Origin of the sequence: Streptomyces sp. H51 (assembly GCF_035656535.1) — a bacterium.
Taxonomy (GTDB): domain Bacteria; phylum Actinomycetota; class Actinomycetes; order Streptomycetales; family Streptomycetaceae; genus Streptomyces.
Window position 1 is genome coordinate 57,672 of record NZ_JAYMHD010000011.1, and the last position, 229,099, is coordinate 286,770.

Sequence of the window (229,099 nt, forward strand, 5' to 3'; positions counted from 1 at the left end):
GGTGTGTCGGCCGGGATGGCGGCCTGGTTGGCGGGGCCGGTGACGGACAGGGTGCCGCTGTCGGCGCCGCCCAGTTCGATGGTGGCGCTCGGGTTCATCGCGCCCTTGCCCAGTTCGACCGGGCTGGAGGAGACGCCCTTCCGCCACGACATGGTGATCCGGTAGCCGCTGCCGCTCTTGACGCCCTTCATGTCGATGGGCGAGACGGCGCTCTTGTCGCCGATCGGCGTCTTGCACCGGTAGTCGACGTCGACGACCTCGGCATGGGCTGCGGGGGCGGCCATCAGCACCGCCGAGCCGGCCAGGGCCGCGGCGGACGCGAGCGCGGCGGTTCGTTTCCGGTACGACACGGTTCCGCTCCCTTTCCTGTCTCCTGACGCTTCCTGACGGCACATCAGATCGGGCCGTCAAGGTACGCCCGGGGCCGGAAGAGGGGAAGACACGGTACGGACCGGAGTTGTGCGGATCCGGGGTGTGTACGGGGGAGTCGACGTTCGCCCGACGCTCCGACGCCCCGCCGCCGGGGCGTCGGGGCCGGGCCCCGGTGACTCACGCGTCCGGGACGACGGGCACGGGCGCCCGACCGGGACCGCGATCGGCGCACACGCCGAGGCGGGGGCGGCCCGACCCGCACGCGGTACGGCCGGGCAGCGGCCGGCTCAGGGCGTGCTCAGGCCGGTGCGCCGAGCTCCGCCCAGACGGTCTTGCCCGCCGCTCCCGGCGTGCGCACGACTCCCCAGTCCAGGCACAGCCGCTGCACGATGAACATGCCGTGGCCGCCGGGACGGCCCGCGCGGTGCGGGTTGCGCGGGGCCGGCTGACCCCCGCCGCGGTCGGAGACCTCCACGCGGATCACCTTGTTGTCGCAGGTGATGCCCAGTTCGTCCGGCCCCTCGGCGTGCAGGCAGGCGTTGGTGACCAGTTCGGAGACGACGAGCAGGACGTCCTCGGCGGCGGCCCGCCGGTCGGCGGTGGCGGCGGGCAGCCACCCCCATGCGTACAGCGCCTGCCGGGTGAAGTCGCGGGCGAGCGGCACGACCCCGCTCTCGCCGTCGAAACTCAGTCTGCGGACCTGGCGCCCCCCGGGCGATGCGGATGCCGCTGACGATGCGGATGCCGCTGACGACGCGGCCACGTCCCCGCCGGACGCCCCGGTCACGGGCACGCACCCCTCGGACGCCCCGGAAGCGCCGCTGGGCTCCGGGCCGCGGTCGCCCGGCGAGCAAGGCCGGGTGGTGCTCATCAGCGCTTCACCTCACCGATTCACCAGTTCATCATTCAGGAGTCAGTACGCGGCCGGGCGACGGATGCGCCGCTCTGCCTGCCGACAATGTTTCAGGATGTCTCCTGCCCGACCGGACCGGTGGAACACCCCTCGGTTCGGCACGGAAGGCGTGACGCCCGGAAAAGTGCCGGTCGTGCAGGGGCGCCCGGGGCCCGGCACCGGACCGGCCGGACGCCCGGCCGGGTCAGCCCGCCTCTTCGGCCTCGTCGGCGAGGGCCGCCTCCAGCGTGTCATGGATGGCGAACACCGCGTCCGCCCCCGTGATCTCGAAGACCCGTGCGACCACGGGCAGCATCCCCGCGAGGTGCACCCCGCCGCCCGCGGCCTCGGCTTTCAGCCGCGCGCCGAGCAGCACGTTGAGCCCGGTGGAGTCGCAGAACTCCAGCCGTGAGCAGTCCACGACAAGCCGCTTGCGTCCCTTGTCGAGGCAGTCCTCGAGCGGCTCACGCAACAGATCGGCCGTGTGGTGGTCCAACTCGCCCGCCGGGGTCACGACGGCGCTGGAGCCCTCTTCCCGAACCTCCACCAGTAGCCGGCCAGACTGTGCGCTGCCGACCGTCCCGCGGTCCATGCCGTCTCTCTCTCCCGACGTCGAGGCTGCTGACTGACGCCCTCGAACACTACGCCTTCTCCACACTCTCCGACACCCGAACAACCCCAAGCTAACGGACATATCAGCACGTAGCTCACTTGCGAGGGGCTCGGGGAAGCGGGTAGGGCTAGATAAACACGCAACCGACACGGCCGGCTTTGGAGGCGCCGCACACCGCAGTGCAGGTACTGGCTTCGGCAGCCATATGCCGAGAACGATGGAGGACACCATGTCACCCCGGCTCGACGCATCGCGTTCCCGTCAGGAGACGCCGGCCCCCCTTCCGGAACCTCTGGATCTCGCAGAGGACGCCGACGCGGACGCTGCCGCCGGGCTTGCCGGGCTCCCGGAGATCCCCCCGTACGACGAGGTGGGACCGGTCGACGCCCGCGCCCTCTCCAAGACCCTCTTCGAGCGGCTGGAGTCCCTCGAGGAGGGCACCCATGAGTACGCCTACGTCCGCAACACCCTCGTGGAGCTGAATCTCGCCCTGGTCAAGTTCGCCGCCTCCCGGTTCCGCTCCCGCAGCGAGCCGATGGAGGACATCGTCCAGGTCGGCACCATCGGCCTGATCAAGGCGATCGACCGCTTCGAGCTCTCGCGCGGGGTGGAGTTCCCCACGTTCGCCATGCCGACCATCGTCGGCGAGATCAAACGATTCTTCCGCGACACGTCGTGGTCCGTGCGCGTCCCGCGCCGGCTCCAGGAACTGCGGCTGGACCTGGCCAAGGCCGGGGACGAGCTGGCCCAGCAGCTGGACCGCGCGCCGACGGTGGCGGAGCTGGCCGAACGTCTCGGCATCTCCAACGACGAGGTCGTCGAGGGCATGGCGGCGTCGAACGCGTACACCGCCTCCTCGCTGGACGCCCAGCCGGAGGAGGACGACGCGGAGGGCGCGCTCGCGGACCGCATCGGCTACGAGGACCACGGCATCGAGGGCATCGAGTACGTCGAGTCGCTGAAGCCGCTGATCGCCGGGCTGCCGCCGCGTGACCGGAAGATCCTCTCCCTGCGCTTCGTGGCGGGCATGACCCAGTCGGAGATCGGCGAGGAGCTGGGCATCTCGCAGATGCACGTCTCCAGGCTGCTGTCGCGGACGCTGGTGCGGCTGCGCAAGGGGCTGACCGTCGAGGAGTGACGCCCGCCGACGGGCGGCGGACCGGACCGCTCCCGGTGGCCCTCACGGACGTCTTCATGGACGTCTTCATGGTCTTCTTCATGGACGCGCGCCCACCGGCCGCTCCCGGCGGCCGCTCCCGGCGGTCCGTCGGGGAGCGGCCCGCCGGGGAGCGGCCCACCGGTCAGTGGAGCCGCCTGCCCCGCCGCCAGACGCCGGTGACCAGCGGGACGCCCGGGCGGTAGGCCAGGTGGACGTGGCTCGGCGCGTCGAGGACGATCAGGTCCGCGTACGCGCCCGGCCGGAGGTGGCCGATGTCGTCCCGGCGCAGGGCCGCCGCCCCGCCCGCCGTGGCGGACCACACCGCCTCGTCCGGCGTCATCCGCATGTCCCGTACGGCGAGCGCGACGCAGAACGGCATCGACGAGGTGAACGACGAGCCCGGGTTGCAGTCCGTCGACAGCGCGACGGTGGCCCCGGCGTCCAGCAGGCGCCGGGCGTCCGGCCACTCGGCGCGGGTGGAGAACTCCGCGCCGGGCAGCAGGGTCGCCACGGTGTCGCCGTGCGCGAGGGCGTCGACGTCGGCGTCGGTGAGGTGGGTGCAGTGGTCGGCGCTGGCCGCGCCCAGCTCGACGGCCAGCTGCACGCCGGGGCCGTGGGAGAGCTGGTTGGCGTGGACGCGGAGACGGAGGCCCCGGGCCCGGCCGGCGGTGAGGACCGCGCGGGCCTGGTCGCCGTCGAAGGCGCCCTTCTCGCAGAAGACGTCGATCCAGCCGGCGTGCGGCGCGCAGGCGTCGAGCATCTCGCCGGTGACGAGGCCGACGTAGCCGGCCGGGTCGTCGGCGTGCTCCTCGGGGACGACGTGGGCGCCGAGGTAGGTGACCTCCTCGGTGTGGCGGGCGGCGATGCGCAGGGCGCGGGCCTCGTCGGCGACGGTCAGGCCGTAGCCGGACTTGGTCTCCATGGTGGTCGTGCCCTGGCGCAGGGCCTCGGCGAGGTAGCGGGTGAGGTTTGCCTCCAGTTCCTCGTCGCTCGCGGCGCGGGTGGCGGCGACGGTGGTGCGGATGCCGCCCGCGCGGTAGGCCCGGCCGGACATGCGGGCGTTGAACTCCCGGGTCCGGTCCCCCGCGAAGACCAGGTGGGAGTGCGAGTCGACGAAGCCGGGGAGGACCGCCCGGCCCTCGGCGTCGACCCGGTTGTCAGTGGCGGGTGCTTTGCTTGACTCACCGGTCCACACGACACGGTCGCCCTCGATGACGAGCGCCGCGTCCTGGACCAGTCCGAGGGGAGATCCGTCACCGAGGGAGGGGTCGTTGGTGATCAGCGTGGCGATGTTGACGATGGCCGTGCTGCTGGCTGTGCTGCTGCTCATGGCGTCCTCGGTGATGGTGGGGTTCCCTCGCGCAGAGCCGCGACGGCCCGGGCGAGGGCCTGCGGCACGTCCGGCACCAGGGTGTGCGCCCCGTCGCGCACGATGTGCCGGCCCGCGACGACCGTGTGCCGTACGTCGGCCGCCGTCGCGGCGAATACGGCGGTCTCGGCGCCGAGCCGGGGCAGCGCGCCGGCCGTCCTGACGGAGTCCAGCGCGATCGTCGTGAAGTCGGCGAGCGCGCCCGGTTCGATCCGGCCGGCCCCGTCCCAGCCGAGCGCGGCGTGGCCGTCGGCGGAGGCGGCGCGCAGCAGGGCGGCGGCCGTCCAGTGGCCGCGGGTGCGGGTGCGCAGCCGTTCGTCCAGCTCCATGGCGCGCGCCTCTTCCAGCAGGTCGATGACGGCGTGGCTGTCGGAGCCGAGGCTGAGCGGGGAGCCCGCGGCCTGCAGGGCGGCGGCGGGTCCGATGCCGTCGGCGAGGTCCCGCTCGGTGGTCGGGCACATGCAGGTGCCGGTGGAGCTGCCGCCGATCAGGGCGATGTCCTCGTCGGTGAGGTGCGTGTTGTGGACGCCGGTGGTGCGCCGGCCGAGGACGCCGTGGTCGGCGAGCAGCCGGGTGGGCGTGCAGCCGTGGGCGGCCCGGCAGGCGTCGTTCTCGGCGGGCTGCTCGGACAGGTGGACGTGCAGCGGCGCGTTCCGCTGCTGGGCCCACCGCGCCACGGTCGCCAGCTGGCCCGCGGGCACGGCCCGCACGGAGTGGATCGCCGCTCCGATCCGCGCGTGATCCCGTTCCTTGAGAACTGAACAGCGTTCGGCCCAGGCGTCGGCGTGTCCGTCGGAGAAGCGGAGCTGGTGGGCGCCTGGTGGCTCGCCGAAGCCGGAGGAGAAGTAGGCGGCGTCCAGGAGGGTGATGCGGATGCCGGCCTCGGCGGCGGCCGCGATCAGCGCCTCGCCCATCGCGTTGGGGTCGGCGTACGGGGTGCCGCCGGGGGCGTGGTGGACGTAGTGGAACTCGCCGACCGCGGTGACACCGGCCAGCGCCATCTCCGCGTACACCGCGCGGGCGAGGTCGTGGTAGGTGTCCGGGGTGAGCCGGTCGGCGGTCGCGTACATGATCTCGCGCCAGGTCCAGAAGGTGCCGGAGCCGACCTGGACGGTGGAGCGCAGGGCGCGGTGGAAGGCGTGGCTGTGCGCGTTGGCGAGGCCGGGCAGGGTCAGGCCGCGCAGGATCGCGGCGCCGGGCGGCGGGGCGGGCGTGTCCCGCCGGACGGCGGTGACGCGGCCGTCCGCGACCTCGACGGCGACACCGGGCTCGACGTGGGTGCCGAGCCAGGCGTGCTCCAGCCAGTACGTGTGGGTCGCCGTCACCTGCAGGCCAGTCCTTCCAGTACGTCGGCGAGCGCGAGCACCCCGGCCGCGCAGTCGTCCTCGGCCGCGGACTCGGCCGGGGAGTGCGAGACGCCGGTGGGGTTGCGCACGAACAGCATGGCGGTCGGGATGCTCCCGGCGAGGATCCCGGCGTCGTGTCCCGCTCCGGTACCCAGTACGGGCACGTTCAGCCGGTCGCCGGTTCCCAGGATGCGGCCGATCTCGTCGCGCAGGGCGTGGTCGAACTCGACGACCGGCGTGAAGGACTCACGGACGACGTCGAGGTCGACGCCGTGTTCCCGGGCGTGGTCGCGGGCCGCGGCCTCCACCGCCGCGACCACGGTGTCCAGGCTCTCCTGGTCGGCGGCGCGGGAGTCGAGCCAGCCGCGCACCAGGGACGGGACGGCGTTGACGCCGTTCGGCTCGACCGCGACCTTGCCGAAGGTGGCGACGGCGCCGGCCGGCCGGGCCTCGCGGCGGGCGGCGAGCACGGCCTCGGCGTACGGCAGCATGGGGTCGCGGCGGTCCGCCAGCCGGGTGGTGCCCGCGTGGTTGGCCTCGCCCCGGAAGTCGAACCGCCAGCGTCCGTGCGGCCAGATGGAACTCGCGATGCCGACGGGGTCGCCGGACAGGTCCAGCGCCCGGCCCTGCTCGACGTGCAGTTCGACGAACGCGCCGATGCGGGCGAGCCGTTCCGGGTCCGGCCCGATGGCCTCGGGGTCGTATCCGGCGGCCTCCATGGCCCGGGGGAGGGTGACGCCGTCGGCGTCGGTCAGCAGGTGCGCCTGCCGGGTGGTGAGCTTCCCGGCGGTCAGCCGTGAGCCGACGCAGGCGAGCCCGAACCGGGCGCCCTCCTCGTCGCCGAAGTTGACGACGGCCACGGGCTTGGCGAACCGCGCTCCCCGGCCGCGCAGTTCGTCCAGGGCGGCGAAGGCCGACACGACGCCCAGGGGGCCGTCGAAGGCCCCTCCGTCGGGCACGGAGTCCAGGTGCGACCCGGTGACGACGGCGTCCCCCCGGGCCGGATCGCCCAGCCAGGCCCACTGGTTGCCGTTGCGGTCGACCTCGTGGGTCAGTCCGCGCGCGTCCGCCTGCTCCCGGAACCAGGCCCGGCACTCGGCGTCGGCGCCGGTCCAGGCGAACCGGCGGTAGCCGCCGGACTCGGAGTGCCGGCCGACGGGACGCAGCCGGTCCCACATCTCGTGGAAGGAGTCGCCGGCCGCGACGGGCCGCACGGCGGTCCCCGGCACGTCGGCCGGTGCGGCGGCCTGTGCGGTGGCCGGGGCGGCGCCCGGGGCGGGCGGCGCCGGGGCCCCGGCTTCCGCCGATGGCGCGCCGGTTCCGCCCGCGTACCTGTCCGCGTCCTCGAACCGGCTCACACCCTCGTGCCGCTTCACGCCTCGTCACCCTCGCGCATCGGGATGCGCACGCCGCGCTCCTGGGCGACCGACTCCGCGCTGTCGTAGCCCGCGTCCACGTGCCGGACGACGCCCATGCCGGGGTCGTTGGTGAGCACACGGCGGATCTTCTCCCCGGCCAGCGGCGTGCCGTCGGCCACCGTCACCTGCCCGGCGTGGATCGACCGGCCCATACCGACGCCGCCGCCGTGGTGGACGGACACCCAGGAGGCACCCGAGGCCACGTTGACCATGGCGTTGAGCAGCGGCCAGTCGGCGATCGCGTCGGACCCGTCGAGCATCGCCTCGGTCTCCCGGTAGGGGGAGGCCACCGAGCCGCAGTCGAGGTGGTCGCGCCCGATGACGACCGGCGCGGCCAGTTCTCCGCTCGCCACCATGTCGTTGAAGCGCTCGCCGGCCTTGTCCCGCTCGCCGTAGCCGAGCCAGCAGATGCGGGCGGGCAGGCCCTGGAAGTGGACCCGCTCCCCCGCCATCCGGATCCACCGGGCGAGGGACTCGTTCTCGGGGAAGAGCTCCAGGATCGCCCGGTCGGTCTTGGCGATGTCGGCCGGGTCGCCCGACAGCGCGGCCCAGCGGAACGGGCCCTTGCCCTCGCAGAACAGCGGGCGGATGTAGGCGGGGACGAAGCCGGGGAAGGCGAACGCCCGGTCGTACCCGGCGAGTTTCGCCTCACCACGGATGGAGTTGCCGTAGTCGAACACCTCGGCGCCGGCGTCCATGAAGCCGACCATGGCCTCCACGTGCCGGGCCATCGACTCGCGGGCGCGGGTGGTGAACCCGGCCGGGTCCTTGGCGGCGGCCTCGGCCATGTCCTCGAAGGCGACGCCGAGCGGCAGGTAGGCCAGCGGGTCGTGGGCCGAGGTCTGGTCGGTCACGATGTCGACGGGGGCGCCCATGGCGAGGAGCTGCGGGACGAGCTCGGCGGCGTTGCCCAGGACGCCGATGGACAGCGGGCGGCGGGCGTCACGGGCCTCGACGGCCAGTTGGAGGGCGTGGTCGAGGGAGTCGGCCCGCACGTCGAGGTAGCGGTGCTCGATGCGGCGCTCGATGGCGCGCGGGTCGCAGTCGACGCAGATCGCCACGCCGTCGTTCATGGTGACGGCGAGCGGCTGGGCGCCGCCCATGCCGCCGAGTCCGGCGGTGAGGGTGATCGTCCCGGCGAGGGTGCCGCCGAACCTCTTCGCGGCGACGGCGGCGAACGTCTCGTAGGTGCCCTGGAGGATGCCCTGGGTGCCGATGTAGATCCAGGATCCCGCGGTCATCTGGCCGTACATGGTCAGGCCGAGGGCCTCCAGCCGGCGGAACTCCTCCCAGGTGGCCCAGTCGCCGACCAGGTTGGAGTTGGCGATGAGGACCCGCGGGGCCCACTCGTGGGTCTGCATGACGCCGACCGGGCGGCCGGACTGGACCAGCATGGTCTCGTCCTGCTTGAGGGTCTTCAGCGTGCGGACCATCGCGTCGAACGAGCGCCAGTCGCGGGCCGCCTTGCCGGTGCCGCCGTAGACGACGAGCTTGTCGGGGTGCTCGGCGACCTCGGGGTCGAGGTTGTTCTGCAGCATCCGCAGAGCGGCTTCCTGCTGCCAGCCCAGGGCGCTGAGTTCCGTACCGCGGGGGGATCGTACGGGGCGGGGTCCTGACATGGGGCTGCCTCCTGGCGGATCGCGACCGGATTCATACTGCAGTTATTCACATCCTGACTTTCTGAATAGAGCTAGTCAATACGTCCAGGGGCCAGCGCGCCGGGGCCGCGGGTGTTTCGCTGGACCCATGGCCATGGGTGACGACGGGACGGGGACCGCGGTGAGCCGGAGCGACAGGGACGACGACCGCCACGAGGACCGGGCCGCCCGGCACGACGACGGCGCCCACGACGACCGGGCCGCCCGCCGCGACGAGGCCGTGCGGGCCGCCGTGGAGCAGGGGCTGCTCGGGCCCGCCACCCCCATCGTCGGTCTCCTGGACGTCACGGGCATCCGGGAGTCGGCGGCGCGGCTGCGGGCCGCGTTCGAGGCGGTCGTGGCCCCCGGCACACCGGTGCTGCACGCCTTCGCCGTGAAGGCGACCCCGCTGGTGCCGGTGCTGCGGCTGCTGCACGAGGAGGGCATCGGCGCGGAGGTGGCGAGCCCGGGCGAGCTGGCGCTCGCGCAGGCGGCCGGGGTGCCGCCCGGCCGGACGGTCCTCGACTCGCCCGCCAAGACGCCGGCCGAGCTGCGCGAGGCGCTGGAGCTGGGGATCGCGGTGAACGCCGACAATCCGCAGGAGCTGGCGCGCATCGACGGCCTGATCGGGTCCGCCGCCGGCCGCTCACCGCTCGGGCTCCGGGTGAACCCGCAGGTCGGCGGGGGCGCCATCGAGGCGCTGTCGACGGCCACCGAGACCTCGAAGTTCGGTGTGGCGCTGCGCGACGAGGGGGCGCGCGCCTGGGTGGTGCGGGCGTACGCCGAGCGGCCGTGGCTGACCCGGCTGCACGCGCACACCGGGTCGCAGGGCGTCCCGCTGCCGCTGATGGCGCGGGGCGTGGCCGAGACGTACGCGCTCGCCGAGGAGATCAACCGGCACGTCGGGCGGCGGCAGGTCGACACGATCGACATCGGCGGCGGCCTGCCGGTGAACTTCGCCTCGGACGCGACGACACCGACGTACGCGCAGTACGCGCGGCTGCTGCGGGAGACGGTGCCGGGGCTGTTCGACGGACGGTACGGGCTGGTCACCGAGTTCGGGCGGTCGCTGCTGGCCAAGCACGGCACGGTGGTGGCGCGGGTGGAGTACGCCAAGAGCGCCGGCGGGCGGCCGGTCGCGGTGACCCACGCGGGCGTGCAGGTGGCGACGCGGACGGTGTACGTGCCGGGGGCCTGGCCGCTGCGCGTCGCCGCGTACGACGCCGAGGGGCGGCCGAAGCAGGGGCCGCCGGTCGTGCAGGACGTCGCCGGCCCGGCGTGCTTCGCGGGCGACCTGCTCGCCGAGGCCCGTCCCCTCCCGCTGCTCGAACAGGGCGACCACGTGGCGGCGCTGGACACCGGCGCGTACTACTTCGCGCACCACTACGCCTACAACTCCCTGGTCCGGCCCGCGATCCACGGCTTCGCCCCGGACGGCCGCGGCGGCGTCGCCTTCGCGACCGTGCGGGAGGAGCAGAGCCTGGCCGAGGTGGTCGCCGAGTCGGGAGGGGCGCACGCCGGTTCGCTCACCACCCTGGGCGCTTCCAGTCGCCGTTGACGCATGGCCGCGACTCTGCACTCCCCTTGATTTCGGGGGTTTTCGCGACCTGGAAAATCGTCCCACCCTAGTGGTCCGGAGCATGTTCCGCCGGAAAATGCCGGAAGCCTCACCCGTCGCGCACACGTTGCGTAGTTTCGGCGTCACTCAGCCGAACCCCAGGCGGGAGGGGAGCCACGGTGCCCGGAATCGACGAGTGCCTGCTGGAAGCCATGCGACTGCCCGGTGCCCGGGGCGCCGCACTGGTCGACTGGATCAGCGGGCTTGCCCTGGGCAGCGTGGGCGAGTCGCCGGGGGGCGATCACGAGGCGGCCGCCACCGAGGCCGCCGAGATCGCCCGCCTCGCCGCGGAGCAGCACGTCTTCGCGCCCGCCGACGGTCCCGACGGCGCCGCGGGCGCGGACGTCGATCCGCCGGTCGAGGACCTCATTCTCAGCAACCGGGACAGCTACCACGTGCTGCGGTTCGTGGGGACGTCCTTCGACGGCAGCGTGGTGCTGCACCTGTGGCTGGCCCGCGCGGAGGGCAACCTGGCGCTGGCCCGCATCCGCCTGGGCGAGATGGCCGAACGGCTGGTGCTGGCATGACCGTCGTCGGGACGACCGAACCCCCGAGACTGCCCGTGCGGCAGTGGGCGGAGGCACGCGAGCGCGGCCGGGTCGGGGTCTCCCCCATGCTGACCCGGCTCGCCGCCGAGCGGGCCACCGGCGTCCTGGTCCGCGAGCGCGGCACGCTCCACCTCGCGGAGGGCCTGGTGGTGGACGCCGAGAGCCCGGCGGCGCCCGGACTGGACGTCCTGCTCACCGCCCACGGCACGCTCGCCGCAGGCACCTGGCGGCAGGCGCTCGCCGCGGCCGGCGGCGACCGCCTGCACACCGCCCGCGCGCTGGCCGACAGCGGCCGGCTCCCCTTCGGCACGCTGGAGATGTGCCACCTGGCCGCCCTGTACGACGCGGCGTTCTTCGCCCTGGCACCCAGCAGCACCCCCGGCCGGTTCCGCTACGGCGACGCCGTCCGGCCCGGGGCCGTGCGCCCCGTCCCCGTGGAGGCCGTGGAGCGCGAGACCCTGCGCCGCCGCGACCTGCTGCACCGCATCTGGCCGGATCCGCGCACGGACGACGTCCCGCTGCTGCGCACCGGCCTCGCCGCGGCCCCCGCCCTCACCCGCCGCCAGCGGGCGGTACTGGACCGGGTGAACGGCGTCCGCACGGCCACGGACATCGCCCGGGAGCTCGGCCGGCCGGCCTTCCACACGCTGGTGGACGTACGGCGGCTGACCGCGGCCGGAGTCGTACGCGGCCCCACCACCGGCCGCGGGACCGCCCCCGCGCCCGCCCCCGCGCCCGCCCCCGCGCCCGCCCCCGCGACCGGCTCCGCTCCGGCCACCTCCCCCGCTCCCGCGCCCGGCCGCGGTCCCGCCCCCGGCGGCGAACCGCCCCCCGACCTCGCCGGCCCGCTGCCGGCGCACTTGTCGACCGACCCCCATATCACCTTGCTGAAGAGGCTCAGGGATGCGCTGGAGGCCCTTTGAGAGGAGACCCCGGATGGCTGCCGACCCAGACGTCCTCGACGAGCTGCGCCGTCTGCGGGCCCGAGTGCCCCAGCTCACCGGCGCCCTCGCGACCGGCGCCGACGGCGTCGTCCTCGCCCAGGACACCCCCGGCGTGGCACCGGAGGACGTGGCCGTGCTGATCACGAGCGCGCACGGCCTCGCGGTGAAGCTGGCGGACGCGACGGGGCAGGGCGACTTCCGCGAACTGCTGGTGCGCGGCCGGTACGGCTACGTCGCCACGTACGCGGCCGGCGCCACCGCCGTACTGACCCTGCTCGCCCAGGACCGCGTCAACGTCGGCCGCCTCCTGCTGGAGGGCCGCCGAGCCGGCGCCCGCATCGGCGAACTCCTGGAGGAACGCCGGGCGGGCACGGCGTCCGCGCGGCAGGCCAGGGCCGCGAAGACCGCCGCCAAGGGCGCCGGCGCCCGGACCGGAACCGCGCGCGCACCCCGCCCGACGACCACCGACCCCGTTACCGACACGCACAACCCGGTTACCGACACGCACAGTTGAACCGAGAGGAACCACAGTCATGGCCAACACCGAGACCGCGCTGAAGGAAGCGCTCGCCTCCATCGAGGGCGCGACCGGCGTCGCGCTCGTCGACTACACCAGCGGCATGGCACTCGGCACGATGGGCGGCGGCAAGAGCTTCGACCTCAACGTCGCCGCCGCCGGCAACACCGATGTCGTCCGCGCCAAGATGCGCACGATGGAGCACCTGGGGCTCAAGGGCCAGATCGAGGACATCCTGATCACGCTGTCCGACCAGTACCACCTGATCCGCCTGCTCAGCGGCCGCGGCGGCAACGGTCTCTTCCTCTACCTGGTGCTCGACGGCAAGCGGGCCAACCTGGCGATGGCCCGCCACCAGCTGAAGAGGATCGAGGAGGAGCTGGAGGTCTGACCGCCCGCCCCTCAGACGAGCGCCGCGGTGCGGCGCCGCGCCCCGCCCGGGGCCGCGTCGCCCGCCGCGATGCCCGTGCTGCGGTACTCCTCGACCGCCTGGCCGGCCGGACGGCCGCCGTTCGCGGCGAGCCGGTCGACCCGCACCCACAGCAGGGCGTCCCCGGCCCTCTCCAGCCGCCCGAGCCAGGCCGCCTTCAGCCGCAGCCCGACGCCGCACCCGGCGAGCAGCATGCCGCCCGCGGCGGGCACGGCGAAGGACCCGCCGAGCGCGACGGCGAAGCCGAGCAGCAGCCACCAGCGGTGTCCGCGGCGCCAGTTGCGCACGCTCACCGCACGGTCCTGCAGCACGTCGTGCTTGCCGGCGCGGACGGCGGAGCGGGCGAGCCCGGCGTAGCGCTCGCGCCGGGCGCACGCCACCACGGCCGCCGCGACGATGAACAGCGCCGCCCCGGCCAGGACGCCGATCCGGCGTCCGGTCAGCCCCGGCGCCAGCAGCCCGGCGCCCGCCGAGAACACTCCGAGCCACCACAGGGGCGCCGCCCCCGCACGTACCACGACGGCCACCCGAGCCAGGCCGTACGCCCGACGATCTCCGCGTGCCACGTTCACCCTCCTCGTCGTCCAGCACAGTGCTTGTCCGGCGGGCAGATTAGCGAGCGAAGGTGAGACGAGTCTGAGGAACGCCGCGTCCGGCCGCGCCCGTCTACTCGACGAACAGTCCCCGGGTCGCCGCGCGCGCGTCGAACTCCTCCAGGCGGGCCTGCGCCTCGGGCAGGTCGTCGCACATCGCCTCCAGCAGCACCCGGCCCAGCAGCATCGGCGCGCAGGCGGTGTCGAAGGCGAGGCCCGTGCCGACCGGGGCCGGCAGCAGCAGGTCGGACACCTTGGCGACCGGCGCGAAGGCCGAGTCGGCGACGGTGACGACGGTCAGCCCGGACTCCCTGGCGAACGTCAGCGTGTCCACGACCTCGCGCGGATGCCGGGGCAGGGCGAAGCACAGCAGCGCGCCGGCCCCGGCGCGCACGGCCGCCTCGATGCGGTCCTGGATCATCGTGCCGCCCTCGTTGAGCAGCCGGACGTCCGGATGAACCTTGGCGGCGAAGTAGGCGAAGCCGTGGGCCTGGGAGGCGGCGGCCCGCAGGCCCAGCACGGGCAGCGGCCGCGATGCGGCGAGGATCCGCCCGGCCCGCTGCACGGGCCGCGGGTCGGCCAGCACCTCGGCGAGGTGCCGGAGGTTCTCGATCTCGGCCTCCACGGCCTGCTGGTAGGCGTTGTAGGGGCCCGCCTCGGCGGCCGGCTCGGCGGGCGCGACCTCGCGCAGGTACCGGCGCAGTGCCGGGTAGCCGTCGAAGCCGAGGGCGACGGCGAAACGGGTCACGGACGGCTGGCTGACCCCGGCCAGTTCGGCCAGCTCCACGCTGGACAGGAACGGGACGTCGGCGGCTCGCCGGACCATGCTGTGCGCGATGCGCCGCTGCGTCGGCGTCAGCCGGTGCCCCTCGAACAGCGCCTGCAGCCGTGCGGCCGGGCTGTCGGCCGCTCCGGCGGTCCGGGCGGCCGGACTGTCGGCCACCCCCGTGGTCCGTGCGCTCATGCCCCGCTCCCTCCAGAGATCGACCGGCCCCACCCTATTCAGATAGTAGGAACCCTGCATGACGCTATGCAGGGCGACCGGTGGACCCCCCGCAGACCGGGGGGCTGTCCCCAGTGCGGCGGGACCGGCGCCTGCCTACCGTGGATCCCGTCGACGGGAAGGCCGGCGGGAAGAGGAGACGGGGATGGACACGCGCGACACCGAACTCAAGAAGGAACTCGACGCCACCCTGCGGGCCCGCAGGGAACTGGGCGAGGAGTACGAGTCCGCGCTGGTCGACTCGTTCCTGGAGAAGGTCGACCAGCGTATCGACGGCGCCGTCGAGCGCCGGGTGCGCCGGCAGCTGGCCGAGCAGCAGATGGTGGTGGCGCGGGGCGCCCGGACGCCGAAGCCCACCGACTCCTGGGGGGAGCGGTTCGGCTTCGGCATCGTCACGCTGGTGCTGGCGATCCCGCTGTCCGCCATCGGCGGCGGTGTCGCCCGTCTGCCCGGCCTGCTCGTCGCCTGGGCGGGCATCGTCGGCGTCAACGCCTTCCAGGCGGCGCGCGCCAACCCCCACCTCTTCGGCCGCCGGCGCAAGGGCGCCGAGGACGGCGGCGGCTGGGAGGAGTGAGCGCCCGCGGCCACCGGGCGGTGGACGCGCGTAGAAGAGGTGTGCGCGGGGACCGCCGCACCCCCGTTGCCGGGGGGCGGGACGACGGCGGTCCCCGCGAGGGACGCGGGCCGGGTCAGGCCGGGCTGCGCGTCCGTGGCGTCCATGGAGGTCCGGGAGCCGCTCCGGAGGTCCTTGGACGTTCGGCGCCGGCCGGGGCGGGGAGCCTCCCCCAGTGCTCAACGCCTGGGAGGTATCTCCATCGCCCTGCCGACACCCACCAATGTGCCGGACGCGTGTTAAGCGGGTGCTGCGCGGACGTGACGCGCTCGTACCACTTTCACGAAGTCCACGAAGGTGGTCGACCGCCGCCGGGCCGGCGCCCGCACCGGCCGTTCACCGGACGTCTGCCGCTACTTCCCGTTCTTCGCGAGGAAGGCCAGCAGGTCCTGCCGGCTGACCACACCGGTCGGCTTGCCCTCGACGAGGACGATCGCCGCGTCCGCCTCGCCGAGCACGGCCATCAGGTCGGCGACCGGCTCGCCGGAGCCGACCTGCGGCAGCGGCGCGGACATGTGCTTCTCCAGCGGGTCGTCGAGGGAGGCCCGCTTGGTGAACAGGGCGTCGAGCAGTTCCCGTTCGACGACGGAGCCGACGACCTCGGCGGCCATGACGTCCGGGTGACCGGCGCCCGGCTTCACGATCGGCATCTGCGAGACGCCGTACTCGCGCAGGACCTCGATGGCCTGGCCGACGGTCTCGTCCGGGTGCATGTGGACGAGGGACGGGATGGCGCCGTGCTCCTTGTCATCGAGCACGGCGCCGACGCGGGCGCTCGGGCCCTCGTCCTCCAGGAAGCCGTAGTCGGCCATCCACTCGTCGTTGAAGATCTTGCTGAGGTAGCCACGGCCGCTGTCCGGCAGCAGCACCACGACGACGTCGTCCGGTCCGAGCCGCTCGGCGACCCGCAGCGCCGCCACGACCGCCATGCCGCAGGAGCCGCCGACGAGCAGGCCCTCCTCCCTGGCCAGGCGCCGGGTCATCTGGAAGGAGTCCTTGTCCGACACGGCGACGATCTCGTCGGCGACGGTCCGGTCGTAGGCGGACGGCCAGAAGTCCTCACCGACGCCCTCGACGAGGTACGGCCGTCCCGAGCCGCCGGAGTACACCGAGCCCTCGGGGTCGGCGCCGATGACCTTCACCCGGCCGTCGCTGACGTCCTTGAGGTAGCGCCCGGTGCCGGAGATGGTGCCGCCGGTGCCGACGCCCGCCACGAAGTGGGTGATCTTCCCCTCCGTCTGCTCCCACAGCTCGGGACCGGTGGAGTGGTAGTGGGAGAGGGCGTTGTTGGGGTTGGAGTACTGGTCGGGCTTCCAGGCTCCGGGGGTCTCCCGCACCAGCCGGTCGGAGACGTTGTAGTAGGAGTCGGGGTGCTCGGGAGCCACGGCGGTGGGGCACACGACGACCTCGGCGCCGTAGGCCCGCAGGACGTTGATCTTGTCGGTGCTCACCTTGTCGGGGCACACGAAGATGCACTTGTACCCCTTCTGCTGCGCCACGATCGCCAGCCCGACACCGGTGTTCCCACTGGTCGGCTCGACGATCGTGCCGCCCGGCTTGAGCTCGCCGCTCTGCTCGGCCGCCTCGATCATGCGCAGGGCGATGCGGTCCTTCACGGAGCCGCCCGGGTTGAAGTACTCGACCTTGGCCAGGACGGTCGCCTTGATGCCCGTGGTCACGCTGTTGAGCCTCAGCAGCGGGGTGTTGCCGACGAGGCTGATCATCGAGTCGTGGAAATGCACCGTTGTCTCCGGATGCTGCAAAAGATGTGGTCGTGGTGGTTCCGCCAGCCTATGGCCTGGCGGGGGACCACGGCGGTCGTTCACTCCCGGTCGGGATTGGCCCACGGTCCGTACGGGGCAAGGAGTGGGTGTACGGCTTCTCGAGGAGGTGGCGGCAAGGCATGACGAGCATGTCGAGGGCGAGGGTGGCCCGGCGGATCGCGGCCGGCGCCGCGTACGGCGGTGGCGGCATCGGACTGGCCGGCGCGGCGGCCGTAGGGCTGCTGCTGGCCGAGATGCAGTTGGCCAGGCGGCACGTGGGCAACGGTACGAGCGGCCGCGTCCCGGTGGCGGACGGTCTGTACGGCACCGCGTACACCGTCCCCGACGAACCTCCCCTGCGGCTGACCATGCTCGGCGACTCCACGGCCGCGGGGCAGGGCGTCCACCGCGCCGGGCAGACCCCGGGCGCGCTGCTGGCCTCGGGCCTGTCGGCGGTGGCGGAACGCCCGGTGCGGCTGCACAACGTGGCCCTGCCCGGCGCCTGCTCCGACGACCTCGACCGTCAGGTGTCGCTGGTGCTCACCGACCCCGCCCTGGTGCCGGACGTCTGCGTGATCATGATCGGCGCGAACGACGTGACCCACCGCATGCCGCCGACCCGCTCGGTCCGCCATCTCGCCTGCGCGGTACGGCGGCTGCGCACGGCCGGCGCGGAGGTGGTGGTCGGCACCTGCCCCGACCTCGGCACCATCGAGCCGGTGCAGCAGCCGCTGCGCTGGCTGGCCCGCCGGACCTCCCGCCAGCTGGCCGCCGCCCAGACGATCGGGGTCGTCGAACAGGGCGGCCGCACCGTGTCGCTGGGCGACCTGCTGGGCCCCGAGTTCGAGGCCAACCCGCGCGAGCTGTTCGGCCCCGACAACTACCACCCCTCGGCGGAGGGCTACGCGACCGCCGCGATGGCCGTCCTGCCGACGGTGTGCGCGGCGCTGGGCCTGTGGCCGGCCGAGGAGGAACGCCCGGACGCCTTCCGCCACGAGGGCTTCCTGCCGGTGGCACGGGCCGCCGCGGAGGCCGCCTCGGACGCCGGTACGGAGGTCACGGCGGCCCTCCCCAGCGGCCCCCGCGGCCGCCCCTGGGCACTCCTCAAGCGCCGCAAGCGCCGCCGCCTCACCGAACCGGAACCCACCACCCCGACCGGAGTCTGACCCCACCGCCCGCAACCGCCCGCCCGGGCGACCGGCGACCACCGGCGACCACCGGCGACCGACCGCGCCCGCCGCGAACACCGACAGCCGGGCACCCGCACCCGCACCCGAGCGCGTGCGCCACGGCCCGGCGCACCCGAGGCGTGCCCGCGGCCCGCGCACACCACGGGCACCGGCCCCACCCGGTCCCGCCGCACGACCACAACCCACCCGCCCGAGCGGCCCGACCGGGCCCCACCGGGGCCGGCCACGCCTGCCGGCCCACCGGCGCCCGAAGACAGCGCCGGCCCACCCGGACGTGCCCGGGGCGTGCGCCGCGCGCCCGCCACCGGTAGCGGCCCGCACCGGAGCCGTCCGCACCGGAGCCGTCCGGGCAGCCGCCGGCCCGGACGGCCATGCGCCGGGCCCCGGCTGCCGGGCACACCCGCCGGTCCGCCCGGCGTGCGAAGGGGCGCGTGCCCGCACGACGGACGCCGGGGAACACGCGTGCGGGCCGGAGCGTGCGCTCGCACCCGGCGCCCGTTCGCCCGTCCGCCTGCCTCCCCGCAGCCGGCCCCGCACCGCGCCCCGGCCCGGTCCCGCACCCACGCCCCGGCCCGGTCCCGCACCCACGCCCCGGCCCGGTCCCGCACCCACGCCCCGGCCCGGTCCCGCGCCGACGCGCCGGGGGGCGGCGCCCTGCCGACGCGGGCCGGGGCCGGTGTGTTCGGGGGGTGAGCGGGCGCACACAAAGCAAGCGCTTAGAAAATTGCGGCCAGGGTCACACCGCCGACGGCGTGACCGGGACCATACGTACGGGTAACTTCCCAGACAGCCCTGCCGCACCTTCTTCTGGAGCCGTGATGCCCGAAGCCGTGATCGTCTCGACCGCCCGCTCCCCCATCGGCCGCGCCTTCAAGGGCTCCCTGAAGGACCTGCGCCCCGACGACCTGACCGCCACCATCATCCAGGCCGCCCTCGCCAAGGTCCCCGAGCTGGACCCCAGGGACATCGACGACCTGATGCTCGGCTGCGGTCTGCCCGGCGGCGAGCAGGGCAACAACCTCGGCCGGATCGTCGCCGTGCAGATGGGCATGGACCACCTGCCGGGCTGCACGATCACCCGTTACTGCTCCTCGTCGCTGCAGACCAGCCGCATGGCCCTGCACGCCATCAAGGCCGGCGAGGGCGACGTCTTCATCTCGGCCGGCGTCGAGACGGTGTCCCGTTTCGTCAAGGGCAACTCCGACAGCCTCCCGGACACCCACAACCCGTTCTTCGCCGAGGCCGAGGCCCGCACCGCCGCCGTGGCCGAGCAGGAGGGCACCACCTGGCACGACCCGCGCGAGGACGGCCTGGTCCCGGACGCCTACATCGCGATGGGCCAGACGGCGGAGAACCTCGCCCGTCTCAAGGGCGTCACCCGCCAGGAGATGGACGAGTTCGGCGTCCGCTCGCAGAACCTCGCCGAGGAGGCCATCAAGAACGGCTTCTGGGACCGCGAGATCACCCCGGTGACCCTCCCCGACGGCACGGTCGTCTCCAAGGACGACGGCCCGCGCGCCGGCGTCACCATGGAGGGCGTCGCCGGACTGAAGCCGGTCTTCCGCCCCGACGGCATGGTCACCGCCGCCAACTGCTGCCCGCTGAACGACGGCGCCGCCGCGGTGATCGTCATGAGCGACACCAAGGCACGCGAGCTCGGCCTGACCCCGCTCGCCCGCATCGTCTCGACCGGCGTCTCCGCCCTCTCCCCGGAGATCATGGGCCTCGGTCCGGTGGAGGCCTCGCAGCAGGCCCTGCGGCGGGCCGGCCTGACCATCGACGACATCGACCTGGTCGAGATCAACGAGGCGTTCGCCGCCCAGGTGATCCCCTCCTACCGCGACCTGGGCATCCCGCTGGAGAAGCTGAACGTCAACGGCGGCGCCATCGCCGTCGGCCACCCCTTCGGCATGACCGGCGCCCGCATCACCGGCACGCTCATCAACTCCCTCCAGTTCCACGACAAGCAGTTCGGCCTGGAGACGATGTGCGTCGGCGGCGGCCAGGGCATGGCGATGGTCATCGAGCGCCTCAGCTGACCCCCCGACGGGTCCCGCTGCGTGACCGCCGCGGGACCCACCGTGAGCCTCCGGCCCGGAGTTCGGGAAGCAACTGAACTCCGGGCCGTTTTGTGATCCAATCTCCCCCAGGATGTGACCTATCTCCCTTACGAAGACAACAACGCAGGTCAGCGCCACCCCACCAGCGAACCCCAGGCCCACTTCCACGCCCGTTTCGTGACGTTACGCACTGACAGGCGGTTCGTCCGCCCTTCAAGCTGTTGTAGGAAGTCGGGGGTCGACTTTGAACCGGGAGTACGTCAGTGAGCGCCATGCCGATCGCTTTGCTGCTCACCACGGCCGCCACAGGCGCCGTGGGCGTCGCCGTCCTGCGCACCCTCGTGGTGCTGCGCCGTGAGGTCGCGGCGCTGCACACCGACCTCGTGGAGCACCGCGCCGCACGCGGTCTGGTGCCCGCCGCGCGTCCGTCCGCCGAGACCGACGAGATACGCGCCGCCGTGGCCGAGGCGCTCGCCGAGGAACGCGAGCGGGAACTGGCCGAGGCGCGTGCCTTCTGGGCCGCCCAGGAGGCCCGTGACGCCTCCGAGGCCCCCTCGCTGCTGGGCCTGCCCGACAGCGAGCTGTTCCTGCCCCGCCAGGCGGACTTCGTGGGCCTCGAGCCGGTGAGCGAGCAGGCCGCCGACACCGACGAGTCGCCGGAACTGGCCGCGGCCCGCCGCCGGCACCCCTCCCACCCCGACTTCGTCCCGGTGCAGTCACCGACCGGGAACGACCATGAGCGCACCGTGGCCACCCTCGAGGAACTGGCCGCCTCCCGGGTCGAACTGGCGGACGTCCGCCCGGGCCCGCTCGGCACCCTCGACGTCTACGTCTTCGCCGACGGCACCACCCTGTGCATGACCCCGGGCCACCGCGAGACGGCGGAGCGCCTGGCCGCGGCCCTGCGCGCCGGCCAGACGCCGGTGCTGCTGGGCGGTTCGGGTGTCTCGGGCGCGTACACGCTGACGTTCGCCTGCGGCGAGGAGAACGTCTACATCCTGGCCGACCGGGTCATCGCGTCCCTCTAGGTGTGCTGTCCCGGCAGGATGCCGCCGGGCCGTCAGACCCCCGCCCGCTCCTGCGCCCGCGCCACGCACCGCACCGCTTCCGCCACCTGGTCCTCGTCCGTGAGCACGAGGGCCAGGTCGTGTCCGGCGACGGTGATCTGGTCGGCGGCGGCGAACATCCCGGCGTCCGGCATCTCGCGCGGCTCCGCCCCGGGAGTCTCCAGCAGCTGCGCCCGCCGGGCCAGGTCCCTGGCCAGCCGCAGCGCCTCGGCGGCGGCGCCCCGCTGCAACCGGCTCTGCGGCGCGGCCCTCAACCGGTCGGCGAAGTGATCAACGGCTCGGGTCAAGGGCGTCGTATCAACCACGGGCCGAGCGTACGCGGACCCGCACGAGTGTTGCCAACAGGCCGACGCTCAGGCACGGTGACGTGAAGGACCGGCTTACATCCCTTTTGCGTACGGAGGCGCCGATGTCCCAAGTCTTCTCCGAGGAGACCCATCGCAATCTGCTCGCCCGCATCCCGCACTGCACCGGTCGTGCCATCTCCGACTGGCTGCGCACCGTCGAAGAAGGACCCGCTCTCTTCCGCTTCGAGGAGAAGGTGAGCTGGCTCCGCCACGAGCACAATCTCGCGTACGGCCACGCCAAGGCGATCGTCCACGAGTACGACCTGAGGAGGGCCGCGCGCAAACTCCTCTAGGCGCGCACTGTCCGCACAGCACTGTCCGCGCGGCACCGTCCGCCCGGCGCACCGTCCGCCCGGCGCTGTCCGCACGGCAGTGCCCGCACCACGACGAAGGGCCCCGGCGGTGCGCCGGAGCCCTTCTCGTCGGCCGCCCGGCCGGTCGTCGCCGACCGGTCGTCGCGGTCGGTCGCCGCTAGTCGTTGCTGTTGAGGATCGCGATCAGACGCAGGAACTCCAGGTAGATCCACACCAGCGTCAGCGTCAGCCCGAAGGCCGCGAGCCACGCCTCCTGGCGCGGGGCGCCGTAGGCGATGCCGTCCTCGACCTGCTTGAAGTCCAGGGCGAGGAAGCAGGCGCCGAGGATGACGCCGACGATGCCGAAGAACACGCCGAGCGCGCCGCTGCGGAAGCCGAGGCCGTCACCGCCGCCGAAGACCGCGAACAGCAGGTTCACCGTCATCAGCAGCACGAAGCCGAGCCCGGCCGCCATCACGAAGCCATAGAAGCGGCGGTTGACACGGATCCAGCCCGCCTTGTAGGCGACCAGTACGGCGGCGAACACCGCCATCGTGCCGATCACCGCCTGCATCGCCGCACCGCTCGCGATGCGGCTGTCGACGTAGTTGGACACGACGCCGAGGAACACGCCCTCGAACGCGGCGTACGACAGGATCAGTGCGGGCGAGGCCGTGCGCTTGAAGGACTGCACGAACGCCAGAACCATGCCGATGAGCGCGGCGCCGATCCCGAGCCCGTAGGAACGGGAGACGTTGGCGTCGTCCACCGGCAGCAGCGCCCAGGACAGCGCGGCCGTCAGGATCAGCACACCGAGCGTGGACGCCGTGCGCATGACGACGTCGTCCATCGTCATCCGGCCGGCGGTGGTGGCCGGGGCCTGCGGCGGGGCGCCGTACTGCAGGTCCTGCTGGGCGTAGGGGTTCTGCGCGTACGGGTTCTGCGCGTAGGGGTTGCCGGACGGCTGAGCGTACGGGTTGCCCTGCGTGCCGACAGCGGGTCCCCCGGCCTGCGGCGCCGCGTTGAATCCCGCGTAGCCGTTGTCGCGGCTGAACCCCCGTCGCGAGAAGACCGGGTTTCTGCTCCTCATTTCACTCCTCCATGGCCACGGTGCGTGCGCCTTGGCTCAAGAGTAATAGGTAGGCAAAGGATTGACCCTAATGCTTGGGGAGGATCTTTCCCTCGTCATGCTGCGCAACACGCTACGCGGATCCCTGATTCCCTCGACCGGAGGGTGTCATTCATGACCGATCTGCGACACGGCCGGAACCGCGCGGAGATCCGGCCCGCACGTCACCCGAACGCGAACCCCGTGTACGCCTCCGCCAGATCGGCCTCGGCCGCCCGGGAGGAGGTGAGCCGTTCCAGGCGGGCGAGCTGGAGCCGGTCCTCGAAGGGGGTGGCGTCGGGGGCACGGTGCAGCAGGACGGTCATGTCGTAGGAGAACCGCTCGGCCTGCCAGACGCGGCGCAGGCAGGTCTCGGAGTACGCGTCGAGAAGTTCCGCGGACCCCGTCTCGCGCTGGTGCGTCAGCGCCCGCGCGAAGGTGACCACGTCGCCGACGGCCAGGTTGAGCCCCTTGGCTCCGGTGGGCGGGACGATGTGCGCGGCGTCGCCGGCCAGGAACAGGCGGCCGTGACGCATGGGCTCGTGCACGAAGGAGCGCATGGCGGTCACCGACTTCCGGGTGATCGGGCCGCGCCGGAGGGTCCAGTCGTCGTCCGTCTCGAAGCGTCGCTCGAGCTCGTCCCAGATCTGCTCGTCGCTCCACGCCTCGGCGTCCGTGCCCTCGGGCACCTGGAGGTAGAGGCGGGAGACGAAGGATTCGACGGGGAGCGAGGCGACTTCCTCGGAGGGGTGGCGGCGGCCGACGGACGGCGGGCGCATGGACAGCAGGGCGAAGCCGCGGTCGTGGCGGGCGTAGACGAGCTCGTCGTGGGAGGGCGGCACGTCGGCCAGGACGCCGAGCCAGCCGAAGGGGTACGTCCGCTCGAAGACCCGGGCCGCACCGGCCGGGACCGCCTTCCTCGCCACGCCCCAGAAGCCGTCGCAGCCGACGACGTAGTCGCACTCCAGGACGTCCTCGCGCCCCTCGTGCCGGAACCGGACGCGGGGGCGGTCGCTCTCCGCGCCCTCCACGGCGAGGGCCTCGGCCTCGAACAGCAGCGGGCCGCCCTGCTCGAGCTGCAGGGCGATGAGGTCCTTGCAGACCTCGGTCTGGGCGTAGACCAGCACGGACTTCCCGCCGGTGAGGGCCGGGAAGTCGACGCGGTGGCGCCGACGCGCGTACCGCAGCTCGATGCCGTCGTGCCGCAGCCCCACGCGGTCCATGCGTTCCCCGGCGCCCGCCGCGCGCAGCACGTCCACCGTGCCCTGCTCCAGGATCCCGGCGCGCTGGCGCCGCTCGACGTAGGCGCGGTCGCGGCTCTCCAGGACGACCGCGTCGATGCCGGCGACGTGCAGCAGGCGGGCGAGGAGGAGGCCGGCCGGACCGGCACCGATGATGCCGACGGTGGTGCGCATCGGGCGTTCCCTTCGGGGAGCTCGGGCGCTCGTAAAGTGAAACTTCCTTCGCTGCCTCGGACGTGAGTCTGCGTCCGCGCCCAGCGGGTGTCAACGGCCGCGCGGTGAAGCCCACGGCGGGCGATGCCGCCGCGGCCCGTCCGGCGCGCCACGGCGCGAGTTGCCCGGCCGGGCGAAAAAGAACGAGTCCCATCCCGTTCGGCACGGGATGGGACTCGTTCGACGGAGCGCCGGGCAGGCCTTGCACCTGCATCTCCCCACAGGAAGTGGGGCGTCTTTCCTTGGACCACCAACGCAGAACCGCATCACCGCTGTTGCGGCGACCAGCTCAAGATCAATGTTACACGGTTCCCCGCACCTCGCCATCCCGGGCCGCGCCGGGCTCCGTCACGCCCCGCCGGGCTCCGTCACGCCGCCCCGGGTTCGGTGCGATCCGCGGCGGTCGTGCATGTATCGGCCACCGTTCCTGCCTATTCAGCCATCGTCACGCACGTGCCCCCGACAACTGATCGAGTCATGTCACGATCTTGAACGGCTCCGAACCGACGGCCGTCACCGGCACCCGCAAGGGCCGTCACGGCCGGGTCCGGAGCCGGAAACGGCCGGGAACCGCAGCGCCCACCCCTCGGCCGCGCTCCCGGGCGACGGCCCGCGCCACGGGCCTGTCAGCTTCGACGCCGCAACAAGACCGACAGGAGTTCACCCGTGCGTATGCCCAGACGACTCGCGTCCGTCGCAGTGGTCCTCGGCTTCACCACCGCCGGCACGGCCCTCACGGTCGGCACCGCCGAGGCGGCTTCCTACAACAGCGCCTGTGGTTCCGGCTACGGCGTGATCGACTCGATGGACGTCGGCGAGGGCAACACCTTCCTGACCTACAACAGCTCCACCGGCTACAACTGTGTCGTGACCGTGAGCGACACGCCGGGGACCGCCGCGTACCTGGATGCCCGCCTGCGACTCCACAGCACCTCCACCTCTTGGCCGGCCGGCACCGTGGATCACGGGAGCTACAAGTACTACGCGGGCCCCGTCTACGTGTACGCCAAGAACGCGTGCATCGACTGGGGCGGCGCCGCGGCGTCCAACTACACCCGCGTCAACTACAACGACCACTGCGGCTGACCGGCCCGGGCAACGGCCTCGTCGACCCGGTCGGCGAGGAGGCGGTCTGCCGACCGTCTCCTCGCCGCTGTGCGATCTCAGGCCGGGGACCGCGAGCACGGAAGTGCCGGAAGTCCGGCGGACACGGGCGGGACTCAGCCCGTCCGACGCGCTGTGCCGGCGCCAACCAGCCGTATGAGCTGGTCGGTCGCCGTAACGGTGAGTGCCCGGAGCCGGACTCGAACCGGCACGCCCGCGAAGGGGCAGCGAGGTTTAAGCTCGCCGTGTCTGCATTCCACCATCCGGGCAGGCCATGGGCTCCGCGTCGAGGTTCGACCCTATCGGGATGCATCCCTCGAACATCGGTCGGACAGACCGATGTTGTCTTATTTTATTGGCGTCTGAGGGAGCATCAGACCCGGGTACACGCCATCCGCACTTGCCAATAGCCTTGCGGGCGACAGCCGCCCACGCATGCGGAATGACGGAATTTCACCGCCCGAACGAGGGTGCTCCACCCGTTCTCGACGACAGCGCTCGTCAGGGGCGACGTCATCCCCAGGTATGACACGGCGGCGGGGGGTCCGACCGGAGTCTGCCCCGACAACCGGAACAGCGGCTGACTTCACGGCCGTGTACGGCGGCGACGATGGACTTTCCGTCCCTTTCATCCGCCGTCCGCGAGGAGCGCCATCCCGTGACCACCACACCCGTCGCCGGCCGCACCGCCGCCGCCGTGGCCGCACGCGCCACGGACCTGTCGAAGACCTACGGACAGGGCGAGACCCAGGTGGTCGCCCTCGACCGGGTCTCGGTCGACTTCCGGCAGGCCGAGTTCACCGCGATCATGGGCCCCTCCGGGTCCGGGAAGTCCACGCTGATGCACTGCGTGGCCGGGCTGGACACCTTCTCCTCCGGCTCCGTGCGCATCGGCGACACCGAGCTGGGCTCGCTCAAGGACAAGCAGCTCACCAAGTTGCGCCGGGACAAGATCGGCTTCATCTTCCAGGCGTTCAACCTGCTGCCCACGCTGACGGCGCTGGAGAACATCACCCTCCCGATGGACATCGCGGGCCGCAAGCCGGACCGGCAGTGGCTGGACCGGGTGATCGACATGGTCGGTCTGCGCGACCGGCTCGGCCACCGCCCCGCGCAGCTGTCCGGCGGCCAGCAGCAGCGCGTCGCCGTGGCCCGCGCCCTGGCCGCGCGGCCCGAGATCATCTTCGGCGACGAGCCGACCGGCAACCTCGACTCGCGCTCCGGCGCCGAGGTGCTGGGCTTCCTGCGCAACTCCGTCCGGGAGATGGGGCAGACGGTCGTGATGGTGACCCACGACCCGGTGGCCGCGTCGTACGCGGACCGGGTGGTGTTCCTCGCGGACGGGCGGATCGTCGACGAGATGCACCGTCCGACGGCGGACGCCGTCCTGGACTTCATGAAGCGCTTCGACGCGAAGGGCCGCACCAGCTGATGTTCCGCACCGCCCTGCGCAACGTGTTCGCGCACAAGGCCCGGCTGCTGATGACCGTGCTCGCCGTGATGCTCGGCGTGGCGTTCGTGTCCGGGACCCTGGTCTTCACCGACAGCATCTCCGACGCCTACCAGAAGAGTTCGGCCAAGGGCTTCGACCGGGTCGACGTGGCCGTGCGGGCCAGGCCCCGCGCGGACCAGGGCGACCGGATCGGCCGGACGCCCGAACTGACCCAAGCCGTGCTCGGCACCAGCGCCCGGGTGCCGGGAGCCGCGGACGCGATCGGCGTCGTCAACGGCTTCACCGCCATCGCCGGCAAGGACGGCAAGCTCATCGGCGGCGGCTTCCGCTCCGAGGGCGGCAACTACTGGGGCGACAAGGACCCGCGCTACCCGCTGACGTCCGGTTCCGCCCCGCACGGCGAGAACCGGATCGCCATCGACGCCGAGACCGCGCGACGGGCCGGCTACCGGGTCGGCGACACCGTGCGGATCTCGGTCGACGGACCGGTGCTGAAGCCGGTGATCAGCGGCATCTTCACCACCGACGACGGCAACGTCGCGGCCGGCGGCAGCCTGGCCCTGTTCGACACGGCGACCGCCCAGAAGCTGTTCGGCAAGGCGGGCACGTACGACGAGATCGACGTGACGGCCGCCTCCGGCACCTCCCAGACCGCCCTGAAGGCCGCGCTCGACAAGGCCCTGCCCGAGGGACTCACCGAGACCACCACCGGCCGGCAACTGGCCGACGAGCAGGCGGAGATGATCGCCTCCTCGATGAGCGGCCTGAAGCAGGGCCTGCTGGTCTTCGCGGGCATCGCGCTGTTCGTCGGCACGTTCATCATCGCCAACACCTTCACCATGCTGGTCGCCCAGCGCACCAAGGAGCTGGCGCTGCTGCGCGCGGTCGGCGCCTCACGCCGGCAGGTCACCCGGTCGGTGCTCGTCGAGGCGTTCGTGGTCGGCGCGGTCGCCGGGGTGACCGGTCTGGCCGCCGGTGTCGGCATCGGCGCCGGGCTGCGCTCCCTGATGGGCACGCTGGGCGCCACCGTCCCCGACGGGCCGCTGGTGGTCTCCCCCGCCACGGTGGCCGCCGCCCTCACGGTCGGGGTCGTCGTCACCGTGCTGGCGGCCTGGCTGCCCGGCCGCCGGGCCGCGAAGATCCCGCCGGTCGCCGCGATGAACAGCGTGCACGCCAAGGCGACGGCCAAGTCGCTGGTGCTGCGCAACACGCTGGGCGCGCTGTTCGCCGCGGCGGGCGTCGCCGTGGTGCTGGCGGCCACGACGATGGACGGCACGGACGGGCAGGCCCCCATGGGCCTGGGCGCGGTACTGCTGATCATCGGCGTGTTCGTGCTGACCCCGCTGCTGTCCCGCCCGCTGATCGCGGCGGCGGCACCGGTGCTGCGGCTGTTCGGCGTCTCCGGGAAGCTGGCCCGCCAGAACTCGCTGCGCAACCCGCGCCGCACGGCGGCCACCGCCTCCGCGCTGATGATCGGGCTGACCCTGATCACCGGCATGACGGTGATGGCGGGCAGCCTGCAGAGGTCGATCGACAGGATGGCGGCGTCCGCCGTCCGGGCCGACTACGTGGTCTCCATGGCCAACGGCAACGAGCTGTCGCCGGACGTCGCCCGGAAGCTGGCCGCCACCGAGGGCGTCACCGCCATCAGCCCCCTGCGCAACGCCCCCTCGCGCATCGACGGCCGGACCGAGTACCTGACCGGCGTGAACGGGAGGGCGATCGGCGGGCTGACCGATCTGAAGGTCGACGACGGTTCCTTCACGGTGGACGGCGCTCGGGTCGTCGTCGACGCCGACACCGCGAAGTCGCACGGCTGGACGGCGGGTTCGTCCTTCACCGCGCACTTCGAGGACGGCAAGGGCGAGCGGCTGACGGTCGCCGGGGTCTACGAGGGCAACCAGCTGATGCGGGGCATCATGCTGGACGGCTCCCGGCTCTCCCCGCACCTGAGCGACCCGGCGGACATGCAGGTCCTGGTCAAGACGGCGGGCGGCGTGTCCGGCGCCGCCAAGGACCGGCTGGAGAAGGCCCTCGGCACCAACCCGGCCATCAAGGTCCAGGACAAGAAGGACCTCTCCGACACCGTCGCGCAGATGTTCACGCTGATGCTGAACATGCTCTACGGCCTGCTGGCGATGGCGGTGATCGTGGCCGTGCTCGGGGTCGTCAACACCCTGGCCATGTCCGTCTTCGAGCGCTCGCAGGAGATCGGGATGCTGCGCGCGATCGGCCTGGACCGCCGGGGCGTCAAGCGGATGGTCCGTCTGGAATCGCTGGTCATCTCCCTGTTCGGCGGTGTGCTCGGCATCGGGCTCGGGGTGTTCTTCGGCTGGGCGGCCGGTGAGCTGCTGGGCACGAAGATGCCGACGTACGAACTGGTCCTGCCCTGGGCCAGGATGGGCGTCTTCCTGCTGCTGGCCGCGGCGGTCGGCGTGCTGGCGGCGCTGTGGCCGGCCCGCCGCGCGGCCCGGCTGAACACACTGGCGGCCATCAAGGCCGAATAGCCGGATCGCCGGGGCGCCGGACAGGCGGTTCGCCGGAACGCCGGACAGGCGGTTCGCCGGAACGCCGGACAGCCGGGGCGCCGGACAGCCGGGGGGGGCGCCGGACAGCCGGGGCGCCGAACAGGCGGATCATCGGATCGCCGCATCGCCGCATCGCCGAGCAGTGCCGCCTCAGGAGGGGCCCCGCGTCCGGACGTGGGGCCCCTCCTGCCGTGCTCAGTTCCAGGTGCGGGAGCGCAGCGGCATCCCGGAGGCGCCGGAGTCGGGCGTCTTCACGGCCAGCACCTGGTTGACGCCGATGCGGTGACGTTCGAAGGCGACGGCGGAGGCTGCCATGTACAGCCGCCACACGCGGGCGCGTCCCGGTCCGACGAGGCCGGCCGCCCGCTCCCAGCCGTCCTCCAGGTTGGCCACCCAGCGGCGCAGGGTGAGGGCGTAGTGCTCGCGGAGCGACTCGACGTCCCGCACCTCGAACCCGGCCCGCTCGAGCTGCGTGACGGTGCTGCCGACGGGGGCGAGTTCGCCGTCGGGGAAGACGTAGGCGTCGATGAACTCGTCCACGGCGTAGCCCGATTCGTCGCGCCGCGGGGGCCGGCCGATCTGGTGGTTGAGCAGCCGTCCGCCGGGCCTGATGAGGCGGTGGAGCGTCTCGGCGTACTCCAGGTACCGCTCGGCGCCGACGTGTTCGGCCATGCCGATGGAGGAGACGGCGTCGTACGGGCCGTCGGCGACGTCGCGGTAGTCCTGTACGCGGATCTCGACCAGGTCGGCCAGCCCCGCGTCGGCGACGCGCTTGCGGGCGTAGGTGGCCTGCTCCTGCGAGAGCGTGACGCCGACGACGCTCACGCCGTGCTCGCGGGCGGCGTGCAGCGCCATGGAGCCCCAGCCGCAGCCGACGTCGAGGAGGCGCTGACCGGGCCTCAGGGCCAGTTTGCGGCAGACCAGTTCGAGCTTGTCGCGCTGGGCGTCCTCGAGGGTGCCGCCGTCCTCCCAGTACGCGCACGAGTAGACCATGGACGGGCCGAGGACGAGTTCGTAGAAGTCGTTGCCGACGTCGTAGTGGTGGCTGACGGCGCGCCGGTCGCTGTGCCTGGTGTGCAGGTGGCGCGGCCTGCGGACCTCCTCCGGAGGCGGGGCGGGCGGCAGCGGGAGCCCGCCGAGCCGGACGAGTCCGCGGGCGGCGGCCCGCGCCTGGGGGTCGCGCAGCGTCTCGGCGAGGCCCCGGGCGTCCTCGCCGCGGTCCCACACCAGGCCGGAGATGGCGTCGAGCGCGACGTACAGGTCCCCCTCGACATCCACGTCGCCGGCGACCCAGGCGCGGGCGAGTCCCAGCTCGCCCGGCTTCCACAACAGGCGGCGCACGGCCCGGCGGTTGCGCACGACCAGGGCGGGCGCCTGCGGCGGCCCCGCCAGTGAACCGTCCCAGGCGCGGACGCGCAGCGGGAACGGCACCCCCAGCAACTGTTCGACGTAGCTCCTCAACCGCGGCGCGGCGTCGGCCATGGCACACACCTCCGTGACGGGCGATCCCGGAATGTCCAGCACCACGTAAACACCGACGGCGCGGCCGCGCACTCCCCCGTTGGCGTTACGGCTGGGCAAAACGCCGGTGTCCGGCACGTGTCCCGCGCGGGGGCGGCGGTCGCGGAAACGCCGGAGGACCTCCCGCACCACGGATGGCGGGAGGTCCTCCGGCGTCAGACCGGCCGGGCGGGGGTCAGGAGGCCTTGGCCTTCTCCCCGGTCTTCTCCGTCCTCGGCGCGGCGGCGACCGGCGCCGGCTTGGCGGCCTCGTAGAACTCCTCGCGCGGGGACTCCAGCGCGCCGAGGGCGACGACCTCGCGCTTGAGGAACATGCCGAGGGTCCAGTCCGCGAAGACGCGGATCTTGCGGTTCCAGGTCGGCATGGCCAGGCCGTGGTATCCGCGGTGCATGTACCAGGCGAGGCGTCCCTTGAGCTTGATCTTCATCTTGCCCATGACGATCATGGCGACGCCCTTGTGGAGGCCGAGACCGGCCACCGCGCCCTTGTTGGCGTGGCTGTACTCCTTCTGCGGGAAGCCCCGCATGCCGGAGATCACGTTGTCGCCGAGGGCACGGGCCTGGCGCAGGGCGTGCTGGGCGTTCGGCGGGCACCAGGCGTTCTCGTTGCCCGCCTTGCGGCCGACGAGGTCCGGCACCTGGGCGTTGTCACCGGCGGCCCAGATGTAGTCGGTGCCCTTGACCTGGAGCGTGGGCTCGCAGTCGACGTGGCCGCGGGGGCCGAGCGGCAGACCGAAGCGGGACAGCGCCGGGTTGGGCTTGACGCCCGCCGTCCACACGATCGTGTCGGAGTCGACCTCGAGACCGTTCTTCAGCACCACGTGACCGTCGACGCAGGAGTCCATGGAGGTGGAGAGGTAGATCTCCACGCCCCGGCTCTCCAGGTGCTCCTTGCCGTACTGGCCGAGCTTCGGGCCGACCTCGGGAAGGATCTTGTCGGCGGCGTCGACGAGGATGAACCGCATGTCCTCGCGGGAGACGTTCTTGTAGTACTTGGCCGCGTCGCGGGCCAGGTCCTCCACCTCACCGATGGTCTCCGCGCCGGCGAAGCCGCCGCCGATGAAGACGAAGGTGAGCGCCTTGCGGCGGATCTCCTCGTCGGTGGTGGAGTCGGCCTTGTCCAGCTGCTCCAGGACGTGGTTGCGCAGGCCGATGGCCTCCTCGATGCCCTTCATGCCGATGCCCTGCTCGGCGAGGCCGGGGATCGGGAAGGTGCGGGAGACCGCGCCGAGGGCGATCACCAGGTAGTCGAAGGGCAGCTCGTACGACTCGCCGACCAGCGGGGAGATCGTGGCGACCTTGCGGTCCTGGTCGATGGTGGTGACCCGGCCGGTGAGCACCTCCGCCTTCGGCAGCACGCGCCGCAGCGGGACGACGACGTGGCGCGGGGAGATGTTGCCGGCGGCGGTTTCGGGGAGGAAGGGCTGGTAGGTCATGTACGACCGGGGGTCGACGACCGTGACGGTCGCCTCGCCGTAGCGCATCTTCTTCAGGATGCGCCGAGCTGCGTACAGGCCTACGTACCCACCGCCTACTACGAGGATCCTGGGACGCTCCGTGGTGCTCATGGCATCGAGTATCCACCCGCCCCAGGGGGGTGGCTCGTGCGCCCCTTCACAAGCTTGGGCAGGGGCTGTGTTATCCTCCCCCGCCCGCTTGGCGCACACCGTCGCCGGGCGGGGGAACCCTCACGTCGGCCGGACCGTTGTCAATGCCGCGTGAGCTGCTTCTCCGGCCCGGAGGGGACTCCGTGAGGCCCCTTGAACACCCTCGCGGATCCGGCGCTCACCATCCCTTTACATCACCCTTCTGAACATGTTCAAGGGCCTTTCGACCCCTCTGGAGGGCCGGCGAGGGCCTTTTCCCGCACCGCCGGAGCCGAATTCCTTGTGAAGAACTTCACGAACTTTCCCGGCGACCCTCCCCCGAGGGGCCCGTCAGGGGCCCTCCAGGACCCGCTCATACGCTATCCGACCTGCTCAGCCGAGAGCTACCGATCGGTAGGAAAGAGACCCGGACCACTGCCCGAGGCACCCCGGGCACCCCGGTCACCCCGGTCACCCCGGACGGCCGACCGAGGCCGGCGACCGGCGGGACGTGTACCGCAACCCGTAGGCGGTGAGGCCGGAGACCATCCGATGCCGTCGAGTGTCGCTCACGAACGCGACTCCCGAACGGGCCACGTGTACACGCTCACGCGTACACTGTTCTCATGACTGAGAACACCGTGACCGTACGGGAAGCCCGCGCGCACCTCGCCGATCACATCAACCGGGCCGAGGAAGGCGTTCCGACCGTCATCACGCGCAACGGCGCTCCGGTGGCGGCCGTGGTCCCGATCGCGGACTTCGAGGCGCTGGAGGAAGCGGCCGACGTGATGTTGGCCCGCGAGGCGGAAGCAGTCCTGACCGAGGGCGGTCCCACCGTGACGATGGCGGAACTGCTGGCGGATCTGTTCACCGAGCACGACGGCGAAGCGGCGTGAAGTACGCCTTCCGGTTCACCGCGGCGGCACAGCGGCAGCTCCGGGCCATCACCCGGCCCGACGCCATGCGCATCCTGACCGCGCTGACCGCACTCGGTGACGACCCGTATCGCCAGGACGCCGACGTCAAGAAGCTCACCGGCCCGTCCGGGCTCTACCGGCTCCGGGTCGGAAGCTACCGGGTCGCCTACCAGATCAACGATGGTGAACTCGTCGTTCTCGTCGTCAAGGTGGGCGACCGGCGGGACGTGTACCGCAACCCGTAGGCGGTCAGGCCAGAGACCAGCCGATGCCGTCGAGGATGTCGTGCTCGCTCACGACGACCTCCTCCGCGCCGGTCCGTTCCATGATCGACAGCAGTACGAGGGCGCCCGCGGCGATGACGTCCACGCGCCCGGGGTGCAGGGAGGGTACGGCCGCGCGCTCGGCGTGGGTGGAGTGCAGCAGCCGGTCGGTGATCTCGCGGACCCGGTCGCGGGAGACCCGGGAGTGGTGGATGCGCGCGGAGTCGTACTCGGGCAGGTCCTGCGCGATCGCCGACACGGTGGTCACCGAGCCGGCGAGTCCGACCAGGGTGCGCGCCTCGCGCAGCGGCACCGTCTCCTCGGCGAGGTCCAGGGCCCGTTCGATGTCGGCCCGCATCGCCGCGATCTGCTCCGCGGAGGGCGGGTCGGTCACGGCCCCGTCGCGCACCAGGTGCCGCTCGGTCATCCGCACGCAGCCCACGTCGACCGACCGGGCCGCCCGCACGTGGTCGTCGCCGACGACGAACTCGGTCGAGCCGCCGCCGATGTCCACGACCAGGTACGGCCTGTCCAGGCGGTCGCTGCCCGCCAGCTCCTTGGTGGCCCCGGTGAAGGAGAACTCCGCCTCCTGGTCCCCGGTGATGACCTCCGGCTCCACTCCCAGGATGTCCAGCACCCCGCGCACGAACTCGTCCCGGTTCTCGGCGTCCCGGGAGGCGGAGGTGGCCACGAAACGCAGGCGCTCGGCGCCGTGCTCCTTGACGATCTCCGCGTACTCGCGGCACGCGGCGAAGGTCCGCTCCAGCGCCTCGGGGGCGAGCCGGCCGGTACGGTCGACGCCCTGCCCGAGCCGCACGATCGTCATGCGCCGGTCCAGCTCGACCAGTTCGCCGGTCTCCGGGTCCGCGTCGGCGACCAGGAGCCGGATGGAGTTCGTACCGCAGTCGACGGCGGCGACCCGGGTCATCGCTCCTCCCCCTCCGCGACCGTCACGCACGCCCCCTTGCGCCACCACTCCGGCAGCATCGCGAGGGCCTCGTCGCCGAGCGGGTTGACCCCGGGACCGGCGGCCAGCGAGTGGGCGACCAGGACGTGCAGGCACTTCACCCGGTCCGGCATGCCGCCCGCGCTCGGGAAGCCGGTCAGCTCCTCGATCCGGTCGCGGCGCCGGATGTAGTCCTCGTGCGCGGCGCGGTAGGCGGCGGCCAGCTCCGGGTCGGTGCGCAGCCGCTCGGTCATCTCCTTCATCACGCCCTCGGCCTCCAGCGTGCCGATGGCGGAGTTCGCCTTCGGGCACGTCAGGTAGTACAGCGTCGGGAAGGGCGTGCCGTCGGGCAGCCGCGGCGCGGTCTCCACGACGTCCGGCTGCCCGCACGGGCACCGGTGCGCGATCGCGCGCAGTCCGCGCGGCGGCCGCCCGAGCTGCTGCTTGAAGGCCTCGACGTCCGCGTCGGTGGGCTCGGTGCGCGGGGTGGTCGGCGGGGGCGTTTCCATGCCTGTGCGAAAGTCTCTCTCGAGTGTCGGTCGGGTCAGTGGGCGGCGGCGTCGGACCTGTCGACGCCGTACCAGACGTTGGAGTACCAGGAGCGGTCGGCCGCCGTCCGGCCGGTGCGGGACTGCCGGGCCGCGTCCGGGTCGATCACGACGTAGCCCGTCTCGCCCGGCATCACGTAGTGCAGCCGCTGCCGGATCTGCTGCTCGGCGTACGCGTCGTCCTGCCAGCGTGCCTTGAGGTCGCGCAGTTGCCCGACCCGTTCCCGGGCCTGCTGCTTCTGCCGCTCCAGGTCGGCGATCTCGGCGCGCTGGGAGACGTACTGCCGTATCGGGTAGGCGAGCGCGACGACCAGGGTGCACACGACGAGGGCGAGCAGCGCCGCCCGGCTGGTCAGCCGGGAGCGGCGGGCCTGGCGTCTGGTCTGCGAGCGGTAGACCCGGGCCGCCGTCTGCTCGCCGAGCAGCTTGATCCTGGTCGTGGTGGAGAACCGGTCGCGGTCCCTGCCGGCCATGTCCCCGCCTCCCCTTCACACGCGCGTACGTCCCCGCACACGGTACGGGACCGCGTACGGGGACGTACGTACGACCGGCTCGTGAGCGGCCGTGCCGGGGTCAGCCCTTGGAGACCTGGGTGCCCTTGAAGCGCGGGAAGGCGCTGCGGCCGGCGTAGACCGCGGCGTCGTCGAGGATCTCCTCGATGCGCAGCAGCTGGTTGTACTTGGCGACGCGCTCGGAGCGGGCCGGGGCGCCGGTCTTGATCTGACCGCAGTTGGTGGCGACGGCCAGGTCGGCGATGGTGACGTCCTCGGTCTCGCCGGAGCGGTGGGACATCATGCACTTGAAGCCGTTGCGCTGGGCGAGCTCCACCGCGTCCAGGGTCTCGGTCAGCGAGCCGATCTGGTTGACCTTGACCAGCAGGGCGTTGGCGGTGCCCTCCTCGATGCCGCGGGCCAGCCGCTCGGGGTTGGTGACGAACAGGTCGTCGCCGACCAGCTGCACCTTGTCGCCGAGCTTGTCGGTGATGACCTTCCAGCCGGCCCAGTCGTCCTCGAACAGCGGGTCCTCGATGGAGACGAGCGGGTAGGCCGCGACGAGCTCCTCGTAGTACTCCGTCATCTCGGCGGCGGAGCGCTCCTTGCCCTCGAAGAGGTACTTGCCGTCCTTGTAGAACTCGGAGGCGGCGACGTCGAGGGCGAGGGCGATCTGCTCGCCGGGGGTGTAGCCGGCCTCCTTGATCGCCTCCAGGATGAGGTCGAGGGCCTCGCGGTTGGAGCCGAGGTTCGGGGCGAAGCCGCCCTCGTCGCCCAGGCCGGTGGCCAGGCCCTTGGACTTCAGGACCTTCTTGAGGGTGTGGTACACCTCGGTGCCCCAGCGCAGGGCCTCGGAGAAGGACTCCGCGCCGATCGGGGCGATCATGAACTCCTGGATGTCCACGTTGGAGTCGGCGTGCGAGCCGCCGTTCAGGATGTTCATCATCGGCACCGGGAGCAGGTGCGCGTTGGGGCCGCCCAGGTAGCGGAAGAGCGGGAGGTCGCTGGCCTCGGAGGCGGCGTGGGCCACGGCGAGCGAGACGCCGAGGATGGCGTTGGCGCCGAGCGAGCCCTTGTTGTCGGTGGCGTCCAGGTCGAACATCGCCTGGTCGATCAGGCGCTGCTCGGTGGCGTCGTAGCCGACCAGCTCCGGGCCGATCTGCTCGATGACGGCGAGGACGGCCTTCTCGACACCCTTGCCCTGGTAACGGTTCGGGTCGCCGTCACGGAGCTCGATGGCCTCGAAGGCGCCGGTGGAGGCGCCGGAGGGGACGGCGGCACGACCCGTGCTGCCGTCGTCGAGGCCGACCTCGACCTCGACCGTGGGATTGCCTCGGGAGTCCAGGATTTCCCGGGCTACGACGACGTCGATGGACGGCACGAGCATCTCCTTCGTGGATGTGACGCTGGTAGTGCGGGGCACTTGGGCCTGACGGCCCGTCTTGCAGCCTTGCGACTAGAGCCTAACCGTCCCGGGACCGTCGGCAGCCGACCGACCGTCCCGTGGACAAGGTCAGACGGTACCTATTGTTCACCCCCGGAACAAAGCGCGGTGAACAGCGCGTGCACACCGGGCGTCGAGGGCAGAGAAAAACCCCGCCCCGGTGCGTACGGGGGAACACGCACCGGGGCGGGGAGCCCATGGGACCGGGGGGACGGCCCCACGGCGGTCCACTGTGCAGGACGCGGCCGAGGGGGCCCGTGATCCGGCTACCGGACGGCTGTCACTTCAGGTGCAGCTGCTGGCCCGGGTAGATGAGGTCGGCGTCCTCGACGATGTCCTTGTTCAGCCGGAACACCTTCTTCCAGCCGCCCTTGACGTCGTGCTCCGCGGCGATCGAGGAGAGCGTGTCGCCCTTGACGACCTTGTACTCGCCGTCGCCCTTCTCGACCTTCTTGCCGGTCGGGGTGGTGACGGTCTTCTGCGACGTCACCGCCGGGCGCTCGGTGGAGCGGGAGGCGCCCTGCTGCTCGGTGGAGCGGGAGGCGGTGCCGCCGCTCGACGAGGAGGACGAGGAGGACGAGGACGACGAGGACGGCGACGAGGAGGGCGCCCCGGCCGCGCCGTCGTAGGAGGCGCCGGACAGGCCCGTGCCGCAGACCGGCCAGGCGCCCTTGCCCTGGCCGGCGAGGACCTTCTCGGCGACGGCGATCTGCTGCGCCTTGCCGGCCTGGTCGGCCGTGGAGGCGTACTGCGTGCCGCCGTACGCGGCCCAGGTGGAGGCGGAGAACTGCAGACCGCCGTAGTAGCCGTTGCCGGTGTTGATGGACCAGTTGCCGCCGGACTCGCACTGGGCGACGGCGTCCCACTCGGAGGCGGTGGCGGCGGAGGCGTTGCCGGCCGCCAGCAGCGGGGCGGCGACGGCGGCGCCGGTGACACCGGCGACGGCGACGGCGCGGGTGGAGCGCTGGAGAACGGTCGGACGACGGTGCTTGCCCTTGCCGGAGAACAGCATGGTTGATCCCCTCACCGACGCCTGCGAGGTGAGCTGTCGGGTTCGGGCCGGTTGAGTTGCCCGGCCGCGCACCTCGCGGTGCGCGGCTCCACCCCTAGCCGTTCCCACCCCTCAAGGGCCGGGCCCGGCGCCTACCTTGGTTCCCCCGCTCCTGCCTACGGCGCTTGACGCGACGACTGTTCCCGGACGGCCGCTGGCAGGATTCGGCGTTGCGGCAGCCGGGGCCCGCGTTGGCGAGCGGTCATGACCGTAGACACGGAATCCACCGGATTTCAAAGACGATCAGGGCCTCTGAGACTCATCCCACACTTTCGCCAAACCGGACATTCCACAGCGAAAGCGGACGTCAACTCCCGCTAGTTTTCGCCCGTTTCCGCCCCGACTCGCAGGGTCTGACCGGGGACGATGTGGCCCGGGTCGGCGCCGATCGCCTTCTTGTTCAGGGTGTAGAGCTCGCGCCACCCGCCGTCGACGTCGAGCGTGTCCGCGACGGAGGCGAGGGTGTCGCCGGTGTGGACCGTGTAGACGTCGCCGTCGTCGGCGTCGCCGCCGTCGGCGTCGTCGGCGCGAGCGGCATGACGGCCCGAGGACGCTTCCGTGGAGCGGCCGTTCGCCGCTTCTTCGGCACTGCCGCCGCGGTGGCGGCCGGTGCCGGTGTCGCCGTCGGCGGCGAGGGAGCCGGTGTCGACGAGGTTCCAGGAGCCCACCATCCGCTCCGAGTTGTCCGTGTCGTCGCTTTCGACCGTTTCGTCGGGTGAGCCGTCGGACGTCCGCGACACGGACGGAGATGCGGACGGCGAAGCGGACTTGTCGGACTTGGCGGGCTTGTCCGTGGCCCTGGAGGAGCCCTTCGGCGCCCGGGGGGACACGGAGGCGCGGGACAGGGCGTCCGACGGCGAGGACACGCCGGAACCACCGCCGGACGCGTCACCCGACGCGCCGGACGAGCCGTTGGACAGGCCGGTGGAGTCGGTGGTGCCGGTGGAGTCGGACGAGTTGTCACCGATCCCGGTGTCGATGTCGGCCGCGCCCTTGTCCTTGTCGAGCCCGGAGGTCAGCCCGCAGGTGGCGAAGGCGCCGACGCCCTGGTCGGCGAGCATCTTCTCGGCGACGGCTATCTGCTGGTTGCGGCTGGCCAGGTCGGCGCTCGGCGCGTAGTCGAGGCCTCCGTACTTCTCCCAGTCCTCCTGGGACAGCCGCAGGCCGCCGGAGAAGCCATTGCCGCTGTTCTCGCTCCACGAGCCGCCGGTCTCGCACTCCGCCACCTTGTCCCACGTCGAACCGTCGGCGGCGTTCGCCGCGGAGGCGCCCAGGAGCGGGATGGCGATGGCGGAGCCGGTCACTCCGGCCGCGACGAGGAGAGCCGGAGCCTGGCGGGGGCGACGGTGACGACCGTTCCCGGAGAGCATGCGGAGACCTTTCGCGAGACAGCGGTGACCCACGCGGCAATCGGTGCGCGAAGCAGCCGCGTTGATGGGTGAAGGTATAGGCAGAGGATCACTTGTCACAAGTTAATGCCGCACAGATCACGTGAAGATCACAGAGTTGAGCGTGTGTCATGTTCTCGGGCCGCGGACCCGTTCGCCCAGGACACGGGAACGCTCGTCCGAGACGTGGCGAACGTCCGTCCAAGGCGCGGCGAACGTCCGTCCAAGGCGCGGCGAAGGCTCACCCGAGCGGGGTGAAGTCGACCGGCAGGGTGCGCAGTCCGCGCATGATGAGACCGCCGCGCCACCTCAACTCGGCCGGTTCCGCCGCGAGCCGGAGGTCCGGCAGCCGGGTCAGCAGCGTGGACAGCGCGGTCTGGCCCTCCAGGCGGGCGAGGGGGGCGCCGAGGCAGTAGTGGATGCCGTGGCCGTACCCCAGGTGCTGGTTGTCGCGGCGCGCGAGGTCGAGGGTGTCCGGCTCGGCGAACCGCTCCGGGTCCCGGTCCGCCGCGGCGAGGACGACCAGCACGGGGTCGCCGGCGGCGATGTCCTGCCCGCCGATGCTCAGCGGCCGGGTCGCGAACCGCCAGGTGGCGATCTCCACCGGGCCGTCGTAGCGCAGGAGTTCCTCGACGCCGGTCTCCAGCAGGCCGCGCTCGCCCGAGGCGAGGGAGTGCTGGAGGCGGGATCGCTGGGCGGGGTGGGTCAGCAGTGCGTAGGTCCCGTTGCCGATGAGGTTGACGGTCGTCTCGAAACCGGCGAACAGCAGGATGAAGGCCATGGCGGCCGCTTCGTTCTCCGTCAGGTGCTCGCCGTGGTCGGAGGCGCGGATCAGGGCGGAGATGAGGTCCTCGCCGGGGGCGGGCTCGGCGGGCAGCGCGGCCCGCTTGCGGTGGATGAGGTCGGCGAGGTAGCCGCGCATCTTCTTCACCGACCGGGCGACCCCGCCGCGCGGGCCTCCCCCGTGACGGATCATCATCCCCGCCCAGTCCCGGAAGTCGTCCTGGTCCTCGCGGGGGACGCCGAGCAGGTCGCAGATCGCGTAGATGGGGAGCGGGAAGGCGAACTCGTGGATGAGGTCGGCGTGGCCGCGGCCGGCGAACCGCCCGATGAGGGTGTCGGTGAGCTCCTGCACCCGGGGGGCGAACTCGGCCACGCGGCGCGGGGTGAAGGCCTTGCTGACCAGCCGGCGCAGCCGGGTGTGGTCCGGCGGGTCGATGTTGAGCAGGTGCGTCATCAGCTCGGCCTTGCGCTCCCCGGGGATGCCGGTCTTGCCCCGGGCGTGCGCGGGCTCGTCGTGATGCGCCGGGTTCTTGCTCAGCCGCTGGTCGGCGAGGGCCTGCCGGGCGTCCTCGTACCGGGTGACCAGCCATGCCTCCACCCCGCTGGGCAGCCTCGTGCGGCGCACGGGCGCGTGCTCGCGCAGCCAGGCGTAGGCCGGGTAGGGGTCGGTGGCGAACTCCCAGCTGAAGAGTTCGGGGGCGGCGGAGTCGGCGGTGGGCTGGTCGGTCACTCCTCGACGGTATCCGCCGCCCACCCGACCCCGTGCCCTCGCCCCGTCGGGCGACACCGGCAGGCGCCGGGGGTGAGGGGGGCGGGGCGGGGTCGGCACGAGCGCGGGGGCGGGGCGGGCGCGCGGGAGTGCAGCCGCGGGTCGGCACGGACGCGGGCCGGAGCGGACACGCGGGAGTGCAGCCGCGGGTCGGCACGGACGCGGGCCGGAGCGGACACGCGGGAGTGCAGCCGCGGGTCGGCACGGACGCGGGCCGGAGCGGACACGCGGGAGTGCAGCCGCGGGTCGGCACGGACGCGGGGCGGAGCGGACACGCGGGAGTGCAGCCGCGGGTCGGCACGGACGCGGGGCGGAGCGGACACGCGGGAGTGCAGCCGCGGGTCGGCACGGACGCGGGGCGGAGCGGTGCGGGCGCGGGACGGGGCGAGCCCGGGGCCGGGCGGTGCGGGCGCGGGGCGGGTGCGCGTCCCCATCGGCCCGTCACCCACGGCCGCCGGACGAATCCCGTCGCCGCAGGCGCGACACCCCACGACAGCCGAACGAATGTCGTCCCCGCAGGCCCGAGGCCCGTGCCGCCCCGGGCCCCCTTGTGCTGTAGGCGCCACGCTGCCGACCCGTGGCACCGGCGACCGGCCCGCCGGTCTCACCGGCGGGCCGCGGCGTCGTGGCCGGCCCCACCCCCGGCGGGCACGCTCTGCGACGCATGGGCCCCGCGGATCGCGGGCCGCCACCGGGCCGCGTGCCTGCGCCCGCCTCGCCGTCGCGACCGCGCCCGCACCTGCGGCGCGCACGGTCGGCGCGCGCCGCAGGCCGGGCCCGGACGGCGTGCGCCCTCCTTCCGGGAGCGCGCCGACGGCATCGGGCACACCGCACCCGAGTGACACGGCCGCCGGGACGGGGGCGGTAGGGCGCCCGGCCCTCCGCGGTACCGCCCGGTGACGTCAGCCCCGCAGGCCGGCCTCGCAGGCCGGCCCCGCAGGCGTCAGCCTTCCGCCGGTGTGCCCTCGGCCGCGCGGATCGCGTCCCGGTAGGCGCGGGCCGCCGCTCTGAGCGCCGCCTCGGGGTCGACGCCCTCCGCCTCCGCGCGCACCGCCATCGCGAGGAGGTCGTAGCCGATGCCCTCGCCGTCCGGTGGCGGCACCCGCAGTCCCGCCGTGCGCACCCGGGAGGCCAGTTTCGACGCGAGGGCGAGGCCCGGCTGGCCGAGCGGGACGCCGTCGGTCAGGGAGGTGCGCCGCTTCTCGACCGCCTTGGTGCGCAGCCAGTGCTCCTTGACCTCCTCCGGGGTCGTGGCCGTCTCGTCCCCGAAGACATGGGGGTGACGGTGGATGAGCTTGGTGACGATCCCGGCGGCCACGTCGTCGATCGAGAAGGGGGCGTCCGGGTCCTCCTCCGCTATGCGGGCGTGGAAGACGACCTGGAGGAGCACGTCGCCCAGTTCCTCACGGAGTTCGTCCCGGTCGCCGTCCTCGATCGCCTCGACGAGTTCGTACGCCTCCTCGATGCCGTACTTCGCCAGGCCCTTGTGCGTCTGCCGGGACGACCACGGGCACTCGGCGCGGATGCGGTCCATCACCTGCACCAGGTCGAGGAGGCGGGCGCCCGGCAGGTCGTAGGAGGCGGGCAGCAGTTCCAGCTCGGGCATGGCGACGCGCCCGGAGCCGGCGAGGCGCGCGAGGCCGTCGGTCAGGGCGGGTTCGCCCTCGCCGGTGGCGACCACGACGACCGTCCGACCGCCCGCGCAGGCGCCGATCAGTTCCTCGGCGGCCGGGGACGCCTCGTCCACCCGTATCCCGGCCTCCCGCAGGTACGGCAGCTGCGGGTGCGCGCCGTCCGCACACAGCACGCGGTCGGCGGCGTGCAGGGCCTGCCAGGCGGGCCAGGACAGCAGGCCGGGCGCGACGCGGTGGCTGGTGGTGAGCAGGACGATGCGGCCGGGCGCGGGGTCGAAGCTGGTTGCGTTCACCCTCCGAACGTAACCCACGCCGCCGACACCCCCGGAAGTCATCCACAGGGCGGGCGGCTGCCCCGCGCCGCGGTCACGCAGTCGAGGAGGTGACCTCGCGCAGCCACGGCGTCCTGGCGTCGACGCGGCTGCTCTTCTGCACGTCCCAGCTGCCGTAGCGCGGGTTGAGGTCGACGTCGAGTTCCTTCGACGCCTGCGAGAGGGCCTTCCAGAACGCGGGCTGGCCGGTGTTCGTGCCGAGCGACCGGGCGAGCTTCTGGGCCTCCAGTTGCAGGCGGAGGTTGTCGTCGAGGCGGTTCGGGGCGACGCCGTACTGCTGCAGCCAGGCCGTCTGCAGCGCCTTCTCCCCGCCGACCTGCTGTTCCAGGCCGGTGCGCATCTGCTGGATCTCCTTGCGGGTCACGGTCACGCCCGCGTCCTCGGCGGCGCGGTGCAGGACCCGGTCGAGGACCATGCTGTGCAGGGTGTCGCGGGTGAGGCTGCCGGTCTGCGCGAGGACCTGCTGGTACTGCGCGTCGCCGCGCACCGCCGCACGCTGCGCGGCGCGCACCTCGTTCACGCGGCTCTGCAGCTGGGAGACGGTGATCCGCTGACCGCCGACCACGGCCGCCGCGCCCGGATGCGCGTCACTTCCGCAGGCGGTCAGGACGGGGGCCGCGGCGACGATCGCGGCGGAGAGGAGGAGCGCGGTGCGACGGCGGCGGTGCAAGGAAGCCTCCCGAGGAGATTGTGCGACGGTGCACAAAGTCTTGCGATGATCGATGGTAGGCAGTGGGTCGGCTGTGGCCAACCCATTCGACCAACGATTCACCAGGACTTCGGGCACCGCCGCACAGCCGGGCGGCGGCGGGACGGCTTGGCGGCGGCGGGACGGCTCAGCCGACGATGGCGACGGGCGCGTCCCACGCGTCGCGGTCGACGGTGATCGTGTACCCGCCCCGCGTCTCCTTGCTGTTCACCATGTACTGGTGGCCGCGGCTGTGGCCGGTGTACTGCGTGGACCCCCACGGCCAGTCTGCGGTGGTGGTGTTCTGCTTGTCCCACAGCGCGTACCAGAGGTTGCCCGGCAGGTCCGTCCTGTCCTTCGCCGTGGCGACGGCCTTGGCGCTGGAGCTGGTGAAGCCGTAGAAACCGGCGCGGTACGTCTTGGCCCGCAGCGTCTTGTCGAAGGAGCGGACGTACGTCAGCACCGCGTCGTTGCACGACGTGTTCGTCACGTCGTACGGCTCCATGTCGAGGTAGATCGGGCTGCCGGCCTTCATGCCGAGCGCCGACGCCTTGGCCACCGCGTCGGCCGCGTCCGTCGCGCCGAGTGAGGCGGCGGTGGAGGCGGTGAGCTTCTCCGGGTTGGAGCCGCTCTGGCAGGGCGGCTGGGCGCCGACGTAGAGGGGGATCAGTTTCCAGCCGACGGAGTTGACCGACTTCACCCAGGACGCGGTGAGGTTGGGCTGGCTGCAGCCCCGGTTCTTGCCGCCGATGTAGACGGCGGCGGCGCCGTAGAAGCCGGTGTGCCATGCCTTCATCGCGCTCAGCGAGGGCGCGGCGCAGGTGTCGAAGGCGCGGCCGGTGTAGGTCTTCTGGGCGGGCCAGGTGGTGGCCGCCATCGAGGTCTGCGCCGCGATCCCGGCCCCCGCGACAACGGCCGCGCCGGCCACCGCCCACGTGAGGTACCTGCGCTTCCTGGACTGCCGGTGCTCGGCCATCCCCACCCCTTCATGCGTACGGCTGCGTGCGTACGCGCCTGAGCGTCGTACGGCGTCGCGTCCACGACGGCGTACGTCCGCCGAAACCGGATTCTCCCGAGCCCCCGAGACGGCGCGGCGTACGACACTGACCTGTCGCGGCCCTGTCGCGCGGCGCCCGATGCGGATCGCACCGTAACCGACGGTGTCCCTCCGATCGGGAAACGCGGCGTATCGGCAGCCACAAGTTTCCCTCATGCCGCGGCAAAGGCAGCCCGTGGCGCGTTCTCACCCCCTGTGCCCTACTCTTGCTGCTTGCGCCGCTTCCGCGTACCGCGGCGCGAGTGCTTCGGGGGATGGGGGTCGCCATGGTGACGGTCAAGCGTCTGGAAGCCGGCTGGCTGCAGCGGATCGCCTGGTCGGTGTTGGTGTGGGGGTCGTTGGGCCTGCTGGCGTGGGTGCCGTTCCTGTACGTGGCGATCCGCCGCGGCCGCGGGTCGGACTGGGGCGCCTTCTGCTCGTTCGTCCTCTACGAAGTGATCACCATCCCCTGGCTCGGCCTCTCCAACGACGACGGCGACGCGATCCTGGGCTCCGTCATCGTCCTGACCCTGCTGATCGGGACGATCATGCTGCTGTTCGCCGAGTTCGACAGCCCGCTGCCGCGTCAGCAGGCGTACGGCGCGATGCCGATGCAGGGCCCGCAGCCCGGCCAGCCGTACGGCCAGGGATACCCGTACGCGCGGTAGGCGGCACTGGACAGTCCTAAACGGCTGCCAGTTCGCACCACACGTACTTGCCGCGGTTGCCCTGCCTGGACAGCGGCTGCCAGCCCCACAGGTCGGCGCAGGCCCGCACCAGCGCCAGCCCGCGCCCTTCCTCGGCGAGCCGGTCCGCGTCCCGCGACGCCTCGGGGGCCTCGGGCGGCTCGGGATCGGCGTCCCAGGCCCCGATCCGCAGCACGCCCGCCGCCCATCGCACCCGCAGGGCGGCGGGCCCTTTTGTGTGCCGTACGGCGTTGGAGACCAACTCCGTCGCGAGCAGTTCGGCGGTGTCCACCAGCCGGATCAGACCGTGCACGGTCAGGATCAGTCGGAGGGTGCGGCGGCTCACGGTGACCGCGCGGACGTCGTTCGGGATGTACAGCGTGTACTCCCACGGCTCAGTTTCGGCCATGCGTGACTCCTGTCGGAGGAAGGCGGTTCGTGATTCGGGGGCGGTGTCATTGCCGCGTCCGCCACGGCAGCACGGAGCGGTGCGCTTCCGACACCCCGCGATTTCGCAGCGTGCGTGACGCGTCACTGACGGTAAATCTAAATGTAGAGATACAGCAAGTCGGTCGCGTAAACTGGCGCCCAACGAGTCGCGCCTGCAAGCGCGTTGTCCCAAGGAGCGGTCGAAGGCTTTGAGGCCCGAACCAACGGCGCGTCAGCTGCGCCTGGCGAGAGAACTGCGCAGACTGCGTGAAGCGGCCGGCCTCAGCGCCCGCCAGGCGGCATCGCTGCTCGGAGTGAGTCCGGCCCAGATCACCCACATCGAGTCGGGCCTCGCGGGCGTGAGCGAGAAACGACTGCGCCGCCTCGCGTCCCACTACGCCTGCACAGACGGGCAGTTCGTCGACGCCCTGGTAGCCATGGCCGCCGATCGCACACGTGGGTGGTGGGAGGAATACCGGGGCCTGCTGCCCACGCCGTTCCTGGACCTGTCCGAATTGGATCACCACGCCACGTTCCGCCGCGACGTGGCCGTCCTGTACGTTCCAGGGCTGCTTCAGACGGAGACGTACGCCCGGGCGGTCTTCTCGAACAGAATCCCGGAACTGACCCCGGAGGAGCGTGACCTGCGCGTCCGTCACCGGCTCGCGCGCCGCGTGACCATCGAGGGGTCGGCTCCCATCCCGTACAAGGCGGTGATCCACGAGGCGGCGCTACGGATCAGAGTCGGTGACCGCACCGCATCGAAGGCTCAGTTGGCTCACCTGCTGGAAGTTTCCGAAGCGGACCACATCACCCTGCGCGTCATCCCCTTCGACCTTGACGGGTTCGCCAGAGCTTCGAGTTCCATGACCTATGTCGGCGGGCCCCTGCCCAAGCTCGACACAGTCGTACGGGACGCACCTCACGGTTCGGTCTTCATCGACTCCGAAGCCCAACTCAACGCCTATCGAACGCGCTTCCGTAAGGTGGAGGCTGTATCACTCGAGCCGGACCGATCGCGTGACTTCATCCACGAGTTGGCGAAGGAGCTGTGAGGCGCCTCATGACCACACCCGAGAACTGGCGCAAGTCGTCCTACTCAGGGGAGGGCGACGGCAACGACTGCGTCGAGATAGCCGACTCCCCCACCCACGTCGCGATACGCGACTCCAAGTCCCCCACCGACCGCACCCTCACCTTCCCGGCCGCGGCCTTCACCGCCTTCCTCACCGCACTGAAGCCCGGCGGCTCTACGACACCGCCCGCACACCGGTAGGGGCGAACCGCGAGACTTCATCCGGATACTGGCCAAGGATCGGTGAAGCCCACCGTGACCACCCCCGACAACTGGCGGAAGTCGTCCTACTCGGGCCCCGACGACGGCAACAACTGCGTCGAGACAGCCGACTCCCCCACCCACGTCGCGATACGCGACTCCAAGTCCCCCGCCGACCGCACCCTCACCTTCCCCACCGCGGCCTTCACCGCGTTCCTCGCCGCCCTCAAGCCGGACGGCACGACGACACCGCCCGCACACCGGTAGGCGGTGCCGGAATCTCGCCCGCACCCCAGGTGCCTTCGATCCCCGAGTCAGGAGCGCCGCCATGAGATTCGACGGGCACCGCGTGGTCATCACCGCCGCCGGCCGCGATTTCGGACGCACGTTGGCCATCCGTCTCGCGGACCTCGGCGCCGAGGTCTTCCTCTCCGCGCGCACTCTCGCCGCCGCTGAACGAGTCCGCGACGAGATCCTCGGCCGGGGCCACCGGCGGGTCCACGCCTTCGCCTGCGACCTGACCGACCCGGCATCGATCCGCGACTTCGCCGCCGGCATTGCCCGTCACACCGACCACGTCGACGTGCTCGTCAACAACGGCTCCCGCTGGCTCGAAGGACCGGACCTCCTGTCCGCATCCGACGCCGACGTCGTCGACACCATCGCATCCGGCGCCACCGGCACCGTCCTGACCGTGAAGAACTTCCTTCCTCTCCTGCTCAACTCGGACAAGCCGGACGTGGTGAACATGGTCTCCGCCTGCGCAACGGCCGGTCATCACCGCTCGGACGCGCACGACGCCTTCTACGCGGCCAAGAGCGCCCAGGCAGGGTTCGCCGAGATCCTCTCCAAGCGCCTGCGGCCACGGGGAGTCCGGGTGATCTCCCTCTACCCGCCCGACTTCGGCAACCCCGACCCGCTCTCCGAGGAATGGGAGACCACACCGCGCGGGGCAGAGGACGCCCTCACCGCGCAGTCACTCGTGGAGTGCGTCCTCTTCGCCGTCGCCCAGCCCCGCGACTGCTTCATCAAGGCGTTCCACTTCGAGCAGGTCTGACCTCTTCCAGGAGCGTCCGCGTGCGGCGCGGGTGTCAGTTCGCGTGGAAGCGGGCCGGGGCCTCGGTCGGGTTGCCGCCGGAGGGCAGTTTCTGGCCGGGGCAGGTCCTGAGGACCTTCTCCATCGCCGCCTTCTCGGCCGCGGTGACCCACAACTCGTACTTCTTCTTCACGGCGACCTGCGCGGCGACGTACGTGCAGCAATAGCCCTTGTCGGGCGGCAGCCAGGTCGCGGTGTCGCCGTCGCTCTTGGCGCGGTTGGTGCTCGCGTCGACCGCCATGAGGTTGAGGGGGTCGTTTATGTCGGCACCCGTAACCGTCTCACCGATCACCCCGTTATGTGCGCGTACAGCTTGTGTCACACGGGGAGGGTGGCTTGCACGCGATGGCGTCAGAAGAAACGGATGCCGGTTCCGAGACGCCGGTGCTGCTGCACCGGACGGCGCTCGGGGCGCCGGCCATCGACTCACTTCCCTTCGACGGGCACTCGGTCCTTCGGCGGGCCGGTGCCCACGAGGGCAGACCCTTCATCCTCGGGCCGGACGGCGGCTACGACCACCACCTGAACCGCTTCTTGCGTGACCTGGAGAACTGGGGCGTGCGATCGGAGAACAGCCGTATCGCCTACAGCACCGACGTCATGCTCTACTGCCGCTTCCTCCACGAGTCCCGGGGCGGCAAGTCCATCTGGGACACGGACGGTGCCGACCTCCGCGCCTACAAGGCCGTACGCCTGCACGGCGACGGACAGGGCAGCATCTCGGTGGCGACCTGGAACCGCTCCGTCGCCGCACTCGACAAGTGGGTGCAGTGGTCGCTGTACGAAGAGTTGTTGTCGGCCGAACCGTTCCGGTACGTCGACAAGACCGTGGTGTCGCCACAGGGACCGAAGCGCGTACGGGTCAACGCCAACGCCGAGCCCGAGGTGCCCCGGCAACCGATCCGGTTCCTGTCGCACGAGGACTTCATGCTCTGGCGGGACGTCGGGCTGCGCGGGCTGTTACCGGACGGCTCCCCAGATGTCAGGTGGCGCGGGCGCAACGGCGAACGCAACGCTCTCTTCGCCGATCTCCTGGTCTGCACCGGCATGCGGCTGGGCGAGGCCGCGAGCCTGCTGACGACGGAGCTGCCACCGATGACCGGCAGACGCCTGATCGGTGACATCACCGTCTCGGCCGCCGTGGCCAAGCGCGGCAAGGCGCGCACGGTGTACGTCCGCCCCCGGGTGGCCCGCGACCTGCACCACTACGTCGGTATGGAGCGTGACGAGCTGGTGCAGCGGCGACGCGTCCGAGGCGTGTACGAAGCGGCTGCGGAGCGGCTGCCAGTACGCCGGGCGAGCCGGCACGCGCTGGTGGTCGAGAACGGGACGAGCTGGTCGTACTCGCGCATCGGTGCAGCGGACCGGGCACGGCTCGTCCAGCTCGACGGCCGAGGAAGCGTGGTCGGCCCCCTGTGTCTGTGGCTCGGTGAGAACGGGCTGCCGCTGCGGCGCAGTACCTGGCAGTCGGTCTTCCAGCGAGCAAACGAGCGGTGTGCCGCCTTCGGGCTCGACTTCGACGTACACCCGCACACCCTGCGGCACACGTTCGCGGTGCACATGCTCGGCCTCCTGCTACGACAGACCGTCCGGCCACTCGGCATGCGCGAGGACCGCCGGTTCACCCACGCGGAAGTGAAACGACTGCTCATCGGCAACCCTCTGCGCAAGCTCCAGCTTCTGCTCGGCCATCGCCACGAGACGACCGTCTACACATACCTCGACGTCCTGGACGAGGCCCAGGAGATCGTGCTCGCGGCGCTCGGCGACTGGGACGAACAGGCCGCCACCTTCGAGCGGATCCGCTTGGACGCAGAGGAGGTTCGGTGAGCTCGCGCCGCGTCCGCTTCCCTGCCGCTGTCGAGACCCCCACAGCGGCCGACCCCGTGCCGACGATCGGCCCCGTGATCTTCACCGTGGATCTCAACGGGAGTCCCGAAAGTATCGACCTGTCAGAGCTCCCGTGTCCCCGTCTCACCCGGGCCCTCGCTGCCGCACTCGCCGAAATCGTCAGCGCTCCCGGCACCCTACGTGACCGCAGTGGCGTCCGCTACGTCGTCAAACGCATCCGGGAGTTCGTCGAGTTCACGGCCGCTGCCCTCCCGGACTCCACCGCCGACCTGAGTCTGAGCGACCTGGGGCCCGATCTCCTGGACGCGTTCGAGACGCGTCTGATCGCTCAGTACGGAGAGAGGAGCACGGAGCCGTACCTCACCATGACGTACCTCGTGCGGCTGCTGAAGCTGGTGCACGAGGCGCACCCTGACGCCTTCGGGGCCGCCTTTCACGCCCGCCTGGGCTTCACGTCGGCGTCGGCCCATCGGGCGTCGAAGCCGCTCGATGCCTATCCGTTCCCCGTGCTTGACGCATTGGAGACCGCCGCCCGGGACGACGTCGCCCGCATCCGCGACCGCATCCTGGAGGGCGAGAAGCTGGCGGCTACGGGCCGCGACCCGCACCAACACGGGTGGGACCGGCTGGAGAACGTCCTCTGGTACATCGCACACCACGGCCCGCTGACCGCCGACGACGCCTCGTACAAAATCCTGCGCCCCTGGGGCGGAAGGGAGGAACTCAACGGTCGTCTCCACCTCACCGCAAGGGACCTGGTGCCTTTCCTGCTCCTGCTCGCCTGCCAGACGGGCATGGAACCCGAGTGCATCCGGCAGCTGCGCTCCGACTGCCTGGCGAGTCCGGCACGCGGCTACGTCAGCATCGCCTACGTCAAGAAGCGCGCCCCGGGTGCCACGCACAAGACGGTCAGGGTCGCCGACGGGGGTTCGCTGCGCTTCCCCGGTGGCGTGATCCGGCTGGCCCTGCGTTTGACGAAGCGCACCCGCGAACTGATCGGCAGCGATGCGCTGTGGTGCGACGTCGGTGGACAAGGACGAGCTCGTGCGCCCTTCGACGACGGTCCTCACAGCTGGTCGGCCGTGACCCGGCAGTGGATGTCCGAGCGCGGGCTCGACGGCCTCACCGACCGCAACGGCGGGCCTGTCGCCCTGGACCTGCGGCGGGTACGCAAGACCGTCAAGTCCCGTCAGTACCTGCGGGGCGGCGGCGTTCTTGAGGACTTCGCCGCCGGCCACACCCGGCCGGTCGCCGCGAAGCACTACGCGGACATCGACGCCCACGAGGAGACCCACGAGCAGGCGGTGGAGACGGGCCTTGCGCAGGCACTGGGCGCGGCACTGGCCCCACCTGTGGTGCTGTCGGACGAGGGCACCCGGCTCGACGACGGCCCAGCCGCACTGACCGCGCGGGAGATCGAGTCGGCGCTCTCCGGCGAGCAGGACGTCTGGCTCGCCTCCTGCCGCAACTTCTTCGCCTCGCCGTTCGCGCGCAAGCCCGGCGCGGCCTGCCCCGTCCCGGCCTGGGGGTGCCTGGAATGCCCGAACGCGGTTTTCACCAGCCGCCACTTGCCGAGCCTGCTGTCCTTCCTGGACTTCGTGGAGCGACAGCGCGAGGAGTACCCCGCCGCCGAGTGGACCGCGCGGTTCGGTCTCGCGTGGGACCGCGTCGTGCACGGTGTCCGCGCCCGCTTCAGCACACGCCAGATCACCACCGCACAGGCCATCGCCGAGGCCGACGGCGATCGCCTGCTGCTGCCCCCCTCGTTCCTGGAGGTCATCGCATGACTGCCGTCCCCAGGCCGCGGACCAGTGATCACGACCTGTCCTCGGCCTCGGAATACGTGCTCCCGGAGCGGCTCACGCGGGACCTGCCGAGCCGGGGCCCGCTCCTGGCCGAAGACATCTGGGATCTGCGGTGCGTGCTGCCCCGCACCTGGCGTACGTGGCGGCTCGACTTCACGCAGATCCGCGATCCGGTGACACGGCGCACCGCGAAGGAGTACATCGCCTCCCGCCTCCACCGGGGCTCGCTGGGCCTCGGCCCTATGAAAGCCACGGCAGCGGCAGGAGAGCTGCGCGTCTTCATCGCAGTATTGAAGGACCTGCGGGAGGCGGGTGCCCCGCGGCTGTCCACCGTTGGCCGCGGGCACCTCGACGCTGTGCTGTCGCGGTGGAAGCCCATGCCGAGCAATGCTGTCCGTAACATCACGCTTCTCAAGCACTTGGCGGCACACGGGCCTTTCCTGTCCCAGGACCGGTTGGACATCCTCCCCTGGCACGGCCGCAGCGCCTACAGCGTCGCCGGGGTGCAGCGGACCAAGGGCGAGAACACCACCCCGCGCATCCCCGAGGAGATCCTCGCGCCGCTGCTGCGGGCTGCGGTCTTCTACGTGGAGACGGCCAGCGGCAACATCCTCGCCGCCCAGCGGGAGGTCGCCGCGCTCGAAGCAGCACGCAAGGGCCAGAATCTCGGTGCTGGTCAGGCGCGCGAACGAGTCATGGCCTTCATCGCCGGACGCCGCGCGGCCGGTCGGGGCATCCCCGCGCTCCCCCGCGAGACCGCGCACACCGTGCCCGACGCCATCACCGTCGAAGGCGTACCGCAGAGCCCTAATCACCGCCTCGTCTCCCTCCTGACCGGCTGCGGCAACGCCGCACATCTACGATCGCTGATGGCCGAAGCCGGCGAGGACATCGGCTATGAGGAGGGTGGGCTGGACACCCCGATGTCCGAGTGGCCGGCCTCCGGCGGGCCGTGGCGCTCGCGGCTCAGCCCTTTCACGTTGGCCAACGAGTTGTCGTTCCTGCGTACGGCGTGCTGGATCGTCATCGCCTATCTGTCGGGGATGCGGGACGTGGAAGTGCGTGAGCTGGGCCGCGACTGCGCCGCCACCGAGAATGGGGCCGACGGGCGTCCCCGGTACAAACTCCGTGGCCGGGTCTACAAGGGGAAGGACCGCAAGCTCAGCGGGGACGAGGCCGAATGGGTGGTCCTCCACGTAGTGCACCAGGCCGTCGCCGTCCTCAGGGAGATCAACGACGATCCAGGCCACCTCTTCGGCTACGACGGCGGCGGTCGCAACGGGTACGTACTCCTCACCAACGTGCCCCGGCGTATCCGAGCCTTCCGCAACCACCTCAACGCGCTCTTCAGCACGGCCGATGAGCTCTACATCCCGCTGACGACGACGTCCCCGAACGGGCACTCCCCGGACGAGGAAGACGTAGTCGGGGAAGACGCGCCAGCGCCCACGGCGCTTCCCTGGGCCTTCGACACCAGGCAGTTCCGGCGTACCCTCGCCTGGCACATCGCTCACCAGCCCTTCGGGGTGGTCGCGGGCGCCCGCCAGTACAAGCACGCCGCGATCACCATGTTCGAGGGATACGCGGGCACTTCCGCCTCCGGCTTCGCCGACGAGGTCGCCGCCGAGGAGGCCGTGGCCAAGCTCGACTACGTCGAGGACCTCTACCACGACTGGAACGACGGCGGACGCTCCGCAGGCGGCGCCGCCCAGCGCATCGAGGCCGAGTTCGACCGCATCCGCAGCGAACTCGGCGACCTGCCGGGTGCCGTGGCCAGCCCCTCCCGGCTCCGGACACTGCTGCTCCACCTGACGAAAACCCTGCACCCAGGCGTACTCAACGACTGCTTCTACCAAGCGGAGACGGCCGTGTGCCGCAAGCGCGCCAAGCCCCTGGGACGCCCCGTCCCCATGCTCGACATGTGCATGCGCTGCCCCAACTCGCGCCGCTCCGCCGTCCACGTGCCCCGCCTGGAGCGCGCGCATGACATGGCCGAGTCCGAACTGGGCGAGGCCACCGGCCTCCCACGGCTCCAGCAGCTCGCCATCACCGAGCACCTGGCCACGCTCACCCGCCTGATCGGCGAAATCGACCACGAGGACGCCCGACGATGACCGACGCCATGGACGAGACCCTCCAGGCTGTCCGTACTGCCTTCGCCCGCCTGGCCAGGGAGAATCCCGGCCTGACCGACATCGATCACAAGATCATGCACGCCTTCGAGCAACTCATGCTCGGCCGCCCCGAGATCACCGACGGCCGGACCTCGGCGGTGAACATCTGCGCCGAGGCCGGCGTCTCCCGAGCCTCGTACTACCGCTCTCCCGTCGCGGCAGTGATCAAGGGGCTCCTCGACTCCCCCGAGGCCAGGCGCCCGGAGTCCGACGAGCTCAGGCAGGAAGTCGCTCGCCTGAAACAGTCCAAGCGGGAACTCCGTCGGGAGAAGGCGGACGAGATTCGGGAGTTGCGTGCCACCGTCGCGGCGTACGCGAACCAGATCCAGGTCCTGGCACTCAGGAACGCGGAGCTGGAGGCAGACACCCGGCGACTTCAAGCCCAGCTCGACGGGGGCCGAGAAGGCGTGATCAAACAACTGAGGCGATCACAGGAGCCGGCTTCCAGCTGACGGCCCAAGTCGCATGCAGCATTCAGGACCGCGCTCAGTCGGTGTCCGTCGCGGCCAACATCGCCAGCCGTCGGCGTTCGGGAGAGACCGCGACGAGGCCGATGTCCCAGGCCACACGCTCGAACCACTTGGTGTCGGCGCCAAAGGCATACCAAGCGCATGCCCGTGCACGCGCCTCAACCTCTTCCGCAAGGCTGCCCTGGGTACCGGAGAGGCCGGCCATGGACTGCCACGCGGCCAGACGGCCGTAGGCACCACGGGCACCGGAGTTGTAAGCGCCGCCCGTGGACGCGGCGGCGAAGAGAACCCGCCATGCGTGCTCCGGCGGGCAGGCCGCGACCGAGAGGGCGGTCTTCTTCGTCCCCGCGCCTTCCAGGCACTTCAGCCCGAGTGCCAACAGCATGCTCGGTACCGACTCGGCCGCCAGAGGAGCTGCCAGATCGAAGACGCGTGCTTCGATCCGGCCGTTCGACTCCTCGGCCCAGTTCGTCACAGCAGCACTGGTGCCCTTGGCAAAGGCTTCGGTCGTCGCCTCCTCGACTGGTGGCACGTGCGCCCGGGCATCACTCCGCACCTCACGGTTCGCCGGCGGGCCGTACGGCATCGAGTGGCTGCCACCGCGCGCGCTGTAGCTCGGCAGATCCGGCTCGCCCTCCACCTCCGACAGCGCCAACGGCAGCCGTCCCAGCGGATGATGTCTCCAGTGCGGCGACGTCGCCCACCCGGCGATTCCCGGCGACTCCGTGACGTCGACACCTCTGAGCACCAGTTCATGTACCAGACACGCACGCAGTTCCTCGGTGGCGTGTCCGCTGAAGACCACTGCGAGTTCCTCGGCCGGTTGGCTGGAGGCCAGCAGGGAGGCGGTATAGCAGTCCAGCTTCCTGTCAGCGGCCTCCGTCGAAGAAACCAGCCGCAGTGCTTGGGCGACGTTGTTGGGACCAGGCGTAGTGGCAAGTAGCCGGAGCAGGTAGTCGAAGACGCTCCTGTACTGCCATGTCCGCCCGGCGTCGGTTGCATAAGCTCCGGCGAGCGCGATAGCGAGATCTGCGACGAAGGCAGCGTCCCCCCGTTCGAGACTGCGGTCAGCCGTCTTCCATACGTCGGTGACGCTCTTCAGGTCCGGCAGCTTCGTCACGATCTTCTGTATGCGGTCAGCCACGGTAACGGAGCATATGCGTCCCGCAGTGCGACAGCGACGGCATTTCCACAGGTCATCGCAGCCTGCTCAGCCCCCGCACTGCTTGAGCATCATTTCCTTGTCCGGGGTCGTCACCGGGAGCTCATACTTTTGCGCGACCTGCGCGAACCGCACCCCGTACGAGCAGCGGATCGCCCTATTCGGCGGCAGCCAGGACGCGGGCCCGGAGTCGCTCTTGGAGGCGTTGAGAGAGCCCGAGACCGGCAGAAGGTTCAGCACGTCGTTGGCCAACTGCTCCCGCTTGTCCTTGCTCCAGCGGGAAGCCCCCATCTGCCAGGCGTACGACAACGGCACCACGTGATCTATCTGGACCTCGGTGGCCTTCGCCTTCTTCCAGGCGATGTCCTTGCCGGTGTACGGGTCGTACAGGGTCATCGAGACGACCACACAGTCCGACCCGGACCGGAAGGTGACCTTCTGGCCATCGCGTTTCAGCACGTCGTTCCGGGTGTCACAGCCGTTGTGCCCCAGTGGCACGCCGTCCGCCGTGTCCATCCACGCGTAGCCGAACTTCTCACGCTCATAGCCCGTCTTCGGGCCGCGCCCCTTGGTGGCCAGCTTGGAGATCAGTTCGCGCGCGGCGCCCTTGTCCTTCTGGGAGGAGATCGCGGCCAGCCCAGGCCTCGTTCCGTCAGGGTCTGCGAGAGGGCTGGTCCCGTGATTGTCCGCCGACGCTGACGTCGCTGAGCCGCCGTTCGGCGAGCTCCTCGCCTCCGGCAGATCGCTCGCCTTGCATCCCTCCAGCCCCGCACCGAGCACCAGCGCCACACAGCCGGCCGCCACCGCACGAGCAGCCCGGTTCGCGCGCCCTGTCATCTCCCCGCCCTTCCACCGGCCCGTCCGTCCACCGAGCCGGAACCCATCACCCGTGAGACACGGCTTGGCGGGACGCATACCCCGCTCCTGAGACACATCACCGTGAGACATCTACGCCGCCAACATAAGGTCGTTGGCGAGGGCTATGCGCTTGCCGGCGTTCCAGTACTTGGCGCCCTTCTGCCAGGCGTCGGAGAGCGCGACGACGTGGTCGATGTCGACCTGGCTGCGGCCGCGCCGGTACACGACGTGCTTGCCGGAGTAGGGATCCGAGTCGAGGACGCCGTAGGACACCTTGCAGTCGCCGTCGGTGAACCGCACGTCCTCCAGGTCCCGTTTGAGGATGTCGTCGCGGGTGTCGCAGTCGTTGGAGTCGGTGTCCGCCCAGGCGGTGCCGAAGCGGTCCCGGTCGTAACCCGTCTTCGGCGCCCGGCCCTTCACCGGCAGCGACTCGGCGGCGGTGAGGGCCGCGCCCGAATGCCCGCCGGTCTCCTGGGGGCCCGTGGACCCCGTGGTCTGCTCCGTGCATCCGGCCACCGCGAACACCAGCGCTACGGCGGCCGCGCTCCCGCCCCTCGTACGCCTCACGGCGCGTCCTCCCCTTGCCGACACGATCCGCCCCCCGCAGGTGCCGTCTTCCCGGGGACGGCCGTGCGCACACCGTACTTCGGACCGCTACGACCCCAGGATCGAGGTCAGGAACTCGCCCACCCAGCCGAGCAGATCGCGGCCGACCAGGGGCTTGCCGCCCACCTTCGCGGTCTTCGGGCGCGGCACCAGGATCTGGTGCGCGGCCGGCTTGATGACCGTGCCGGGGTAGAGGCGCTTGAGCCGCAGCTCCTGCGACTCCCGCAACTCCACCGGCGCGAAGCGGATGTTGTTGCCCTGCAGCACGATCTCGCCGACGCCGCAGGCGCGGGCGAGCATGCGCAGGCCCGCCACCAGCAGCAGGTTCTCCACCGGTTCCGGCAACTTGCCGTAGCGGTCGACGAGTTCCTCGCGGACGGACTTGATGTCCGCCTCGCTGTTGACGGAGGCGATGGCGCGGTAGGCCTGCAGGCGCAGGCGCTCGCCGGGGGCGTAGTCGTGCGGGACGTGCGCGTCGACCGGCAGCTCGATCTTGACCTCCAGCGGCGGCTCCTCCTCCACACCGCCCTCCAGGGAGGCCCGGTAGTCCGCGACCGCCTCGCCGACCATCCGCACGTACAGGTCGAAGCCGACGCCCGCGATGTGCCCGGACTGCTCGCCGCCGAGCAGGTTCCCGGCGCCGCGGATCTCCAGGTCCTTCATCGCCACGTACATGCCCGCGCCCATCTCGGTGTGCTGGGCGATGGTCGCCAGCCGCTCGTGGGCGGTCTCCGTCAGCGGCTTCTCCGGCGGGTACAGGAAGTAGGCGTAACCGCGTTCGCGGCCGCGGCCGACCCGGCCGCGCAGCTGGTGCAGCTGGGAGAGGCCGAAGTTGTCGCCGCGCTCGACGATGAGGGTGTTGGCGTTGGAGATGTCGATACCGGACTCGACGATCGTCGTGGAGACCAGGACGTCGTACTTCTTCTCCCAGAAGTCGACCACCACCTGCTCCAGCGTCTGCTCCGACATCTGGCCGTGCGCCGTGGCGATGCGCGCCTCGGGCACGATGTCGCGCAGCCGGGCCGCGGCCCGGTCGATGGACTCGACCCGGTTGTGGATGTAGAAGACCTGGCCCTCGCGCAGCAGCTCACGGCGGATCGCCGCGCCGATCTGCCTCTCCTCGTAGGGGCCGACGAAGGTGAGCACCGGGTGGCGCTCCTCCGGCGGCGTGGTGATCGTCGACATCTCGCGGATGCCGGTCACCGCCATCTCCAGGGTGCGCGGAATGGGCGTGGCGGACATGGTCAGCACGTCGACGTTCGCGCGGAGCTTCTTCAGCTGCTCCTTGTGCTCGACGCCGAAGCGCTGCTCCTCGTCGACGATGACCAGGCCGAGGTCCTTGAACTTCGTCTCGGAGGAGAACAGGCGGTGGGTGCCGATGACGACGTCCACCGAGCCTTCGCGCAGGCCCTCCAGGACCGCCTTGGCCTCGGAGTCGGTCTGGAACCGGGACAGCGCCCTGACGTTCACCGGGAACTGGGCGTAGCGCTCGCTGAACGTGCCGAAGTGCTGCTGCACCAGCAGCGTCGTCGGGACCAGGACGGCGACCTGCTTGCCGTCCTGGACCGCCTTGAAGGCGGCCCGCACCGCGATCTCCGTCTTGCCGTAGCCGACGTCGCCGCAGATCAGGCGGTCCATCGGGACCGACTTCTCCATGTCCTCCTTGACCTCGGCGATCGTGGTGAGCTGGTCGGGCGTCTCCGCGTAGGGGAAGGCGTCCTCCAGCTCGCGCTGCCAGGGCGTGTCCGAGCCGAAGGCGTGACCGGGCGCCGCCATCCGCGCGCTGTACAGCTTGATCAGGTCGGCGGCGATCTCCTTGACGGCCTTCTTCGCGCGCGCCTTGGTCTTGGTCCAGTCGGCGCCGCCCAGCCGGTGCAGGGTGGGGGCCTCGCCGCCGACGTACTTGGTGATCTGCTCCAGCTGGTCGGTCGGGATGTACAGCCGGTCGCCGGGCTGGCCGCGCTTGGCGGGGGCGTACTCGACGACCAGGTACTCGCGGGTCGCGCCCTGTACGGTGCGCTGCACCATCTCGATGTAGCGGCCCACGCCGTGCTGCTCGTGGACGATGTAGTCGCCCGCTTCCAGGGTGAGCGGGTCGATGGTCTTGCGGCGGCGGGCCGGCATGCGGGCGCCGTCGCGGCTGGACGCCTTCTGCCCGGACAGGTCGGTCTCGGTGAGCACGGCCAGTCTCAGCGCCGGGTCCACGAAGCCGTGGTCGATGCCGCCGCAGGCCACGTGCACCACCGACGGGGACAGCGTCCCGAGGTCGGTGTCGAGCCGGGCCGCGATGCCCTCGCCGCCCAGCACCTCGACCGTGCGGGACGCCGGGCCGTGGCCCTCGGTGACGTACACCGCGCGCCAGCCGTCGGCGAGCCAGCCCTTGGTGTCGGCGAGCGCCTTCGCGGTGTCGCCGCGGTAGGTCTCCGGGGCGTGCATGCCGAGCTTGAGGGTGTCGGCCTCCTGCAGGGCGTCGTCGGCGGCGAACGGCGACACCGACCACCACATCATCTCCAGCTCGCGCGCCCGGTCCCGCACGTCGGCGATGGACCACAGGGAAGCCGCGCCGACGTCGATGGGCGCCTCGCCTCCGCCGGCGGTAGCGGCCCAGGACGCCTGCAGGAACTCCTGGCTGGTCGCGACGAGGTCGGCGGCACGCGTGCGTACCCGCTCCGGATCGCACACGACGGCCATGGCGCCCTCGGGCAGCACGTCGATCAGCAGCTCCATGTCGTCGACCAGGACCGGCGCGAGGGACTCCATGCCCTCCACGGCGATCCCCTCGGCGATCTTGCCGAGCAGTTCGCCGAGCTCGGGATGTTCCTCGGCGAGGGCGCGGGCCCGCGCGCGCACGTCGTCCGTCAGCAGCAGCTCGCGGCACGGCGGCGCCCACAGGCCGTGCTCGGCGACCTCCAGGGAGCGCTGGTCGGCGACCTTGAAGTAGCGGATCTCCTCGACGTCGTCGCCCCAGAACTCGACGCGCAGGGGGTGTTCCTCGGTGGGCGGGAACACGTCGAGGATGCCGCCGCGGACGGCGAACTCGCCGCGCTTCTCGACGAGCTCCACGCGCGCGTACGCGGCGGCGGCGAGGGCTTCCACGATCTCGTCCAGGTCGGCGGTCTGCCCGGAGCGCAGGGCCACCGGCTCCAGGTCCCCCAGCCCCTTGACCTGCGGCTGGAGCACGGACCGGACGGGCGCGACGACGACCGAGACGGGGCCGGTCTCGGGGTCGTCGGCGCTGGGGTGGACCAGTCGGCGCAGCACGGCGAGGCGGCGGCCGACGGTGTCGCTGCGGGGGCTGAGGCGCTCGTGCGGCAGCGTCTCCCAGGAGGGGTACTCCACGACGCCGTCCGGCGGCAGCAGCGAGCGCAGGGCCGCGGCCAGGTCCTCCGCCTCGCGCCCGGTCGCCGTGACCGCCAGGACGGTCCGGCCGGACTCCCGGGCCAGGGCGGCCACCGAGAACGGGCGGGCCGCCGGGGGGCCGACCAGGTCGACGTGCATGCGGTTGCCGTCGCGGGCCGCCTGAATCGCTTCCGCGAGGGCGGTGTCCTTGACGACGGCGTCGAGCAGACCGTGCAGGCTCATTCGGAGGCGGCTTTCGTCCGGGGGGTGGGCAACGCGAAGGGCCCGACACGGAGACCGGCCGGGGGTCTCCAGCCTACGACGGTGCGCTCGGCGGTGCCGTTGCCTGTGGACAACCCCGGCCCGCGCCCGGCACCCGGCCTGTGGAAAACCCGGCGCGCACGGCCGGGGCCCGGCATGCGGACCGCGACGCGGAAACGGCCCGGCGCCGAGAAGTCCCCCGTGACTTCTCGGCGCCGGGCCGGTCCCGCTGAACCCCCGTGAGCCCCCGGTTGCCCGTGTGGCCCGTGTGGCCCGTGTGGCCCATGTGGCCCATGTGGCGCGACACGGCTCCTGTGGCCCCCTCGCGCGGTGCGCTACTCCGTCGCGATCGCGTTCAGGACGTTCATGCGTCCCGCCCGGAACGCCGGGACCAGCGCCGCGAACAGGCCCACGAAGGCCGAGCCGACGAAGACCGCGATGATCGTCGGCCAGGGGATGTCGAGCACCTTCAGGCCCTCCAGGGCGAGCAGCTTCTGCGCGGTCGCGCCCCAGCCCATCCCCAGGCCCAGGCCCAGCAGGGCGCCGAACAGGGCGATCACCACCGACTCCAGGCGGATCATCCGGCGCAGCTGCCGCCGCGACAGTCCGATCGCCCGCATCAGGCCGATCTCCCGCGTCCGCTCGACCACCGACAGCGCCAGGGTGTTCACCACACCGAGGACCGCGACGATGATCGCCAGTGCCAGCAGGCCGTAGATCATGTTCAGCAGCTGGCCGATCTGGTCCTTCAGCGCCTGCTTGTAGTCGGTCTGGTCGCGCACGGTGTACTGCGGGTAGTCGTGCAGCGCCGTCTTCAGCGACTTGTACGCGGCGTCCTGCCGTCCGTCCTCGGCGGAGGCGAAGACCATCTGGTCCAGTGGCATCCTGTCGGCCGGCACGTACTTGGCGAGCGTGGCGGTGGAGATGTACTTGGCCCCGGCGTCGATGACGACGTCGCTGCTGGTGATCGCGCGGACGGTCAGGCGGGCGGTGCCGCCGTCCTTGAACTTCACGCCGATCTTCGACCCGAGGTGGATGCCGTGCGCCTCGGCGAACTTCTCGTGCACCGACATCGAGTCCGGCAGGTAGGCGTCCTTCAGGTTCCCGGCGACGGTCTTGGTGCGCAGGTCGGTCGCGTACGACGGGTCGGCCGCCGTGATGTCGGTGTCCTTGAGCGTCTTGCCGTCCGGCGTGGTGTAGTCCGCCTCGGTCATCTTGTATTCGGTGACCCGCTCCAGGCCCGGCGCCGACTTGACCGCCTTCACCGCCTCGGGGGTGATCAGCTGCCCGCTGTCGGACTGCACGATGAAGTCCGTGCCGACGGTCTTGTCGAGCTGGTCCGTCGCCGACGCCACCATGGACGAGCCGACCACCGACAGGCAGGCCACCAGCGCCAGGCCGATCATCAGCGCCGCGCCGGTCGCGCCGGTGCGCCGCGGGTTGCGCAGGGCGTTGCGCTCGGCCATGCGGCCGATCGGCCCGAAGACCCGCAGGACGACCGCGCCCAGCACCCGCACCAGGCCGCCCGCCAGCAGCGGGCCGACGACGACGAAGCCGATCAGCGACAGCAGCACGCCCAGGCCGAGCCAGAGCGAACCGCCCTTGGCCTTGTCGGCGGCCGCCGCGAGGTACAGGGAGCAGCCGCCGGCGCCGGTGAGCACCGCGCCGGTCACGGCCCGGACGCGGCCCGCACGGGCGTCCGCGGGGGCGCCGGCGTCGCGCAGCGCGGCCATCGGCGAGATCTTCCCGGCGCGGCGGGCGGGCAGGTAGGCGGCCAGCACGGTGACGACGACGCCCAGCACCACGCCGGCCACCGGGGTCGTCCAGGCGATCGTGAGGTCGCCGGTGGACAGGTGCATGCCCATCTGGCCCATCAGCTTCATCAGCCCGACCGCGATGCCGACGCCCGCGCCGACGCCGAGGACGGAACCGAAGACGCCGAGCAGCAGCGCCTCGGCCAGCACCGACCGGTTGACCTGCCTGCGGGAGGAACCGATGGCCCGCATCAGGCCGATCTCCCTGGTCCGCTGGGCGACCAGCATCGAGAAGGTGTTGATGATCAGGAAGATGCCGACGACGAAGGCGATCCCGGCGAAGCCGAGCATCGCGTACTTCATCACGCTCAGGAAGCCCTCGACGTCCTTCTGGTTGGCGTCGGCGGTCTCCTTGGCGGTCTGCACCCGGTAGCCGGCGCCGAGCGCGGAGACGACGTTCTTCTTCAGCTGGGCGTCGCTGACGCCGGCCGCGGCCGTGACGTTGACGTTCGTGTAGACGTCCGGCTCGCCGACGAGCGTCCGCTGCGCGGTGCGGGTGTCGAGGTAGAAGATCGCCGCGCCGGGGTTGGTGACCTCGAAGGTCGCGATGCCGGAGATCTTCGCGGTGTGCGTGCCGACCGCGCTGATCACGCCGAGTTCGTCGCCGAGCCGCAGGTGGTGCTTGTCGGCGGTGTCGGCGTCGACCATGACCTGGTCGGGGCCCTTCGGCGCGGCACCCGAGGTGATCTTCATGGTGCGGGCGTCGTTGCCGTTCCAGCTGCCGACGATGGTCGGCCCGCCGTTCTTGGGCGACAGGCTGTCCTTGTCCGCGTCCACGACGGTCACGGAGGTGGAGAACACCGTCCCCTCGGCCGACTTCACGCCCCGCGCCTGACGCACCTTGCCCACCACGGACGCAGGCAGGACCGGCGGCTTGCCGTTGTCGGAGGTGGTCTCACCGGTGTCGGAGGCGCCCTTGGCGCTGACCGTCACGTCGGAGGAAGTCGCCGCGAACAGCTTGTCGAACGTCGTGTTCATCGTGTCGGTGAACACGAGCGTGCCGCACACGAACGCCACCGACAGCAGGACCGCCACGGCCGACAGGGCCATGCGCCCCTTGTGCGCGAAGAAGTTGCGCATCGAGGTTCTCAGGACGGTCATGACGTGCGCCCCCGGGCGTCGAAGTCCTTCATGCGGTCCAGCACGGCCTCGGCGGTCGGCCGCTGCATCTCGTCGACGATCCGGCCGTCGGCGAGGTAGAGCACGCGGTCCGCGTAGCTGGCGGCCACCGGGTCGTGGGTCACCATGACGATGGTCTGGCCCAGCTCGTCCACCGAGCGCCGCAGGAAGCCGAGCACCTCCGCACCGGCGCGCGAGTCGAGGTTGCCGGTCGGCTCGTCACCGAAGATGATCTCGGGCCGCGCGGCCAGCGCGCGGGCCACCGCGACACGCTGCTGCTGCCCGCCGGAGAGCTGGGTGGGCCGGTGCTTGAGCCGGTCGGACAGTCCCACGGTGTCCACGACCCGCGCCAGCCACTCCTTGTCCGGCTTCCGCCCGGCGATGTCCATGGGCAGGGTGATGTTCTCCAGCGCGTTCAGCGTCGGCAGCAGGTTGAACGCCTGGAAGATGAAACCGATCCGGTCCCGGCGCAACCGCGTGAGCTTCTTGTCCTTCAGACCGGTGATCTCGGTCTCGTCCAGGTAGATCTGACCGCTCGTCACCGTGTCCAGGCCGGCGAGGCAGTGCATCAGCGTGGACTTGCCGGACCCCGAGGGACCCATGATCGCGGTGAACCGGCCGCGGGCGATGTCCACGTCGACGTGGTCGAGGGCGACGACACGGGTCTCCCCGGCCCCGTACGCCTTGACGACCTGTCGCGCCCGCGCGGCAACGGCCGTACGCCCTCCAGTGCCCCCGTGCCTGGGAATGGTCACGGCCGAAGTCATGATGAGTCTCCTCTGTGGGTGTTTCGGTGAACCGCACGAACTCGGTACGCCGATGAGTCTGGTCCGTCGAGGGGGTCCCGCGCGCTGGTGCCCGGCACCGTCTTGCGCGGGGGGAAAACCCCACCCCGCCGGTCGGGCCGGCCGCCCCCCGACGGCCTCCCGACCACCCCTCGGCGGCGTAAAGCCAGGTTAAGGACGCACCCGGCCCTCTCTCGTCCTCCAGGGGTACGACCGCTCCCCGACCCTCAGTACGGATCTCCCCCTAGGGGTCGTCCTCCCCGGGGCGGACGACCGTCGGGCGGCGGGCGGCGGACCCTCGGCGGCCCTGCCGCCTCCCGGCCCGCTCAGAGTGCCCCCTGCCGCGACGTGAGGATCAAGTGGGAGAGTGTCCGGGGCACGACGGACGCAGCGGGAGGGAACCGGCGTGGGCGGGACGAGACCGGCGGCACGCGCGGCGACACCGCGCACCACGACCGACCGGCGCGGAGCCGTCGTCGCCGCCCTGATGCTCGCGATGGCGCTGCCGGCGCTGGACTCCACCATCGTCTCCACGGCCGTCCCGCAGATCGTCGGCGACCTCGGCGGCTTCGCCGTCTTCTCCTGGCTGTTCTCGGGCTACCTGCTGGCCGTCACGGTGACCCTGCCGGTCTACGGCAAGCTGTCGGACACCTTCGGCCGGAAACCGGTGCTGGTCGCGGGCGCGGCGGTGTTCCTGCTGGGTTCGCTGCTGTGCGCCGCGGCCTGGAACATGGGCACGCTGATCGCCTTCCGGATCGTCCAGGGGCTCGGCGGCGGCGCCCTGCAGGGCACGGTGCAGACGCTCGCCGCCGACCTGTACCCGCTCCAGGAACGCCCCAGGATCCAGGCCAGGCTCTCCACCGTCTGGGCGGTGTCCGCGGTCGCCGGCCCCGCCCTGGGCGGTGTGCTGGCCGCCTACGCCGACTGGCGCTGGATCTTCCTCGTCAACCTCCCGATCGGCGCGGTCGCGCTGTGGCTGATCGCCCGGCACCTGCACGAGCCGCAACGGGAGCCGACCGCCGCGCGGGCCCGCGTCGACTGGGCGGGCGCGCTGGCGGTGTTCGCCTGCGGGGGCGTGCTGCTGACGGCGCTGGTGCAGGGCGGGGTGGCCTGGCCGTGGCTGTCGGGCCCGTCGTACGCCCTGTTCGCCGCGGGGCTCGCCCTGGCCGGGCTCGTGGTGTGGGTGGAGCGCCGGGCGGCCGAGCCGATCATCCCCGGCTGGGTGTGGCGCCGCCGCACGATCGCCGCGGTCAACCTCGCGCTGGGCGCGCTGGGGCTGCTGATGGTGGCGCCGACGGTGTTCCTGCCGACGTACGCCCAGGCGGTCCTGGGGCTCGCCCCGGTGACCGCCGGCTTCGTACTGTCGGTGTGGACACTGAGCTGGCCGGTGTCGGCGGCCCTGAGCCAGCACGTCTACCGGCGCATCGGCTTCCGCAACACCGCGATGCTCGGCATCGGGGCGGCGGCCGCCATCCTGTCCGCGTTCCCGTTCCTGCCCTGTCCGGGCGCCGCCTGGCAGCCGACGCTGCTGATGCTGCTGCTCGGCGCCGCGCTGGGCCTGTTCCAGCTCCCGCTGCTCGTGGGCGTGCAGTCGACGGTCGTCTGGTCCGAGCGCGGCACCACGACGGCTTCGGTGCTGTTCTGCCGCCAGACCGGCCAGACCGTCGGCGCGTCCGTCTTCGGCGCGGTGGCCAACGGGGTGCTGGCCTCCCGCCTGGGCGGCGCGGGCGACCTGGACACGGTGACGCGGGGCCTCGACACCGGGGCCGCGCCGGAGGCCACCCGCCGGGCGGTCGCCGACGCGGTGCACGCGGTGTACCTCGGCGCGTCCTGCGCCGCCGCCCTGGCGTTCCTGGTCCTGCTCCTGCTGGCCCCGCGCCGCTTCCCGGTCCTGAAGGACTGACAGGCGGGGGCGGGGCGGGCGGCCTTCGGGAGGCGCGCGATGCCTGGAAAGCGCCCCCGGTCCGCCGGTCACTCCCCCGGCGCACGCAGCAGTCACTCCCCCGGCGCACGCACCGATCACTCCCCCGGCGTTCACGGATCACTCCCCGGGCGCCGACCCCGTGAGCGCCGTGAGACTGGCCCGCACGTGATCCATCTGCGCCCGCACGTCGTCCCACCGCTCCCCGTGCTCACGCAGCACCTGCTCCGTCTCCCGGGCGATCCGCTCCTCGTGCACCCGCGCCTCGGCGATGATCTCGGCGGCCCGCGCGTGCGCCTCCTCCTCGCAGCGGCCCGCGGTCTCCTCCGCGTCCGCGAGCGCCTGCTCCGCCTCGGACAGCACCGCCTGCGCCGCCGCCACCCGCTCCGCCTCACGCGCCTCCAGGGCTGCCACCCGCGCTGCCTCCTCCCGCTCGGCGCGGACCAGGCGTTCGGCGTTCTCCTCGGCCTGCTCGGCGAGCATCGCCGAGGCACGCCGGCCCGTCTCACGCAGCGCGGCCAGCGCCTCGCCACGGCTCTCCTTCACCTCCTGCCGGGCGGCGACCCGGATCTCGTCGGCCTCGGCGCGCGCCGCCCGAAGGCACAGCCGGGCGCGTTCCTCGGCGTCGGCGCGCACCGCGTCGGCGTGCGCCTGTGCGGCGTCCCGCACTCCGTCCGCGCGCGCCTGCGCCTCCTCCACCAGGCGCTGCGCCTCCCGTCGCGCGTCCTCCCGCACCGCGGTGGCCTCCTCCTGCCCGAGCTCGAACAGGCGCCGCGCACGCTCCCCGAGCGCCTCGTACGTCTGCGGCGCGAGCTGTGCCACCGTCTCCCGCAGCCGCGCCGCCTCCGCCTCCATCTCCTTGGCGAGCACGGTCAGACGGGCGGCCCGCTCCCAGGCGGCGTCCCGGTCACGGGAAAGAGTGGCGGCGTACTCGTCGACCTGGTCGGGACGGTAGCCGCGCCCCCGTACGGCCACGAACCCGTGGAACGAGACCGGTGCGCTGCTCATCCTGCAACCCCTCTCCGCCGAACGGATGCGGCATGATGATTCGCGCACATCTTGATGTACCGGGCGTAAGGGCTCATAACGCGACACTCCGCGCACAGGTCCCGGTCACGCGCCCGGGTCGCGGGCCCACTCGCGCGTACGGGTTGCGGGCACCCACGCGAGTACGGGCACGGACGCGCGGGGCATCGGCACACGCGTACCCGGGCAGGCTCCGGACCGGTCCCGCCGGGCGGCCACGGACCCGCCGCGCACGAGCGCGATCACGCCCCCTCCGGTCACGGCAGGGCACGCGAGGCGCGGACACCGGCGCGGTACCGCCGGGCGCGGTCGAGCGCGGTCGGCCGGGGTCGAGCGTGGTCGGGCGCGGTCGGCCGGGGGCATGTGAAAGGGCCGGAACCGGTCCCCACGACCGGTCCCGGCCCCACAGGCAGGCGGAGGTTCAGCGCGTCACAGCAGACCGTCCCACATCTGCTCCAGCAGCACCGACCACCAGCTCTCCGGCGACCCGAGCGCCGCCGGGTCGAGAGAGGCCAGCTGGGCCTGGAAGTCGACGGTCCAACGGCCCGCCTGCTCCTGGTTCAGCCCGAACCGCAGCCGCCACATCCGTCCGAGCAGCGCCAGGCACCGCTGGAACTCGAGCAGCCCCGTGTTCACGAACTGCGGCGGCACCGGCGCCCCGCCGGGCCCCGCCTCCACCGGCACGGCCACGATGTTCGCCGTCCCGTACTGCACACAGATCGCCCGGCCGAAGTCGCTGCCCATCACCAGGTACGAGCCCGCGTCCGCAGCCGGCTGCACGCCGCGCTCCTGCGCCAGCTCGGCCAGCGTCGGCACCGGCCGCCCCGGCTGGGCCTGCGCCCAGAAGAACGGGTTCATGTCCATCGGCAGCCCCGCCACCACCAGCGAGTGCGCCACGACCGGCGGCACCCCCTGCCGGGACACGGCCGCCTGCTCGAACCGGAAGATCCCCGGCCCGAAAGCCCCGGCGAGCTCCTGCGCGACGCCCTCCGGAGGAATCGGCGGCACCGCCTGCACCGGCGGCAACGGCGCGCGCACCGGCGCCGGCCGCGCGGGCCCGTCCGCCACCTGGTGCAGCTCACCCTGGTGCGCCAGCAACTGCCGCATGCCCTGCTGCCGGCTCGCGTGGTCCGTGCCGTACGGCGCGATGCTCGTGATCCGCGCCTGCGGCCACTGCTCCCGGATCATCCGCGCGCAGTACGCGCCCGGCAGCTCGCACGACTCCAGCTCCGTGTGCAGCTCCAGCACCTGGTCCGGCGGCACGTTCATGGCACGCAGCTCGTGGAAGATCTGCCACTCCGGGTGCGGCGTCCCCGGCGCCGACCGCCTGATCAGCTGCTGCTCGGAACCGTCCTGCGCGCGGTAGCGCAGCACGGCCTGATAACCGGGACCGACCGTCGGCTGAGCCTGCTGCTGCGGATAGCCGTAGGCGGGCGGCGACTGCTGCCCGGGCGGCGCCATGGGCGCCTGCGGCGACATGGACGGCTGTGGCGCCATGGGCGGCTGCGGTGCCATGGACGGCTGCGGTGCCATGGGCGGCTGGGGAGCGCCCGACGCCGTACCGGGCGCACCCGGAACACCCGGAGCGCCCGGAACACCGGGTACGCCGGGTACGCCGGGGGCGGACGGCGGCGGGGGCACACCGGGCCCACCCACCGGGGGCGCGGCGAACATGGTCTGCGCCTGGTGAACGGCGCCCGGAGCGCCCGCGGGGGCGCCCGGAGGCTGCGGCGCACCGGGAGCACCGGGCACACCCGGGGCGCTCGGGGCACCTGGTGCGCCGGGCGGGTTCTGCATGCCCGGGGCGCCCGGAGCAGCGGGTGCGCCGGGAGCACCGGGCACACCCGGGGCGCCCGGTGGCTGCGGCGCGCCCAGGGCGCCGAGCTGACTGGGGTCGGCGAGCATCGTCGCGGCGTGGTGCACCCCGCCCGGAGGCGTACCGCCGGGCGCACCGGGCGGGCGGGGGGCGCCCGGCGGCTGCGGTGCGCCGGGGCCTTCGAGCGCCTCGGGGCCGAGCGCAGACACCAGCTGCGTCGGCACGTACCCGCCCGCGGGACCGCCCGGCGCGCCGGGCGCCTGCGGCGGCGCGGGCGTGCCACCCGGCCGCGCACCCGGCGTGCCGGGAGCGCCGGGCACGCCCGGCGGAGGCGGCGGATTCACGCCCCCGCGCGCACGACGCGGCGGCGGGGCCGCCTTGCTCGTGGCGGCATCGGCGATGTCCCCGGCGTCCGAAGCGAGCGGCCGGGCCGGGCCGGCCGACGGCTGCGCACCCGGCACACCGCCGGGCGGCGTGCCCTGCGCACCGGCCGGAGGAGACAGCGGAGGCGGAGGAGGCGGAGTACCCGGAGCCACCGGAGCACCCGGCGGCCCCTGCGGATAGCCGTACGACGGCGCGGGCGGCGGTGTCGCGCCCGGCGCTCCAGCGCCCGGAGGCGGCGTGCCCGGCACGGGCGGAGGCGGCGGCGTGCTGCCCGGCGCCGCCGGGAACGCGGGCGCCCCCGGCGCACCACCGTGCGTGCCGGGCACGCCCGGCACGCCGTGCCCCGCCGACGGGTTCGTATCGCCGAGCGCCGGCGTCACCGCCGTCGGCGGCAACTGGCTGCCGCCCGACATCAGTGCCGTCCGGGCCTCCGGCGGCGTCGCGTCGGACAGCTCGCTCAGCTGCGGCGCGAACACCGTCGCGGGCAGCGGCACCGAACGGTCCTCGCCCGCATCGGCGTTGGTGTCGGTCCCGGCCCAGGGAGTCGCCCCCTCGGGCACCTCCGGCGCGCCGGGAGCCCCGGGCGCCCCCGCGCGAGCCCCAGCGCCGGTCCGAGCCGCGCTGTCGGCGCCCGCCCCGGCCTCCGGCCACTGCGCACGCCCCCCGCCCGGAATCCCGGCCTGCGTCTCGGCGAGCCCCGCGCCCGCCCCGGCATCAGCACCGGCACCCGTTTCGGCATCGGCCTCGGCACCCGCACCGGTCCGCCGATCCGGAATCCCCAGCTTGTCCGCCGCCTCCTGCAACCACTCCGGCGGACTCAGCAAGAACGACGTCTGATTCAGATCCACCCGCGCCGGAGCGGCCGGCACCGGCGCATCGGCGACATCGGGACGGCCGTACTCCTCCTCGTACCGGCGGATCACCTCACCCACCGGCAGCGCGGGCCACAGCGTCGCCTCACCACTGTCCCGCGCGATGACCAGCCGCTGCCCGCCCCCGTCCGAACGCGGCCCCTCCGCACGGTCCTCGCCCCACACCACGAACCCCAGCTCGAACTCCCGCACCCGCACCTCACGATGCTGATACGAGGGCACGTCACCGTTGATCCACTCCTCGCCGCGCTCCTGCGCCTGCGCGAACGTCACCATGGCCCGAACCTCACTCCCCCACCGACGACACCGGCACCGCACGCGCGAAACCGCCGTCCACCATCAGGTTCGCCACGGTCTCCAACTCCGGCGGAGAACCCGCCAGCCGCGACAGGAACACGTCGAAGTCATCACCGCACGGCAGCAGCAACCGCTCCACCCGCTCCGCCGGCGACCACGACGGATCCACATCACGCACGTCGTCGTACGCGCAGAACCACACCGAACCGACCAGCTCGCCCTTCACCTTCACCGCGAGCAGGCCACCCTGCACGAAACCGACGCTCAGATAGTCCTTCGTCAGATGATCACGCAGGCACTTGTTGACATACACCAGATCGTTCACCGCGGCCTCGTCCCGCACCGTGAAGAACGGCTGGTCGACCAACAGCCCCAACTCCGCGTCCAGCGCCGTACCCACCGGCGCGCACCCGCCCGCCGCCTTCAAGAACGACCGGTACGCACCCGGCAGCCGGTACCCGAGATCCTCCTCGACCCCCTGCACCTGCGACTCCGTCACCGCCACACCCGACTTCGGCAGCCCGAAGTGCGCCGGACGGGTCTCCTGCAACGGCCGCGTACCCCGCTTGTCCTGATCGACGTTCGCCGTCGCGATCCCGCCGTGATGCCGCAGCAGCGCCTTCACCTCGACCGGCACCAGCTCCAGCCGCCGGCCACCCGGCACGTGATGCCACGTCCACCCGTGCGGCGTCGCCACCGACGGCACCGTGTCCCACAGATCGTGCCCCGACGCCGCCAACGCGGCATTCGCCGACACGTAATCCGTCAACCGCAACTCATCGACACCGAACCCCTCCGGAGGCTCGGCGATCTCCGCCGCCGCCCGCGCGTAGGGCGAGAAGTCGGGATAGCCACGCTCGTCCACCCGCACCCCTCTCGGATGACGGGCCGCCCGGACCGGATCCGGAAAGTGCACGACCTGCCCGGCATAGGCCGCGTTCGGCGGCACGGCTTGCCCCCCGGCCTGGCGGCCGGGAGGTGCCCCCAGCCCGAGCCGACCTGTCGTCATCGCGGTTGCCCCCTGCGGCACTCTGTACGACCCGTAGTGACCCACCTCGGCCCACTACGCACCGTATCGACTGTCTCGTCCGTCCCGACTTCCGTCGCGACTCCCCCCACGCACGTCACTGTCCGTCGACCGCGTGGAGAGCGGTGCCGACAGCCTATGCGGTACGCCCCCACCGGTCACCGGGCACCGGCCGGTCACCCTCCGCTTCCGTGACCAGCCGTCACAGCACCGTGACAGCCTGCCCAAACACTGGCGTGTCGCACCGCCTCAGCTTCCGCACCCGCCACGCGATTTGGCACTCTGTGTCGTCCGGGGGGACGCTCGGGAGGGAATGACGATCATGAACGCCACACGGACGGGACCTCACTCGGCACCGCGCACGGGCACCTCGTCCGGCGACCCCCGCATCGGCTGGAGCGCCGCCGAGGCCCCACACGTCCCCACCCTCCGCCACCGCCGCGACGGCATACTCCCCACCGTCGCCGCCGCCCTCTCCGTCCGCGGCGCCACCCTCACCGGCACCGCCGCCCGCGGCGACCGGCCGCCACCCCTGCACCCCCTCGTGCAGGACTTCCTCGACACCCTCACCAGCGCCCAGCGCGACCGCTTCACCGGCCGCTGCGCCGAAACCATCCTCATCTCCCGCCACATCACCGCCGCCGACGCCGCCCGCACCAAACGCGCCGCCCGCAAACCCATGACCAACGGCGAAGCCCGCAAAGCCCTCAAACAGGCCAAACTCACCACCCGCCGCATCCGCGAGGACGGCGACCCCCTGCACGGCAGCTTCGCCACACCCTGCCGCGCCTGCACCGCCCTCAGCGCCCACTTCGGCGTCCGCATCGTCGACCCCACGACAACAGACCGCTGACCCCCGCACCCACCCCACCCAGCACTCCGGCAAAACGGCCCCCGGCCGGTCCCTGACCTCGACGAACGAAGGGCAGATGCACCCCGACCGCACCCCCTCCCCCCATCCCGGCCTCGCCCGACCCGGGGGACCCCCACCACGCTTCCCCGCACCCGTCGACACCACCCTGCGCGCCGCAGGCTGGCAACCCGGACGCTGGGACATAAAACAAGCCGAGATCTGGGCCGACACCCTGCGCGACCACACCTCACCCGCCGGACACCGCCACGCGGTCTTCCCCGCCGCGGTCGAGGCATGGGCCGAATTCGGCGGCCTGCACCTCACCCCCACCGGCCCCGGCCGCCAACTCGCCCCCGCCACCGTCCACATCGACCCCCTGCACGGCCTCCACATGGCCCGCACCCTCGGTGACCTCGGCCGCGCCCTCGGCACCGACGTCAGCCCGCTCGGCGCCGAGACCGACACCACCGCCGTCCTCGCCATCGACGCCGCAGGCCGCGTCTACGCCCTCGACCACACCGGCGACTGGTACCTCGGCCCCGACATCGACCAAGCCCTCACCGGCCTCCTCGCAGGAACGGAACCCGTACGCCTCACCGCAGGCTGACCCCGGCACCGACAACAGGACCGGACGCGAACGACCGCGCCGCACCCCCGCACGACACCCGCAGCACTACGACGCCGGAATCACCGCCGACACCCGGAACCCCCCGGCATCCGTCGGCCCCGACACGAACACACCGCCCAGCGCCACGACCCGCTCCTTCATCCCCACCAGCCCATTGCCCCCGGACGGCAGCCGCGCCGCCGACGCCGACGCCGGCTCCGGGGGCGGCTCGTTCTCCACCTGCATCGCGATCTCCGCCGCCCGATGCGCCAGCCGCACATGCGTCTTCGCCCCCGCCGCATGCTTGTGCACGTTCGTCAACGCCTCCTGCACCACGCGATACGCCGTCTGCTCGATCTCAGCCGCGTACGACCGCCTCTCCCCCTCCACCGACAGGTCCACGACCATCCCCGCCGCCGCCGACTGCCCCAGCAGCTCGTCCAACTCCGACAGACACGGACCCTCCCCCTCCTCCACGTCCGGCACAGCCGCCGCGGCCACCGCACCCGACACGGCCCCCACCGCCGCCAACGGCACCGGCCGCTCACGCCCGCGCACCCCGTCCCCGCTGCGCAGCACGCCGAGCATCTCCCGCAACTCCGTCAACGCCTGCCGCCCCATGTCCCCCACCAGCGCGGCATTCCGGACCGCCTTCTCCGGATCCTTACGGGCCACCGCCTGCAACGCCGCCGCGTGCACCACCATCAGACTCACCCGATGCGCCACCACGTCGTGCATCTCACGCGCGATCCGGGTCCGCTCCTCGCTCCGCGCCCACTCCGCCCGCTCCTCCGCCCGCTCCGCCAGCAACTGCAGCTCCCGCTCCAGGCTGTCGGCCCGCTCCCGCAAGCTCTCCATCAACCGCCGCCGGGCCCCCACATACAGCCCCAGAAGAAGCGGCGGCGCGGTCATCCCCACGGCCGTGGTGATCGAGGCGAACGGCACGAACCAGTCACCCAGGTCCAGATCACCGTGCGCCATGTCCTGCCGCACCCGCACGAACATCACGATCAGCATCCCGACCAGCGACATACCGGCCAACGAGCCGATGATCCGCCGCGGCAGCTCCGAAGCGGCGAGCGTGTACAGGCCGACGATGCCCATCAGATAGCCCATCTGGGCCGGAGTGATCGCGATCGACACCAGCACCACGGCGATCGGCCACTTACGCCGCACCAGCAGCGCCGAACCGGCCAGCACCCCGAACACGACACCGGCCACCGCCGGAATCCCCGCGTCCCGCGCGAACTCGATCCCCTCCGCCGCGCACTCCAGCGCGGACACCGACGCCAGACCGGCGTCCAGCACCGCACTGCGCCACCTGGCCCACCACCACGGCCCTCCCGCGGCCGTCGCGTGGTCTTCCCCCGTCGTGGTCATGGCTCCAGCCTAGATGCGCCCGGGTGAGGTTTTCCGTCCACTTTCCACGACTGGCCTACACCACACCGCGTAACCGAACGAGCGCGAAACCACCCGATATCGCTCGAACTGCTGAACCGCGCACCGTTCGACCACGGAACGTCCCGTTCCGCCCGGACGGTATGTCCATGGCACCCCCACAGAGCAAGTACGCGGAATTCGAGAACCTGCGCGAGCAGGCGGTGGCGCTGCGGCGCCACGGCTACAGCCTCCGGCAGATCCGCGACGAGCTGAAGGTCTACAACAACGACATCCTCAACCAGCTCGTGAAGGGAGAACCACCACCGGAGTGGACGAAACGCCCCCGGGCAAAGGACGACCTGCGGGCCAGGGCGCGCGAGCTGCGACTCCGGGGCTGGACGTACGACCAGATCGAGGTGGAGCTGGGCTGCTCGAAGAGTTCCATCTCCCTGTGGGTACGGGACCTGCCGAAGCCGGAGCGCAAGCGCAGCCGCGAGGAAGCGGCGGCGATCGCCCGGCGGGGCTGCGATGCCAAGCTGCGCCTCCGCGACGAGGAGCGGCGACGCACCAAGGAGGCCGCCAAGCAGGCGGTCGGCGGCATCTCGGAGCGCGAGTTGTTCCTGGTGGGAGTCGGCCTCTACTGGGCCGAGGGCACCAAGGACAAGCCCTACGAGCGCCGGGAGAGCGTCACCTTCGTCAACAGCGACCCGGACATGATCCGGCTCTATCTCGCCTGGCTCGACCTGCTCGGCATCCCCCGGGAGCGCCTGCGGTTCAGCGTGATGATCCACGAGAACGCCGACGTGACCGGCGCCGAGCGCTACTGGGCAGATCTCGTCGGCACCGAGCGCTCCGCGTTCAACAAGACGACACTCAAGAAGCACAACCCCAAGACGGTCCGCAAGAACACCGGGGACGGCTATCGCGGCTGCCTGACCATCAAAGTCCTGCAAGGCGCCGATCTGTACCGTCGCATCGAGGGCTCCTGGTACGGCATAGTGGAGTCCGCACTCAAAGCCGATCAGCAAAATCGGACATAGAGAGCAAACGATCCCGGATCGTCTAAAGGTAGGACAAACGGTTTTGGTCCGTTGAATGAGGGTTCGAGTCCTTCTCCGGGAGCCCACCGCTATCAGCCCTTTATTCGGGCCCTGACCGCTGCCAGACAGCACCGTCAGGGCCCACTCTCATGTCCTCCGTGAAACGCCCCGGTATCCTGCGGATGTCCCCACCCGTCCACAGCCGAAGGGCAACTCCGTGAGCGCCATCCGCCCGGCAGCCGTCGTCGTTCTCGCAGCGGGTGAGGGCACCCGTATGAAATCGGCCACACCGAAGGTCCTGCACGAGATCTGCGGCCGATCCCTGGTGGGCCATGTGCTCGCCGCCGCGCGGGAGTTGGAGCCCGAGAACCTGGTCGTCGTGGTGGGGCACGCGCGCGACCAGGTCACCGCGCACCTCTCCGAGGTGGACCCGGGCGTGCGGACGGCCGTGCAGGCGGAGCAGAACGGCACCGGGCACGCCGTGCGCATCGCGCTGGAGGAGCTCGGCGGGTCGGTCGACGGGACGGTCGTGGTGGTCTGCGGCGACACCCCGCTGCTGACCGGCGGGACGCTGGGGCGGCTCGCGGCCACGCACTCCGCCGACGGCAACGCGGTCACCGTGCTGACCGCGGAGGTGCCCGACGCGACCGGTTACGGCCGGATCGTGCGGGACGACGCCGGGGCCGTCACCGAGATCGTCGAGCACAAGGACGCCTCGGAGGCGCAGCGGGAGATCCGGGAGATCAATTCCGGTGTGTTCGCCTTCGACGGGCAGTTGCTGGCGGACGCGCTGAAGAGGCTCCGTACGGACAACAGTCAGGGTGAGGAGTACCTGACGGACGTGCTGGGGATCCTGCGTGGGGCGGGTCACCGGGTGGGTGCCTCGGTCGCCGGCGACCATCGGGAGATCGCCGGGATCAACAACCGTGTGCAGTTGGCGCAGGCCCGGCGGATCCTGAACGACCGGCTGCTGACGGAGGCGATGCTGGCCGGCGTGAGTGTGATCGATCCGGCGACGACGTGGGTGGACGTGACGGTGACGTTCGAGCAGGACGCCGTCGTCCATCCGGGTACGCAGTTGCAGGGTTCGACGCACCTGGGTGAGGGGGCCGAGGTGGGGCCGAACTGTCGTCTGCGGGACACGCGGGTGGGTGCCGGGGCCCGGGTGGACAACACGGTGGCGAACGGTGCGGAGGTCGGCCCGGGGGCGAGTGTGGGGCCGTACGCGTATCTGCGGCCGGGTACGCGGTTGGGCGCCAAGGGGAAGATCGGCACGTACGTGGAGACGAAGAACGCCTCCATCGGGGAGGGCACGAAGATTCCCCATCTGTCCTATGTCGGTGACGCGACGATCGGTGAGTACAGCAACATCGGGGCGGCCAGCGTCTTCGTGAACTATGACGGACAGGACAAACACCACACGACCGTGGGGTCGCATTGCCGTACGGGTTCGGACAACATGTTTGTGGCGCCTGTCACGGTCGGGGACGGCGCGTACACCGCGGCGGGCTCGGTGATCACGAAGGATGTGCCGCCCGGTTCGTTGGCCGTAGCCCGCGGCCAGCAAAGGAATATCGAGGGTTGGGTGGCTCGTAAGCGTCCGGGGAGCGCGGCGGCGAAGGCGGCCGAGGCGGCTTCGCGGCTCCACGGTGACGAGGACTGACCGGAAACAGGTGCGTGAAACACGGCGTACCGTGATAAGTGCAACCCGCACCCCCACCAGCTGAGACGGCCCGTCGTGCCCAGCGGCGCGGCGTCGTCAGCCGGCTGACACCTCTGAGGAGACTGTGCTGTGACCGGGATCAAGACGACCGGCGAGAAGAAGTTGATGTTCTTCTCCGGCCGCGCCCACCCCGAGCTTGCCGAGGAGGTCGCCCAGCAGTTGGGGGTCGGGGTCGTCCCGACGAAGGCCTTCGATTTCGCGAACGGCGAGATCTATGTCCGCTACCAGGAGTCGGCGCGTGGTGCGGACTGCTTCCTGATCCAGAGCCACACGGCTCCGATCAACAAGTGGATCATGGAGCAGTTGATCATGATCGACGCGCTGAAGCGTGCGTCGGCGCGTTCGATCACGGTGATCGTGCCGTTCTACGGTTATGCGCGGCAGGACAAGAAGCACCGGGGCCGTGAGCCGATCTCGGCGCGGCTGATCGCGGATCTGATGAAGACGGCTGGTGCTGATCGCATCCTGACGGTGGATCTGCACACGGACCAGATCCAGGGGTTCTTCGACGGTCCGGTCGATCACCTCTTCGCGCTTCCGCTGCTCGCGGACTACGTGGGGGCGAAGGTCGACAAGAACAAGCTGACGGTGGTGTCGCCGGACGCCGGCCGGGTGCGGGTGGCGGACCGCTGGTGCGACCGGCTGGGTGCGCCGCTGGCGATCGTGCACAAGCGGCGTGACAAGGATGTGGCGAACCAGGTGACCGTCCACGAGGTCGTGGGTGAGGTCAGGGGCCGTGTCTGTGTGCTGGTCGACGACATGATCGACACGGGTGGCACGATCTGTGCGGCGGCGGACGCGTTGTTCGCGCATGGTGCGGAGGACGTGATCGTGACGGCGACGCATGGTGTGTTGTCGGGTCCGGCGGCGGATCGGCTGAAGAACTCGCGGGTGAGCGAGTTCGTGTTCACGAACACGCTGCCGACGCCGACCGAGCTGAACCGGGAGCTGGACAAGATCACGGTGTTGTCGATCGCGCCGACGATCGCGTCCGCGGTGCGTGAGGTGTTCGAGGACGGTTCGGTGACGAGCCTGTTCGACGAGCAGTGATCGGGCGGCGGGTGCTGCCGTAGCGCCTGCATGATCGATTTTTCGGCGGCCTCCCCGGCCGAGTAGACTGCTGCAGTTGCTCGGCGAGGGAGGCCGCACTTTTTGGTGTGGTGGTCCGTTATCGACGCGCTCTTCGTAGCAGGCCGTTCGTGGCCGGGTGACCACGTCCGTTCCGTTCTGCGAGGAGTGATGACATGTCCGAGGTTAAGCTCGCCGTCGAGACGCGCACCGAGTTCGGCAAGGGTGCCGCGCGCCGTATCCGCCGTGACAACAAGGTTCCGGGTGTGCTGTACGGGCACGGTTCGGAGCCGGTGCACCTGACGCTTCCGGGTCACGACCTGCTGCTGGCGCTGCGTACGCCGAACGTGCTGATCTCTCTCGACATCGACGGCAAGTCGACCGAGCTGGCGATCCCGAAGTCGGTGCAGCGTGACCCGCTGAAGGGCTTCCTGGAGCACGTCGACCTGCTGCTGGTCAAGCGTGGCGAGAAGGTCACGGTGGAGATCCCGGTGCACGCCGAGGGTGAGCTGGCTCCGGGCGGCAACCTGCTGGAGCACGTGCTCAACGCCCTGCCGGTGGAGGCCGAGGCGACGCACATCCCCGAGTCGGTGACGGTGTCGGTGGAGGGTCTGGAGGCCGGTGCCTCGGTCCTGGCCAAGGACATCCCGCTGCCGTCCGGCACGAAGCTGGCGGTGGAGGAGGACGCTGTCGTCCTCCAGGTGCTGGCCGCGCAGGCCGAGGAGGCCGGTGAGGGCGGGGAGGCCGGCGAAGAGGCTTCCGCCGAGGCCTGATCGTCACCCCTCGTCGTTTCGTCAGCCGCTGTTCCCGATGGGGGCAGCGGCTGGCGCGTATCCAAGGAGAGATGGACGTGAGCACCCCCGCCAATGCCCCCTGGCTCGTCGTGGGGCTGGGCAATCCGGGACCGGAGTACGCGATGAACCGGCACAATGTCGGGTTCATGGTGGCCGATCTGCTGGCCGAGCGGATCGGGGGGAAGTTCAAGCGGGCCGGCAAGGCGCAGGCGCAGGTGGTGGAGGGGCGGATCGGGCCGCCGGGGCCGGCCGGTCGGCGGGTGATTCTGGCGAAGCCGATGTCGTTCATGAATCTGTCGGGCGGTCCAGTGAACGCGCTGCGGGATTTCTACAAGGTGCCGGTGGCCAATGTCGTTGCGGTGCATGACGAGTTGGACATCGACTACGGCACGCTCCGGCTGAAGCTCGGTGGCGGTGACAACGGGCACAACGGGCTGAAGTCGGTGACGAAGGCGATGGGTGCGGACTATCACCGGGTGCGGTTCGGGATCGGCCGGCCGCCGGGGCGGATGCAGGTGGCGGACTTCGTGCTGAAGGACTTCTCGTCGGCGGAGCGCAAGGAGCTGGACTACTTCGTGGACCGGGCGGCGGATGCGGTGGAGTGTCTGGTGATCGACGGTCTGGAGCGGGCGCAGAGCACCTACAACTCCTGAGGTGTGGCCTTCTGTCGCTTTCGCGCCCGGCCCGAGTTGACCGGGCGTCGGGGTATGGCCAATGATCCCGGCCATGCCGGCCACAGCCACCACTTCTCGTCAGGCCTCGTTCGCCGTCGTCCGGTTCGGGCGGTTCGCGGTGATGGGGACGATCGCCGTACTGATCCTGGTCGCGGGCGTGTGGGCGTCGTGGGGGAGCGCGCAGTACGTGATGCTCACCAAGGGGCGGGAGCGTGGGACGGTCGCGGTGACCGGGTGCGGGGCCGACACGTGCACGGGTCCGTACACGCCGTTGTCCGCGGGGTCGCAGGCGCGCGGCCGGGTGGTCATCGACCGGACGGTGGCGGTGCGCAAGGGCGGGCGGTACACGGTGGTGATCAAGCCCGGCGGGGACGAGGTGGTGCGGTCGGGGACGGCGGGGGTGCTGTACGCGTGGGTGCCGTTCGCCGGGGCGCTGCTGCTGGCGTCGGTGGTGGTGGCCGGGGGGTTGCGCCGGACGCGGCCGGCGTGGGTGCTGGCGGGGTCGGGGCTGGCGCTGCTGACGGCGGCGTTCGTGACGATGTGATCTTTCTGGGGGCTTGTGCGGTTCTGCACAGGATTCCGAGTGTTGCCGGTTCGTGATTGACCCCGGGCCGGTCGGGGCTGGATGCTGAGCCGCCCCCTCCACGTCTTCCCGCTCAGCCACTCGAAGATGGACCTGCCTCATGCGTACCCTCTCCCGTGCCGGCGCTCTGTCCGCCGTCGCCGCGGCCGCGCTGCTGTGCTCGCCGGCCGCCGCCCACGCCGCCGTTCCGGGCGACAACGGAACCGTGAAGATCCACGACGCGAAGACCGGCGAGGAACTTCCCCGCAACGAACCGCACGTCTGCTCCTTCTACCTGGACGCCTTCGGCTTCGACGGTGTGCAGGAGGTCGACTGGCACATCGACGCCTGGGCGCCGTCGGCCGGTGCCAAGGGCGAGACCGTGAAGTCCGGCGCCATCACGCTGGACGGCGAGGGTCATGGCCGTACGGACGACATGTCGTTGCCGGACGGGCACTACAAGCTGTTCTGGAACTTCGAGGGGGAGAAGGGCGCCGCGAAGCAGAAGGTGTTCTGGGCGGACTGCGAGGACTCCGGGGGCGGCGGCTCGACGCCGTCGGCTTCCGCGTCGGCTTCGGCGTCTTCGTCCGCCTCGGCGTCTTCGTCGGCGTCCGCGTCCGCGTCGGCGTCCGCTTCCGCGTCGGCCGGGTCCTCCGCGTCTCCGGGTCCGTCGGCCTCCGCGAGTGAGCCGGCGGCCCCGTCCGCCTCGTCGTCGCCGTCGGCGGCCGGGGGCGGTTCCGGGGATCTCGCCGAGACCGGCAACGGCGCCCCGGTCGGTCTGATGGCCGGCCTGGCGGCCGCGCTGCTGGTCGCGGGCGGCTTTCTGGTGGTCCGCCGGCGCCGGATCTGAGTCGGTACGCGGGGTGCCCCCGTGCTCCGTACGATCCGTACGGAGCACGGGGGCACCTTGGTGTGTGCGGGCGGGGTCAGCCGGTGTTGCGCAGGCCCGCGGCGACGCCGTTGACCGTCAGCAGCAGCGCGCGGGACAGCAGCGGGTCGGGCTGTTCGCCCGCGGCCGCGGCGTCGCGCTGGCGCTTGAGGAGGGTCACCTGGAGGTAGGAGATGGGGTCCAGGTAGGCGTCGCGGATGGCGAAGGTCTGCTTGAGGACCGGGGTGGCGTCCAGCAGTTCCCGTTCACCGGTCACCTTCAGCACTTCGGCGACGGTCAGTTCGTGCTCGGCGCGGATGGTGTCGAAGACGTGCCTGAGTTCCTCGGGGACGAGGGTCTCGACGTAGTGCGCGGCGATGCGCAGGTCGGTCTTGGCGAGGGTCATCTCGACGTTGGAGATGAAGTTGCGGAAGAAGTGCCAGCGTTCGTGCATCTCGTCGAGGACGGTGTCCAGTCCCGCCTCGCGCAGCGCCTTCAGGCCGGAGCCGACGCCGAACCAGCCGGGGACGATCTGCCGGGACTGGGTCCAGCCGAAGACCCACGGGATGGCGCGCAGGCCGTCGAGCGAGACACCGGAGCCGGGGCGGCGGGCGGGCCGGGAGCCCAGGTGCAGGTCGGCGAGCTGGTCCACCGGCGTCGACGCGAGGAAGTACGTCGGCAGGTCCGGGTCCTCGACGAGGGTGCGGTAGGCGGCGTGGGCGGCGTCGGAGACGACGTCCATGGCGGCGTCCCAGCGGGCGAGGGCCTCGTCGGACTGGCGGGGGGCGGTGTGCAGGGCGGAGGCCTGGAGGGTGGCGGCGACCGTGAGTTCCAGGTTCTCCCGGGCCAGTGAGGGGATGAGGTACTTGTCGGAGATGACCTCGCCCTGCTCGGTCACCTTGATCTCGCCCTCGAGGGTGCCCCAGGGCTGGGCGAGGATGGCGTCGTGGGAGGGGCCGCCGCCGCGGCCGACGGTGCCGCCGCGGCCGTGGAAGAGGCGCAGGCGGACGCCGTAGCGGTGGGCGACGTCGCGCAGGCGGCGCTGGGCGCGGTGGATCTCCCACTGGCTGGTGGTGATGCCGCCGAACTTGGAGGAGTCGGAGTAGCCGAGCATGACCTCCTGGACGTCTCCGCGCAGCGCGACCAGGCGCCGGTAGGAGGGGTCGGAGAGCATGTCCTCCAGGATGGTGTCGGCGGCCTTGAGTTCGTCGGTGGTCTCCAGCAGCGGGACGATGCCGATCTTCGCCCAGCCGGCGTGCAGGTCGATGAGGCCGGCCTCGCGGGCTAGCACGGCCGCCGCGAAGACGTCGTCGGCGCCCTGGCACATGGAGATGATGTACGACTCGATGACCTCGGGTCCGAAGACCTCCAGGGCTCGCTTGACGGTCTGGAAGACGCCGAGGGTCTTCTCGCCGGCCGCGTCGACGGGTGCCGGGGTGGGGGCGAGGGGGCGGCGGGAGCGCAGTTCCTTGGCGAGGAGCTTGGCCCGGTATTCGCGGGGCATGTCGGCGTAGCGCCAGGACTCCTCGCCGAGCCGGTCGAAGAGCTGGCCGAGGGCGTGGTGGTGGGCGTCGGCGTGCTCGCGTACGTCCATGGTGGCGAGTTGCAGGCCGAAGGCGGCGAGGGTGCGGATGGTGCGGTTGAGGCGGCCGGCGGCGAAGAGGTCGCCGCGGTGGGCGCGCAGGGAGTTCTGCACGACGGTGAGGTCCTGCAGCAGTTCGCCGGTGCCGAGGTAGTCGCGGCCCGGGTCGTGCGGGGTGCCCTTGGCCAGGCGCTGCTTGGTGTTCTCCAGCTTCTGCCGGATGCAGGTGGCCTTGAGCCGGTAGGGCTCCTCGGCGTTCAGGCGCTTGTAGCGGGGGCTGATCTCGGGCAGCCGGTCGAGGTCGTCCTGGAGGGAGGAGAGCAGTTCGTCGGTGGCGCCGGTGTAGCGGATGGAGTTGGACAGGAAGCTGCGCAGTTCGTCGATCATCTCCAGGGCGTCGTTGATGCCGTGTTCGTGCTGGAGGATGAGGACGTCCCAGGTGACCTGGGGGGTCACGTTGGGGTTGCCGTCGCGGTCGCCGCCGATCCAGGTGCCGAAGGTGAGGGGGCGGGTGTCGTCGGGGAGCTTGACGCCGACGCGTTCCAGTTCGGCGGTCAGGTCCTCCAGGACGTCGCCGACGGCGCCGGCGTGCAGTTCGTCGAGGTAGTAGATGGCGTTGCGGGCCTCGTCGGCGGGCTCGGGGCGTACCACGCGCAGTTCGTCGGTCTGCCAGACGAGGTCGATGTTCTCGGCCAGCCGGGTGTCGTGGCGGCGGCGGTCGGCCTCGATGACGGGGGTCTCCAGGAGCGCGGCGATGCGCCGGAGCTTGTTCAGGACCGACCGGCGGGCGGCTTCGGTGGGGTGGGCGGTGAACACCGGTCGGACGTTGAGGTTTCTGACCGTCTGGCGCAGGTGCTCGGGGTCGGCGTCCTTGAGGCGGTCGGCGGTGCGGGCGAGCAGCCCGCCCTCGGCGGCCCGCCTGGCGCGCAGTTCGCGGCCGCGGTGGACCTGCTCGGTGACGTTGGCGAGGTGGAAGTAGGTGGAGAAGGCGCGGACCAGCTTGGCCGCGGTCTCCAGTTCGATGCCACGCAGCAGTTCGGCGGCGGCCTCGCCGTCCTCACGGGTGAGGCGGCGGACGTTCTCGACGAGTTCCAGCAGTTCGGGGCCCTCTTGCCTGACGAGGGTCTCGCCGAGGAGGTCGCCGAGCCGCCGGATGTCGGCGCGCAGTTCGCTGCTGGTCGTCGGGGTCTGGTCGTCGGCACTGCTCACAGGTGCGGCTCCTTGCAGTGTTGAAGCTCGTCTGGAGGGGAACCCGGCCGCCGGGCCGTCGCGGCGCCCGCCGCTTACGGCCCGGACATCGGGGAAGAAAACAGAGCGGACCGCGCTGTCCGACCGACTCCAAGGATAGGTGTCCGCGCGGGCGCGCAGACTGTCGGGCTCTTGCCGCCCGGCGAGCACTGCCATACTTACGATGCCGTAGGTTACGGAACCGTAGGAAGCACGGCGCGGTTGCCGCGATCCGGCATCTGCCTTATTCCGAGACCCCACAGGGGACGCGCATGACCTCAAGCTCCGACGTGATCGAAGACTCGCAGAAGGCGACCGGTACCGCTCCACCGTCGTCCGCCGACCTGGGCACCCTGGGTGGTGAGCAGAAGCGTTCGATCGAGCAGATCACGCTGCTGCTCTTCATCATCGTCCCGTTCCTCGCGCTGGTGGCGTCGGTGCCGCTGGCCTGGGGCTGGGGGGTGAGCTGGCTGGACCTCGGCCTGCTGGTCCTCTTCTACTTCCTGGGCTGCCACGGCATCACGATCGGGTTCCACCGTTACTTCACGCACGGTTCGTTCAAGGCCAGGCGGCCGCTGCGGATCGCGCTGGCGATCATGGGATCGCTGGCGGTCGAGGGGCCGCTGGTGCGCTGGGTGGCCGACCACCGCAGACACCACAGGTTCTCGGACGCCGAGGGTGATCCGCACTCCCCGTGGCGTTTCGGGGAGACCGTCCCGGCGCTGATCAAGGGCCTGTGGTGGGCCCACATCGGCTGGATGTTCGACGAGGAGCAGACGCCGCAGGACAAGTACGCGCCGGATCTGATCAAGGACCGGACGATCCGGGCGATCTCCCGTCAGTTCGTCCTGTGGACGGCCGTGTCGCTGCTTCTGCCGCCGCTGATCGGCGGTCTGGTGACGATGTCATGGTGGGGCGCGTTCACCGCGTTCTTCTGGGGGTCACTCGTCAGGGTGGCTCTGCTGCACCACGTGACCTGGTCGATCAACTCGATCTGCCACGCGGTGGGCAAGCGTCCGTTCAAGTCGCGGGACCGTTCGGGCAACGTGTGGTGGCTGGCGGTGCTGTCGTGCGGCGAGTCGTGGCACAACCTGCACCACGCCGACCCGACCTCGGCCCGCCACGGGGTGATGCGCGGCCAGGTGGACTCCTCGGCGCGTTTCATCCGTATCTTCGAGGCGCTCGGCTGGGCCTACGACGTGCGCTGGCCGTCACGCTCGCGTATCGATTCCCGCCGTAACGGCGGGGAAGGCGGCTCCCGGCAGGGGGAGAAAGCCGCCGAGGCGGCATGATTGACGCCGTGGCGACCGACTCCAGCAGTACCCCGAGCCAGGACAAGCAGCGCCGAGTGCGCCGCACCCGCATGACCGGTGCGGAGCGCCGCCAGCAGCTGCTGGAGATCGGTCGCACCCTCTTCGCCGCGAAGGGCTTCGAGGGCACGTCGGTGGAGGAGATCGCGGCGAAGGCCGGGGTGTCCAAGCCGGTGGTGTACGAGCACTTCGGCGGCAAGGAAGGGCTGTACGCGGTGGTGGTGGACCGCGAGATGCGGCGCCTGCTGGACATGGTGACCAGCTCGCTGACCGCCGGCCACCCCCGTGAGCTGTGCGAGCAGGCGGCGTTCGCGCTGCTGGACTACATCGAGGAGTACACGGACGGTTTCCGCATCCTGGTGCGGGACTCGCCGATCCCGCAGTCGACGGGGTCGTTCGCGTCGCTGATCTCCGACATCGCCACCCAGGTGGAGGACATCCTGGGCCGCGAGTTCAAGAGCCGCGGCTTCGACCCCAAGCTGGCCCCGCTGTACGCGCAGGCGCTGGTGGGCATGGTCGCGCTGACCGGCCAGTGGTGGCTGGACGTGCGCCGCCCGAAGAAGGCGGAGGTCGCCGCCCATCTGGTGAACCTGGCCTGGCACGGGCTGGACGGGCTGGAGCCGAAGCCGCGGCTGATCGGGCACCGCAAGAGCTGATCACCGGCGTCCCCGGCATCCCGGGCGGCATCCCCGGTGCGTGGGGGCGCCGGGCGGCATCCCCGGTGGGGGCGCCGGGCGGCATCCCCGGTGCGTGGGGGCGGGCGCCGGGCGCGGGCGCCCCCACGCACTGCGCGGGTGCCGCGCAGTGCGTGCGGGCGGTTCGTGGGTCCGGTGCGCGGCTCCGGTCGCGGGGACGGGCCCGGTCGCGGGGTTCCGCCGCGCCGGTTCCGTGCGGGCGTGCCGCTCAGTGCTTCGCTCAGTGCTTGAAGACGTCCTTCGCCTTCTCCTTCGCCTGGCGGGCGTCGCCCTTCGACTGGCCGCCCTTGCCCTCGGCGGTCAGGGCGTCGTCGCCGGTGGCGCGGCCCACGGCTTCCTTGGCCTTGCCCTTGGCCTGTTCGGCCTTCGCCTTCGCCTTCTGCTCCTTGGCCACGTTCCATCACTCCCCGTCGCATCCGACAGTGCTGTCAGCACGGCGGGTAACCGGCGCGGCGGCGGGCAAACCCCGGTCGGTGTCCCGGCGTCCCGGCTCCAGGAATTCCAGCCGGTTGCCGACGGGGTCCTCGGAGTAGAAGCGCCGGTGTCCGGGCAGGTCCTCGTCCCACTGGACCGGGGCTCCCCCGGCCTCCAGCCGGGCGGCGCAGTTCTCGATGTCCGTCACCCGCAGCCCCGGGTGGGCCTTCCGCGCGGGCCGGAAGTCCTCCTCGACGCCGAAATGGAGCCGCACCCGCCCCGCCCGGAACCAGCAGCCTCCGCGGGCCGCCAGGACGGGCGGCTTGAGGATCTCGGTCATGCCGAGGACGCCGACGTAGTACGCGCGCAGCCGGTCCTCCGAGCCGGGCGGGGCGGCGAGCTGGACGTGGTCGACGGCGGTGAGCATCAGGCCTCCTTGTGGGCGACGGCGAAGACGCGGCGGAAGGGGAAGGGCGTGCCGTGGGCGGTGGCCGGGTAGGCGGCGCGCAGGGCGGCCCGGTACTCGTCGAGGAACGCTTCCCGGGCCGGCGGGTCGTCGGCCAGCGCGGTCAGGACCGGCCGCAGGCCCGTCCCCTTCACCCAGTCCAGGACGGGATCGTCGCCGGTGAGCAGATGGAGGTACGTCGTCTCCCATACGTCCACGGTGCAGCCGAGGCCGGTGAGGCGTTCCAGGTAGGCCCGGGGGGTGAGGACGGCGTCGGCGTGGCGCAGGGTGCCGGCGAGGCGGTCGGCGAAACGGGGTTCGCGGGCGAGTTCGCGCATCAGGCGGTGGCTGGGGGCGTCGAAGTTGCCGGGGACCTGGAAGGCGAGGGTGCCGCCGGGCCGCAGTCCGGAGATCCAGTCCGCGAACCGGTCGGCGTGGCCCGCCACCCACTGCAGGGTGGCGTTGCTGATGATCAGGTCGTGCGGTTCGGCCGGTGTCCACGTCGCCACGTCGGCGTGGACGAAGTCGAGGCGGCCGCCGCCCGCGGTGGGGCCGGCGTGCTCGGCGCGGGCCCGGGCGAGCATCTCGGGCGAGTTGTCGTAGCCGGTGACGCGGGCAGTGGGCCGGCGGGCGGCGAGCAGGGCGGTGAGGTTGCCGGGCCCGCAGCCGAGGTCGGCAATGCGGGGCGGCTCCGCGGGCGGCTGCGCGGGCGGTGGCGCGGCCAGGCCGGGGACGCGGGCGAGGAGGTCGGCGAAGGGGCGGGCGCGGTGGCCGGCGTGACGCAGATACCGGTCGGGGTCCCAGACGGGGGCGGCGGGCATGGTCGGCCTCCTCGGCGTGCTGGACGGGTCTCCAGCCTCGCCCCCGATTTGCCTTGATGTCAAGAAGCTCGATATCAAGAGACTTCACGTCGACACAACCACTACACTGATCGTCATGGAGGACGAGGTCGATCGGCTGGTCGCAGCATGGCGCCGGGAGCGCCCGGACCTCGACGTGGAACCGCTCGAGGTGCTCAGCCGGGTGAGCAGGCTGGCCCGGCACCTGGACCGGGCGCGCCGGCTGGCGTTCGCCGAGCACAGTCTGGAGCCCTGGGAGTTCGACGTGCTCACGGCGCTCAGGCGCGCGGGGGCGCCGTACCAGCTCTCCCCCGGCCAGTTGCTGACGCAGACCCTGGTCACCTCGGGCACGATGACCAACCGCATCGACCGGCTGACCAAGAAGGGCCTGGTGGAGCGGCTGCCGGACCCGAGCGACCGCCGAGGGGTGCTGGTCCGGCTGACCGCCGAGGGCCGGGACCGCGCGGACCAGGCGCTGGCGGGCCTGCTGGAGCAGGAGCGCTCGATCCTGGCCGAGCTGTCCCGCGCCCAGCGCGGTGAACTGGCGGCCCTGCTACGCCAGTTGACCGCCCCGTTCGACAACATCCCCGGTTAGGTCGGCCGGTCCGACGCCGGCGCGGCGTGCCAGCGCGACCGCGGCGAGGGTGGAGTGCACGCCCAGTTTGCCGAGCACGTTCTGCATGTGGGTGCGCACCGTGTGCGGGGAGAGGAACAGCCGCTCGGCGACGGCCTTGCGGCCGAGCCCCGCGACCATGCAGCGCAGCACCTCCCGCTCCCGCGGGGTGAGGGACTCCACCAGCCGTTCGCTCTCGGTGCGGTGTTTGCGCGCTGCCGTCAGCTCCCGCAGGACGCCGGTGAGCAGGGCGGGCGGGAGATGGGTCTCGTCGCGCAGCACGCCCCGGATGACGGTCAGCAGCCGGGAAAGGGAGCAGTCCTTGGCCACCCAGCCGGAGGCGCCGGCCTGCAGGGCGAGGGCGGCCCGCCGGGGATCGTCCTTCTCGGCGAGGACGACGATCCGCATGCCCGGCTGCCCGGTGCGCACCCCCGCGACCAGCGAGAGCCCGTCGACGTGTCCGTCCTCGCCCACCTCCTGCACGGGCACGGCGGGCCGGACGCCCGGCACGCCGCCCCCCAGGTCGGCGTCGACGAGCAGCACGTCGAAGCGGCGGCCGTCGGCGGCCGCCCGCTCCAGGCAGCGCAGCGCGGCGGGGCCGTTGCCGGCGGCGGAGACGTCGACGTCGGGCTCGGCGGCCAGTGCGGCGGCGAGCGACTCGGCGAAGATGCGGTGGTCGTCGACGACCAGGACTCGGATGCGAACCACGTAACCCCCTTCCCCAGGCTCCCGTGGAGCAGGGGATTCCCCATCGTCGGGAGGCGGCACGGGCGCGGGTACGCCGCCCGAAGCGCGATGGCTCCGCACGGCCGCCGCCATGCGGAGACTGCTACCCCCACTTCGGGTGTCGTACCCGGCTTTCTCGCCCCCCTGAGCGGCGCCGGCCCCCACCGGCGCTGTCCATTCAGGGTACGGACGGGGGCCGGAAGCGGAAGGTTATTTGCAGAACTGGCGGTCCGGCGCGTTTATGGTGAGCCGCATGTTCCGTCTCGAGACAGAAGTCGACAAGGACCGGCGCGATCTTCTACAGGTGCGGTTGCGGGACACCAACACCGCGGCCTCTCCGGTGCTGCGCGCCCTGCGCGGAACCCCGGACGAACGTGAACGTCCGCTGCACGTGTGGGCGTCGGACGAGGCGGGGGACCTGGCCGGGGGGCTGGTGGGGCACACCTGGGCGACCTGGCTGCACGTGACGTACCTGTGGGTGGACGAGCGGCACCGGGGCGCCGGGCTCGGCGGGCGGCTGCTGGCCGAGGCGGAGCGCGTCGCCTCGCGGGAGCGCGGATGCCGGTCCGTGCGCCTGGAGACCTGGGACTTCCAGGCGCCCGGCTTCTACCGCAAGCAGGGCTACGAGGTGGTGTGCGTGATCCCCGGCTATCCGCCGGGGATCACCGAGTACACCCTGACCAAGCGGCTCGGCTGAGCCTGCACGGCTCGGCCGGGCTCGACTGACTGAGCCTGCGTCCCCGGCCGTGCTCGACTCGGTCGGCGCGCCCGGCGATGCTCGACCGGCCGGCGCGCCCGGCCATGCTCGACCGGCCGGCGCCCGGCGATGCTCAGCCGAGCCGGCGCCCCCGGATGTTCAGCCGAGCCGGCGCGCCCCGGCGGCGGGCACCGCCTCGAAGACCCGGGGCGCGGTGAAGGAGGCGGCGGCGAAGGCCTCCTCGACGGCCTTGGTGATCGTCTCCACCTCGGCGGCCTCCGCCAGCACGATCGCCGAGCCGCCGAAGCCGCCGCCGGTCATCCGGGCGCCCAGCGCGCCGGCGGCCAGGGCGGAGTCCACGGCCAGGTCCAGCTCCGGGCAGGAGATGCGGAAGTCGTCGCGCAGGGAGGCGTGGCCCTCGACGAGCACCGGACCGATCGCGCGGGTGTCACCCGACTTCAGCAGGGACACCACCCGCTCGACGCGCTCGTCCTCGGTGACGACGTGGCGGACCAGGCGGCGGACCTCTTCGTCGTCGATGCGGGCCAGCGCCGCGTCGAGCTCGGCGTACGGCACGTCCCGCAGGGCGTCGACGCCCAGCAGCGCGGCGCCCTGCTCGCAGCCCGCGCGGCGCTTGCCGTACTCGCCCTCGCTGTGGGAGTGCTTGACCCGGGTGTCTACCACCAGCAGGCGCATCCCCTCGGCCGCCAGGTCGAAGGGGATCTGCCGCTGGGAGAGGTCGCGGGTGTCGAGGAACAGCGCGTGGCCCTCCTCGCAGCACGCCGACGCCGTCTGGTCCATGATCCCGGTGGGGGCGCCGACGTAGACGTTCTCGGCGCGCTGGCACAGGCGGGCCAGTTGCCAGCGCTGCAGGCCGAGCCCGTACAGGTCGTTCAGGGCGAGCGCGACGACGACCTCCAGGGCCGCCGACGACGACAGGCCGGCGCCGACCGGGACGGTCGAGGCGAGGTGGATGTCGGCGCCGGTCACCGGGTGCCCGGCCTCCCGCAGGGCCCAGACGACGCCCGCCGGGTACGCGGTCCAGGCGCGGTCGGTGCCCGGCACGAGGTCTTCCGGCCGCAGCTCGGCGACGCCGCCCTCGACGTCCGCGGAGTGCAGGCGCACGATGCCGTCGGTGCGGCGGGAGGCCGCCGCGACGGCGGTGTGCGGCAGCGCGAAGGGCATCACGAAGCCGTCGTTGTAGTCGGTGTGCTCACCGATCAGGTTGACCCGGCCCGGCGCCGACCAGATGCCCTCGGGCGCCGTCCCGTACAGCGCCGCGAACGCGTCGGCGACCTGCTGCTGTGCCCCCACTACTGCTCCCTTGCGATGTGCTGCGCGAACTCCCACGCGTCCGCGATGATCCCCGCGAGGTCCGCGCGGGACGGGTTCCAGCCCAGTTTCTCGCGGGCGGTCCGTGCCGAGGCCACCAGGACCGCCGGGTCGCCGCCGCGGCGCGGGGCCACGACCTCCGGGATCGGGTGGCCGGTGACCTGGCGGACGGCCGCCACGACCTCACGGACGGAGAAGCCCTCGCCGTTGCCGAGGTTGCAGATGAGGTGCTCGCCGGGGGTGGCGGCCTGCAGCGCCAGCAGGTGGGCGTCCGCCAGGTCGGCGACGTGGATGTAGTCGCGGACGCAGGTGCCGTCCGGGGTGGGGTAGTCGTCGCCGAAGACGGAGATCGCCTCGCGCCTGCCCTGCGCGACCTGCAGCACCAGCGGGATGAGGTGCGACTCGGGGTCGTGCCGCTCGCCGTACTTCCCGTACGCGCCCGCGACGTTGAAGTAGCGCAGTGACACCGCGCCCAGGCCGTGGGCCGCCGCCTCACCGGTGATCATGTGGTCGACGGCGAGTTTCGTGGCGCCGTAGGGGTTGGTCGGCGAGGTGGGCGCCGACTCGACGATCGGGACCTGAGCCGGCTCGCCGTAGGTGGCGGCCGTGGAGGAGAAGACGAGCGTGCGCACGTCCGCCTCGCGCATGGCGGCCAGCAGCGCCATGGTGCCGCCGACGTTGTTGGCCCAGTACTTCTCGGGCTTCGCCACCGACTCGCCGACCTGGGAGAACGCGGCGAAGTGCAGGACCCCGTCGAAGGAGGCGTCCAGCCATTTGGCGGCGTCGCGGATGTCGCCCTCGACGAAGCCTGCGCCGGCCGGCACGCCCTCGCGGAAGCCGGTCGACAGGTTGTCGAGGACGACGACCTCGTGGCCGGCCTCCAGCAGATGCTGGGCGACCACGCTGCCCACGTACCCCGCACCGCCCGTGACCAGGTACTTGCCGCTCATGAACTCGCTACCTCCCGCAGTCGCTCGGCCGCGCGCTCCGGCGGCACGTCGTTGATGAACACGCTCATGCCGGACTCGGAACCCGCGAGGAACTTCAGCTTGCCGGACGTACGGCGGATGGTGAAAAGCTCGAGGTGCAGCGCGAAGTCGTCCCTGCTGACGCCGTCGAACTCGTCCAGCGCGCCGAACGGCGCCTGGTGCCAGGCGGCGATGTACGGCGTCGGCGGCTCGCCCTTGCCGAAGATCCGGTCGAAGCGCCTCAAGAGTTCCAGGTAGACCTCGGGGAACTCGGTGCGCGCCGCCTCGTCGAGGGCGAGCAGGTCGGGAACCCGGTGCCGCGGGTAGAGGTGGACCTCGTACGGCCAGTGCGCCGCGTACGGCACGAAGGCCACCCAGTGTTCACCCTCGAGGACGACCCGCTCACCGGCGAGTTCACGCTCCAGGACGACGTCGAACAGGTTCTCCCCGACGGTCGCCTCCTTGTGCGCGGCCACCTGGCCCAGCATCAGCGATGTGCGCGGGGTGACGAACGGGTAGGCGTAGATCTGCCCGTGCGGATGACCCAGGGTCACACCGATCTCGGCACCCCGGTTCTCGAAGCAGAAGACCTGTCGGACGGAGGGCAGATGGGACAGCTCCGACGTCCGGTCGGTCCAGGCGTCGAGGACCAGCGCCGCCTGCTGCTCGGTCAGGTCGGCGAAGGACGCGTCGTGGTCGGAGGTGAAGCAGACGACCTCGCAGCGGCCGGAGTCGCCGGCCAGCGACGGGAAACGGTTCTCGAAGACCACGACGTCGTACGACGAGTCCGGGATCTCGCTGAGGCGCTCGCCCCGCGACGGGCACAGCGGGCACTCGTCGGCGGGCGGGTGGTAGGTGCGGCCCTGGCGGTGGGAGGCGACGGCGACCGAGTCGCCGAGCAGCGGGTCGCGGCGGATCTCGGAGGTCGTGACGGTCCGCTCCAGCGGGCGCCGGTCGACCGCGTCCCGCACGGTGTCGTCGCGCAGGTCGTAGTAGACGAGCTCCCGACCGTCGGCCAGCCGGGTCGAGGTCTTCTTCACTGCGACTCCACTCAATCTTCAAACAGAACCGAACACATCGAAACACAATGCACCAGCGGCGTCAACATCACAATCAAACAAAGGGCATCACCGAAAATGTTCGGACTGTGAACACAGGGCCGTAGATTCCGCACCGGATCAGTTCGCGCAACGAAGCGAGTTCATATGCAAACCCCCACAGATGCGGCCACCGAGCTGGCCGCGGCGCTACGACTCCCGACGAACGCACTCGACTACACGATCCTCGGCATGTACTTCGCCGTCGTCCTGGGCATCGGCTTCGCCGCACGCCAGTCGGTGCGGACGAGCCTCGACTTCTTCCTCTCCGGCCGCTCGCTGCCCGCCTGGATCACCGGCCTGGCCTTCATCTCCGCCAACCTCGGCGCCACCGAGATCCTCGGCATGGCCGCCAACAGCGCGCAGTACGGCGCCTACACCGTGCACTGGTACTGGATCGGCGCCGTCCCGGCCATGGTCTTCCTCGGCCTGGTGATGATGCCCTTCTACTACGGCTCCAAGGTGCGCTCGGTCCCCGAGTTCCTGCTGCTGCGCTTCGACAAGTGGGCGCACCTGCTGAGTGCGGCCCTGTTCGCCTTCGCCGCCGTGCTGATCGCCGGCGTGAACCTGTACTCACTGGCGATCATCGTGGAGGCCCTGCTCGGCTGGCCGCAGTGGGTGGCGATCGTGGTCGCCGGCTTCTTCGTGCTGGCGTACATCACCCTCGGCGGTCTGTCGTCCGCGATCTACAACGAGGTGCTGCAGTTCTTCGTCATCCTCGCCGCGCTCATCCCGATCGTCGTGCTGGGCCTGAAGAAGGTCGGCGGCTGGGGCGGCCTGACGGACAAACTCACGGCGAGCCACGGCGGCGACTTCGTCACCGCCTGGGGCGGCACCGGCATCGGCGACTCCAACCCGCTGGGTGCCAACTGGCTGACCATCGTGCTCGGCCTCGGCTTCGTGCTCTCCTTCGGCTACTGGACGACCAACTTCGCCGAGGTGCAGCGCGCCCTGTCCGCGAAGAACCTCTCGGCGGCCCAGCGCACCCCGCTGATCGCCGCGTTCCCCAAGATCTTCATCGTGTTCCTGGTCATGATCCCCGGCCTGGTGGCCGCCGTGCTGCTGCCCGGCATCGGCACCTCCGGCTCGGGCTACCAGTACAACCACGCGATCCCGTACCTGATGAAGGAGCTGCTGCCCAACGGTGTGCTCGGCATCGCGGTGACCGGCCTCGTCGCCGCCTTCATGGCGGGCATGGCGGCCAACGTGTCGTCCTTCAACACGGTGTTCACCAACGACATCTGGGGGCGGTACGTCATCCGGGGCCGCGCGGACGGCTACTACGTGAAGTTCGGCCGGCTCATCACCGCGATCGGCGTGCTGGCCTCGATCGGGACGGCGTTCCTGGCGTCGTCGTTCTCGAACATCATGAGCTACCTGCAGACGCTGTTCTCCTTCTTCAACGTGCCGATGTTCGTCGTCTTCGTGGTCGGCATGTTCTGGAAGCGCGCCTCCGTGAAGTCGGGCTTCTGGGGCCTGCTGGCCGGCACGACGGCCGCGATGGTCAACTACTTCGTCCTGTACAAGCAGGGCGTCATCGGCATCCCCACCGACCAGGGCGCCAACTTCGTCTCGGCGATCGCCGGCTTCGTCGCCGGCGCGGTGGTCATGGTCGCCGTGTCCCTGTTCACCGAGCCGAAGCCGGAGGAGGAACTGCAGGGCCTGGTCTACGGCACCCGGTCCCCCGGCATGGCCGAGCCGCCCGCCGCCGGCGACGACGCCTGGTACCGCAGGCCGGCCCTGCTGGGCTGGGGCGCCGTGATCCTCGCCGCCGCCTGCTACATCCCGTTCTCGATCTGACACCGGCCCGCCGACGAGGGAGTCTGAGACCATGAGCGAACGTTCCGGACCATCCGGCCATTCCGACGATTCCGGTCATTCCGGCGAATCCGGTTACTCCGGCGAATCCGGTTACTCCGGTTACTCCGGTTACTCCGAGAAGGACGTCCAGCGGGAGGTCTCCGACCTGGAGGCCAAGTCCGCCACCGCGGCCCGCATCTTCGACCTCCGCCGCATCATCGGCGGCCTCTTCGTGCTCTACGGCGTCATCGTCATGATCACCGGCCTGACGGACTCCGCCGCCGAGATCGACAAGGCGCAGGGCGTCAACATCAACCTGTGGACCGGGCTGGGGATGCTGCTGCTGGGCGTCTTCTTCCTGGCCTGGCTGAAGCTTCGCCCGACTCCCCCGCCGACTCCGGAGACGGAGACCGAGACCGAGACCGCGCCGGGGCCCCGGAACGAGCCGGACGACAGACCGGCGAGCTGACGGCGGCGGGGCGGGCCCGAGCGGGACGGGGGTCCGCCCAGGGGGCTCCCGGCCCGCCGCGCTCAACCGAGCGGCCCGATCAGTAGTAAGGGTTGCCGTCCCACGGAGAGGTGTCGCAGGAGATCGGGGTGTCACCTTCGAACGTGCATACCTGGATACGCATCGCCCAGATGCCGTTCGAGTCGGTCAGCGAGGTGGACCAATTGGCCGTGACTCCGTAGCCGCCGTAGTTGTAACGCCACGCGTAGCTGGTCACGTTTCGGAGCGGATCCTCGGACTGCGCCCGTACCCGGACGTGATGCCCATCGGCTGCGGTGTCCTGCACCGCCAGGATGATGCTGTACGCGTTGGTCCTGCTCTTGTAGTAGAACTCGCCCCAGCCTCGGGAACCAGAGGCCTCGCCGTACACGTCGCCAGCGAGTGCGGGTGAAGCGGCGAAGGCCAGAGTCGCCGCAGCGGCCGCCCCCACGGTGAGGCCACGGCGTAATGTCAACTTCAAAGCTCCCCCAACGTTCGGCAACAGAAGGTGTGTCGGCGGGGATCATAGGGCTTTGACCACACGCTCAGCACGGCCAGAATAATTATGTGATCCACATCACACAGAGTCGTTCGGCGGAGTCACGAGACCCGCAGCATCACCGAGATTTTTCTTCGCCGTCAGGAACCTGCGGGGCGGCGTTCAGGTACAGGCAATGCTGCACGATCCAACAGTCCCGTTCGGGCCGCCAGGGCCGCCGCCTCCAGGCGGGAGCCCACGCCCAGTTTCATCAGGACGCGCTGGACGTGGGTGCGGGCGGTGGACGGGGCGATGCCCATACCGGCCGCGATCAGCCGGGTGTCCTCCCCGTCGGCGACCCTGACCAGGACCTCGACCTCCCTCGGGGTGAGCAGCTGCAGCAGGCGCTGACCCTCGTCGTCGGGCTGGGCGGCCGGGTTCAGCAGCTCGCTGAAGGCGCCCTGGAGCAACTGCGGGGCCACCGCCGCCTCACCCGCCCTGGCTTTCATGATCGCCCGCTCGACGCCCTCGATGCGCTCGTCGTGCCGTACGTAGCCGGAGGCGCCCGCGGCGAAGGCCGCCGCGATGCCGCGCGGGCTGGGCACGGGGCCCAGCACCAGGACGGCGACCTGCGGCCGCTCCCGCTTGATCTTCACCACCGGGTCGAAGACACCCGGCTCGGCCGGAGTCGCCGTGCCCAGCAGGCACACCTCCGGCGCACGGCTGATCACCAGCTCCGCCGCGCCCGCGGCGGGCGCCGCCGCGGCGAGCACCCGGTGTCCCCGCAGCTTCAGCGCCGAGGCCAGCGCCTCGGCGAGCAGTCGGTGGTCGTCGACCACCATCAGCCGCACACCCATCGAGCAAACCCCCAGTCCCCCCAGTGGATCCCACCGACGCTCCACTATGGATGCCCACCGGCCCACTGGTCCGCACGGACAGAAGCCCCCTCCCGGCTCCCCCCGCTTCTCATGCCCCCGGAAGCTACACGCTTGTTCGACGTTGCGCTTCCCCTACCGGCGAGAAGTGCCCCGGATCGGCGGAGTTTCTCGTTGTTCCGGGCCCGCGGGCCGTGGGCGGTAAGAACGACGGCCCCACCCCCTCGAACAGGGTTCCCTGAACGGGGCGGGGCCGCCGGGGCGTGCGACGGGCTGGGCCGACGGGTCAGCCGCCGGTGCCGAAGGCGAGCGCCAGGTACTCCTTGCCGTACGTACTCGCTGTCTCGTCCGCATAGAGCGCTGACAAGTACAGACGGCCCCTGGCGTAGATGATCTCCGAGGACTCCGGGGACATGCTGGTCTCCGCGTCCCGCACCGACTCGGTCGCCGGGTTCTCCAGAAGCGTGGTCTGCTTGAGGGAGTCCCCGTCGATGCTGACGATCTGGCCGCCCTTGTCGTACGGCGGCCGCTTGTACGCGATCAGGTTGCTGCCGTCCATGCGCAGCGGGGTGATGGTGTAGCCGTCGCCGGAGTCGGCCCGCCCGCCGGTCATCTTGCCGGTGGCCAGGTCGAAGGCGACGATCTCGTTGGCCCGGCCGTACGTCCCGGAGGTGTCGTCCTCCTCGGTGGGCACGTAGAGCCGGTCGGCGCCGACGGCGAGTCCGGTGCAGTACTCGATCTTCGTTATGCCGTCGCAGCGGGCCGCGTACTGGTCGCCCGGCGCCGAGATCCGGGTGCGGAGCCGACCGGTCTTGTTGTCGATGGAGAAGAAGTCCGAGATGCCGCTGCCGTCGCCCGCGCTGTCGCCGACGTCGGCGGCCACGACCAGCGGGTCGGTCGACACGACGGCGGCGTACTCGATGCCGTCGCTCATCCTGTACTCCGAGATGACCTTCCCGGACTTCGGGTCGATGGTCTGGACGTGCAGCTGCCGCTGGTCGTAGGAGCCGCACTTGCGCACCGCGACCAGCTTGGGTCCGCCCCCGTACCCGGCGTCGTAGCAGCTGTCGGTAGCCTTCGGGGCCCACAGCGTCTTGCCGTCGGAGATGTTGAACGCCGCACCGCCGCTGGTGCTGCCCACCGCCACCGTCTCCGCGCTGACCGTGACGTTGTCCAAGCTGATCAGGCGGTCACCGGACTTCACCGTCTTCGTCCACAGCTTCTTGCCCGCGTTCAGGTCGAGCGCCGCGACCTGGCTGCAGCCGTGCGACGGCTCCGCCTTGGTGGGCATCGCGGGCTCGTAGACGATCGCCGTCAGGCCGTTGTCGGTGGCGTGCGGGCTGGCGTGGCACACCGGGCCGGGCAGTTCGATCGTCCACAGCTTGGTGCCCTTGGCCGGGTCGTAGCCGTCGATCTCGGCGACGCCGCTCTTGACGTACGCCTTGCCGGTGAGCCAGGAGCCGGAGACGACGATGCTGCTGTCGCCCTTGACCTGGGGCGCCGGGATCTGGAAGAGGACCTGGGCGCTCGGGTCGGAGGGCACCTTCTCCTCGCCGCCGGAGGTCGTGCCCCCGGGGCCGCCCTTGTCGTCCTTCCCGTCCTTGCCGCCGGTGCCGCCGCTGGAGCCGGCGGTGTCGTCCTTCTTGCCGCCGTCCTTGCCGGAGGAGTACCAGATGCCGCCGCCGATGATCAGCGCCATCGCCACGACGGCCGAGACGATGATCAGTAGCTGGGTGTTGGGCTTCCGCCCGCCGGCCGCCCCTCCCACCTGCGGGTACATCGGCACGGTCGCCTGCGGATGGCCGTAGCCGGGCTGCTGGCCGTACTGGTTCTGCGGCTGGCCGTACGGGTTCGGCTGCTGGCCGGAGGCCGTCGGCTGCTGGCCGTAGGGATTCGGCTGCTGGTCGTACGGGTTCGGCTGCTGACCCGGGTAGCCGTAACCGGGCGGTGCCTGCGGAGTCGGGGCGGTGGGCGGCTGCGGGGGCTGTTGGGGCTGGGGCTGCTGGGGCTGCTGGGGCTGCTGGGGCTGCTGGGGCTGCTGCGGGTAGCCGTAGCCCGGCTGCGGTTGCGGTTGCGGGGGCTGCGGCTGGTCCTGGGGCGGGCCGAAGCCGCCCTGCTGCGGCGGCTCGTTGGGCGGCGGGGGCGGCGGCTGGGTCATGACGCGGGTACCTCGGAAACGGGGGTGGCGGACGGCGGGCGGAGACGCGGCAGAAGGGTCACTTGCCGAAGGCGAGCATCAACTTCTCCTTCGCCTCGTCGTTGCCGGTCAGCCGGGTCGAGGAGAGGTAGAAGCGCCCGTCCACCCAGTCGAAGGCCTTCGAGTAGAAGCCGTTCTCGATCTGAGCGGTGCTCTGCGGGTTCTGCAGCAGCTTGACCGGCTCGTGGCCGGAGCCGCTCGTCGGGATCGCCACGACCTGGCCGCCCGCGTCGTAGGACGGCTCCACGTACGCGATGAGCTTGCCGCCCTCGACCTTCATCGGCAGCATCGACTCGTCCGCCGGGGACTTGACGCGCCACTTCTCCTTGCCGTTCGCGAGGTCTATCGCCACCACCTCGTTCGCCCCGGTGGTCGCCTCCGTGGGCAGGTACAGGGTGTCGCCGTCGACGGCCACGCCCTGGCAGCCCTGCAGGTCACGCTGGAGGATGGCCCATCCGCACACGGGGGCGAAGTCCTCGTCGAAGCCCACCTGCGAGCGGAACTTGCCGCTGGAGGTGAAGGCGGCGATGTTCCACGCCTTCTTGTCCTTGTTCGTGCTGTAGACGACCAGCGGGTCGAGGGAGTACGTGCGGGCGATCGTCCAGCCCTTGTCGAACTTCTGCGTCCACTTCGCCTTGCCCGTCACCGGGTCGAGCTCCTGGATCTCGTCGTGCTCGTTCGACCCGGTGGCGTCGCAGGACGCGACGGAGATCAGCTTGCTGCCGCCGGCGAAGGCGGTCGGGAAGCAGGACTCGCCGTACTTCGTCTTCTCGTACAGCTTCTTGCCGGTCGCGAGGTCGTAGGCCACCCCGGACTGCGAGCGGCCCACCATCAGCGTGTTCCCGGTGACGGACATGCTGATGGTGATCGCGCTGTCGAACAGCGCGCCGTCGCCGATCTTGGTGCTCCAGCCCTTCTCTCCGGTGTTCAGGTCGAGTTGCTGGAGCTGGTTGCACTTGGCGCGGTCGCTGGTGCCGCTCTCGTACGCCACGACGACCTTGTCGTCGGCCGACTTCTGCGGGGTGACGGCGCAGACCTTCTGCGGAAGGGTGATCGGGTCCCAGGCGGGGTTGCCGTCGCCGACGTTGTACGCGGAGACCTGCTTGTACGCGGCCTTCACCGCCACCTTGTCGGTGATCCACATGCCGGGGGCGTCGGCGCCGGAACCGGGCGCGTCCGGGGCCTCCTTGTACCAGAGCACCTTGGCCTCACCGGCCTGGCGGCCGGCGTTGAAGTTCTCCGGGTCCGCGCCGCCGTCGCCGCTGCCGTCACCGGGGTTGACCGGGGCGGAGGCGGACGCGGACGCCTTGGGGTCGTCGCTCTTCTGGGCGACCGGCTTGCCGTCGTCGTCGTCGCCCCCGCTGGTGGCGGCGAAGACGGTGCCGCCGATCACGGCCAGCGCGGCCACCGCCGCGGCGACGACGAGGGCGGGCCTGCCCTTGAAGGGGTTGCCGGAGCCGGACCCGGGCGGCGGGGTGCCGGGCGCGCCGGGGTACTGCGGCTGCGGGTAGCCGTAACCGGGCTGGGCGCCGTACGGCCCCGGCTGCTGCGGCTGACCGTACGGGCCGGGCCCGCCGTACGGGCCCTGCGGGTACGAGCCCTGCGCGTACGGGCCGGGCTGCGGCTGGCCGTAGGGGCCGGCGGGCTGCTGGCCGTACGGGCCGGACTGCTGCGGGGGTTGGGGAGCCTGGGGGGCCTGCGGGGCCTGCGGGGCCTGGGGGTAGCCGTAGCCGGGCTGGGGCGCGCCGGACGACGGGGTCTGCGGGGGCGGTGGGGTCTGCGGGGCCCCGAAGCCGCCCTGCGGCTGCTGCGGTGGCTGGTCCTGCGGTGCTCCGAAACCGCCGGGCTGCGGCGGCTGGTTGGGCGGCTGAGTCATCAGCGCCTCTCCCCCTCGTTCACTGATTTTTAGCCAGGCCCTGCGGCATGTGACGGACCCAGAGTCGTACTCAGACAGTTCTCGGACGGCCCTTTGTATCACCCGGCACCGACAGCGAAGGGGGCCGTGTCCTCCCCCGTTCCCAAGGGAGGACCGGCCCGTGATGCCGTCGTTACGCGCCTTCACGGCCCCTTCACGCGGCGCGCGCGGCGCGTTCGCCTGGGGTCCGGTGCGGCGTGGACTTCTAGGCGTCTTCGGCCAGTTCGAGCCAGCGCAGCTCCAGCTCCTCACGCTGGCCGGCCAGGTCCCGCAGTTCGGCGTCGAGTTCGGCGACCTTCCCGAAGTCGGTCGCGTGCTCGGCGATCTGGGCGTGCAGCTTGCTCTCACGCTCGGAGACCTTGTCCAACTGCCGCTCGATCTTCTGCAGTTCCTTCTTCGCCGCCCGTTGGTCGGCGGCGCTCCGCTGGGGGGCGCCGGCGTCGTCGGCGGGCTTCTCGGCGACCGGCGCCGCGGCGGCCGCCGCCTCCTCCATGCGGTGGCGGCGCTCCAGGTACTCGTCGATGCCGCGCGGCAGCATCCGCAGCGTGGCGTCGCCGAGCAGCGCGAACACCCGGTCCGTGGTGCGCTCGATGAAGAACCGGTCGTGCGAGATGACGATCATCGAGCCGGGCCAGCCGTCGAGGACGTCCTCCAGCTGGTTGAGCGTCTCGATGTCGAGGTCGTTGGTGGGCTCGTCGAGGAAGAGGACGTTGGGCTCGTCCATGAGCAGGCGGAGCAGTTGCAGGCGGCGGCGTTCACCGCCGGACAGGTCGCCGACGGGCGTCCACTGCTTCTCCTTGTTGAAGCCGAACGTCTCGCACAGCTGCCCGGCCGTCATCTCCCGTCCCTTGCCGAGGTCGACGCGCTCGCGCACCCGCTGCACGGCCTCCAGCACGCGCAGGTTCGGGTCGAGTTCGCCCACCTCCTGCGAGAGGTAGGCGAGCTTGACGGTCCTGCCGACGGCGATCCGGCCGCCCGCGGGCTGCGCCTCGCCCTCCGTCCGCGCCGCGTCGGCCATCGCCCGCAGCAGGGAGGTCTTCCCGGCGCCGTTGACGCCGACCAGGCCGATGCGGTCGCCGGGTCCGAGCTGCCAGGTGACGTGCTTGAGCAGCACCTTCGGGCCCGCCTGCACGGTGACGTCCTCGAGGTCGAAGACCGTCTTGCCGAGCCGCGAGGAGGCGAACTTCATCAGCTCGCTGCTGTCGCGCGGCGGCGGTACGTCCTTGATGAGCTCGTTGGCCGCCTCGACCCGGAAGCGGGGCTTGGAGGTGCGGGCGGGCGCGCCGCGCCGCAGCCAGGCCAGCTCCTTGCGGACCAGGTTCTGCCGCTTGACCTCCTCGGTCGCGGCGATGCGCTCGCGCTCGGCGCGCGCGAAGACGTAGTCCGAGTAACCGCCCTCGTACTCGTACACGGTCCCGCGCTGCACGTCCCACATGCGGGTGCAGACCTGGTCGAGGAACCAGCGGTCGTGGGTGACGCACACGAGGGCGGAACGCCGCTCGCGCAGGTGTCGCGCCAGCCATGCGATGCCCTCGACGTCGAGGTGGTTCGTCGGCTCGTCCAGGACGATCAGGTCCTGCTCGTCGATGAGCAGTTTGGCGAGCGCGATACGGCGCCGCTCGCCGCCGGAGAGCGGGCCGATGACGGTGTCCAGTCCCTGCGGGAACCCCGGCAGGTCGAGGCCGCCGAACAGCCCCGTCAGCACGTCCCTGATCTTCGCGTTCCCGGCCCACTCGTGGTCGGCCAGGTCCCGGATGACCTCGTGGCGGACGGTTGCGGCCGGGTCGAGGGAGTCGTGCTGGGTCAGCACGCCGAGCCGGAGCCCGCCGGAGTGGGTGACCCTTCCGGTGTCGGTCTCCTCCAGCTTGGCCAGCATCCGGATCAGGGTGGTCTTGCCGTCGCCGTTGCGGCCGACGACACCGATGCGGTCCCCTTCGGAGACGCCGAGGGAGACGCCGTCGAGCAGGGCACGGGTGCCGTACACCTTGCTGACGTTCTCGACATTGACCAGGTTGACGGCCATTTCTCTCCTGCCCGGGGGGTCGGTCAGCCTCCCAGCCTAATGTGCGTCGGCCGGTGGGCGGTCGCGGCGGTCGCCGCACGGGGCTGGGCACCGCCCGGCGCACGACTCGACTTCACGCCCGGCGCCCACGACTCCGCGTCACGCGCGGGGCGCGCACCGCTCCGCTTCACGCCAAGCGCGCACTGCCTCGCCCCACGCTTGGCGCGCACTGCTCCACCTCACGCCGGGCGCGCACGCTTCACCCCGCGCCCAGCGTGCACCACTCCGCCCCGCGCCCAGCGCACAGCACCTCGCCCCGCGCCCGCTGCTTCGCTTCGCGCCCGGCCTGCGCCTTCACTCCCGCGCCGGGCGGGACGGCGTTCGTCACGCGCCCAGCGCACACGCTTCGCCCCGCGCCCAGCGTGCACCACTCCGCCCCGCGCCCAGCGCACAGCACCTCGCCCCGCGCCCGCTGCTTCGCTTCGCGCCCAGGCATGCGCTGCCTCGCCCCAGACCCGGCACGCACCACTCCGCCTCGCGCCCAGCGCACAGCGCCTCGCCCCGCGCCCGCTGCTTCGCTTCGCGCCCGGCCTGCGCCTTCACTCCCGCGCCGGGCGGGACGGCGTTCGTCACGCGCCGGCGTGCACGCTCTCGTCGCGCGCCGCGCCGAGCACCGTCGCGCCGGGCGCCGGCCCCGACGCCGTGCGCACCGTTCGGCACTTGCCCGAGGCGTGCAGGGCCTGCGCCACCGCGGCCGCCGACCGCGGGTCGCGGGCGAGGAACGCCGTGGTCGGGCCCGAGCCGGAGACCAGCGCGGCCAGCGCGCCCGCGGCACGGCCGGCGGCGAGGGTGGCGGCGAGTTCGGGGAAGAGCGACAGGGCGGCGGGCTGCAGGTCGTTGGAGACGGCGGCGGCGAGCGCGTCGGGGTCGCCCGCCGCGAGGGCGTCGAGCAGTTCCCGGGAGGCGACCGGGTCGGGGATGTCGACGCCCTCGCCCAGCCGGTCGAACTCGCGGAAGACGGCCGGCGTCGACAGCCCGCGCGCGGCCATCGCGAACACCCAGTAGAAGGTGCCGCCGACCTCGAGGAGTTGCAGTTTCTCGCCCCGCCCGGTGCCGAGCGCCGCCCCGCCGACCAGGCTGAACGGCACGTCGCTGCCCAGCTCGGCGCAGATGTCGAGGAGTTCCTCGCGCGAGGCGCCGGTGCCCCAGAGCGCGTCGCACGCCGCCAGCGCGCCCGCGCCGTCCGCGCTGCCGCCCGCCATGCCGCCGGCCACCGGGATGTCCTTGGCGATGTGGATGTGCACGTCGGGACGGAGCCCGTACCGCCCGGCGAGCGCCTCGGCCGCGCGCGCCGCCAGATTCGTGCGGTCGAGGGGGACCTGGTCGGCGTCCGGGCCCTCGCAGGTGACGCGGAGTTCGTCGGCCGGGGTGACCGTGACCTCGTCATACAGGCCGACCGCGAGGAAGACGTTGGCCAGGTCGTGGTAACCGTCGGGGCGGGCGGCGCCCACCGCGAGCTGGACGTTGACCTTGGCGGGCACGCGTACGGTGACGCTCACTGCTGACCGGGCTCCTTGTTGTCGGCGGGCTGAGCTGGACGGACTCGGCGGACCGGGTGGGCTGAGCCGAGCGGACCGGGCGGACCGGGCCGGGCGGCCCGGCGGCTCGGCCCGGCCGGCGGGTCATGCGGGCCGACGCTGCTCGGCGATGCGCGCGAACTCCTCGACGCCCAGGGCCTCACCGCGCGCCTGCGGCGACACCCCGGCGGCGACCAGGGCCGCCTCGGCGGCGGCGGCCGATCCGGCCCACCCGGCGAGCGCGGCCCGCAGCGTCTTGCGCCGCTGCGCGAACGCGGCGTCGACGACGGCGAACACCTCGGCCTTCGAGGCGGTGGTCTTGACCGGCTCGGCCCGGCGGACGAGCGAGACCAGCCCGCTGTCGACGTTCGGAGCGGGCCAGAAGACGTTGCGGCCGATGGCGCCGGCCCGCTTGACGTCGGCGTACCAGTTGGCCTTCACGGACGGGACGCCGTAGACCTTGGAGCCGGGGGCGGCGGCGAGGCGGTCGGCGACCTCCGCCTGGACCATGACGAGGGTGCGCTCGATGCTCGGGAAGGTGTCGAGCATGTGCAGCAGGACGGGCACGGCGACGTTGTACGGGAGGTTCGCGACCAGCGCGGTCGGCGGCGGGCCCGGCAGTTCGGTCACGTGCATCGCGTCGGAGTGGACCAGCGTGAAGCGGTCGGCGCGCTGCGGCATGCGGGCCGCCACGGTGGCGGGCAGGGCGGCGGCCAGCACGTCGTCGATCTCGACGGCGGTGACGCGGTCGGCGGCTTCCAGCAGCGCGAGGGTGAGGGAGCCGAGCCCCGGGCCGACCTCCACCACCACGTCGTCCGGGCGGACCTCGGCGGTGCGGACGATGCGGCGGACCGTGTTCGCGTCGATCACGAAGTTCTGGCCGCGCTGCTTGGTGGGGCGCACTCCGAGGGCGGCCGCCAGTTCACGGACGTCGGCGGGGCCCAGGAGGGCGTCGGGGGTGGGGCTGCTCACGGCGACAAGGGTACGGGGCGCCGGCGCGGGCCCGCTCACCCGTGCGCGCGCCCGCCCCCCGCACCCCACGGTGCGGCCCGGGGCCCGGGGCGCGGGCGACCCCGGGTCCGGGGCGCGGGCGACCCGGCTACGCGGGGTCGCACCCCGTCGGCGCGTACCCGAAAGCGCGCGCGGTGTTCGCCGCGAGTGCCGTGGCCAGCGCGTCCTCGTCGATGCCGCGCACGGCGGCCATGGCGCGCACGGTGACCGGCACGAGATACGGGGCGTTGGGCCGGCCTCGGTAGGGCGCCGGGGTCAGGAAGGGCGCGTCCGTCTCCACCAGCAGCAGTTCCAGCGGGGCCACCGCCAGGGCGTCCCGCAGGTGCTGGGCGTTCTTGAAGGTGACGTTGCCGGCGAAGGACATGAAGTACCCGGCGGCGGCGCACACCTCGGCCATCTCGGCGTCCCCGGAGTAGCAGTGGAACACCGTCCGCTCCGGCGCGCCCTCCTCCTTCAGCACGCGCAGTACGTCGGCGTGGGCGTCGCGGTCGTGGATGACGAGGGCCTTGCCGTGCCGCTTGGCGATCTCGATGTGGGCGCGGAAGGAGCGCTCCTGCGCCTCCTTGCCCTCGGGCCCGGTGCGGAAGTAGTCGAGCCCGGTCTCCCCGACGCCCTTGACCTGCGGCAACGCGGCCAGCCTGTCGATCTCGGCGAGGGCCTCGTCGAGGCCGGCGTTCCCGCCCGGTTCCCGCGCTGCCTGCCTGGACCAGCCGTCGGGGTCGCCGTGCACGATGCGCGGGGCCTCGTTGGGGTGCAGGGCGACGGCCGCGTGGACGGCGTCGTACGCGGCGGCCGTCTCGGCGGCCCACCGCGAGCCGGATACGTCGCACCCCACCTGGACGACCGTCGTCACGCCCACCGAGGCGGCCTTCGCGAGGGCGTCCCGCACCGTGCCGGACTGCATGTCGAGGTGGGTGTGGGAGTCGGCGACCGGCACCCGGAGGGGTTCCGGGAGCGGTGGCGCCGCGTGCTTGTCGCGGGAACCGGAGGCGTTCGAAGGCATGCCCCGATCCTACGGAAGGGGCATGCCGCCTCAGCGGGCGATCAGCTCGCCCTGCGGTGGAAGGGGTGCAGGAGATCGGACAGCTGCCAGTGACGGCGCTCCTCGGCCTGCGCGCCGCCGGCGGCTGCCACGGCCTCGGCGGCCCTCGCCGCCGCCACGGACGCCTGCGCGGCCTGCGCGGCCTGTGCGGCCTCCGCGGCCGGAACCCGCGGCGCCTCCACCGGCCCGGCCAGCGGCACCGTACGGTGCCGGTGCACCGCGTCGCGCACCGAGGAGACCTGGCCGGCCCGCATGATCCGGACGACGTGGCTGTCGCAGTTGAAGCACGTCGGCCTGCTCAACGGCGACGGCACGACCTCGCCGTCGGCCACGTACATGACGAACTCCTGGCCGTCGGCGTCGGTGTGGTGCTCTATCTCGTACGACTGCTCCCAGCCCTGCCCGCAGCGCATGCAGGCGAAGGAATAGGACTCGTGCACGACGGCGGTCGCCGCGCGGCGGAAACCGGTCTGCCCTGCGATGTCGCTCATGCCAGCTCCTCTGGTCCGCTGGACACAGGGACGGGTGCGTCCCTGCGACCAGTGGACGCTTCTACCGGCGCGAATGCATCAGGCCTGCCGAGTGTTGGATCCGATTTGGACTCTGCTTGCCGAAACGGTCCCGCTCGCCCGGTCTGGCTTTCCCTCCACGATAGCCCTTTTGCCTGCCCGTGGGGCGCCCGCTCAGTAGAGATGCGCCCTGCTCAGAGGGGGTACGGAAGGTCTCAGGGGGCACTTTGGGAAGCCGCGTTCTTCGCTGCCACAACGGCGTCGAAGACTTCCCGTTTGGGCAGCCCGGCTTCCGCCGCCACCGCCGCGATGGCCTCCTTGCGCCGCTCCCCCGCCTCCTCTCGGACCCGCACCCGGCGCACCAGTTCCGCGGCGTCGAGTTCCCCGGGCGCCTGCTCGGGAGCGCCCTCGACGACGACCGTGATCTCGCCCCGCACGCCCTCGGCCGCCCAGGCGGCGAGCTCCCCCAGACCGCCGCGCCTGACCTCCTCGTACGTCTTGGTCAGCTCCCGGCAGACGGCGGCCCGGCGCTCGGCGCCGAAGACCTCCGCCATGGCGGCGAGGGTGTCGTCGAGCCGGTGCGGGGCCTCGAAGTAGACGAGCGTGCGCCGCTCCCCGGCCACCTCGCGCAGCCGTGTGAGCCGCTCGCCGGCCTTGCGCGGCAGGAACCCCTCGAAGCAGAACCGGTCGACGGGCAGCCCGGACAGGGCGAGCGCGGTCAGCACGGCGGACGGGCCGGGCACGGCGGTGACCCGGACGTCCTTCTCCACGGCCGCCGCGACCAGCCGGTAGCCGGGGTCGGACACCGACGGCATGCCGGCGTCGGTCACCAGCAGCACGCGCGCGCCGTTCACGAGTTCCTCGACCAGTTCGGGGGTGCGGGCGGACTCGTTGCCCTCGAAGTACGACACCACCCGACCCCGGGGCGTGACGCCGAGCGCCTGCGTCAGCCGCCGCAGCCGCCGGGTGTCCTCGGCGGCGACGACGTCGGCCGCCGCCAGTTCCTGCGCGAGCCGGGGCGGCGCGTCCGCGACATCGCCGATGGGGGTACCGGCCAAGACAAGGGTTCCAGTCACGCCCCCATCCTCCCAGTGCCCCGCGGAACGGGACGCATCCGGACCGGTAGCGGCCATGCACGGGACTCACACAGCGCGGTTCCCTACGATGGCGCGGTGACCAGTACCGCGTCCTCCACGGACACCCGGCAGGGCCAGTCCCCGCACGACCCGCGGCTGTCGTGGCAGCAGCGGCTGCGCCGCTTCGGCTACCGGGCGGGGCCCGCAGGCGGCGACGTGCGCGAGCGCCTGGTGCCCCCGTACGCCGAGCCCGCCCCGCGCCTGTGGCAGGTCCTCGGGGTGCCCCCGACGCTCGCCGACCGGTTCACGCGCTGGTCGGGCTGGGGCGGCCCGCTGCTGGTCACGCTGTTCGCGGGCCTGATGCGCTTCTGGAACCTGGGCAGCCCGAAGGCGGTGATATTCGACGAGACGTACTACGCCAAGGACGCCTGGGCGCTCGTCCACCGCGGCTACGAGGTCAACTGGGACAAGCTGGGCAAGAACGCCAACGACCTGATCCTGGCGAAGAACGGGCACGTCACGATCCCGTCGGACGCGGCGTACGTGGTGCATCCGCCGGTCGGCAAGTACGTCATCGGGCTGGGCGAGCTGATCTTCGGGTTCGACCCGTTCGGCTGGCGGTTCATGACCGCGCTGCTGGGGACGCTGTCCGTGCTGATGCTGTGCCGCATCGGGCGCCGGCTGTTCCGCTCCACCTTCCTCGGCTGTCTCGCGGGCGCGCTGATGGCCGTGGACGGGCTGCACTTCGTGATGAGCCGCACCTCGCTGCTCGACGGGGTGCTGATGTTCTTCGTGCTGGCCGCGTTCGGCTGCCTGCTGATCGACCGCGACAAGGCGCGCGCGAGACTCGCCGCCGCGCTCCCGGTGGGCCCCGACGGCCGGGTCCGCCCGGACCCGGCCGTGGCGGAGCGCCTGGGCATGCTGTGGCGGCCGTGGCGCTGGCTGGCGGGCCTGATGCTGGGCCTGGCCATCGGCACCAAGTGGAACGGCCTGTACGTGATGGTGGCGTTCTGCGTGATGAGCGTACTGTGGGACGTCGGCTCCCGCAGGGTCGCCGGCGCCCGCCACCCGCACATGGCGGTGCTCAAGCACGACGTGGGCCTGGCCTTCCTCGCCACGGTGCCGGTCGCGCTGGTGACGTACCTGGTCTCGTGGACCGGCTGGATCCTCTCCCCGACGGACGGCTCCGGCGGCTACTTCCGCAACTGGGCCGCGACCGACGGCAAGGGCGGCAACTGGACCTGGCTGTTCCCGGACTGGTGGCGCAGCCTGTGGCACTACGAGCACGAGGTCTACAGGTTCCACGTCGGCCTGTCCTCGCCGCACACCTACCAGTCCAACCCGTGGAGCTGGATCGTCGACGGCCGCCCGGTGTCGTACTTCTACGAGTCGCCCTCGCCCGGCACGGACGGCTGCCCCGTCGACGCGGGCGGGAAGTGCGCGCGCGAGGTGCTGGCGCTGGGCACACCGCTGCTGTGGTGGGCGGCCGCCTTCGCCGTCGTGTACGTCCTGTGGCGCTGGCTGCTGCGCCGCGACTGGCGGGCCGGCGCCATCGCCTGCGGCGTCGCGGCGGGCTACCTGCCCTGGTTCCTGTACCAGGAGCGGACGATCTTCTTCTTCTACGCCGTCGTCTTCGTGCCGTTCCTGTGCCTGGCGGTGGCGATGATGCTCGGCGCGATCGTCGGACCGCCCGGCTCCAGCGACACCCGCCGGGTGGCCGGGGCCACCGGCGCGGGAGTGCTGGTGCTGCTGATCGCCTGGAACTTCATCTACTTCTGGCCCCTCTACACCGGCACCGCCATCCCGATCGACGACTGGCGGTCGCGGATGTGGCTGGATACCTGGGTGTAGCGGGCCCTGCCCGGCCGTCTTCGGACAACAGGGGAAACTGCGCTCACAGCCGCCTCTCGCCCTGCTTACCCCGCGGGCATCGCGACGGGGAAACGGGGAGGGACCATGGGCAGGGGCGTCAGGACCGCCGTCATAGGCGGTGTGTTCGCCGTGCTGGTGGGAGGGGCGGGGTACGGGGCCTACAACCTGCTGTCCGCGCTGAACGGCGACGGGGGAACGACGGCCGGCGCGGCGGCGCCGGCGAGGACGGGGCCGCCCGACGCCGACGAGGTCGGCGAGACGACCGGGAAGTTCTTCGCGGCCTGGGAGAAGGGCCGCGCGGCCGAGGCGGCCACGTACACGAACGACGCGGCGGCGGCCGAACCGCTGCTGACGGCCTACGCCGACGACGCGCACATCGGCCGCGTGCGGATCACGCCGGGCCGGGCAGACGGGGCGACCGGTGCGGGCGACGATGTCGTACGAGGGCGGGTCCAAGTCGCTCGGCCGGCCACCGCGCGGGGCCTGCCGGCGAGTACCGTGCGGCAGCTGCGCGCCGTGATGAACCGCACCGCGACCAGCGGCACCGCGGCCGGCGTGACGGCCGGTCCGAGCGGCGGCATCGGCGCCAAGACCGGCTCCGCCGAGGCCGACGGGCAGGCGAGGTCCGACAGTCGGTTCACCGGCTACCGCGACGACGTCGCCGCGGCGGCCACGGCCCAGGACGGCGGGCACGGCACCGACGCCGCCGCTCCGATTGTCGCAGCTGTGCTACGGACCGGCGGCTGACGTCACTCCGCGCGGGCGGGACTTTAGGGTGGTGCAGTCGTTGGGACTGGCGAGGGCAACGGGGACCCTGGGGAAACGCGGAGGAACGCAGGCTGTGGGCAAGAGAAGGCGCGTCGCCGAGCGACGGAGGACGGGGCCCGCCGTGGTCGGCGGGATGATCGCCGTGGTCGTCGGCGGCGCCGGCTTCGGCGTCTACGCGCTGTACGGCGGCGGCGCGGCGGCCGACGACCGGACGGCCACGACGTCCGCCACCGCCGGGCACGCGAAGAAGACCGGCCCGCTGTCCGCCGCCGAGGTCACCTCCGCCGCCGAGCGGTTCCTCACCGCCTGGCAGCGGGGCAGGGCCACCGCCGCGGCGGCCGCCACGGACGCGGCCGACACGGACGACTCGGCGGCGGCCGCCGCCCTGCTGGCCGGTTACACCAAGGACGCCCGCATCAAGGACGTCAGGCTCACCGCGGGCGCCCGCACCGGCGCCGAGGTCCCCTTCTCCGTCAAGGGCACGGTGTCGTACAAGGGCACCGTAAAGCCGCTCGCCTACGACAGTTCGCTGACGGTCGTGCGGCGTGCCTCCGACGGCGCGCCGGTCGTCGACTGGCGGCCGTCCGTCGTCCACCCCGACCTGAAGGACGGCGACAGACTGGTCACCGGCGCCGCCGGCACGCCCCCGGTGAAGGCCTACGACCGTGCCGGCGGCGAGCTGACCACGGCGAAGTACCCGTCGCTGGGCCCGGTCCTGGACGGGCTGCGCGAGAAGTACGGCAAGACCGCCGGCGGCCGGGCGGGCGTGGAGCTGCGCGTGGTGCGCGGCAAGGCGTCGCAGAAGGCGAAGCTGTCCGACAAGACGCTGCTGGAACTGAGCAAGGGCACGCCGGGTTCGGTGAAGACGACGCTGAGCCCGGCGCTGCAGGCGGCGGCCGAGCAGAAGGTGGCGGCCCGCGCGCGTGCGTCGGTCGTGGTGCTGCGTCCGTCGACGGGGGAGATCCTCGCCGTGGCGAACTCCTCGCACGGCTTCAACGCGGCCTTCCAGGGCTCGCTGGCACCCGGCTCCACCATGAAGATCATCACGTCGTCGCTGCTGATCGAGAAGGGCCTGGCGTCGGCGGACAAGGTGCACCCCTGCCCGAAGACGGTGACCTACGGCGGCTGGAAGTTCCACAACGACGACGACTTCTCGATCAAGGGCGGCACGTTCAAGGCGAGCTTCGCCCGCTCCTGCAACACGGCCTTCATCAGCCAGGCCAAGAAGCTCGAGAACGACGACCTGACCAAGCAGGCGCAGCAGGTCTTCGGCCTGTCGATGAACAACTGGGCGATCGGCGTCCCGACCTTCGACGGCTCGGTGCCGGTGCAGTCGGCGGCGCCGATGGCGGCGTCGCTGATCGGGCAGGGCGGGGTGCGCATGAACCCGCTGAACATGGCGTCGGTGGCCGCGACGGTGAAGTCGGGCACGTTCCACCAGCCCTACCTGGTCTCCCCGGCGGTGGACCACCGCAGGACGGCGACCGCCTCGCGCGCTCTGTCGGCGTCCACGCTCTCGCAGCTGCGCGAGCTGATGCGGTACACGGCCGCGTACGGCACGGCCGCCGAGGCCATGGCCGGGCTCGGCCCCGACTACGGCGCCAAGACCGGCTCCGCGGAGGTCGACGGGCAGAAGAAGCCGAACGGCTGGTTCACGGCGTACCGCGGCGACCTCGCGGCGGCGGGCGTGGTGCAGGCGGGCGGGCACGGCGGCGACACGGCGGGGCCGATCGTGGCGGCATTGCTGAGGGCAGGCGGCTGACGGTCGCCGGCGCCGTCGGCCGGCGGCAGGGTCCGAGGGCGGCGGCCGGTCGCCGGCGCCGTCGGCGGCAGGGTCCGAGGGCGGCGGCCGGTCGCCGGCGCCGTCGGCGGCAGGGTCCGAGGGTGGCCGGCAGGCCGCCCGGGGCGGGCGCCGGTCAGCCTCTGACCGGCGCGCCGGCCAGGTACGTACGGCGCAGGAACCGCAACAGGGCCTTCGTCTCGAACTGCACCACCGAGACGCCCTGGTCGGAGTGGAACTCCACCACGGCCTGCACCCGGCCGCACGGCCACACGCGGACGTCCCCGCTGCCGGCGGGGGCGCGCAGGCCCTGCTCGAGCAGCGAGCGCGAGAAGGTCCATTCATGGGTGCCGGGCAGTCCGACCCGGACGGCGCGCGGGTCGGCCTCGGGGTCGTAGCGCAGGCGCACCGGTACGGCGTCGCGTTCCTCTTCGGGGGCGTCCGCGCCGGTGACGATGTGGGCTCGTGCGTACTGCTCGACTAGGGACATCGGTCGGCCCTCTCACGCAGCGTGACCTATACGGAAGCCGTGCGTCCACCCCTCTTCAATGTCGCATATTTTCCCGACAACGCCCCATGAAGAGCAGGAACGCCCCCACTCCCCGGCACCCTCGGTACAGGAACCGTTCCTGTTCTCCTCTCACCGCTCTTGCAAAGAGTTCGCAACAAGCCACTATCATCGAACGGTGCACGTACCTGACGGATTCATAGACGCCCCCACGTCCGCCGCGGCCGGCGCGGTCGCGGCGACCGCCGTCGCGGTGAGCCTGCGCGGCGCGCGGCGCGAGCTCGACGAGCGGACGGCGCCGCTGGCCGGTCTGGTCGCGGCGTTCATCTTCGCCGTGCAGATGCTGAACTTCCCCGTCGCGGCGGGCACCAGCGGCCACCTGCTGGGCGGCGCGCTGGCCGCGATCCTCGTCGGCCCCTTCACCGGGGTGCTGTGCGTGTCCGTGGTCCTGCTCATGCAGGGCATCCTCTTCGCGGACGGCGGCCTGACCGCGCTCGGCGTGAACATCACCGACATGGCCATCGTCACGACGGTCGTCGCGTACGCCCTCTTCCGGTTCCTGGTGAAGGTGCTGCCGCGGCGCCGGCGCTCGGTCACCGTCGCCTCCTTCGTCGCCGCGCTCGTCTCCGTCCCGGCCGCCGCCGTCGCCTTCACGTGCGTCTACGCCGTCGGCGGCACCACCGAGGTCTCGATCGGCAAGGTCGCCACCGCGATGGTCGGCGTGCACGTACTGATCGGCGTCGGTGAAGCGGCGATCACCGCACTGACGGTGGGCGCCGTGATCGCCGTGCGCCCGGACCTCGTGTACGGCGCACGCGGCCTGCAGCAGCGCCTGAAGCTGCGCGTGAACGGCGTGCTGGTCGACGCCCCGGCGCCCGGCGGGGCTCGCACGGCGCCCGTGGCGGCGCGCACGTCCCGCCGCGCGCTGTGGATCACCGGCCTCACCACCTCGCTGGTCCTCGCCGGGTTCGTCAGCTTCTACGCCTCCTCCAGCCCCGACGGCCTGGAGAAGGTCGCCCGCGACAAGGGCATCGACCGGAAGACCGAGCGGCACGCGGTGGAGGACTCCCCGCTCGCCGGCTACGGCGTCAAGGACGTCGCGGACGCCCGCCTGTCCGGCGGCCTCGCGGGTGTGATCGGCGTGGGCGCCACCGTCGTCGCGGGCAGCACGGTGTTCTGGGTGGTGCGCCGGCGTCGCGTCGACGACGCCTCCCCCGTGAGCACGGGGGTCTGACGTGGGCGCCGGTCACGCGCACAGGCTCTACCGGCACGGGCACTCGCCCGTGCACACGCTGCCGCCGCACACCAAGCTCGCCGCCGCGTTCGCGTTCGTCGTGGTCGTGGTGTCGACCCCGCGGGAGGCGATGTGGGCGTTCGGGCTGTACGCCCTCCTGCTCGCGGCCGTCGCGCGCCACGCCCGCGTGCCCGCCGCCTTCCTGCTGAAACGGCTGCTGATCGAGGTGCCGTTCGTCGCGTTCGCCGTGCTGATGCCGTTCGTGGCGGAGGGCGACCGGGTGGACGTCCTGGGCCTGTCGCTGAGCGTGAACGGCCTGTGGGGCGCGTGGAACGTGCTCGCCAAGGGCACCCTCGGCGTCGCCGCCTCCGTACTGCTGGCCGCCACCACCGAGCTGCGCGAACTGCTGCTCGGCCTGCAGCGGCTGAAGCTCCCGCCGCTGCTCGTGCAGATCGCGTCCTTCATGATCCGCTACGGCGACGTCATCACCGACGAGATGCGGCGCATGCGCATCGCGCGGGAGTCACGGGGCTTCGAGGCGCGCGGGGTGCGGCACTGGGGCGTCCTCGCCAAGTCCGCGGGGGCCCTGTTCATCCGCTCCTACGAGCGCGGTGAGCGTGTGCACCTGGCCATGGTCAGCCGCGGGTACGCCGGTTCCATGCCGGTCATCGACGAGGTGACCGCCTCCCGGGCGCAGTGGTCGTCCGCCCTCGCCCTCCCCTTCGCCGCCCTCGTCGTCTGCCTGCTGGGATGGATGCTGTGACCGACTCTCTCGATGTCTCCGGCCTCGCCTTCGCCTACCCGGACGGCCACCAGGCCCTGTTCGGCGTGGACTTCCGCATCTCACGCGGCGAGCGGGTCGCCCTGCTCGGCCCGAACGGCGCCGGCAAGACGACCCTCGTCCTGCACCTCAACGGCATCCTGACCGGCGGCGCGGGCACGGTGAAGGTCGCCGGGCTGCCCGTCGGCAAGGAGCACATGGCCGAGATCCGGCGCCGGGTCGGCATCGTCTTCCAGGACCCCGACGACCAGCTGTTCATGCCGACGGTCCGCGAGGACGTGGCGTTCGGGCCCGCGGCGGCCGGGCTGAAGGGCGCGGAGCTGGAGGAGCGCGTGGACCGGGCGCTCGCGCGGGTGGGCATGGCGGAGTTCAAGGACCGTCCGCCGCACCACCTGTCCTTCGGACAGCGGCGCCGGGTGGCGGTGGCGACCGTGCTGGCCATGGAGCCGGAGATCCTCGTCCTGGACGAGCCGTCCTCCAACCTCGACCCCGCCTCCCGCCGTGAGCTGGCCGACATCCTGCGCTCGCTCGACGTGACCGTCCTGATGGTCACGCACGACCTGCCGTACGCGCTGGAGCTGTGCCCGCGGTCCCTGATCCTGAGCGAGGGCGTGATCGCGGCGGACGGAAAGACCGCCGAGCTGCTGTCGGACGAGGAGCTGATGCGCGCCCACCGCCTGGAGCTGCCCTTCGGCTTCGACCCGCGCTCCGTGGCGGCCACCGCCGGCCGTCCGTGACACGGGTCCACCGGTGACGCCGGGCGCGCGACGACAGCGCGCGGCGTGCACCCCGGCGCTCAGCGTGCGGTCAGAGCTCGACGGCGCGCACGGCGGCGCGGGTCGCGCGGTCGGAGCGCGACCGCTTCGGGCGGGCGCCGCCAGGGTGCGCCTCGCACGGCGCCCGCCGTCGACGGCGACGCGCGGCCACGCCACCGTGACGATCGCGTCCGGGCCGGGCCGCCGGGGAATCGCACGCCGGGTACGGGCGTTGGTCCCACCGTCGCAGGTGAGCCGGAGGAGGGCGCGGACGTGGACGTGAACGGCACGGTGGCCGAGGGGTTCGAGCCGGTCAGGGAAGCGTTCGCACGCAACTTCGAGGTGCTCGGCGAGCGGGGCGCGGCGGTCGCCGTCTACCGGGGCGGCCACAAGGTCGTCGACCTGTGGGGCGGCACGAAGGACGTCGACGGAACCGAGCCGTGGCAGCGGGGCACCGCCCAGATCGTGCGCTCGGCGACCAAGGGGGTCGTCGCCGCCGCGCTCCTGCTGCTGCGCCAGCGCGGGGAGCTGGACCTGGACGCGCCGGTGGGCGAGTACTGGCCGCAGTACAAGGCGGCCGGCAAGGAGCGGACGCGGGTGTGGCACCTGCTCGCGCACCGGGCGGGCGTGCCCGCGCTGGACCGGCCGCTGACGCCCGCGCGGGCCCTGGACCCGGTGGCGGCCGCCGAGGCGGTCGCGGCGCAGGCACCCGTGTGGGAGCCGGGCACGGACCACGGCTACCACGCGCAGACGTACGGCTGGCTGACCGGCGAGCTGGTGCGACGGGTCACCGGCCGGGAGATCGGCGACTGGATCGCCGACGAGATCGCGGGCCCGGTCGGGGCCGAACTGTGGCTGGGGCTGCCGGCCGGCGAGACCGCGCGGGTGGGCCGGGTGGCACAGGTCGATCCTCCGGCGGACCCGGCGGCCGCGCTCAGGATCCGTCCCAAGCGCGCGGTCGCCGACGCCTACGCCGACCCCGCCTCACTCACCCGCCGCGCCTTCGCCGCGATCACCCCGCAGCCCGACGAGAACGACCCGGCGTACCGGGCCGCCGTGCTGCCCGCCTCCAACGGCATCGCCACCGCCGACGGCCTGGCCCGCGTCTACGCGTCGCTGATCGGCGAGGTGGACGACGGCACCCGGCTGTTCACCCCGGAGACCGCGGAGCTGGCCGGCGCCGAGCGCAGCGCCGGGCCGGACCGCGTGCTCGTGGTCAACACCCGGTTCGGCCTCGGCCACATGCTGCACGGGGCGACTTCCCCGCTGTTGTCACCCGCCTCCTTCGGCCACCCGGGCCGCGGCGGCTCCCTCGGCTTCGCCGACCCCGGCACCGGCGTCGCCTTCGGCTACGTGACCAACGGCTTCCGCAAGAGCGTGACGGCGGACCCGCGCGCGCAGGCCCTGCTGCGGGCGGTACGGAACGTCGTACTGCCGTAGACACGCTCTACTGCCGCAGGCACGCCGTACCGCCGCAGGCACGCCCTACTGCCGCAGGCACGCCGTACCGCCGCAGGCACGCTCTACTGCCGCAGGCACGCCGTACCGCCGCAGGCACGCTCTACTGCCGCAGGCACGCCGTCCCGCGTCGGCCTCAGACGTGGATCGGGTGGGACGTCCGCCCGGACGCGGAGTCGATCTCGCCGTGCGCCTTGGTGAGCAGTTCCATGGCAAGTTCGTTCAGCGCCCGGGCCCCGGCGATCTCCTCGCCGACCCGCGGCTGATTGGAGTCGGTGTGGTGGCGGCTGGCGTGACCGTGCGCCCGCACCTCGCTCCCGTCGGGCAGGCGCACCAGCGCGACCGCCCGCGTGTGCTGGTCGTCCTCCTGGAACTCCATCTCGACGTGCCATCCCACTGGGGCGTGCATCATGAGGATCACCTCCGGAACTCCTCCTCCTAGAGTGCGCCTGTCCACCTCCGAACGCACCCGCCGCCCGCACGGCGCGGCGCCCCGCACCCCTGCGCGCGCCGGGGCCGGACCTCAGCCGTCACCGGGCGGCTCCTCCTGTGCGGGCGCGCCGCGGCCGACGGTCAGGGACCAGTGCACGGCCGACGGCGCTTCGACGGAGACCACGCCGCTTCGGTCCACCCCCAGCACCGCCACCTGGTGGTAAGCGGTGCCGGCTTCGCCCGCGCGGCACTCCAGCGGGAACGAGACGCGCACCGGACGCAGTGCGACATCGATGTCCCCCTTCCCCCGGCACCGCACCGCGACGATCAGCGCGTCGCCCTTCTTCCACGGCCGCCGTCGGCCGGGGTGCGCCGACGAGCGTCTCGTCATCGTCCAGTTCCGGAGGCGTCAGCACGGAGGGCCGGGAGTCTCCGGGGGACACGGCCGCCGTCCGGGGCGTTTCGCCGGCGGAGGCTGCGCCGGGGCGTTCCGGCTGCCCGGCACGCTCGCCGTCCGGTGCGCAGGCACCGACCACCACTGACAGCAGCACGGCGGCGCACGCGATGCTCGATCCCCTGGGCGTCCGGCCGGACACGGTCGCGTTCCCCTCGGTGACCAGCGGGGTCACGAAGACAGCTCGCGCACGTCCGCCACCGTCGCGCCGGCGTGGGCGATCAGCTCCCGCGGTGCCATCGGGAAGACGGTGTACGGGGTTCCCGCGGCGGCCCACACCGTGTCGTGGACGAGCAGCGAGCGGTCGGCGAGCACCCGGGACCTGGTGCGGTGCCCGAAGGGCGGCACGCCGCCGATGGCGTACCCGGTGGTCTCCCGTACGACGTCCGCGCTCGCCCGGGTCACCTTCGTGGCGCCGAGTTCCGCGCGGACCCGCTCCGGGTCCACCCGCGACGCGCCGTCCATGAGGACGAGCACCGGTTCCCCGTCCGCCGCGAAGACCAGCGACTTGCAGATCTGGCTCAGTTCGCAGCCGATCGCGGCGGCGGCCTCGGCCGCGGTGCGGGTGGCGTCGGGGAAGCGGCGGACGCGCGGAGGCAGATCGTCGAGGCCCAGCGCGCGCAGGGCCTCGGCGAATCGGGGGTGGACGGCGGAGTCCCCGGCGGTGTCGGCGGTCGTCATGCACGGCACGCTAGCGCCGCGGGCCGGGGGCGGACGACCGGGTTTCCGGTGTCCGCCCCCGGCTGCACGAGGGTCGCTGCGCGCCGTCGGGCCCGCGAGGGCCGGCCTCCGCCCCCGCCCGCGAAGGCTCAGGCCCTGACCAGTTCCCGGTCCTCGTCCGGGTCAGTGCGCGTGTCCCGGCCGCCGTCGGCCGGGGTGCGCAGGCCCTCGCCCTCGACGTCGACGTTCGGCAGCACCCGGTCCAGCCACCTCGGCAGCCACCAGGCCCTGCGGCCGAGCAGGACGAGTACCGCCGGCACGATCGCCATGCGCACGAGGAACGCGTCGAAGAAGACAGCGATCGCGAGGCCGAAGCCGATCATCTTCACCATCGACTCGCTGGAGCCGATGAAGCCCGAGAAGACCGCCATCATGATCACCGCGGCGGCGGTGACCACCCGGGCGCCGTGCCGGAAGCCCGTCACCACGGCCTGGCTGGGCCGCTCGCCGTGGACGTACGCCTCCCGCATCCGCGTCACGAGGAACACCTCGTAGTCCATCGCGAGGCCGAAGACCACGCCGATCATGAAGATCGGCATCATCGACATCACCGGGCCGGTCTCCTCGACCCCCATCAGGCCGGCCAGCCAGCCCCACTGGAAGACCGCGACGACCGCGCCCAGGGCCGCCGTGACGCTCAGCAGGAAGCCGAGGGCCGCCTTCAGCGGGACCAGGACCGAGCGGAAGACCACGATCAGCAGCAGGAAGGCGAGGCCGACGACGAGGGCCAGATAGGGCAGCAGCGCGTCGTTCAGCTTCTGCGAGACGTCGACGTTCATCGCGGTCGCGCCGGTGACCAACACTGTCGCGCCGGTGTCGGCCCGCACGCCGGCGCCCGCGTCGCGGATGCCGTGCACCAGGTCCTCGGTGCTGACCGACGACGGTTTGGAGCCCGGGATCACCGTGATCGTGGCGGTGTCTCCGGCCTTGTTGTACGTCGCGGGGGTGACGGTGACGACGTCCTTCAGGCCCTTGATCTCGTCGGTGACCGCGGCCACCGCGCCCTTGGGGTCGTCGGCGGCACCGGCGTCGACGACGACCAGCAGGGGGCCGTTGAAGCCCGGACCGAAGCCCTCGGAGAGCAGGTCGTAGGCGCGGCGCTGGGTCGTCGACACCGGCTGGGAGCCGTCGTCCGGCAGGCCCAGTTCCAGCGAGGCGGCGGGAACGGCGGCCGCCCCGAGTCCGACCACGCCGAGCAGCAGGACGGCGACCGGGCGCCGTACGACGAAGCTCGCCCAGCGGGTGCCCAGGTTGGGCTTGCCGGAGGCGTTCTTCCGCGCGCCGCCCAGCGGCCCGCTCCGCTCGCCTGCGGGCTTGATCCTGCGGCCCGCGTAGCCGAGCAGGGCCGGGATCATGGTCAGCGCGATCAGCACCGCGACGGCCACCGTGCCCGCGGCCGCGACGCCCATCTTCGTCAGCACCGGGATGCCGACCACCGACAGGCCGACCAGCGCGATCACGACCGTCAGGCCCGCGAAGACCACCGCGGACCCGGCCGTTCCGGCGGCCCGGCCGGCCGCCTCCTCACGCTCGCGGCCCTCGGCGAGCTCGGCGCGGTAGCGGGAGACGATGAACAGGGCGTAGTCGATGCCGACCGCGAGGCCGATCATCGTGGCCAGCGTGGAGGTGGTGGAGCCCAGGTCGAGCGTGCTCGCCAGCGCGGTGATCGCCGACACGCCGATGCCGACGCCGACGATCGCCGTCAGCAGCGGCAGGCCGGCCGCGACGAGCGAGCCGAAGGTGACGACGAGGACGACCGCGGCGATCGCGATGCCGATGATCTCGGTGGCGCCGGTCTCCGGCGTGCTCTGCAAGGCGTCACCGCCGACCTCGACGGTCAGCCCGGCGTCGCGGGCGTCCTGCGCGGCCTGCTGCAGCGCCTCCCGGGAGGCGTCCGTCAGCTCCATGCCGGAGACGTCGTACTTCACCGACGCGTAGGCGATCGTGCCGTCCTTGCTGACGGCGTGGGCCTTGAACGGGTCGGCGACGGAGGCGACCTCGGAGCCGTCGGCGAGTTCCCGCACCGTCTTCTTCACGGTCGCCCGGTTGCCGGGGTCGGTGGTCTTCTCGCCGGCCGGCGCCTTGAAGACGACGCGGGCCGTCGCACCGTCGGCGCTCATGCCGGGAAAGCGCTGCTCCAGCAGGTCGAAAGCTTTCTGCGCCTCTGTTCCGGGGATCGAGAAGGCGGTGCTGCCGGCGGCGGGCGCGCTCGCCGCGGCGACTCCCGCCAGCGTCAGCAGTGCCACCCAGAACAGGGCGACGAAGTGCCGTCGCCTGAAGGCGAACCGGCCGAGTCGGTAGAGGAATGTGGCCACGGGGCGTACTCCCGGTCAGGTCGTGGGGTGTTTCGGGGCAGGGGTCATCGGCCCGACGACGTGAGCGGTCGCGTCAGGTCGAGGGGTGTTTCGGGACAGGGGTCATCGGCCCGACGACGTGAGCGGTCGCGTCAGGTGGTGCGGGTGTGTTCAACAGCGCCTTGCGGGGATCTCAGGCGGTGCGGAATGCCTGGCGGGGATGCCCGGGCGGCACAGGTGCCCGGCGGGGATGTTCAGGCGGCACAGGTGCCCGGCGGGGATGTTCAGGTGGTGGGCGCGCCGAGGGCTGGGAGGACCACGGCGTCGATGTACGACAGGAGGAACGCCTGCGTCGGAGGCCGCTCGTCGATGAGCGTGCGGGCGGCGAGCGCGCCGACCATCATGTGCACGACGTAGTCCATCGCGGGACTGTCGGCACGGACCTCACCGCGGGCGACCGCCCGGTGCAGGATCCGGCGGAACTCCGCCGTCTCCGGCTCGATCAGGTGCTCCCGGAACGCCTGGAGGAGATCCGGGCTGTCGTGGATGGCCATGGCCAGACCCCGCATCAGGGCGGAGTTCTGCTCCATCTCGCAGTCGTCGGAGCGCAGCACGAACGCGTGCAGGTCGCCTCTGAGGGACCCGGTGTCGATCTCGTCCGCGGAGCCGCCCGGCTTGCAGTGCCGGACCGCCTTGGCCACCAGCTCGGCCTTGCCGCCCCACTGGCGGTAGAGCGTCGCCTTGCTGGACCGGGTGCGGGCTGCCACGGCGTCCATGGTGAGGGCGTCGTAGCCGACTTCCCGGAGCAGGTCGAGCACGGCCCCGTACAGCTCGGCCGCGCGCTCGGGCGTGATCCGGCTGCGACGTGCCGTGGTGGCCGCGGTCATGTCTGTCACCTACCCGCTTTCCGTTCCGTCCGCCCGGCCGGCTGTCGTCCGGCTGCGTGTTCCTCGTACTCCATGAAGATACCCCGGGCACTAGCGAAACGAAACTGTTTCGTACGTGTGCTGGCTCACGTCCGTCAGGGACGCATAAGTTGCCGCCCCCCATTCGGGGGAAAAACATGGAAAAGGTGAGCTATCTGCGCCTGCCGCATCTGCGCGGCGACCTGTTGTGCTTCGTGGCCGAGGACGACCTGTGGCTCGCCTCCCTCGACGGCGCGGACCGCGCCTGGCGCCTGACCGTGGACCGCACGAAGGCCGGCCACCCCCGCATCTCCCCCGACGGCCGCCACATCGCCTACACGAGCTGGCGCAGCCTGACGCCCGAGATCCACCTCATGCCGGTGGACGGCGGGCCGGGCCGGCGGCTGACGTACTGGGGCTCGCCGGACACGCGGGTGTGCGGCTGGACCCCCGAGGGGCAGATCCTTGCCGTCGCCTCCCACGGTGAGCCTTTCTCGTACTTCACCTGGGCCTACAAGGTCTCCCCCGACGGCGACCCCGGCCGCAAGCTGCCCTGGGGGCCGGTCTCCGACATCCAGGTCGGCGAGATCGCCGGGCAGCGCCGCACACTGCTGCTCACCGGCACCCCGCCGCACGAGCCCGCGGCCTGGAAGCGCTACCGCGGCGGCGCCACCGGCCGCCTCTGGCTGCACGGCGAGCGCCTGCTCGCCGACCTGGACGGTCACCTCCACTCGCCGCTGTTCGTCGGCGGCCGGATCGCCTTCCTCTCCGACCACGAGGGCATCGGCAACCTCTACTCCTGCGCCCCCGACGGCTCCGACCTGCGCCGCCACACCGACCACGACGACTTCTACGCCCGCCACGCCGCGAGCGACGGGGTCCGGGTGGTCTACCAGTGCGCGGGCGACCTGTGGATCGTCGACGACCTGGCCGCGGCCTCCGTCCCGCGCCGTCTGGACGTACGGCTGAGCGGTCCGCGCACGGGTCGGCGCCCTTACCCGGTGCCGGCCGCCCAGCACGTGGACGGAGTGTCGGTGGACGAGACGGGCCGCGCGAGCGCCGTCGTCGTATGCGGCGGCCTGCACTGGCTGACCCACCGCGACGGCCCGGCCCGCACGATCACCGACACGCCCGGCGTCCGCGTCCGGCTCCCGGAGATGCTCGGACCGGCCGACCGGATCGCGTACGTGACGGACGCGGAGGGTGAGGACGCGATCGAGATCGCCGGCCTGCCGCGGGCCGGCGGCGTCCGCGATCCGCGCAGGCTCGCGGCCGGCCGGCTCGGCCGGGTCCTGGAGATGGTCGCCGACCCGCAGGGCGAACGCCTCGCCGTCGCCTCGCACGACGGACGGCTGCTGCTCGTCGACGTGAGCGAGGACGCGGTCGAGGGCGCGAGCGAGGACGCGGTCGAGGGCGCGAGCGAGAGCGCGGGGGAAGGCGCGAGCGAGAGCGCGGGGGAAGGCATGAGCGAGAGCGCGGGGGAAGGCATGAGCGAGAGCGCGGGGGAAGCCATGAGCGAGGGCGCCGGAGAGGCCGACACGGACGCGGACACGGACGGGGCCGGCGGCGACGCCGACGCGGCCGCGGCCGGAGCGGTCACCGAACCGGTCCGGGAGCCGATCCGTGAACCGGTCCGGGAACTGGTCCAGTCGGCCAACGGGCCCGTGCGGGACCTGGCGTTCTCCCCGGACGGGGGCTGGCTGACCTGGTCGCACCCCGTCCTCGGCCGTTCGCTGCGGCAGATCAAGCTGGCCCGGATGAAGGACGGGCTGATCGTCGACGTCACCGACGGCCGATTCGAGGACGAGAACCCGGTCTTCACGCGGGACGGCCGCTACCTCGCCTTCCTCTCCTGGCGCGGCTTCGACCCGGTGTACGACGTCCACACGGGCGACCTGTCCTTCCCGCTCGGCTGCCGCCCCTACCTCGTCCCCCTCTCCTCGGCGACCCCCTCCCCCTTCGCCCTCAGCCCCGAGGGCCGCCCGGCCGCGGGGGGCCTGGACCCGCTGCCGGACGGCGAGGACGGCAACGGCACGGTGACCGTGGAGGCGGAGGGACTGGCGAGCCGGGTCACGCCCTTCCCGGTCATCGCCTCCAAGTACTCGGCGCTGCGCCCGGTGGCGGGCGGTGGACTGGTCTGGCTGCGCTGGCCGATATCCGGCGCGCTCGGCGAGACCTTCGCCAACCCCGACGACACCACCGGCCGTCCGACGCTGGAGCACTTCACCATCGGCAAGGCGCGGAAGTCCGAACTCGTCGGCCACCTGGACTGGTTCGCGGTCAGCGGTGACGGCACCCGGCTGGTCGTGGCCGACGAGGGCGAGCTGCGGGCCGTACCGTCCGACGAGCCCGGCGACGGCGACACGACCGTCTGGATCGACCTGCGCCGCATCCTGCACGAGGCCGACCCGGCCGCCGAGTGGCGCCAGGCGTACGCGGAGGCCGGCCGGCTCATCCGCGCCTACTTCTGGGAGCCGGGGATGTGCGGCATCGACTGGGAGGCGGTGCTGGAGCAGTACCGGCCGCTGGTCGAACGGGTCGCCTCCCCGGACGACTTCGCCGACCTGCTGCGCGAGGTCCTCGGCGAACTCGGCACCTCGCACGCCTACGTCACCCCGGCCCGCCGCAGCGAGGGCCCGCCCCACTACCAGCGGTGGCAAGGGCTGCTGGGCGCCAACTTCACCCGCCGGGACGAGGGATGGACGGTCCGGCGGATCCTGTCCGGCGACTCCTCGGACTCCAGGGCCCGTTCACCGCTGGCCGGCACCGGCATCCGGCAGGGGGCGGTCCTCACCCACGTCGACGGACGCCCCGTCGACCCGTCGGCCGGTCCCTACCCGCTGCTCGCGGGCGCGGGCGGCACGACGGTGGAGCTGACGTTCACCCCGCCGCCGGGCGAGGCGGGCCGGGCGCGGCGGGTGGCCGTCGTCCCGCTGATCGACGAACGGCCGCTGCGCTACCAGGACTGGGTCACCAAACGGCGCTCCCTGGTACGTGAGTTGAGCGAAGGCCGGTGCGGCTATCTGCACATCCCGGACATGGGCGGCTCGGGCTGGGCGCAGTTCAACCGGGACCTGCGCATGGAGATGTCCAGGCCCGCCCTGATCGTGGACGTGCGCGGCAACGCGGGCGGCCACATCAGCGAGTTGGTGGTGGAGAAGCTGACGCGCACCATCCTGGGCTGGGACCTGACCCGCGACGCCCAGCCGGTGTCGTACGCCTCGAACGCGCCGAGGGGCCCGGTCGTGGCGCTGGCGGACGAGGCGACCTCCTCCGACGGCGACATGATCACGGCCGCGTTCAAACTGCTGAAGCTGGGCCCGGTGGTCGGCCAGCGCACCTGGGGCGGGGTGGTCGGCATGACCGGCCGCCACCGGCTGGTGGACGGCACGGTGATCACGGTGCCGATGAACGCGGCCTGGTTCGACGCCTACGGCTGGGGCGTGGAAAACCACGGCGTCGCCCCCGACCTGGAGATCCAGCGCACCCCTCTCGACTGGGCGGAGGGACGCCACGCCCAACTCGACGACGCGGTCCGCCTGGCCCTCGACCTGCTGCGGACCCACCCCCCGGCAGCCCCACCGGACTACTCGGACACCCCCGACCGCACCCGCCCGAGACTCCCGCCCCGCCCGGCTCCCTGAGGACGAAGGGGCTGCGGAAGGGGCGCGCGGAACCGCGCACCGAGCAGAAGCGCGGGGCGCCCTCCGGAGGAAGGACGCCCCGCGTCACAGCCCAAGCCGAGCGCAGCGGCTACGCGTCGAAGTCCGCCTCGAGGCGGTCCTCGTCCTCACGCATCCGCTCCGGCTCCTCGCGCATGCGGTCGCGGCCCTGATCCTGCGGTGTCCGCTGCGGAGACTGCGGTCCGCGCTGCTGAGACTGCGGTCCGCGCTGCTGAGCCTGCTCGCGGCCCGGCTGCGCCTTCCGCCTGGTCTGCTCCTGGCGCTGTTCCGGCTTGTTCTGGAACTGGTCCTTCATACCCATGTGGGTTCACTCCCGTTGTGGGTGGGGGAAGCGGCCCGTTACCGGGCCTCGACCAGATTCACACGAGCCGTCACCCTGCGCATGTCGATCAACTACCGTGCGTAGCGCGCGACTCCTCGTCCGCCGCCCCGCCCGCGCCGACCAGCCCGTTGCGCATCCCGTCGAGCCGGGACCCGAACCGCTTCATCTCCCGCTGCCCGGCCGTGCCGATGAGGGCCGGCAGGTAGCCGCGCACACTCTGCATCCCGCGCAGCCACCCCTGCCCGTACACATGGCTCGACCGCCGCTCGATGCCGGCCACGATCCGGTCGACCGCGGGGCCCAGCGGATAGGTCTTGTTGCACGGCCACGGCAACCGCTGCCGCAACTCGCGCAGCACGTCGTCCTGGTCGGCCCCGCGCACCATGTCGGTGTCGGTCCACGACAGGTAGCCGACCCCGACCCGGACGCCGCGGTAGCCGACCTCGGCGCGCAGGCTGTGCGCGTACGCCTCCACGCCGGCCTTGGACGCGCAGTACGCGGACATCATGGGTGCGGGGGTGAGGGCCGCGAGGGAGGCGATCTGCAGCAGGTAGCCGCGGCTCTCCATCAGCAGCGGCAGGAAGGCGCGTCCGGTGACCGCCGACCCGACGAGGTTGACCTCGATCACCCGCCGCCAGGCCTCCGGGTCGGAGTCGACGAGGGGCCCGCCGGTCGCGACGCCGGCGTTGGCGACCACGATGTCGACCTTTCCGAACCGCTCCTTGACCTCGCGCGCCACCCGGGTCATCGCCTCGTGGTCGGTGACGTCGGCGTACCAGTGGGCGCTGTCGGTGTGCAGCCGTTCGGACACCTGCTTGAGCGCGTCCGGCTCCAGCCCGACCAGCGCCACCTTGACGCCGCGCGCGGACAGCTTGCGTGCGAGCAGCTCCCCCACGCCGCGCGCCGCTCCGGTGACGACGGCGACCTGTCCGTCGAGGCTGACCCTGCTCATGCGCCCTCCTTGATCGTTGCGTATGTGGTCACGAGTTCCCGGATCCGGGCGGTGACCAGCTCGGGTGCCTCGATGGGCGTCATGTGGCCGATCCCCGGCAGTTCGGTGAGGCCGACGCAGTCCGGCAGCGCGGCCACCAGCGCCGCCGCGTGCACCGGCGGCGTCAGGCGGTCCGCGGTGCCGACGACCACCGCCGTGGGCACCAGCAGCTCGCGGACGCCGTGGTCGAGGTCGAGCAGGTCCAGCACCTGCGACCAGGCATGCCGCACCTTGGTCGGACAGGCGTGCACGATCCGCGCGCACGCCTCCACCATGTGCGGCGCCGAACCCGGCCCCATGGTCCCGTACTTCAGGATCTTCCGGGCGAGCGGCGTCACCGGCCCGAGCGGTGCCCGTGAGCCGAGGATGTGCTTGGTCAGCCAGGTCCGCACCCGGCCGGGCCCGAGGGGTACGACGGTGGACTCGGCGACCAGCCGGGAGGAGCCGGTGCTGCACAGCAGGACCGCGGCCGTGTGCTCCCGGAAGCCGGGCCGCTCGGCGGCGGCCATCACCGTCATGCCGCCCATCGAGTGACCGGCGACCACGGCCTTCTCGCCGGGCGCCAGGACCGCCTTCAGCACGGCCTCGAGATCGTCGGCGAGGGCGTCGGTGCCGCAGGCGGAGCTGTGCGGACTGCGCCCGTGGCCGCGCTGGTCGTAGGCGACGACCCGGTGGTCGACGGCGAGATCGCGGATCTGCGCGGCCCAGAAGGCGGTGGAACAGGTCCAGCCGTGGGCGAGGATCACGGCGGGCGCCTTGTCCGGTCCGTGCACCTCGACGTGCAGGCGGGCGCCGTCGGCGGAGACGACGGTGAGTTCCCGGGTGGGAACGGGCGGGGCGTACGGGCCGGAGGCCACGGCGGTGAGCCGGCTCACGCGGTCACCTCCGCGGCCTGCCCGGCCTGCCCGGCCTGCCCGGCCTGCCCGGCCTGCTCGCCCTGCCGCGCCTGCTCGCCCTGCCGCGCCTGCTCGCTCTGCCGGGCCTGGCCGTTCTGCCGGACCTGCTTCTCGGCTGCGGCGGCGGGCGGCCGCAGGACCTGGTACTCCGCCAGGTCCACGCGTCGGGTCGCCCGCCGGAACTCGGAGGTCGTGCCCGGCCAGACGGTGGTGTTGCGGCCGTTCGCGTCGAGGTACCAGCTGGTGCAGCCGCCGGTGTTCCACACCGTGCGCTTCATGCGCTCCTGTACCCGCCGGTTCCAGCTGCCGACCGCGCTCGGGCGGGCGTCGAGGGCGACCCGGCCGCCGAGGACGTCGAGCTGCCGCACGTAGTCGGCCAGGTAATTGAGCTGGGACTCGATCATGAGGATCATGGACGAGTTCCCGAGGCCGGTGTTGGGGCCGATGATCGACATCCAGTTGGGGAAGCCGGCCGCGGACGCGCCCCGCAGGGCCTGCATCCCGCCCTTCCAGCTCTCGGCGAGCGTTGTGCCCTCCGCGCCGACGACCCGCTCGGCTATCGGCATGTCCGTGACGTGGAAGCCGGTGCCGAAGACGATCGCGTCGACCTCCGCCTCGGTGCCGTCGGCGGCGACCACGGTCGAGCCGCGGACCTCGCTCAGTCCGCTGGCCACGACGTCCACGTTGGGCTGTGCGAGGGCCGGGTAGTACGCGTTGGACAGCAGGATCCGCTTGCAGCCGATGCGGTAGTCGGGGGTCAGCTTGGCGCGCAGGACCGGGTCCTCGATCGCGCGGGCGATGTTCCGCCTGGCCAGCTGCTCCACGAAACCCAGCTCGTTCGGGTGCTTGGTGAACGCCTGCACCTGCAGCTCCCGGATGCCCCACAGCAGTCCGCGGCGGGCCTGGGCGGTGATGGGCAGCGCCCGGTGCAGCGCCCGCTCGACGCCGCTGATGGCCCGGTCCACGCGGGGCATCACCCACGCCGGGGTGCGCTGGAAGAGGGTGAGCCTGCCGACCTGCGGCTGGATGCTCGGCACGATCTGGATCGCCGAGGCGCCGGTGCCGACCATCGCCACGCGCTTGCCGCGCAGGTCGTAGTCGTGGTCCCAGCGGGCGGAGTGGAAGACCTTGCCCGGGAAGGAGTCCAGGCCCGGGATGTCGGGGACCTTCGGGTCGGACAGCGGCCCGGTGGCGGACACCACCAGGTCGGCGGACAGGTTCCCGCCGGTGGTCTCGAGGTCCCAGCACAGCCGCTCGCCGTTCCACGTCATCCGCTTCACCTCCGAGTCGAAGCGGATGTGCGGGCGCAGCCGGAAGACGTCCGCGACGTGCTCCAGATAGGCGCGGATGTGCTCCTGGCCGGAGAAGGTGCGCGGCCAGTCGGGGTTGGGCGCGAAGGAGAACGAGTACAGGTGGGACGGCACGTCGCAGGCGCACCCCGGATAGCTGTTGTCCCGCCAGGTGCCGCCCACGCTGCCGGCCCGCTCCAGGACCACGAAGTCGGTGACGCCTTCGCGCCGCAGCCGTACGGCGGCCCCGAGCCCGCCGAATCCGGACCCGATCACCGCCACCCGCACATGCTCGTGTTCGTGCTCGGCCATCCCGAAGCCTCCACGCATCGCCCGATGGATCCCGCCAGTGAACACTGGCGCAATGGGACTGTAGGGCACTTCCGTACCGATCGGTAGGGGGCCGGGCCGGGAAAGTTACCCCGAGTACGACATAGGGTCGGGGCGTGGCAGACAAGCGTGAATACCGCATGGAGGAGCTGGCCAGGGAGGCCGGGATCACGGTGCGCACCCTGCGCTTCTACCGCGAGCGCAAGCTGATCGGGCCACCGCGCCGCGAGGGCCGCATCGCCTGGTACGACGAGAGTCACCTCAACCGCCTGCGCACCATCGCCGCCCTGCTGGAACGCGGACACACGCTCAGCGGCATCGCCGAACTGGCCGAGGCCTTCGAACACGGCCGTGGCGTCGGCGACGTCCTCGGCCTGGGCACCCCCACCGAGGAGGAACCGGTCCGCCTCACCCCCGAGGAACTCGCCGCCCGCTTCGAGGGCGAGGTCACCCCGGAGAACCTCGCCTCCGCGATGGAACTCGGCTACGTGGGCGCCGACGGCGACGAGATCGTCCACATCAGCCGCCGCCTGCTCGACGTCTCCTCCGCCCTGGTCCGCGAGGGCATCCCGCTCGCCGAGGTGCTCACCACCGGCGCCCGGGTCCGCGAGCACGCGGAGGCCCTGGCGGACCTCTTCGCCGACCTGGTGCTGCGCCACGCGGGCCGGGACGACCTCACCCGGCTGCGCCCGCTGGCCCGCAGCGTCGTGGAGGCGGAACTGTCCCTGGCGCTGGACCGGCGACTGCAGCGGGCGCAGCGCCCTTGAGCGCGGAGGGCACAGACTCAAAGGCCGCAGACTCAGAGGCCACAGGCGCGGAGGGCACAGACTCAGAGGCCGCAGGCGCGGAGGCCCCGGACTCACGCGGAGGCCGCAGACTCAGAGGTCGTAGACGACCGTCACCGGAGCGTGGTCCGACCACCGCTCGGCGTGGGTGGCCGCGCGCTCGACGAACCCCTTGACCGCCCGGCCGGCCAGTCCCGGCGTCGCGACGTGGTAGTCGATCCGCCATCCGGTGTCGTTGTCGAAGGCCCGCCCGCGGTAGGACCACCACGAGTACGGCCCCTCCACATCCGGGTGCAGGGCCCGTACGACATCGACGTAGCCGCCGTCCGCCGGGTCGAGGACCCGTCCGAGCCACTCCCGCTCCTCGGGCAGGAAGCCGGAGTTCTTGAGGTTGCCGCGCCAGTTCTTCAGGTCGGCGCGCTGGTGGGCGATGTTCCAGTCGCCGCAGACGACCACCTCACGGCCGTCGGCGGCGGCCCGCTCGCGCAGCTCCTTCAGGTAGGCGAGGAACTCGCCCATGAAGCGGACCTTCTCCTCCTGCCGCTCGGTGCCCACCTCGCCGGCGGGGAGGTAGAGGGAGGCGACCGTGACGCCGGGCAGGTCGGCCTCGACGTACCGCCCGCTCGCGTCGAACTCCGCCGACCCGAAGCCGACCCGGACCCGGTCGGGCTCGCGGCGGGCGTAGAGGGAGACGCCGGCACGCCCCTTGGCGGCGGCGGGCGCGTGCACCGTGTACCAGCCCTCGGGCACGCGGACCTGCTCGGGCAGCTGCTCCGGCTCGGCCCGCACCTCCTGCAGGCACAGCACATCGGCGGAGGTGCCGGAGAGCCACTCCACGAAGCCCTTCTTCGCGGCGGCGCGCAGGCCATTGACGTTGGCGGAGGTCACAGTGAGCACGCCGGAACGATACCGGCACACTGGACGGCGTCCCGTCCCCCTCATGGATTCACATACGGTGTATAACATGCATATCCGTCGCGTCCCGTTCGACCACCCCGACGCCGTCAAGCTCAACGACCAGGTCCAGGCCGAGTACCACGTCCGCTACGGCGACGGCGGCGACGCCACCGAACTGGCCCCGGAGGACTTCGAGCCGCCGAACGGCGTGTACCTGATCGCCTACGACGCCGGCGACAGCCCCGTCGCCACCGGCGGCTGGCGCGCCCGGGACACCAACGGCGAGGGCAACCGCGACGGGGACGCCGAGCTGAAGCGGATGTACGTGATCGACGGCATGCGCGGCCGCGGCCTCGCCCGCCGCATCCTGGCCGTCCTGGAGGAGGACGCGCGCGCGGCCGGCCGTCTGCGCATGGTCCTGGAGACCGGCACGAAGCAGCCGGAGGCCGTCGCCCTGTACACGTCCTCCGGCTACGAGCCCTGCGAGAAGTTCGGCTACTACCGCTTCCACCCGGAGAGCCTGTGCTACGCCAAGCCGCTCAGCCCCTGAGCCGGTCGGCCGCGGCCCGGCCCTGCCCGTTCTTCGGGCGGTCCTCGCGGGTCACACCGATCGCCCACGTGATCGCGCAGACGACGGCGAGCCCGGCCGACAGCCGGGTGGTGCCGGGCATGCCGATGGACGCGGCCAGCGGGGCCACCGCGAGGGACGACACGCCCTGGAAGGCCGAGGACAGTCCGAAGACGAGGACCATGACACGGCCGCGGATGTGGTCCGGGGTCGCGAGTTGCAGGCCGTTGACGGCGAGGATGGCGCACGCGCCCACTCCGAGGTGGCCGATCAGGGCCGCGGCCATGGCCGGCCCCAGGGCCGTGACCTGGGCCAGGGCAAGGTAGCCGAGTCCGAAGACCGCCAGGGCGGCTCCGGCCGTGTGCAGTCTCCGGCGCATCGACCCGGCGACGAGCCGTCGGCCGAGGAAGGGACCGAGCACGGCGCCGAGTCCTTGGGCGAGATACAGCGCCCCGACGCCGGCGTCGCCGGCGTGGAAGCGGTCGAGGGCGTACACCGGCAGCAGGCCCACGACGCCGTAGCAGACGCGCAGTCCCACGGTCAGCCACAGGAACGCGGACACCACCGGGGTGGCCCGCACGAAGGCCCGGAGTTCGGCCGTGTCGGCCCGCATCCGGATCCGACGGGTCGTCATCGTCGCGGACAGCGGTCGTCTGATCCTCGCGACGAGGAGCGCGGAGACGGCGAACGACGCGCCGTCGATGACGAGCGTGGCCGAGGCGCCCCATGCCGCACAGACCACGCCTCCGAGGCCGGCTCCCACCAGCAGGCCCGCCGAGTACAGGCTGCCGAGCACGGTCTGGGCCAGGGGGAGTTCGCGCGAGGTGACGAGGTTGGGCAGAGCGGCCTCAGGGATGGGGCTCGCGACGGTGGCGGCGAGGGAGAGCACCGCCAGGCAGCCGAGGGCCAGGGGGACGGACCGGGTGTGAAAGGCGACCAGCAGGCCGGCGACCGGGACGACCGCGCCCAGGTCGCAGGCGATGCGCAGGCGTCGCCGGTCGACGCGGTCGGTGAGCGGACCGATCAGCGGCAGCAGCACCACCCCGGGCAGCGAGTTGACGGCGAACAGCAGTGCCGTCCAGCCCGGCGAGCCCGTATGACGGTAGACGAAGCCGCTCAGGGCGACGAAGGTGAACCAGTCACCCGTCAGACTGAGAGCGGAAGCGCAGAAGAGGCGCCGGAAGTCGGCGTTGTCACGCATGAGCGCGACGACGCCGCCAGGAGAGCGCGGTCGAGCGAAGAACACCAGTGACTCCAGCGGTGCGACGTCCCGATCGACGGCCGGGACGAACGACGGACATGACGTCGTGTGCTCCACGGCCCGGGCAAGGGACCGCGAAACGACGGCTGGTCAGTCACAGAGGTGATGCATGACAGGGATCGTATCCGGCAGGCGCCCGCCAACTGACGGACATGATCCGGTCGTTCGGCGGGGACTGCGGGGACGGCGGGGGTGACAGGGTCGGCGGGGTTCTCGATCGGAACCCCGGACGGAGGCATCCGCACGACTATGAGCACCGAGCCGGTGGGCCCGCCGCACGTGTCGATCGTCTGCGAGCGCCCTTCGGCGCACCGCGTGCAGCCGCAACCGGACTTCGCTGCCCTACAACATGTCGGAGCCTCGGTCGGTATTCACCGACCGAGGCTCCGAGCTGCGTGGACCTGAGGGGATTTGAACCCCTGGCCCCCTCGATGCGAACGAGGTGCGCTACCGGACTGCGCCACAGGCCCTTGCAACGAGTGAAACTCTAGCATCCCGATCGCGGTGCTTGGAAATCCGTTCCCGGGCCCGTCGGCGGATGCGGCGCAGGTGGGCGTGGTGGCCGGTGGCCCGCTACTCGTTGGCGGCACGCGGCCGCTCGCCGTCCTCGTACTGGTCGAACAGCGGCGTACGCCCCCGCTCCCGCGCCCGCCGGGCCGAGGCCGCCCGACGGGCGTCACTGCGCACGTCGTCGTCGGCCCGGTCCTCCTCGGCGCCGTCCGCGTCCGCGTGCGCGTGCTCCGGCGCGTGCGTGGCGGCGGGGTCCCCGGTCCGCTCTGCGCCGGGTGCGGGCGGCGCGTCCTGCTCCCGGCCGACGGAACTCGACCGCGCCGAACTCCACGTGTCCGGCGCCCCGAGATCCACGTCCGTGGCGGCCCGCGGAGCGACCGGCGCGGTCACGTACGTCGGCAACGGCACCGGCACCGGGTCCCAGCTCTCCCCGTGCCCGGGCAGTCGCTGCCGTTCCCGCTGCTGGTCGACCCACTCGGCGTGGTCGGTCTGCTCGACCAGCGCACGCCGGTCGGCCGCGAGCGCGGACAGACCGGGGTCGGTCTCCGGCTCAGGACCTTCGTCCGGCTCGTCGGCGTCCGCCTCGGCGGGGGGACGCCGACGTGGCTGGCGCTGCTGGCGCTCCCGCAGCCGCTGCGCGGCGGCCTCGGCGCGGCGCCGGTCCATCTGGAAGGCGAAACGACGGCGCTCCTGGGAGCGCAGATAGGCGATGTACGCGCTGAGCAGTATCGCGGGCACGCCGGGTGCCCACAGCAGAGCGAGTCCGCCGACGGCCGCGACGATCGCGCCGAGAGTGAAGGCGAGGAACAGCACGACGGTCGTGCGCCGACGGCGCGCGAGCACCTTCGTGCGCCGGGCGCGTGCCGCAGCCGCTTCCGCGGCGGGCGTACGCCTGGCGGCGGGAACACGCTCGCGCGCGGGTGCGGAGTTCTGTGCGGGCGCCGGCGCGGAACCGGATGCCGGCGCCGGTGCGGAACCGGATGCCGGCGCGTCCGAGGGTTCGTGCGCCGGTTGCGCCCGCCCGGCCGCCCGCGCCTGCACCTCTGCGCGGGCCTGCGGCCGGGTCGGAGGCATGGCGAAGGCCCGGACGTCCACCGAGTCGGTGACGGCGTCCGGAGCGTCGGCGTCGGGCTCCCCCTCGTCGGCGGAGCGCGCGCGCAGGTCCTTGGCGTACCGGCGCTCCATCCCCGCCCGTCCGGACAGCAACCGGATGGCTGTGCTGAAGCGTTCCGTCGGACGGGCCTCGTTCAGCTCGTCCTGCCTACGGAGCCACATCGGCACCAAGTAGGCGGCCCAGGCCCCGACGATGACTGCGTAGATGAGGCCGCTGCTGCTCACGCCTCACACGGTAGAGGGGTTTACGTGAGGCCATCCGCCAATTGAGCCGGTGTGTCGCACGATCAGGCTGATATTTCGAACTTTTTTTGTGACCGACGCGATCGACAGTCGGGCACCCGCCGGAGAATTAATGCCCGGAGACGGTCGACGCGCGACCCAATTCGAACGTTTATTCAATTCTGGGGCTATGCGGGATTGCCCGGCGTGTTCTGCGGGTTCCGCGGGGTGCCGCGCGAGGCGCCGGGCGACGTCGGCCGGGAACGTGCCCGATGCCAGCGGCTCAGCAGTCCGTCCGGGACCTCTTCCGCGGTCAGCGCGAAGACGAGGTGGTCGCGCCAGGCTCCGTCGATGTGGAGATAACGCGGCCGCAGGCCCTCCTCGCGGAATCCCAGTTTTTCCACGACCCGACGGCTGGGCCCGTTCTCGGGGCGAATGCAGACCTCGATGCGGTGCAGACCGACGGTCCGGAAACAGTGGTCCACGGCGAGCGCCACGGCCGTCGGCATCACACCGCGCCCGGCGACCGCCTCGTCGACCCAGTAGCCGACGTGCCCCGAGCACATCGAGCCCCAGGTGATCCCGGCGACCGTCAACTGCCCGACCAGCCGTCCCTGGTACTCGATGACGAACGGCAGCATCCGGTGCGCGTTCGCCTCCGACCGCAGATGACGGACCATCTGGCGGTAGGTCGGCCGGTGCGTGACGGGCCCGCTGGGCGTGGGCGGCGGGATGGTCGCCTCCCAGGGGCGCAGCCAGTCCCGGTTGCGCCGGTTGACCTCGCGCCAGGCCCGCTGGTCGCGCATTCTTATCGGCCGGAGGACGACGTCGCCGTCCGCCAGCACGACGGGCCAGGATGGGCTGTTCAGCTCGCACCCCCAGGAGTGGGGCCGGGTCTCGGGTGGTCACCGCCACGGACCTGGTCGACGGCGTGCCTCAGCAGGGGTTCGAGGACGGCCAGCCCGTCCTTCACCCCGCCGGCCGAACCCGGCAGGTTGACGATCAGCGTCCGCCCCGCCACTCCTGACAGGCCCCGGGAGAGCGCGGCGGTCGGCACCTTCTCCCGTCCGAACGCCCTGATGGCCTCGGCAATGCCCGGCACCTCGAAGTCGATCACCCTGCGCGTCGCCTCGGGCGTCCGGTCGGTCGGCGAGATGCCGGTGCCGCCGGTCGTGACGACGACGTCGTACCCGGCCTCGACCGCGGCGCGCAGCGCGGCCTCCACGGGATCCCCGTCGGGCACGATCTGCGGCCCCTCGACGGCGAAGCCGAAGCGCGCGAGGCCCTCGGCGATCAGCGGGCCGCCCCGGTCCTCGTAGACACCGGCAGCGGCACGGTTGGATGCGGTCACGACGAGCGCGCGGTACGGCGCGGGCGCGCCGCTCGCGGCGTGCGCCCCGGCGCTCACGCCCGGCTCCAGTCGCCCGACTTGCCGCCCGTCTTCTCCTCCACCCGTACGTCCGTGATGACCGCTCCCTTGTCGACGGCCTTGACCATGTCGATCACGGTGAGCGCGGCGACGGAGACCGCGGTGAGGGCCTCCATCTCGACGCCCGTGCGGTCCGTCGTCTTCACCGTGGCGCGGATCTCCACGGCGTCGTCCGCGACCGCCAGATCCAGCTTCACACCGGACAGCGACAAGGGATGACACAGCGGGATGAGGTCCGGTGTGCGTTTGGCGCCCATGATGCCCGCGATCCGCGCCGTGGCGAGCGCGTCCCCCTTGGGGACTCCCTCGCCGCGCAGCAGCTCGACCACGCTCGGCGAGACGAGGACGCGTCCGCTGGCGCGGGCGGTGCGCGCGGTGACGTCCTTGTCCGAGACGTCGACCATGCGGGCGGCGCCGGCGTCGTCGATGTGCGTCAAGCGGTCCTGCGTACTCATGCTGTGTGGCACTCCCGGTCCGGGCCCGCCGCGGTACGGCGCGCAGGCCTGCTGTGCGCGACACGGTACCGCCAAGACGGCGCGGACAGCGGATCAGGACCCGTCCCCGCGGACCGCCACGCGCGCGTGCGCTCAGCGCAGCAGGACGACCTCGACCTCGGCACCGGGTTCGACGGACTCCACGTCCTCCGGAACGACGATCAGCGCGTCGGCGCGCGCGAGGGCGGCGACCAGGTGCGAGCCGGCCCCGCCGACCGGGGTCACGGAACCGTCGGCGTACTCCCCCCGCAGGAACTGCCTGCGCCCCTTCGGCGAGGTCAGCGCCTTGCCGGTGGTCAGGGTGGCGCGGGTCCTCGGCCGGTGGACGTCGCCGAGTCCCATGAGCGTGCGGATCACGGGACGGACGAAGAGTTCGAAGGAGACGTACGACGAGACGGGGTTGCCCGGCAGTGCGAGCAGCGGGATGTGGTCGGGGCCGACGGAGCCGAAGCCCTGGGGCTTGCCGGGCTGCATGGCGAGCTTGCGGAACTCGACGCCGCTGCCGGCCTCGTCCTCGTCGCCGAGGTGTGACAGCGCCTCCTTGACGACGTCGTACGCCCCGACGCTGACACCGCCCGTGGTGACCATCAGGTCGGCGCGGACGAGCTGGTCCTCGATGGTGGAGCGCAGGATCTCGGCGTCGTCGACCACGGCACCCACCCGGTAGGCGATGGCGCCGGCGTCACGGGCGGCGGCGGTGAGCGCGAAGCTGTTGGAGTCGTAGATCTGGCCGCTGCCCAGTCCCTCGTCGGGCTGGACGAGTTCGCTGCCGGTGGACAGGACGACCACGCGCGGGCGCGGGCGCACGCGTACCGTTCCCCGGCCGATGGACGCCAGCAGAGCGATCTGCGGGGGCCCGAGGACGGTGCCGGCGTCGAGCGCGCGGTCGCCGGCCTTGACGTCGCTGCCCATCGCGCGCACGTGCGCGCGCGCCTCCGCGGGCCGGTACACGCGCACCTGTCCCTCGGCGCCCTCGGGTGCCAGGCTGCGGGCGCGCATGCCCGTGACCGGGCCCTCGCCGAGGCCCCCGTCGGTCCACTCGACGGGGACGACGGTCTCGGCGCCGGGCGGCAGCGGGGCGCCGGTCATGATGCGGGCGGCCTGACCAGGACCCACCTGGATCAGGTCGGCCTGGCCCGCCGCGACGTCCCCGACGACGTCCAGGACGGCGGGGAACTCCTCGCTCGCGCCCGCGACATCCGCGACCCGCACCGCGTACCCGTCCATGGAGCTGTTGTCGAACGGCGGCAGCGAGACCGGCACCGTGACGTCCTCGACCAGGACGCAGCCCTGTGCGTCCAGCAGGTTCAGCTCGATGGGTTCGAGAGGACGGACGGTCGCGAGGATGTCCTCCAGGTGCTCGTCCACCGACCACAGGTGGTCCTGGCCGGCGGTGCGGGGCGCGGCGCTGTTCAAATCGCTACATCTCCTCGGCTACGTAACTGCGAAGCCAGGCCCGGAAGTCGGGGCCCAGGTCTTCACGTTCGCACGCGAGTCTGACAATGGCACGCAGGTAGTCGCCACGGTCACCGGTGTCATAGCGACGGCCCTTGAAGACGACGCCGTGCACCGGGCCGCCGGCCTTGTCGCCCTCCGCGAGCTGCTGAAGGGCGTCGGTGAGCTGGATCTCGCCGCCACGGCCCGGCTCGGTCTTGCGCAGTATGTCGAAGATGTGCGGGTCCAGCACATATCGTCCGATGACCGCGTAGTTGGAGGGCGCGTCGGCCGCGTCGGGCTTCTCGACCATGCCGGTCACCTTGACGACGTCGCTGTCCTCGGTCGGCTCGACGGCCGCGCACCCGTAGAGGTGGATCTGCTCCGGCGCGACCTCCATCAGCGCGATGACGCTGCCGCCACGCTGCTCCTGCACCTCGACCATGCGCGCGAGGAGCGGGTCGCGGGGGTCGATCAGGTCGTCGCCCAGCAGGACGGCGAAGGGCTCCTGGCCGACGTGCGGGGCCGCGCACAGGACGGCGTGCCCGAGGCCCTTCGGGTCGCCCTGTCGCACGTAGTGCATGGTCGCCAGGTCGCTCGACGCCTGGACCTTGGCGAGCCGGCCGGCGTCGCCCTTCTTCTGGAGAGCCGACTCGAGCTCGTAGTTGCGGTCGAAGTGGTCCTCCAGGGGGCGCTTGTTACGGCCCGTGATCATGAGGACGTCGTCGAGGCCCGCGGACACGGCCTCCTCGACCACATACTGGATCGCCGGCTTGTCGACAACCGGCAGCATCTCCTTGGGAGTGGCCTTGGTGGCCGGCAGGAACCGGGTGCCGAGGCCCGCTGCGGGAATGACGGCCTTGCTGATCCTGAGGTGCGACTGGGTCATGCCCGCAACCTTATCCGGTGACTTTGCAAGGAATCTGTAGCTCCGGTTAATTGGCCCGCATATGAGCGCATTAGGAAAGGTACAGGTACGACCTGTGAGTCACATCGGAAGTGCTGCCGAGCCTGGCAAACGGATGTTGCGGCGAGAGATCCTGACGGTGAGAAGCAGATTGACCGCGGATGACGTGCAGGAGGCGGCGAACGCGCTGGCCGGGCGCGCGCTCGAACTGCCGGAGTTGGCGCACGCGCGCACGGTGGCGGCGTACGTCTCGGTGGGAAGCGAGCCGGGAACTCTCGCCCTTCTGGACGCGCTGCGCGAGCGGGGCGTGCGCGTACTGCTCCCGGCGCTCCTCCCGGACAACGACCTGGACTGGGGTGCGTACGCCGGTGAGGGCTCCCTCGCGCGGGTGCGGCACGGCGGGAAGATGGCGCTCTTCGAGCCGGTGGGCGACCGGCTGGGGCCGGACGCCGTGACCGAGGCGGACGTGGTGCTGCTGCCGGGACTGGCGGTCGACACGCGCGGGCTGCGGCTGGGGCGCGGCGGAGGGTCGTACGACCGCGTGCTCGCGCGGCTGGAAAGCGCAGGCGCACGCCCCGCGCTCCTGGTGCTGCTCTACGACTCGGAAGTCGTCGCGCGCGTGCCGGAGGAGGCGCACGACCGGCCGGTGCACGCGGTGGTGACCCCGTCGGGCGTGCGCCGCTTCGGCGGTGGTGAGGACGGCAGCGGCGGCGCGTGACCGTCCGGCGGGCGCGCGATGCCCGTCGAACACCTCGCGCGCGCCTGGCGTGCCAGGCGCGCACCCCCACGCACGCGCCTCGCGGCCTCAGTCCAGGGGACGGCTCACGGCTTCAGCGCCAGCGTGTCGCTCGTGCCCTTGTCGACCGCGTCGCCGGAGAAGGACCACGGCAGCAGTTCGCCCTTGGCCCACTTGCCGGTCTGGTCGGTGTAGTGGGCACTGTAGGCGTGCCCGGACGCTCCGGTGAGGTTGATCCACTTCGACTTGTCGAGGTCGCCGAGGTTGACCACCATCCGCATCGACGGCACCCACACGACGCCGTAGCCTCCGGCGGCGTTCCAACCGCTGGCGTTGACCGTGGCCTCGCCGCCGCTGAGCTTCCAGGGTCCGCGGTTGAGGACGTACTGCAGGAAGCCGGGGCCCTCAGTGCCGAGCGTCTGGTTCTTCAGGAACAGGCGGTGCAGCCGGCCCCAGCTCCAGGTGTCGGTGTCCTTTCCGAGCTTGGCGGTCAGCTCCCAGCGTGCGTCGATCATGGCGCGCTTGAACAGCTGGTCGCGGTTCTCGGCCTTCGGACGGTCGCCGACCCCGCCCGGGGTCCTCCACCAGTCGCTGTTCTCGTCGTCCATGAGGTTGCGGACCACCTCGAACCAGCGGTCGCCGCCGTCGGGCTGCGCCTGGTCGGCGTCCCGCTGGCCGCACTCGCGCACCTTCTCGGTGTCGTCCACGGGGCCGGTGGTGTTGACCGGGTCGACCCACAGGCACTGTCCCTCGACCCGCAGCTCCTTGGGGAGCTTGTTGCCGAAGGCGAGCTTGAGGATGTTGCGCCAGACGGCGTTGAAGTAGGCCGCCGCCGCCGAATCGGCGTCCTGGGTGTAGTCCCAGCCCTCCAGCAGCTCCTGCGCGTCGCGGACCGCCTTGTCATCGATGTCGATCTTGAGCAGCTTGGGCACGAGCAGCCTGGCGATCTGGCTGCTGTTGTCCATCTGCATCTGGCGCATGTCGTCGGTGGAGATCTTGCCGCCACCCTTGATCTTCGACTCGATCAGGTCGGTGATGCGCTGGCTGCGAGTGCCGTAGCCCCAGTCCGTGGTGAGCGTGTAGGGGTACTTGGCCTCGTCGACGACGGCCTGATTGGCGGTGACGATGTAGCCGCGCTCCGGGTCGAACTCGTAGGGCAGCGCGTCCTGCGGGACGTATCCGGTCCACTCGTACCCGGAGTCCCATCCGGGCGCCGGGATGGAGCCGTCGTGGCCCTTCGCGCGCAGGGGGATCTTGCCGGGCAGCGTGTAGCCGATGTGGTTCTTGGTGTCGGCGTAGATCAGGTTCTGCGAGGGCACGTCGAACAGGGTGGCGGCGGCCCGGAAGCCGTTCCAGTCGGCCGCCCTGTCCATCGCGAAGACGGCGTCCATGGTGGTGCCCGCGTCGAGGGCGGTCCAGCGCAGGGCGATGCCGTAGCCGTCGCCGCGGTCGGGCGCCGCGGTGTCGACGGTGGCCTTCTTGCCCACCTTCACGAGCTCGTTGTCGCGGTCGGACAGCAGGGGTCCGTTGTTGGTCTCCCGGACGACGATCTTCTTCGACTTGTCGCCGGCGACCTTGATGGTCTCCTCACGGGTGGTGAAGGGCTTCACCTTGCCGTCGTACAGGTAGCCGTCGCCGCTGAGCTTCTCCAGGTACAGGTCGGTGACGTCGACGCCGGAGTTCGTCATGCCCCAGGCGATGTTCTGGTTGTGGCCGATGACCACGCCGGGCATGCCGGCGAAGGTGTAACCGGTGACGTCGTACCGGCACTTGCTGGAGACGGTCCGGCAGTGCAGGCCCATCTGGTACCACACGGACGGCAGCGAGGCCGACAGGTGCGGGTCATTGGCCAGCAGGGGCTTGCCGGTGATGGTGTGCTTCCCCGCCACGACCCAGGAGTTCGAGCCTATGCCCTGGCCGTTCACCCCGACCGCCGCGGGCACGTCGTCCAGGACGTCGTAGAGGCCCGACAGCTGGCTCTCCAGGGCGGAGGACCCGGCCGCCGAGGCCGTCGAGGCCGTGCCCGCCGTTCCCGCCGTGCCGGTCGTACCCGTCGCGCCCGGGGTACCGGTCGTGCCGGTCGTGCCCGGGGTACCCGTCGTGCCGCTGGTGGACGTCCCGGCGGTCGACGTGCTGCCGGCCTTCTGGAACGTCTTCGTCAGCTCGTCGTACTGACCTTCCTGGACGATCGCCTTGTTGCGGCTGTACGGGTAGTCCGGGTACAGGTCCTTGATCTGCTTGGGACCGAGCCTGCTGGTCATCAGGGCGCGGTCGATCTCTTCCTGCATGTTGCCGCGCAGGTCCCAGGCCATCGCCTTCAGCCAGGAGACCGAGTCGACCGGGGTCCACTTCTCGGGCTTGTAGTCGTTGGTGAAGCCCAGGGCGGCGTATTCGAGGGAGATCTCCTTGCCGTCCCTGCCCTTGAGGTAGGCGTTGACTCCCCCGGCGTACGCCTGGAGGTACTTCTTCGTGGAGGCCGACAGCTTGGTGTCGTACTCCTTCTTCGCCACCCGGTCCCAGCCGAGCGTGCGCAGGAACTCGTCGTTGCCGACCTGGCTCTTGCCGAACATCTCCGACAGGCGCCCGGAGGTCATGTGACGGCGCACGTCCATCTCGTAGAACCGGTCCTGCGCCTGGACGTAGCCCTGCGCCATGAACAGGTCCTCTTCGGAGGAGGCGTAGATCTGCGGGATGCCGTAGCCGTCGCGCTTGACGTCCACGGGCCCCGACAGGCCCTCGAGGGTGACCGAGCCCTTCGTCTGCGGGAAGGAGGCCCGGACCGTACTGACTGACCAGTACGCCCCGTACGCGACGCCTCCGACGACGGCCAGCACGAGGACGAGGACGAGCAGGCGGGCTCGGCGCCCCTTCTTCCTGCCGGACTTGCCGGGCTGCTGACCCGTTGAGGCGGTGGTGTTGGGGGGCATCGCTGTCCTTGCTGTCCTAACGCGAGCGGCAGGCGGTCCTGGAGTGCTGGAGCAACCATAGGCGCAGGGCCCGACACGACTTGACGCGGAGTCGGGAACCGGCCCGGATGAGCGTTCGATCTTGCCGTGCGAGCGTCAAGAGATCGTCAAGAGTTAGGTAAGGTAACAAAGTACTTGGGTGCGGAGTTACCCCGCTTCGTGTCCTATGTACGGGAGCTCCCGCGCGGGATGCGCGCGAGCCGTGGAAGGGAACGGCCGCTGACTGTCCACCACCTCAACCAGCTTCTGCTCGCCTGCTCGCTCGTCCTGCTCGTCGCCGTGGCAGCGGTCCGGATCTCCTCGCGCAGCGGGCTCCCCAGCCTGCTCGTGTACCTGGGGATCGGCGTCCTCATGGGCCAGGACGGAATCGGCCACGTCCACTTCGACAACGCCGAACTGACCCAGGTCATCGGGTACGCCGCCCTCGTCGTGATCCTCGCCGAAGGCGGTCTGGGCACGAAGTGGAAGGAGGTCAGGCCGGCCCTGCCCGCCGCCTCCGCGCTGGCGCTGGTCGGTGTCGCGGTCAGCGTGGGCGTCACCGCGACGGGGGCGCATTACCTCACCGGGCTGCCATGGCGGCAGGCGCTCATCATCGGGGCGGTCGTGTCCTCCACGGACGCGGCGGCGGTCTTCTCGGTGCTGCGGAAAATACCTCTCCCCGCGCGCGTGACGGGCACCCTGGAGGCCGAGTCCGGCTTCAACGACGCACCCGTGGTCATCCTGGTCGTCGCCTTCTCCACCGCCGGCCCGATCGACCACTGGTACGTGCTGGTGGGCGAGATAGCCCTTGAGCTGGCCATCGGTGCCGCCGTCGGCCTCGCCGTGGGCCTGCTCGGCTCCTGGGGCCTTCGGCACGTGGCCCTGCCCGCCTCCGGCCTGTACCCCATCGCCGTCATGGCCATCGCCGTCACGGCGTACGCGGCGGGCGCGCTGGCGCACGGCAGCGGCTTCCTCGCCGTCTACCTCGCCTCGATGGTGCTGGGCAACGCGAAGCTGCCGCACTGGCCCGCCACCCGCGGGTTCGCCGAAGGGCTCGGCTGGATCGCCCAGATCGGCATGTTCGTCCTGCTCGGCCTGCTGGTCAGCCCGCACGAGCTGGGCGACGACGTCTGGCCCGCGCTCGTCATCGGGCTGGTGCTGACCATGGTGGCGCGTCCGCTCAGCGTCGTGGCATGTCTCACACCCTTCCGGCTGCCCCGGTCGGAGCAGGTCCTGCTGTCCTGGGCCGGACTGCGCGGCGCCGTGCCCATCATCCTGGCGACGATTCCCATGGTGGAGGGCGTCGACGCCAGCCGCCGCATCTTCAACATCGTCTTCGTCCTGGTCGTCGTCTACACCCTCATCCAGGGGCCGACGCTGCCCTGGGTCGCCCGCACTCTCGGCCTGGGCAAGAGCGGCGAGGCGGCCGACCTGGGCATCGAGTCGGCGCCCCTGGAGCGGCTGCGCGGACATCTGCTGTCCGTCACCATCCCCGAGGGGTCGAAGATGCACGGCGTCGAGATCAGCGAACTGCGCCTGCCGGCCGGATCCGCCGTCACGCTCGTCGTACGTGACGGGAAATCGTTCGTCCCGCTACCCGCGACGGCGCTGCGGCGCGGGGACGAACTCCTCGTCGTCGCCACCGACCCGGTGCGGGACGCGGCGGAGCGCCGGCTGCGTGCCGTGGGGCGCGGCGGAAAGCTGGCCGGCTGGCTGGGGACGAACAGCGCGGAGGCGAGGAGCTGAGGGCGTGGGGCGCCGCGCTCGCACCGGGCGTGCGCGGCGCGGCGCGAGCGCGTCGTTCGCGGGCGCGGCGGCCCTTCGCGGGCGCGCGTGCAGGCGCCGGCTGTACGCGCGCCGTAGCGCGGACGTCAGGGGCGTGCGCGGCGCGCAGAACGGCGCGGCCTTCCGTTAAGGGCGTGTTTCATACGGTTCACCACCCCCGCAATCGCAGGCCGACGGCCTCGTGGCGCTCGCTTTCACAGGCCCACCGAGCGTGATCCTTGTATGATGAAGGCGCACCCTGATCGAACCAACTCTGCCTGACGCAGAGCTGGCGCGACCGTATGGCGGCCGGGACGCTCCTCACATCAGCGCCGGCATCTACCGCAGTCCGCGCATGAGGACAGCTCTCGGCGCTTCCGCAACGGCGCGCTACCAGGCGGCGGAAAGGCACGGGCCGTGGCATCCACGGTCACCAGCGAGTCGTCGAAGGACTCGTCGGCATCCTCCCGTCCGGGATACGGGCAACTGCTGCGCACCCGTGGTGCCTGGACGTTCCTGATCCCGGGCTTCGCGGCGCGGCAGCCGTTCGCGATGCTCACCATCTCCATCGTGCTGCTCGTGCAGCACACCACCGGCTCGTACGGCGCGGCGGGCGCCGCCGCGGCGGTCACCGGTGTCTCCATGGCGTTGTTCGCGCCCTTCACCGGCCGGCTCGCCGACCGGTACGGGCAGCGCGCCGTACTCGTGCCGGGCGTGGCGCTGCACGCGCTGTCGGGCCTGGCTCTGACAGCGCTCGCGCTGGGACACGCGCCCCTGTGGGCGCTGTTCGCCGCGGCCGTGCCCACCGGCGCCTCGGTGCCGCAGGTCGGGCCGATGGTGCGCGCCCGCTGGGGCGTGAGGCTCCAGGGCTCGCCCCTGATGACCACCGCCGCGGCCTTCGAGTCGGTCACGGACGAGCTGACCTTCGTCGTCGGCCCGCTGCTGGCCACCGCCCTGTGCACCGCCGTGGACCCGGCCGCGGGCCTGGTGACGGAAGCCGCGCTCACATTGCTCGGCGGCCTGCTGTTCGCGGCGCAGAAGAACACGGAGCCCGCGGTGACCGGCACCGGGCACGCGCGGGTGAGGCACGGGTCGGCTCTGCGCGTGCCCGGCGTGCGCGTGCTCGTCGTCGCCTTCCTGGGCATCGGCTCCGTCTTCGGGGGCATGCAGGTCTCGCTGGCGGCGTTCACCGAGTCGATCGGCGAGCCCGGGTTGAACGGCGTGCTGTACGGGGTCTTCGCCGCGGGCAACATGCTCTCCGGCGTCGTCTGCGGTGCGATCGCCTGGAAGGCTGCCGCGCGGCAGCGTCTGGTCGTCGGGTACGGCGCGCTGGCGCTGGCGGCGTCCGGCCTGTGGGCCGCGCACTCGGTGCCGCTGCTCGCGGGACTCGGCCTGCTCGTCGGCATGTGCATCGCGCCCGCGCTGATCACCGGCTACACGCTGGTCGACGGCCTGGTGCCGGCCGGTGCCCGCACGGAGGCCTTCACCTGGCTGACGGGGGCGGTGGCGCTCGGCCAGGCGGCCGCCGTCACGGTCGCCGGACAGTTGGAGGACCGCCTCCGGGACGGCTCCGGATTCCTCGTCCCGATGGGCGGCACGGTGCTCGCCCTGGTGACCCTGATCATCCTCCGCTCGCGGCTCGCGGCCCGGCCCAGGCAGGTGACCGTCGCACGTGGCGTCGGTCACCGCGAGGCCGTCGCAGTGGACTGATCCTCAGGAATACGTCACTATGGAGCCTCGTTAGCACTCATTGAGTGAGAGTGCCAGGAGGAAGACAGTGCCCACCTACCAGTACCAGTGCACCGAGTGCGGCGAGGGCCTCGAGGCGGTGCAGAAGTTCACCGACGACGCCCTGACCGAGTGCCCCAATTGCGGTGGCCGCCTCAAGAAGGTGTTCTCCGCGGTCGGCATTGTCTTCAAGGGTTCCGGCTTCTACCGGAACGACAGCCGCGGCTCGTCGTCCAGCAGCTCGCCGGCGTCCTCGAAGCCGTCGACGTCGTCCTCTTCGTCGTCCTCGGACTCTAAGCCGTCCAGCACCGGCTCCACCTCCAGCAGCTCCGCCGCGTAGGCAACCACTTCTTGCGGGACCCTGCCGTCGTCCGACGGCGGGGTCTTCGGCGCTTCCCGCGGCGGCTAGGGTGCGGAGCATGGCGAACAAGGCGAACGCCGAGATCGGCGTGATCGGCGGCTCCGGTTTCTACTCGTTCCTCGACGACGTGACCGAGATACAGGTGGACACCCCCTACGGACCACCCAGCGACTCCCTCTTCGTCGGCGAGGTCGCCGGCCGACGGGTCGCCTTCCTGCCCCGGCACGGACGCGGGCACCACCTGCCGCCGCACCGCATCAACTACCGGGCCAATCTCTGGGCTCTGCGGTCGGTCGGGGTGCGCCAGGTCCTCGGCCCGTGCGCGGTGGGCGGTCTGCGCCCCGAGTACGGACCGGGCACCCTGCTGGTGCCGGACCAGCTCGTCGACCGTACGAAGTCCAGGGCGGGGACGTACTTCGACGGGCTGCCGCTTCCCGACGGGACCGTCCCGAACGTCGTGCACGTCTCCCTGGCCGACCCCTACTGCCCCGCGGGGCGCACGGCCGCGCTGAAGGCCGCACGCGGCCGGGACTGGGAGCCGGTGGACGGCGGCACACTCGTCGTGGTCGAGGGGCCCCGCTTCTCGACCCGTGCCGAATCCCTGTGGCACCAGGCCCAGGGCTGGTCCGTCGTCGGCATGACGGGTCATCCCGAGGCGGCGCTCGCCCGCGAACTCGAACTCTGCTACACGTCCATGACCCTGGTCACCGACCTCGACGCGGGCGCCGAGACCGGCGAGGGCGTCTCGCACGAAGAGGTGCTGCGAGTGTTCGCGGCCAACGTCGACCGGCTGCGCGGTGTGCTGTTCGACGTGGTGGCCGGTCTGCCCGCGAACGAGGAGCGGGACTGCCTGTGCACGAACGCGCTGGGCGGGATGGACCCGGGCTTCGGTCTGCCGTAGGGAGCGGAAACGGGGAACAGGGGAAGGTTACGGCGGGACTCCGACAGCGCGCATGCGCTCGTTCACTTCTTCCCTCGTGCGGGTGGGCAGGTTGTCCACAACCCGTCGGTAATCCACCGGCTCCGGCGAGCGGCGGCGCGAAGCCTCATCGTGGGCTCGCCAGCCGATTCCTCTTCGCAGGTGGTGATCCGCGATGTCCCTGCCCCCTTCGCCCCTCTCCCCGTCATCTCCGTCCCTCTCGCCACCGGCTCCGTCCCTCTCGCCGCCGGCTCCGTCCCTCTCCCCGCCGCCTCCATTCCTGTCGCCACCACCTCCGTACCTCTCGCCGCCGCCTCCGCGCCCGCCCGGCGCGGACGCTCCCGCCACGTGTGAGGTGCCGCACTTCGCTCCCGTGCGGGTGCGCGGCGGGCGGTATCAGCTGCGCCGGCTCCTGGGGCACCGGAGGCGGGCGCTGGCGGCCGGCCTCGCCGTGACCGCGGCCGCGCTGGTGGCGGCCGTGCCGCGGGACGCCGACCGGGCGCGCGGGCATCCGGCGGTGGATGCCGTCCGCAGGCATCGTGCCGTCGAGACGGTGTCCGCTCCGGTGCGGATCGCCGACGCGGCCACGGTCCGCCTGCTGCGGCCGGGCGACCGGGTGGACGTCATCGCCGCTCAGGAGACGGCGACGGGCGGCGATGCCCGTGTGGTCGCGCGCGGGGCTCGGGTCGTACAGGTGCCGGAACCCCTGGACAGTGCGGCCGACAGCGGCGCGCTGGTCGTGCTCTCGGTGCCCCGGTCGACCGCGGCGCGCCTCGCGGGTGCGGGCGCGGCAGCCCGGTTGGCGGTGACGTTGTGCTGAACAGGGTCTTCCGCGTCCTGCGTGAAATGCTGTCGAGTCCCCTTTCGAAACCACCCGGCCGTACCGGCGCGCGTCGCGTTGACGTAGGTTGCGGAGCTGTTTGTTCCACAGCCTGTGCGTGCGAGGAGAGGCCCCGCGGTGAGCGAGAAGAAGAATCCGAGCGTCTGGCAGGGCTTCAAGGCCTTCCTGATGCGCGGGAACGTCGTCGACCTGGCAGTTGCGGTGGTCATCGGCGCCGCGTTCACCAACATCGTCAACTCGGTGGTGAAGGGGATCATCAATCCGCTCGTCGGTGCGATCGGGACGAAGAGCCTCGACGGTTACAGCTCGTGCCTGAAGGATCCGTGCCAGGTGGCCGCGGACGGCACGGTGAAGAGCGGAATACCGATCATGTGGGGCACCGTTCTCGGTGCGACGCTCAGCTTCGTGACCACCGCGGCGGTGGTCTACTTCCTGATGGTCCTGCCGATGTCGAAGTACCTGGCGCGGCAGGAGGCCCGCCGGAAGGCGCGCGAGGGCACGCGCGAGGTCATCGAGGTGACCGAGCTGGAGGTGCTGAAGGAGATACGCGACGCCCTGGTCGCCCAGCGCGGACGCGGGACCGGGCCCGCCGAGCGGTAGGCGCGGCGGCCCGCCGTGCCTGGCGGGCGGTGGCCCTCGCGGCTCACAGGTGGTGGGGCGGCTTCTCGTCGAGGAAGCGCTTCAGGTCCGAGACGTCACCGGCGTCAGGGCCGGGCCGCTCGCCCCACCCGCGGTCCGTGTCGTCCGAGGACTGCTGGTCCAGCGGGTCGTCGAAGATCAGCGAGGCCTTCGGCTCGCGCGGCTCGGGCTCGGGGGCGGTGCTCATGCGTCCAGGGTACGGCTCGGAGCGCGGGCCGGGACCCGGCGGCTCAGACGGCGTTGAGGCCGTGGGCCGCGAAGATGTTCCTGGCCAGAGCGGTCTGCTCGGCGGTCGGGGAGGGCGTGTCGTGCAGCACGAACGGCCGCCCGAGCGCTTGCCACTTGGCCTCGCCCAGCTTGTGGAAGGGCAGGACATCGACGCGTGTGACGTTGCCGAGAGAGGCGGCGAAGGCGGCGACTCCGTCGATGTTGTCGGGGGCGTCGGTCAGTCCGGGCACGAGCACGAAGCGGACGTGGACCTCCTGGCCCAGGTCGGCGAGGCGCCGGGCGAAGTCGAGGGTGGGGCGCAGGGGGCGACCGGTGACCTTGCGGTAGGTGGCGGGATCCCAGGACTTGATGTCGAGCAGGACCAGGTCGGTGTCGCGCAGAAGGGCGTCGGTGGCGCGGACGCCGAGGAAGCCCGAGGTGTCGAGGGCGGTGTGCAGGCCGAGTTCGTTCTTGAAGCGGTGCAGCAGTTCGCCGGTGAACACGGGTTGCAGCAGCGGTTCTCCGCCGCTGATGGTGGCGCCGCCGCCGGCGGCGGCGATGAACCGCGTGTACTTGCGGGCTTCGGCGACGATCTCGTCGGCCGTGGTGCGCTTGCCGTCGCGCATCCGCCAGGTGTCGGGGTTGTGGCAGTACAGGCAGGACAGCGGGCAGCCCGACAGGAAGGTGACGAAGCGGGTGCCCGGACCGTCGACGCCGGTCGACAGGTCCCACGAGTGGACCGTCCCGACGACCGGGCGGCGGGTCGCCGCGGCGGCCGGGGTGGCCGCCGCGGAAACGGGCCCGCCGGCCGGTGTCGGCAGAGCCGACGCCGGCGGAAGAAGCCTGGTCATCTCCATGCTCCCTTACAGCGAACCGTGGAAGGTGCGGTTGATGACGTCGAGCTGCTGCTCGCGGGTGAGGCGGATGAAGTTGACCGCGTAGCCGGAGACCCGGATGGTCAGCTGCGGGTACTTCTCGGGGTGCTCCATCGCGTCCTCGAGGGTCGCCTTGTCGAGCACGTTGACGTTCATGTGGAATCCGTCGCTGGCGATGAACCCGTCCAGGACGCCGGAGAGGTTGGCGACGCGCTCCTCGGGAGTGCGGCCGAGGGCGTCCGGGGTGATCGTGTTGGTCAGCGAGATGCCGTCCTCCGCGTCGTCGTACGGGAGCTTGGCGACGGACAGCGCCGAGGCGATGTATCCGTGCTCGTCACGCCCGTTCATCGGGTTGGCGCCGGGCGCGAAGGGGGTGCCCGCGCGGCGGCCGTCGGGCGTGTTGCCGGTCTTCTTGCCGTAGACGACGTTGGAGGTGATCGTCAGGACCGACTGGGTGTGCACCGCGTCGCGGTAGGTCGGGTACCGGCGGACCTTCTCCATGAACTCGTGGACGATCCACTGGGCGATGGAGTCGGCCCGGTCGTCGTTGTTGCCGTAAGCCGGGTAGTCGCCCTCGATGACGTAGTCGACGGCGAGGCCGGTCTCGTCCCGGATCACCTTCACATGTGCGTGCTTGATGGCGGACAGCGAGTCGGCGGCAACCGACAGGCCGGCGATGCCGCATGCCATGGTGCGCAGGATCGCCCGGTCGTGCAGGGCCATCTCCAGGCGCTCGTAGGCGTACTTGTCGTGCATGTAGTGGATGACGTTGAGCGCGTGGACGTAGGTCTTGGCGAGCCAGCTGAGCATGGCGTCGTAGCGGGCGAGGACCGTGTCGTAGTCGAGGTACTCGTCGGTGATCGGCTCGAAGCCCTCGACGACGGTCTTGCCGGACTTCTCGTCGCGACCGCCGTTGATGGCGTACAGCAGGGCCTTGGCGACGTTGACGCGGGCGCCGAAGAACTGCATCTGCTTGCCCATGGCCATCGCGGAGACGCAGCAGGCGATGGCGGTGTCGTCGCCGTACTTGGGGCGCATCAGCTCGTCGGACTCGAACTGCAGGGCGCTGGTGTCGATGGCGACCCGGGCGGCGTACTTCTTGAAGCCCTCGGGCAGGCGCGGGGACCAGAAGACGGTGAGGTTGGGCTCGGGCGCCGGGCCGAGGTTGTAGAGGGTGTTCAGGGCGCGGAAGGTGGTGCGGGTGACCAGCGGCCGCCCGTCGTCCCCGATGCCGCCCATGGACCAGGTGACCCAGGTGGGGTCGCCGGAGTAGAGCTCGTTGTACTCGGGGGTGCGCAGGAAGCGGACGATGCGCAGCTTGACGACGAAGTCGTCGATGAGTTCCTGGGCCGCGGCCTCGGTGAGCAGGCCGGCCTCGATGTCCCGTTGCAGGTAGATGTCGAGGAAGGCGTCGATGCGGCCGATCGACATGGCGGCGCCGTTCTGCTCCTTGACGGCGGCGAGGTAGGCGAAGTACAGCCACTGGATGGCCTCGCGGCCGGTCCGGGCGGGGCCGGAGATGTCGTAGCCGTAGGAGAGGGCCATCGCCTTGAGTTCCTGGAGGGCGCGGATCTGCTCGGCGACTTCCTCGCGTTCCTGGATCACCTCCGCACTCGGCCACTCGACTTCGAGTGCGAGTTTGTCCGCTCCCTTTGCAGCGATGAGCCGGTCCACACCGTAGAGGGCTACGCGGCGGTAGTCGCCGATGATGCGGCCGCGGCCGTAGGCGTCCGGGAGGCCGGTGATGATGCCGGAGGAGCGGCAGGCGCGGATCTCGGGGGTGTAGGCGTCGAAGACGCCGTCGTTGTGGGTCTTGCGGAGCTTGGTGTAGATCTCCCGCACGGCGGGGTCGGCCTCGTACCCGTAGGCGTTGAGGGCACTCTCGACCATGCGCCAGCCGCCGTTGGGCATGATGGCGCGCTTGAGCGGGGCGTCGGTCTGGAGGCCGACGATGAGGTCGAGGTCGCGGTCGACGTAGCCGGGGGCGAAAGCGTCGATGCGGGAGGGCGTCTTGGCGTCGACGTCGTAGATGCCGCGCTCGTTCTCGGTCGGGAACATGGCGAGGAGCTTGTTCCAGACCTTGGTGGTGCGCTCGGTGGGTCCGGCGAGGAAAGCGCCGTCGCCCTCGTAGGGGGTGTAGTTGTGCTGCACGAAGTCCCGGACGTCGATGGCATCGCGCCACAGGCCGCCTCGGAAGCCGGCCCAGGCGTCTCCCTGCGCCGACGGCTCCGGCGCCGTCCGGGGCGCGGCGGGAGTGACGTTGGTGGTCTCCGCAGGAGTGGCAGTCATGGCCCGCACCTTCCACATCGCTTCATGGGGTCGATTCCATTGCACGTCGGTGAGGGCGCGTCCGGGGGCAGCGTTGGTCCCCTCTCGGGGTCCAAAGGTCCTATCGATAATCGATCAGTTTCCGGCGGAAAGGGTCTGACCTGGCCTATTCGCTGGAGAAACGGCAGGCGAGCGTCTTGTGAAATGTTTCACAAGACGCTCGGCCGGACGGCATGGGTGCTGAGGTTCGCCGGAGTTCTCCTCGCCGTCCGGTGGGCGTGGACGGGCTTCGGGCTTCCCGGGGAGAGGGGCGGGGCGCGGGCAGCGGCACGGGGAGCGGGGGCGGGCGACGGCGACGGGTGAGAGGGCCGTCCGCGCGGCGGGCCGGGCCAGACTGGGGCCATGACAGTTGACGCTTTGACGGACGTCGCAGGCGTGCGAGTGGGGCATGCGACACGTATCGGCGCCGGTTGGCTCACCGGCACCACGGTCGTGCTCGCGCCGGAGGGCGGGGCCGTCGCCGCCGTGGACGTACGGGGCGGCGGCCCCGGCACGAAGGAGACCGACGCCCTCGACCCGCGCAATCTCGTGCAGAAGGTCGACGCGATCGTGCTGACGGGCGGCAGCGCCTACGGGCTCGACTCGGTGTCCGGGGTGATGGCCTGGCTGGAAGAGCAACAGCGTGGGGTGCGTGTCGGGACCGATCCCGCGCATGTCGTACCGGTGGTGCCCGCCGCGTGCGTCTTCGATCTGGGGCGGGGCGGCGACTTCTCCGCCCGGCCGGACGCGTCCACCGGCCGCGCCGCGGTCGAGGCGGCGGCGGAGAGCGGCTCGGGAGCGCGAGTGCCTCAAGGGTGCGTGGGCGCCGGCGCCGGCGCCGCCGTGGGGGCGCTGAAGGGTGGGGTCGGCAGCGCGAGCGCCGTCCTGGAGTCCGGGATCACGGTGGCCGCGCTGGTGGTGGCCAACGCGGCCGGGTCGGCGATGGATCCCGAGACGGGCATGCTGTACGGGGAGTTGTTCCAGGGCCGCCTGAACCGTCCGGAGGCGCGCGTCCATGCGGCCGCGCTCCGGCGCCTCACCGACATCGCGGCGACGAACGGGCGCCCTCCGCTCAACACGACACTCGCCGTGGTCGCCACCGACGCCGACCTGTCGAAGGCGCAGGCGCAGAAGCTGGCCGGCACGGCGCACGACGGCATCGCGCGCGCCGTGCGACCGGTGCACCTGCTCAACGACGGGGACACGGTGTTCGCGCTGGCGACAGGGGCGCGTCCCCTCGACGCCGAGAACCTCCTCGCGCTGAACGAGATCCTCGCCGCCGGCGCGGACGTGGTGACCCGCGCCATCGTGCGCGCCGTACGAGCGGCGGAGCCGGTGGACGGGCCGGGTGGCGTGTGGCCGTCGTACGAGGAGCTGTACGGGACGGCGTGACACACGGCGGGGGCGCGCTCGGCTCTCTCGCACGCCGTCCGGGGCGGAGGCGACAGGCGGGCGGAGAGCCGCGGCTCGCAGCACCGGCGTGTGCCGGCGCGCCGCACGCCTCCGATTGTCCCGGTTCTGTCACGTGTCGCCGTTCCGGGCGGGCGGCGGGAACCTCTCCGGCCGTTGCCGCCCTCTTCCTCCACGCACTGGAGCGGATCACGCACATCACACGAACCTGGAGCAGCCCGTGACTACGCCGGACATAACAGCGCGGCGCGCACTCGGGGCCTGTGCCGCCCTGATGGTCGGCGCCCTCACCCTGACCGCCTGCGGCGGGAACGCCAAAGCCGATTCCACCACCGACGGCAAGGGCGGCAAGAGCGCCTCCGAGACGTCGGCAGCGAAGATCGTCATCTCGGCGAAGGACGGATCGACCGGCGCGTCGATCAACAGGACCGGGGTGAAGGTCAGCGGAGGCAGGCTGACCGACGTGAAGATGACGGTGGCGGGGACGGAACAGACCGTACCGGGCTCGTTGTCCGCGGACGGCACCAGCTGGAAGCCGAAGGAGCAGCTGGAGCGCGGGACCAAGTACCAGATATCGGCGACCGCCAAGAATGCGGGCGGCCGCACCTCGGCGGCCAACTCCATCTTCACGACCGTCTCTTCGGGGAACAGCTTCATCGGCACGTACACGCCGGACAACGGCACGACGGTCGGTGTCGGAATGCCGGTGTCGTTCACCTTCGACAAGGCGATCAGCGACAAGAAGGCCGTGCAGTCGCACATCGACGTCACCTCGAGCAGCGGGCAGGAGGTGGTGGGGCACTGGTTCGGGTCCCAGCGGCTCGACTTCCGGCCCGAGGAGTACTGGAAGGCCGGCTCCAAGGTCACGATGAAGATCGACCTGGACGGCGTCGAGGGCGCGAACGGCGTCTACGGGGTGCAGAAGAAGACCGTCACCTTCACCATCGGGCGCTCGCAGGTCTCCACCGTCGACACCGCCACGCAGACGATGACGGTCGTGCGGGACGGCGAGACCCTCAAGACGGTGCCCGTCTCGACGGGCGATCCTCAGCACACCACGTACAACGGGCAGATGGTGATCTCCGAGAAGTTCGTGCAGACCCGCATGAACAGCCAGACCGTCGGCCTGGGCTCCGAGTACGACATCGCGAACGTGCCGCACGCGATGCGCCTGACGTCGTCGGGCACGTTCATCCACGGCAACTACTGGTACAACAGGGGCAACCCGCCGTTCGGCAGGGTGGGTTCCAGCCACGGCTGCGTCGGGCTTGCGGACGTGGAGGGCGCGCAGGGGGCCACGCCGTCGAAGTGGTTCTACGACAACTCACTCATCGGCGACGTCGTGATCGTCAAGAACTCTCCCGACAAGACGGTGGCGCCCGACAACGGGCTCAACGGCTGGAACATGTCGTGGAGCGAGTGGACCGCGGGCAGCGCGGCGTGATCGCCGCACTGCGCGCCTGATCGGCGAAGTGCCGGGCGCACTGCGGATTTTGACGGAGTCATGGGCCGCGCGGGGAACATCCCGCGCGGCCCGGGCGTTTTCCGGGCGTACGTTTTCTCGGTTCCCGGACACAATGTCCGACCGAGGGGCTACGGTATGCACCCACAAGGTGACATGCAGCAACGCCGGGAGAAACCTTGAGCGTTCCGTACGAGACGGCAGCGCACGAACCACACGAATCGCCGGAGTCTCCGGAGGAGCACCTCGCGCGACTGCTCGGCCGTGCTCTGAACTCCTTCGAGCTTCCGGACGAGACGATAAGACGACTCGACAGTGCGCTGGCGCACGACAGTTCGCTGCACTCGGCGCACCACAGCGCCGGGCTGCACCGGGAGACGTACCGGCACACCTGGCTGCTCGTCGACGGCTCGGCGCTCACGCTCTGGGAGCTCGTGCACAACAGCGCGCCGGGCAGCGCCCCGCAGCACGAGGTGTACGTCGACGAGGAGGAGCTGCGGGTCGCCACCACGCGGCTGCCGATGCCGCCGGACGCCGCCGACTTCGAGCTGCCGGTGACGGTGCAGTGGTCGTCGGTCCCGGTGCCTCGGCACGCGTACGTGCCGGACGACTCGGCGGACCACGCGCGCCGGCTGCTGCGTCGCGCGGAGAACCCGGACCGGCCGGGTGCGGAGACCGCCGCGCTGCTGAGGACGGCGTGCGCGCACCAGATCATGCAGGCCTTCGGGCGTCCGTGCCGCGCGGGTCGCAGCGGGCTGTGCTTCTCGCTGTACGAGCACGCGTTCCTGCTGCGGGACGGCGAGGAGGTGTCCCTGTGGGAGGTCGAGCACACGGCGACGCCGGACGGACGGCACATGTGCGAGGTGTACACGACGGAGGACGCGGCGCGGGACGCGATGGAACGGCGGGCGGCGCAGGTCTCCTGACCGCAGGAGCGCGCCGCACGCGGCCTCACCGGCCCGGCGCGCGCCTCAGTGGCCGTCGCTGAGCTGCCTCACCAGGCCGGCGAAGGCGTCCCGCTCCGCAGGGGTCAGTTCCACGGCCTCCAGGTGGGGTCCGGCCTGAGCCTGGTACGGGAGGGCGTCCAGCGTGGGGGCGGCGGGCCGCCTGCCCGCCCGGGTGCGGCCGCGGCGCAGGATGCGGGTCAGCAGGATCACCCAGACGACGGCCGTCAGGGCGAGGACGGCGACGCCCAGCGACCGGAGGATCGAGACGTGCTCAGGCATGCGTTCCAGTAGACACCACGGTCCGGGACTTCCGTCCCGGACCGTGACGTATCTCGCATGACACGCAGGCGTCGCACTTGCCGCAGGTGCCGTGAACGACACACAGTGCGTGAAAAGGACGTGCGGAGGGGCGGTTTCCGCGGGCGCCGCCCCCTCCGGCCGGTGTCAGGCGGCCACCGGCTGCTTCGCACCGGCCTGCGCGGTGACCGAACCGTCGGCCGCCTGCCCGGCCGCTGTCCCGGAGGCCGGCTTGCGCATGCCCTTCAGGACGACCACCAGTGCCGCGGTGACGAACACGCCCGCCGCGATGGCGACCAGGTAGAGGAACGGGTTGCCGATCAGCGGCACCACGAAGATGCCGCCGTGCGGGGCTCGCAGAGTGGCGCCGAAGGCCATCGACAGCGCTCCGGTGATCGCGCCGCCCACCATCGAGGAGGGAATGACCCGCAGCGGGTCGGCCGCCGCGAACGGGATCGCGCCCTCGGAGATGAAGGAGGCGCCCAGGACCCAGGCGGCCTTGCCGTTCTCGCGCTCGGTCTCGGTGAAGAGCTTGCCGCGCACGGTCGTGGCCAGGGCCATCGCCAACGGCGGGACCATGCCGGCCGCCATGACCGCGGCCATGATCTTCATCGCGGAGTCACTCGGGTCGGAGACCGCGATGCCGGCGGTGGCGAAGGTGTAGGCGACCTTGTTGACGGGACCGCCGAGGTCGAAGCACATCATCAGGCCGAGCAGCATGCCGAGCAGGACGGCGTTGGCGCCGGAGAGACCGTTCAGCCAGTCGGTCATGCCCTTCTGGGCGGAGGCGATGGGCTTGCCGATCACGACGAACATCAGGAACCCGACGATCGCCGAGGAGATCAGCGGGATCACCACCACCGGCATGATGCCGCGCAGCGCAGCCGGAATGTTGACCTTCTGGATCGCCATCACCACGCCACCGGCGATCAGACCGGCCGCCAGGCCGCCGAGGAAACCGGCGTTGATGGTGAGGGCGATCGCGCCGCCGACGAAGCCGGGGACGAGACCGGGACGGTCCGCCATGCCGTAGGCGATGTAGCCGGCCAGCACCGGCACGAGGAAGCCGAAGGCGACGGCACCGATCTGGAACAGCAGCGCCGCCCAGCTGTCCGCCTGGCCCCACACGAAGTGGTCCATGACCGACGGCGCCTTGTTGATCTTGTATCCGCCGATCGCGAAGCCGAGGGCGATCAGCAGACCGCCCGCCGCGACGAACGGGACCATGTAGCTCACGCCGGACATCAGCCACTTGCGGAGCTTGGTGCCGTAGCCCTCGCCGGATTCGCCGGCGCGCTCGACCGGCGTACCGGTTCCCGCGGGCGCCCCCGCGCTCACCTCACCGCGTGCGGCCTTGTCGCGCACCTCGGAGATCAGCTCGGCGGGGCGGTTGATGCCCGCCTTCACGCCGACGTCGACGGTCGGCTTGCCGGCGAAGCGTTCCTTCTCCCGCACGGGCACGTCGTGCGCGAAGATCACGCCGTCCGCCGCCGCGATGACGGCCGGGTCGAGCCGGGTGAAGCCGGCCGAGCCCTGCGTCTCGACGACGACCTCGATGCCCGCCTCGCGGCCGGCGTTCTCCAGCGATTCGGCAGCCATGTAGGTGTGGGCGATGCCGGTCGGGCAGGAGGTGACGGCGACGATGCGGAAGGCGGGGGCGTCGGCGGACTCCCTGGCGCCCGGCGCCGGAGCGGTGGCGCCCGGCGCCGGGGCCGCGCTGCCCGTGGCGGCGTCGACGGAGGCCGCCCCCGACGCCGCCACGGAGCCTTCGGAGACGCCCTCGGCTGCGCTCTCGGGCCGCGCGTCCTCGGTCTCGGTCGTGGCCGACGGCTCGGCCTCCGCCGGCGGTTCCTCGCCCCTGATGAGCGCCGCCGCGGCCGCCGCGTCGCCCGCCGAGCGCAGCGCGCCGGTGAACTCGGCGTTCATCAGCTGCCGGGCCAGCGACGAGAGGATCGTCAGGTGGGCGTCGTCGGCGCCCGCGGGTGCCGCGATCAGGAAGATCAGGTCTGCGGGGCCGTCCGGGGCGCCGAAGTCGATCCCGGCCCGGCTGCGCCCGAAGGCGAGCGTGGGCTCGGTGACGTGTGCGCTGCGGCAGTGCGGGATGCCGATGCCGCCGTCCAGGCCGGTCGGCATCTGGGCCTCACGGGCGGCCACGTCGGCGAGGAAACCCTCCAGATCGGTCACCCGGCCCTGGGCCACCATGCGCTCGGCGAGGGCACGCGCCGCCGCTTCCTTGGTATCGGCGGACAGGTCGAGATCGACCAGGTCCGCGGTGATCATCTTGCTCATCGCGGGCTCCTTCGCACGCGTGTCGCCCGGGACGTGGGGTGGGCGGGGGTGGGGACGGGGGTGCTGTGGGGGAGGGCGGCGCGGGCGGGGAGCCCCGCGCGGCAGGGGGCGGAGGCGGGGAAGCCCCGCACCCCGGGGACGGCAGGGCGGCTCAGCCGGCCCTGCCTCCCGTCGGCGGCGGCGAGCAGCGGGAAGGCTCGCCGTTCGAGACCCGGAGCGGTGGCGGGGACCGTTGGGACGGGTGCTGTGGCGGGTGCCGTCGGGACCGGCGCTGTGGCGGGTGCCGTCGGGACCGGCGCTGTGGCGGGTGCCGTCGGGACCGGCGCTGTGGCGGGTGCCGTCGGGACCGGCGCTGTGGCGGGTGCCGTCGGGACCGGCGCTGTGGCGGGTGCCGTCGGGACCGGCGCTGTGGCGGGTGCCGTCGGGACCGGCGCTGTGGCGGGTGCCGTTGGGACGGGTGCTGTGGCGGGTGCCGTGAGCGGGGTCATGACACCGGCTCCCTCAGAGCACGGTCCACCGGGACCTCGGCGGTGACGGTCACGGCCTCGGGATCCAGATCGGACGGCGTCGGCATCACGCTGCCCGGCAGCTGGACGGCCGCCGCTCCGTGCGCGACCGCGGAGGCGAGGGCCTCCGGTCCGTCGCCGCCCGCGATCAGGAAACCGGCGAGCGAGGAGTCTCCGGCGCCGACGTTGCTGCGTACGGTGTCCACGCGCGCGCTGCCGAACCAGGCGCCCGTGCCGTCCACGAGCAACTGCCCGTCGGCGCCCAGGCTCGCGAGCACGGCGCCCGCGCCCATCTCGCGCAGCTCCTCGGCCGCCTTCAGCGCGTCGCCCACGGTGGCCAGGGGGCGCCCGACGGCTTCCGCGAGCTCCTCGGCGTTCGGCTTCACCACGTCGGGCCGCTCGGCCAGCGCCTCGAGGAGCGCGCGGCCCGAGGTGTCCAGCGCGATCCGCGCTCCCCCGGCGTGCGCCCGCGCCACGACGTCGGCGTACCAGGCCGGCGCGAGTCCCCTCGGCAGGCTCCCGCAGCACACGATCCAGTCCGCGGCGCGCGACTGTTCGCGCACGGTCTCCAGCAGGAGTTCCTGTTCGGCCACGGACAGCTCGGGCCCCGGCGCGTTGATCTTGGTGAGTACGCCGTTCGCCTCGGCGAGCGCGATGTTGGAGCGGGTGTCGCCGGCGACCGGCACCGGCGCGACCTCGATGCCCTGCGCGTCGAGCAGGGTGGCCACGAGCGCCCCCGGCGCACCACCGAGGGGCAGGACCGCGACCGTGCGCCGCCCGGCGGCCGCGACGGCGCGCGAGACGTTGACGCCCTTGCCGCCCGGGTCCATGCGTTCGCCGGTGGCGCGGATGACTTCACCGCGCTCCAGTGACGGAACCTCGTAGGTGCGGTCCAGGGACGGATTCGGGGTGACGGTGAGGATCATGCGCGCACCACTTCCGTGCCGCCGCGCTCGATGGCGGTGGTGTCTTCCTGGCTCAGCCCGCTGTCGGTGATCAGCAGGTCGACGTCGCCGAGGTCCCCGAAGCGGGCGAAGTGCTCCTGGCCGCATTTGGAGGAGTCGGCGAGCAGGACCACGCGCCGGGCCGCGGCCATCGCGGCCCGCTTGACCGCCGCCTCGGCGAGGTCGGGGGTGGTCAGGCCGTGGTCGACGGAGAAGCCGTTGGCCGCGAGGACGAGGACGTCGGCCCGGATCTCGCCGTACGCCCGCAGCGCCCAGGCGTCGACGGCGGCGCGCGTACGGTGCCGTACGCGCCCTCCGACGAGGTGGAGCTGGATGCCGGGGTGATCCGCGAGGCGGGCCGCGATCGGCAGGCTGTGGGTGACGACGGTGAGCGAGGACTCCAGCGGGACCGCGGCCGCGAACCGTGCCACGGTCGTACCGGCGTCGAGGATCATCGTGCCCTCGCCCGGCAGTTCCGCGACGGCCGCCTTCGCGATGCGGTCCTTCTCGTCGGCCGCCGTGCCCTCGCGCTCGGCGAGGTCCGGCTCGAAGTCGAGGCGTCCGACGGGGATGGCACCGCCGTGCACCCGACGCACGAGGCCGGCACGGTCGAGGGCCTTCAGGTCGCGTCGGATGGTCTCCGCCGTCACCTGGAACTCCTCGGCCAGCGAGACCACGTCGACCCGGCCGCCGTCACGGGCCAGCCGGAGGATCTCCTGCTGGCGCTCCGGTGCGTACATGTCCGTTCGCCTCCGACTCATGCCCGAACGTGTGGTTTTCCCGGGAGGCTACGCCCGCTTTTCCGGGATGTAAACAGGTTCGGATGCAAGACGGACACAAACAGGCATAGGGCAAACAGTCGCCGTCCTCTCGCTCCCGCCCCGCAGAACTCCTGACGCCGTGTCACCGCGTCCGTATCCTGAACTCTCGGACACAACTTCTCGGGGGGTGTTGTGGACAGGGACGGTCTCCGTACCCACCCGGACCAGGACTGGCTGCGCGCCGCGGTGCAGGCGCTGTGCGCCTCCCCGGTCCTCGGCGACCGCGGTGCCCGGGCCACACTGGTCGAGCTGGTGGGCGACGCGCTGAGGCGTCCGGTGGTGCTGCGGGAACAGCCCACGGCACGGGGGCAGCTGCTCGAACTCGTACGGTTCTGCCTGCGCGCGGGTGCGGACGGGCCGCCCGCACTGGCCGAGGCCGTTTCGCTTCTCGAAGGGCACAGCCGCACCGCCGAGAGCATCGGTGATCTGGTGCGGAGCCTGCGGGACACCCGGGCGGCGGAACCGACGGGCGGAACCGTCACCGCCGCGGCATCCGCGGACCGCGTCCACTTCTTCGTGTCGTACGCCGCGACCGACCGCCGGTGGGCCTCCTGGATCACCTGGCAGCTGGAGAACGCCGGTTTCCGCGTTCTCGTACAGGAACGGGACGTCGCGGCCCCCGGCGGCGACGGTCCCGTCGGCACCGGCACCGGCACCGGCACCGGCGACGCCGGTCGCCCTGACGTGCGCAGCGGTGTGGAGCGGAGCGAACGCACCGTCCCCGTGCTGTCTGCGGACTACCTCTCGGGCCCGTACCCCGGCCTGGTGTGGCGGGCGGTGCACACGGGGGATCCGCAGCGCGGCAGCGGTGCGCTGCTGCCGGTCCTGGTCGAGCGGTGTCGTCCCCCATGGCCCCTGCCGGACACGGCGGACACGGCGTACGTCGACCTCACGGGCGGCCTGACCGAGGACGAGGCCCGTACCCGGCTGCTCGCGGCCGCAGCCGGCTCCCTCGCCGGCCACCCCCTCACCGGCCACCCCCTCACCAGCCACCCGCTGACCAGCCACAATCCCCCGGCCGCCATCGGCCCCGCCTTCCCCGGCGCCGACTCCCCCGACCCCAGCTCCCCCGGCCCCAGCTCCCCCGCCCCGGCGCCCACCGTCCCCGCCTCTCCCGACCCGGCGGGTCGGCGTTGACGGGAGACGGCGGCGCGGGCCGCGGCAGCCCGGCGTTACGGATACGGGAGCGGATCGGTGAGGAGACGCAGGCCGCGCTGCTCCAGGTGCCCGCCCTGCACGAGCGCTCCGCGCGCGCTCTGCTGGTCGAGATGATCGGCGAGGCGCTCGGACGCCGAGCCGACCTGAGGGAGCAGCCGACGCTGCCGTTGCAGCTCGTGGAGCTGTTCCGGTTCTGCACCCGTCACCAGGACGGCCTGTCCGCGCTGGCGCGCACCCTGGCGCTGGTGGAGCCGGGCTGCCCCCAGGCACCGGCGGTGCAGCGGCTCGCCGACGAGTGGACCGCGGTCGACTCGCTGCACGGGCTGCCGCAGGTCACCGGCTCCTGGGACTTCCTGAGCGGCGCCCTGAGCGGGCTGACGATGTCGTACGCGATGCGCACTGCCGTGGTCCGGGCGGCCACCGAGTCCAGGGTCGTCGTCCCGCCGCCGCACGCCGTGAGCTGCTGGCACGACTTCCTGCACATGGCGGGCCAGGGCACCACGCGGAACGGGCTGCCGCCGTGGATGGTGTACCTCGACCGCAGTGCCGAGGCGATGGAACCGGCCACGGCCCGGGAACTGCTGGCCCGCAACCGGCAGTGGGCGCTGAGCTGCGGTCTGGCGGAGCTGCTCGACCGCGACCGCGCCGCGAGTCCGGCCGTGCCGCCGGTGGCCCGGCCGCACCAGGAGTACCTGGCGATCCACATCGCGCCCGATCCACTGGAGGACGGTCACTACACCGTCTCCTACTCCCTCATGTCGGACGCGCGCGGCCGGATCTGGGAACTGGGCGACACGGTGGTGCGGGTGCCGACCGACCGGCTGCAGCAGACGGTGACGGACGTGATCAGGAGGGTCGAGGAGACGGGCGGCGACCGGCTGGCCGAGGTGTCGTTGGAGTTCGTGCTCCCCTTCGAGCTTCTCAACCTGCCCGTCGACCGCTGGCCCCGGGACACCTCCGAGGTGCCCGGTGTTCCGCTCGCGGTGGACTACCCGGTGGTCGTGCGCAGCCTGGACCGGCTGCAGAACCGTGACTGGTACCGCTTCTGGCGCTCCCGCTGGCAGCAGCTGGCCCAGGACGAGCACCCGTCGAAGTCGGTGTACGTCAACGTCGCGCGGACGAACGGCGACCACCTGCGCGGCCTGGAGGCACGCCTGAGCGACGACGAGCACTGCGTCGCCCTGGTGCTGAGCGAGCCGCCCGTGCCCACCCGGGCGCACAGCCGTCGGGAACTGCAGGCGGCGTTGCGCAGCGGGCTGCCGGTGGTGATCTGGCACCGCGAGGGCCGTTCGCCGCAGGAGTTCCGGGACGTCATCGACGGACTGCTCGCGGAGGGCCTGCGGCGGTTTCCGGCCAAGGTGGCGGCCTTCCGCCGCCGCGCGGCCATCGAGGACGAGGATGCGACGCACATCGGCCGGCACCTCGCGGTGCTGTGGGACGACCCGGACCGCAAGCCCGTACTCCCCGAAGCGCCATGACCACGCCCGGCGCGCCCGCGCCTGCCCCGGCCCTCCGCACCAGCACCGCTTCCAGAACCGCACACGGCCGTACGCGGACCGCACACGGCCGTACGTGACAGGCCATCATCCGAAGGGACACCGTCGATGCCCAACAGCGTGTCGTGGGGGCCGTACCGGGGCACGGGTCTGCCCGGTACGACGCACCAGCCGTGGCCCGAGGCGCCGCCCTGGCGCAGTTTCGGCGGCGGCCCCGACCTTCCCCCGCCGCCCGCAGCCGACCCGTACGCCCGCATCGTGCTGGGTGCCCCGCGGCAGCCCCTGCCGGCGCCGCCGGAGGAGGTCGACCGGGTGAACGCGGCCCTGCGCCTGAGCCGCCCCCTGCTCGTCACCGGCGAGCCGGGCACCGGAAAATCCACGCTGGCCTACCGCATCAGCCGGGAACTGGGGCTCGGCCGCGTCCTTCGCTGGCGCATCACGTCGCTGAGCACCCTCCGGGAGGGTCTGTACGAGACCGGGGACGGAGGACGGATCGGGCTGGGCCCCCTGGGCACCGCGTTCCTGCCGTACGCCAGGCCCCGGGTGCTGCTGATCGACCGGCTCGACCGCGCCGAGATCGCCCTGCCCGACGACCTGTGCACGGTCCTGGCCGCGGGCGGCTTCCGTCTGCCCGGCCCGGCGTCCGTGCCGTCCCTGCGATCCGCGACGTCCCCGGGGATCGCGGCGCCCTCGGTGTCCGACGCGTCCGACGCGCCCACCGAGCCGGACGCGCCCGCCGAGACGCGGGTGGCGACCGACGACGATCCGGCGGCCACGGTGGTGCTGCCGGACCGGTCGGTGCGGAGCCACGCCTTCCCGGTGATCGTTATCACGACCACGGGCGAGCGGGACCTGTCCCCGGATCTCGTACGACGTTGCGTCACCCTGCGCACGAGGCGACCCGGCCCCGAGCTGCTGCGCGCCATCGCCGCGAACCACTTCCCGCCCGGGCCCAGCACCCCCACCTCGCTCCCCGGCCCCATCCCCGCCTCCGCCTCCGCCTCCGCCTCACCCGCGCCCGACCCGGCGCCCGCCCCCGCACCGGACGTCGTGGACGCCTTCCTGGACCGGGCCGTCCGCAGCGAGGGACCGGTCGTCGAACGGTTCCTGGACGCGCTGCGGCTGGCCGCCGACGGCGTCCTGACGACGCTGGCCGAGGACGGCGGCTGGCAGGAGGCCGTGGACACCGTATGGGAGTGGACCGCGCCGGAGGAGCCGTGACGGGGCCACGGCCGGAGCCGCTCCCGGACAGAACTCGGACCGGCGGTAGTCCGTCCTGGACGTCCTGGACGTCCTGGACCTCCTTGCCCTCCTGGACCTCCTTGCCCTCCTTGCCCTCCTTGCCCTCCTCCCGGAGCAGCGTCGGCTTTCCCCCCGCCCTGCCGCCCGGCGTCCCGGCCGCCCTGCGGCGCCTGGGCGGCACGCTCCGGCGCGCCGGCGTCCGGGAGGTGGCGGTGGTGGCCGACACCGGTCCGACGATGGGCCTCTGGCTGCCGACCGTCGGTGAGTTCGCGACCGCCCTGCAACAGACCGGCGCGGCCCGCCGCGTCACCGTGCACCGGCTCCCGCCCACCCGCAGCGCGGGCCCGGCGACGCTGCCGCGCCGGCCCACGGCGTCGCGGCTGACCCTGCTCCTCACCGACGGCGCGGGCCCGCGCTGGCGCACGCACGAGGTGGAACCTCTGCTGCGCCGCTGGGGACAGTCCGGGCCGACCGCCCTGATCCACCTGCTGCCGCACCCGGTGTGGCGGGCGACGGGACTGCGCGGCTGGCAGGTGCTGCTGCGCTCCCCCGGGCCGGGCGCGCCCAACCACCGGACACGCTGGCGGCCTCGCGGCCTCGGTCCGGACGTGCGGGACATGCCGCCCGACCGTCGGCCCGACGTGCCGGTCCCGGTGCTCGAACTGGCCCCACGCTGGCTGGACGCCTGGTCCGGGCTGCTGAGCGCGGCCCCGCCGACGTGGCTGCCGCTGACGGTGATGTTCCCGCACGCGCGCGTGCCCGTCGACGCCGGCGAGGGCGAGGCGGCTCTCACGCCGACTGCGCGGGTGGCGGGTTTCCGGTCGTCCGTGCCGCGCGACGTGTTCACGCTCGCGACCATGCTCGCCGCCGTCCCCCTCACCGCCGGGCTGATCACCGAGATCCAGCAGGCGCTGCTGCCCGGCACCTCCCTCACCGACTTCGCCCAACTGCTCGTGTACGGCCTCGTCGTGCCGGTGGGCCGGGAGGCGGGGACGTTCGAGTTCGGCGCCGGCATCCGGGACGAGCTGCTGGCCGCGGCACGGCGACCGGATCTGGTGCGGGTCGTCGAGTTCGTGGGGGATCGCAGGGGATCCGGCGGGGAACACTTGTGGCGACTGCCCCGGTTGCTGCGCGAGGCAGCCGAGCACCGGCTCCCTCCGGTCGACGAGGAGTCCGGGCCGTGGCTCGTGGCGGAGAGCGCCGTGCTCCACGCCCTGTCCGGACCGTTCCTGAAGCCGGCCAGAGAAGTGGACGAGGCCCTCGCGGCCGACGCAGCGCTCGCGGCCCGCCGGGACGACGCGCGGCGGGACGACGCGCGGCGGGCACCGCGGCACGGCACCACCGCACCCTCGCCACGCACCGACGCCGCCGCCCGGCCCCCCGGTGACGGCGCCCCGCCGAGCAGGCATGGAACGACCACTTACGGCACCACCGTTCACGGCACCACGGCCCACGGCACCACCGCTCACCGCACCACGGCCCACGGCACCACCGCTCACCCAACCACCGTTCACGGAAGCCCCGTTCATGAGACGACCCTTCACGGGAAGAGGAGGCCGGTGATGCCGCAGCAGGCCCCGGCGGACACGACAGGCGACGGACGCGCCGGTTCCACGCCGACGATCTGGGGCAACATCCCGCCCCGGAACCCGAACTTCACCGGCCGTGAAACGCTGCTCGACGCGCTCCACCAGCGGTTGCTGCGGGAGCGGGCGACCGCAGTACTGCCCCATGCCCTGCACGGCATGGGCGGCGTCGGCAAGAGCCTGCTGGCGGTCGAGTACCTGTACCGCCGGATGAGCGAGTACGACGTGGTCTGGTGGATCTCCGCGGAGCGGACCGCGCAGATCTCCCTGTCCCTGGTGGAACTGGCCCCGAGACTCGGCCTGCCGACCGGCTCCGACGCCTCCTCGACCGTGGCCGCGGTCCTGGAGGCGCTGCGCATGGGCGTGCCGTACTCGCGCTGGATCCTCGTCTTCGACAATGCCGAAAGCCCCGAGGCCGTGCGGCAGTTCTTCCCAGCGGGCGGGCCGGGCAACATCCTGGTCACCTCGCGCAATCCCCAGTGGGCGTCACTGGCACGCCCGTTGGAGGTCGACGTCTTCCTGCGGGAGGAGAGCAAGCAGCTGATACGGGCCCGGGGCCCGGAGATCGAGGACGTGGACGCCGACCGGCTCGCGGAGGCGCTGGGCGATCTGCCGCTCGCCATAGAGCAGGCCGCGGCGTGGCACGCGGAGACCGGCATGCCGGTGGAGGAGTACCTGCGGCTGCTCGACGAGAAACGCGTCGACCTGCTGCGCGGCACCGCGCCGCTGGGGAACCAGCACCCGGTGATCGCCGCCTGGAACATCTCCCTGGACCAGTTGGAGGCGAAGAACCCGGCCGCCTACCAGCTCCTTCAGGTGTGCTCGTTCTACGCGCCGGAGCCGATCGCGCGCAGCATGCTCTCGCGTGTGCCGCCGGGTCCCGTCACGCCCGAGCTCGACGCGGCGCTGGACGACCCGATCCGCCTCGGTCAGGCCATCCGCGACATCGGCCGGTACTCCCTGGCCCGCTTCAACCACCGTACCAACACCCTTCAGATGCACCGGCTGGTGCAGGCGGCACTGCAGTTCCGCATGACCGAGGAGGACCGCGCCACGATGCGGCGCGGCGCCCACCTGCTGCTGGTGGCCAGCGACCCCAACGATCCCAACGACGCCCTGCGCTGGGACCGTTACGGGGCCCTGTATCCGCACGTCGTCGTCTCGGAGGCGGTGCGTTCCGACTCGGCCTGGGTGCGCCGCCTGGTGGTGAACGAGGTCAAGTACCTGCTGCGCTGGGGTGATTACGAGTCCTGCCTGGAACTGGCCCGCTCGGCCTACGAGACCTGGTCCCGCGACCTCGGCGAGGAGCACACGCACACCCTGCAGATCGCCCGCTGGCTGGGCTTCCTGCAGTTCAACATGGGCCGGTACCAGGAGGCGACCGAACTCAACGCGGCGACGCTGGAGGCCCACACCCGGGCGCTCGGCCCCGGTCACCCGGACACGCTGGACGCGCTCGGCAACGTCGCCATCGACCACCGGGTGCGCGGGGCCTTCACCGAAGCCCTCGAACTCGCCGAGTCGGTGCACCGGCAGTATCTGGAGCTCCTCGGCCCGGACGATCCCGAGACCCTGCGGGCCGCGCACAACCTCGGGGTGAGCCTGCGGCTGGTCGGCCGCTTCTCCCGGGCCCTGGAACTGGACGAGCAGACCTGGCGCAGCCGCATCCAGATCTTCGGCCAGGACCACATCGGCTCGTTGCGCACCTGGCTCGGCCTGATCGTCGATCTGCGTGAACTGGGCCACCATCAGAAGGCGTTGGCCTATAACCACCAGATCACGCAGCATGCCACGACGCTGCTCGGCGACACCAACCCGTTCACGCTGTCCTGCGTCCGTCTCCTCGCCGTCGCACTGCGCAAGGCCGGCGAGCACGAGGAGGCCGCGGCGACCGCGGAGCGGATCCACGCCGAACTGGTGCGCCGGTACGGCGAGCACAACCCCGAGTCGATGGCGGCCAGCCTGGAGATGACCATCCACCTGCGCCACCGGGGCAGTCTGCGGGAGGCCTTGGACCTCGGCACGGCGATCTGCCGGCGCTACGAGGAGACGTACGGCGCGTATCACCCGCACGCCCTGTCCGCCGCGGTGAACCTCGCCGTCATCCACCGTCTGCTGGACGACGCGGCGACCGCGCACCACGTCGACACCGTGGCCCTGCAACGGTTCACCGGGCGACTCGGCGAGAACCACCCCTCCACCCTGATCTGCCGCACCAACCTCGCCAGCGACTGCTACGCACTGGGCGACGCGGCGGCGGCCCTGGAACTGGACACCGAGACGTTGCGCCGGTCGCGGGAGGTCTTCGACGACGACCACCCGTCCACCCTGGCCTGCGCCGCGAACCTCGCCATGGACCTGCGGGCGGTGGGACGGGAGGAAGAAGCGCAGGTCCTGCGCCAGGACACCCGCGAACGCCTGCGCCGCACCCTGGGCGGCGATCACCCGGCCGTGGTCCAGGCCGCCGACTGGGGTCATCGCGCGGACTGCGACATGGACCCGCTGCCCCTGTGACCGACTGCCGCTGGACCACCGGCACCGGGGCAGCCGACGGACCGTTCAGCCGGCCGGCCGGCGGGCCGGCCAACTGGCCAGCCAGCGGGCCAGCGCGAGCGGGTCCGGCGGGACGGACAGCGCACGGCTGACCGCCACGGCCAGTTCCGGGTGGTCGGTCAGCGCGGTCCCCGCCGCCGGCTCGCCGCACTCGCTCAGCGCCAGGCCGAGCCCCGCCCAGGCCGCGGGCCGTGCGTCGGGGCCGCGCAGTTCCTCGCCGTACAGCTTCGCGGCGGTCACGGCGTCGCCGTCCACCAGTGCCAGGTCGGCGGGGAGGGCACCGGGGACGCTGCTCGCCGGGTCGTCCGCGGCGCGCAGGGCGCGGAACTCCGCGGGCGCGATGAGGCGCAGGCGTGCCAGCAGCGTGAAGGTGTCGAGCCGGCAGGCGTGCGGGTCGGCGCGCAGCGCGGCCTCGGGGCGCGCGGTGTCGTCCGGGCGCTCCGAGGCGCGCTCCTCGGCGCGCCAGGCGCGCGCCAAGTGCGCGGCGTACGCCGTGGGCGGGTGCATGTGGTGTGCGCGCCAGGCCGCACGGTGGTGCGCTGCCGCGAGCGACGCGAGACGCTGCTCGCGCGCCCCCACCGGCTCCGCCTGCCAGCCCGCGGTCTGCTCGTCCAGCGCGTCGATCAGCGCGCGCCCCGGCGCGGTGAGCGCCGGGTGCCCGCACAGCGTCCCGATGACCTCGCGCACGGCGCTGCGCCACAGCGCGAACTCGAATCCCGCGAGCCCCTCCGGGCCGCGTGTGCGCCAGTAGTGCACGACCCCCGAGAAGGCGTACGCGCCGTGCACCAGGCCTCCGAGCGGGCGCGGGTCGTCGCGCCACGGGGCGTGGAAGAGGTCGTCGCACTCTTCGAAGAGCGGCGTGAGGAAGATGACGCCGTTCAGGAGGGTGTGCCGGAACTCGTGCAGGACGGCGACGCCGACCTGGGCGGGAAGGACCTCCGTGTCCTCGTCGGGCTCGGACAGCAGCACGCACCCGAAGGCGTCGCTCGAGGACGCCGCCCGGGCCCGCAGCCGCTCCCCGCGCGGGAGCGGAACGATGGAGCGCAGCCCAGCGGCCAGCGCGCGGGCGCCCGCGGGACGGTCCTCCACCATGACCGGCCACATGCGCTCGAACCAGCGCTGCCAGGCCGCATGGCGAGCGGGAGAGAGCCGGCCGGCCGCGGGCAGCGCAGGCACCGGCGGGTACGGTCCCAGGTCGTCCAGCACCAGGTCCAGGGTCGTCCCGGCGTGCTCCGCGCGCAGCCGGCGCTGGCCCTCCCATCCGGGGCCGTCCCTCTCCGGGTCGACGGGCAGCGTGACGGTCACCCCGCCCGCCGCTGCGCGCACCACCCCGTCCTGCGCCCACACCCGGGCGGTGCCCCAGGGATCGCCGCCGACGCTCGCCCGGCCGAGCCCGGGGAGGAAGACCCGCCCCTGCCGTACGGGCACGCGCACGTCGAAGTCGGCGCCCGCGGCGACGTGCACGACCGCCGCCAGCTGTGCGAGGAAGCCGAACTCCACGCCCAGCGGCGCCTCGTCCGGCGTCGCCCGTGGATCCGGCCGGGCCAGCCTGCGCACCAAGGCCGCCGACCACACACCCACCTGGGGGTCGAGCAGCACGGTGCGGAAGGCCGCGGGAGCCGCGCGTTCGGCGGCCTCCAGCAGTTGCCAGTGCCCCCGCACGGCGCCGGTGTCGCAGTGCGGGGTCTCGGTCGCGGCGTCCAGGAGCGCCCGCAGCAGCAGGAGCCGTCGGCTCACCTCCGCCTCCAGCAGAAAGGCGACGGACTCCTCGTCCTCGGTGACGGAACTGAGCGACCGCAGGACGGGGTCCGAGAGGTGGTGAAGGCGGATGGGCACGACGTTTCCTCGTTCACAGGGGCCGTGACGTGGGGTGCACGCCGCGCCGGATCGGGGCGTCGGTCCCGGGGCCTGTCCGGCGGGGCGGGCCGGCTCCGGGCGACGGGGGCTTGCGATGGCGTGCGCCGAAACGCAAACCGGAAGGCCAGGGCGCAGGCCGGAAGGCCAGGGCGCAGGCCGGAAGGCCGGGACGCACGCCGGAAAGAGGGCACGGACGCGGAACCCGGATCCTCGACGGCAGGTCGGCGGTCGAGCGTGGCGGGCGCCGCGGTTCCGGCAGGTCGGCCGGACGGGCTAGCTGCCGTCGCTGCCGGCGATCGTGGACAGCGGACGGTCGACACGCCGGCGCAGCCGTTCGACCGACGGGCGCAGGACGGCGTCGTCGAGGGCCGCGATCTCCGCGAGCGACAGTCCTGACAGGGCCGGCAGCCAGGATCGCGGCGCCTCGGACTGCGTCACTTCACCGGAGGTGGCGTGTTCCGTCGATGACATGGCGTCACCGTATAGCAAAAAGCGCCGGCCGCCGAGCCTGCGCAGGTCGAACGGGTTCCTCGCTCGCGCCGCGACGCCGTGCCACCGCCGACACCCCCGCGGCTCCCGGCCACCGCAGTCAGTTGCGGTGGCCGGGAGGCCGCGGATCACCGGGATCCCCGGGGTGTCAGCGCTGCCGCACCCGCCGCCTCCACACCCGCCGCCTCCGCACCCACCGCCTCCACGCGGTCCGCCTCCGGGCTCACGCCCTCCGCTTCCCTGGCCGCCGCGCCCGACGTGCCCGTAACGCCCCCGGCGGACGCGCCCTCTGCGGACGTACCTCCGGCGGACGCGGCCCCCGCACCCCCGGCCGACGCACCCCCGGCCGACGCGGCTTCCGCACCCCCGGCTGACGCGGCCGACGCACGCTTGGGCAGGGCGAACATCAGCAGGAAGATCACGGCCATCACCGCGGCCACCCACCCCATCGCGTGCCGGAAGGCGTCCACGAAGGCCGGGCCCACGGCCTGACGGCTCAGCCGGTCGGGGATCTCGCCGAAGAAGACCACCGACACCAGCCCGAGCCCCAGCGCGTTGCCCATCTGCCGCACGGTGTTGATGAGCCCGGACGCCGAACCGGCGTGCTCGCGCGGCACCTCGGACAGGTTCGCGTCCGTCAGCGGGGCGATGATCAGGCCCATGCCGGCGCCCATGACGACGAGGGGCGGCGCCATCTGCCAGGGGGTGATGCCGAGGCCGTAGCGGCCGGACTCCCAGATGTAGAGCAGCACGCCCGCCCCCATCGCCAGCGCGCCCGCCTGCAGCACCTTGCGCCCGAAGCGCGGAGCGAGCTTCTGCACGGACAGCCCGGCCGCAACGGACACCGCGATCGAGAAGGGCACGCCCGTCAGCCCCGCCCGCAGCGGGCTCCAGCCCAGGCCGGTCTGCATGTACAGGGTCCACACCAGGAAGAAGACACCGAGCCCGGTCCCGAACACGGTCTGCACCGCGATCCCGGCAGCGAAGCTCTTGACCTTGAACAGCGACAGTTCGACCAACGGGGAACCGTCCCGCGCCGCCTTCCGCCGCTCGTACGCCACCAGCGCCGCGAAGACGGCGACCGAGCCGGCCATCGACACGTGTCCCCACAGCGGCCAGCCCAGTTCGAGGCCGCGGGTGAGCGGGTAGAGCAGCATCAGCAGCGCGAGCGTCGCCAGCGCGACGCCCACCAGGTCCAGCTTCAGCGCCCGCGGCGCCTTCGACTCGGTGATGAAACGGCCGCCGAGGAACAGTCCCGCGATGCCCACGGGCAGGTTGATCAGGAAGATCGGCCGCCATTCCAGACCGAACAGGTTCCACTCGGTCAGCAGCGCGCCCAGCAGCGGACCGGAGACCGCGCCCAGCCCGACGACGGCACCGAACATGCCGAAGACCTTGCCGCGTTCGTGCGCCGGGAAGGTGGCGTGCACGATCGACAGGACCTGCGGGACCATCATCGCCGCCATGCCGCCCTGCAGGATCCGGGAGGCGACCAGCATCTCCGGGCTCGCGGCGAAACCGCACAGGGCCGACGCGAGCGTGAAGCCGCCGATGCCGACGAGGAACAGCCGCTTGCGGCCGTGGATGTCGCCGAGCCGGCCGCCCGTGATCAGGCCCGCCGCGAAGGCCAGCGCGTAGCCGGCGGTGATCCACTGGATCTGGCTGAAGGAAGCGCCGGACTCCTGCCGGATCGACGGGATCGCGATGTTGACGATCGTGACGTCGACGAGGTCCATGAAGGCCGCCGTCATCACGATGGCGAGCGCGAACCAGCGGCGTCGGTCCGCTGGTGACTCCGCGGCGGTGTCGGACGTGTCCCCACGGGATTCGGTTGAGGTCATGTGCTGGAAGCTAGGGCGGCAATAGGTCAGGTCATGTCCTACTTCTCCGGCATCCTCGAACGCATGACGACGGACACCCCGGCCCGGCTCCTACAGCTCCTGTCGCTCCTCCAGACACCTCGTGAATGGCCCGGCGGCGAGCTCGCCGACCGGCTCGGCGTCTCCCGGCGCACGGTCCGGCGCGACATCGACCGGTTGCGCGAGCTGGGCTACCCGGTGCGGGCCACCAAGGGGGCCGACGGCGGCTACCGGCTGGTCGCGGGCAAGGCCATGCCGCCGCTGCTGCTCGACGACGAGGAGGCGGTGGCGATCGCGGTCGGCCTCAGGGCCGGCGCGGGGCACGCGGTCGAGGGCGTCGAGGAGGCGTCCGTACGGGCCCTGGCGAAGCTGGACCAGGTGCTGCCCTCCCGCCTGCGTCCCCGCGTCGCCGCCCTCCAGTCCGCGACGACGCCGTTGACCAGCGGGGACGGGCCGAGCATCGCCTCGGAGACGCTCACCGCCATAGCGTCCGCGGTGGCGGGACGGGAGCGGCTGCGGTTCGCCTACCGGGCCAAGGACGGCACCGAGTCGCGGCGCGTCACCGAGCCGCACCGGCTGGTGTCGACGGGACGGCGCTGGTATCTCGTCGCCTACGACCTCGACCGCGCCGACTGGCGCACGTTCCGCGTCGACCGGGTGAGCCGGCCGTTCGCGACCGGTGCGCGGTTCGCTCCGCGGGAGTTGCCGACGGGGAGCGCGGCGGAGTACCTGCGGCAGTCGATGCAGCGACGGCACGAGTCGTACGGCTACGAGTTCGAGGTCACGTTCGCCGCGCCCGTCGAGGCCGTCGCGGCGCGCGTGCCGTCCTGGCTGGGGATTCCGGAGCCCCTCGGCGCCGCCGGCTGCCGCCTGCGGGCCACGGTCGGCGACTCGGTCGAGTGGCTGGCGGCCCGGCTCGCCATCCTGGGGTTCGACTTCACGGTCCGGGAGCCGGAGGAACTGGTCGCCGCCGTGCGGGAGATGGGCGCGCGCCTGACGCGGGCCGGACGCGGGGGCGCTCCCGAGCCGGACCGGGAGACGGGGTAGGCCGCCCGGTCACCCCGGCCACCCCGGTCACTCCGGCCGCCATGGTCACTCCGGTCGCCCCGGCCACCTCGGTCACACCGGTCACACCGGCCGCACCGGCGATCCGTGCTCGTATGGAAAAATCTGCCGTCCGGCGGGCCACCCCGGGGTTCAGGTCCGGGGTGACCCGCCGTTCCGAGCGCAGGGCGAAAGAGGAGCCGGGCCCCGGCGCCCTGGGGGGAAGGGCGCCGAAGCCCGGCTCGGGGAGAGTCCCGGCGCCGGGGGGTTGCGTCGGGACCGGGTGTGGTCCGTGGGGGTGGAGGGTGTGTCCCGCCGACCCTGGTTCGCGGGCCCGGAGGGCCCGAACTCTTGTGCCCTGAAGTCTTTTTCCCAGGGCCCAGCCGCTTGAAGCAGCGTCCTGTGGCCATTGTTTGCGCGGTCTTTCGCCACCCGGCGTACGCGGCACGGCCTGCCGCACGCCGTCCGGGACACCGTCCGGGACACCGAGCTTCGTAGCCGCGCCGGACTACCGGAACCGCGCCCGCATCGCGCCGACCTCACACCGGCCGCACACCGGCATCGCACCGACGACAGGCCGGCCGCGATCGGCCCGATCCGCCGGCCGACCACAGCCCGCCGCCGGGCGCCCGCCAGACCACCGCTGAACCGCTGACCCACCGCTGGCCCACCGCTGGGCCGTCACGCCACCGCCGGGCCGCCGAGGGCGACCGGCCGGGCCGCCGTCAGGCGACCGCTTCGAAGCCGGTGTCGCGGGCCAGCTTCTTCAGCTCCAGCAGGGCGTGCTTCTCGATCTGGCGGATGCGCTCGCGCGTCAGACCGTGCTCCTTGCCGACCTCCGTCAGCGTGCGCTCGCGGCCGTCCTCGATGCCGTACCGCATCTTGATGATGGAGGCCGTGCGCGGGTCCAGGCGGCCGATGAGGTGGTCGAGTTCCTCGCTGCGCAGCAGGGTGAGGACCGACTGCTCCGGGGAGACCGCCGAGGTGTCCTCGAGCAGGTCGCCGAACTGGGTCTCGCCCTCGTCGTCCACCGACATGTTCAGCGACACCGGGTCGCGGGCCCAGTCGAGGACGTCGATGACTCGCTCCGGGTTGGAGCCGAGCTCGGCGGCGATCTCGGCGGGCTCCGGGTCCCGGCCGTGCTCCCGGTTGAACTCGCGCTGCACGCGGCGGATGCGGCCCAGTTCCTCCACGAGGTGGACGGGCAGGCGGATGGTGCGGGACTGGTCGGCTATCGAACGGGTGATGGCCTGGCGGATCCACCACGTCGCGTACGTCGAGAACTTGAAGCCCTTGCGGTAGTCGAACTTCTCCACCGCGCGCACCAGACCGGCGTTGCCCTCCTGGATCAGGTCGAGCAGGGGCAGGCCGCTGCGCGGGTAGCGGCGGGCCACGGCCACGACCAGGCGGAGGTTGGAGCGGATGAAGATGTCCTTGGCGCGCTCGCCCTGGGCGACCAGGGCCGCCAGCTCCTCGCGGGTCGCGTCGGCCTTGGACTCCTCGTATCCGTCGAGCACCTGCTGTGCGAAGACACCCGCCTCGATGATCTGGGACAACTCGACTTCCTTGGCGGCGTCGAGCAGCGGCGTGCGCGCGATCTCGTCGAGGTACATGCCGACCAGGTCGCGGTCCGCGATCTCGCCGCCGTGTGCGCGAACACTGCTGGCCTTGTCGACGGTCCCACCGGAGGCGGACTGACGACGGGCGACGGCACGGGTTGCCATGCGTGCTCCCTTTGCGTTGCGGGTCCCCCGCTCGATCGAAGTCGAGAGTGGGGAGGGCTGGCGGGTGTTTCTTCGGATGCCCGGTACTCGCCTTCGAGTACGTCTCGACACTTTCCTCGGGTGCCCGGCATCTGATGGGCACAACGACTGGAATCCGGACAGAATTCCCAACCCGCCCTCCGATTTTTCTGATCATGCAGTACCCTGTGCCGCTCCGGGAGGAGACGCAGTGCCGTCAGAACATGCAGAGGTGCAGGTCAGGCCGGGTGCCGAGAGGGACCTCAGGGCCCTCACCGAGATCTACAACCACTATGTGCGTGAGACGCCCATCACATTCGACACCGCCACCTTCACCCCTTCGGAGCGACGCCCCTGGCTGCTCTCCCACCCCGAAGACGGACCGCACCGCCTGATGGTTGCCGCGGACCCGGACACACAGGAGATTCTGGGCTACGCCACGTCCGGCCCCTTCCGCGCCAAACCCGCGTACGGGACCTCCGTCGAGACGACGGTCTACGTGGCGCCGCACGCGGGCCGCAGGGGCACAGGCACGCTGCTGTACCGGGCCCTCTTCGAGGCCCTGGCGGGCGAGGACCTGCACCGCGCCTACGCCGGCATCGCCCAGCCCAACGAGGCGTCCACCCGGCTGCACGAACGCTTCGGGTTCCGCCACCTCGGCACCTACCGGGAAGTGGGCCGCAAGTTCGGCCGCTACTGGGACGTCGCCTGGTACGAGAAGGAGCTGTAGAAGGACCTGCGGCCGCCGGCCGGGCAGACCGGAAGGGGCCCCCTACCGCCGTCGGCCGGGCGTAGCCGCAGAAGGAACCACAGCCGTCGGCCGGGCAGGCACCCCGACCGTCGGCCGGGCAGGAACCCCGACCGTCGGCCTGGCAGGCGCCGCGGCCGCCCGGGGGTCAGCCGAACTGCACCGACCGCTTGGCCAGCCCCATCCAGAACCCCTCGATCACCGACTTCTGCGCGTCCAGCTCGCCGGCCGCGTCGGCGGCACCCATCGTCACGAACAGCGGGGCGAAGTGCTCGGTGCGCGGGTGGGCGAGGCGCCCGGCCGGGGACTTGCGCAGGAAGTCGAGCAGCGCGTCCACGTCACCCGTCTCCAGCATGCGGTGGCCCCAGTCGTCGAACTCGGCCGACCAGGCGGGCACTCCCGCGCCGAGGTGCCGCAGGGCGGCCAGGTTGTGGGTGAAGAAGCCGGAGCCGACGATCAGCACGCCCTCGTCGCGCAGCGGGGCCAGCCTGCGGCCGATCTCCATGAGCTTCACCGGATCCAGGGTCGGCATGGAGACCTGGAGGACCGGGATGTCGGCGGCCGGGAACATCTCGACGAGCGGCACATAGGCGCCGTGGTCGAGGCCGCGGTCCGGCACGTCCTGCACGGGCATGCCGGGCGCGCGCAGCAACGCACGGACGGACGCGGCGAGTTCGGGGGCGCCGGGAGCCTCGTACCGGACCCGGTAGTAGTGCTCGGGGAAGCCCCAGAAGTCGTAGACGAGCGGGACCGTCTCGGTGGCGCCGACTGCGAGCGGGGCCTCCTCCCAGTGGGCGGAGACCATGAGGATCGCCTTGGGGCGCGGCAGGGAGGCGGACCAGGCGGCGAGTTCGCCGGGCCAGACGGGGTCGTCCGCGAGCGGCGGGGCGCCGTGACTGAGGTAGAGGGCGGGCATGCGCTCCGGCATGCGCTCCTGGGTGGCGGCGGACATGGCGGCGACTCCCTGCTTTTACTTTAACTCTCAATGTCTTGCGGCCACCCTACGCCCGATTTGTTTAAGATTCAAGGAGATTCCTCGTACAGTGGAGCACATGAACGCTTCCGCACCCGCCGACGAGACCACCGGGCCCCGTCGCCCCCCCGAGGCACCTGAGCCCCGCGAACCTCGTGAGCCTCGTGAGGCCCGCGAGCCCCGCGAGCCCCGTTGGCTCACCGACGAGGAGCAGCGCATCTGGCGCTCCTACCTGCACGCCACCACGCTCCTGGAGGACCACCTCGACCGCCAGCTCCAGCGGGACGCGGGCATGCCGCACATCTACTACGGCCTCCTCGTCGGCCTCGCCGAGTCCCCGGACGGCCGGCTGCGGATGACGGAGCTGGCCATGCAGGCCAAGATCACCCGTTCCCGCCTGTCCCACGCGGTCGCCCGCCTGGAGAAGAACGGCTGGGTACGGCGCGAGGACTGCCCCTCCGACAAGCGGGGCCAGTTCGCGGTGCTGACGGACGAGGGGTACCACGTGCTCCGGCGCACCGCGCCGGGCCACGTAACGGCCGTACGGCAGGCGGTGTTCGAGCGGCTCACCCCGGAACAGCAGAAGTCCCTCGGCGAGATCATGCAGATCGTCGCCGAGGGACTCCAGCCCGACGAAGCGGGCGCGGACCTGCCCTGGCTGCGCTGAGCCGTTCATCCGGCGGGCAGCCGGGCAGGTCCCGGGGCCCGTGCGCACGAGGCGTCCCTTCCTCGTTCCGCACGGGTAGTACCGAGTGGCACCGATCGGTACCGATCAGTGCCGATCAGTGCCGAGTGGAACCGAGTGGTACCGAAGGGGGTACGACCGACGGTCACCGTCAGTGGACGACCACCGGGACGGCCACCTCGTCCTCGACGCCCTCCGCGGCCCCGGACACGGTGGTGGCACCGGGACGGCCGGCGTTCACGAAGGTCACCACGATCACCGCGGCGAGCACCAGCATGCCGACGGCGAACCAGATGGCGTTGGTGTAGCCGTGCACCGCGCCCTGCATCTGGACCAGCTGCGCCTGCTGCTTGGAGGTCGCGGTCGCGATGTGGTCCTTGATGTACGCGGTCGTCGCGGACGCGGCGATCGTGTTCAGCAGGGCCGTGCCGATCGCGCCGCCCACCTGCTGCGAGGTGTTGACCATCGCGGAGGCGACACCGGCGTCCCGCGGTTCGACGCCCAGGGTGGCCAGGGACATGGCCGGCATGAACGCCGTACCCATGCCGAGGCCGAGCAGCAGCATCGCCGGAAGAATCGTCGAGACGTACGACGAGCCGATCTCCAGCTGCGTCATCAGGAGCATGCCGGTCGCGGCGACCAGGAAGCCGGGGCCCATCAGCGTCCGGGCCGGGACCCGGGTCATCAGGCGGGTGCCGATCTGGGTGGAGCCGATCATCATGCCCGCGACCATCGGCAGGAAGGCGAAGCCCGTCTGGATCGGCGAGAAGTCCTTGATGACCTGCAGGTAGTAGGTCAGGAAGAGGAACGTGCCGAACATCGCGATGATGGCGATGCCGAGCGAGAGGTAGATGCCGCCGCGGTTACGGTCGGTCACCACCCGCAGGGGCAGCAGCGGGGCCTTGACCTTGGACTCGGTCACGGCGAAGGCCAGCAGGAGCAGCGCGGAGGCGGTGAACAGGCCGACCGTCAGGGAGTCGCCCCAGCCGTCGGACTCGGCCCGGGTGAAGCCGTAGACCAGCGAGACCAGGCCGAGGGTGGACAGCAGGACACCGGGGATGTCGAGCGGGTTGCGGTTGCGGCCGCCCTCCGGCTCACGGATGACGAAGTACGCGCCGAGCGCGGCGACGATGGCGAACGGGATGTTGACGAAGAACGTCCAGCGCCAGTCCAGGTACTCGGTGAGCACACCGCCGAGGATGAAGCCGACGGCGCCGCCGCCACCGGCGATCGCACCGTAGATGCCGAACGCCTTGGCGCGCTCCTTGGCGTCCGTGAACATCACGGCGAGCAGGGACAGCGCGGCGGGCGCGAGCATCGCGCCGAACACACCCTGCAGCGCGCGGGCGCCGAACATCATCGCGCCGGTGGTGGCGGCACCGCCGAGCGCGGAGGCGCCGGCGAAGCCGGTCAGGCCGATGACGAAGGCCCGCTTGCGGCCCCACAGGTCGGCGATCCGGCCGCCGAAGAGCAGCAGACCGCCGAAGGCGAGCGCGTAGGCGGTGACGACCCACTGGCGGTTGCCGTCGGATATGCCCAGGTCCTGCTGCGCGGACGGCAGTGCGATGTTCACGATGGTCGCGTCGAGGACGACCATCAGCTGGGCGAGCGCGATGAAGACGAGCGCCTTCCAGCGGTTGGAATCAGGGGCCTTCTGGAGAGCGCTGGGAGCGCTCCGGGCTGTTTCAGACATGGAGGTACCCACTTCGGAACTTCGGGACTTCGGGACTTCGGGACTTCGGGCGGACGTAAGAACGGGACGGCGGTACAGGTGTCGTAACGGAGGAACTCTGAGGACGTCGCGAGGGCGTAGTGAGGGAACGACTCGTCCACGACTCGTCTGCGGCTCATCCACGGCGACGGCCGACGAGGCGTTTCGCGGTCCGGTGGCTAACGCTCAGGCGCTTGGTGCTTCGGTGCGTTCGGTGCGTTCGGTGCGTTCGGTGCGTTCAGTGCTGAACTCATCGGTCAGGGCCGGCGCAGATCCTCCATGGTGGCCGCCGCCCCCGGCAGGACAGAACGGGCCGGGGCCCGCAGTCCGTCCAGGAACAACTGCAGATGACGGTGGACGAAGCGGTCGACGCTGAGACAGTCGGTCCCGGCCGGCGGCCGGCTGAGCTGGGCCACGGCGACCATCAGGTCACCGACGCCGACGTCGGGGCGGAGTTGGCCGGCCTTCCTGGCCCGCTCCATCACACTCGCGATGATCTGCTCGCAGCGCCGGCGCGCCGCTTCCAGATCGGGATGGTTCTCGTCGAAGGCCGCGGCCACCATCGGGCACAGCGCGCTGATCCGTTCGTCGGCAGCGGCGTGCACGAAGCGCTCCAGCGCCTCGAAGGCGTCCCCGGTCTCCGCCAGCGCCTGCTCGCCCGCCTCGGACGTCCGGTCCAGCACGGAACAGACGACCTCACGGACCAGCGCGTCGCGGTCGGGGAAATTGCGGTAGACCGTGGCGTTGCCGACGCCGGCCCGGCGGGCGATCTCGTCCAGCGGCACGTCCGGGCCGTACTCGGTGAACATCTCCCGGGCGGCGGCGACGATCCGCTCGCGGTTGCGCAGGGCGTCGGCACGCGGCCGGCTCACCTTCCGCTGCACGCGGGTCGCGGTCGTCATGGCCTGCACGGCGGACTCCTCAGCTCGATCGGGTGACTACAGGTACTGCGAGTTCCACGACTTCTACGAGAACTGCAGCCAATGCGGTAGTGCGGTACTGCGGCGATCCGGGGACCGAGTCCCCGTTTCGGTCGGACACAGGTCTAAACGGGGAAACGATCCCCGGTTATTTCCCACCCGGAGGGAGATTGCATGTGACCTGAGTCACACAAAAACGCACGATCGGCCCCTTTCAGCGCGCGTGCGCACATCACCCGACACAGGGTGATCAGAAAGGAGCAGTCCGTCACCGTCGGCTGCCGTGGACGAAGGACCCGTGCATGCAGCATGAGCGCCCCCGCCCCCAGGCTCCGCTCCGCCGTCGGATACGCCCGCGCCGTGCGGCCGCCTTCACGGCCGTGACCGCGCTGACCCTGACGGTCGCCACCTCGGCCGGCACGGGCGACCTCACGTCCCGCTCCACCACGGCCGGGGCCGGCCCGGTCTCCCTGGCCCGCGGCTCCGCGCTCAGCCCCTGCCTGATCAGCGGCGGCCGCTCCGTCCAGATGTCGGAGGGCGTGCCGACCGTCAGCGGCTACTCGCGCTCGACCGGCACCGTACGGGCCCTGAACCTGATGATCGACTTCCCCGACGCGCACGGGAAGGGGGACGCCCTCGACCGCTTCCGCGAGTTCTTCCCCCAGACCCAGGAGTGGTTCCGCACCGCCTCCTACGGGCGGCTCGTCTACCGCCCGGAGGCGCCCGTCCCGCGCTGGCTGCGCATGCCGAAGCCCTTCCGGTCGTACGGCATAGAACGCGGCGCCCCCTTCGACCCCGGTTACCGCGAACTGGTCCAGGACATCGTCACCGCGGCCGATCCGCAGGTCGACTTCCGCGCCTACGACTTCCTCAACGTGCTGATCACCCCGAACGCCGGCCCGTCCGCCCTGGACACCGTCCTGTCGGTGACCTTCGCCGGCAACAAGGAGGCCCCCATCGCCGACGGCGTCCCCGTGGCCAACGCCTCCTTCGTCTACTCCCGCCAGGACGACGGCTCCGGTTCCTACGGGCGCACCGGGTACCGCGTGCTGCCGCACGAGAACGGCCACGTCTTCGGTCTGCCCGACCTCTACACCCAGGAGGGCGGGGGCGCCGTCGGGCACTGGGACATCATGAGCGAGGACTGGGGGGCCAACAACGACACGCTCGGCTGGCACAAGTGGAAGCTGGGCTGGCTGGACCCCGGCCAGGTGACCTGCGCGGCGACGCACGGCACCGTGCGGTACACGCTGACCCCGCTCGCCCGCACCGGCGGCCCGAAGCTGATCTTCGTGCCCATCGACAGCCGCCGCGGCTACGCCGTCGAAGTACGCACCCGCGAGGGCAACGACGAGGCCGTGTGCCGGCCGGGCGTGCTCATCTACCGGGTCGACGCCGGCGTGGACACCGGCATGGGCCCGGTCACGGTCTACGACGCCCAGCCCGACAGCGGCGGCTGCGCCCACGCCCCGAACGTCCACGCGGAACTCTCCGACGCCCCCTTCACTCCCGGCGAGGAGTTCCGCGCCCCGGACGCCGACATCCGGATCACGGTGACGAGCCGGGACGGAGCGGGGGACTACCGGGTGGCGGTGACCCGGGGATGAACGACCGGGCAGGGCGAGGCGCCGCCCCTTCGATCGCCCCGGCCCAGCGCTGACGGACGCGCGCATTACGGTAGGCGTGCCGAACCGACGTACCAGAAACCGAAACCCGGTGCCCCCGCTCCCGCCCCCGCCCCCGCCGCCCCCGTCCTCGCGTCCGCCCTCGCTCCCGTCCCGGCTCCCGCCCCCGATACCGCGATGAACGCCGCCCGCCCCGCCGACGCCTCCCCCGCCCCGACCGAGCCGTTCCCACCGGCCGAGGCGGTCACGCCGCTGATCCGGGGAATCGGCGTGCTGCAGCGGCTGACGGAGGCGGGCGGCACGCTGAGTCCGAGCGGCCTGGAGCGGGCCACCGGCCTGGCCCGCTCCACGGTCGACCGCATCACCATGACCCTGGGCCGCATGGGCTACGTCCGCCTGGACGGCCGTGACGCGGTGCTGGCCCCCGCCTGATGGAACTGGGCAACGCCTACCTGGCCGCCCTGCGCCTGCCCGCGCTGCTGGGCGGGCACGCCGACGCGCTGGCCGACGAACTGGACGAGTCGGTGTCGCTGGCGGTCGCGGACCGCGACGGCATCCGCTTCATCCACCAGGCCACCCGCCGCCGCGCGATGTCGCTGAGCTTCCGCATCGGCGACCTGCTGCCGGCCGAACGCACCGCGCCGGCAACGCTGTTCGCGACCGAGTGGACGGAGGCTGATTGGCAGAGGTGGCGCGCGCCGCGCGGCGGACCCGCACGACCACGCCTTCCCGGCCGTACCCCCGCGCGAACACCCCTCGGCCGACGCCGACTTCGAGCACCGCACGGCGCAGGCGGCGGCGCGCGGCTGGGCGCTGGACGACCAGTTGATCGAACCCGGTCTGTCGCCGTCTCCGTACCCGTACGAGATCCCCGCACCGGCCGGATCGCCTGCGTGGCGAACGTGGTGAGCCACACCAGCCGGCACACGGCGGCGGACCTGCGGGACACGCTGCTGGAGCGCCTGCGCGCGACGGTGTCGCGGATGGAGGACGACCTGCGCACCGCGCCCCCGCCCGAGCCCGAGCCCGCGCCCGAGCCCTCGGGCCTGGCGGCCTGGACGGGCGCGTCGAAGCAGCGACTGGGCCGCGAGTTCGTGGAGTCGCTGGCGCGGGGCCTTACGGTCCTGACGGCGTTCGGCGAGGGCCGCTCCGCGCTGACCCTGACGGACGTGGCGAACGCGACGGGCCTGGCGCGGGCGACGGCCCGCCGGGCCCTGATCACCTACGAACACCTCGGCCTGGTGACGCCGGGCGACGATCCGCGCACCTTCACCCCGACGCCCCGGGTCCTCTCCCTGGGCTTCCCCCCGCTCTCCCGCACGACCCTCCCCGAGCTCGCGACCCCGCACCTGGCGGAGCTGTCGGCACGCGTCCACGAGTCGGCGTCCCTGGCGGTACTGACGGACTCGGGGTCCGGCCCGGAGATCCAGTACACGGCCCGGGTGGCCACGACCCGCGTGATGAGCGTGAACATCACGGTGGGCACCCGGCTGCCGGCGTACGCGACATCACTGGGACGCGTGATGCTGGCGGACGCGCCACCGCCGCCCCACGCCCTCGGCACCCCGCAACCGCTGACTCCCCGCACGGTCACCGACCCGCAGACCCTGACCCGCCTCCTGCCCCGGATCCGAACCCAGGGCTACGCCCTGACCGACGAAGAACTGGAGGAGGGCCTGCGCTCGATCGCGGTCCCGATCCGCGACCGTACGGGCCACGCGGTGGCCGCCGTGAACGTCGCGACGCACGCGGCCCGGCGCACGGTGGAGGAATGCGTCCGGGACATCCTCCCCGAACTGCGCCGCACGGCGGACCGCATCGAGGACGACCTGTCGGTGGCAGGCCGCTTCACCCGCGTCCCACCCTCCTGACCCCCATCGCCCACACCGAATCCGGTACGCTACGCCTGTGACCTTCACGGCCACGTCCGCCTTCGTAGCTCAGGGGATAGAGCACCGCTCTCCTAAAGCGGGTGTCGCAGGTTCGAATCCTGCCGGGGGCACCAGGCAAAAGGCCCACCACCTACGGAAATCCGTGGGTGGTGGGCCTTTGACGGCAGTGGTTGACGGCAGTCGCCTCTCAGACGGCGGGCAGACGGCTCTTGAGCAGCCGGTCCATGTGGCCGATCGCCCCCGCGGGGTGTCGTGCACGACGTGCGTGTACATGCCCATCGTGATGCTGATCTGGCTGTGCCCCAGGATCTCCATGATGACCCGTGGCGCGACGTCGGCCGCCGTCAGCGGCGTGGCGCAACCGTGCCGCGAGTCGTGCACCGGACCACCCGCAATCCTCCGTCAGCCGCCACCCGCGTGAAGGTCGCGGCGGAGGTCTCAACACGGATGGTGCTCACAGGTACGTGCCCACCCACTCGTCAGTACACGCTGAACGGGGCGCGAGGCACCTGGGCGGCGCCGAGCCCCAGCACCGCGTGGCGCGGCGGCCGGGGGCGGGGCGGACATCGGGTTGGGACACGCTGCACCGCGCCGAACCGGAACCTGACGCACTGGTCACCCGCGCCGACCGACTTATGCAGAACGTCAAAGTGCGACCCGCGCGGTTGTACACATACGGCTCATGACGGGGCCCCGGGAGAATCCCCTACTCTGACCTCATACGTCAGGCACTCCTGAACTCACGGGCAAATGACGGCAGTTGGGAAGCCCCGGACCGTGAAAACGGCGTGTCAGGATGCCTGCACGACGGCTGTCCGGCCCCTTACGTCCCACGCTCCGACGCCGCGACGCAGCACATCGGTCGCGCCTGCCCGCCCGGGATCCTCACCGGACACCGGCGGGCAGGCCCCGATCCTCGGAAGGCCCGGCAATGACACTGCACATGGACGGCACAGCAGTCCTGATCCTGCTGGTCGCGACGGCGGCGGCGGTGGCCGTGTACCGCCTCAGGGACCAGGCCGCGACGGGCGGCGGCCCGCATGCACGCGATCTCGTGGGTGCGATCTGCGTCTGGGGGACGGTGGTCGCCGCGTTGGTGGCCCTGTTCGCGTTCTCACCCCCGGCGCCGACGGACGGCAACTCACGGGCGCCGACGCAGACCACGTCCTCCGCCCCGTGAGTTCCGCGGGCCCGCTCGCCGGGAACCACTGGCTCGTACGCGGCGGTGACACCCGGAGCGGCCGCTCGTCAGCATGTCCGCCGTCCCCCGCGGCGTGTGCGCGTGCTGGCGACCTCGCGGGCGTCACGCGTCGGCGGACCGAGCCGGTCGCCAGTCACCGAGGAGCCGCTACGGGCTGCATACGGCCGGGAAGGATCGACCGGGTCACGTATTGGCCGGCAGACACGGGGTGGTCGCACGGACGAAGCCGGGCGTCACAGCGTCGTATCCGGCGGCGGGCTCAATCGCCTGATCGACTGCCAAGATCCGCGGACAGCGCCGCGTAGATGTACTCGCTGCCCCAGCGATCCCCGTCGAGGTCGTTCTCGACCAGGTGCGCCTCCCGGCGCATCCCGAGGCGCTCACAGACCCGCACAGACCCGGTGTTCTCCACATCCAGCCGTGCGTAGAGCCGGTGCACGCCCAGCGTGTCGAAGGCAAACCCAGCCAGCGCCGCGGCCGCCTCGGTCGCGTAGCCGTGCCCTTGGTGACCTGGGTCGAGAGTCCAGCCGATCTCGGCCTGGGCGGCGCGGGCATCGGCCAGGGCGAGGCTCACCTCGCCAAGGACGCCGGGCTCATCGCGTCGGCAGACGGCGAGCGCCAGCTTGTCCCCGTCGGCGCGCCAGGCCGTCTGCGCGGCGCGCTCTGCGGCAACCTGCTCGCTGCGCTCACGAGTGTGCGCCGGCCGGTACAAGTAGCGCGCCACGCTCGGCAGACTCTGGTAGGCGTACAGGTCGTCGGCGTCGCCGGGAGTGAACAGACGCAGCGACAACCGGGCCGTGGTCAACGGCAGCAGCGAGGCGACGTCCATGCGGACCTCCGGGACGCGGATGTGGATCAAGTTGCGGACTGATTTTCGCATCACAACCGCCCGGCAGCCACGCCTTTTCAGGAGCAGCGCTCGGCAGCCGCACTTCACCACGAGGCGCGGCATTCCCGGAGTTGTTTACTGACCCACGCTCCTGACTTGAGGAGAATTCATGGACGAGCAACCGTTGATCGCCCAGCTGCGGGATCTCATGCCGCCACACGACGGTGCGGGAGACTCGGTCGACTGACAGAAGGTCGAGCACGTCTGGGGAGTCACGTTTCCCCAGGCCTACAAGGAGTTCGTGGCCACATACGGTGACGGTGAGACCGACGCGTTCCTCGCCTTCCTCGTCCCCGGCCCGGCCGAGGGCCCTGTTCCCTCCGGTGACATGGCGGAGGAGACGGCCGAGGCGCGGCGGATGTGGCTGGAGAAGCCCCCGGCCGGTTACGGCTCGCCGGCCACACCGCCGGTCATCGCCTGGGGCGTGAACGCGCGTGCCGACCTGCTGTGCTGGGTGATCGACGAGCAGGATCCCCGGCGCTGGCCGGTGGCCGTGTGGAGTCGAGGTGGTCTCTCCTGGAGCGTCCACGGCTGCGGAATGCTCGAGTACCTCGTGCGTCTCTTCCGCGGTGAGATCGACCCCATGAGGGCGGATGACGACGGCGTACGGCGCTTCGTGCACGTCCGGGAGGCCCAACGCCTCCTCGCGCTCGGCATCAGCCCGGACACGGGAGAGCCCAATCCGTACGCGGACATGGTCGGTCCCCCACAGCCCAGGCTGAGTCAAGGCGACTGACCGCATGATGCCAGGGACCGCCGCCTCCTTCCGTCCGGCACTCACACCGGCCGGAGGGGGTGGCGGCCCCGCTCGTTTTCGCCGGCACGGTGAGAGGCGGACGAGTGATAGGCGTCGGCGGCGATCCGAGGAAACACACTTCGCGAAGTCCTCACCGGACAACGCGGGCGAGCTGAACCACTTCATGTCCGTGGTCCTTCGATGCGCCGGATACCAAGAGCTCCGTAGGAAGGTCGCCTTCACCGAGACGGGAGGGAGGCCAGGCCGGCGGCAGACTGACGTGACTCGCCACCCCGGTGCTGTCGGCGGCGAGTTCCCCGCGCATGACAGCGAGACGCAGACCGGACATTTCGCGAGAACGCCGGGGCCCTGGTCAGTCACCTCGCGGTCCCCCGCCACCCCGACAGGTGAAGCACCAGGTCGAACCTCAGCATCCGCACCCCTCCGGCCTTTTAGGTCAGGATCTGACCTTCATGCCCTCTAGCGTCCTCCTTGCCCGGCGATACACGAAGCACGGAAGGCAGAGCGACCATGAGCGAGAGCGTGACTGTCAACGAACCGGCCACCCAGGGCTCGGCCGATGAGCCCACCGCCACCGGCGAGCGCGCCGACTTGCTGGAGGCCCTGGCCAAGCACCGGCACTTTTTGCGATTCACCACCCGTGACCTCACCGATGAGCAGGCCGGGCGCCGGACCACCGTCAGCCAGCTGTGCCTGGGCGGCCTGATCAAACATGTCACTGTGGTCGAGCGAGCCTGGGCGCGGTTCATCCTGGACGGCCCGTCGGCGATGCCGGACTTCACCTCCATGACCGAGGCCGACTGGGCCCGACGGGCCGACGAGTTCCGGATGCTGCCCGGCGAGACGCTGACCGGCGTACTCGCCGACTACGCCGAGGTGGCCCGCCGAACCGACGAACTGGTCGCCACCCTCCCCGACCTGGACGCCACACAACCCCTGCCGAAAGCCCCCTGGTCGGAGCCGGGCGGGCGGTGGTCGGCCCGCCGGGTACTGATGCACATCATCACCGAGACCGCCCAGCACGCCGGCCACGCCGACATCATCCGCGAGTCCCTCGACGGCGCCAAGACCATGGGTTAGCCAGCGGCGCGGCAGGGCGTATCGCCCCTTGCATGGGGGCGATACGCCCTGTGACCCCGCAAACACCTTTGCCTCACGGTCACAGGACAGGGAGGCCAGCGTGCGGCAGCCGACATCGAACGCCTGGCACGAGGGCTGCGCGGTGCCTCGATCGTGGGAGTGCAGCTCGGCCGGCCGCCGCATACCTGCCCGGTAATCCGTTGCGGAGGGCGGGTTGGATTGGTGCGGGAATTTCTTTTCGCCTGATCGGGTGCGGGACCAATCCGCTTGGGTGGCGGAGACGGATTCCCCGCGTGAGGGATGAGGAGAAGGAACCGCGGGTGAGGCTGGGGCCGCTGCGCCTGGCGCTGGGTGCGCTGAGCGGGGCTCTGGCCGGCGTGGCCGCGCTGGCTGTCGCCGAACTGGTGGCGGCGGCCGTGCGTCCGCAGGCCGGTCCGGTCGTCGCGGTCGGAGGCGCGGCCATCGACCGCACTCCCGCGCCGGTGAAGGACTGGGCGATCCGCCGCTTCGGCACCGACGACAAGTTCGTGCTGCAGTTGGGCATCCTCGCCGTGCTGACGGTGCTGGCCCTGGCGCTGGGTGTGCTGGCGGTGCGGTTCAGGCGGGTCGGAGCCGCCGGGGTCCTTCTCTTCGGGGTCGTCGGGGCCGGTGCCGCCGTCGGTCGGCCCGACTCCGGCGGCGTCACCGACGCCTTGCCCTCCGTCGTGGGTGCCGTTGCCGGGGCACTTCTGCTGCACGTCCTGGTGGGACGGTCGGCAGCGGTGGGGCGGCCGGCTGCGCCGGAGCCCGGGGCCTCGGGTCGGGCGACGGACAGCGGTCCTGGCTTCCGGGCCTGGGATCGTCGGGGGTTCGTCCTCGCGGCCGCATCCACCGCCGCCGCTTCCGCCGTGGTGGGCGCGGCGGGCCGTTCGCTGAACGGTGCGCGCGGGCAGAACGCGGTCGCCTCGCGCGAGCGGCTCGTGCTGCCGGTTCCCGGGTCACCGGCGCGACCGGTACCCGGGAGGGCCGGGCTGCGGATCGCCGGAATCAGTCCCTTCGTCACGGCGAACGAGGACTTCTACCGGGTGGACACCGCTCTCGTGGTCCCGAAGGTGGATGCCACGAGGTGGCGGCTGCGGGTCCACGGCAAGGGAGTGCGGCGGCCCGTCACCTACTCGTTCGACGACCTGCTGCGCAGGGAGTTGATCGAACGGGACATCACCTTGACGTGCGTGTCGAACGAGGTCGGCGGGCCGTACGTGGGCAACGCCCGCTGGATCGGCGTACGCCTGGCCGACCTGCTCGCCGAATGCGGTGTCGAACCGCCCTCCCGGGGCGGGCCGGCGGATCAGCTGGTGGCCCGGTCGGTGGACGGTATGACGATCGGCAGCCCGCTCGAGGAGGTGATGGACGGCCGCGACGCGATGCTCGCCCTCGGCATGAACGGCGAGCCGCTGCCCTTCGAGCACGGCTTTCCCGTCCGGATGGTCGTCCCCGGCCTGTACGGGTACGTCTCCGCCTGCAAGTGGATCGAGGACATCGAGCTCACCACCTTCGACGCCTACGACCCGTACTGGGTCGAGCGGGGCTGGGCGCGCCGGGCCCCGGTCAAGACCGGGTCACGGATCGACACCCCCAGGCCGTTCGCCCGGCCCAGGTCCGGCACGGTGATGGTGGCCGGCGTCGCCTGGGCGCAGCACCGCGGCATCGACAGGGTCGAGGTCCGCGTCGACGACGGGCCCTGGCAGGAGGCTCGCCTGGCCGCCGAGGACTCCCGCGACACCTGGCGCCAGTGGTCCTTTTCCTGGCAGGCCACCAAGGGCGGTCACACCCTGACCGTGCGCGCCACCGACCGCACCGGCAGCGTGCAGACGGAGAAACGCACCCGGACCGTTCCCGACGGCGCCAGCGGATGGCACTCCGTGGTCGTGACCGTCGAGTGATCGCCGCTGAACAGCGCCTTGTGGCCGTCCGAACCACCTTTCCGTTCCACCGAACGCAGCCGGACCGTGCTGCGCCGTTCGACAGGAGAAGATGATGAACATCCGTTTCCGCCTGAGCACTGGCCTCCTCGCCGCCGTGACCGTGCTCCCCCTGACCCTGACCGCCTGCTCCGGCAGCAGTGACTCGGGCACGTCCGACTCCTCCGGTTCCTCGGACAAGGCGTCGGCCTCGGCCTCGGCCTCCAAGAGCGGCTCGGCCTCCAAGAGCGGCGAGGACATGGGTGGTTCGGGCAGTGGGGCGACCGGCATGGACCAGCCCTTCGGTCCGGCCTGCTCCGCGGTGCCGGAAGACGGTGCGGGTTCCTTCGACGGCATGGCCAAGGACCCGGTGGCCACCGCGGCGTCCAACAACCCCGCGCTGTCCACGCTGGTCTCGGCGGTGAAGAAGGCCGGGCTGGTCGACACCCTCAACAACGCCCAGGACATCACCGTGTTCGCGCCGACCGACGACGCCTTCAAGAAGATCCCGAAGGCGACCCTGGACAAGGTCCTCAACGACAAGGCCCAGCTGACGAAGATCCTCACCTACCACGTCGTCGGCCGGAAGCTGGCCCCGAAGGACCTGGAGAACGGCTCCTTCGACACGCTGGAGAAGTCGAAGGTGACGACCTCCGGGTCGGGCGAGTCCTACAGCGTGAACGGCTCCGCGAAGGTCGTCTGCGGCAACGTCAAGACCGCCAACGCCAACGTCTACATCATCGACAGTGTCCTCATGCCCGGGAGCTGACACACCGGCCGGCCGGGGAAGCGGGCCTCGGGCGGTCGGCCCGACGGGAGCGACCGCCCTGCGCGCCCCTCGTGCCGGGGCGTCGCCCCTCGTGCCGGGGCGTCCGCCGACCGCCCGACCGGCAGGACCCGGCGGATGCCTCTCCTCGGGGCCGGTCCGCAGACGACAACGCCTGCGGACCGGCCCTTGCGCGTTCTTCGTCCGTCCGTCCAGGGCGGGAAGAGCGCACGTCGTGGAACGACCGTCCGGCCTGGCATCGAGCTGACCGGCGGCGGCGGGCGCGGAAGGCCCGCTGCCGCCGCCGGTCAGCTGTCATCGGCGGTGGAGTGGCGGGACCGGCCGACAGGCCGGAGGGACGGGCCGACAGGCCGGAGGGACGGGCCGACAGGCCGGAGGGACGGGCCGACAGGCCGGAGGGACGGGCCGACGGGACCGGTCGACAGGCCGGAGGGACCGGTCGACAGGCCGGAGGGACGGGCCGACAGGCCGGAGGGACCGGCCGACAGGCCGAAGGGACCGGCCGACAGGCCGGAGGGACCTGTCGGCGCGCGCATCCTCGCCCGTGCCCGCCACGTCACCCGTACTCCGCCCGGCCGGCGACCGGCTCGGCCACCGCGCCGGTGCCAGCGTCAGCACCGGTGCCGACACCAGCACCGGCACCGGCGCCGACAGGCGCGTGGGAGTCCGTCGGCGGGCGGTCCCCACGCGCCGGCACTACGTCGGTACGCCGAGCAGGGCGACCGGTGCCGAGGTCGGCTGCTTCGATCCGCCGGCCGGCTCCACCGTGATGCCGACTCCGGAGGCGCCGTCCACCGCACCCCGCATGAGCACCGCCTGGCTGCCGCGGCCGGGGTCCATCAGGCCGGCCGAGCGCATCTCGCCGCCGTCGGAGAACCACAGCTGGTAGACCTTGCCCCGCGGTGGCTCGTTCATGTCCGAAGCCATGAAGACGGCCCGGTCCCGCTCGGCGGAGACCACCAGCGTTCCGGTGCCGCCCGCCAGGCGTGCCGAGCGGGACTTGGCGTCGGGTGCCGTGAGCACACTGGTCAGGTCCCCGACGGCCCGCCGCGCCTGGGCGGCCTCGTGCCGGGCGTCCTGGGCGCGCTCGTACTGCCACACGGCGGTTCCGCCGAACACGGTCGCGGCGGCCACGCCGGCGGCCAGCGCCCACCGGATCGGACCGCGTCCGGGCCGCGCGCCGCGGCGTACCCGTTCCAGGGACGCGACTGCGGGCGACACCTGCCGCACGGTGGTGATGCGGGTGAGAACCTGCTCCCGCATGGCGGGGCGCGTCGGCACCGTGGCGGCCAGGGCCAGGCGTCCGGCGGTGGCCGTGAACTCCGCGACCTCCTGCGCGCAGGCGTCGCACTCGGCCAGGTGACGCTCGAAGGCGGCACGCTCGTCGCCGGGCAGCGCGTGCACCGCGTAGGCGCCTGTCAGAGCATGCAGGTCCGTCGTGGTCATGCGGTCACCCCCAGGCAGTCCCGGAGCCGGATCAGCCCGTCGCGCAGCCGGGTCTTCACCGTGCCGAGCGGCAGCGTGAGCGCCTCGGCGACCTCCCGGTAGGTCAGTCCGCGGTAGTAGGCGAGAGTGACCGACTGCCGTTGCAGCTCGGTCAGGGTGCGCAGGCAGCGCCGCACCTGCTCCCGCTCCAGCCGGCTCTCGACCTGCTCGGTCACCTCGTCGTACGCGGGCTGCTGCTCGAGCAGCGCGGCCTTGGTGTCACGGGCCGCGGCGGCCTCCACCGACCGCACCCGGTCCACGGCCCGCCGGTGGGCGAGGGTGAGGATCCAGTTGATGGCCGTGCCGCGCTCGGGCCGGTAGCGCGGGGCGGTCCGCCACACCTCCACCAGCACCTCCTGCGCCACCTCCTCGGACTGCGCCTGATCGCGCAGAACGGCCCGCGCGACGCCGAGGACGGAGCCGGCCACGGCGTCGTAGACCGCGGCGAAGGCGTCCTGGTCGCCGAGCGCGACCTGGTGCAGCAGTTTCTGCAGATCAGGTCCAGCTGATGGGCGTCTGCCGATATGTACGGCTTCCTTCACAATGGCTCTCCCGTAGGCGTGACAGGCCGGAACATCCTCTGTAATCCGAGGCCGACCGGCCCGCGGATTGGCGTCACGGCCTGCCGGAGACGTACGACCTTGCCGCAACCGGCGCGCCGCGACGTGGCCGCACCGTGGCGGGTGGCGGTTTCGGCGGATCTGCCCTGGACGCCCACGCCCACGGTTCCGAACCCGGCCGGCAGCGGCGGGAGAGCGGAGCGCGCGATCTCGCCCCGTCCGGGCCGCGGTCGGGTACGGCCCGACACCGGAGGTCGCTACGATGCGCCGGGGCCGCGCCCTGGGCGGCGCGGAGCGTTTTCGGAGGGGGACACCTGTGTTCGTGCTGTGCATCCTGCTGCTCATAACCGCGGCAGTGCTCTTTCTCGTCGGCCGCGGCCGCACCGCCGCGGGCCACTGGAGGCTCGGGGCGGCGCTCAGTGCCGTGACCGGCCTGCTGGCAGGCGCCTTCGCCTGCATCTACGTCGTGAGCGCCTACGAGGTCGGCGTGCCGGTGACCTTCGGCACCGTCGGCAAGCCGCTGACCTCGGGCATCCACTTCACGTCACCGTTCACCGACGTCACGCCCTTCTCCACCCGCCCGGTGGACCTCGACCTCAACGACAAGGACGTGGTCGAGGTCCGCTCCTCGCAGGGCGGTGTGCTCTACGCGGACGTCACCATCAAGTGGGCCGTGGTGCCGGGCAAGGCGGTCGCGCTGTACCGGCTGGCGGGCAGCGAGGAAGCCGTCGAGGAGCGGCTGGTGCTGCCGGACAGCCGCGAGATCATCCGCAACGTCTTCGCGAAGCACACCAGCGAGGAGGGTTACGCGTCCGCCCGCGAGCAGATCGGCTCGGAGATCGCCGGTCTCGTCAAGGAGCGACTGGCGCCGCGCGGCATCGACGTCACCTCCGTCAACCTGCGCAATGTGCGGCCGTCGGAGAAGCTGCAGGAGCAGATCGACAAGAAGATCCAGCAGGAGCAGGCCACCGAGCGGGCCACCGAGGCCGTGCGTACGGCCAAGGCGCAGGCGGAGCGCAGGCGTATCGACGCGGAGGGCATCGCCCGCGCGAACAAGATCCTCGCGGGGTCGCTGAGCGACAAGGTGCTGTACAACCAGTGCCTGGAGGCCTACAAGGAAGCCGCGAAGGCCAACCCGGTGTACGCGGTGCCGTGCGGTACGGGCTCGGGTGGCACGCCGGTCATCGTGGACAGCGGCAAGAACTGAACCGGCGCCGCCGCAGGGCCGGCGTATCGTCAACGTCCGTGTACCGGTGGCCAGGCCCGGCCGCCGGTCCGCGCCAGCCAGTCGTCCAGCAGGGCCGCCAGGATCCCCGGCTGCTCGTGGGGAAGCGCGTGGCCGGCGCCGTCGAGCACCGACAGGGTGGCCCGCGGGTAGTGGTCGAGCAGGTCTGCCGCCGCCGCGTACCCGACGACGGAGTCCTGCCGGCCGGCGACGACGAGCGTGGGCCCCTGGTAGGCCGGTCCCTCGGTAGCTCCGAGTTCCCACCGCTCGCCGATCCGCTCCATGGCGGCCTGGTCGGCGAGCGGGATCGCCGGGGCGACGAAGCGCTCGTAGCGGTCCAGCATCGCCGGCGTTCGCACCACGAAGTAGCCGCGGAACCCGTCGTCGCCCAGATCATCGGCCGCGACCACCGGCCGATGGTCCGGGACGTCGCGGACGCCCGCCAGCAGAGGACAGACGAGCGCGAGCCCGGAGACCCGGTCGGGACGCCGGGCTGCGATCCCCTGGGCGTAGTGGGCGCCGGCCGAGTGGCCGACGACGAGGAAGGCGTCCGGCCCGGCGACCTCGTCGGCGAAGCCGAGCAGCACGTCGAGGACGTCGTCGGCGCCGCGCAGGGACGCCGGCGCCGGCGTGCGGCCCATCCCGGGGAGGTCGGGATAGATCCGCCGGTAGCCGTCGCGCGCGCCCAGCGCCGGCTCGAAGCAGGCTTCGGCCTCGCGGTGATCGACCATCGCTCCGTGCAGCACCAGCACGGGTCTGCCCTCGCCGTGCGCCACGTAGTGCACCGGTACGTCGTCTGCGGCACGCTCCATCCGGTCAGCCTAGTGACGCGGGGCTCGTCCCGTGCCCCGGACGTGCGGACTCGGCAAGGGCCGGACCGGCGGTCTCGGCAGGGGCCGGACGTGTGGTCTCGGCAGGGGCCGGACCGGCGGTCTCGGCAGGGGCCGGACCGGCGGTCTCGGCAGGGGCCGACGGCTGGCGTTCCCCTCCTGGCCGGCGGCGGGATCACGTACGTGCCGGCGCGCGTCGTGAGCGGCGGCGGGAAGAAGCCCGCCTCGTGCGGCGTCCGCCGCTCGGCGTCCGCGGCCCCGCGCCGGCCACCAGGCCGGACCTCGCGCTACAGCCGGCCACGCCTGGTGGTGCCCGCGACGTGTGGCGCGACCGGCCCGGCCGGATGAACCGGTCACACGAACCGGAGCAGCACCACCAGCACGACCGACGACCGACGCCGACGCCGACGCCGACGCCGACGACACGGTACGGACCACGCCCCACGGAGCGCCCCCGCGCGCGGCGAGCACCAGCAACGCGAGCGGGTACGGAGCCGCCGACGGAACCGCCGAGATCAGGCCCACGGCCGACGGCCCAAGGTGCCCGAGGACCAGGATCGCCCGCAGGGCGACCCACCCGGCCGTCCCGGCCGTCCCGGCCGTGAGTATCCGAAGCCTGAGCAGCCGGGGCCGGGCGGGGCCCGTGGTCACCCGGGGAGTCGGCGACCGTCTCGCCAGTGATCACGACGCCCGTCCGTCCGAAGAGCGTGCCGACGGCCAGGACGATCAGCAGCCCGACGGCGGCGAGCCCGCCGTCACCCAGGATCGAGTCCGGGTGCCAGAAGATCTCGATGACCGTCCAGGCGGGGAGCCCAGCACGACGCCCGCGCCCCAGACGGAAACGATCTCCTGGCCCAGGCGGTCCGACCACCACCCCCGCAGGGTCCTCCCCCACGGCACGGCCTTGCGCGGGCTCTCGTCCATGTCCTCGTCCTCCCCCGATCGCCCGGCGAGCTCAGCACGGCCCCCAGGGGCGCAGCTTGTCCGGGTTGCGCACCGCCCAGATGTGCGTGATCCGGGCGTCGTCGGCGACCTGGAACGCGAACACCGTCTCGACCCGTCCCCCGGACTCGATCACCAGGCCCGGCAGCCCGTTGACCGTGCGTTCGAGGAGCGTAAGGCGCGGCGCGAACCGGGCGATCGTCAGGTAGAGGTGGGCGATCCGCTCGGCGCCCTCGACCGGCAGCGGGTGGGCGAGGGCGCGGCCACCGCCGTCGGAGACCGCGGTGGCGTCCGGGTCGAGCAGACCGATCAGGGCCTCGATGTCCTGTGTCTGCCAGGCCGCCCTGAACCGCCGCACGACGCTCGCCTGCCGGGCCGTGTCCGGGCTCGCCCCGGCGCGGGCGCGGGCGATGCGGCGGCGGGCGGAGGACGCCAGTTGGCGGCACGCCGCCGGGCTGCGGCCGACGATCTCGGCCACCTCGGCGAACGGGTAGCGGAAGACGTCGTGCAGCACGAACGCGACGCGCTCGGCGGGGGTCATCGACTCGAACACGACCAGGAAGGCCATGGTCACCGACTCGTCGAGGGTGATCCGGTCGGCCGGGTCGACGCCGGCCCCGCCCGCCGCCCCGGCGATCCACTCGGCCGGGTCGGGCAGCGGCTCCGGGACCCACTGGCCGACGTAGGCCTCGCGCCGGGCGCGGGCCGAGCCGAGCAGGTTCAGGCAGATGCGGCCGGCCACCCTCGTCAGCCAGGCGCCCGGGGACTCGATGGCCTCCCGCTCCGCCCGGGACATCGCGTACCAGCGGGCATAGGCCTCCTGGACGACGTCCTCCGCGTCGGCCAGGGACCCGAGCAGCCGGTAGCCGAGATTCAGCAGCTGCCGCCGCTCGCCCAGGATCGTGCTCAGGCCCGGGTCCCGCTGCTCCGCCGCCTGCCGCCGCGCCTGTTCCGACGGAGTGGTCATACGCCCTCCGGCCCCCTCGTCCACGCGCCCTCTCCCGCCCTCTCCCGCTGTCTTCCGCTGTCGTCCTGTCGTCCTGTCTTCCTGTCTTCCTGTCTTCCGTACGACGGAGCGGAGCGGCGGAATGTGACGTCGGCGGCTCGCCTCACATTCCGCGGGGCCGCGTTGTCGGAACGGTGAAGACCACTGCCCCTTCCACACGACGGGAAGCCCCGCATGAACGACTTCCAGGAGACCGCCGACCGCGTCGAGATCGAGGCGCTGCGCGGCGAGTTCACCGACGCGGCGATGATGCGCGACCGCGCCCGCCTCGCCGGGCTGTTCACCCCCGACGGCGTCCTGCGCATGCCCAACGTGCCGGTCGAACTGGTCGGCCGGGAGGAGATCCGGAGCGGAGGCGAACGCCTGCAGAGCCAGTGGGACTTCTTCGTGCAGAACAGCCACCCGGGCGTGATCCGGATCGACGGCGACACCGCCACCGGCCGCACCTACATGCAGGAGATCGCGCGGCTGCTGGACGGCCGCTCGGGCCAGAACTTCGCGATCTACCACGACACCTACCGGCGTACGCCGGAGGGCTGGAAGTTCGCCGAGCGGGTCTACGAGGTCCGGTACGCCGACACCACCCCGCTGCCGGGTTCGGCGCCCGGCCCCGACACCCGCGCGCACGACTCCGGCGGGACCGGGGACGCCGACCGCGCGCACGACTCCGACCGCGCGCACGGCTCCGGCCGGGCCGACAGGGCCGGGGACATCGGCCGGGCCGACAGGGCCGGGGACTCCGGCCGGGCGCCGGGTGCCGGGGAGGCGGGTGCGCCGGTCACGCGGGGAGCCGACGACTTCGCCCGGCCGGCGTCCGCCGAACGGCTGGACCGGGCGGTCGCGGCGCTGCGCGCGAACGGCTTCACCGCCGAACTGCTCGACGACGCCGCGGCGGCCCGCGCCCGCGTCAGGGACCTGATCCCGGAGGGCGCGAGCGTGTTCACCGGGGCGAGCGAGACGCTCCGGCTCTCCGGCATCGCCGAGGACATCGAGGCGGGCGACCGCTGCCTCGCCGTCCGGCCGCGTGTGCTGACGATGGACCGCGCCACCGAGGCCGACGAGATCCGCCGGCTGGCGGCCACCCCCGACGTCTTCGTCGCGAGTGTCGCCGCCGTCACCGAGACCGGCTCGCTCGTCATCGCCTCGGCCACCGGCAGCCAGCTGCCCGCCTCCGCCGGCGGCGCCGCGAAGGCGATCTGGGTCGTCGGGGCGCAGAAGGTGGTGCCCGACCTGAGCAGCGCACTGCGCCGGGTCGAGGAGCACGCCCTCCCGCTGGAGACGGCGCGCGCCCTGGCGGCCTACGGGCAGCCGAGCGCGGTCGGCCGTCTGCTCGTCCTCAACGCCGAGCCGCAGCCCGGCCGCGGCACCGTCCTGCTGCTGCGCGAGGCCATCGGGTTCTGACCGGCGCGGCCGGGCCGCGCTGCCGGCCGGCAGCGCGGGCGTCCCGGTCACGGCTCCGCCGGATCCGGAGACGAGGACGCCGGGCCGGGAGACGTCGGGCGTCTCCCGGCCCGGCCGGGAGGCTCGGTCGGAGGCGGCGAGCGGGGCTACGACGAGGTGACGAGCGCCTCGCGCCGGCGGCTCATCCGCCGGCGGACCAGGGCCACCGCCACGACACCCGCCGCCACCGCCGTGGACAGCACCACCTGGTCGCGGCCGCCGCCCGCCGCGGTGTCGGTCAGCATGTAGACCAGAACGAAGGTGATCAGGGCGATCGTGGCCCAGGTCAGGTAGGGGTACAGCCACATCCTGACGACCAGCTTCTCCGGCGACTCACGCTGGATGATCTTCCGCATCCGCAGCTGCGAGAAGCAGATCACCAGCCACACGAACAGGGCGATCGCGCCGGAGGAGTTGAGCAGGAACTGGAAGACGGTGTCCGGCCACAGGTAGTTGAAGGCGACCGCGACGAAGCCGAAGGCCACCGAGGCCAGGATGGCCGTGCGCGGCACGCCGCGGCCCGTGGTCCGCCCGAAGGAGGCCGGGGCGTCGTTGCGTCCGCCGAGCGAGAAGGCCATGCGCGAGGCGGTGTAGAGGCCGGAGTTGAGGCAGGACAGCACCGAGGTCAGCACGATGGCGTTCATGATCTGCGCGGCGTGCGGGATGCCGATGGAGCTCAGGGCCGCGACGTAGGAGCCGTCCTTGAGGATCGCCGGGTCGTCCCAGCGCAGCAGGGACACCACGATCAGGATGGAGCCCAGGTAGAACACCGCGATCCGCCAGATCACGCTGTTGGTGGCCTTGGTCACCGCGCCCCGCGGGTCGGCGGACTCACCGGCCGCCAGGGTGACGATCTCGCTGCCCATGAAGGAGAAGACCACCATCAGCACGCCGGTGAGGATCGCCCCCGGCCCGTGCGGCAGGAATCCGCCGTGTGCGGTGAGGTACGAGAAGCCGGACGCCGGGTGGTCCGAGCCGGGCAGCAGGCCGAAGATCGCGAGTCCGCCCAGCACGATGAACGCGGCGATGGCGACGACCTTGATGCCGGCGAACCAGAACTCGAACTCGCCGTAGGAGCTGACGGAGGCCAGGTTGCTGGCGGTCAGGACCACCATGACGATCAGGGCCCAGCCCCACTGCGGGACCGCCGGCACCCAGCCGGTGAGGATCTTGGCGCCGGCGGTGGCCTCGACGGCGAGCACCACGACCCAGAAGAACCAGTACAGCCAGCCGATGCTGAAGCCGGCCCAGCGGCCCAGCGCGCGGTCCGCGTAGGCGGAGAACGAACCGGAGGTCGGGTTGGCGGCGGCCATCTCGCCCAGCATCCGCATGACGAGGACGACGAGGACGCCGACGAGCGCGTACGAGACGAGGATGCCGGGGCCCGCGGCGGCGATGCCGGAGCCGGAGCCGACGAACAGGCCGGCGCCGATGACACCGCCGATGGCGATCATCGACAGGTGGCGGTTCTTCAGACCCGCCTGCAGGCCCGAGCCGCCGGCCGGGGCGCCCTCGGCGAGGGGCGCGGTGGCGGTGGCCGTGGCGGTGGTCTCGGGGGCCGCGGTGGGGACGGGAGGACGTGTGGTCATTCGACATCCAGGAGGGGAGTGCGGAAGAGGGCATGCGTCGGCGAGCACGGGTGCATGGGCCGCCCGGCGGTCGCCGAAGGGGGACGAGCCTCGTGTCCCGGAAATTAGTTCAGTACGATCTAAAAGAACAAGACTTGTTTAAGTGTTCACCATGCTCTATTTTACGTGCCACGCGGAGCCCCCCGTTCCGTGGTGACCGTCACCACGCCCTCCCCTCCGCGCCCCGTCCTCCGTCCCCCTCTTCCGGCCTCCATGGGAGCCCCCATGAACAACCGCGCCGCATGCTCGCGGCAGCCACCGGCGCGGACGGCGTCGCCGCGGACCGTGACGCCGTTCAGCAGGCCGTTAGGGTGGCGTCGTGGTGAATCCAGGGGGCAAGTTCGGGCCCTACAGCCAGCCGGGGCCGACGCGGACCGGCCCGGTCGCCGCGGTGCGGGACGTGCGTGTCCTGCCCGGCAGCGGTCAGACCGGGGCGGAACTCGTCCGGTCGCGGATCGCGCTGCGGGTGCGCCTGACGTCCGTCTCACCGGGGGACCGGCTGCCGGACGCCGGCGTGCTGGCCGAGGAGCTGGGGATCAGTGAGATCACCGTGCGCCGCGCGCTGGAGGCGATGTGCCAGGACGGCCTGCTCGACCGCCGGCGCGGCCGGGCGGGCGGGACCTTCGTCGCGCCCGAGTGGCACACGGTCGTCGCCCTGATGCACGACGCCGAGGAGGCGGCCTCGCTGGAGGCGTTCCACCAGCTGCTCGAATGCGGGCTCGTGGCGCGCGGTGTCGACGAGGTTCCGGCCGACGGGCTCGCGGAACTGCGGGCGCTGGTCGACGAGATGGACCTGGCCGACGATCAGGAGCGGCTGCTCGAACTGGAGGCCCGTTTCCACCTCGGCCTCGCGGAGGTGCTCGGCGGCGCCGGGATCCGCGAGTTCGCCGCGGACCTGCTCGGCCGCCTGTGCCTGCTGATGCCCGCCCCGGCGGCCGACGCGGTACGGGCGCGGAACCGCTGCCACGCCGACCTGCTCGCCGAGCTCGGCCGCGGCGCGATGGACCCGGCCGTGCGGGCGGTGAAGGCGCACCGCCTGGCCCACACCGGCCGGACCGACCACACAGCCCACACAGACCTCACAGGCCACACAGGCCACATAGGGCACACAGGCCACACCAGTGACGGCGAGCACATCGACCACAGCGACCGCACGGGCCGCAGCGAGCACACCGACCGCGCCGACCGCGCCCTCTGACTGCCCCACTCCCCCGCCACTCGACGACTGCCAGCACCCCGCTCACCCCGCGTCATCGCACCGCAGAAGGAGTCGCCGTCATGCCCGATCCCGGAGCGGCCGGTCCCTCGCCGGCGTCGGGTGCCGTCCGCGGCGCCCCCCAGCGGCTGCGCGGCGGGGTGCTCGGCATGGCGGACATCGCCGCCGCCACGATGGCCAACGTCGGCCCGGCCATGAGCTTCTTCTTCGGCTTCGCCTTCCTCGGCACCACCGCGGGCATCGCCTCCCCGCTGACCATCGTGGCGGCGGGCGTCGCGGTCGCGCTGCTGGGCAACACGCTCGCCGAGTTCTCCCGGGCCCACCCGTCGGCGGGCAGCTTCATCACCTTCGTCGGAAAGTCCTTCGGGCCGGTCAGCGCGGTGACCACGGCGCTGCTGGCCGGGCTGGGCTACATCATCGGGATGGCCGCCGTGATCGCGATCTCGGGCGGGTTCGTGCAGATCACCCTGGAGCACTACACGGGTGTCGAGCTGCCGTGGATCATCTGGACGCTCGTGCTGACCGGGGTCGCGGTCGGGCTGATGCTGCGCGGGGTGGTGGTCTCCACGAAGTGGGCGGGCTACTTCTTCGGCGTGGAGATGCTGGTGCTGGTCGTCGTCTCCGTCGCGGCGATCGTCGAACACCACGGCAGCCTGTCCGCCGTCCCGTTCCTGCCGGGCCACGTCAGTCATGGCCTGAGCGGTCTGGCGGCCGGTTTCCCGCTGGCGGTGTACCTGTTCATCGGCTGGGAGAACTCGGCGGCGCTCGCCGAGGAGACGGAGAACCCGCGGCGCAACGTCGGCCGCGCCGTGTTCTTCTCCATCGCGGTGATGACGGTGAGCTACATCCTCTTCTCCTACGCCACCGTGACCGGCTTCGACTACGACATGGCCAAGCTCGGCGCGGCCGGCATCCCCTTCATCGACATCGCCCAGCAGACGCTCGGGGCGCTCGCGTTCGTGGCCTACATCGGCGGCCTGACCTCCACCCTCGGCGTGCTGATCGCCGGTATCAACTCCCAGGCCCGCCTGGTGTTCAACGCCGGACGCGAGGGGCTGCTGCCGGCGTTCTTCGGGTACGTGCACCCCATCCGCCGTACGCCCAACAACGCGATCGTCACCTTCACCGCCACCGCGCTGGTGATCATCGGAGGCTGGGGTCTCGGCCATCTGCTCGGCTCCGGCGGCTCGATGGACCCCGTGGTCTTCTTCACCGAGGCCTCCAGCCTGGGCTCCATCCTGATCCTGCTGGTCTACCTGGCGTCCAACATCGCCCTGCCGCTGTACTACCGCCGGTACCGTCCGCAGGAGTTCCGCACCGTCCGCCACCTGGTGCTGCCCGCCGTCGGTGTGCTGGCCATCCTGGTCCCGCTCTACTACCTCGCCAAGCCCGGACAGCCGGCGCCCTACAACTGGTTCCCGTACGCGGCGCTGGCCGCCCTGCTCGCCGCCGTCGCCTACGCGACGCTCCTGGTCCGCCGCGACCCGGGCCTCGCCGACCGAGTCGGCTCGGTGGTCGCCGACGCGGAGTGAGACGCGGCAACGGCGGGCCCGCGGTCCGCAGGGCTCGGCGACAGCGGTAGGCCCGCGGTCCGCAGCGCCGGCCGCGGTGGGCCCGCGGTCCGCAGGGGCTACGCCGGCTGCGTCCGCGGGGCGTACCGGCGGGCGGACGACGCCAGTGCCAGGGTCGTCGCGGCCGACGCCGCCGCCGTGAGGGCCATCGCCGCGGCGGGGGACGTGAGCTGGGCCAGGGTCCCCGCCAGGGCCGCGCTCACCCCCTGGAGGGTGAGCATGCCCGACGAGTGCAGGCCCAGGGCGTGGCCGGACAGCTCGTCCGGGGTCAGCGCCAGCAGGCGTTCCTGCTGGACCAGGCTCGCGCCGAAGCCGGCCGAGGCCACGGCGACCACGACGGCGCACACCGGGACGGCCGGGCGGAGGGCGAACAGCAGGTACGGCGCGGCCAGCAGCAGGAGCAGCGGGGTGGCCAGTCGCTGCCGGACCGCGGTCGGCACCAGCCTGCCGACGGTCACGTCGCCGGCCAGCATGCCCAGCGCCGCGCAGGCGAACAGGGTGCCGGCCGCGTCGGGGGCGTAGGAGACGTAGAGCGACTCGCAGCCGACGATCAGGCCGTTGGGGAGCCACAGGCCGAGGTAGGTGAGGCGGCGCGGGCGGTCGGACAGCAGCAGCCGGTTGGCGTGCCAGGTGGCGGAGACGGACGGGCGGCCGGCGGACCGGGGCGGGCGACGGGACAGGCCCAGCCGCGTGCCGGCGGCCGCCGACAGGTACAGCGCCGTCGCCAGGAGCAGGCAGGCGCGCGGTGACAGCGCCGCGGTGAGGACGCCGCCGGTCGCGAACCCGCCGATCTGCGTCAGCCCGTTGCTCATGTTGAAGACCGAGCGGCCCGTCAGGTAGCCGTCCCTGGGGAGGATCTCGTTCAGCAGCCCCCAGCGTGCTCCCCCGCCCAGCGAGGCGGCCAGGCCCTGCGCGAGGACGACGGCGAAGACGCCCCACATCGGCAGGCCGGGCAGCGCCAGGACGGCCGTGCCGGCCGCGAGGACGAGGCAGACGCCGGTCAGCGTCCCCCGCGGCGGCAGCCGGTCGGCGCCGGACAGCAGGACGGTCGCGCCCAGCACCTGGGCCAGCGACGGGCCGAACATGCTCAGCGCCGACAGCAGCGGAGAGCCGCTCGCCCGGTACACGAGCGTGCCGAGCGCGAGCCCGCCCACCGTCTGGGCCGCGGTGTGGGCGGTGGCGGACAGGAAGAGGGGCGTGAACTCCGGGGTGCGGAAAAGGTCCTGGTAGCTGCGCATGCACGGAGTCTGGGAAGGCCGCGGAAGCCCCCGTTATTGTTTCGCGCGAGGGCGAAAGGTGGCGGAGCGCGTGGGCTGGTGGCAGATCAACGCCGACACGCTCGCCCGCAGCCGCTTCGTCCTCTCCCCCTTCGCCGAGACCCTCGCCGCCCTGAAGCTGCTGCACACCGCGGCGCCGGCCCACCCCGGCGAGCAGGCCTGGCTGCGGGCCCACCTGCCCGGCTACCGCGGGCTGCTGGCCGCCGACCCGGTCACCGCGCGGCTCGTACGCACCGGGGTGGGCACCATCTGGAACGCGGACTTCCTCACCCCGACCCCGCTGGACGGGGAGAACTTCGAGCAGGCCGTCGCACGGGTGCGGGCGACCGGCGCCGCCCGGGCCCGCGCCGATCTCGTCGTCTCCCTGACCGGCGAACCGCTCCCGGCCGAGCTGGACCGCGACGACCTGCCCGAACGGGCGGCGCGCGTGCTGGAGTACGTGTGGACCGAGACCGTACGGCCGTACTGGGACCGGCGTCGGCGCGTCCTGGAGGCCGACGTCGTCGCCCGCACCGCGCGGGTCAGCCGGGGCGGCTGGGCGGCGGTGCTGGACGAGTTGCGGCCGGGGCGGACCCGGTGGCTCGGCGAGAACCGGCTGCAGGTCAATCCGCTGGAGTTCCCGCCGCGCGACCTGGCCGGCGCCGAGCTGGTCTTCGTGCCGGTCACCCCGCAGCGCGTCGGCTGGGTGTCCTGGGAGGAGCACGAGCGGTACGCCGTCGTCTACGCGTGCCGGGGCGCCCTGGCCGACGGTCCCCGCGGGGCCGTGCCGGAACCGCTCGGCGCGCTGCTGGGCACCGCGCGCGCCGCGGTCCTCGTCCTGCTCGGCAGCCCCCTGAACACGACCCAGCTGACCGCCGTCACCGGGCAGGGGCTGGGCTCGGTCGGACGGCACCTGAAGGTGCTGCTCCAGGCGGGCCTGGTGGAACGGCGGCGGGCCGGGCGGTCGGTGCTGTACTCACGTACCGCGGCGGGGGACGTCCTCGTCCGGGCGGGCAGCCCGGCGTCCGCCGGCTCCGACCGGCCGTGGGCGCCTGCCCTCGACCGGGCGGACCCGCACCGGCCGTAGGCCCGCCCGCCCGGCGCGGACCGAGGTTAGGCTCGCCTCATGACGACTGCAGACAGCAACGGCGCCGCTCCCCTCGACGTGGAGATCGGCGCCCTCCAGGGCGGCAGCGCGGACCTGGCCCGGTACAAGGGCCAGGTGGTGCTCGTCGTGAACGTGGCCTCCAAGTGCGGGCTGACCCCGCAGTACGGCGGGCTGGAGCGCCTCCACGAGCGCTACGCCGGCCAGGGCTTCACCGTCCTCGGCGTGCCGTGCAACCAGTTCATGGGCCAGGAGCCCGGCAGCGCGGACGAGATCGCCGAGTTCTGCTCCGCCACCTACGGCGTGACCTTCCCGATGACGGAGAAGGTCGAGGTGAACGGCGAGGGCCGGCACGCGCTGTACGACCGCCTGGTCGGCTTCGCCGACGCCGAGGGGCACAGCGGCGACATCCGCTGGAACTTCGAGAAGTTCCTGATCGGCCGGGACGGCGAGGTCGCCGCCCGCTTCTCGCCGCGCACCGAGCCGGACGCCGCGGAGGTCGTCACGGCGATCGAGGCCCGGCTGGCCGGTTGATCCTGCCCCCGGTACCGGTGACCGAGCGTCTTCGGTCACCGGGCAGGGACGGACCGCCCGGGTCCGCGGCCCGCGCTCCTCACCGGTCCGCGGCCCGCATTCCTCACCGGTCCGCGGCCCTCACTTGAGTTCGTCCGGGCAGGGCGTCCCCCGCGGCAGCTGGTAGGGGGCGCCCAGCCGGTAGGTGCCGGCCTTCGGGGCGACCAGGATCGTCCACCTGTCGCCCTTGTCGTCCTCCTCGGTCTGCATCAGGCAGCCGTTGACGTTGTCGTACGTCTTCGGCGTGCCGTCGGCGCGGTGCCGGGAGGCGTCCGTCTCCTGCGGGGGCTTGACGCCCTTGCCCTCGGCGTCGACCAGGCCGAGCCACGGTGAGTAGGGGACCCGGATGAGGACCCGGCCGGGCTGCTTGACCTCGATGGTCAGCTCGCCCTGGTCGGCGCGGTCGACGGTGGCGGGCGGGTCGGCGAGCGGGGTGGGGTCGGTGACCCGGAACAGCTGCCAGTTGGCGTCGCCCCAGATCTGCTTCAGGTACGGCATGCCCCGCTGGACGAGTTCGCGTTCGCGTTCGCCGCCGTCGCCGTCGGGCTCGTCCTTGGGCAGCACGACGAAGTGGACGGCCCAGCGCTGCAGCCACTCGTGGTAGTTGGCCGAGTTGAGGGTGTCGTCGTAGAAGAGGGGGTTGCGTTCCATGTCGGCCTGGCGGTTCCAGCCGCGGGCCAGGTTGACGTAGGGGGCGAGCGCGGAGGCCTCGCGGTGCGAGCGGGCGGGGACCACCTCGACGCGGCCCTTCTCGGCGCCGACCTTCTGCAGTTCGTTCACCAGCGGGGCCAGCTCGCGGGCCCAGGAGGCGGTGGGGGTGGTGTGGACGACGTCGTCGACCGACTTGAAGCCGATCCAGAAGACGAAGCCGCAGGCGGCCAGCACGGTCAGGTACCAGGTGCGGGAGCGGGGGGCGTGGAAGGGCAGGGCCGCCACCAGCACCACGCCCGCGAACAGCATCGCCAGCCGAGTGATGTTGGAGCCGATCTGCGAGCTGACCAGCCAGACGGCGACGACGGCGAGGCCGTAGACCGCGGACGTCAGGCGGACCGTCGTCCACTCCCTGGGGACGAGGGCGAAGACGAGGATCGAGTACAGCAGGGGCAGGACGACCGATCCGAAGGTCATCGGCTGGGTCCCGGAGAAGGGGAACAGCCACGCCGACACGGCCACCACCGCGGTGGGGGCCAGGCCGAGCGCCCATGCTCCGGGGCGGCGTTTCTGCAGGAACAGCGCGACGGCCACCAGCCCCACGAACAGGCCCGCGACCGGCGACGACATCGTGGCCAGGGCGGCCAGCGGCGCCGCGCACAGGGCCTTCGCCCAACGCGCGTAGCGCCAGCGGTGGGGCCAGCAGTGGACGACGGCGACCGCGCCCAGCGCGAACACCGTGCCCAGTCCGAAGGTCACGCGTCCGGAGGCGGCGTTGCACAGGAACGCGAAGACGCCCGCCAGCGACGCCCACAGCGGGTTGCGGACGGACCTGCTGCGGATGAGGATCATCGTGAGCAGCCCGGCGGACACCGTCCCCGCGATCATCATCGTCGTCCGCACGCCGAGGACCGACATCAGGTACGGCGAGACCACGCTGTAGGACACCGGGTGCATGCCGCCGTACCAGGCCAGGTTGTACGCCGAGTCGGGGTGCCGGCCGACGAACTCGGCCCACGCGTCCTGCGCCGCCAGATCACCGCCGCTGTTCGCGAACGTGAAGAACCAGACGACGTGGAGGACACCCGAAAGGGCGGTGAACGACAGCGCCGGGTGACGCAGGACACGCTCGCGCAGGACGAGTACGGCGCGCTTCAGACGGCCCGTGCCGTCCGGGTGGTCGTCACCGGGCGCGTCGGCGCGCGGCGCGGGTACGCGTATTCGCGGGCCGGTCCCCGGTCCCTGATCGGCGTCGTCGGCGCGTGTCGGCTCCGCAGTGGCCACCTGAAGGCACTCCCCGTGGTGTCCCGTCCTGTGTTCCGGGGCGCGTGCCGTCGCCCGCCCGTCTCGGCCGCGTTCCCGGGGGTCTCCCGGCCACGCCCCGCCGGCGGCGGCCTGCCCCGTCTCGTGACGCTAGCACGCGCCCCGTCGGCAGGCGCCCGGGCGGGCGTGCGCCGACGGGGCGCGGACGTGCGGCTACGGCTCGGTTCAGGCGACGCGGGTCAGCTTGTCCGTGAAGCCGGGTTCGGTGAGGTCCTTCTGCAGGGCGACCGGGACCTTCACCGCGCCGCTCGTGCCGTCGCCCACGGTGAGCGTGCCCACCTTGGTGCCGGCCTTCGCGGTGTGCGGGACGTCGTCGGGCGCGAAGGACAGCTTCACCTTCAGACCGGACCAGCCGACGGCCGTGACGTCCTGGGTGAGGACCACCGGGGTCCGCCCGCCGAGCTGGTCGTCGACGTATCCGACGACGTCGCCCTTCTTGAGGATCTTCGCGGAGGCCAGCCCGTCCTGGGCGGCGATCATCGCGGTCTTGCTGACCGCGTTGACGGTGTCGATGATCGGCGCCGTGTGCTGGCCGAGGATCGCGCCGACCACGGTGACCGTCTCGCCGCCGGTCTCCTTGGTGGCGGCGAACAGCAGGTTGCCGCCGGCCTTGGTGGTGGTGCCGGTCTTGATGCCGATGGAGCCGTTGAAGGGCACCAGCGAGTTGTAGTTGCGCCACTTGCGGCCGGAGGGGTCGACCCACTCGGGCAGCCTGGTGATGTCCGTCAGCGCCGGGATCTTCACCAGCTCGTTGCCGAGCTTCACCTGGTCCTCGGCGGTGGAGACGGTGGTCTCCTTCAGGCCGGAGGCGTCGGTGTACGTCGTGTTCTTCATCCCCAGGTCCTTGGCGGTCTCGTTCATCTTCTTGATGAACGCCGCCTCGGACCCCGCGTCCCAGCGCGCCAGCAGGCGGGCGATGTTGTTCGCGGAGGGGATCATGATGGCCGACAGTGCCTGCTTCTCGGTGAGGACATCGCCCTGCTTGACGGTGTTGAGGGTGGACTCGCCGTCCTTGTCGTAGCCGCCCTCCTTCTCGGCCAGAGCGTCCACCGGGATCTTCGCGCCCTCCTGGCCCGACTTGAGCGGGTGGTCCTTGAGGACGATGTACGCCGTCATGGCCTTGGCCACCGAGCCGATCGCCACCGGCGTCTGCTCGCCATAGGTGTCCATCGTGCCGATGCCGTTGACGTCCATCCAGCCCTGCCCCTCCTTCGGCCAGGGCAGGCCGGCCTTGTCGCCGTCGAAGGTGTACGACTCGTCGGCGGTCAGGGTGAGGGTGGGCGTCGGCAGCGGACGTACGGCCTGCGCGACCGCAAAGATGACCGCCAGGAGCAGGACCAGCGGGGTCCAGATCTTGACCCGGCGCACGACCGTGCGGACCGGCGTCTGCGGGGGCGGCGGGGTGTTCGTCAGCTCCGCGAGCAGGTCGAGCGGGGGCTTCGGCGGCAGCGGCTGCTGCCTGGTGCGCTCGGGGCCGACCTGGGGGACGAACGCGGTGGCGTCCGCCGGAGACGTCGGCTTGCTCGTCGCGGGGTCGTCGAGGGGCTTGAGCGCGACGAACCTGCTGGTCCGCTCGGATTCGCCGCCCACGGGCGCCTTGGGCCCGGAAGTCTCCGGGGCCTTGGGGGCCTTGGGGGCCTCCGGGGCCTCGGGGGTCTTGGAGCGCTCCGGGGTGCCGGCCGGGGCGGCCTTGGCGGCGCCGCCCAGCTTGAGCATGGTGGTGGGCTGGTCGACCTGGAACTTGGGGCGCTTGAAGACGGCGGTCGGCTGGTCCACGGGCTCGGCCGGGGCGCCGCCCTTGCCGTCACCGTCGCTCTCCCCGTCGGCCTTGCCGTCGCCGGTGGCGGGGGCGGGGGCGGGGGAATCGGCGGGTGCCGGTGCTTCGCCGTCCGCCTCCGAACCGTCCGGCTCGTCGTCGGCGTCCGGCTCGTCGTCGGCGTCCGGCTCGTCGTCGGCGGCGGCCTTGGACGCGTCGGTCACCGCGGACTCGTCGTCCTGGACGTTGCCGTCCGCCGCCTCGTCGGCGTCCGTGACGGCGTCCGCATCCGTGGGGGCGTCCGCATCCGTGGGGGCGTCCGCATCCGTGGGGGCGTCCGCGTCCGCCTTCGCGTCGGATTCCGGCTCCGCGGCCTCGGCGCGGCCCTCAGCGGCCGTGGGGGCGTCTTCAGCGGCCGTGGAGGCGTCCTCCGCGCGGTCCGAGGCGTCCGAGGCGTCAGAGGCGCCCTCAGCGCCTGCGGAGCCCCCTGGCCGGACCCAGGCCGCCAGCAGTCCCGCGTCGCCTCCCGTACGGCCGTCGGCCGCGTCGGCCCCGGCACGGTCGTCGCCGTCCTCGTCCGCCCCGGTCTCCTCGGCGTCCTCGGCGTCCGCCGACCGGTCGCGGGCCGGTACCGAGAACGCCCGGGTCGTGGTGTCCGCGCCGTCACGGGAGCCCACGCCGTCCTGGGCCTGCTCCGCGGTCGCGGTCTCGTCGGCCCCTTCGGTCGCCCCGGCGTCCTCGGCCTCCCCGGCGTCCTTCGCCGCGTCCCGTACCGAGAACACCCGGGTGGCCGTGTCCACGCCGCCGCGGGGCTCGGACGGTGTCTCCCTGTCGCGGGAGACGGCCAGTCGCGGGTCACGCTCGGCGCGCTCCCCCGGCCTGGCTTCGGGAACCGGACCCGCGCTCCCCGACGTCGGTTCTGCCGACGACTCGCGCTGCTTCGACCTGTCGGGGGACTCGCCCGCCACCGATGCCTCCTCCATCTGCCGCACGCCCCGCGTGCTGCTGCCGAACCGTGAACCGCCGCCCGGAACACCGCTCCCACGCGCTGTCCGAACCATGTACCAGTGTCCTGTGTGCGGGCTTGGCCCCCGTGGTAGACGAGAACGACATACCTGCCGGTTCCCTTACAAAGAGGTCACGCACCCTCGACAGACCAATGTGAGAGGGGTCACCCTGTCATTCATCCACGCGGGGAGGCATGGATGGGCAGGAGCCGCAGAACACTTCCGGAGGAGCTTCTGCTGCTGGCACTGGACCCGGCCACGGGTACCACTGCACAGCCGCAGTCGCTCGACCTCGGTCTGGCCGGAGCACAGCTAGTGGAGCTGGCGCTGGCCGGACGGATAGCCCCAGACGGGGATCGTATCGCCGTGGTGGTGCCACGGCCGACAGGAGATCCAACACTGGACTGCGCGTTGGAGTTGCTGCGAAGGCGCGGCGCTCCGGTGCGTGCCGTGCACTGGATCGGCGGGCCGCGTCTCGGGCTCCGCCAGGTCTACCTCTCGCATCTGGAGCGGTGCGGCATGGTCGCCGCCGTGCCGGGACAGATGTGCGGGGTGCTGCCGACGACTCGCTACCAGGCGACGGACAACGAGATCAGCCGGGAGATCAGAGCCCGGCTGGATTCCGCGATCCGCACCGGCGTGCCACCGGACCCGCGGACCGCGGCGCTCGCCGCACTGGCCCACGCGGTCGGCCTCGGCAAGCACCTGTACCCGGGGAACGAGGGACGCTCCTCTCGCTCCCGGCTCAGGGATCTGATCCGGCACGACCCCATGGGCGGACTCGTGGCGCACGCCGTGATGGACGTCCAGAACGGTGCGGCCGCCCCGCCGCGCCGCAGCCCGGCCCCGGCCCCGGCCGGCCGTCAGGCAGCCGGTCCCGTCAGGGCCGCGCCGGAACCCGCCCGCGGTGTGCCGATGCAGCCGCGCCACGGTTCCATGGCGCGCGTGGTGGCGCACTGAGCCACGGCCCCTCACCGGGCGCACGCACCGCGCCAACGCGGGAACCACGCACCACCCACGCACGACCCCTCGTACCGCCGCAGCACTCGCACCGCCGCACCTGAGTCCCCAGACCCGGTCCGGGAGCCGTTGGTTCGCGCGGGGCCGCGGTACCGTACGCCGTCCGTCCGCCCGGACGACGGCGCCACGGTTCCGCGGCCCCGCGCGGCCGTCCTCCCGGCCGTGCGCGCCGCCGTCCGCGCGGCCCGGCCGTGCGCGCTCTCGAGGCCCGTGCCGCGAACTGGCGTGCGTCCTGCGCATATCCGCGGTTCGCCAGCGGTAGAAAGCACCTTGGTGGCAGTCTGCTCAACAGCAGATACGCAAAGTGGCTAGTCGAAGCACGCAGCCGGAGGTGCACGTCCGTGGCGTCCAATGTCAATCCCACCGTCCGGCGACGCCGGCTGGGCCAGGAACTGCGCCGGCTCCGCGAGCTCAAGGGCATGACGGCCGAGGAGGTGGCGGAGCGGCTGCTGGTGTCGCAGTCGAAGATCAGCCGGCTGGAGAACGGGCGGCGCAGCATCAGCCAGCGCGACGTCCGCGACCTGTGCGGGGTCTACGAGGTCGAGGACCACCGGATCGTCGACTCGCTGATGCAGATGGCCAAGGACTCCCGCCAGCAGGGCTGGTGGCACTCCTTCGGGGACATCCCCTACAGCGTCTACATCGGCCTGGAGACCGACGCGGCCAGTCTGCGGGTGTACGACCCCCAGGTCGTCCCCGGCCTGCTGCAGACCCGGCAGTACGCCGAGTCGCTGATCGCGGGCGCGCTGCCGGAGACCGCGGCCGCCGACATCGACAAGCGTGTGCAGGTGCGGATGCGCCGGCAGGACCGCATCACCGCCCCGGAGAACCCGTTGCGGCTGTGGACCGTGATGGACGAGGCCGCGCTGCGCCGGGTGGTCGGCAACCGCTCGTTGATGCGGGACCAGTTGGAGCACCTCGTCGAGCACTCCCAGCTGCCGCACGTCACCGTGCAGGTCATCCCCTTCGACATGGGCGCCCACCCGGGTCTGAACGGCCAGTACGCGATCCTGGAGTTCCCCGACGCGGCCGACTCCAGCGTCGTCTACATCGAGGGCGTGACCAGCGACCTGTACCTGGAGAAGGCGAACGACGTCCAGAAGTACAGCGTGATGTACGAGCACCTCAGGGCGCAGGCCCTGAACCCGGACCAGTCGCGTCAGTTCATCGCGGACATCGCGAAGGAGTACGCCGCCGAAAACCGCTGAAGCCCGCTGAACCCTGCTGAGCCCCGCTGACGCCTGCTGAACCCTGCCGAACCCTGCCGAACCCTGCTGAAACAGTCTTGGACGAAAAACGCAGCACAGTACACCGTTTCCAGGTCATGTCGGAAGACCACCTGGAATATGCCATCCAGTCGAGTGAATAGTCTCCTCGGATGCCGGAATGGGCGAGTAGCGTCGATCACGCCGACCGAGCAATGAGGTTGGCGCAAACCGCGCGGTGGTCCGCCGATGGACGCGTCGCGCGGTGACAGCGACTCAACAACTGGCACTGCGGAGCAGAAATGGCAATTCGACAGGGCGCCACGGACACGTGGACCAAGTCCTCGTACTCCACGGGAAACGGCGCATGCGTCGAGATCAAGTCACCGGTTCTCGCGGCGATGGCCGTGCGGGACTCCAAGATTCCCGACGGCCCCGTCCTGGACTTCCCGGCCGAGGTGTGGAACGCCTTCGTCACCTCGATCAAGGCGTGAGGGGAGGATCTTTCTGATCCTCCGCCGACTCACCGACCACAACCGCACAAGCACCACAAGCATCACGAGCAGCATGAGCACCACGAGCACCACGAGCGGCACGTGAAAGAGCCCTCTCGACCAGTTCGCCGTCCTTGCCGAGGGGGCTCCGCTCGTACCCGGAAAGCCTCCGGGCCCCGCTGACGGTCCTCAGCGCAGCCGGTCGACGTACATGTCCGTCCCCGGCACCGTCGGAACGAACGGCGCCACCAGCTCCACCCTCCCCAGCCCCGCCTCCGCCACCGGCGCGTGGAGGCCGCCGAACCACTCCTGCCAGCACTCCCGGGGGTCCGCCTCCAGGAACCACAGCAGCGTCAGCCTGGTGTCGACACCCTCGACCTGCTTCACGTAGGTCATGCGGTCCCCGGGCAGCGGCGTGGGACGGAAGACCGTCACCATCGCGGCCGGGGAGCCGGCCAGCCGCCGGGGCAGGTGCCGGGCGCGCAGCCACTCCAGGAGTTCGGCGCGCCGTCCCGCCGACTCGGCGTCGATCACCTCGAGGACCAGACCGGCGTACGGGTGGTCGAGGGCGTGGAAGTCACGGGGCCCCGCGGCGCCGTCCCGGTACACGGTCGCCTCGTGGTCCTGGAACGCGGTGAAGACATGGGTGCGGTCCCGGTACACGCGCGCGTCGCGGTTGAGGCGCTTGTTGATCGCGACGGTCCACCTCATGTGGTCGTCGTAGCGGCCCTCCGTGACCCAGTACGTCGACAGGTAGCAGCCCGCGGTGACCGGCCGGGCGACGGCCGACTTCTCCGGGTAGCGCAGGAGTTGCAGGTCGCGGGTGGCTACCCAGCGGCGCCCGGCGTACATCCAGGGCATGGCCATCGCGCCGGCGTAGTAGTGGTCGTCCTCGTACCAGCGGTTGTAGGCGTACTCGTGACCCGGGTGCGGCTCGACCATGGTGATCAGGGCGTGGCCCGGGCGGACTCCGTACGGTCCCACCGCGGCCAGTTCGGCGTACGTGTCGCTGCGGGTGTCCTCGGCCATGGGCGCTCCCCTTCCGTCCTCCTGCCGACGCCCCTACTCTGACGCTCCGTCAGATCAGGCGCCAGATGCGGGAGGCACCGGATGTCACTGCTCGCGGGCAAGACCGTCGTCGTGTCGGGAGTCGGCGCCGGGCTCGGCCGTCAGGTCGCGGCGGCGGTGGTGCGCGACGGCGGGAACGCCGTGCTCGGGGCGCGGACGGAGGCGAACCTCGCCGAGAGCGCCGCGGACCTGGATCCGGGCGGGGCGCACACGGCGTACCGGGCGGCCGACGTCACCGACGAGGCGCAGTGCGCGGCGCTGGCGGCGCTGGCGCGGGAGCGGTTCGGCCGGATCGACGCGGTCGTGCACGTGGCCGCCCTCGACCGGCACTTCGGCGGGCTGGAGGACGCGGACTTCGCGGCCTGGCGGGCCGTCCTGGACGTGAACCTGCTGGGGACGCTGCGGATGACGCGGGCGTGCCTGCCGGCCCTGAAGGAGCGCGGCGGCTCGGTGGTGTTCATCGGGACGCAGTCCTCGGTGGCCGCGCCGACGCAGGTGCGGCAGGCGGCGTACGCGGCCTCGAAGGGCGCGCTGACGAGCGCGATGTACTCGCTCGCCCGCGAGCTCGGCCCGTACCGGATCCGGGTCAACACCGTGCTGCCGGGCTGGATGTGGGGTCCGCCGGTGCGGGCGTTCGTGCGGTCGACGGCGCGGGCCGAAGGGGTGCCGGACGACGAGGTGCTGGCCCGGCTGACGGAGCGGGCGGCGCTGCCCGACCTCGCGACGGACGCGGACGTGGCCGACGCGGCGGTGTTCCTGGCCTCGGACCGGGCACGGGCGATCACCGGGCAGTCGCTGCTCGTCAACGCCGGGGAGCTGATGCGCTGAGGGGTCCTCCCCGGTCAGGAACCAGCCGAGATCCACCGTTCAGCCGGACCTGCACCCACGGATGCCGGACCCGGCTGACGGGCCTACGCCCGCGGGTACCGGGCCAGCCAGCCGGGGGACGAGCCGGCCGGGCCGTGCAGGGCGGGGCCCTGGGTCATCTCCATGGCGAAGTCGTCCGCCAGCTCCAGGATCGTGGGACGGCCCTCCAGCTCGGCCAGCCAGGCCGGCGGGAGGGCCGTCTCGCCGTGCAGGGCGCCCAGCAGGCCGCCGGTCATGGCGCCGGTCGCCCCGGAGGGCCCGTCGTGGTTGACCGCCAGGCAGAGGCCGTGCCGGACGTCCTCCCCGACCAGCGCGCAGTACACGGAGGCGGCCAGCACCCCGTCCGCCGTACCGTCCGCGGCCAGTCCGGCCACCCGCGCCGGCGCGGGCATGCCCTGGCGGACGGCGCCCAGCGCGTGCTGCAACGCGTCGGACACCGGCTGGTGCCCGGGCCGCACGGACAGCAGCGCGAGCGCCCGCTGCACCGCCCCGTCGAGGCTGTCGCCGCGGGCCAGCCCGTGCACGATCACGGCGTAGGCGCCGGCCGCCAGGACCGCCGTCGGATGGCCGTGGGTGTGCGCGGCGCACTCCACGGCGAGCTGCACGACCAGTTGCGGCTCCCAGCCCACGAGCAGCCCGAACGGCGCGGAACGCGCGGCCGCCTCCGGCCCCGGCGCCTCCGGGTTCTTCGGCGCCTCCAGCGTGCCCATCCGGTCGTCGCCGAGCCCCATCAGCAGCGTCCGGGTCGGCGCCCGGCGCGCGTACAGCCATTCCTCCCGCGCCAGCCAGCCGTCCTCCTCGCGGCGCAGGTCGGGTCCCCAGTCGCGCTGGGTGGCCGCCCAGCGCAGGTACGCCCGGTGCAGGTCGGTCGGCGGGTGCCAGGCGCCGGTGTCACGGCGCACCTGGGCGCGGATCAGCCCGTCGACGGAGAACAGGGTCAGCTGCGTGAGGTGGGTGACGGAGCCGCGCCGCCCGTAGCCGGGGGCGAGGTCGAGGAGCCCGTCCGGCCCGTACGCCTCGCGGATCTCCTCGACGCCGAGCCGGTCGACGGGCGAGCCCAGCGCGTCGCCGACCGCCGCCCCGAGCAGCGCCCCGCGCACCCGGCTGCGGAAGTCCTGCTGTTCGGTACGGCCCCAGACGGCGCCGGCTGTCGCACCCACCCAGACCTCCCCGCCCGTTACCCGCCCGTACGGTTCAGCACTGTAATCGAATGGGAACGGTCGGTTGAGGCCCCGCGACGGTCCGCGCACCGCCGTACCGGGAGCGGCCGGGCAGCCGGGCAGCCGGGCGGCCGGGCAGCCGTCGGGGCGGTCCCCGGGTGGAGTGCTTCCCCGCCCGCCGCGGTTCTGGCTCGATGTGTACGGGAGACGGGGGGCGCGGGCGGGAAGGAGGCCCGTATGTCGGCAACCGCAAGCGCAACCCCCGCCGCACGGGCGCTCTCCCTCACCGCCACCCTCCTCACCGGGACGGTGGCGCTCTACACGACGCTCGTCGCGTTGGGCAACATCACGGACTTCGGCACCAACCGGCAGTTCGTACGGCACGTGCTGGCCATGGACACCACGTTCGGGGACGACGACCTGATGTGGCGGGCGATCACCGGCCACGGCGTCCAGGACGCCGTGTACGTCGCGATCATCGTGTGGGAGACCGCCGCCGCGCTGGTCCTGATCGCCGGTACGTGGTTCTGGGCACGCCGGGACCACGACCGTGCGCGGCGGATCTCCACCTACGGTCTGCTGATGCTGATGCTGCTGTTCGGCGCCGGGTTCGTCGCGGTCGGCGGGGAGTGGTTCGCGATGTGGCAGTCGCGGGACTGGAACGGGCTGACCGCAGCGACCCGGGTGTTCCTGATCAGCGGGTTCGTGCTGCTGGTGATCCACCTGCCGTCCGGCGGCCGGGAGGCTACTGGACGACCATGACCCTGGTGCCCGCCGAGCCGAACGTCCACAGGGCCGCGCCGTCCGCCGTGCGCATCCGGATGCCGCCGGTCTGCGCGCCCGACGCGGGCGGCGGCGAGGAGCCGTCCACCGCGTTGGAGAACGCGATGTTGACGCCCGACTTCACACTGAAGTACAGGATGTGCTCGATCTTCACCCCGTCCGAGCCGGTGATGACGCCCCGGGTGCGCACGCCGACCGTGTAGCTGCCGGGTTCGGGGCTCACCGTGCCGGGCCACACCGCGAACGTGCGGCGCGGCGCGTCGCTCGCGTCGACCAGCCAGACGCGCTTGTCGCCGAGGGAGTAGACGATCCGGCGGCCGGTGCCGGAGCCGTCCGGCACCGCGGCCGGCGCCGCGGAGGGGGTCGGGGTGGCGGTGGGGTGCGCCTTGGCCGACGCCGAGGCGGCCGGCCGTGCGTCCGCCGCGGCCGACGGATGCGCGCCGCGGTCCGCCTGTACGGTCAGGGCGGCGACCACGGCTATCGCTCCCACCGTCAGACCGGTCACCCAGACCTTCGGGGCTGGCACGGGCACGCATCTCCTCAGCTACGGATCCCCCCTCGCACGAGGGTCGGATCATCGTACCGGCCCCTTCGGTGCCCGCTGTCTCAGTCCAGCACCGGCAGCAGCTCGGGCAGATGGCCGTCCGAGGCGGTGGCCGCCCGCTGCCGTTCCTCGGGGACCTCGCCGTACAGCGTGGTGCGGGGGCGGGCCGGGCGGCCCGCCGCCTCCGCCACCGCGATCAGGTCCCGCACCGACTTGTAGGAGCCGTACGACGAACCCGCCATGCGCGAGATGGTCTCCTCCATCAGGGTGCCGCCCAGGTCGTTCGCGCCGGAGCGGAGCATCTCCGCCGCGCCCTCGGTGCCGAGCTTCACCCAGCTGGTCTGGATGTTGGGGATCCAGGGGTGCAGCAGCAGCCGGGCCATGGCGGTCACCGCGCGGTTGTCCCGCGTCGACGGGCCCGGCCGGGCGATGCCCGCCAGGTACACCGGCGCGTTGGTGTGGATGAAGGGGAGCGTCACGAACTCCGTGAAGCCGCCGGTGCGCTGCTGGATGCCGGCCAGGGTGCGCAGGTGGCCGAGCCAGTGCCGCGGCTGGTCCACGTGCCCGTACATCATCGTCGACGACGAGCGGATGCCCAGCTCGTGCGCCGTGGTGATGACCTCGATCCAGGTCGCCGTCGGCAGCTTGCCCTTGGTGAGCACCCAGCGGACCTCGTCGTCGAGGATCTCCGCCGCGGTGCCGGGGATCGAGTCGAGGCCGGCCTCCTTCGCGGCCGTCAGCCACTCGCGGATCGACAGGCCCGTCCGGGTGGCGCCGTTGACGACCTCCATCGGGGAGAAGGCGTGCACGTGCATGCCCGGGACCCGTTCCTTGACCGCCTTCGCGATGTCGAAGTACGCGGTGCCCGGCAGGTCCGGGTGGATGCCGCCCTGCATGCAGACCTCCACCGCGCCCACCTCCCACGCCTGCTGCGCCCGGTCCGCGACCTGCTGGAGGGAGAGCGTGTAGGCGTCGGCGTCCGTGCGGCGCTGCGCGAAGGCGCAGAAGCGGCAGCCGGTGTAGCAGACGTTGGTGAAGTTGATGTTGCGGGTGACGATGTACGTCACCTCGTCGCCGACCGCCGAGGCGCGCACGTCGTCCGCGACCCGGCACAGCGCGTCCAGCGCGGGGCCGTCCGCGTGCAGCAGGGCGAGGGCCTCCGCGTCCGTCAGCCGCGTCGGGTCGTCGGCCGCCGTCGCCAGCGCCGCCCGCACGTCGGTGTCGATGCGCTCCGGCGCCATCCCGGGCGCGGCCGCCTCGCGCAGGGCGCCCCAGTCGCCGTACACCTCGTCGAAGTCCTCGCGGCGGTCGGCGGTGCGGCCCTCGGTGTCGATGGACGCGTGCAGGTCGGTGCGCCCGGAGGAGACGAACGCCTCCTCCGGTTCCTGCCACGGCAGTCCCGCCGGGAGTGCCCCGGGGCGGGCCAGGCCGGTCTCCGGGTCGGCCAGCGCCCGCACGTGCGGGAGCAGCCGCGGGTCCAGCCAGGGCTCGCCGCGCCGCACGAACTCGGGGTAGACGCAGAGCCGTTCCCGCAGCTCGAAGCCGGCCGCCGCGGAGCGCCGGGTCAGCTCCTCGATCTGCGGCCAGGGGCGTTCGGGGTTGACGTGGTCGATGGTGAGCGGGCTGACCCCGCCCCAGTCGTCGATGCCGGCGGCGATGAGCCGCTCGTACTCGTCGTCGACCAGGTTCGGCGGGGCCTGGATGTTGCCGGCCGGGCCCATGATGTGCCGGGCGACGGCGACCGTGGCGACCAGTTCGTCCAGCTCGGCGTCGGGCATGCCGCGCATCGCGGTGTCCGGCTTGGCGCGGAAGTTCTGGATGATCAGTTCCTGGATGCCGTGGTAGGCACGGGAGACCTTCCGCAGCGCGAACAGCGACTCGGCCCGCTCCTCGTACGTCTCGCCGATGCCGATGAGGACGCCGGAGGTGAAGGGGACCGAGGAGCGGCCGGCGTCCTCCAGGACGCGCAGCCGCACGGCCGGTTCCTTGTCCGGGGAGCCGTGGTGGGGGCCGCCGGGCTCGGACCACAGGCGGGTCGCCGTGGTCTCCAGCATCATGCCCATGCTCGGCGCGACGGGCTTCAGGCGCTGCACGTCGGTCCACGACATGACGCCGGGGTTGAGGTGGGGCAGCAGGCCCGTCTCCTCCAGGATGCGGATGGAGATCGCGCGGACGTAGGCGATGGTGTCGTCGTAGCCGTGCGCGTCGAGCCACTCGCGCGCCTCGGGCCAGCGGTCCTCGGGCTTGTCGCCGAGCGTGATCAGGGCTTCCTTGCAGCCGAGGGCGGCGCCCTTGCGGGCGATGTCGAGCACTTCGTCCGGGGACATGAACATCCCGTGCCCGGCGCGCCGCAGCTTGCCGGGCACGGTGACGAACGTGCAGTAGTGGCACTTGTCCCGGCACAGCCGGGTGAGGGGCACGAAGACGCTCTTCGAGTACGTGATGACGCCGGCGCGGCCCGCCGCTTCGAGGCCCGCGTCGCGGACCCGGGCGGCCGACGCGGCGAGATCCTCTAGGGCCTCGCCGCGGGCCTGGAGCAGCACGGCGGCCTCCGAGACGTCGAGGGCGACACCGTCCCGGGCACGTTTGAGGGCGCGACGCATCGAGTTCTCGGTGGGGCCGCCGGTACCGGAGCTCGCCGCGGAAGTCGTCATCCTCCGAGCATACGGAGGGGCTTGAGCTGTTCAGCGGGGGCGGGGGCGGTACCCGTCCGTCACAGATGCGCCGCGTACTCGTCCAGCGCCCGGAGGACCTCCGCATCCCCCGCCGGCGGCAACTGCACCACCACCTCCTCGATGCCGAGGTCCGCGTAGTACGCGAGCTTGCCCGGGGTGGGGTGGACGGCGTACGGCACGACCTGGAGGGCGGCCGGGTCGCGGCCGGCGTCGGCCCAGGCGGACCGCAGCGCGGGCAGCGACTCGGACAGGCCGCGCCCGCCGATGGGCAGCCACCCGTCGGCGTACTCGCAGATGTGCGCGAAGAGCTTCGGGCCGGCCGCCCCGCCGACCAGCGTGCGCGGGCCGGTGACCGGGCCGCGCGGCTCCCGCACCGGCTTGGGGTACGCGAAGGAGGCCCGCACGCTCCCGAACTCCCCCTCGTAGGCGGTCGGTTCCGGCGCCCAGAGGGCCCGCATCAGGGCCATCCGGTCGCGCACCAGCTCCCGCCGCGTGTGCCACCGCACCCCGTGGTCGGCGGCCTCCTCGACGTTCCAGCCGAAGCCGAGGCCGAGGGTGAACCGGCCGCCGGACAGGTGGTCCAGGGTCGCGATCTGCTTGGCCAGGCCGATGGGGTCGTGCTGGGCGACCAGCGTGATCCCGGTGCCCAGGCCGAGGCGCTCGGTCACCGCCGCCGCCTGGCCGAGGGCGACGAACGGGTCGAGGGTGCGGCCGTACTCGGGCGGCAGCTCGCCGCCCGCCGGGGAAGGGGTGGTCCGCTCGACGGGGATGTGGGTGTGCTCGGGCAGGTACAGCCCGGCGAAGCCGCGCCGTTCCAGCTCGCGCGCGAGCCGGACGGGGGCGATGGTCTCGTCGGTCAGGAAGATCGTGACGGCGATGCGCATGCGGTATCTGTACCGGCGCGCGACGTGAATGTCGATACCGACCGGTCGGCATCGGCGGGCGGGGTGCTGCGCGCGGTCGCTGAGGCGGGCGGCCTACGCCCCGCTGCACCTGCCCGATGCCTACGGCCCACTGCCCCCTGCCCCCTGCCCCCTGCCCCCTGCCCCCTGGCCGATGCCTACGGCCTGCTCCCCCTGCCCGATGCTTTCTGTCCGCGGCGCCTTCCCCCGAGGCGACTGCCCGCTGTCGTCACCGTGTGCCTCCCCTGCCTCGCCAGGAGGGAAGACGGTCCTCGGCGTCGAACACCGCCAGGGAGCGCGCTCCGTGCAGAAGCGCTCGTTCCAGGGAGCGCAGGAGCGCGTCCTCCAGGCCGCCCAGCTCTTCGGCGAGGTCTTCCGAGACATCACGGGTGATCTCCTCGGCCACGGCGTCCACCGGAGTGCGCGGACCAAGCTTGCTGACCACGGCGGCCGCGCGAAAGGACAAGGCCGCCACGGCAGGTGCGGCAAAGCAGCCGGCCGCCGAGGACAAGTGCCAGAGCAAGCTGCCCGGCACCACTCAGGCCCGGGCCTCCGCCGACGAGGTCGAGACGGCCCGGCAGATCACGGCCTGCTTCCGGAAGAACGGCGTACCCGAGTACCCGGACCCGGACCCCACGACGGCGGAGATCAATCTCAGCGATGAGCTGGCCGCGAAGGTGAAGCGGGATCTCGCGGATGTGGCGGCCAAGTGTTCGCCTGCCGACGGGCCGGGGATCGTCGGCGGCTGACCCCGCATGGAGTCCGATGAGGTTGCGGGTCGCGGGGCGTGACTCAGTCCACCACCTGTGGATCACGGAAATAGTAGACGACCGTCACTCCCATCCCAGGCGTATGCGTGTACACGACCGTGATTGCCTCGGCCGAGTCACGGGCGAGGGGTGTGGTGTACGTGTACTCCACTACTCCACGGACGGAGGCCGCCAGCCCGGGATCTCGCGTCCCACCGCCGGATCACCGCTGATCGTCGCGAGCGCGTCCCGGACGACGTCCCGTTCCCCCTCCGTCAGGTCGCCGAACGCCTTCCTTGCAGGCTCGGCCTCCTCCAACGGGACTCCGGTCACGCGCCGCCCCCTTTGGCTCGCGCGTCTTCCAGAGCGGTCATGATCTCGGGCGAGTTCCTGATCAGGACCCGGTGCCGGTAAGACCGGACCACCGCCGCGGCGCCCGCGAAGTCGTTGGCCGAAGCGGCTCCTATGGCAGCCGCCAGCTCCTCCTCGAACCGCTCCCGGTCACCGGGAAAGCCGTAGCGGCTGAGCGCACTGCGCAGGTCGTCCACGGTCCGGATCGCGGGCAGCGGCATCGCTCCCCAGCCGTGTTCGGGCTGTGCGCTCATGATCAGCTCCTGACGAACGGACATCGCTCCGCCTCCCAGTATGGCCCTGGTCACCACGCCGCCGTCCCCGCTCCGCACTCGGCCCACAGCAGCTTGCCGGCGCTCGACGCGTCCGGCCTGCGGAGCACCGTCGCGCCCCACGCGTCCGCGCAGGCCCGCACCAGGGGCAGTCCGCGGCCGTGCTCGGCGTCCGGTGGGGGCACCGGGGCGCCCGCGTTCGAGAAGCCGGGCGGGACGCGGGGATCCGTGTCCCATACGGCCACGCGGAGGCGGCCGGGCTCGGCGCAGCGGAGCCGGAGGGCGTAGGGGCCCTTGGTGTGACAGTGGGAGTTGGCCAGCAGTTCCGCCGCCACCAGCTCGGCGGTGGAGGTGAGGTGGGGCATCTCGTGCGCGGCCAGAATCAGCCTGAGCGCACCCCGCGCGATTCCCGGTGCGCGCGGATCGTGCGGAAGATGCAGGGTGTAGTTCCAGGACGGGGATACGGTGGCCAACGGAATTCTCCGGTCTCTGAGGGGAGTTGAACGGGTGCCTGGTGTCTCTGCCGCGGCGTCCCGCGGTGCGCTTCCGGGCGGGCTCCTGAGGATCAAAATAGAGGCTTGGCAAATGTCATTTGCGGAATCTGGAGATACCCCGCACGACTTCCCTCGCATGAGTGACCCGCCAATGGAACACACGTTCAAGAGGAGCGCACATGCCCGCAAGACCGCCGATGACGGCCCGCCGTCTCCGGCTCGCCGTGGAGCTGCGCAAAATGCGCGAGCGCGCGGGCATGACCGCCACAGAGGCCGCTCGCGCGCTCGGCACGAGCCAAGGGCAGCTCAGCAACGTGGAGTCGGGCAGGTTCGGAGTCAGTCCGCAGCGCATCCGAGCCCTGGCCCGCATCTACTCCTGCCCGGACCAGACGTTCATCGCCGCACTGATCGACCTGGCGACCGACAAGACACCCGGCTGGTGGGAGTCGTACCGCGAGGTCCTGCCCTGCGGCTTCCTGGATCTCGCCGAACTGGAGCACCACGCCATCGCCGTACGCACCGCCTACACGTCGCACATGCCAGGGCTGCTCCAGACCGCCGACCACGCGCGTGAGATCTTCCGGCACGTCATCCCCGCGCCCACCCCACCCGAGGTCGAGCACCGCGTCTCGCACCGAATCAAACGGCAGGGTGTGCTGTACGGTGCCGACCCGACCCCGTACCGCACCACCGTGCATGAGGCCGCCCTGCACATGCGCGTCGGCGGCCGGAGCGTGGCCCGCGCCCAACTGCGTCATCTGCTCGACATGAGCGAGCGGGAGCACATCACCATCCGCGTACTCCCCTTCGACGTCGGGGCGTTTCCGGGATCAGGCCAGTCCATCAACTACCTGTACGGCGCCGTCCCGGGACTCGACACCGCTCAACTCGACCAGTTCCACGGCCCGGTACTCCTCGATGCCGAGGCCCTGCTGGACAAGTACCGAAGCCTGCTGGACATCGTAGAAGCCACCGCCCTCACCCCCGAGAAGTCCCGGGATCTGATCCATTCGATCGCCCAGAACCTGTGAAGGAGCCGAGACATGTCCCCGTACCGCTGGCAGAAGTCGTCCTACTGCCAGGAAGGCGACGCCTGTGTCCACATATCCGCCACCCCGGCTGCCATACACCTCACCGACCGTGCCGCCCCGCCCCGCCCCGTGCTCACCACCAGCCCCGCCGCCTTCGCCGCGCTGCTCCGGGCGGTGAAGACCCGCGCTCCCCTGATACCCGTCACCGGGCGGTGACGTCGGCGACGACCGCCGCGTGATCGGAGGGCCAGACCCCGTCGACCGGGCCGTGGCCGGCCCGCCGCACGTGCCGTACGGCGCCGGTGCCTGCGGGTGCGGGTGCGGGTGCGGCGGGCGCGCCGACGTGGACGTAGTCGATACGGATGCCGGGGCCGGACTCGACGTAAGGGCTGCCCGCGCCCCACGTCGCGGACGGGGCGGCCGGGTCGGCGTGGTCCCAGGCGTCGGTGAAGACCTGGCCGGGCACGGCGGGCGCTGCGCCGCGGCCGGTGAAGCGGCGGATCTCGGCGGAGTCGGGTGGGGCGTTGAAGTCGCCGGTGACGATGGGCGGGAAGCCGGTGCCGGCGCGGTGGGCGGCGACGAAGCGGGCGAGGGCGGTGACCTGTTCGCCGCGCACGGCGGAGGCGTCCCGGCCGGACGTGAGGTGCACGGTGAAGAAGGGCACCTCGTGGCCGGGGGCGGCCAGCCGGGCGTGCAGGGCGAGCCGGCCGTCGTCGACCTCCTCGGGGGCCGGGAGGCGCAGCACCGCGCGGTCCACGACCGGCCAGCGGCTGAGCACCGCGTTGCCGACCTCCACACCGGGCCGGCCGATCCGCCGCTGCCAGCGGTCGGAGGCGGGCGAGGCGGCCCAGGTCCAGTGCAGGCCGAGCTCACCGGCCAGCCACTCGGCGAGGTTCTCGCCGTCGGCGGCCCACACCTCCTGGAGTCCCACCACGTCCGGCCGCAGTCCCCGCAGCACCGTGCGGATCGCCTCCTGCCGCTCCGCCCAGGGGCCGAAGCGCCACCACAGGTTCCAGGTCACGACCCGCATGGGCGCACCGTCCCTCGTACAGGAACGTTCGCGGTGCCGCGAACCGTTCGAGTGTTCGTCAAGAGACATTGAAGAACACCGTCGCCGCCGCACGAGAGGAGATCCGGAAACCATGCCCCGCGACGCCGAGACGAAGTACCGGACCGTCCGCGCCTTCCAGCGCAGGCTCAACGCCGTGATGCGCCGGATGCCGGGCCAGACCCTGCTGGAGACCACGGGCCGCGTCTCCGGCCTGCCCCGCCGCACTCCGGTCGGCGGCCGCCGGGTCGGTGACGCGTTCTGGCTGGTGTCGGAGTTCGGGGAGCGGTCCCAGTACGTGCGCAACATCAAGGCCGACCCGCGGGTGCGGGTGCGTATCCGCGGCCGCTGGCACACGGGGACCGCCCACCTCCTCCCCGACGACGACACCGCCGCCCGCCTGCGCGCCCTGCCCCGGCTCAACAGCGCGGTGGTGCGGGGGGTCGGCGCGGGGCAGCTGACGGTGCGGGTCGACCTGGACCGATGAAGAGCGGCAGCAGGACAGGATTCCTGGACGGTGCGCCGACAGGTTCGGACCTGCGACACCCGCTTCAGGAGTTCGATCTGCACCGGCTCCTGGGGCCGTCGACGACTGGTCCGACAGTCGTCCGGGGAGCTGCCGTATGCCGCCGTCCGGCCCCGCTGATGTCAGCCGTGGATGTCAGAGGGCTCTGCCGTCCTGCGCCGGTGAGAATGACATGGGCCGCCTTCTGGGCGCTGACCCTTCCTCCATCCCTGCACATCGACCCCGTTCGATCCAGACCGAGCACACGAACGGATGGAGAACGGCCAGTGAGACGGTCGTCCATGGTCCTAGACCTGACCTCGCCACCATGGCACGTCCGGGCTGTCAGCGGGGATCACCTTGACTCTGGCCAGGATCTTCCTGTCGAGGGCCCATACGAGGGCGCGTAGCTCACGCGCGCTCTTCCTCGGCAGGGCGTGAAGGACGGCTTCGAGGTGGCCGCGGACGTCGACGCCGTAGCACCCGCACTCGAGGATGCCGCAGGCAGGACCCGCGAGTGGGTCCGCAAGTCGTCTGAGAGGGCCGTTGGCCAGGGCCTTCCAGTGCCAGAACGCTTCTTCCGTGGCTTCGGGCCAGAAGCGGGTTCGCTCAAGCCGACGCAGGTCAGCTGTGCAAGATCCTGAGAGGCGATCGATGAACGGGTACCGTCGCTGCCTCGGCCGGCGAGCAGGAAGGTCACCCCGCAGGGATGAGGGGCGCCTACGCGGCATTGCCCCTTCGGTTGTCGGTCATGAGGGCAAGGTACAGAACGACGTGTCCGGTGGCCACCGCGTATCCGGCGGCGGTCCGGTCGGTTGATGCCCTGCGTCGCGTCCTGCCCTTCAGCTGCGTCGACAGGCACCGAAGGCTACCGTCGGCGTCCGGACCCTGCTCATTCGGGACGACGCGGTCGCTCCGTTGAGGTGCGCGTGCACGTCAGCACTCGCTCACTCCTGGGGAGGCTCAGCCGAACAGCTCCAGTCCGCTCCAACTGCGTTCGCCGCCCGTCGCCCACGCGTCGAGCAGCCGCCGGGCCTCGGTCTCGGGGGCGGCCAGCCAGACAGTCTGTGAGCCGCCGTGTGTGGGGGCGCCGGCCTCGTCCCAGTCGACTCGGCCCTCGCTGCAGCACGCGCACAGCATGTGGAAGCTGCTCGCCGGCTCCGCGCCGAAGTCCTGTGCGAAGAACGAGGCCACCAGGGCGTCGACGTCGGATGCATCCGCTGCGTTCACGGTCGCGTGCAGCGTCGGCAGAGGAGAGGCCTCGAAGAGCAGCAACTCGTCGAAGACGGCGACGCTCTGGCCGTCGTACGTCCGCTCGCCGGTCGGCTCCCCGTCGTGCACGATGATCTCGCCGAAGCGACGGCCTTTCGTGGCGGGCACGTTCATCACGCGTCCTCGCGTCGGGCAGAGCCGCTGGATCCAGACCACCTCGCGTTCGCCGCCCGTGTCCAGTCGCACGCACGCCGGGCCGAAGGAGCCGTTGATCTCTCCCTCGCCCTCCGGCATCGGGATCCCGAAGCCTTCCCAGGCGTCACGGGCGGTCGCCCAATCACGCTGGATCGTCGCAGCGATCCCCAGGTTCCAGAACGCCGGGTCCTGCTCGCCGCGCGGCGAGCGGGCGGCAGCCTCACGGCCGAGTTCACAGGCCTTCGCCCAGTTGCGCAGAAACTTGTACGCCAGTGCCGCGTCGTACCACCACGCCGCGCTGGGGCCCTCGTCCGGGTAGTGAGCAAGGATCCGCTCGTACAGCTCGGCGGAACGCAGCCACTCCTGCGCATCCCACATCTCGCGAGCCCGTTCCAGCAACTGCTTCGCCTCGGACTTCTCCATGCCCCTGCCCCTCCCTCTGACCAGGGAGGAAGTCTCGCACGACGACTGAAGGCCGCTCAAAAAGGGCCTGATCCGCAGTCAGCGAATCAAGCATTCGGTACCGGCGGTCTGGCCCTCTGCTCCGGCGTCGGGACGACCGCGCTGCCTCAAAGGCCCCTCGGCTCATATGTCGCCGCCGTCAGCAGCACGGTCGATGCCAGGATCACAAGGGTGAGGACGCTGTAGAGCCAGACGGCCGAGAGGCGGTCCATGGTGACTTTGCCTCCGGGATTCTGCAGTTGGGCGAAGTAGTGCCGGTACATCCGACGCCGTATCGGAAGCAGCGCGATGGGCATGCTTCCGATCCCGACGCTGTACAGGAACAGGATGAGTGCTGCCGGTTCCGGCCGGAGCAGGGCTGTCAGGCCGACCACGGCGTAGAGGACAGGGGCTCCCACGTAAGCGGCCCACTTGCTGTTCTTGCTGAGCTGCCGGAACGTGGCTCTGGCCGCGTCCGGTACCTCGTCGGGCTCAGGCGGCAGCGCCACCAGCGTGATCATGAACATCACGGTCGCCGCAGCCGCGATCAGCCACCAGGTTTGTTCCGGAACCGAGAACAGCATCGTCCGTAGCTCTTCCTTCGCCGACCCACGCTGAACGACAACAGCATCCACCTTCGTCGCGTGCCTCCACATTTCCCGTACCCGGCAGCCTTCGCCCCGGCTCCCTGCCCGGCTCGGCCCCCAGGACGGCAGAGATCGATCTCAGCGATGAGTCGGCCGCGAAGGTGAAGCGGGACTTCGCAGATGTGGCGGCCGAGTGTTCGCCT

197 protein-coding genes, 4 tRNA genes, 6 pseudogenes and 1 riboswitch (1 of these 208 running past the window's edge) are annotated in these 229,099 nt (G+C 72.1%); of the genes and pseudogenes, 94 read left to right on the top strand and 113 right to left on the bottom strand.

Annotated elements, in window-relative coordinates; genetic code table 11:
- The 3 genes from VKA29_RS00800 to VKA29_RS00810 form a co-directional block, all read right to left on the bottom strand.
- Positions 1–350, bottom strand: partial view of an LPXTG cell wall anchor domain-containing protein gene (locus VKA29_RS00800; RefSeq protein ID WP_324783135.1) — the beginning only. Its footprint begins 364 nt before the window's first position; only the first 350 of its 714 coding nucleotides appear in the window; it begins with the start codon at positions 348–350; its stop codon lies beyond the left edge, outside the window.
- Positions 351–670: 320 nt separating this feature from the next.
- Complete coding sequence (locus tag VKA29_RS00805) at positions 671–1,243, bottom strand: ATP-binding protein (RefSeq protein WP_324783136.1); 573 nt, start codon at positions 1,241–1,243, stop codon at positions 671–673.
- A 226-nt stretch (positions 1,244–1,469) separates the two neighbouring features.
- A complete protein-coding gene (locus tag VKA29_RS00810; RefSeq protein WP_324783137.1) occupies positions 1,470–1,856 on the bottom strand; it encodes an STAS domain-containing protein in 387 nt (128 codons plus the stop codon).
- Between the two features lie 250 nt (positions 1,857–2,106).
- On the opposite strand from VKA29_RS00810, the gene VKA29_RS00815 reads away from it, so the two are divergent.
- Entirely contained in the window at positions 2,107–3,015 is a 909-nt protein-coding gene (locus tag VKA29_RS00815) for an RNA polymerase sigma factor SigF (protein ID WP_420718420.1), read from the top strand.
- 163 nt (positions 3,016–3,178) lie between these two features.
- Here the strand turns inward: VKA29_RS00815 and hutI are convergent, their stop codons facing one another.
- The 4 genes from hutI to hutU all read right to left on the bottom strand — a co-directional run bounded on the left by hutI (position 3,179) and on the right by hutU (position 8,788).
- A complete protein-coding gene (hutI, locus tag VKA29_RS00820) occupies positions 3,179–4,366 on the bottom strand; it encodes an imidazolonepropionase (protein WP_324783139.1) in 1,188 nt (395 codons plus the stop codon).
- Positions 4,363–5,736 carry a formimidoylglutamate deiminase gene (locus VKA29_RS00825; protein WP_420718421.1) on the bottom strand — a complete coding sequence of 458 codons (1,374 nt, stop codon included), beginning with the start codon at positions 5,734–5,736 and terminating at the stop codon, positions 4,363–4,365. The genes hutI and VKA29_RS00825 overlap by 4 nt, the downstream gene beginning before the upstream one ends.
- Positions 5,727–6,929 (bottom strand): allantoate amidohydrolase, encoded by a 1,203-nt coding sequence (locus tag VKA29_RS00830; RefSeq protein ID WP_324783563.1) that lies wholly within the window; start codon positions 6,927–6,929, stop codon positions 5,727–5,729. Before VKA29_RS00830 ends, VKA29_RS00825 begins: the two co-directional genes overlap by 10 nt.
- Before the next feature lie 194 nt (positions 6,930–7,123).
- The gene (gene hutU / locus VKA29_RS00835) at positions 7,124–8,788 is read right to left on the bottom strand and encodes a urocanate hydratase (RefSeq protein ID WP_324783141.1); all 1,665 of its coding nucleotides are present in this window, start codon (positions 8,786–8,788) and stop codon (positions 7,124–7,126) included.
- A gap of 127 nt (positions 8,789–8,915) precedes the next feature.
- Here hutU and VKA29_RS00840 point away from each other — a divergent pair, with 127 nt between their 5' ends.
- The 5 genes from VKA29_RS00840 (at position 8,916) to VKA29_RS00860 (ending at position 12,824) form a co-directional block, all read left to right on the top strand.
- Positions 8,916–10,364, top strand: coding sequence for a diaminopimelate decarboxylase (locus tag VKA29_RS00840; protein ID WP_324783142.1), 1,449 nt, complete (start codon positions 8,916–8,918; stop codon positions 10,362–10,364).
- Between the two features lie 179 nt (positions 10,365–10,543).
- A complete protein-coding gene (locus VKA29_RS00845) occupies positions 10,544–10,951 on the top strand; it encodes a hypothetical protein (protein WP_324783143.1) in 408 nt (135 codons plus the stop codon).
- Complete coding sequence (locus VKA29_RS00850; protein ID WP_324783144.1) at positions 10,948–11,895, top strand: transcriptional regulator; 948 nt, start codon at positions 10,948–10,950, stop codon at positions 11,893–11,895. The genes VKA29_RS00845 and VKA29_RS00850 overlap by 4 nt, the downstream gene beginning before the upstream one ends.
- A 13-nt stretch (positions 11,896–11,908) precedes the next feature.
- Positions 11,909–12,430, top strand: coding sequence for a roadblock/LC7 domain-containing protein (locus VKA29_RS00855; RefSeq protein WP_324783145.1), 522 nt, complete (start codon positions 11,909–11,911; stop codon positions 12,428–12,430).
- Between the two features lie 19 nt (positions 12,431–12,449).
- Positions 12,450–12,824: a hypothetical protein gene (locus VKA29_RS00860; RefSeq protein ID WP_324783146.1), complete on the top strand. Its 375-nt coding sequence runs from the start codon at positions 12,450–12,452 to the stop codon at positions 12,822–12,824.
- Between the two features lie 11 nt (positions 12,825–12,835).
- On the opposite strand, the gene VKA29_RS00865 is transcribed toward VKA29_RS00860, so the two are convergent.
- The gene (locus VKA29_RS00865) at positions 12,836–13,390 is read right to left on the bottom strand and encodes a hypothetical protein (RefSeq protein ID WP_420718422.1); all 555 of its coding nucleotides are present in this window, start codon (positions 13,388–13,390) and stop codon (positions 12,836–12,838) included.
- A gap of 139 nt (positions 13,391–13,529) precedes the next feature.
- Entirely contained in the window at positions 13,530–14,420 is an 891-nt protein-coding gene (locus VKA29_RS00870) for a MurR/RpiR family transcriptional regulator (protein WP_324783148.1), read from the bottom strand.
- A 184-nt stretch (positions 14,421–14,604) separates the two neighbouring features.
- Between VKA29_RS00870 and VKA29_RS00875 the strand changes: the two genes are divergently transcribed.
- Positions 14,605–15,033, top strand: coding sequence for a hypothetical protein (locus VKA29_RS00875; protein WP_324783149.1), 429 nt, complete (start codon positions 14,605–14,607; stop codon positions 15,031–15,033).
- A 392-nt stretch (positions 15,034–15,425) separates the two neighbouring features.
- On the opposite strand, the gene VKA29_RS00880 is transcribed toward VKA29_RS00875, so the two are convergent.
- Positions 15,426–16,814, bottom strand: a complete 1,389-nt coding sequence (locus VKA29_RS00880) for a cystathionine beta-synthase (RefSeq protein WP_324783150.1) — start codon at positions 16,812–16,814, stop codon at positions 15,426–15,428.
- A gap of 161 nt (positions 16,815–16,975) precedes the next feature.
- Between VKA29_RS00880 and VKA29_RS00885 the strand changes: the two genes are divergently transcribed.
- The 3 genes from VKA29_RS00885 (at position 16,976) to VKA29_RS00895 (ending at position 21,113) form a co-directional block, all read left to right on the top strand.
- Positions 16,976–18,001 carry an SGNH/GDSL hydrolase family protein gene (locus tag VKA29_RS00885; protein WP_324783151.1) on the top strand — a complete coding sequence of 342 codons (1,026 nt, stop codon included), beginning with the start codon at positions 16,976–16,978 and terminating at the stop codon, positions 17,999–18,001.
- Positions 18,002–18,843: 842 nt separating this feature from the next.
- Positions 18,844–20,064 carry an acetyl-CoA C-acetyltransferase gene (locus VKA29_RS00890; protein ID WP_324783152.1) on the top strand — a complete coding sequence of 407 codons (1,221 nt, stop codon included), beginning with the start codon at positions 18,844–18,846 and terminating at the stop codon, positions 20,062–20,064.
- A 284-nt stretch (positions 20,065–20,348) separates the two neighbouring features.
- Positions 20,349–21,113 (top strand): hypothetical protein, encoded by a 765-nt coding sequence (locus VKA29_RS00895; protein WP_324783153.1) that lies wholly within the window; start codon positions 20,349–20,351, stop codon positions 21,111–21,113.
- Positions 21,114–21,145: 32 nt separating this feature from the next.
- Here the strand turns inward: VKA29_RS00895 and VKA29_RS00900 are convergent, their stop codons facing one another.
- Positions 21,146–21,457: a hypothetical protein gene (locus tag VKA29_RS00900; RefSeq protein ID WP_324783154.1), complete on the bottom strand. Its 312-nt coding sequence runs from the start codon at positions 21,455–21,457 to the stop codon at positions 21,146–21,148.
- A 104-nt stretch (positions 21,458–21,561) separates the two neighbouring features.
- Between VKA29_RS00900 and VKA29_RS00905 the strand changes: the two genes are divergently transcribed.
- Positions 21,562–21,792 carry a DUF4287 domain-containing protein gene (locus VKA29_RS00905; protein ID WP_324783155.1) on the top strand — a complete coding sequence of 77 codons (231 nt, stop codon included), beginning with the start codon at positions 21,562–21,564 and terminating at the stop codon, positions 21,790–21,792.
- A 178-nt stretch (positions 21,793–21,970) separates the two neighbouring features.
- Here the strand turns inward: VKA29_RS00905 and VKA29_RS00910 are convergent, their stop codons facing one another.
- Positions 21,971–22,882: a Bax inhibitor-1/YccA family protein gene (locus tag VKA29_RS00910; protein WP_324783156.1), complete on the bottom strand. Its 912-nt coding sequence runs from the start codon at positions 22,880–22,882 to the stop codon at positions 21,971–21,973.
- Positions 22,883–23,085: 203 nt separating this feature from the next.
- A complete protein-coding gene (locus tag VKA29_RS00915; protein WP_324783157.1) occupies positions 23,086–24,315 on the bottom strand; it encodes a 4-hydroxybenzoate 3-monooxygenase in 1,230 nt (409 codons plus the stop codon).
- Positions 24,316–25,026: 711 nt separating this feature from the next.
- Here VKA29_RS00915 and VKA29_RS00920 point away from each other — a divergent pair.
- Positions 25,027–25,440: a spore-associated protein A gene (locus tag VKA29_RS00920; RefSeq protein ID WP_324783158.1), complete on the top strand. Its 414-nt coding sequence runs from the start codon at positions 25,027–25,029 to the stop codon at positions 25,438–25,440.
- A gap of 203 nt (positions 25,441–25,643) precedes the next feature.
- Here VKA29_RS00920 and VKA29_RS00925 read toward each other — a convergent pair.
- Positions 25,644–25,727: transfer RNA gene (locus VKA29_RS00925), tRNA-Leu, on the bottom strand.
- Positions 25,728–26,116: 389 nt separating this feature from the next.
- Between VKA29_RS00925 and VKA29_RS00930 the strand changes: the two genes are divergently transcribed.
- On the top strand, positions 26,117–26,890 hold the full coding sequence (locus VKA29_RS00930) for an ABC transporter ATP-binding protein (RefSeq protein WP_324783159.1): 774 nt from the start codon (positions 26,117–26,119) through the stop codon (positions 26,888–26,890).
- Positions 26,890–29,418 carry an ABC transporter permease gene (locus tag VKA29_RS00935; RefSeq protein WP_324783160.1) on the top strand — a complete coding sequence of 843 codons (2,529 nt, stop codon included), beginning with the start codon at positions 26,890–26,892 and terminating at the stop codon, positions 29,416–29,418. The genes VKA29_RS00930 and VKA29_RS00935 overlap by 1 nt, the downstream gene beginning before the upstream one ends.
- Positions 29,419–29,634: 216 nt before the next feature.
- Here the strand turns inward: VKA29_RS00935 and VKA29_RS00940 are convergent, their stop codons facing one another.
- Together VKA29_RS00940 and VKA29_RS00945 are read right to left on the bottom strand one after the other, a co-directional pair.
- Positions 29,635–30,921, bottom strand: coding sequence for a cyclopropane-fatty-acyl-phospholipid synthase family protein (locus VKA29_RS00940; RefSeq protein WP_324783161.1), 1,287 nt, complete (start codon positions 30,919–30,921; stop codon positions 29,635–29,637).
- Between the two features lie 214 nt (positions 30,922–31,135).
- Positions 31,136–32,527, bottom strand: a complete 1,392-nt coding sequence (locus tag VKA29_RS00945; protein WP_324783162.1) for an NAD(P)/FAD-dependent oxidoreductase — start codon at positions 32,525–32,527, stop codon at positions 31,136–31,138.
- Positions 32,528–33,171: 644 nt separating this feature from the next.
- Between VKA29_RS00945 and VKA29_RS00950 the strand changes: the two genes are divergently transcribed.
- Both VKA29_RS00950 and VKA29_RS00955 read left to right on the top strand, forming a co-directional pair.
- Positions 33,172–33,444, top strand: a complete 273-nt coding sequence (locus tag VKA29_RS00950; RefSeq protein ID WP_285563122.1) for a type II toxin-antitoxin system Phd/YefM family antitoxin — start codon at positions 33,172–33,174, stop codon at positions 33,442–33,444.
- On the top strand, positions 33,441–33,710 hold the full coding sequence (locus tag VKA29_RS00955) for a type II toxin-antitoxin system RelE/ParE family toxin (protein WP_324783163.1): 270 nt from the start codon (positions 33,441–33,443) through the stop codon (positions 33,708–33,710). Before VKA29_RS00950 ends, VKA29_RS00955 begins: the two co-directional genes overlap by 4 nt.
- Before the next feature lie 4 nt (positions 33,711–33,714).
- Here VKA29_RS00955 and VKA29_RS00960 read toward each other — a convergent pair whose 3' ends face one another.
- From VKA29_RS00960 to VKA29_RS01005, 10 genes are all read right to left on the bottom strand, one after another.
- Positions 33,715–34,656, bottom strand: coding sequence for a Ppx/GppA phosphatase family protein (locus VKA29_RS00960; RefSeq protein WP_324783164.1), 942 nt, complete (start codon positions 34,654–34,656; stop codon positions 33,715–33,717).
- Entirely contained in the window at positions 34,653–35,183 is a 531-nt protein-coding gene (locus VKA29_RS00965; protein WP_324783165.1) for a DUF501 domain-containing protein, read from the bottom strand. Before VKA29_RS00965 ends, VKA29_RS00960 begins: the two co-directional genes overlap by 4 nt.
- A gap of 35 nt (positions 35,184–35,218) precedes the next feature.
- Positions 35,219–35,695, bottom strand: coding sequence for an FtsB family cell division protein (locus VKA29_RS00970; RefSeq protein WP_324783166.1), 477 nt, complete (start codon positions 35,693–35,695; stop codon positions 35,219–35,221).
- 100 nt (positions 35,696–35,795) lie between these two features.
- A complete protein-coding gene (gene eno, locus VKA29_RS00975) occupies positions 35,796–37,100 on the bottom strand; it encodes a phosphopyruvate hydratase (protein ID WP_324783167.1) in 1,305 nt (434 codons plus the stop codon).
- Between the two features lie 337 nt (positions 37,101–37,437).
- On the bottom strand, positions 37,438–38,169 hold the full coding sequence (locus VKA29_RS00980; RefSeq protein ID WP_324783168.1) for a transglycosylase family protein: 732 nt from the start codon (positions 38,167–38,169) through the stop codon (positions 37,438–37,440).
- Positions 38,170–38,172: 3 nt separating this feature from the next.
- A riboswitch (cyclic di-AMP (ydaO/yuaA leader) is annotated at positions 38,173–38,342 on the bottom strand.
- Positions 38,343–38,525: 183 nt separating this feature from the next.
- Positions 38,526–39,578, bottom strand: coding sequence for a transglycosylase family protein (locus tag VKA29_RS00985; RefSeq protein WP_324783169.1), 1,053 nt, complete (start codon positions 39,576–39,578; stop codon positions 38,526–38,528).
- Between the two features lie 259 nt (positions 39,579–39,837).
- On the bottom strand, positions 39,838–41,109 hold the full coding sequence (locus tag VKA29_RS00990) for a cytochrome P450 (RefSeq protein WP_324783170.1): 1,272 nt from the start codon (positions 41,107–41,109) through the stop codon (positions 39,838–39,840).
- 982 nt (positions 41,110–42,091) lie between these two features.
- Positions 42,092–43,075 (bottom strand): nucleoside triphosphate pyrophosphohydrolase, encoded by a 984-nt coding sequence (locus tag VKA29_RS00995; RefSeq protein WP_324783171.1) that lies wholly within the window; start codon positions 43,073–43,075, stop codon positions 42,092–42,094.
- Positions 43,076–43,148: 73 nt separating this feature from the next.
- Positions 43,149–43,784, bottom strand: coding sequence for a SurA N-terminal domain-containing protein (locus VKA29_RS01000; protein WP_324783172.1), 636 nt, complete (start codon positions 43,782–43,784; stop codon positions 43,149–43,151).
- Between the two features lie 166 nt (positions 43,785–43,950).
- Entirely contained in the window at positions 43,951–44,778 is an 828-nt protein-coding gene (locus VKA29_RS01005; protein WP_324783173.1) for a glycoside hydrolase domain-containing protein, read from the bottom strand.
- 347 nt (positions 44,779–45,125) lie between these two features.
- On the opposite strand from VKA29_RS01005, the gene VKA29_RS01010 reads away from it, so the two are divergent.
- Entirely contained in the window at positions 45,126–45,506 is a 381-nt protein-coding gene (locus VKA29_RS01010; RefSeq protein ID WP_324783174.1) for a hypothetical protein, read from the top strand.
- A gap of 16 nt (positions 45,507–45,522) precedes the next feature.
- Here VKA29_RS01010 and VKA29_RS01015 read toward each other — a convergent pair whose 3' ends face one another.
- Positions 45,523–45,933, bottom strand: a complete 411-nt coding sequence (locus VKA29_RS01015; RefSeq protein WP_324783175.1) for an ATP-binding protein — start codon at positions 45,931–45,933, stop codon at positions 45,523–45,525.
- Positions 45,934–46,162: 229 nt separating this feature from the next.
- Between VKA29_RS01015 and VKA29_RS01020 the strand changes: the two genes are divergently transcribed.
- From VKA29_RS01020 to VKA29_RS01035, 4 genes are all read left to right on the top strand, one after another.
- Positions 46,163–47,008, top strand: coding sequence for a helix-turn-helix transcriptional regulator (locus VKA29_RS01020; protein ID WP_324783176.1), 846 nt, complete (start codon positions 46,163–46,165; stop codon positions 47,006–47,008).
- Positions 47,009–47,016: 8 nt separating this feature from the next.
- Entirely contained in the window at positions 47,017–47,229 is a 213-nt protein-coding gene (locus VKA29_RS01025; RefSeq protein ID WP_324783177.1) for a DUF397 domain-containing protein, read from the top strand.
- 54 nt (positions 47,230–47,283) lie between these two features.
- A complete protein-coding gene (locus VKA29_RS01030; protein WP_324783564.1) occupies positions 47,284–47,496 on the top strand; it encodes a DUF397 domain-containing protein in 213 nt (70 codons plus the stop codon).
- Between the two features lie 61 nt (positions 47,497–47,557).
- The gene (locus VKA29_RS01035; protein ID WP_324783178.1) at positions 47,558–48,286 is read left to right on the top strand and encodes an SDR family oxidoreductase; all 729 of its coding nucleotides are present in this window, start codon (positions 47,558–47,560) and stop codon (positions 48,284–48,286) included.
- A 34-nt stretch (positions 48,287–48,320) separates the two neighbouring features.
- On the opposite strand, the pseudogene VKA29_RS01040 reads toward VKA29_RS01035, so the two are convergent.
- Positions 48,321–48,584 (bottom strand): annotated as a pseudogene (locus VKA29_RS01040) (HNH endonuclease family protein); the annotation flags it as partial.
- Between the two features lie 86 nt (positions 48,585–48,670).
- Between VKA29_RS01040 and VKA29_RS01045 the strand changes: the two are divergent.
- Genes VKA29_RS01045 through VKA29_RS01060 form a run of 4 tightly spaced genes read left to right on the top strand, consistent with a single transcriptional unit; the run spans position 48,671 to position 54,607 of the window.
- Positions 48,671–50,155: a tyrosine-type recombinase/integrase gene (locus VKA29_RS01045; RefSeq protein ID WP_324783179.1), complete on the top strand. Its 1,485-nt coding sequence runs from the start codon at positions 48,671–48,673 to the stop codon at positions 50,153–50,155.
- Positions 50,152–51,963 carry a hypothetical protein gene (locus VKA29_RS01050; protein WP_324783180.1) on the top strand — a complete coding sequence of 604 codons (1,812 nt, stop codon included), beginning with the start codon at positions 50,152–50,154 and terminating at the stop codon, positions 51,961–51,963. The genes VKA29_RS01045 and VKA29_RS01050 overlap by 4 nt, the downstream gene beginning before the upstream one ends.
- Positions 51,960–54,095 (top strand): hypothetical protein, encoded by a 2,136-nt coding sequence (locus VKA29_RS01055; RefSeq protein WP_324783181.1) that lies wholly within the window; start codon positions 51,960–51,962, stop codon positions 54,093–54,095. The genes VKA29_RS01050 and VKA29_RS01055 overlap by 4 nt, the downstream gene beginning before the upstream one ends.
- Entirely contained in the window at positions 54,092–54,607 is a 516-nt protein-coding gene (locus tag VKA29_RS01060; protein ID WP_324783182.1) for a hypothetical protein, read from the top strand. The genes VKA29_RS01055 and VKA29_RS01060 overlap by 4 nt, the downstream gene beginning before the upstream one ends.
- A 34-nt stretch (positions 54,608–54,641) precedes the next feature.
- Here the strand turns inward: VKA29_RS01060 and VKA29_RS01065 are convergent, their stop codons facing one another.
- The 6 genes and pseudogenes from VKA29_RS01065 to VKA29_RS01090 form a co-directional block, all read right to left on the bottom strand.
- Positions 54,642–55,769, bottom strand: coding sequence for a DUF6183 family protein (locus VKA29_RS01065; protein ID WP_324783183.1), 1,128 nt, complete (start codon positions 55,767–55,769; stop codon positions 54,642–54,644).
- 66 nt (positions 55,770–55,835) lie between these two features.
- Positions 55,836–56,624 carry an HNH endonuclease family protein gene (locus VKA29_RS01070; RefSeq protein ID WP_324783565.1) on the bottom strand — a complete coding sequence of 263 codons (789 nt, stop codon included), beginning with the start codon at positions 56,622–56,624 and terminating at the stop codon, positions 55,836–55,838.
- Between the two features lie 129 nt (positions 56,625–56,753).
- Positions 56,754–57,212, bottom strand: a pseudogene (locus VKA29_RS01075) (HNH endonuclease family protein); the annotation flags it as partial.
- 87 nt (positions 57,213–57,299) lie between these two features.
- On the bottom strand, positions 57,300–60,833 hold the full coding sequence (gene mfd, locus VKA29_RS01080) for a transcription-repair coupling factor (protein ID WP_324783184.1): 3,534 nt from the start codon (positions 60,831–60,833) through the stop codon (positions 57,300–57,302).
- Positions 60,834–61,186: 353 nt separating this feature from the next.
- On the bottom strand, positions 61,187–63,766 hold the full coding sequence (locus tag VKA29_RS01085; protein ID WP_324783185.1) for an ABC transporter permease: 2,580 nt from the start codon (positions 63,764–63,766) through the stop codon (positions 61,187–61,189).
- On the bottom strand, positions 63,763–64,551 hold the full coding sequence (locus VKA29_RS01090; RefSeq protein ID WP_324783186.1) for an ABC transporter ATP-binding protein: 789 nt from the start codon (positions 64,549–64,551) through the stop codon (positions 63,763–63,765). Before VKA29_RS01090 ends, VKA29_RS01085 begins: the two co-directional genes overlap by 4 nt.
- Before the next feature lie 424 nt (positions 64,552–64,975).
- On the opposite strand from VKA29_RS01090, the gene VKA29_RS01095 reads away from it, so the two are divergent.
- Positions 64,976–66,472 carry an MFS transporter gene (locus tag VKA29_RS01095; RefSeq protein ID WP_324783187.1) on the top strand — a complete coding sequence of 499 codons (1,497 nt, stop codon included), beginning with the start codon at positions 64,976–64,978 and terminating at the stop codon, positions 66,470–66,472.
- 138 nt (positions 66,473–66,610) lie between these two features.
- Here VKA29_RS01095 and VKA29_RS01100 read toward each other — a convergent pair whose 3' ends face one another.
- From VKA29_RS01100 to VKA29_RS01110, 3 genes are all read right to left on the bottom strand, one after another.
- A complete protein-coding gene (locus VKA29_RS01100; protein ID WP_324783188.1) occupies positions 66,611–67,498 on the bottom strand; it encodes a cellulose-binding protein in 888 nt (295 codons plus the stop codon).
- Positions 67,499–67,945: 447 nt separating this feature from the next.
- Complete coding sequence (locus VKA29_RS01105) at positions 67,946–70,864, bottom strand: SUKH-4 family immunity protein (RefSeq protein WP_324783189.1); 2,919 nt, start codon at positions 70,862–70,864, stop codon at positions 67,946–67,948.
- A gap of 10 nt (positions 70,865–70,874) precedes the next feature.
- Positions 70,875–71,894, bottom strand: coding sequence for an SMI1/KNR4 family protein (locus VKA29_RS01110; RefSeq protein WP_324783190.1), 1,020 nt, complete (start codon positions 71,892–71,894; stop codon positions 70,875–70,877).
- A gap of 331 nt (positions 71,895–72,225) precedes the next feature.
- Here VKA29_RS01110 and VKA29_RS01115 point away from each other — a divergent pair, with 331 nt between their 5' ends.
- The gene (locus VKA29_RS01115; protein WP_324783191.1) at positions 72,226–72,765 is read left to right on the top strand and encodes a YwqJ-related putative deaminase; all 540 of its coding nucleotides are present in this window, start codon (positions 72,226–72,228) and stop codon (positions 72,763–72,765) included.
- A 76-nt stretch (positions 72,766–72,841) separates the two neighbouring features.
- Positions 72,842–73,372 carry an SUKH-3 domain-containing protein gene (locus VKA29_RS01120; RefSeq protein ID WP_324783192.1) on the top strand — a complete coding sequence of 177 codons (531 nt, stop codon included), beginning with the start codon at positions 72,842–72,844 and terminating at the stop codon, positions 73,370–73,372.
- 66 nt (positions 73,373–73,438) lie between these two features.
- Here the strand turns inward: VKA29_RS01120 and VKA29_RS01125 are convergent, their stop codons facing one another.
- Positions 73,439–74,752, bottom strand: coding sequence for a sensor histidine kinase (locus VKA29_RS01125; RefSeq protein ID WP_324783193.1), 1,314 nt, complete (start codon positions 74,750–74,752; stop codon positions 73,439–73,441).
- Between the two features lie 167 nt (positions 74,753–74,919).
- Between VKA29_RS01125 and VKA29_RS01130 the strand changes: the two genes are divergently transcribed.
- The 8 genes from VKA29_RS01130 to VKA29_RS01165 all read left to right on the top strand — a co-directional run bounded on the left by VKA29_RS01130 (position 74,920) and on the right by VKA29_RS01165 (position 81,463).
- Positions 74,920–75,792: a hypothetical protein gene (locus tag VKA29_RS01130; protein ID WP_324783194.1), complete on the top strand. Its 873-nt coding sequence runs from the start codon at positions 74,920–74,922 to the stop codon at positions 75,790–75,792.
- Between the two features lie 11 nt (positions 75,793–75,803).
- Positions 75,804–75,874: transfer RNA gene (locus tag VKA29_RS01135), tRNA-Gln, on the top strand.
- A gap of 135 nt (positions 75,875–76,009) precedes the next feature.
- Entirely contained in the window at positions 76,010–77,455 is a 1,446-nt protein-coding gene (gene glmU / locus VKA29_RS01140; RefSeq protein WP_324783195.1) for a bifunctional UDP-N-acetylglucosamine diphosphorylase/glucosamine-1-phosphate N-acetyltransferase GlmU, read from the top strand.
- Positions 77,456–77,584: 129 nt separating this feature from the next.
- The gene (locus VKA29_RS01145; protein ID WP_324783196.1) at positions 77,585–78,565 is read left to right on the top strand and encodes a ribose-phosphate diphosphokinase; all 981 of its coding nucleotides are present in this window, start codon (positions 77,585–77,587) and stop codon (positions 78,563–78,565) included.
- Between the two features lie 194 nt (positions 78,566–78,759).
- Positions 78,760–79,356: a 50S ribosomal protein L25/general stress protein Ctc gene (locus tag VKA29_RS01150; RefSeq protein WP_324783197.1), complete on the top strand. Its 597-nt coding sequence runs from the start codon at positions 78,760–78,762 to the stop codon at positions 79,354–79,356.
- Positions 79,357–79,427: 71 nt separating this feature from the next.
- A complete protein-coding gene (gene pth / locus VKA29_RS01155) occupies positions 79,428–80,030 on the top strand; it encodes an aminoacyl-tRNA hydrolase (RefSeq protein ID WP_324783198.1) in 603 nt (200 codons plus the stop codon).
- A 61-nt stretch (positions 80,031–80,091) separates the two neighbouring features.
- The gene (locus VKA29_RS01160) at positions 80,092–80,595 is read left to right on the top strand and encodes a hypothetical protein (protein ID WP_420718413.1); all 504 of its coding nucleotides are present in this window, start codon (positions 80,092–80,094) and stop codon (positions 80,593–80,595) included.
- A 139-nt stretch (positions 80,596–80,734) separates the two neighbouring features.
- On the top strand, positions 80,735–81,463 hold the full coding sequence (locus tag VKA29_RS01165) for an LPXTG cell wall anchor domain-containing protein (RefSeq protein ID WP_324783200.1): 729 nt from the start codon (positions 80,735–80,737) through the stop codon (positions 81,461–81,463).
- 76 nt (positions 81,464–81,539) lie between these two features.
- Here the strand turns inward: VKA29_RS01165 and ppc are convergent, their stop codons facing one another.
- On the bottom strand, positions 81,540–84,272 hold the full coding sequence (gene ppc / locus VKA29_RS01170; RefSeq protein ID WP_324783201.1) for a phosphoenolpyruvate carboxylase: 2,733 nt from the start codon (positions 84,270–84,272) through the stop codon (positions 81,540–81,542).
- 290 nt (positions 84,273–84,562) lie between these two features.
- Here ppc and VKA29_RS01175 point away from each other — a divergent pair, with 290 nt between their 5' ends.
- The gene (locus VKA29_RS01175) at positions 84,563–85,582 is read left to right on the top strand and encodes an acyl-CoA desaturase (protein WP_324783202.1); all 1,020 of its coding nucleotides are present in this window, start codon (positions 84,563–84,565) and stop codon (positions 85,580–85,582) included.
- Positions 85,579–86,256, top strand: coding sequence for a TetR/AcrR family transcriptional regulator (locus VKA29_RS01180; RefSeq protein ID WP_324783203.1), 678 nt, complete (start codon positions 85,579–85,581; stop codon positions 86,254–86,256). The genes VKA29_RS01175 and VKA29_RS01180 overlap by 4 nt, the downstream gene beginning before the upstream one ends.
- A gap of 259 nt (positions 86,257–86,515) precedes the next feature.
- Here VKA29_RS01180 and VKA29_RS01185 read toward each other — a convergent pair whose 3' ends face one another.
- Genes VKA29_RS01185 through VKA29_RS01195 form a run of 3 tightly spaced genes read right to left on the bottom strand, consistent with a single transcriptional unit; the run spans position 86,516 to position 87,975 of the window.
- Positions 86,516–86,689, bottom strand: coding sequence for a CsbD family protein (locus tag VKA29_RS01185; RefSeq protein WP_324783204.1), 174 nt, complete (start codon positions 86,687–86,689; stop codon positions 86,516–86,518).
- A gap of 6 nt (positions 86,690–86,695) precedes the next feature.
- Positions 86,696–87,136 (bottom strand): VOC family protein, encoded by a 441-nt coding sequence (locus tag VKA29_RS01190; RefSeq protein WP_324783205.1) that lies wholly within the window; start codon positions 87,134–87,136, stop codon positions 86,696–86,698.
- Positions 87,136–87,975, bottom strand: coding sequence for a trans-aconitate 2-methyltransferase (locus VKA29_RS01195; RefSeq protein WP_324783206.1), 840 nt, complete (start codon positions 87,973–87,975; stop codon positions 87,136–87,138). Before VKA29_RS01195 ends, VKA29_RS01190 begins: the two co-directional genes overlap by 1 nt.
- A gap of 115 nt (positions 87,976–88,090) precedes the next feature.
- Between VKA29_RS01195 and VKA29_RS01200 the strand changes: the two genes are divergently transcribed.
- Positions 88,091–88,588 (top strand): MarR family winged helix-turn-helix transcriptional regulator, encoded by a 498-nt coding sequence (locus VKA29_RS01200; RefSeq protein WP_324783207.1) that lies wholly within the window; start codon positions 88,091–88,093, stop codon positions 88,586–88,588.
- Here the strand turns inward: VKA29_RS01200 and VKA29_RS01205 are convergent.
- Positions 88,547–89,314, bottom strand: a complete 768-nt coding sequence (locus VKA29_RS01205; RefSeq protein WP_324783208.1) for a response regulator transcription factor — start codon at positions 89,312–89,314, stop codon at positions 88,547–88,549. The two genes, VKA29_RS01200 and VKA29_RS01205, sit on opposite strands and share 42 nt — an antisense overlap.
- Before the next feature lie 259 nt (positions 89,315–89,573).
- Between VKA29_RS01205 and VKA29_RS01210 the strand changes: the two genes are divergently transcribed.
- Entirely contained in the window at positions 89,574–90,029 is a 456-nt protein-coding gene (locus VKA29_RS01210) for a GNAT family N-acetyltransferase (RefSeq protein ID WP_324783209.1), read from the top strand.
- 159 nt (positions 90,030–90,188) lie between these two features.
- On the opposite strand, the gene galK is transcribed toward VKA29_RS01210, so the two are convergent.
- From galK to galT, 3 genes are read right to left on the bottom strand one after another with little or no spacing between them, the layout of a single operon-like run.
- On the bottom strand, positions 90,189–91,343 hold the full coding sequence (galK, locus tag VKA29_RS01215; RefSeq protein ID WP_324783210.1) for a galactokinase: 1,155 nt from the start codon (positions 91,341–91,343) through the stop codon (positions 90,189–90,191).
- Positions 91,343–92,311 carry a UDP-glucose 4-epimerase GalE gene (galE, locus tag VKA29_RS01220; protein ID WP_324783211.1) on the bottom strand — a complete coding sequence of 323 codons (969 nt, stop codon included), beginning with the start codon at positions 92,309–92,311 and terminating at the stop codon, positions 91,343–91,345. The genes galK and galE overlap by 1 nt, the downstream gene beginning before the upstream one ends.
- Entirely contained in the window at positions 92,308–93,369 is a 1,062-nt protein-coding gene (gene galT / locus VKA29_RS01225; RefSeq protein ID WP_324783212.1) for a galactose-1-phosphate uridylyltransferase, read from the bottom strand. The genes galE and galT overlap by 4 nt, the downstream gene beginning before the upstream one ends.
- Positions 93,370–93,534: 165 nt before the next feature.
- Between galT and VKA29_RS01230 the strand changes: the two genes are divergently transcribed.
- Both VKA29_RS01230 and VKA29_RS01235 read left to right on the top strand, forming a co-directional pair.
- Positions 93,535–95,226 carry a sodium:solute symporter family protein gene (locus VKA29_RS01230; protein ID WP_324783213.1) on the top strand — a complete coding sequence of 564 codons (1,692 nt, stop codon included), beginning with the start codon at positions 93,535–93,537 and terminating at the stop codon, positions 95,224–95,226.
- Between the two features lie 31 nt (positions 95,227–95,257).
- Entirely contained in the window at positions 95,258–95,695 is a 438-nt protein-coding gene (locus VKA29_RS01235; protein ID WP_420718414.1) for a hypothetical protein, read from the top strand.
- Positions 95,696–95,774: 79 nt separating this feature from the next.
- Here the strand turns inward: VKA29_RS01235 and VKA29_RS01240 are convergent, their stop codons facing one another.
- The 11 genes from VKA29_RS01240 to rsmI all read right to left on the bottom strand — a co-directional run bounded on the left by VKA29_RS01240 (position 95,775) and on the right by rsmI (position 108,395).
- On the bottom strand, positions 95,775–96,194 hold the full coding sequence (locus tag VKA29_RS01240) for a hypothetical protein (RefSeq protein WP_324783214.1): 420 nt from the start codon (positions 96,192–96,194) through the stop codon (positions 95,775–95,777).
- Between the two features lie 158 nt (positions 96,195–96,352).
- Positions 96,353–97,048 carry a helix-turn-helix transcriptional regulator gene (locus VKA29_RS01245; RefSeq protein WP_324783215.1) on the bottom strand — a complete coding sequence of 232 codons (696 nt, stop codon included), beginning with the start codon at positions 97,046–97,048 and terminating at the stop codon, positions 96,353–96,355.
- Between the two features lie 304 nt (positions 97,049–97,352).
- Positions 97,353–99,224: a PQQ-binding-like beta-propeller repeat protein gene (locus VKA29_RS01250; RefSeq protein WP_324783216.1), complete on the bottom strand. Its 1,872-nt coding sequence runs from the start codon at positions 99,222–99,224 to the stop codon at positions 97,353–97,355.
- A 58-nt stretch (positions 99,225–99,282) separates the two neighbouring features.
- On the bottom strand, positions 99,283–101,139 hold the full coding sequence (locus VKA29_RS01255) for a PQQ-binding-like beta-propeller repeat protein (protein WP_324783217.1): 1,857 nt from the start codon (positions 101,137–101,139) through the stop codon (positions 99,283–99,285).
- Positions 101,140–101,383: 244 nt separating this feature from the next.
- Positions 101,384–103,201 (bottom strand): ABC-F family ATP-binding cassette domain-containing protein, encoded by a 1,818-nt coding sequence (locus tag VKA29_RS01260; RefSeq protein ID WP_324783218.1) that lies wholly within the window; start codon positions 103,199–103,201, stop codon positions 101,384–101,386.
- 238 nt (positions 103,202–103,439) lie between these two features.
- Positions 103,440–103,568, bottom strand: a complete 129-nt coding sequence (locus VKA29_RS01265) for a hypothetical protein (RefSeq protein WP_324783219.1) — start codon at positions 103,566–103,568, stop codon at positions 103,440–103,442.
- Positions 103,569–103,809: 241 nt separating this feature from the next.
- Positions 103,810–104,739, bottom strand: coding sequence for a 4-(cytidine 5'-diphospho)-2-C-methyl-D-erythritol kinase (locus VKA29_RS01270; protein ID WP_324783220.1), 930 nt, complete (start codon positions 104,737–104,739; stop codon positions 103,810–103,812).
- 123 nt (positions 104,740–104,862) lie between these two features.
- Positions 104,863–105,729, bottom strand: a complete 867-nt coding sequence (gene rsmA / locus VKA29_RS01275) for a 16S rRNA (adenine(1518)-N(6)/adenine(1519)-N(6))-dimethyltransferase RsmA (RefSeq protein WP_324783221.1) — start codon at positions 105,727–105,729, stop codon at positions 104,863–104,865.
- Positions 105,730–105,856: 127 nt separating this feature from the next.
- Positions 105,857–106,771 (bottom strand): TatD family hydrolase, encoded by a 915-nt coding sequence (locus tag VKA29_RS01280; protein ID WP_324783222.1) that lies wholly within the window; start codon positions 106,769–106,771, stop codon positions 105,857–105,859.
- 41 nt (positions 106,772–106,812) lie between these two features.
- The gene (locus tag VKA29_RS01285) at positions 106,813–107,301 is read right to left on the bottom strand and encodes a hypothetical protein (RefSeq protein ID WP_324783223.1); all 489 of its coding nucleotides are present in this window, start codon (positions 107,299–107,301) and stop codon (positions 106,813–106,815) included.
- Positions 107,302–107,534: 233 nt separating this feature from the next.
- Entirely contained in the window at positions 107,535–108,395 is an 861-nt protein-coding gene (rsmI, locus tag VKA29_RS01290; RefSeq protein ID WP_324783224.1) for a 16S rRNA (cytidine(1402)-2'-O)-methyltransferase, read from the bottom strand.
- Positions 108,396–108,491: 96 nt separating this feature from the next.
- On the opposite strand from rsmI, the gene VKA29_RS01295 reads away from it, so the two are divergent.
- The 4 genes and pseudogenes from VKA29_RS01295 to VKA29_RS01305 all read left to right on the top strand — a co-directional run bounded on the left by VKA29_RS01295 (position 108,492) and on the right by VKA29_RS01305 (position 112,797).
- Positions 108,492–110,246, top strand: a complete 1,755-nt coding sequence (locus VKA29_RS01295) for a dolichyl-phosphate-mannose--protein mannosyltransferase (protein ID WP_324783225.1) — start codon at positions 108,492–108,494, stop codon at positions 110,244–110,246.
- A 105-nt stretch (positions 110,247–110,351) separates the two neighbouring features.
- A pseudogene (locus tag VKA29_RS36875) lies at positions 110,352–110,730 on the top strand (penicillin-binding protein); the annotation flags it as partial.
- A gap of 5 nt (positions 110,731–110,735) precedes the next feature.
- Positions 110,736–111,014: pseudogene (locus tag VKA29_RS36880) on the top strand (penicillin-binding transpeptidase domain-containing protein); the annotation flags it as partial.
- 94 nt (positions 111,015–111,108) lie between these two features.
- Positions 111,109–112,797 (top strand): penicillin-binding transpeptidase domain-containing protein, encoded by a 1,689-nt coding sequence (locus VKA29_RS01305; RefSeq protein ID WP_324783227.1) that lies wholly within the window; start codon positions 111,109–111,111, stop codon positions 112,795–112,797.
- A gap of 154 nt (positions 112,798–112,951) precedes the next feature.
- On the opposite strand, the gene VKA29_RS01310 is transcribed toward VKA29_RS01305, so the two are convergent.
- The gene (locus tag VKA29_RS01310) at positions 112,952–113,305 is read right to left on the bottom strand and encodes an SsgA family sporulation/cell division regulator (protein ID WP_324783228.1); all 354 of its coding nucleotides are present in this window, start codon (positions 113,303–113,305) and stop codon (positions 112,952–112,954) included.
- A 196-nt stretch (positions 113,306–113,501) separates the two neighbouring features.
- On the opposite strand from VKA29_RS01310, the gene VKA29_RS01315 reads away from it, so the two are divergent.
- The 4 genes from VKA29_RS01315 to VKA29_RS01330 all read left to right on the top strand — a co-directional run bounded on the left by VKA29_RS01315 (position 113,502) and on the right by VKA29_RS01330 (position 117,533).
- Entirely contained in the window at positions 113,502–114,557 is a 1,056-nt protein-coding gene (locus VKA29_RS01315) for an energy-coupling factor ABC transporter permease (protein WP_324783229.1), read from the top strand.
- A gap of 1 nt (position 114,558) precedes the next feature.
- Entirely contained in the window at positions 114,559–115,320 is a 762-nt protein-coding gene (cbiQ, locus tag VKA29_RS01320) for a cobalt ECF transporter T component CbiQ (protein WP_324783230.1), read from the top strand.
- Positions 115,308–116,075, top strand: a complete 768-nt coding sequence (locus tag VKA29_RS01325) for an ABC transporter ATP-binding protein (RefSeq protein WP_324783231.1) — start codon at positions 115,308–115,310, stop codon at positions 116,073–116,075. The genes cbiQ and VKA29_RS01325 overlap by 13 nt, the downstream gene beginning before the upstream one ends.
- A 291-nt stretch (positions 116,076–116,366) precedes the next feature.
- Entirely contained in the window at positions 116,367–117,533 is a 1,167-nt protein-coding gene (locus VKA29_RS01330; protein WP_324783232.1) for a serine hydrolase domain-containing protein, read from the top strand.
- Positions 117,534–117,687: 154 nt separating this feature from the next.
- Here VKA29_RS01330 and VKA29_RS01335 read toward each other — a convergent pair whose 3' ends face one another.
- From VKA29_RS01335 to VKA29_RS01355, 5 genes are all read right to left on the bottom strand, one after another.
- Positions 117,688–117,963, bottom strand: coding sequence for a DUF1876 domain-containing protein (locus VKA29_RS01335; protein ID WP_324783233.1), 276 nt, complete (start codon positions 117,961–117,963; stop codon positions 117,688–117,690).
- A 111-nt stretch (positions 117,964–118,074) separates the two neighbouring features.
- Positions 118,075–118,374, bottom strand: coding sequence for a hypothetical protein (locus tag VKA29_RS01340; protein WP_324783234.1), 300 nt, complete (start codon positions 118,372–118,374; stop codon positions 118,075–118,077).
- Between the two features lie 234 nt (positions 118,375–118,608).
- Entirely contained in the window at positions 118,609–119,118 is a 510-nt protein-coding gene (locus VKA29_RS01345; RefSeq protein WP_324783235.1) for a YbaK/EbsC family protein, read from the bottom strand.
- Between the two features lie 128 nt (positions 119,119–119,246).
- Positions 119,247–121,472, bottom strand: coding sequence for an MMPL family transporter (locus tag VKA29_RS01350; RefSeq protein WP_324783236.1), 2,226 nt, complete (start codon positions 121,470–121,472; stop codon positions 119,247–119,249).
- A 263-nt stretch (positions 121,473–121,735) separates the two neighbouring features.
- A complete protein-coding gene (locus VKA29_RS01355) occupies positions 121,736–122,338 on the bottom strand; it encodes a TetR/AcrR family transcriptional regulator (RefSeq protein ID WP_324783237.1) in 603 nt (200 codons plus the stop codon).
- A 176-nt stretch (positions 122,339–122,514) separates the two neighbouring features.
- On the opposite strand from VKA29_RS01355, the gene VKA29_RS01360 reads away from it, so the two are divergent.
- Positions 122,515–126,000: a S41 family peptidase gene (locus VKA29_RS01360; RefSeq protein WP_324783238.1), complete on the top strand. Its 3,486-nt coding sequence runs from the start codon at positions 122,515–122,517 to the stop codon at positions 125,998–126,000.
- Between the two features lie 109 nt (positions 126,001–126,109).
- On the opposite strand, the gene VKA29_RS01365 is transcribed toward VKA29_RS01360, so the two are convergent.
- The 4 genes from VKA29_RS01365 to VKA29_RS01380 form a co-directional block, all read right to left on the bottom strand.
- A complete protein-coding gene (locus VKA29_RS01365) occupies positions 126,110–126,340 on the bottom strand; it encodes a hypothetical protein (RefSeq protein WP_324783239.1) in 231 nt (76 codons plus the stop codon).
- A gap of 88 nt (positions 126,341–126,428) precedes the next feature.
- Positions 126,429–127,313, bottom strand: a complete 885-nt coding sequence (locus VKA29_RS01370) for an SDR family oxidoreductase (RefSeq protein WP_324783240.1) — start codon at positions 127,311–127,313, stop codon at positions 126,429–126,431.
- A complete protein-coding gene (locus VKA29_RS01375) occupies positions 127,310–128,227 on the bottom strand; it encodes an alpha/beta hydrolase (protein ID WP_324783241.1) in 918 nt (305 codons plus the stop codon). The genes VKA29_RS01370 and VKA29_RS01375 overlap by 4 nt, the downstream gene beginning before the upstream one ends.
- Positions 128,224–129,849, bottom strand: a complete 1,626-nt coding sequence (locus VKA29_RS01380) for an NAD(P)/FAD-dependent oxidoreductase (RefSeq protein ID WP_324783242.1) — start codon at positions 129,847–129,849, stop codon at positions 128,224–128,226. Before VKA29_RS01380 ends, VKA29_RS01375 begins: the two co-directional genes overlap by 4 nt.
- Positions 129,850–129,983: 134 nt before the next feature.
- Here VKA29_RS01380 and VKA29_RS01385 point away from each other — a divergent pair, with 134 nt between their 5' ends.
- Complete coding sequence (locus tag VKA29_RS01385; protein WP_324783243.1) at positions 129,984–130,634, top strand: MerR family transcriptional regulator; 651 nt, start codon at positions 129,984–129,986, stop codon at positions 130,632–130,634.
- A 111-nt stretch (positions 130,635–130,745) separates the two neighbouring features.
- Here VKA29_RS01385 and VKA29_RS01390 read toward each other — a convergent pair whose 3' ends face one another.
- Positions 130,746–131,549: an exodeoxyribonuclease III gene (locus VKA29_RS01390; RefSeq protein WP_324783244.1), complete on the bottom strand. Its 804-nt coding sequence runs from the start codon at positions 131,547–131,549 to the stop codon at positions 130,746–130,748.
- Between the two features lie 67 nt (positions 131,550–131,616).
- Between VKA29_RS01390 and VKA29_RS01395 the strand changes: the two genes are divergently transcribed.
- On the top strand, positions 131,617–132,099 hold the full coding sequence (locus VKA29_RS01395) for a GNAT family N-acetyltransferase (RefSeq protein WP_324783245.1): 483 nt from the start codon (positions 131,617–131,619) through the stop codon (positions 132,097–132,099).
- Here VKA29_RS01395 and VKA29_RS01400 read toward each other — a convergent pair.
- The 8 genes from VKA29_RS01400 to galU form a co-directional block, all read right to left on the bottom strand.
- Positions 132,089–133,318 carry an MFS transporter gene (locus tag VKA29_RS01400; RefSeq protein WP_324783246.1) on the bottom strand — a complete coding sequence of 410 codons (1,230 nt, stop codon included), beginning with the start codon at positions 133,316–133,318 and terminating at the stop codon, positions 132,089–132,091. The genes VKA29_RS01395 and VKA29_RS01400 overlap by 11 nt on opposite strands.
- A 456-nt stretch (positions 133,319–133,774) precedes the next feature.
- Positions 133,775–133,848: transfer RNA gene (locus VKA29_RS01405), tRNA-Ala, on the bottom strand.
- Between the two features lie 103 nt (positions 133,849–133,951).
- A complete protein-coding gene (gene glpR / locus VKA29_RS01410; protein WP_324783247.1) occupies positions 133,952–135,226 on the bottom strand; it encodes a gephyrin-like molybdotransferase receptor GlpR in 1,275 nt (424 codons plus the stop codon).
- Positions 135,227–135,411: 185 nt separating this feature from the next.
- On the bottom strand, positions 135,412–136,068 hold the full coding sequence (locus VKA29_RS01415; protein WP_324783248.1) for a GNAT family protein: 657 nt from the start codon (positions 136,066–136,068) through the stop codon (positions 135,412–135,414).
- A 20-nt stretch (positions 136,069–136,088) separates the two neighbouring features.
- Positions 136,089–136,631, bottom strand: coding sequence for a MogA/MoaB family molybdenum cofactor biosynthesis protein (locus VKA29_RS01420; RefSeq protein WP_324783249.1), 543 nt, complete (start codon positions 136,629–136,631; stop codon positions 136,089–136,091).
- Positions 136,628–137,107 (bottom strand): cyclic pyranopterin monophosphate synthase MoaC, encoded by a 480-nt coding sequence (gene moaC / locus VKA29_RS01425; RefSeq protein WP_324783250.1) that lies wholly within the window; start codon positions 137,105–137,107, stop codon positions 136,628–136,630. Before moaC ends, VKA29_RS01420 begins: the two co-directional genes overlap by 4 nt.
- Before the next feature lie 132 nt (positions 137,108–137,239).
- Entirely contained in the window at positions 137,240–138,562 is a 1,323-nt protein-coding gene (gene glp / locus VKA29_RS01430) for a gephyrin-like molybdotransferase Glp (RefSeq protein ID WP_324783251.1), read from the bottom strand.
- A 4-nt stretch (positions 138,563–138,566) separates the two neighbouring features.
- On the bottom strand, positions 138,567–139,469 hold the full coding sequence (galU, locus tag VKA29_RS01435; RefSeq protein WP_324783252.1) for a UTP--glucose-1-phosphate uridylyltransferase GalU: 903 nt from the start codon (positions 139,467–139,469) through the stop codon (positions 138,567–138,569).
- Positions 139,470–139,602: 133 nt separating this feature from the next.
- Between galU and VKA29_RS01440 the strand changes: the two genes are divergently transcribed.
- The gene (locus VKA29_RS01440) at positions 139,603–140,205 is read left to right on the top strand and encodes a 5-formyltetrahydrofolate cyclo-ligase (protein ID WP_324783253.1); all 603 of its coding nucleotides are present in this window, start codon (positions 139,603–139,605) and stop codon (positions 140,203–140,205) included.
- Between the two features lie 104 nt (positions 140,206–140,309).
- On the opposite strand, the gene VKA29_RS01445 is transcribed toward VKA29_RS01440, so the two are convergent.
- Positions 140,310–143,150 (bottom strand): penicillin acylase family protein, encoded by a 2,841-nt coding sequence (locus VKA29_RS01445; protein ID WP_324783254.1) that lies wholly within the window; start codon positions 143,148–143,150, stop codon positions 140,310–140,312.
- A 228-nt stretch (positions 143,151–143,378) separates the two neighbouring features.
- Here VKA29_RS01445 and VKA29_RS01450 point away from each other — a divergent pair, with 228 nt between their 5' ends.
- From VKA29_RS01450 to mscL, 6 genes are all read left to right on the top strand, one after another.
- Positions 143,379–144,914 carry a potassium/proton antiporter gene (locus tag VKA29_RS01450; RefSeq protein WP_324783255.1) on the top strand — a complete coding sequence of 512 codons (1,536 nt, stop codon included), beginning with the start codon at positions 143,379–143,381 and terminating at the stop codon, positions 144,912–144,914.
- A gap of 435 nt (positions 144,915–145,349) precedes the next feature.
- Positions 145,350–146,642 (top strand): MFS transporter, encoded by a 1,293-nt coding sequence (locus VKA29_RS01455; protein WP_324783256.1) that lies wholly within the window; start codon positions 145,350–145,352, stop codon positions 146,640–146,642.
- 67 nt (positions 146,643–146,709) lie between these two features.
- Positions 146,710–147,000, top strand: coding sequence for an FmdB family zinc ribbon protein (locus VKA29_RS01460; protein ID WP_324783257.1), 291 nt, complete (start codon positions 146,710–146,712; stop codon positions 146,998–147,000).
- Positions 147,001–147,079: 79 nt separating this feature from the next.
- On the top strand, positions 147,080–147,922 hold the full coding sequence (locus VKA29_RS01465) for an S-methyl-5'-thioadenosine phosphorylase (protein WP_324783258.1): 843 nt from the start codon (positions 147,080–147,082) through the stop codon (positions 147,920–147,922).
- A 298-nt stretch (positions 147,923–148,220) separates the two neighbouring features.
- Complete coding sequence (locus tag VKA29_RS01470) at positions 148,221–148,760, top strand: hypothetical protein (protein ID WP_420718423.1); 540 nt, start codon at positions 148,221–148,223, stop codon at positions 148,758–148,760.
- A 138-nt stretch (positions 148,761–148,898) separates the two neighbouring features.
- Positions 148,899–149,381 carry a large conductance mechanosensitive channel protein MscL gene (gene mscL / locus VKA29_RS01475; RefSeq protein ID WP_324783260.1) on the top strand — a complete coding sequence of 161 codons (483 nt, stop codon included), beginning with the start codon at positions 148,899–148,901 and terminating at the stop codon, positions 149,379–149,381.
- A 43-nt stretch (positions 149,382–149,424) separates the two neighbouring features.
- Here the strand turns inward: mscL and VKA29_RS01480 are convergent, their stop codons facing one another.
- From VKA29_RS01480 to pflB, 3 genes are read right to left on the bottom strand one after another with little or no spacing between them, the layout of a single operon-like run.
- A complete protein-coding gene (locus tag VKA29_RS01480; protein ID WP_324783261.1) occupies positions 149,425–149,607 on the bottom strand; it encodes a hypothetical protein in 183 nt (60 codons plus the stop codon).
- A gap of 43 nt (positions 149,608–149,650) precedes the next feature.
- Positions 149,651–150,478 (bottom strand): pyruvate formate-lyase-activating protein, encoded by an 828-nt coding sequence (gene pflA, locus VKA29_RS01485; RefSeq protein ID WP_324783262.1) that lies wholly within the window; start codon positions 150,476–150,478, stop codon positions 149,651–149,653.
- Between the two features lie 12 nt (positions 150,479–150,490).
- Positions 150,491–152,791, bottom strand: a complete 2,301-nt coding sequence (gene pflB, locus VKA29_RS01490) for a formate C-acetyltransferase (RefSeq protein ID WP_324783263.1) — start codon at positions 152,789–152,791, stop codon at positions 150,491–150,493.
- Positions 152,792–153,172: 381 nt separating this feature from the next.
- Between pflB and VKA29_RS01495 the strand changes: the two genes are divergently transcribed.
- From VKA29_RS01495 to VKA29_RS01505, 3 genes are all read left to right on the top strand, one after another.
- Entirely contained in the window at positions 153,173–154,201 is a 1,029-nt protein-coding gene (locus VKA29_RS01495) for a P1 family peptidase (protein WP_324783264.1), read from the top strand.
- A 292-nt stretch (positions 154,202–154,493) separates the two neighbouring features.
- Complete coding sequence (locus VKA29_RS01500; protein ID WP_324783265.1) at positions 154,494–155,663, top strand: L,D-transpeptidase; 1,170 nt, start codon at positions 154,494–154,496, stop codon at positions 155,661–155,663.
- A 197-nt stretch (positions 155,664–155,860) separates the two neighbouring features.
- Positions 155,861–156,607, top strand: a complete 747-nt coding sequence (locus VKA29_RS01505) for a DUF6227 family protein (protein ID WP_324783266.1) — start codon at positions 155,861–155,863, stop codon at positions 156,605–156,607.
- A gap of 45 nt (positions 156,608–156,652) precedes the next feature.
- Here the strand turns inward: VKA29_RS01505 and VKA29_RS01510 are convergent, their stop codons facing one another.
- Together VKA29_RS01510 and VKA29_RS01515 are read right to left on the bottom strand one after the other, a co-directional pair.
- A complete protein-coding gene (locus VKA29_RS01510) occupies positions 156,653–156,907 on the bottom strand; it encodes a hypothetical protein (RefSeq protein ID WP_324783267.1) in 255 nt (84 codons plus the stop codon).
- Positions 156,908–157,072: 165 nt separating this feature from the next.
- The gene (locus VKA29_RS01515) at positions 157,073–159,214 is read right to left on the bottom strand and encodes a fructose-specific PTS transporter subunit EIIC (protein ID WP_324783268.1); all 2,142 of its coding nucleotides are present in this window, start codon (positions 159,212–159,214) and stop codon (positions 157,073–157,075) included.
- Positions 159,215–159,446: 232 nt separating this feature from the next.
- On the opposite strand from VKA29_RS01515, the gene VKA29_RS01520 reads away from it, so the two are divergent.
- A complete protein-coding gene (locus tag VKA29_RS01520) occupies positions 159,447–159,692 on the top strand; it encodes a hypothetical protein (RefSeq protein ID WP_324783269.1) in 246 nt (81 codons plus the stop codon).
- 6 nt (positions 159,693–159,698) lie between these two features.
- Here VKA29_RS01520 and pfkB read toward each other — a convergent pair whose 3' ends face one another.
- Both pfkB and VKA29_RS01530 read right to left on the bottom strand, forming a co-directional pair.
- Positions 159,699–160,646, bottom strand: coding sequence for a 1-phosphofructokinase (gene pfkB / locus VKA29_RS01525; RefSeq protein WP_324783270.1), 948 nt, complete (start codon positions 160,644–160,646; stop codon positions 159,699–159,701).
- Positions 160,643–161,404 (bottom strand): DeoR/GlpR family DNA-binding transcription regulator, encoded by a 762-nt coding sequence (locus tag VKA29_RS01530; protein WP_324783271.1) that lies wholly within the window; start codon positions 161,402–161,404, stop codon positions 160,643–160,645. Before VKA29_RS01530 ends, pfkB begins: the two co-directional genes overlap by 4 nt.
- A 213-nt stretch (positions 161,405–161,617) precedes the next feature.
- On the opposite strand from VKA29_RS01530, the gene VKA29_RS01535 reads away from it, so the two are divergent.
- The 4 genes from VKA29_RS01535 to fxsT all read left to right on the top strand — a co-directional run bounded on the left by VKA29_RS01535 (position 161,618) and on the right by fxsT (position 169,481).
- Entirely contained in the window at positions 161,618–162,622 is a 1,005-nt protein-coding gene (locus VKA29_RS01535; RefSeq protein WP_324783272.1) for a toll/interleukin-1 receptor domain-containing protein, read from the top strand.
- Positions 162,619–164,121, top strand: coding sequence for an effector-associated domain 2-containing protein (locus VKA29_RS01540; protein WP_324783273.1), 1,503 nt, complete (start codon positions 162,619–162,621; stop codon positions 164,119–164,121). Before VKA29_RS01535 ends, VKA29_RS01540 begins: the two co-directional genes overlap by 4 nt.
- 126 nt (positions 164,122–164,247) lie before the next feature.
- Complete coding sequence (locus VKA29_RS01545) at positions 164,248–165,360, top strand: MoxR family ATPase (protein ID WP_324783274.1); 1,113 nt, start codon at positions 164,248–164,250, stop codon at positions 165,358–165,360.
- A gap of 119 nt (positions 165,361–165,479) precedes the next feature.
- A complete protein-coding gene (gene fxsT, locus VKA29_RS01550) occupies positions 165,480–169,481 on the top strand; it encodes an FxSxx-COOH system tetratricopeptide repeat protein (RefSeq protein ID WP_324783275.1) in 4,002 nt (1,333 codons plus the stop codon).
- Positions 169,482–169,526: 45 nt separating this feature from the next.
- Here fxsT and VKA29_RS01555 read toward each other — a convergent pair whose 3' ends face one another.
- From VKA29_RS01555 to VKA29_RS01565, 3 genes are all read right to left on the bottom strand, one after another.
- The gene (locus VKA29_RS01555; protein ID WP_324783276.1) at positions 169,527–171,356 is read right to left on the bottom strand and encodes an aKG-HExxH-type peptide beta-hydroxylase; all 1,830 of its coding nucleotides are present in this window, start codon (positions 171,354–171,356) and stop codon (positions 169,527–169,529) included.
- A gap of 294 nt (positions 171,357–171,650) precedes the next feature.
- Complete coding sequence (locus tag VKA29_RS01560) at positions 171,651–171,848, bottom strand: hypothetical protein (protein ID WP_324783277.1); 198 nt, start codon at positions 171,846–171,848, stop codon at positions 171,651–171,653.
- 146 nt (positions 171,849–171,994) lie between these two features.
- A complete protein-coding gene (locus tag VKA29_RS01565) occupies positions 171,995–173,707 on the bottom strand; it encodes an MFS transporter (RefSeq protein ID WP_324783278.1) in 1,713 nt (570 codons plus the stop codon).
- A gap of 63 nt (positions 173,708–173,770) precedes the next feature.
- Here VKA29_RS01565 and VKA29_RS01570 point away from each other — a divergent pair, with 63 nt between their 5' ends.
- Positions 173,771–174,772: a YafY family protein gene (locus VKA29_RS01570; protein WP_324783567.1), complete on the top strand. Its 1,002-nt coding sequence runs from the start codon at positions 173,771–173,773 to the stop codon at positions 174,770–174,772.
- 722 nt (positions 174,773–175,494) lie between these two features.
- On the opposite strand, the gene VKA29_RS01575 is transcribed toward VKA29_RS01570, so the two are convergent.
- Positions 175,495–176,493 carry a sigma-70 family RNA polymerase sigma factor gene (locus tag VKA29_RS01575; RefSeq protein ID WP_324783279.1) on the bottom strand — a complete coding sequence of 333 codons (999 nt, stop codon included), beginning with the start codon at positions 176,491–176,493 and terminating at the stop codon, positions 175,495–175,497.
- A 229-nt stretch (positions 176,494–176,722) separates the two neighbouring features.
- On the opposite strand from VKA29_RS01575, the gene VKA29_RS01580 reads away from it, so the two are divergent.
- The gene (locus tag VKA29_RS01580) at positions 176,723–177,241 is read left to right on the top strand and encodes a GNAT family N-acetyltransferase (protein WP_324783280.1); all 519 of its coding nucleotides are present in this window, start codon (positions 176,723–176,725) and stop codon (positions 177,239–177,241) included.
- Positions 177,242–177,407: 166 nt separating this feature from the next.
- Here the strand turns inward: VKA29_RS01580 and VKA29_RS01585 are convergent, their stop codons facing one another.
- Positions 177,408–178,211 (bottom strand): class III extradiol ring-cleavage dioxygenase, encoded by an 804-nt coding sequence (locus VKA29_RS01585; protein ID WP_324783281.1) that lies wholly within the window; start codon positions 178,209–178,211, stop codon positions 177,408–177,410.
- 100 nt (positions 178,212–178,311) lie between these two features.
- On the opposite strand from VKA29_RS01585, the gene VKA29_RS01590 reads away from it, so the two are divergent.
- Entirely contained in the window at positions 178,312–178,899 is a 588-nt protein-coding gene (locus tag VKA29_RS01590; protein WP_324783282.1) for a MarR family winged helix-turn-helix transcriptional regulator, read from the top strand.
- Between the two features lie 169 nt (positions 178,900–179,068).
- Here the strand turns inward: VKA29_RS01590 and VKA29_RS01595 are convergent, their stop codons facing one another.
- Both VKA29_RS01595 and VKA29_RS01600 read right to left on the bottom strand, forming a co-directional pair.
- On the bottom strand, positions 179,069–180,610 hold the full coding sequence (locus VKA29_RS01595; protein WP_324783283.1) for an MFS transporter: 1,542 nt from the start codon (positions 180,608–180,610) through the stop codon (positions 179,069–179,071).
- A gap of 275 nt (positions 180,611–180,885) precedes the next feature.
- Entirely contained in the window at positions 180,886–181,530 is a 645-nt protein-coding gene (locus VKA29_RS01600; protein WP_324783568.1) for a helix-turn-helix domain-containing protein, read from the bottom strand.
- A gap of 320 nt (positions 181,531–181,850) precedes the next feature.
- Here VKA29_RS01600 and VKA29_RS01605 point away from each other — a divergent pair, with 320 nt between their 5' ends.
- From VKA29_RS01605 to VKA29_RS01615, 3 genes and pseudogenes are all read left to right on the top strand, one after another.
- The gene (locus tag VKA29_RS01605) at positions 181,851–183,155 is read left to right on the top strand and encodes a M6 family metalloprotease domain-containing protein (RefSeq protein WP_324783284.1); all 1,305 of its coding nucleotides are present in this window, start codon (positions 181,851–181,853) and stop codon (positions 183,153–183,155) included.
- 195 nt (positions 183,156–183,350) lie between these two features.
- A pseudogene (locus VKA29_RS01610) lies at positions 183,351–185,044 on the top strand (IclR family transcriptional regulator domain-containing protein).
- A 58-nt stretch (positions 185,045–185,102) separates the two neighbouring features.
- Positions 185,103–185,178: transfer RNA gene (locus tag VKA29_RS01615), tRNA-Arg, on the top strand.
- 74 nt (positions 185,179–185,252) lie between these two features.
- On the opposite strand, the pseudogene VKA29_RS01620 reads toward VKA29_RS01615, so the two are convergent.
- Positions 185,253–185,490, bottom strand: a pseudogene (locus tag VKA29_RS01620) (tyrosine-type recombinase/integrase); the annotation flags it as partial.
- Positions 185,491–186,008: 518 nt separating this feature from the next.
- Between VKA29_RS01620 and VKA29_RS01625 the strand changes: the two are divergent.
- Positions 186,009–186,245, top strand: a complete 237-nt coding sequence (locus VKA29_RS01625; protein ID WP_324783285.1) for a hypothetical protein — start codon at positions 186,009–186,011, stop codon at positions 186,243–186,245.
- A gap of 280 nt (positions 186,246–186,525) precedes the next feature.
- On the opposite strand, the gene VKA29_RS01630 is transcribed toward VKA29_RS01625, so the two are convergent.
- Positions 186,526–187,095, bottom strand: a complete 570-nt coding sequence (locus VKA29_RS01630; protein WP_324783286.1) for a GNAT family N-acetyltransferase — start codon at positions 187,093–187,095, stop codon at positions 186,526–186,528.
- A gap of 301 nt (positions 187,096–187,396) precedes the next feature.
- Between VKA29_RS01630 and VKA29_RS01635 the strand changes: the two genes are divergently transcribed.
- The 4 genes from VKA29_RS01635 (at position 187,397) to VKA29_RS01650 (ending at position 191,701) form a co-directional block, all read left to right on the top strand.
- Positions 187,397–187,891 (top strand): SMI1/KNR4 family protein, encoded by a 495-nt coding sequence (locus tag VKA29_RS01635; RefSeq protein WP_324783287.1) that lies wholly within the window; start codon positions 187,397–187,399, stop codon positions 187,889–187,891.
- Positions 187,892–188,422: 531 nt separating this feature from the next.
- A complete protein-coding gene (locus tag VKA29_RS01640) occupies positions 188,423–188,992 on the top strand; it encodes a DinB family protein (RefSeq protein WP_324783288.1) in 570 nt (189 codons plus the stop codon).
- Between the two features lie 293 nt (positions 188,993–189,285).
- Positions 189,286–190,914: a sulfite oxidase gene (locus tag VKA29_RS01645; RefSeq protein ID WP_324783289.1), complete on the top strand. Its 1,629-nt coding sequence runs from the start codon at positions 189,286–189,288 to the stop codon at positions 190,912–190,914.
- Between the two features lie 94 nt (positions 190,915–191,008).
- Positions 191,009–191,701 carry a fasciclin domain-containing protein gene (locus tag VKA29_RS01650; RefSeq protein WP_324783290.1) on the top strand — a complete coding sequence of 231 codons (693 nt, stop codon included), beginning with the start codon at positions 191,009–191,011 and terminating at the stop codon, positions 191,699–191,701.
- A 714-nt stretch (positions 191,702–192,415) separates the two neighbouring features.
- Here VKA29_RS01650 and VKA29_RS01655 read toward each other — a convergent pair.
- Both VKA29_RS01655 and VKA29_RS01660 read right to left on the bottom strand, forming a co-directional pair.
- On the bottom strand, positions 192,416–193,165 hold the full coding sequence (locus VKA29_RS01655) for an anti-sigma factor (protein ID WP_324783291.1): 750 nt from the start codon (positions 193,163–193,165) through the stop codon (positions 192,416–192,418).
- A complete protein-coding gene (locus VKA29_RS01660; RefSeq protein WP_324783292.1) occupies positions 193,162–193,746 on the bottom strand; it encodes a sigma-70 family RNA polymerase sigma factor in 585 nt (194 codons plus the stop codon). Before VKA29_RS01660 ends, VKA29_RS01655 begins: the two co-directional genes overlap by 4 nt.
- A gap of 334 nt (positions 193,747–194,080) precedes the next feature.
- Between VKA29_RS01660 and VKA29_RS01665 the strand changes: the two genes are divergently transcribed.
- On the top strand, positions 194,081–194,971 hold the full coding sequence (locus tag VKA29_RS01665; RefSeq protein ID WP_324783293.1) for a prohibitin family protein: 891 nt from the start codon (positions 194,081–194,083) through the stop codon (positions 194,969–194,971).
- 29 nt (positions 194,972–195,000) lie between these two features.
- Here the strand turns inward: VKA29_RS01665 and VKA29_RS01670 are convergent, their stop codons facing one another.
- Both VKA29_RS01670 and sigJ read right to left on the bottom strand, forming a co-directional pair.
- Positions 195,001–195,801 carry an alpha/beta hydrolase gene (locus tag VKA29_RS01670; RefSeq protein WP_324783294.1) on the bottom strand — a complete coding sequence of 267 codons (801 nt, stop codon included), beginning with the start codon at positions 195,799–195,801 and terminating at the stop codon, positions 195,001–195,003.
- Positions 195,802–196,774: 973 nt separating this feature from the next.
- Positions 196,775–197,728, bottom strand: coding sequence for an RNA polymerase sigma factor SigJ (sigJ, locus tag VKA29_RS01675; RefSeq protein WP_324783295.1), 954 nt, complete (start codon positions 197,726–197,728; stop codon positions 196,775–196,777).
- Between the two features lie 213 nt (positions 197,729–197,941).
- Between sigJ and VKA29_RS01680 the strand changes: the two genes are divergently transcribed.
- Positions 197,942–199,168 carry an LUD domain-containing protein gene (locus tag VKA29_RS01680; protein WP_324783296.1) on the top strand — a complete coding sequence of 409 codons (1,227 nt, stop codon included), beginning with the start codon at positions 197,942–197,944 and terminating at the stop codon, positions 199,166–199,168.
- 146 nt (positions 199,169–199,314) lie between these two features.
- On the opposite strand, the gene VKA29_RS01685 is transcribed toward VKA29_RS01680, so the two are convergent.
- Positions 199,315–200,796: an amino acid permease gene (locus tag VKA29_RS01685; protein ID WP_324783297.1), complete on the bottom strand. Its 1,482-nt coding sequence runs from the start codon at positions 200,794–200,796 to the stop codon at positions 199,315–199,317.
- 358 nt (positions 200,797–201,154) lie between these two features.
- Between VKA29_RS01685 and VKA29_RS01690 the strand changes: the two genes are divergently transcribed.
- Together VKA29_RS01690 and VKA29_RS01695 are read left to right on the top strand one after the other, a co-directional pair.
- A complete protein-coding gene (locus VKA29_RS01690; RefSeq protein WP_324783298.1) occupies positions 201,155–202,033 on the top strand; it encodes a FadR/GntR family transcriptional regulator in 879 nt (292 codons plus the stop codon).
- An 80-nt stretch (positions 202,034–202,113) separates the two neighbouring features.
- The gene (locus VKA29_RS01695) at positions 202,114–203,583 is read left to right on the top strand and encodes an APC family permease (RefSeq protein ID WP_324783299.1); all 1,470 of its coding nucleotides are present in this window, start codon (positions 202,114–202,116) and stop codon (positions 203,581–203,583) included.
- 98 nt (positions 203,584–203,681) lie between these two features.
- On the opposite strand, the gene VKA29_RS01700 is transcribed toward VKA29_RS01695, so the two are convergent.
- Entirely contained in the window at positions 203,682–204,860 is a 1,179-nt protein-coding gene (locus VKA29_RS01700) for an MFS transporter (protein WP_324783300.1), read from the bottom strand.
- A 70-nt stretch (positions 204,861–204,930) separates the two neighbouring features.
- On the opposite strand from VKA29_RS01700, the gene VKA29_RS01705 reads away from it, so the two are divergent.
- Both VKA29_RS01705 and VKA29_RS01710 read left to right on the top strand, forming a co-directional pair.
- Positions 204,931–205,965 (top strand): helix-turn-helix domain-containing protein, encoded by a 1,035-nt coding sequence (locus tag VKA29_RS01705; RefSeq protein WP_324783301.1) that lies wholly within the window; start codon positions 204,931–204,933, stop codon positions 205,963–205,965.
- Between the two features lie 39 nt (positions 205,966–206,004).
- Positions 206,005–206,517 carry a glutathione peroxidase gene (locus tag VKA29_RS01710; protein ID WP_324783302.1) on the top strand — a complete coding sequence of 171 codons (513 nt, stop codon included), beginning with the start codon at positions 206,005–206,007 and terminating at the stop codon, positions 206,515–206,517.
- A gap of 120 nt (positions 206,518–206,637) precedes the next feature.
- Here the strand turns inward: VKA29_RS01710 and VKA29_RS01715 are convergent, their stop codons facing one another.
- Positions 206,638–208,491, bottom strand: a complete 1,854-nt coding sequence (locus tag VKA29_RS01715) for an MFS transporter (protein ID WP_324783303.1) — start codon at positions 208,489–208,491, stop codon at positions 206,638–206,640.
- Between the two features lie 204 nt (positions 208,492–208,695).
- A complete protein-coding gene (locus tag VKA29_RS01720; RefSeq protein WP_324783569.1) occupies positions 208,696–211,269 on the bottom strand; it encodes a D-alanyl-D-alanine carboxypeptidase in 2,574 nt (857 codons plus the stop codon).
- Between the two features lie 222 nt (positions 211,270–211,491).
- Between VKA29_RS01720 and VKA29_RS01725 the strand changes: the two genes are divergently transcribed.
- The 3 genes from VKA29_RS01725 to VKA29_RS01735 all read left to right on the top strand — a co-directional run bounded on the left by VKA29_RS01725 (position 211,492) and on the right by VKA29_RS01735 (position 214,012).
- Positions 211,492–212,253: a GOLPH3/VPS74 family protein gene (locus tag VKA29_RS01725; RefSeq protein ID WP_324783304.1), complete on the top strand. Its 762-nt coding sequence runs from the start codon at positions 211,492–211,494 to the stop codon at positions 212,251–212,253.
- A gap of 401 nt (positions 212,254–212,654) precedes the next feature.
- Entirely contained in the window at positions 212,655–213,521 is an 867-nt protein-coding gene (locus VKA29_RS01730; RefSeq protein ID WP_324783305.1) for a helix-turn-helix transcriptional regulator, read from the top strand.
- Between the two features lie 299 nt (positions 213,522–213,820).
- On the top strand, positions 213,821–214,012 hold the full coding sequence (locus VKA29_RS01735) for a DUF397 domain-containing protein (RefSeq protein WP_324783306.1): 192 nt from the start codon (positions 213,821–213,823) through the stop codon (positions 214,010–214,012).
- Positions 214,013–214,201: 189 nt separating this feature from the next.
- Here the strand turns inward: VKA29_RS01735 and VKA29_RS01740 are convergent, their stop codons facing one another.
- The gene (locus tag VKA29_RS01740) at positions 214,202–215,041 is read right to left on the bottom strand and encodes a hypothetical protein (protein WP_324783307.1); all 840 of its coding nucleotides are present in this window, start codon (positions 215,039–215,041) and stop codon (positions 214,202–214,204) included.
- 81 nt (positions 215,042–215,122) lie between these two features.
- Here VKA29_RS01740 and VKA29_RS01745 point away from each other — a divergent pair, with 81 nt between their 5' ends.
- Positions 215,123–215,908 carry an SDR family oxidoreductase gene (locus VKA29_RS01745; protein ID WP_324783308.1) on the top strand — a complete coding sequence of 262 codons (786 nt, stop codon included), beginning with the start codon at positions 215,123–215,125 and terminating at the stop codon, positions 215,906–215,908.
- Between the two features lie 83 nt (positions 215,909–215,991).
- Here the strand turns inward: VKA29_RS01745 and VKA29_RS01750 are convergent, their stop codons facing one another.
- Positions 215,992–217,107: an ADP-ribosylglycohydrolase family protein gene (locus VKA29_RS01750; RefSeq protein ID WP_324783309.1), complete on the bottom strand. Its 1,116-nt coding sequence runs from the start codon at positions 217,105–217,107 to the stop codon at positions 215,992–215,994.
- A gap of 237 nt (positions 217,108–217,344) precedes the next feature.
- On the opposite strand from VKA29_RS01750, the gene VKA29_RS01755 reads away from it, so the two are divergent.
- Positions 217,345–217,869, top strand: coding sequence for a DUF2165 domain-containing protein (locus VKA29_RS01755; RefSeq protein ID WP_324783310.1), 525 nt, complete (start codon positions 217,345–217,347; stop codon positions 217,867–217,869).
- Here VKA29_RS01755 and VKA29_RS01760 read toward each other — a convergent pair.
- The 4 genes from VKA29_RS01760 to VKA29_RS01775 form a co-directional block, all read right to left on the bottom strand.
- Positions 217,853–218,416 carry a hypothetical protein gene (locus tag VKA29_RS01760; protein ID WP_324783311.1) on the bottom strand — a complete coding sequence of 188 codons (564 nt, stop codon included), beginning with the start codon at positions 218,414–218,416 and terminating at the stop codon, positions 217,853–217,855. The genes VKA29_RS01755 and VKA29_RS01760 overlap by 17 nt on opposite strands.
- Positions 218,417–218,496: 80 nt before the next feature.
- The gene (locus VKA29_RS01765; protein WP_324783312.1) at positions 218,497–221,088 is read right to left on the bottom strand and encodes a bifunctional FO biosynthesis protein CofGH; all 2,592 of its coding nucleotides are present in this window, start codon (positions 221,086–221,088) and stop codon (positions 218,497–218,499) included.
- Positions 221,089–221,147: 59 nt separating this feature from the next.
- Positions 221,148–221,993: a TIGR03619 family F420-dependent LLM class oxidoreductase gene (locus VKA29_RS01770; protein ID WP_324783313.1), complete on the bottom strand. Its 846-nt coding sequence runs from the start codon at positions 221,991–221,993 to the stop codon at positions 221,148–221,150.
- A 247-nt stretch (positions 221,994–222,240) separates the two neighbouring features.
- A complete protein-coding gene (locus VKA29_RS01775) occupies positions 222,241–222,417 on the bottom strand; it encodes a hypothetical protein (RefSeq protein WP_324783314.1) in 177 nt (58 codons plus the stop codon).
- A gap of 28 nt (positions 222,418–222,445) precedes the next feature.
- Between VKA29_RS01775 and VKA29_RS01780 the strand changes: the two genes are divergently transcribed.
- Positions 222,446–222,760 carry a hypothetical protein gene (locus tag VKA29_RS01780; RefSeq protein ID WP_324783315.1) on the top strand — a complete coding sequence of 105 codons (315 nt, stop codon included), beginning with the start codon at positions 222,446–222,448 and terminating at the stop codon, positions 222,758–222,760.
- Positions 222,761–222,931: 171 nt separating this feature from the next.
- Here VKA29_RS01780 and VKA29_RS01785 read toward each other — a convergent pair whose 3' ends face one another.
- Genes VKA29_RS01785 through VKA29_RS01795 form a run of 3 tightly spaced genes read right to left on the bottom strand, consistent with a single transcriptional unit; the run spans position 222,932 to position 223,856 of the window.
- Positions 222,932–223,093: a hypothetical protein gene (locus VKA29_RS01785; protein ID WP_324783316.1), complete on the bottom strand. Its 162-nt coding sequence runs from the start codon at positions 223,091–223,093 to the stop codon at positions 222,932–222,934.
- Complete coding sequence (locus VKA29_RS01790) at positions 223,090–223,365, bottom strand: hypothetical protein (protein ID WP_324783317.1); 276 nt, start codon at positions 223,363–223,365, stop codon at positions 223,090–223,092. The genes VKA29_RS01785 and VKA29_RS01790 overlap by 4 nt, the downstream gene beginning before the upstream one ends.
- 50 nt (positions 223,366–223,415) lie before the next feature.
- On the bottom strand, positions 223,416–223,856 hold the full coding sequence (locus tag VKA29_RS01795; protein ID WP_324783318.1) for an ATP-binding protein: 441 nt from the start codon (positions 223,854–223,856) through the stop codon (positions 223,416–223,418).
- 200 nt (positions 223,857–224,056) lie between these two features.
- Here VKA29_RS01795 and VKA29_RS01800 point away from each other — a divergent pair, with 200 nt between their 5' ends.
- The gene (locus VKA29_RS01800; protein ID WP_324783319.1) at positions 224,057–224,908 is read left to right on the top strand and encodes a helix-turn-helix transcriptional regulator; all 852 of its coding nucleotides are present in this window, start codon (positions 224,057–224,059) and stop codon (positions 224,906–224,908) included.
- Between the two features lie 12 nt (positions 224,909–224,920).
- On the top strand, positions 224,921–225,124 hold the full coding sequence (locus VKA29_RS01805; protein ID WP_324783320.1) for a DUF397 domain-containing protein: 204 nt from the start codon (positions 224,921–224,923) through the stop codon (positions 225,122–225,124).
- Here VKA29_RS01805 and VKA29_RS01810 read toward each other — a convergent pair.
- The gene (locus VKA29_RS01810) at positions 225,111–225,938 is read right to left on the bottom strand and encodes an endonuclease/exonuclease/phosphatase family protein (protein WP_324783321.1); all 828 of its coding nucleotides are present in this window, start codon (positions 225,936–225,938) and stop codon (positions 225,111–225,113) included. The genes VKA29_RS01805 and VKA29_RS01810 overlap by 14 nt on opposite strands.
- Positions 225,939–226,050: 112 nt before the next feature.
- Here VKA29_RS01810 and VKA29_RS01815 point away from each other — a divergent pair, with 112 nt between their 5' ends.
- Positions 226,051–226,443 (top strand): nitroreductase/quinone reductase family protein, encoded by a 393-nt coding sequence (locus VKA29_RS01815; protein WP_324783322.1) that lies wholly within the window; start codon positions 226,051–226,053, stop codon positions 226,441–226,443.
- Positions 226,444–227,424: 981 nt separating this feature from the next.
- Here the strand turns inward: VKA29_RS01815 and VKA29_RS01820 are convergent.
- Together VKA29_RS01820 and VKA29_RS01825 are read right to left on the bottom strand one after the other, a co-directional pair.
- Positions 227,425–228,291: a tetratricopeptide repeat protein gene (locus tag VKA29_RS01820; protein ID WP_324783323.1), complete on the bottom strand. Its 867-nt coding sequence runs from the start codon at positions 228,289–228,291 to the stop codon at positions 227,425–227,427.
- A gap of 146 nt (positions 228,292–228,437) precedes the next feature.
- Complete coding sequence (locus VKA29_RS01825) at positions 228,438–228,944, bottom strand: hypothetical protein (RefSeq protein ID WP_324783324.1); 507 nt, start codon at positions 228,942–228,944, stop codon at positions 228,438–228,440.
- Positions 228,945–229,099 lie beyond the last annotated feature (155 nt).

Excerpts from the sequence above, each read along its gene's own strand:
- VKA29_RS01250 (WP_324783216.1), bottom strand. The coding sequence starts at position 99,224 with ATGACCCAGCCGCCGCCCCCGCCGCCCAACGAGCCGCCGCAGCAGGGC.
- VKA29_RS00840 (WP_324783142.1), top strand. The coding sequence starts at position 8,916 with ATGGCCATGGGTGACGACGGGACGGGGACCGCGGTGAGCCGGAGCGAC.
- VKA29_RS01570 (WP_324783567.1), top strand. The coding sequence starts at position 173,771 with ATGACGACGGACACCCCGGCCCGGCTCCTACAGCTCCTGTCGCTCCTC.
- VKA29_RS01450 (WP_324783255.1), top strand. The coding sequence starts at position 143,379 with ATGCGCGCGAGCCGTGGAAGGGAACGGCCGCTGACTGTCCACCACCTC.
- VKA29_RS00890 (WP_324783152.1), top strand. The coding sequence starts at position 18,844 with ATGCCCGAAGCCGTGATCGTCTCGACCGCCCGCTCCCCCATCGGCCGC.
- hutI (WP_324783139.1), bottom strand. The coding sequence starts at position 4,366 with ATGAGCAGCAGCACAGCCAGCAGCACGGCCATCGTCAACATCGCCACG.
- VKA29_RS00965 (WP_324783165.1), bottom strand. The coding sequence starts at position 35,183 with ATGGAAACGCCCCCGCCGACCACCCCGCGCACCGAGCCCACCGACGCG.
- mfd (WP_324783184.1), bottom strand. The coding sequence starts at position 60,833 with ATGAGCCTGCACGGTCTGCTCGACGCCGTCGTCAAGGACACCGCCCTC.
- VKA29_RS01160 (WP_420718413.1), top strand. The coding sequence starts at position 80,092 with ATGATCCCGGCCATGCCGGCCACAGCCACCACTTCTCGTCAGGCCTCG.
- VKA29_RS01755 (WP_324783310.1), top strand. The coding sequence starts at position 217,345 with ATGTCGGCAACCGCAAGCGCAACCCCCGCCGCACGGGCGCTCTCCCTC.
- VKA29_RS00905 (WP_324783155.1), top strand. The coding sequence starts at position 21,562 with ATGTCCCAAGTCTTCTCCGAGGAGACCCATCGCAATCTGCTCGCCCGC.
- VKA29_RS00860 (WP_324783146.1), top strand. The coding sequence starts at position 12,450 with ATGGCCAACACCGAGACCGCGCTGAAGGAAGCGCTCGCCTCCATCGAG.
- galU (WP_324783252.1), bottom strand. The coding sequence starts at position 139,469 with ATGACCCAGTCGCACCTCAGGATCAGCAAGGCCGTCATTCCCGCAGCG.
- VKA29_RS01395 (WP_324783245.1), top strand. The coding sequence starts at position 131,617 with ATGCATATCCGTCGCGTCCCGTTCGACCACCCCGACGCCGTCAAGCTC.
- VKA29_RS01440 (WP_324783253.1), top strand. The coding sequence starts at position 139,603 with ATGTTGCGGCGAGAGATCCTGACGGTGAGAAGCAGATTGACCGCGGAT.
- VKA29_RS01545 (WP_324783274.1), top strand. The coding sequence starts at position 164,248 with ATGCCCAACAGCGTGTCGTGGGGGCCGTACCGGGGCACGGGTCTGCCC.
- VKA29_RS00850 (WP_324783144.1), top strand. The coding sequence starts at position 10,948 with ATGACCGTCGTCGGGACGACCGAACCCCCGAGACTGCCCGTGCGGCAG.
- VKA29_RS01605 (WP_324783284.1), top strand. The coding sequence starts at position 181,851 with ATGCAGCATGAGCGCCCCCGCCCCCAGGCTCCGCTCCGCCGTCGGATA.
- VKA29_RS01465 (WP_324783258.1), top strand. The coding sequence starts at position 147,080 with ATGGCGAACAAGGCGAACGCCGAGATCGGCGTGATCGGCGGCTCCGGT.
- VKA29_RS01630 (WP_324783286.1), bottom strand. The coding sequence starts at position 187,095 with ATGGACGTCGCCTCGCTGCTGCCGTTGACCACGGCCCGGTTGTCGCTG.
- VKA29_RS01010 (WP_324783174.1), top strand. The coding sequence starts at position 45,126 with ATGGTGACGGTCAAGCGTCTGGAAGCCGGCTGGCTGCAGCGGATCGCC.
- VKA29_RS01680 (WP_324783296.1), top strand. The coding sequence starts at position 197,942 with ATGAACGACTTCCAGGAGACCGCCGACCGCGTCGAGATCGAGGCGCTG.
- VKA29_RS01600 (WP_324783568.1), bottom strand. The coding sequence starts at position 181,530 with ATGACGACCGCGACCCGCGTGCAGCGGAAGGTGAGCCGGCCGCGTGCC.
- VKA29_RS01370 (WP_324783240.1), bottom strand. The coding sequence starts at position 127,313 with ATGAGCAGGGTCAGCCTCGACGGACAGGTCGCCGTCGTCACCGGAGCG.
- VKA29_RS01365 (WP_324783239.1), bottom strand. The coding sequence starts at position 126,340 with ATGGGTATGAAGGACCAGTTCCAGAACAAGCCGGAACAGCGCCAGGAG.
- VKA29_RS01175 (WP_324783202.1), top strand. The coding sequence starts at position 84,563 with ATGACCTCAAGCTCCGACGTGATCGAAGACTCGCAGAAGGCGACCGGT.
- VKA29_RS00940 (WP_324783161.1), bottom strand. The coding sequence starts at position 30,921 with ATGGCCGACGCCGCGCCGCGGTTGAGGAGCTACGTCGAACAGTTGCTG.
- eno (WP_324783167.1), bottom strand. The coding sequence starts at position 37,100 with ATGCTCGTGCCGTCCATCGACGTCGTCGTAGCCCGGGAAATCCTGGAC.
- VKA29_RS01060 (WP_324783182.1), top strand. The coding sequence starts at position 54,092 with ATGACCGACGCCATGGACGAGACCCTCCAGGCTGTCCGTACTGCCTTC.
- VKA29_RS01585 (WP_324783281.1), bottom strand. The coding sequence starts at position 178,211 with ATGTCCGCCGCCACCCAGGAGCGCATGCCGGAGCGCATGCCCGCCCTC.
- VKA29_RS01180 (WP_324783203.1), top strand. The coding sequence starts at position 85,579 with ATGATTGACGCCGTGGCGACCGACTCCAGCAGTACCCCGAGCCAGGAC.
- pfkB (WP_324783270.1), bottom strand. The coding sequence starts at position 160,646 with ATGATCCTCACCGTCACCCCGAATCCGTCCCTGGACCGCACCTACGAG.
- VKA29_RS00810 (WP_324783137.1), bottom strand. The coding sequence starts at position 1,856 with ATGGACCGCGGGACGGTCGGCAGCGCACAGTCTGGCCGGCTACTGGTG.
- VKA29_RS01070 (WP_324783565.1), bottom strand. The coding sequence starts at position 56,624 with ATGACAGGGCGCGCGAACCGGGCTGCTCGTGCGGTGGCGGCCGGCTGT.
- VKA29_RS01355 (WP_324783237.1), bottom strand. The coding sequence starts at position 122,338 with ATGACCGCGGCCACCACGGCACGTCGCAGCCGGATCACGCCCGAGCGC.
- VKA29_RS01640 (WP_324783288.1), top strand. The coding sequence starts at position 188,423 with ATGAGCGAGAGCGTGACTGTCAACGAACCGGCCACCCAGGGCTCGGCC.
- VKA29_RS01165 (WP_324783200.1), top strand. The coding sequence starts at position 80,735 with ATGCGTACCCTCTCCCGTGCCGGCGCTCTGTCCGCCGTCGCCGCGGCC.
- VKA29_RS01650 (WP_324783290.1), top strand. The coding sequence starts at position 191,009 with ATGAACATCCGTTTCCGCCTGAGCACTGGCCTCCTCGCCGCCGTGACC.
- VKA29_RS00875 (WP_324783149.1), top strand. The coding sequence starts at position 14,605 with ATGGACACGCGCGACACCGAACTCAAGAAGGAACTCGACGCCACCCTG.
- VKA29_RS01400 (WP_324783246.1), bottom strand. The coding sequence starts at position 133,318 with ATGCGTGACAACGCCGACTTCCGGCGCCTCTTCTGCGCTTCCGCTCTC.
- VKA29_RS01105 (WP_324783189.1), bottom strand. The coding sequence starts at position 70,864 with ATGGTGACGTTCGCGCAGGCGCAGGAGCGCGGCGAGGAGTGGATCAAC.
- VKA29_RS01685 (WP_324783297.1), bottom strand. The coding sequence starts at position 200,796 with ATGACCACACGTCCTCCCGTCCCCACCGCGGCCCCCGAGACCACCGCC.
- VKA29_RS01110 (WP_324783190.1), bottom strand. The coding sequence starts at position 71,894 with ATGACGACAGGTCGGCTCGGGCTGGGGGCACCTCCCGGCCGCCAGGCC.
- VKA29_RS00855 (WP_324783145.1), top strand. The coding sequence starts at position 11,909 with ATGGCTGCCGACCCAGACGTCCTCGACGAGCTGCGCCGTCTGCGGGCC.
- VKA29_RS01255 (WP_324783217.1), bottom strand. The coding sequence starts at position 101,139 with ATGACTCAGCCGCCCAACCAGCCGCCGCAGCCCGGCGGTTTCGGAGCA.
- VKA29_RS01345 (WP_324783235.1), bottom strand. The coding sequence starts at position 119,118 with ATGACGACCGCCGACACCGCCGGGGACTCCGCCGTCCACCCCCGATTC.
- VKA29_RS01810 (WP_324783321.1), bottom strand. The coding sequence starts at position 225,938 with ATGCGGGTCGTGACCTGGAACCTGTGGTGGCGCTTCGGCCCCTGGGCG.
- VKA29_RS01735 (WP_324783306.1), top strand. The coding sequence starts at position 213,821 with ATGGCAATTCGACAGGGCGCCACGGACACGTGGACCAAGTCCTCGTAC.
- VKA29_RS01235 (WP_420718414.1), top strand. The coding sequence starts at position 95,258 with ATGAGCGAACGTTCCGGACCATCCGGCCATTCCGACGATTCCGGTCAT.
- VKA29_RS01005 (WP_324783173.1), bottom strand. The coding sequence starts at position 44,778 with ATGGCCGAGCACCGGCAGTCCAGGAAGCGCAGGTACCTCACGTGGGCG.
- VKA29_RS00945 (WP_324783162.1), bottom strand. The coding sequence starts at position 32,527 with ATGAGCACCACGGAGCGTCCCAGGATCCTCGTAGTAGGCGGTGGGTAC.
- VKA29_RS01190 (WP_324783205.1), bottom strand. The coding sequence starts at position 87,136 with ATGCTCACCGCCGTCGACCACGTCCAGCTCGCCGCCCCGCCCGGCTCG.
- VKA29_RS00920 (WP_324783158.1), top strand. The coding sequence starts at position 25,027 with ATGCCCAGACGACTCGCGTCCGTCGCAGTGGTCCTCGGCTTCACCACC.
- VKA29_RS00885 (WP_324783151.1), top strand. The coding sequence starts at position 16,976 with ATGACGAGCATGTCGAGGGCGAGGGTGGCCCGGCGGATCGCGGCCGGC.
- pth (WP_324783198.1), top strand. The coding sequence starts at position 79,428 with ATGGACGTGAGCACCCCCGCCAATGCCCCCTGGCTCGTCGTGGGGCTG.
- VKA29_RS01310 (WP_324783228.1), bottom strand. The coding sequence starts at position 113,305 with ATGTCCCTAGTCGAGCAGTACGCACGAGCCCACATCGTCACCGGCGCG.
- VKA29_RS01230 (WP_324783213.1), top strand. The coding sequence starts at position 93,535 with ATGCAAACCCCCACAGATGCGGCCACCGAGCTGGCCGCGGCGCTACGA.
- VKA29_RS01045 (WP_324783179.1), top strand. The coding sequence starts at position 48,671 with ATGGCGTCAGAAGAAACGGATGCCGGTTCCGAGACGCCGGTGCTGCTG.
- moaC (WP_324783250.1), bottom strand. The coding sequence starts at position 137,107 with ATGAGTACGCAGGACCGCTTGACGCACATCGACGACGCCGGCGCCGCC.
- VKA29_RS01820 (WP_324783323.1), bottom strand. The coding sequence starts at position 228,291 with ATGGAGAAGTCCGAGGCGAAGCAGTTGCTGGAACGGGCTCGCGAGATG.
- VKA29_RS01360 (WP_324783238.1), top strand. The coding sequence starts at position 122,515 with ATGGAAAAGGTGAGCTATCTGCGCCTGCCGCATCTGCGCGGCGACCTG.
- VKA29_RS01015 (WP_324783175.1), bottom strand. The coding sequence starts at position 45,933 with ATGGCCGAAACTGAGCCGTGGGAGTACACGCTGTACATCCCGAACGAC.
- VKA29_RS01565 (WP_324783278.1), bottom strand. The coding sequence starts at position 173,707 with ATGACCTCAACCGAATCCCGTGGGGACACGTCCGACACCGCCGCGGAG.
- VKA29_RS01380 (WP_324783242.1), bottom strand. The coding sequence starts at position 129,849 with ATGGCCGAGCACGAACACGAGCATGTGCGGGTGGCGGTGATCGGGTCC.
- VKA29_RS01500 (WP_324783265.1), top strand. The coding sequence starts at position 154,494 with ATGGTCGGCGCCCTCACCCTGACCGCCTGCGGCGGGAACGCCAAAGCC.
- VKA29_RS00870 (WP_324783148.1), bottom strand. The coding sequence starts at position 14,420 with ATGAGCGCACGGACCACGGGGGTGGCCGACAGTCCGGCCGCCCGGACC.
- VKA29_RS01815 (WP_324783322.1), top strand. The coding sequence starts at position 226,051 with ATGCCCCGCGACGCCGAGACGAAGTACCGGACCGTCCGCGCCTTCCAG.
- VKA29_RS01510 (WP_324783267.1), bottom strand. The coding sequence starts at position 156,907 with ATGCCTGAGCACGTCTCGATCCTCCGGTCGCTGGGCGTCGCCGTCCTC.
- VKA29_RS01590 (WP_324783282.1), top strand. The coding sequence starts at position 178,312 with ATGAACGCTTCCGCACCCGCCGACGAGACCACCGGGCCCCGTCGCCCC.
- VKA29_RS01655 (WP_324783291.1), bottom strand. The coding sequence starts at position 193,165 with ATGACCACGACGGACCTGCATGCTCTGACAGGCGCCTACGCGGTGCAC.
- VKA29_RS01280 (WP_324783222.1), bottom strand. The coding sequence starts at position 106,771 with ATGCCTTCGAACGCCTCCGGTTCCCGCGACAAGCACGCGGCGCCACCG.
- VKA29_RS00960 (WP_324783164.1), bottom strand. The coding sequence starts at position 34,656 with ATGACCCGGGTCGCCGCCGTCGACTGCGGTACGAACTCCATCCGGCTC.
- VKA29_RS00935 (WP_324783160.1), top strand. The coding sequence starts at position 26,890 with ATGTTCCGCACCGCCCTGCGCAACGTGTTCGCGCACAAGGCCCGGCTG.
- VKA29_RS01575 (WP_324783279.1), bottom strand. The coding sequence starts at position 176,493 with ATGGCAACCCGTGCCGTCGCCCGTCGTCAGTCCGCCTCCGGTGGGACC.
- VKA29_RS01595 (WP_324783283.1), bottom strand. The coding sequence starts at position 180,610 with ATGTCTGAAACAGCCCGGAGCGCTCCCAGCGCTCTCCAGAAGGCCCCT.
- VKA29_RS01725 (WP_324783304.1), top strand. The coding sequence starts at position 211,492 with ATGGGCAGGAGCCGCAGAACACTTCCGGAGGAGCTTCTGCTGCTGGCA.
- VKA29_RS01745 (WP_324783308.1), top strand. The coding sequence starts at position 215,123 with ATGTCACTGCTCGCGGGCAAGACCGTCGTCGTGTCGGGAGTCGGCGCC.
- VKA29_RS01670 (WP_324783294.1), bottom strand. The coding sequence starts at position 195,801 with ATGGAGCGTGCCGCAGACGACGTACCGGTGCACTACGTGGCGCACGGC.
- VKA29_RS00805 (WP_324783136.1), bottom strand. The coding sequence starts at position 1,243 with ATGAGCACCACCCGGCCTTGCTCGCCGGGCGACCGCGGCCCGGAGCCC.
- VKA29_RS01495 (WP_324783264.1), top strand. The coding sequence starts at position 153,173 with ATGACAGTTGACGCTTTGACGGACGTCGCAGGCGTGCGAGTGGGGCAT.
- VKA29_RS01285 (WP_324783223.1), bottom strand. The coding sequence starts at position 107,301 with ATGAGCGACATCGCAGGGCAGACCGGTTTCCGCCGCGCGGCGACCGCC.
- VKA29_RS01245 (WP_324783215.1), bottom strand. The coding sequence starts at position 97,048 with ATGGGTGTGCGGCTGATGGTGGTCGACGACCACCGACTGCTCGCCGAG.
- galE (WP_324783211.1), bottom strand. The coding sequence starts at position 92,311 with ATGAGCGGCAAGTACCTGGTCACGGGCGGTGCGGGGTACGTGGGCAGC.
- VKA29_RS01445 (WP_324783254.1), bottom strand. The coding sequence starts at position 143,150 with ATGCCCCCCAACACCACCGCCTCAACGGGTCAGCAGCCCGGCAAGTCC.
- VKA29_RS01335 (WP_324783233.1), bottom strand. The coding sequence starts at position 117,963 with ATGATGCACGCCCCAGTGGGATGGCACGTCGAGATGGAGTTCCAGGAG.
- pflB (WP_324783263.1), bottom strand. The coding sequence starts at position 152,791 with ATGACTGCCACTCCTGCGGAGACCACCAACGTCACTCCCGCCGCGCCC.
- VKA29_RS01260 (WP_324783218.1), bottom strand. The coding sequence starts at position 103,201 with ATGGCCGTCAACCTGGTCAATGTCGAGAACGTCAGCAAGGTGTACGGC.
- VKA29_RS01560 (WP_324783277.1), bottom strand. The coding sequence starts at position 171,848 with ATGTCATCGACGGAACACGCCACCTCCGGTGAAGTGACGCAGTCCGAG.
- VKA29_RS01800 (WP_324783319.1), top strand. The coding sequence starts at position 224,057 with ATGCCCGCAAGACCGCCGATGACGGCCCGCCGTCTCCGGCTCGCCGTG.
- VKA29_RS01720 (WP_324783569.1), bottom strand. The coding sequence starts at position 211,269 with ATGGAGGAGGCATCGGTGGCGGGCGAGTCCCCCGACAGGTCGAAGCAG.
- VKA29_RS01210 (WP_324783209.1), top strand. The coding sequence starts at position 89,574 with ATGGTGAGCCGCATGTTCCGTCTCGAGACAGAAGTCGACAAGGACCGG.
- VKA29_RS00985 (WP_324783169.1), bottom strand. The coding sequence starts at position 39,578 with ATGCTCTCCGGGAACGGTCGTCACCGTCGCCCCCGCCAGGCTCCGGCT.
- VKA29_RS01765 (WP_324783312.1), bottom strand. The coding sequence starts at position 221,088 with ATGACGACTTCCGCGGCGAGCTCCGGTACCGGCGGCCCCACCGAGAAC.
- VKA29_RS01805 (WP_324783320.1), top strand. The coding sequence starts at position 224,921 with ATGTCCCCGTACCGCTGGCAGAAGTCGTCCTACTGCCAGGAAGGCGAC.
- pflA (WP_324783262.1), bottom strand. The coding sequence starts at position 150,478 with ATGACCAGGCTTCTTCCGCCGGCGTCGGCTCTGCCGACACCGGCCGGC.
- VKA29_RS01120 (WP_324783192.1), top strand. The coding sequence starts at position 72,842 with ATGCACCCCGACCGCACCCCCTCCCCCCATCCCGGCCTCGCCCGACCC.
- VKA29_RS01195 (WP_324783206.1), bottom strand. The coding sequence starts at position 87,975 with ATGCCCGCCGCCCCCGTCTGGGACCCCGACCGGTATCTGCGTCACGCC.
- VKA29_RS01740 (WP_324783307.1), bottom strand. The coding sequence starts at position 215,041 with ATGGCCGAGGACACCCGCAGCGACACGTACGCCGAACTGGCCGCGGTG.
- VKA29_RS01480 (WP_324783261.1), bottom strand. The coding sequence starts at position 149,607 with ATGAGCACCGCCCCCGAGCCCGAGCCGCGCGAGCCGAAGGCCTCGCTG.
- VKA29_RS01340 (WP_324783234.1), bottom strand. The coding sequence starts at position 118,374 with ATGACGAGACGCTCGTCGGCGCACCCCGGCCGACGGCGGCCGTGGAAG.
- VKA29_RS01695 (WP_324783299.1), top strand. The coding sequence starts at position 202,114 with ATGCCCGATCCCGGAGCGGCCGGTCCCTCGCCGGCGTCGGGTGCCGTC.
- VKA29_RS01770 (WP_324783313.1), bottom strand. The coding sequence starts at position 221,993 with ATGCGCATCGCCGTCACGATCTTCCTGACCGACGAGACCATCGCCCCC.
- VKA29_RS00980 (WP_324783168.1), bottom strand. The coding sequence starts at position 38,169 with ATGCTGTTCTCCGGCAAGGGCAAGCACCGTCGTCCGACCGTTCTCCAG.
- VKA29_RS01790 (WP_324783317.1), bottom strand. The coding sequence starts at position 223,365 with ATGAGCGCACAGCCCGAACACGGCTGGGGAGCGATGCCGCTGCCCGCG.
- VKA29_RS00910 (WP_324783156.1), bottom strand. The coding sequence starts at position 22,882 with ATGAGGAGCAGAAACCCGGTCTTCTCGCGACGGGGGTTCAGCCGCGAC.
- VKA29_RS01130 (WP_324783194.1), top strand. The coding sequence starts at position 74,920 with ATGGCACCCCCACAGAGCAAGTACGCGGAATTCGAGAACCTGCGCGAG.
- VKA29_RS01325 (WP_324783231.1), top strand. The coding sequence starts at position 115,308 with ATGGATGCTGTGACCGACTCTCTCGATGTCTCCGGCCTCGCCTTCGCC.
- VKA29_RS01530 (WP_324783271.1), bottom strand. The coding sequence starts at position 161,404 with ATGTACGCACCGGAGCGCCAGCAGGAGATCCTCCGGCTGGCCCGTGAC.
- VKA29_RS01515 (WP_324783268.1), bottom strand. The coding sequence starts at position 159,214 with ATGAGCAAGATGATCACCGCGGACCTGGTCGATCTCGACCTGTCCGCC.
- VKA29_RS00915 (WP_324783157.1), bottom strand. The coding sequence starts at position 24,315 with ATGCGCACCACCGTCGGCATCATCGGTGCCGGTCCGGCCGGCCTCCTC.
- VKA29_RS00970 (WP_324783166.1), bottom strand. The coding sequence starts at position 35,695 with ATGGCCGGCAGGGACCGCGACCGGTTCTCCACCACGACCAGGATCAAG.
- VKA29_RS01090 (WP_324783186.1), bottom strand. The coding sequence starts at position 64,551 with ATGACTTCGGCCGTGACCATTCCCAGGCACGGGGGCACTGGAGGGCGT.
- VKA29_RS01025 (WP_324783177.1), top strand. The coding sequence starts at position 47,017 with ATGACCACACCCGAGAACTGGCGCAAGTCGTCCTACTCAGGGGAGGGC.
- VKA29_RS01115 (WP_324783191.1), top strand. The coding sequence starts at position 72,226 with ATGACGATCATGAACGCCACACGGACGGGACCTCACTCGGCACCGCGC.
- VKA29_RS01700 (WP_324783300.1), bottom strand. The coding sequence starts at position 204,860 with ATGCGCAGCTACCAGGACCTTTTCCGCACCCCGGAGTTCACGCCCCTC.
- VKA29_RS01710 (WP_324783302.1), top strand. The coding sequence starts at position 206,005 with ATGACGACTGCAGACAGCAACGGCGCCGCTCCCCTCGACGTGGAGATC.
- VKA29_RS01100 (WP_324783188.1), bottom strand. The coding sequence starts at position 67,498 with ATGAGCAGCGCACCGGTCTCGTTCCACGGGTTCGTGGCCGTACGGGGG.
- VKA29_RS01625 (WP_324783285.1), top strand. The coding sequence starts at position 186,009 with ATGGACGGCACAGCAGTCCTGATCCTGCTGGTCGCGACGGCGGCGGCG.
- VKA29_RS01055 (WP_324783181.1), top strand. The coding sequence starts at position 51,960 with ATGACTGCCGTCCCCAGGCCGCGGACCAGTGATCACGACCTGTCCTCG.
- VKA29_RS01150 (WP_324783197.1), top strand. The coding sequence starts at position 78,760 with ATGTCCGAGGTTAAGCTCGCCGTCGAGACGCGCACCGAGTTCGGCAAG.
- VKA29_RS00950 (WP_285563122.1), top strand. The coding sequence starts at position 33,172 with ATGACTGAGAACACCGTGACCGTACGGGAAGCCCGCGCGCACCTCGCC.
- VKA29_RS01035 (WP_324783178.1), top strand. The coding sequence starts at position 47,558 with ATGAGATTCGACGGGCACCGCGTGGTCATCACCGCCGCCGGCCGCGAT.
- VKA29_RS01200 (WP_324783207.1), top strand. The coding sequence starts at position 88,091 with ATGGAGGACGAGGTCGATCGGCTGGTCGCAGCATGGCGCCGGGAGCGC.
- sigJ (WP_324783295.1), bottom strand. The coding sequence starts at position 197,728 with ATGACCACTCCGTCGGAACAGGCGCGGCGGCAGGCGGCGGAGCAGCGG.
- VKA29_RS01125 (WP_324783193.1), bottom strand. The coding sequence starts at position 74,752 with ATGACCACGACGGGGGAAGACCACGCGACGGCCGCGGGAGGGCCGTGG.
- VKA29_RS00815 (WP_420718420.1), top strand. The coding sequence starts at position 2,107 with ATGTCACCCCGGCTCGACGCATCGCGTTCCCGTCAGGAGACGCCGGCC.
- VKA29_RS01085 (WP_324783185.1), bottom strand. The coding sequence starts at position 63,766 with ATGACCGTCCTGAGAACCTCGATGCGCAACTTCTTCGCGCACAAGGGG.
- VKA29_RS00830 (WP_324783563.1), bottom strand. The coding sequence starts at position 6,929 with ATGTGGGACCGGCTGCGTCCCGTCGGCCGGCACTCCGAGTCCGGCGGC.
- hutU (WP_324783141.1), bottom strand. The coding sequence starts at position 8,788 with ATGTCAGGACCCCGCCCCGTACGATCCCCCCGCGGTACGGAACTCAGC.